The organism is Bradyrhizobium sp. PMVTL-01 (assembly GCF_051861855.1).
Lineage (GTDB): Bacteria > Pseudomonadota > Alphaproteobacteria > Rhizobiales > Xanthobacteraceae > Bradyrhizobium.
Genome location: NZ_CP193982.1, coordinates 1,971,989 through 2,202,674 on the forward strand (window position 1 = coordinate 1,971,989; position 230,686 = coordinate 2,202,674).

Annotated in this window: 151 protein-coding genes and 50 pseudogenes (1 of these 201 only partly in view); 113 read left to right on the forward strand and 88 right to left on the reverse strand. The window is 59.0% G+C overall.

The window, feature by feature from the left end:
• A protein-coding gene (locus ACRQ5Q_RS09040) for a hypothetical protein (protein WP_439397228.1) crosses the window boundary here: on the forward strand, positions 1-219 show its end. 825 nt of this gene lie to the left of the window's left edge; only the last 219 of its 1,044 coding nucleotides appear in the window; its start codon lies beyond the left edge, outside the window; its stop codon occupies positions 217-219.
• 496 nt (positions 220-715) lie between these two features.
• Positions 716-907: pseudogene (locus ACRQ5Q_RS09045) on the forward strand (NYN domain-containing protein); the annotation flags it as partial.
• Here the strand turns inward: ACRQ5Q_RS09045 and ACRQ5Q_RS09050 are convergent.
• Positions 868-1,509, reverse strand: a pseudogene (locus tag ACRQ5Q_RS09050) (IS110 family transposase); the annotation flags it as partial. The pseudogenes ACRQ5Q_RS09045 and ACRQ5Q_RS09050 sit on opposite strands and share 40 nt — an antisense overlap.
• 550 nt (positions 1,510-2,059) lie before the next feature.
• On the opposite strand from ACRQ5Q_RS09050, the gene ACRQ5Q_RS09055 reads away from it, so the two are divergent.
• The 5 genes and pseudogenes from ACRQ5Q_RS09055 (at position 2,060) to ACRQ5Q_RS09075 (ending at position 9,298) form a co-directional block, all read left to right on the forward strand.
• Positions 2,060-4,504, forward strand: a complete 2,445-nt coding sequence (locus ACRQ5Q_RS09055; RefSeq protein WP_439397230.1) for a hypothetical protein — start codon at positions 2,060-2,062, stop codon at positions 4,502-4,504.
• 282 nt (positions 4,505-4,786) lie between these two features.
• Positions 4,787-5,722: a hypothetical protein gene (locus tag ACRQ5Q_RS09060; RefSeq protein ID WP_439397231.1), complete on the forward strand. Its 936-nt coding sequence runs from the start codon at positions 4,787-4,789 to the stop codon at positions 5,720-5,722.
• A 335-nt stretch (positions 5,723-6,057) separates the two neighbouring features.
• A complete protein-coding gene (locus ACRQ5Q_RS09065; protein WP_439397233.1) occupies positions 6,058-6,771 on the forward strand; it encodes an IS110 family transposase in 714 nt (237 codons plus the stop codon).
• A gap of 201 nt (positions 6,772-6,972) precedes the next feature.
• Positions 6,973-8,166 (forward strand): annotated as a pseudogene (locus tag ACRQ5Q_RS09070) (IS3 family transposase).
• 89 nt (positions 8,167-8,255) lie between these two features.
• Positions 8,256-9,298: pseudogene (locus tag ACRQ5Q_RS09075) on the forward strand (IS110 family transposase).
• Positions 9,299-10,793: 1,495 nt separating this feature from the next.
• Here the strand turns inward: ACRQ5Q_RS09075 and ACRQ5Q_RS09080 are convergent.
• The 5 genes from ACRQ5Q_RS09080 to ACRQ5Q_RS09100 form a co-directional block, all read right to left on the reverse strand.
• Positions 10,794-11,030 (reverse strand): hypothetical protein, encoded by a 237-nt coding sequence (locus ACRQ5Q_RS09080; protein ID WP_439397235.1) that lies wholly within the window; start codon positions 11,028-11,030, stop codon positions 10,794-10,796.
• 79 nt (positions 11,031-11,109) lie between these two features.
• Positions 11,110-11,694 (reverse strand): hypothetical protein, encoded by a 585-nt coding sequence (locus tag ACRQ5Q_RS09085; protein WP_439397236.1) that lies wholly within the window; start codon positions 11,692-11,694, stop codon positions 11,110-11,112.
• 135 nt (positions 11,695-11,829) lie between these two features.
• Positions 11,830-12,590 (reverse strand): IS5 family transposase gene (locus tag ACRQ5Q_RS09090; protein WP_439375420.1). Its coding sequence is split into 2 segments (ribosomal slippage): positions 11,830-12,231 and positions 12,234-12,590, totalling 759 coding nucleotides; the frame shifts between segments, so codons are not numbered across the junction.
• Between the two features lie 48 nt (positions 12,591-12,638).
• On the reverse strand, positions 12,639-12,935 hold the full coding sequence (locus ACRQ5Q_RS09095) for a hypothetical protein (RefSeq protein WP_439397237.1): 297 nt from the start codon (positions 12,933-12,935) through the stop codon (positions 12,639-12,641).
• A gap of 18 nt (positions 12,936-12,953) precedes the next feature.
• Entirely contained in the window at positions 12,954-14,882 is a 1,929-nt protein-coding gene (locus tag ACRQ5Q_RS09100; RefSeq protein ID WP_439397239.1) for a hypothetical protein, read from the reverse strand.
• Between the two features lie 1,019 nt (positions 14,883-15,901).
• On the opposite strand from ACRQ5Q_RS09100, the gene ACRQ5Q_RS09105 reads away from it, so the two are divergent.
• The 7 genes and pseudogenes from ACRQ5Q_RS09105 (at position 15,902) to ACRQ5Q_RS09135 (ending at position 23,327) form a co-directional block, all read left to right on the forward strand.
• Positions 15,902-16,774 (forward strand): hypothetical protein, encoded by an 873-nt coding sequence (locus ACRQ5Q_RS09105; RefSeq protein WP_439397241.1) that lies wholly within the window; start codon positions 15,902-15,904, stop codon positions 16,772-16,774.
• Between the two features lie 225 nt (positions 16,775-16,999).
• A complete protein-coding gene (locus ACRQ5Q_RS09110) occupies positions 17,000-17,359 on the forward strand; it encodes an integrase core domain-containing protein (RefSeq protein WP_439397242.1) in 360 nt (119 codons plus the stop codon).
• Between the two features lie 349 nt (positions 17,360-17,708).
• Positions 17,709-18,452, forward strand: a complete 744-nt coding sequence (locus tag ACRQ5Q_RS09115; protein WP_439397244.1) for a hypothetical protein — start codon at positions 17,709-17,711, stop codon at positions 18,450-18,452.
• Positions 18,453-18,564: 112 nt separating this feature from the next.
• Positions 18,565-19,659, forward strand: coding sequence for a nucleotide-binding domain-containing protein (locus ACRQ5Q_RS09120; RefSeq protein WP_439397246.1), 1,095 nt, complete (start codon positions 18,565-18,567; stop codon positions 19,657-19,659).
• 372 nt (positions 19,660-20,031) lie between these two features.
• Positions 20,032-20,276: pseudogene (locus ACRQ5Q_RS09125) on the forward strand (hypothetical protein); the annotation flags it as partial.
• Positions 20,277-20,547: 271 nt separating this feature from the next.
• Positions 20,548-21,315, forward strand: coding sequence for a trypsin-like serine protease (locus ACRQ5Q_RS09130; RefSeq protein WP_439397248.1), 768 nt, complete (start codon positions 20,548-20,550; stop codon positions 21,313-21,315).
• Positions 21,312-23,327 (forward strand): S8 family serine peptidase, encoded by a 2,016-nt coding sequence (locus tag ACRQ5Q_RS09135; RefSeq protein ID WP_439397250.1) that lies wholly within the window; start codon positions 21,312-21,314, stop codon positions 23,325-23,327. Before ACRQ5Q_RS09130 ends, ACRQ5Q_RS09135 begins: the two co-directional genes overlap by 4 nt.
• A 10-nt stretch (positions 23,328-23,337) precedes the next feature.
• On the opposite strand, the gene ACRQ5Q_RS09140 is transcribed toward ACRQ5Q_RS09135, so the two are convergent.
• Positions 23,338-24,867 (reverse strand): M6 family metalloprotease domain-containing protein, encoded by a 1,530-nt coding sequence (locus ACRQ5Q_RS09140; protein WP_439397251.1) that lies wholly within the window; start codon positions 24,865-24,867, stop codon positions 23,338-23,340.
• A gap of 237 nt (positions 24,868-25,104) precedes the next feature.
• Between ACRQ5Q_RS09140 and ACRQ5Q_RS09145 the strand changes: the two genes are divergently transcribed.
• Positions 25,105-25,395: a hypothetical protein gene (locus ACRQ5Q_RS09145; RefSeq protein WP_439397252.1), complete on the forward strand. Its 291-nt coding sequence runs from the start codon at positions 25,105-25,107 to the stop codon at positions 25,393-25,395.
• A 4-nt stretch (positions 25,396-25,399) separates the two neighbouring features.
• On the opposite strand, the gene ACRQ5Q_RS09150 is transcribed toward ACRQ5Q_RS09145, so the two are convergent.
• From ACRQ5Q_RS09150 to ACRQ5Q_RS09165, 4 genes are all read right to left on the reverse strand, one after another.
• Entirely contained in the window at positions 25,400-26,278 is an 879-nt protein-coding gene (locus ACRQ5Q_RS09150) for a hypothetical protein (protein ID WP_439397254.1), read from the reverse strand.
• Between the two features lie 489 nt (positions 26,279-26,767).
• Positions 26,768-27,385 (reverse strand): hypothetical protein, encoded by a 618-nt coding sequence (locus ACRQ5Q_RS09155; RefSeq protein WP_439397255.1) that lies wholly within the window; start codon positions 27,383-27,385, stop codon positions 26,768-26,770.
• 7 nt (positions 27,386-27,392) lie between these two features.
• Positions 27,393-27,743: a hypothetical protein gene (locus ACRQ5Q_RS09160; protein WP_439397257.1), complete on the reverse strand. Its 351-nt coding sequence runs from the start codon at positions 27,741-27,743 to the stop codon at positions 27,393-27,395.
• A gap of 1,487 nt (positions 27,744-29,230) precedes the next feature.
• Positions 29,231-29,452 carry a hypothetical protein gene (locus ACRQ5Q_RS09165; RefSeq protein ID WP_439397259.1) on the reverse strand — a complete coding sequence of 74 codons (222 nt, stop codon included), beginning with the start codon at positions 29,450-29,452 and terminating at the stop codon, positions 29,231-29,233.
• Positions 29,453-30,897: 1,445 nt separating this feature from the next.
• Here ACRQ5Q_RS09165 and ACRQ5Q_RS09170 point away from each other — a divergent pair.
• Complete coding sequence (locus tag ACRQ5Q_RS09170) at positions 30,898-31,074, forward strand: hypothetical protein (protein WP_439397261.1); 177 nt, start codon at positions 30,898-30,900, stop codon at positions 31,072-31,074.
• A gap of 160 nt (positions 31,075-31,234) precedes the next feature.
• Here the strand turns inward: ACRQ5Q_RS09170 and ACRQ5Q_RS09175 are convergent, their stop codons facing one another.
• The 3 genes from ACRQ5Q_RS09175 to ACRQ5Q_RS09185 all read right to left on the reverse strand — a co-directional run bounded on the left by ACRQ5Q_RS09175 (position 31,235) and on the right by ACRQ5Q_RS09185 (position 32,862).
• A complete protein-coding gene (locus ACRQ5Q_RS09175) occupies positions 31,235-31,993 on the reverse strand; it encodes a DUF2971 domain-containing protein (protein ID WP_439397263.1) in 759 nt (252 codons plus the stop codon).
• Entirely contained in the window at positions 31,972-32,250 is a 279-nt protein-coding gene (locus tag ACRQ5Q_RS09180) for a hypothetical protein (RefSeq protein WP_439397264.1), read from the reverse strand. The genes ACRQ5Q_RS09175 and ACRQ5Q_RS09180 overlap by 22 nt, the downstream gene beginning before the upstream one ends.
• Before the next feature lie 93 nt (positions 32,251-32,343).
• Positions 32,344-32,862 carry an MBOAT family O-acyltransferase gene (locus tag ACRQ5Q_RS09185; RefSeq protein WP_439397266.1) on the reverse strand — a complete coding sequence of 173 codons (519 nt, stop codon included), beginning with the start codon at positions 32,860-32,862 and terminating at the stop codon, positions 32,344-32,346.
• Between the two features lie 224 nt (positions 32,863-33,086).
• Here ACRQ5Q_RS09185 and ACRQ5Q_RS09190 point away from each other — a divergent pair, with 224 nt between their 5' ends.
• The 14 genes and pseudogenes from ACRQ5Q_RS09190 (at position 33,087) to ACRQ5Q_RS09255 (ending at position 62,439) form a co-directional block, all read left to right on the forward strand.
• Entirely contained in the window at positions 33,087-33,626 is a 540-nt protein-coding gene (locus ACRQ5Q_RS09190) for a hypothetical protein (protein ID WP_439397268.1), read from the forward strand.
• Between the two features lie 1,074 nt (positions 33,627-34,700).
• Positions 34,701-34,850, forward strand: a pseudogene (locus tag ACRQ5Q_RS09195) (helix-turn-helix domain-containing protein); the annotation flags it as partial.
• 152 nt (positions 34,851-35,002) lie between these two features.
• A pseudogene (locus ACRQ5Q_RS09200) lies at positions 35,003-35,539 on the forward strand (IS630 family transposase); the annotation flags it as partial.
• A gap of 132 nt (positions 35,540-35,671) precedes the next feature.
• On the forward strand, positions 35,672-35,872 hold the full coding sequence (locus tag ACRQ5Q_RS09205; protein WP_439397270.1) for a hypothetical protein: 201 nt from the start codon (positions 35,672-35,674) through the stop codon (positions 35,870-35,872).
• A 932-nt stretch (positions 35,873-36,804) separates the two neighbouring features.
• Positions 36,805-37,704, forward strand: coding sequence for a trypsin-like serine peptidase (locus ACRQ5Q_RS09210; protein WP_439397272.1), 900 nt, complete (start codon positions 36,805-36,807; stop codon positions 37,702-37,704).
• Positions 37,701-37,976, forward strand: a complete 276-nt coding sequence (locus tag ACRQ5Q_RS09215) for a carboxypeptidase-like regulatory domain-containing protein (RefSeq protein WP_439397274.1) — start codon at positions 37,701-37,703, stop codon at positions 37,974-37,976. Before ACRQ5Q_RS09210 ends, ACRQ5Q_RS09215 begins: the two co-directional genes overlap by 4 nt.
• Positions 37,977-38,001: 25 nt before the next feature.
• The gene (locus tag ACRQ5Q_RS09220; protein ID WP_439397276.1) at positions 38,002-39,162 is read left to right on the forward strand and encodes a trypsin-like serine peptidase; all 1,161 of its coding nucleotides are present in this window, start codon (positions 38,002-38,004) and stop codon (positions 39,160-39,162) included.
• A 1-nt stretch (position 39,163) separates the two neighbouring features.
• Positions 39,164-41,263 (forward strand): trypsin-like serine peptidase, encoded by a 2,100-nt coding sequence (locus ACRQ5Q_RS09225; protein WP_439397278.1) that lies wholly within the window; start codon positions 39,164-39,166, stop codon positions 41,261-41,263.
• Positions 41,264-41,301: 38 nt separating this feature from the next.
• Positions 41,302-44,691 carry a hypothetical protein gene (locus tag ACRQ5Q_RS09230; RefSeq protein ID WP_439397280.1) on the forward strand — a complete coding sequence of 1,130 codons (3,390 nt, stop codon included), beginning with the start codon at positions 41,302-41,304 and terminating at the stop codon, positions 44,689-44,691.
• A 196-nt stretch (positions 44,692-44,887) separates the two neighbouring features.
• Positions 44,888-46,996: a hypothetical protein gene (locus ACRQ5Q_RS09235; protein WP_439397282.1), complete on the forward strand. Its 2,109-nt coding sequence runs from the start codon at positions 44,888-44,890 to the stop codon at positions 46,994-46,996.
• Entirely contained in the window at positions 46,990-56,910 is a 9,921-nt protein-coding gene (locus ACRQ5Q_RS09240; RefSeq protein WP_439397284.1) for a hypothetical protein, read from the forward strand. Before ACRQ5Q_RS09235 ends, ACRQ5Q_RS09240 begins: the two co-directional genes overlap by 7 nt.
• Before the next feature lie 18 nt (positions 56,911-56,928).
• A complete protein-coding gene (locus ACRQ5Q_RS09245) occupies positions 56,929-58,236 on the forward strand; it encodes a DUF6973 domain-containing protein (protein ID WP_439397286.1) in 1,308 nt (435 codons plus the stop codon).
• Positions 58,237-58,890: 654 nt separating this feature from the next.
• The gene (locus ACRQ5Q_RS09250; protein WP_439397288.1) at positions 58,891-59,580 is read left to right on the forward strand and encodes a hypothetical protein; all 690 of its coding nucleotides are present in this window, start codon (positions 58,891-58,893) and stop codon (positions 59,578-59,580) included.
• A 60-nt stretch (positions 59,581-59,640) separates the two neighbouring features.
• Entirely contained in the window at positions 59,641-62,439 is a 2,799-nt protein-coding gene (locus tag ACRQ5Q_RS09255; protein ID WP_439397290.1) for a trypsin-like peptidase domain-containing protein, read from the forward strand.
• 387 nt (positions 62,440-62,826) lie between these two features.
• Here the strand turns inward: ACRQ5Q_RS09255 and ACRQ5Q_RS09260 are convergent, their stop codons facing one another.
• From ACRQ5Q_RS09260 to ACRQ5Q_RS09285, 6 genes are all read right to left on the reverse strand, one after another.
• Entirely contained in the window at positions 62,827-63,120 is a 294-nt protein-coding gene (locus ACRQ5Q_RS09260) for a hypothetical protein (protein ID WP_439397291.1), read from the reverse strand.
• Between the two features lie 33 nt (positions 63,121-63,153).
• The gene (locus tag ACRQ5Q_RS09265) at positions 63,154-64,446 is read right to left on the reverse strand and encodes a type II toxin-antitoxin system HipA family toxin (protein WP_439397293.1); all 1,293 of its coding nucleotides are present in this window, start codon (positions 64,444-64,446) and stop codon (positions 63,154-63,156) included.
• Positions 64,443-64,736: a helix-turn-helix domain-containing protein gene (locus tag ACRQ5Q_RS09270; protein WP_439397295.1), complete on the reverse strand. Its 294-nt coding sequence runs from the start codon at positions 64,734-64,736 to the stop codon at positions 64,443-64,445. The genes ACRQ5Q_RS09265 and ACRQ5Q_RS09270 overlap by 4 nt, the downstream gene beginning before the upstream one ends.
• Positions 64,737-65,859: 1,123 nt before the next feature.
• Positions 65,860-67,275, reverse strand: coding sequence for a hypothetical protein (locus ACRQ5Q_RS09275; RefSeq protein ID WP_439397297.1), 1,416 nt, complete (start codon positions 67,273-67,275; stop codon positions 65,860-65,862).
• A gap of 25 nt (positions 67,276-67,300) precedes the next feature.
• Positions 67,301-67,699 carry a hypothetical protein gene (locus tag ACRQ5Q_RS09280; protein WP_439397299.1) on the reverse strand — a complete coding sequence of 133 codons (399 nt, stop codon included), beginning with the start codon at positions 67,697-67,699 and terminating at the stop codon, positions 67,301-67,303.
• Positions 67,700-68,450: 751 nt separating this feature from the next.
• Complete coding sequence (locus ACRQ5Q_RS09285; RefSeq protein WP_439399737.1) at positions 68,451-68,699, reverse strand: hypothetical protein; 249 nt, start codon at positions 68,697-68,699, stop codon at positions 68,451-68,453.
• A gap of 252 nt (positions 68,700-68,951) precedes the next feature.
• Between ACRQ5Q_RS09285 and ACRQ5Q_RS09290 the strand changes: the two genes are divergently transcribed.
• A complete protein-coding gene (locus ACRQ5Q_RS09290) occupies positions 68,952-69,263 on the forward strand; it encodes a hypothetical protein (RefSeq protein WP_439397300.1) in 312 nt (103 codons plus the stop codon).
• Positions 69,264-69,388: 125 nt separating this feature from the next.
• Here ACRQ5Q_RS09290 and ACRQ5Q_RS09295 read toward each other — a convergent pair whose 3' ends face one another.
• Positions 69,389-69,592 (reverse strand): hypothetical protein, encoded by a 204-nt coding sequence (locus tag ACRQ5Q_RS09295; RefSeq protein WP_439397302.1) that lies wholly within the window; start codon positions 69,590-69,592, stop codon positions 69,389-69,391.
• A 778-nt stretch (positions 69,593-70,370) separates the two neighbouring features.
• On the opposite strand from ACRQ5Q_RS09295, the gene ACRQ5Q_RS09300 reads away from it, so the two are divergent.
• The gene (locus ACRQ5Q_RS09300) at positions 70,371-70,559 is read left to right on the forward strand and encodes a hypothetical protein (RefSeq protein WP_439397304.1); all 189 of its coding nucleotides are present in this window, start codon (positions 70,371-70,373) and stop codon (positions 70,557-70,559) included.
• Between the two features lie 78 nt (positions 70,560-70,637).
• Here the strand turns inward: ACRQ5Q_RS09300 and ACRQ5Q_RS09305 are convergent, their stop codons facing one another.
• Entirely contained in the window at positions 70,638-70,862 is a 225-nt protein-coding gene (locus tag ACRQ5Q_RS09305; RefSeq protein WP_439397306.1) for a hypothetical protein, read from the reverse strand.
• Positions 70,863-71,496: 634 nt separating this feature from the next.
• On the opposite strand from ACRQ5Q_RS09305, the gene ACRQ5Q_RS09310 reads away from it, so the two are divergent.
• The gene (locus ACRQ5Q_RS09310; RefSeq protein WP_439397307.1) at positions 71,497-71,682 is read left to right on the forward strand and encodes a hypothetical protein; all 186 of its coding nucleotides are present in this window, start codon (positions 71,497-71,499) and stop codon (positions 71,680-71,682) included.
• A gap of 77 nt (positions 71,683-71,759) precedes the next feature.
• On the opposite strand, the gene ACRQ5Q_RS09315 is transcribed toward ACRQ5Q_RS09310, so the two are convergent.
• Complete coding sequence (locus ACRQ5Q_RS09315; RefSeq protein WP_439397306.1) at positions 71,760-71,984, reverse strand: hypothetical protein; 225 nt, start codon at positions 71,982-71,984, stop codon at positions 71,760-71,762.
• 331 nt (positions 71,985-72,315) lie between these two features.
• Here ACRQ5Q_RS09315 and ACRQ5Q_RS09320 point away from each other — a divergent pair, with 331 nt between their 5' ends.
• Positions 72,316-72,537, forward strand: a complete 222-nt coding sequence (locus ACRQ5Q_RS09320; RefSeq protein WP_439397309.1) for a hypothetical protein — start codon at positions 72,316-72,318, stop codon at positions 72,535-72,537.
• A 491-nt stretch (positions 72,538-73,028) separates the two neighbouring features.
• Here ACRQ5Q_RS09320 and ACRQ5Q_RS09325 read toward each other — a convergent pair whose 3' ends face one another.
• Positions 73,029-73,187, reverse strand: a complete 159-nt coding sequence (locus ACRQ5Q_RS09325) for a hypothetical protein (RefSeq protein ID WP_439397311.1) — start codon at positions 73,185-73,187, stop codon at positions 73,029-73,031.
• Between the two features lie 7 nt (positions 73,188-73,194).
• Positions 73,195-73,797, reverse strand: coding sequence for an ATP-dependent DNA ligase (locus ACRQ5Q_RS09330; RefSeq protein ID WP_439397312.1), 603 nt, complete (start codon positions 73,795-73,797; stop codon positions 73,195-73,197).
• A gap of 116 nt (positions 73,798-73,913) precedes the next feature.
• On the opposite strand from ACRQ5Q_RS09330, the gene ACRQ5Q_RS09335 reads away from it, so the two are divergent.
• Positions 73,914-74,384, forward strand: coding sequence for a hypothetical protein (locus ACRQ5Q_RS09335; protein WP_439397314.1), 471 nt, complete (start codon positions 73,914-73,916; stop codon positions 74,382-74,384).
• A 165-nt stretch (positions 74,385-74,549) separates the two neighbouring features.
• Here ACRQ5Q_RS09335 and ACRQ5Q_RS09340 read toward each other — a convergent pair whose 3' ends face one another.
• Positions 74,550-74,807: a hypothetical protein gene (locus ACRQ5Q_RS09340; RefSeq protein ID WP_439397316.1), complete on the reverse strand. Its 258-nt coding sequence runs from the start codon at positions 74,805-74,807 to the stop codon at positions 74,550-74,552.
• A gap of 378 nt (positions 74,808-75,185) precedes the next feature.
• Here ACRQ5Q_RS09340 and ACRQ5Q_RS09345 point away from each other — a divergent pair, with 378 nt between their 5' ends.
• On the forward strand, positions 75,186-75,530 hold the full coding sequence (locus ACRQ5Q_RS09345) for a hypothetical protein (protein WP_439397318.1): 345 nt from the start codon (positions 75,186-75,188) through the stop codon (positions 75,528-75,530).
• A 100-nt stretch (positions 75,531-75,630) separates the two neighbouring features.
• Here the strand turns inward: ACRQ5Q_RS09345 and ACRQ5Q_RS09350 are convergent, their stop codons facing one another.
• A complete protein-coding gene (locus ACRQ5Q_RS09350) occupies positions 75,631-75,891 on the reverse strand; it encodes a hypothetical protein (protein WP_439397320.1) in 261 nt (86 codons plus the stop codon).
• A 15-nt stretch (positions 75,892-75,906) separates the two neighbouring features.
• The gene (locus tag ACRQ5Q_RS09355) at positions 75,907-76,176 is read right to left on the reverse strand and encodes a helix-turn-helix domain-containing protein (protein ID WP_439397322.1); all 270 of its coding nucleotides are present in this window, start codon (positions 76,174-76,176) and stop codon (positions 75,907-75,909) included.
• A 1,339-nt stretch (positions 76,177-77,515) separates the two neighbouring features.
• On the opposite strand from ACRQ5Q_RS09355, the gene ACRQ5Q_RS09360 reads away from it, so the two are divergent.
• The 4 genes from ACRQ5Q_RS09360 (at position 77,516) to ACRQ5Q_RS09375 (ending at position 87,489) form a co-directional block, all read left to right on the forward strand.
• Complete coding sequence (locus tag ACRQ5Q_RS09360) at positions 77,516-78,538, forward strand: AMP-binding protein (RefSeq protein ID WP_439397323.1); 1,023 nt, start codon at positions 77,516-77,518, stop codon at positions 78,536-78,538.
• The gene (locus ACRQ5Q_RS09365) at positions 78,519-83,978 is read left to right on the forward strand and encodes an amino acid adenylation domain-containing protein (RefSeq protein ID WP_439397325.1); all 5,460 of its coding nucleotides are present in this window, start codon (positions 78,519-78,521) and stop codon (positions 83,976-83,978) included. Before ACRQ5Q_RS09360 ends, ACRQ5Q_RS09365 begins: the two co-directional genes overlap by 20 nt.
• 3 nt (positions 83,979-83,981) lie before the next feature.
• Positions 83,982-85,406, forward strand: coding sequence for an MATE family efflux transporter (locus tag ACRQ5Q_RS09370; RefSeq protein ID WP_439397327.1), 1,425 nt, complete (start codon positions 83,982-83,984; stop codon positions 85,404-85,406).
• 1,195 nt (positions 85,407-86,601) lie between these two features.
• Complete coding sequence (locus ACRQ5Q_RS09375; RefSeq protein WP_439397329.1) at positions 86,602-87,489, forward strand: TauD/TfdA dioxygenase family protein; 888 nt, start codon at positions 86,602-86,604, stop codon at positions 87,487-87,489.
• Positions 87,490-88,386: 897 nt separating this feature from the next.
• Here ACRQ5Q_RS09375 and ACRQ5Q_RS09380 read toward each other — a convergent pair.
• Positions 88,387-88,668 carry a helix-turn-helix domain-containing protein gene (locus ACRQ5Q_RS09380; RefSeq protein ID WP_439397331.1) on the reverse strand — a complete coding sequence of 94 codons (282 nt, stop codon included), beginning with the start codon at positions 88,666-88,668 and terminating at the stop codon, positions 88,387-88,389.
• A 675-nt stretch (positions 88,669-89,343) separates the two neighbouring features.
• On the opposite strand from ACRQ5Q_RS09380, the gene ACRQ5Q_RS09385 reads away from it, so the two are divergent.
• The 3 genes from ACRQ5Q_RS09385 to ACRQ5Q_RS09395 all read left to right on the forward strand — a co-directional run bounded on the left by ACRQ5Q_RS09385 (position 89,344) and on the right by ACRQ5Q_RS09395 (position 90,473).
• Positions 89,344-89,532, forward strand: coding sequence for a DNA -binding domain-containing protein (locus tag ACRQ5Q_RS09385; RefSeq protein WP_439399739.1), 189 nt, complete (start codon positions 89,344-89,346; stop codon positions 89,530-89,532).
• Positions 89,533-89,695: 163 nt separating this feature from the next.
• Complete coding sequence (locus tag ACRQ5Q_RS09390; RefSeq protein ID WP_439397333.1) at positions 89,696-89,890, forward strand: transcriptional regulator domain-containing protein; 195 nt, start codon at positions 89,696-89,698, stop codon at positions 89,888-89,890.
• 46 nt (positions 89,891-89,936) lie between these two features.
• Entirely contained in the window at positions 89,937-90,473 is a 537-nt protein-coding gene (locus tag ACRQ5Q_RS09395) for a DUF2285 domain-containing protein (protein WP_439397335.1), read from the forward strand.
• Between the two features lie 240 nt (positions 90,474-90,713).
• Here ACRQ5Q_RS09395 and ACRQ5Q_RS09400 read toward each other — a convergent pair whose 3' ends face one another.
• From ACRQ5Q_RS09400 to ACRQ5Q_RS09420, 5 genes and pseudogenes are all read right to left on the reverse strand, one after another.
• Positions 90,714-91,622, reverse strand: coding sequence for a LysR family transcriptional regulator (locus tag ACRQ5Q_RS09400; RefSeq protein WP_439397337.1), 909 nt, complete (start codon positions 91,620-91,622; stop codon positions 90,714-90,716).
• 134 nt (positions 91,623-91,756) lie between these two features.
• On the reverse strand, positions 91,757-92,059 hold the full coding sequence (locus ACRQ5Q_RS09405; RefSeq protein WP_439397338.1) for a helix-turn-helix domain-containing protein: 303 nt from the start codon (positions 92,057-92,059) through the stop codon (positions 91,757-91,759).
• Positions 92,060-92,239: 180 nt separating this feature from the next.
• Positions 92,240-92,430 (reverse strand): annotated as a pseudogene (locus ACRQ5Q_RS09410) (transposase); the annotation flags it as partial.
• Between the two features lie 416 nt (positions 92,431-92,846).
• Positions 92,847-94,247 (reverse strand): FAD-binding oxidoreductase, encoded by a 1,401-nt coding sequence (locus ACRQ5Q_RS09415; protein WP_439397340.1) that lies wholly within the window; start codon positions 94,245-94,247, stop codon positions 92,847-92,849.
• Between the two features lie 919 nt (positions 94,248-95,166).
• On the reverse strand, positions 95,167-96,387 hold the full coding sequence (locus ACRQ5Q_RS09420) for an alpha-hydroxy acid oxidase (RefSeq protein ID WP_439397342.1): 1,221 nt from the start codon (positions 96,385-96,387) through the stop codon (positions 95,167-95,169).
• 1,430 nt (positions 96,388-97,817) lie between these two features.
• On the opposite strand from ACRQ5Q_RS09420, the gene ACRQ5Q_RS09425 reads away from it, so the two are divergent.
• Positions 97,818-99,254 (forward strand): MATE family efflux transporter, encoded by a 1,437-nt coding sequence (locus ACRQ5Q_RS09425; protein WP_439397344.1) that lies wholly within the window; start codon positions 97,818-97,820, stop codon positions 99,252-99,254.
• A gap of 971 nt (positions 99,255-100,225) precedes the next feature.
• Here the strand turns inward: ACRQ5Q_RS09425 and ACRQ5Q_RS09430 are convergent.
• Positions 100,226-100,909 (reverse strand): AroM family protein, encoded by a 684-nt coding sequence (locus ACRQ5Q_RS09430; RefSeq protein ID WP_439397346.1) that lies wholly within the window; start codon positions 100,907-100,909, stop codon positions 100,226-100,228.
• Positions 100,910-101,577: 668 nt separating this feature from the next.
• On the opposite strand from ACRQ5Q_RS09430, the pseudogene ACRQ5Q_RS09435 reads away from it, so the two are divergent.
• Positions 101,578-102,108, forward strand: a pseudogene (locus ACRQ5Q_RS09435) (hypothetical protein).
• A gap of 468 nt (positions 102,109-102,576) precedes the next feature.
• Here the strand turns inward: ACRQ5Q_RS09435 and ACRQ5Q_RS09440 are convergent.
• Together ACRQ5Q_RS09440 and ACRQ5Q_RS09445 are read right to left on the reverse strand one after the other, a co-directional pair.
• Complete coding sequence (locus ACRQ5Q_RS09440; RefSeq protein ID WP_439397348.1) at positions 102,577-104,262, reverse strand: MFS transporter; 1,686 nt, start codon at positions 104,260-104,262, stop codon at positions 102,577-102,579.
• A 605-nt stretch (positions 104,263-104,867) separates the two neighbouring features.
• Positions 104,868-105,344 (reverse strand): Lrp/AsnC family transcriptional regulator, encoded by a 477-nt coding sequence (locus tag ACRQ5Q_RS09445; protein WP_439399741.1) that lies wholly within the window; start codon positions 105,342-105,344, stop codon positions 104,868-104,870.
• A 186-nt stretch (positions 105,345-105,530) separates the two neighbouring features.
• Between ACRQ5Q_RS09445 and ACRQ5Q_RS09450 the strand changes: the two genes are divergently transcribed.
• Entirely contained in the window at positions 105,531-107,009 is a 1,479-nt protein-coding gene (locus ACRQ5Q_RS09450; protein ID WP_439399743.1) for an NAD-dependent succinate-semialdehyde dehydrogenase, read from the forward strand.
• A gap of 10 nt (positions 107,010-107,019) precedes the next feature.
• Positions 107,020-108,408: an aminotransferase gene (locus tag ACRQ5Q_RS09455; protein ID WP_439397350.1), complete on the forward strand. Its 1,389-nt coding sequence runs from the start codon at positions 107,020-107,022 to the stop codon at positions 108,406-108,408.
• A 544-nt stretch (positions 108,409-108,952) separates the two neighbouring features.
• On the opposite strand, the pseudogene ACRQ5Q_RS09460 reads toward ACRQ5Q_RS09455, so the two are convergent.
• The 3 genes and pseudogenes from ACRQ5Q_RS09460 to ACRQ5Q_RS09470 all read right to left on the reverse strand — a co-directional run.
• Positions 108,953-109,441, reverse strand: a pseudogene (locus tag ACRQ5Q_RS09460) (IS5/IS1182 family transposase); the annotation flags it as partial.
• 286 nt (positions 109,442-109,727) lie between these two features.
• Complete coding sequence (locus ACRQ5Q_RS09465) at positions 109,728-110,771, reverse strand: IS110 family transposase (RefSeq protein WP_128944741.1); 1,044 nt, start codon at positions 110,769-110,771, stop codon at positions 109,728-109,730.
• Positions 110,772-110,794: 23 nt separating this feature from the next.
• Positions 110,795-111,700, reverse strand: a pseudogene (locus ACRQ5Q_RS09470) (IS5 family transposase); the annotation flags it as partial.
• 508 nt (positions 111,701-112,208) lie between these two features.
• Here ACRQ5Q_RS09470 and ACRQ5Q_RS09475 point away from each other — a divergent pair.
• The gene (locus ACRQ5Q_RS09475) at positions 112,209-113,066 is read left to right on the forward strand and encodes a transporter substrate-binding domain-containing protein (protein ID WP_439397351.1); all 858 of its coding nucleotides are present in this window, start codon (positions 112,209-112,211) and stop codon (positions 113,064-113,066) included.
• A 369-nt stretch (positions 113,067-113,435) separates the two neighbouring features.
• On the opposite strand, the gene ACRQ5Q_RS09480 is transcribed toward ACRQ5Q_RS09475, so the two are convergent.
• From ACRQ5Q_RS09480 to ACRQ5Q_RS09490, 3 genes are all read right to left on the reverse strand, one after another.
• Positions 113,436-114,443 (reverse strand): D-2-hydroxyacid dehydrogenase, encoded by a 1,008-nt coding sequence (locus ACRQ5Q_RS09480; RefSeq protein ID WP_439397353.1) that lies wholly within the window; start codon positions 114,441-114,443, stop codon positions 113,436-113,438.
• A 259-nt stretch (positions 114,444-114,702) separates the two neighbouring features.
• The gene (gene folD / locus ACRQ5Q_RS09485; protein WP_439397355.1) at positions 114,703-115,668 is read right to left on the reverse strand and encodes a bifunctional methylenetetrahydrofolate dehydrogenase/methenyltetrahydrofolate cyclohydrolase FolD; all 966 of its coding nucleotides are present in this window, start codon (positions 115,666-115,668) and stop codon (positions 114,703-114,705) included.
• 743 nt (positions 115,669-116,411) lie between these two features.
• On the reverse strand, positions 116,412-117,569 hold the full coding sequence (locus tag ACRQ5Q_RS09490) for a M24 family metallopeptidase (RefSeq protein ID WP_439397357.1): 1,158 nt from the start codon (positions 117,567-117,569) through the stop codon (positions 116,412-116,414).
• An 857-nt stretch (positions 117,570-118,426) separates the two neighbouring features.
• Here ACRQ5Q_RS09490 and ACRQ5Q_RS09495 point away from each other — a divergent pair.
• The 13 genes and pseudogenes from ACRQ5Q_RS09495 (at position 118,427) to ACRQ5Q_RS09555 (ending at position 133,426) form a co-directional block, all read left to right on the forward strand.
• Positions 118,427-119,677 (forward strand): sarcosine oxidase subunit beta family protein, encoded by a 1,251-nt coding sequence (locus ACRQ5Q_RS09495; RefSeq protein ID WP_439399745.1) that lies wholly within the window; start codon positions 118,427-118,429, stop codon positions 119,675-119,677.
• 15 nt (positions 119,678-119,692) lie between these two features.
• The gene (locus ACRQ5Q_RS09500) at positions 119,693-119,968 is read left to right on the forward strand and encodes a sarcosine oxidase subunit delta (protein ID WP_439397358.1); all 276 of its coding nucleotides are present in this window, start codon (positions 119,693-119,695) and stop codon (positions 119,966-119,968) included.
• Complete coding sequence (locus ACRQ5Q_RS09505; protein WP_439397360.1) at positions 119,965-122,949, forward strand: sarcosine oxidase subunit alpha family protein; 2,985 nt, start codon at positions 119,965-119,967, stop codon at positions 122,947-122,949. The genes ACRQ5Q_RS09500 and ACRQ5Q_RS09505 overlap by 4 nt, the downstream gene beginning before the upstream one ends.
• The gene (locus ACRQ5Q_RS09510) at positions 122,942-123,559 is read left to right on the forward strand and encodes a sarcosine oxidase subunit gamma (protein ID WP_439397362.1); all 618 of its coding nucleotides are present in this window, start codon (positions 122,942-122,944) and stop codon (positions 123,557-123,559) included. Before ACRQ5Q_RS09505 ends, ACRQ5Q_RS09510 begins: the two co-directional genes overlap by 8 nt.
• Before the next feature lie 78 nt (positions 123,560-123,637).
• Positions 123,638-124,501 (forward strand): formyltetrahydrofolate deformylase, encoded by an 864-nt coding sequence (gene purU, locus ACRQ5Q_RS09515; protein ID WP_439397364.1) that lies wholly within the window; start codon positions 123,638-123,640, stop codon positions 124,499-124,501.
• 1,123 nt (positions 124,502-125,624) lie between these two features.
• Complete coding sequence (locus ACRQ5Q_RS09520) at positions 125,625-126,509, forward strand: amino acid ABC transporter permease (RefSeq protein ID WP_439399746.1); 885 nt, start codon at positions 125,625-125,627, stop codon at positions 126,507-126,509.
• 13 nt (positions 126,510-126,522) lie between these two features.
• Positions 126,523-127,287: an amino acid ABC transporter ATP-binding protein gene (locus ACRQ5Q_RS09525; protein ID WP_439397366.1), complete on the forward strand. Its 765-nt coding sequence runs from the start codon at positions 126,523-126,525 to the stop codon at positions 127,285-127,287.
• Between the two features lie 44 nt (positions 127,288-127,331).
• Positions 127,332-128,198, forward strand: a complete 867-nt coding sequence (locus ACRQ5Q_RS09530; protein ID WP_439397368.1) for a transporter substrate-binding domain-containing protein — start codon at positions 127,332-127,334, stop codon at positions 128,196-128,198.
• Between the two features lie 266 nt (positions 128,199-128,464).
• Positions 128,465-128,791 (forward strand): MmgE/PrpD family protein, encoded by a 327-nt coding sequence (locus ACRQ5Q_RS09535; protein WP_439397370.1) that lies wholly within the window; start codon positions 128,465-128,467, stop codon positions 128,789-128,791.
• The gene (locus ACRQ5Q_RS09540; protein WP_439397371.1) at positions 128,703-129,350 is read left to right on the forward strand and encodes an MmgE/PrpD family protein; all 648 of its coding nucleotides are present in this window, start codon (positions 128,703-128,705) and stop codon (positions 129,348-129,350) included. Before ACRQ5Q_RS09535 ends, ACRQ5Q_RS09540 begins: the two co-directional genes overlap by 89 nt.
• A gap of 481 nt (positions 129,351-129,831) precedes the next feature.
• Positions 129,832-131,603 (forward strand): annotated as a pseudogene (gene istA, locus ACRQ5Q_RS09545) (IS21 family transposase).
• Positions 131,581-132,348: an IS21-like element IS1631 family helper ATPase IstB gene (gene istB / locus ACRQ5Q_RS09550; RefSeq protein WP_271608671.1), complete on the forward strand. Its 768-nt coding sequence runs from the start codon at positions 131,581-131,583 to the stop codon at positions 132,346-132,348. The pseudogene istA (ACRQ5Q_RS09545) and the gene istB (ACRQ5Q_RS09550) overlap by 23 nt, the downstream one beginning before the upstream one ends.
• A 129-nt stretch (positions 132,349-132,477) precedes the next feature.
• A protein-coding gene (locus ACRQ5Q_RS09555) for an IS630 family transposase (RefSeq protein WP_439368321.1) occupies positions 132,478-133,426 on the forward strand; the annotation gives its coding sequence in 2 pieces (ribosomal slippage) (positions 132,478-132,813 and positions 132,815-133,426; 948 coding nt in all).
• A 274-nt stretch (positions 133,427-133,700) separates the two neighbouring features.
• On the opposite strand, the gene ACRQ5Q_RS09560 is transcribed toward ACRQ5Q_RS09555, so the two are convergent.
• Positions 133,701-134,492 (reverse strand): AroM family protein, encoded by a 792-nt coding sequence (locus tag ACRQ5Q_RS09560; protein WP_439397373.1) that lies wholly within the window; start codon positions 134,490-134,492, stop codon positions 133,701-133,703.
• Between the two features lie 541 nt (positions 134,493-135,033).
• Between ACRQ5Q_RS09560 and ACRQ5Q_RS09565 the strand changes: the two genes are divergently transcribed.
• On the forward strand, positions 135,034-136,491 hold the full coding sequence (locus tag ACRQ5Q_RS09565; RefSeq protein ID WP_439397375.1) for an IS4 family transposase: 1,458 nt from the start codon (positions 135,034-135,036) through the stop codon (positions 136,489-136,491).
• A gap of 30 nt (positions 136,492-136,521) precedes the next feature.
• On the opposite strand, the gene ACRQ5Q_RS09570 is transcribed toward ACRQ5Q_RS09565, so the two are convergent.
• The gene (locus ACRQ5Q_RS09570; protein ID WP_439397377.1) at positions 136,522-136,716 is read right to left on the reverse strand and encodes a hypothetical protein; all 195 of its coding nucleotides are present in this window, start codon (positions 136,714-136,716) and stop codon (positions 136,522-136,524) included.
• A gap of 11 nt (positions 136,717-136,727) precedes the next feature.
• Between ACRQ5Q_RS09570 and ACRQ5Q_RS09575 the strand changes: the two genes are divergently transcribed.
• Positions 136,728-137,441, forward strand: a complete 714-nt coding sequence (locus ACRQ5Q_RS09575) for an amino acid ABC transporter ATP-binding protein (protein ID WP_439397379.1) — start codon at positions 136,728-136,730, stop codon at positions 137,439-137,441.
• A 266-nt stretch (positions 137,442-137,707) separates the two neighbouring features.
• On the opposite strand, the gene ACRQ5Q_RS09580 is transcribed toward ACRQ5Q_RS09575, so the two are convergent.
• On the reverse strand, positions 137,708-139,135 hold the full coding sequence (locus tag ACRQ5Q_RS09580) for an FAD-binding oxidoreductase (RefSeq protein WP_439397381.1): 1,428 nt from the start codon (positions 139,133-139,135) through the stop codon (positions 137,708-137,710).
• Positions 139,136-139,408: 273 nt separating this feature from the next.
• Positions 139,409-140,277: pseudogene (locus ACRQ5Q_RS09585) on the reverse strand (LysR substrate-binding domain-containing protein); the annotation flags it as partial.
• A gap of 138 nt (positions 140,278-140,415) precedes the next feature.
• Here ACRQ5Q_RS09585 and ACRQ5Q_RS09590 point away from each other — a divergent pair.
• From ACRQ5Q_RS09590 to ACRQ5Q_RS09610, 5 genes and pseudogenes are all read left to right on the forward strand, one after another.
• A pseudogene (locus tag ACRQ5Q_RS09590) lies at positions 140,416-141,717 on the forward strand (VOC family protein).
• Between the two features lie 646 nt (positions 141,718-142,363).
• Positions 142,364-142,783, forward strand: coding sequence for an ABC transporter permease (locus tag ACRQ5Q_RS09595; RefSeq protein ID WP_439397383.1), 420 nt, complete (start codon positions 142,364-142,366; stop codon positions 142,781-142,783).
• A gap of 17 nt (positions 142,784-142,800) precedes the next feature.
• Positions 142,801-144,048 carry an ABC transporter ATP-binding protein gene (locus tag ACRQ5Q_RS09600; RefSeq protein ID WP_439397384.1) on the forward strand — a complete coding sequence of 416 codons (1,248 nt, stop codon included), beginning with the start codon at positions 142,801-142,803 and terminating at the stop codon, positions 144,046-144,048.
• Positions 144,024-144,293: a hypothetical protein gene (locus ACRQ5Q_RS09605; protein WP_439397386.1), complete on the forward strand. Its 270-nt coding sequence runs from the start codon at positions 144,024-144,026 to the stop codon at positions 144,291-144,293. The genes ACRQ5Q_RS09600 and ACRQ5Q_RS09605 overlap by 25 nt, the downstream gene beginning before the upstream one ends.
• A 360-nt stretch (positions 144,294-144,653) precedes the next feature.
• Positions 144,654-145,790 carry a M24 family metallopeptidase gene (locus ACRQ5Q_RS09610; RefSeq protein ID WP_439397388.1) on the forward strand — a complete coding sequence of 379 codons (1,137 nt, stop codon included), beginning with the start codon at positions 144,654-144,656 and terminating at the stop codon, positions 145,788-145,790.
• A gap of 753 nt (positions 145,791-146,543) precedes the next feature.
• Here the strand turns inward: ACRQ5Q_RS09610 and ACRQ5Q_RS09615 are convergent.
• Positions 146,544-146,759 (reverse strand): annotated as a pseudogene (locus ACRQ5Q_RS09615) (transposase); the annotation flags it as partial.
• Positions 146,760-147,022: 263 nt separating this feature from the next.
• Here ACRQ5Q_RS09615 and ACRQ5Q_RS09620 point away from each other — a divergent pair.
• Positions 147,023-148,213, forward strand: a pseudogene (locus tag ACRQ5Q_RS09620) (IS110 family transposase); the annotation flags it as partial.
• A 334-nt stretch (positions 148,214-148,547) separates the two neighbouring features.
• Here the strand turns inward: ACRQ5Q_RS09620 and ACRQ5Q_RS09625 are convergent.
• The 3 genes and pseudogenes from ACRQ5Q_RS09625 to ACRQ5Q_RS09635 form a co-directional block, all read right to left on the reverse strand.
• Positions 148,548-148,811: pseudogene (locus tag ACRQ5Q_RS09625) on the reverse strand (transposase); the annotation flags it as partial.
• Between the two features lie 64 nt (positions 148,812-148,875).
• Positions 148,876-150,246, reverse strand: a complete 1,371-nt coding sequence (locus tag ACRQ5Q_RS09630; protein WP_439397390.1) for a transposase — start codon at positions 150,244-150,246, stop codon at positions 148,876-148,878.
• Positions 150,247-150,317: 71 nt separating this feature from the next.
• A pseudogene (locus ACRQ5Q_RS09635) lies at positions 150,318-151,064 on the reverse strand (IS256 family transposase); the annotation flags it as partial.
• Positions 151,065-151,329: 265 nt separating this feature from the next.
• Between ACRQ5Q_RS09635 and ACRQ5Q_RS09640 the strand changes: the two are divergent.
• The 13 genes and pseudogenes from ACRQ5Q_RS09640 to ACRQ5Q_RS09700 form a co-directional block, all read left to right on the forward strand.
• A pseudogene (locus tag ACRQ5Q_RS09640) lies at positions 151,330-151,704 on the forward strand (alpha-ketoacid dehydrogenase subunit beta); the annotation flags it as partial.
• Positions 151,705-151,827: 123 nt separating this feature from the next.
• The gene (locus ACRQ5Q_RS09645) at positions 151,828-152,211 is read left to right on the forward strand and encodes a transketolase C-terminal domain-containing protein (RefSeq protein WP_439399748.1); all 384 of its coding nucleotides are present in this window, start codon (positions 151,828-151,830) and stop codon (positions 152,209-152,211) included.
• A gap of 143 nt (positions 152,212-152,354) precedes the next feature.
• Positions 152,355-152,483, forward strand: a complete 129-nt coding sequence (locus tag ACRQ5Q_RS09650) for a biotin/lipoyl-containing protein (RefSeq protein WP_439397391.1) — start codon at positions 152,355-152,357, stop codon at positions 152,481-152,483.
• Positions 152,483-152,704, forward strand: a complete 222-nt coding sequence (locus ACRQ5Q_RS09655) for a 2-oxo acid dehydrogenase subunit E2 (protein WP_439397393.1) — start codon at positions 152,483-152,485, stop codon at positions 152,702-152,704. The genes ACRQ5Q_RS09650 and ACRQ5Q_RS09655 overlap by 1 nt, the downstream gene beginning before the upstream one ends.
• Before the next feature lie 74 nt (positions 152,705-152,778).
• Positions 152,779-153,474 (forward strand): SDR family oxidoreductase, encoded by a 696-nt coding sequence (locus ACRQ5Q_RS09660; protein WP_439397395.1) that lies wholly within the window; start codon positions 152,779-152,781, stop codon positions 153,472-153,474.
• Positions 153,475-154,909: 1,435 nt separating this feature from the next.
• On the forward strand, positions 154,910-156,094 hold the full coding sequence (locus ACRQ5Q_RS09665) for a M20 metallopeptidase family protein (RefSeq protein WP_439397396.1): 1,185 nt from the start codon (positions 154,910-154,912) through the stop codon (positions 156,092-156,094).
• A gap of 44 nt (positions 156,095-156,138) precedes the next feature.
• On the forward strand, positions 156,139-156,534 hold the full coding sequence (locus ACRQ5Q_RS09670) for a transposase (RefSeq protein ID WP_439397398.1): 396 nt from the start codon (positions 156,139-156,141) through the stop codon (positions 156,532-156,534).
• A 513-nt stretch (positions 156,535-157,047) separates the two neighbouring features.
• A pseudogene (locus ACRQ5Q_RS09675) lies at positions 157,048-157,466 on the forward strand (thiamine pyrophosphate-binding protein); the annotation flags it as partial.
• Between the two features lie 116 nt (positions 157,467-157,582).
• A pseudogene (locus ACRQ5Q_RS09680) lies at positions 157,583-159,084 on the forward strand (ISNCY family transposase).
• Between the two features lie 957 nt (positions 159,085-160,041).
• Positions 160,042-161,562 (forward strand): porin, encoded by a 1,521-nt coding sequence (locus ACRQ5Q_RS09685; RefSeq protein WP_439397400.1) that lies wholly within the window; start codon positions 160,042-160,044, stop codon positions 161,560-161,562.
• Between the two features lie 552 nt (positions 161,563-162,114).
• Positions 162,115-163,149 (forward strand): IS110 family transposase, encoded by a 1,035-nt coding sequence (locus ACRQ5Q_RS09690; protein WP_271610751.1) that lies wholly within the window; start codon positions 162,115-162,117, stop codon positions 163,147-163,149.
• Between the two features lie 324 nt (positions 163,150-163,473).
• A pseudogene (locus tag ACRQ5Q_RS09695) lies at positions 163,474-164,297 on the forward strand (IS5 family transposase).
• Positions 164,266-165,214, forward strand: a protein-coding gene (locus ACRQ5Q_RS09700) for an IS630 family transposase (protein ID WP_439368321.1) whose coding sequence is annotated in 2 segments (ribosomal slippage) — positions 164,266-164,601 and positions 164,603-165,214 — 948 coding nt in all. Because the reading frame shifts where the segments join, the coding sequence is not laid out codon by codon here. Before ACRQ5Q_RS09695 ends, ACRQ5Q_RS09700 begins: the two are co-directional and overlap by 32 nt.
• 204 nt (positions 165,215-165,418) lie before the next feature.
• Here the strand turns inward: ACRQ5Q_RS09700 and istB (ACRQ5Q_RS09705) are convergent.
• The 4 genes and pseudogenes from istB (ACRQ5Q_RS09705) to ACRQ5Q_RS09720 form a co-directional block, all read right to left on the reverse strand.
• The gene (gene istB, locus ACRQ5Q_RS09705) at positions 165,419-166,186 is read right to left on the reverse strand and encodes an IS21-like element IS1631 family helper ATPase IstB (protein WP_271608671.1); all 768 of its coding nucleotides are present in this window, start codon (positions 166,184-166,186) and stop codon (positions 165,419-165,421) included.
• The gene (gene istA, locus ACRQ5Q_RS09710; protein WP_439375470.1) at positions 166,164-167,945 is read right to left on the reverse strand and encodes an IS21 family transposase; all 1,782 of its coding nucleotides are present in this window, start codon (positions 167,943-167,945) and stop codon (positions 166,164-166,166) included. Before istA (ACRQ5Q_RS09710) ends, istB (ACRQ5Q_RS09705) begins: the two co-directional genes overlap by 23 nt.
• A gap of 245 nt (positions 167,946-168,190) precedes the next feature.
• Positions 168,191-168,484: pseudogene (locus tag ACRQ5Q_RS09715) on the reverse strand (IS5/IS1182 family transposase); the annotation flags it as partial.
• Positions 168,485-169,240: 756 nt separating this feature from the next.
• A complete protein-coding gene (locus ACRQ5Q_RS09720; RefSeq protein WP_439397402.1) occupies positions 169,241-170,068 on the reverse strand; it encodes a Crp/Fnr family transcriptional regulator in 828 nt (275 codons plus the stop codon).
• Positions 170,069-170,521: 453 nt separating this feature from the next.
• Here ACRQ5Q_RS09720 and ACRQ5Q_RS09725 point away from each other — a divergent pair.
• Positions 170,522-170,990, forward strand: a pseudogene (locus ACRQ5Q_RS09725) (transposase); the annotation flags it as partial.
• Positions 170,991-171,084: 94 nt separating this feature from the next.
• Here the strand turns inward: ACRQ5Q_RS09725 and ACRQ5Q_RS09730 are convergent.
• Together ACRQ5Q_RS09730 and ACRQ5Q_RS09735 are read right to left on the reverse strand one after the other, a co-directional pair.
• A complete protein-coding gene (locus ACRQ5Q_RS09730; protein ID WP_439397404.1) occupies positions 171,085-171,855 on the reverse strand; it encodes an AroM family protein in 771 nt (256 codons plus the stop codon).
• A gap of 280 nt (positions 171,856-172,135) precedes the next feature.
• Positions 172,136-172,768, reverse strand: a pseudogene (locus tag ACRQ5Q_RS09735) (pyridoxal-phosphate dependent enzyme); the annotation flags it as partial.
• Positions 172,769-173,050: 282 nt separating this feature from the next.
• Here ACRQ5Q_RS09735 and ACRQ5Q_RS09740 point away from each other — a divergent pair.
• A complete protein-coding gene (locus tag ACRQ5Q_RS09740; protein ID WP_439397406.1) occupies positions 173,051-173,569 on the forward strand; it encodes a hypothetical protein in 519 nt (172 codons plus the stop codon).
• Between the two features lie 141 nt (positions 173,570-173,710).
• Here the strand turns inward: ACRQ5Q_RS09740 and ACRQ5Q_RS09745 are convergent, their stop codons facing one another.
• The gene (locus ACRQ5Q_RS09745; protein ID WP_439397408.1) at positions 173,711-174,187 is read right to left on the reverse strand and encodes an Lrp/AsnC family transcriptional regulator; all 477 of its coding nucleotides are present in this window, start codon (positions 174,185-174,187) and stop codon (positions 173,711-173,713) included.
• A 583-nt stretch (positions 174,188-174,770) separates the two neighbouring features.
• On the opposite strand from ACRQ5Q_RS09745, the gene istA (ACRQ5Q_RS09750) reads away from it, so the two are divergent.
• From istA (ACRQ5Q_RS09750) to istB (ACRQ5Q_RS09760), 3 genes and pseudogenes are all read left to right on the forward strand, one after another.
• Positions 174,771-175,583 carry an IS21 family transposase gene (gene istA / locus ACRQ5Q_RS09750; protein ID WP_439397409.1) on the forward strand — a complete coding sequence of 271 codons (813 nt, stop codon included), beginning with the start codon at positions 174,771-174,773 and terminating at the stop codon, positions 175,581-175,583.
• A 162-nt stretch (positions 175,584-175,745) separates the two neighbouring features.
• The gene (locus ACRQ5Q_RS09755; RefSeq protein WP_439397411.1) at positions 175,746-175,988 is read left to right on the forward strand and encodes a hypothetical protein; all 243 of its coding nucleotides are present in this window, start codon (positions 175,746-175,748) and stop codon (positions 175,986-175,988) included.
• Positions 175,985-176,874, forward strand: a pseudogene (istB, locus tag ACRQ5Q_RS09760) (IS21-like element helper ATPase IstB). The gene ACRQ5Q_RS09755 and the pseudogene istB (ACRQ5Q_RS09760) overlap by 4 nt, the downstream one beginning before the upstream one ends.
• A gap of 611 nt (positions 176,875-177,485) precedes the next feature.
• On the opposite strand, the gene ACRQ5Q_RS09765 reads toward istB (ACRQ5Q_RS09760), so the two are convergent.
• Both ACRQ5Q_RS09765 and ACRQ5Q_RS09770 read right to left on the reverse strand, forming a co-directional pair.
• Complete coding sequence (locus ACRQ5Q_RS09765; RefSeq protein ID WP_439397412.1) at positions 177,486-177,788, reverse strand: hypothetical protein; 303 nt, start codon at positions 177,786-177,788, stop codon at positions 177,486-177,488.
• Between the two features lie 9 nt (positions 177,789-177,797).
• Complete coding sequence (locus tag ACRQ5Q_RS09770; protein WP_439397413.1) at positions 177,798-178,259, reverse strand: integrase catalytic domain-containing protein; 462 nt, start codon at positions 178,257-178,259, stop codon at positions 177,798-177,800.
• Between the two features lie 675 nt (positions 178,260-178,934).
• Here ACRQ5Q_RS09770 and istA (ACRQ5Q_RS09775) point away from each other — a divergent pair.
• A pseudogene (istA, locus tag ACRQ5Q_RS09775) lies at positions 178,935-180,241 on the forward strand (IS21 family transposase).
• A 123-nt stretch (positions 180,242-180,364) separates the two neighbouring features.
• Here the strand turns inward: istA (ACRQ5Q_RS09775) and istB (ACRQ5Q_RS09780) are convergent.
• From istB (ACRQ5Q_RS09780) to ACRQ5Q_RS09790, 3 pseudogenes are all read right to left on the reverse strand, one after another.
• Positions 180,365-181,170 (reverse strand): annotated as a pseudogene (gene istB / locus ACRQ5Q_RS09780) (IS21-like element helper ATPase IstB).
• A pseudogene (gene istA / locus ACRQ5Q_RS09785) lies at positions 181,167-182,626 on the reverse strand (IS21 family transposase). Before istA (ACRQ5Q_RS09785) ends, istB (ACRQ5Q_RS09780) begins: the two co-directional pseudogenes overlap by 4 nt.
• Before the next feature lie 280 nt (positions 182,627-182,906).
• Positions 182,907-183,932, reverse strand: a pseudogene (locus tag ACRQ5Q_RS09790) (IS110 family transposase).
• A 545-nt stretch (positions 183,933-184,477) separates the two neighbouring features.
• Between ACRQ5Q_RS09790 and ACRQ5Q_RS09795 the strand changes: the two are divergent.
• A pseudogene (locus ACRQ5Q_RS09795) lies at positions 184,478-184,670 on the forward strand (ATP-binding protein); the annotation flags it as partial.
• Between the two features lie 718 nt (positions 184,671-185,388).
• Here ACRQ5Q_RS09795 and ACRQ5Q_RS09800 read toward each other — a convergent pair.
• Positions 185,389-185,601: a hypothetical protein gene (locus tag ACRQ5Q_RS09800; protein WP_439397415.1), complete on the reverse strand. Its 213-nt coding sequence runs from the start codon at positions 185,599-185,601 to the stop codon at positions 185,389-185,391.
• A 680-nt stretch (positions 185,602-186,281) separates the two neighbouring features.
• Here ACRQ5Q_RS09800 and ACRQ5Q_RS09805 point away from each other — a divergent pair.
• On the forward strand, positions 186,282-186,563 hold the full coding sequence (locus tag ACRQ5Q_RS09805) for a hypothetical protein (protein WP_439397417.1): 282 nt from the start codon (positions 186,282-186,284) through the stop codon (positions 186,561-186,563).
• Positions 186,564-187,093: 530 nt separating this feature from the next.
• On the opposite strand, the pseudogene ACRQ5Q_RS09810 reads toward ACRQ5Q_RS09805, so the two are convergent.
• The 3 pseudogenes from ACRQ5Q_RS09810 to ACRQ5Q_RS09820 form a co-directional block, all read right to left on the reverse strand.
• Positions 187,094-187,342: pseudogene (locus tag ACRQ5Q_RS09810) on the reverse strand (transposase domain-containing protein); the annotation flags it as partial.
• 21 nt (positions 187,343-187,363) lie between these two features.
• Positions 187,364-188,548 (reverse strand): annotated as a pseudogene (locus tag ACRQ5Q_RS09815) (IS110 family transposase).
• Between the two features lie 250 nt (positions 188,549-188,798).
• Positions 188,799-189,287 (reverse strand): annotated as a pseudogene (locus ACRQ5Q_RS09820) (IS66 family transposase); the annotation flags it as partial.
• A gap of 8 nt (positions 189,288-189,295) precedes the next feature.
• Here ACRQ5Q_RS09820 and ACRQ5Q_RS09825 point away from each other — a divergent pair.
• Positions 189,296-190,244 (forward strand): IS630 family transposase gene (locus ACRQ5Q_RS09825; RefSeq protein ID WP_439368321.1). Its coding sequence is split into 2 segments (ribosomal slippage): positions 189,296-189,631 and positions 189,633-190,244, totalling 948 coding nucleotides; the frame shifts between segments, so codons are not numbered across the junction.
• Here the strand turns inward: ACRQ5Q_RS09825 and ACRQ5Q_RS09830 are convergent.
• The 3 genes and pseudogenes from ACRQ5Q_RS09830 to tnpA all read right to left on the reverse strand — a co-directional run.
• Positions 190,235-191,177, reverse strand: a pseudogene (locus tag ACRQ5Q_RS09830) (IS66 family transposase); the annotation flags it as partial. The gene ACRQ5Q_RS09825 and the pseudogene ACRQ5Q_RS09830 overlap by 10 nt on opposite strands.
• Before the next feature lie 45 nt (positions 191,178-191,222).
• Positions 191,223-191,543 carry an IS66 family insertion sequence element accessory protein TnpB gene (tnpB, locus tag ACRQ5Q_RS09835; protein ID WP_439397418.1) on the reverse strand — a complete coding sequence of 107 codons (321 nt, stop codon included), beginning with the start codon at positions 191,541-191,543 and terminating at the stop codon, positions 191,223-191,225.
• A gap of 23 nt (positions 191,544-191,566) precedes the next feature.
• Positions 191,567-191,968: an IS66-like element accessory protein TnpA gene (gene tnpA, locus ACRQ5Q_RS09840; protein ID WP_074448291.1), complete on the reverse strand. Its 402-nt coding sequence runs from the start codon at positions 191,966-191,968 to the stop codon at positions 191,567-191,569.
• A 906-nt stretch (positions 191,969-192,874) separates the two neighbouring features.
• On the opposite strand from tnpA, the pseudogene ACRQ5Q_RS09845 reads away from it, so the two are divergent.
• The 3 genes and pseudogenes from ACRQ5Q_RS09845 (at position 192,875) to ACRQ5Q_RS09855 (ending at position 195,621) form a co-directional block, all read left to right on the forward strand.
• A pseudogene (locus ACRQ5Q_RS09845) lies at positions 192,875-194,055 on the forward strand (IS3 family transposase).
• Between the two features lie 376 nt (positions 194,056-194,431).
• A complete protein-coding gene (locus ACRQ5Q_RS09850) occupies positions 194,432-195,178 on the forward strand; it encodes a pyridoxal phosphate-dependent aminotransferase (RefSeq protein WP_439397420.1) in 747 nt (248 codons plus the stop codon).
• The gene (locus ACRQ5Q_RS09855) at positions 195,160-195,621 is read left to right on the forward strand and encodes an aminotransferase class I/II-fold pyridoxal phosphate-dependent enzyme (RefSeq protein ID WP_439397422.1); all 462 of its coding nucleotides are present in this window, start codon (positions 195,160-195,162) and stop codon (positions 195,619-195,621) included. Before ACRQ5Q_RS09850 ends, ACRQ5Q_RS09855 begins: the two co-directional genes overlap by 19 nt.
• 707 nt (positions 195,622-196,328) lie before the next feature.
• On the opposite strand, the gene ACRQ5Q_RS09860 is transcribed toward ACRQ5Q_RS09855, so the two are convergent.
• The 4 genes and pseudogenes from ACRQ5Q_RS09860 to tnpB (ACRQ5Q_RS09875) all read right to left on the reverse strand — a co-directional run bounded on the left by ACRQ5Q_RS09860 (position 196,329) and on the right by tnpB (ACRQ5Q_RS09875) (position 200,377).
• Positions 196,329-197,045, reverse strand: a complete 717-nt coding sequence (locus ACRQ5Q_RS09860) for a hypothetical protein (protein ID WP_439397424.1) — start codon at positions 197,043-197,045, stop codon at positions 196,329-196,331.
• A 1,048-nt stretch (positions 197,046-198,093) separates the two neighbouring features.
• The gene (locus ACRQ5Q_RS09865; RefSeq protein WP_439397425.1) at positions 198,094-198,783 is read right to left on the reverse strand and encodes a class I SAM-dependent methyltransferase; all 690 of its coding nucleotides are present in this window, start codon (positions 198,781-198,783) and stop codon (positions 198,094-198,096) included.
• Between the two features lie 337 nt (positions 198,784-199,120).
• Positions 199,121-199,996: pseudogene (gene tnpC, locus ACRQ5Q_RS09870) on the reverse strand (IS66 family transposase); the annotation flags it as partial.
• A gap of 51 nt (positions 199,997-200,047) precedes the next feature.
• Entirely contained in the window at positions 200,048-200,377 is a 330-nt protein-coding gene (gene tnpB / locus ACRQ5Q_RS09875; RefSeq protein WP_439397427.1) for an IS66 family insertion sequence element accessory protein TnpB, read from the reverse strand.
• Positions 200,378-200,490: 113 nt separating this feature from the next.
• Between tnpB (ACRQ5Q_RS09875) and ACRQ5Q_RS09880 the strand changes: the two genes are divergently transcribed.
• Positions 200,491-200,841, forward strand: coding sequence for a hypothetical protein (locus tag ACRQ5Q_RS09880; protein WP_439397429.1), 351 nt, complete (start codon positions 200,491-200,493; stop codon positions 200,839-200,841).
• Between the two features lie 885 nt (positions 200,842-201,726).
• Positions 201,727-202,474 (forward strand): annotated as a pseudogene (locus ACRQ5Q_RS09885) (IS5 family transposase).
• Positions 202,475-202,942: 468 nt separating this feature from the next.
• Here the strand turns inward: ACRQ5Q_RS09885 and ACRQ5Q_RS09890 are convergent.
• The 3 genes and pseudogenes from ACRQ5Q_RS09890 to ACRQ5Q_RS09900 form a co-directional block, all read right to left on the reverse strand.
• Positions 202,943-204,062, reverse strand: a pseudogene (locus ACRQ5Q_RS09890) (IS3 family transposase); the annotation flags it as partial.
• Between the two features lie 381 nt (positions 204,063-204,443).
• Positions 204,444-205,541 carry an Ldh family oxidoreductase gene (locus tag ACRQ5Q_RS09895; RefSeq protein ID WP_439397431.1) on the reverse strand — a complete coding sequence of 366 codons (1,098 nt, stop codon included), beginning with the start codon at positions 205,539-205,541 and terminating at the stop codon, positions 204,444-204,446.
• Positions 205,542-206,483: 942 nt separating this feature from the next.
• Positions 206,484-206,822: pseudogene (locus ACRQ5Q_RS09900) on the reverse strand (aldehyde dehydrogenase family protein); the annotation flags it as partial.
• 1,002 nt (positions 206,823-207,824) lie between these two features.
• On the opposite strand from ACRQ5Q_RS09900, the pseudogene ACRQ5Q_RS09905 reads away from it, so the two are divergent.
• The 6 genes and pseudogenes from ACRQ5Q_RS09905 to ACRQ5Q_RS09930 form a co-directional block, all read left to right on the forward strand.
• A pseudogene (locus ACRQ5Q_RS09905) lies at positions 207,825-208,773 on the forward strand (CoA transferase).
• A gap of 287 nt (positions 208,774-209,060) precedes the next feature.
• Entirely contained in the window at positions 209,061-209,165 is a 105-nt protein-coding gene (locus ACRQ5Q_RS09910) for a CoA transferase (RefSeq protein ID WP_439397433.1), read from the forward strand.
• An 8-nt stretch (positions 209,166-209,173) separates the two neighbouring features.
• Positions 209,174-210,261 (forward strand): annotated as a pseudogene (locus ACRQ5Q_RS09915) (CaiB/BaiF CoA transferase family protein).
• Between the two features lie 231 nt (positions 210,262-210,492).
• Positions 210,493-211,253: pseudogene (locus ACRQ5Q_RS09920) on the forward strand (IS5 family transposase).
• Between the two features lie 476 nt (positions 211,254-211,729).
• Positions 211,730-211,978: pseudogene (locus tag ACRQ5Q_RS09925) on the forward strand (transposase); the annotation flags it as partial.
• Positions 211,979-212,190: 212 nt separating this feature from the next.
• A pseudogene (locus tag ACRQ5Q_RS09930) lies at positions 212,191-212,367 on the forward strand (IS256 family transposase); the annotation flags it as partial.
• Positions 212,368-212,544: 177 nt separating this feature from the next.
• On the opposite strand, the gene ACRQ5Q_RS09935 reads toward ACRQ5Q_RS09930, so the two are convergent.
• Positions 212,545-212,817, reverse strand: coding sequence for a LexA family protein (locus ACRQ5Q_RS09935; protein WP_439397434.1), 273 nt, complete (start codon positions 212,815-212,817; stop codon positions 212,545-212,547).
• A 43-nt stretch (positions 212,818-212,860) separates the two neighbouring features.
• On the opposite strand from ACRQ5Q_RS09935, the gene ACRQ5Q_RS09940 reads away from it, so the two are divergent.
• Together ACRQ5Q_RS09940 and ectB are read left to right on the forward strand one after the other, a co-directional pair.
• Positions 212,861-213,979 (forward strand): IS630 family transposase, encoded by a 1,119-nt coding sequence (locus ACRQ5Q_RS09940; protein ID WP_439399750.1) that lies wholly within the window; start codon positions 212,861-212,863, stop codon positions 213,977-213,979.
• Between the two features lie 213 nt (positions 213,980-214,192).
• Positions 214,193-215,455, forward strand: coding sequence for a diaminobutyrate--2-oxoglutarate transaminase (ectB, locus tag ACRQ5Q_RS09945; RefSeq protein WP_439399752.1), 1,263 nt, complete (start codon positions 214,193-214,195; stop codon positions 215,453-215,455).
• 567 nt (positions 215,456-216,022) lie between these two features.
• Here ectB and ACRQ5Q_RS09950 read toward each other — a convergent pair.
• Positions 216,023-216,250 carry a hypothetical protein gene (locus tag ACRQ5Q_RS09950; protein WP_439397436.1) on the reverse strand — a complete coding sequence of 76 codons (228 nt, stop codon included), beginning with the start codon at positions 216,248-216,250 and terminating at the stop codon, positions 216,023-216,025.
• A gap of 406 nt (positions 216,251-216,656) precedes the next feature.
• Positions 216,657-217,597 (reverse strand): annotated as a pseudogene (locus tag ACRQ5Q_RS09955) (saccharopine dehydrogenase family protein).
• A gap of 264 nt (positions 217,598-217,861) precedes the next feature.
• On the opposite strand from ACRQ5Q_RS09955, the gene ACRQ5Q_RS09960 reads away from it, so the two are divergent.
• From ACRQ5Q_RS09960 to ACRQ5Q_RS09970, 3 genes and pseudogenes are all read left to right on the forward strand, one after another.
• Entirely contained in the window at positions 217,862-219,022 is a 1,161-nt protein-coding gene (locus ACRQ5Q_RS09960; protein WP_439397437.1) for a M24 family metallopeptidase, read from the forward strand.
• Positions 219,023-219,251: 229 nt separating this feature from the next.
• Positions 219,252-220,600: pseudogene (locus tag ACRQ5Q_RS09965) on the forward strand (IS701 family transposase).
• 101 nt (positions 220,601-220,701) lie between these two features.
• Positions 220,702-222,051 carry an IS701 family transposase gene (locus ACRQ5Q_RS09970; RefSeq protein WP_439397439.1) on the forward strand — a complete coding sequence of 450 codons (1,350 nt, stop codon included), beginning with the start codon at positions 220,702-220,704 and terminating at the stop codon, positions 222,049-222,051.
• Positions 222,052-222,100: 49 nt separating this feature from the next.
• Here ACRQ5Q_RS09970 and ACRQ5Q_RS09975 read toward each other — a convergent pair whose 3' ends face one another.
• The 4 genes and pseudogenes from ACRQ5Q_RS09975 to ACRQ5Q_RS09990 form a co-directional block, all read right to left on the reverse strand.
• Complete coding sequence (locus ACRQ5Q_RS09975) at positions 222,101-222,280, reverse strand: transposase (protein WP_439399754.1); 180 nt, start codon at positions 222,278-222,280, stop codon at positions 222,101-222,103.
• A gap of 35 nt (positions 222,281-222,315) precedes the next feature.
• A pseudogene (locus ACRQ5Q_RS09980) lies at positions 222,316-222,612 on the reverse strand (transposase); the annotation flags it as partial.
• Entirely contained in the window at positions 222,521-222,847 is a 327-nt protein-coding gene (locus ACRQ5Q_RS09985) for a transposase (RefSeq protein WP_439397441.1), read from the reverse strand. The pseudogene ACRQ5Q_RS09980 and the gene ACRQ5Q_RS09985, both read right to left, overlap by 92 nt.
• 324 nt (positions 222,848-223,171) lie before the next feature.
• Positions 223,172-224,206 (reverse strand): IS110 family transposase, encoded by a 1,035-nt coding sequence (locus ACRQ5Q_RS09990; RefSeq protein WP_439397442.1) that lies wholly within the window; start codon positions 224,204-224,206, stop codon positions 223,172-223,174.
• Positions 224,207-225,103: 897 nt separating this feature from the next.
• On the opposite strand from ACRQ5Q_RS09990, the gene ACRQ5Q_RS09995 reads away from it, so the two are divergent.
• From ACRQ5Q_RS09995 to ACRQ5Q_RS10020, 6 genes and pseudogenes are all read left to right on the forward strand, one after another.
• On the forward strand, positions 225,104-225,949 hold the full coding sequence (locus tag ACRQ5Q_RS09995) for a tyrosine-type recombinase/integrase (protein WP_439397444.1): 846 nt from the start codon (positions 225,104-225,106) through the stop codon (positions 225,947-225,949).
• A 9-nt stretch (positions 225,950-225,958) separates the two neighbouring features.
• Positions 225,959-226,174: pseudogene (locus ACRQ5Q_RS10000) on the forward strand (transposase zinc-binding domain-containing protein); the annotation flags it as partial.
• Entirely contained in the window at positions 226,111-227,103 is a 993-nt protein-coding gene (locus tag ACRQ5Q_RS10005; protein ID WP_439397446.1) for an IS91 family transposase, read from the forward strand. The pseudogene ACRQ5Q_RS10000 and the gene ACRQ5Q_RS10005, both read left to right, overlap by 64 nt.
• Before the next feature lie 406 nt (positions 227,104-227,509).
• On the forward strand, positions 227,510-227,785 hold the full coding sequence (locus ACRQ5Q_RS10010) for an IS630 transposase-related protein (protein ID WP_439397448.1): 276 nt from the start codon (positions 227,510-227,512) through the stop codon (positions 227,783-227,785).
• A 703-nt stretch (positions 227,786-228,488) separates the two neighbouring features.
• Positions 228,489-228,731 (forward strand): annotated as a pseudogene (locus tag ACRQ5Q_RS10015) (group II intron reverse transcriptase/maturase); the annotation flags it as partial.
• A gap of 89 nt (positions 228,732-228,820) precedes the next feature.
• Positions 228,821-229,123 (forward strand): hypothetical protein, encoded by a 303-nt coding sequence (locus ACRQ5Q_RS10020; RefSeq protein ID WP_439397450.1) that lies wholly within the window; start codon positions 228,821-228,823, stop codon positions 229,121-229,123.
• A 76-nt stretch (positions 229,124-229,199) separates the two neighbouring features.
• Here the strand turns inward: ACRQ5Q_RS10020 and ACRQ5Q_RS10025 are convergent, their stop codons facing one another.
• The 4 genes from ACRQ5Q_RS10025 to ACRQ5Q_RS10040 form a co-directional block, all read right to left on the reverse strand.
• Positions 229,200-229,430 carry a recombinase zinc beta ribbon domain-containing protein gene (locus tag ACRQ5Q_RS10025; RefSeq protein WP_439397452.1) on the reverse strand — a complete coding sequence of 77 codons (231 nt, stop codon included), beginning with the start codon at positions 229,428-229,430 and terminating at the stop codon, positions 229,200-229,202.
• A gap of 12 nt (positions 229,431-229,442) precedes the next feature.
• Complete coding sequence (locus ACRQ5Q_RS10030; RefSeq protein WP_439397453.1) at positions 229,443-229,688, reverse strand: recombinase family protein; 246 nt, start codon at positions 229,686-229,688, stop codon at positions 229,443-229,445.
• 93 nt (positions 229,689-229,781) lie between these two features.
• Entirely contained in the window at positions 229,782-230,258 is a 477-nt protein-coding gene (locus ACRQ5Q_RS10035; protein WP_439397455.1) for a recombinase family protein, read from the reverse strand.
• A gap of 32 nt (positions 230,259-230,290) precedes the next feature.
• Complete coding sequence (locus tag ACRQ5Q_RS10040; protein ID WP_439397457.1) at positions 230,291-230,512, reverse strand: hypothetical protein; 222 nt, start codon at positions 230,510-230,512, stop codon at positions 230,291-230,293.
• Positions 230,513-230,686 lie beyond the last annotated feature (174 nt).

Here is a 230,686-nt window from a genome sequence, read left to right on the forward strand (position 1 = left end):
CTACTTGCGATCACGGCATTTAATCCCAACCCCACTGTTGACCAGCTTCGTTTTTGGATTCCGATATTGGCGATCGCCACAGGCGCTGTGGCAACTGTAATAAGCGGCTTGGTTAATGTTCGTCTCTCGTTTGGAAAGCAATTCGCCGTCGGGGCAACGGGTGCGCTAGCCGTCTTTATCATCGTCTATTTCAAGAACCCTGCTATCTTTGGAATGTAAGAGTTCATTTCGCGGACAGTTTGGCGTTATCCCACAACGGGTAAGGCGTGTTCAACGAACTGCGCAAAGGGCGTTTTCAGTAAAGAGTGCGAGACGAACCTGCCCGCTGATTTGGGGTATGGGCAGCTGTCAGGCGCGCAATTGCAGATGAATAAAGAAATGAGCTGCGCGAATGCGGCTGTATGTTCGCATCTGCGAAGCCTCATCCCCCGCTACAAGTCAGCGAAGGTCTAGTCGGGCCAGACATCTCGGGCAGTGGTGCCCTGAGCTTGTGCGCGCCCTCCAAGGCGACGCAGGAGTGAGTGTCCTCACTGTTGCACTGCGAAGAACTGCCGACGGAGAACAGTCGATAGCGCTGGCACAATCTCCTGCGCTGCTTGCGCCCGGATAAACTGTTTGAAGGTTAAAGGACTACGGTATAGCTTCGATGAAAGCCTCGCGGGATCACATGCACTGGGCCCGCAGCATGGCACGTCTCGCCCAGAGATCGCCCATCATGTCATCTTCCAGCAAGATTACGCTTTGCATCGATGGAGCCATTCTTTATGCCACGGCGAAGACGCTCAACTTCGATATCGACTACAGGCGCCTACTCAGTGAATTTCGAAGTCGCGGGACCCTGCTGCGGGCGTTCTACTACACTGCCATTATCGTGTTCTGCGGCAGCGGTGTTCCCTCCACCATGCGCAGGCCTTCGAGCTTCTCGTCAGCCTTGCGGAGGGTGGGCTTGAAGGTGCGGATGCCGAAACGGACCAGGGTGGCCTTCCTCTGGTTTACGAGCCGCGTTCGCTCAGTGACCAGGTTCTCTCGCTCGCGGTTCGGTCGGCGTGCGTCCTCCTCATCGAGCGTCGGGATCGCCGCTATGCTGCAATGGCGCTTCTCGCCCCGCAGCCAGCCGAGAAAGGCGCGCTTCAACAGTTCCGTGTCGAGGCGATCCGTCTTCGCGCGCCGATGTTCGCGCGACACCGTGACGCTTGTTGGATGGATCACGTAGGTCTCGATGCCGCGGGCTCGCAGCCAGCGAGCCAGCCAGAAGCGTCGCGGCCAGCTTCATAGGCGACGACGATGCGCTTAATCTCGCGCCCGGCGCGAGCAGCTTTGCTCTGCCGCCGATGCAACAGCTTCAGTAGCATTTACTCGTCGGGATCGATCTTCTTGAGGGGCTGGCGTCCATCCCGGAATAACGGCTGCAACGAGCCATTTCGATTGGCTCATCTCAATCACGGCGATGACCGTGCTATCGTGTTCGAGGGCGGTAAGGGACCTGCTTGGGTTGAAAGCTTCCAATATGGGGCGCTCCGTCGCTCATTTGTTGAAGAGCATCGAAGGTCCCATACCCTCGCCGCCCACCCCATAGCATCTTCACAAAATCGGTCCTGCCATCGCTCGAATTGGACGCAAGTACGTCTCCAATCGTTTAGCAGCGGACGCCGGATTGGAAGGGCTTCCGGCTGAAAATGACCAGCCTAACTAGCTGAGGAGGTCAACATGACCGTTACCCCAAGTACCATCCCCGCCGTCTCGAAGCACGTTCCTTGGAACAAGGGGAAGCCCCGCTTATTCTGACGCTCTATTGGCCCGATAGGCAAGGGGTGTGTTCCCGCTCGAACACAACAATCCGTATTCTTACGGTGTCGCCCAAAGAGCGGATGTCACGGATGCCGAGTGAGCGGCAGCAAAGCCATTTTAGAACGAGCTTCTGAGCTCATCCTGCAGATAGAAATGGTCAGCACGGCTTTCCAAATCGCGAGCGTTCACGAGCGATTTGCGAAATGCAGTTCCTGGTTGCATCTCTCTAGCAGCGTACTAGCATTGCCGCTTTCAATACGAAGGTTTTGACATGAGTAAGGTTGCTGCCTTTTCTGCGGCTGTCTTCTGTACAATGTTCAGCGCCCAGTCTTTTGCTGCCTGCAACATGGGAGAGGACGCGAAGAATATAACGCAACTGAATTTTGGGAAGCTGAAGCTCGCCGGGATAAGTCCGGGAGATCTGCGCGTAACCGGACAACATGCGCTTCCTGACAAGGACAGCTGGCCGTTTGTTCTGCGCGTGAAGAACAATCAAATCGACCTCTCAGTCTCAGGTGTGAACACGTCGTCAAGCGCCCCGCTGAAGTTCGAGGCCACGATGCAAATGACGAGGCCGATAACTGGCTTTATCTTGGAACGTATGACCCCGAGTGGATGCAATAGAGAGATACGCATCCAGGATGGAGATCTGAACGGCAACACCATTCGGTTTAAGAATGGCACCGTTAATAACAGTTTCGGCGGAACGATACCTCTTGCCGGACTCGAGTGGAAGGTCCAAAGACAAGAGGACGTCAGCGACTTGCGAGGCAGGGCTAGCGGAAAGATCCGATTAGCAGGCCCGAAGATCAAGATTGTTGGGGCTCAGGTTCGACTTCCGGGTCAGGGCAAATTGCCTGTCACTACCAACCTGACCAGTGCCCAAAACGGCAATATCTCGCTTGATCTCGCTCTAGGAACCTTAGGTGCGACCATTCGGTCCGCCACACTGTTGACGGACTCTCTTTCTTTCGCGGCGAGCAGCTTCCCTGACAATTGGAATAACGTTTTTTTGGCAGGCGAAGGTGGTGCTGCGGTTCAAGTTGAAGACTTGAAGCTTGTTACCGCGTCCGGAGATACAACCCAAATCAGTTTTCGGATTGCGGGGCTTCGTCCTGTGGAATTGAAAGACCAGAGCAAAGATCCAACGGCACAGAAGATCATAGGCTGCTACGTCAATGAAACCACGCCCACAAAAATCCCCACGATCCAGCAGATTTACGATTGTTCTGGAGTGTGGGTGACCCCACGTGTACTGTTGTCATGTGCACTTGAAGCGCATTGCTCGTGGCTGCCAGACACTCGTGAGGGCAGAAACACCTTAGATGCAATGCTGCAAACGGAATCTTTAACGAGAGAATCCCCCCTTAGTCTACCAACAGACCCGCTGCACCTGCCACCTCTCCCGAGCAAGGACAAAATAGACCAGTGCCGAGCTCAGGCTGGGTCGAAGGAAGCATTTGAGAGCTGTGTAAACACATCAGTTGGGCAGCGCTTTGAGAAAGTTCGGGCTTGCTTCACGCGCGCAACAGAAGGCGAGCGACTGGCCTGTTTCGCTGAGTTCAGCCAGGATAATTCTTTCAAAGTCATGGTCGGTTGCATGGCCGGTGGAAAGCCAACGCCAGAAAAGCTTGCCACTTGCATCACACCTAAGCAGGAAATGTCAAAGATAGACGGGCTTCGCCAATGCATACTCTCGGCCGGTACCGAAGACATAGCGCGGTCATGTCTGACAAAAGATCTTGGTAACGTCGATCGCGAGGTGGCCGAATGCGTTTCTTCGCATAAGGGCTTAGAAGTCGCGACTTGTTTTGAAAAGCTTGCCCCCGGCATATCCAAAGCAAGCGACGTCGTGCAGTGTGTAACTAAAGGAAGCTCTCCAGCGCCATTGACGCAATGCGTTGCGCCCATTGTTGGAGGGGACGCTGGCAAGATAGCTACATGTGTCGCAAACGCGGATAAGAAGGCTGCGATTATCTGCTTGTTGGGCGACAAACCGGAGGTTCGTCAAGCGTTGCAGGTCTATAATTGCGCCTCGGGCGGCCGCGATGCCAAATCAATTATATCAAACTGTAGCGACGGGCTCATTAAGGATCAAAAGACGAGGGAGACACTGGCTTGTGTGTCGCAGTCGTCAGGCGACAGAGCGCAACTGGTTAGTTGCGCCGCCGGTGCGGCGCTGCCACCAGATGCTGCTCACCTAGTTGGTTGCGCAACCTCTAGCCAAGGGCCGACGTCGTTTGCGCTTTGCGCTGCAGGCCCTGCAATGAACGAGGAGTGGCGAATTGCTGCTGAATGCGCAGTGCAATCTGGAGGCAACCCGGTTGGATTCGCGGGATGCACCGCGGGACGCCTTACCGCTCGCGAATTAACGAAGTGCTTCACTGGTGAGTTTGGCAAAGACTGCTTTGGACCGGAAAACACCCTGGTAAAGGGCGTCACCAATGCGTTTAACGATCTGACACGCGGCCCGGGCGAAAACAACGAAATCGTCAAGGGCATCAAAGCAATTGGAGAGGTGACAGGCGGCCCAAACTCGGTCGTAAGAAACCCGAAGCAGTTGTTGGGTGGTCCGAACTCGGTTTTCAATAATCCAAGCCAAATCTGGGGTGGACCGAATTCCGTGTTCAACAATCCCGGACAAATTTGGGGAGGACCAGGCTCTGTGTTCAATGATCCAGGGCAGGTTCTAGATCCGTCCCGGTGGCGATTTTAGGGTTCGTACGAGTTCCTAGCTCCGAGCGACAACCAGAGTGATCTGCCTGGTTGATCCCGAAGGAGCCATGCCGCACTTCCGAACCCCAATCCACTTCGACCCGGTCTCGGTCCTGAACCGCGACTGCGAAACTTACAGCGCCAGTGCCGTGCGGTATCGGCGCGCCATGATCGTGTTATCAAGCTACGCTGGGTCGCGAACACAGCGATGGCGGCGAGTAGCTTCTGACTCGATTTACAGCTGGTGCCAACTGAACAGATCAAAGGACAATGGAGGAGTAGCATGGCCGACGAAACCGCGCTCTATCGCATGTTCAGCCAACTTTCTGAACTTGAGAAGCAGGAACTCATGCGTGCCGCAGGTGTATCCGACACGCGGCCATTGATCCTTAAGGATGGGTATGGAAGCGTACCGGAAGGGCAAGAATGGGTGAAAAACAATCGTAGCAATCTCGCTCCCTTGATCCTCAGGTGGATGGACCCGTCCGATGATGACGTCGCTGCTCTGGTGAATCAAGGAGACTTGAAATCCGGCCATACCATATCCGAAGGAGTTGCAACAACGTTGAACGTACGGTTTTCTTCGCCGTTGCCCAATAATGAAAATGGGATACCTCTTGGCGAACTTGCTGCCGATGCAGTTGCTTTGAGCCAATTGATGATTGTGCTCATGGCTGCTAATCGGCCGTTTGGGGTGTCAACAGCCATGCCTCACGTCCGGGTCAGTGCTGGATCCGTTTCGTTTGCACTTGCTGGACCGGGTCTGCTGGGTTTTGGGTTGATGGTTTTGGCCACCTGCGGTGCAGGCATCATTTCCGCACCGCTTCTTCTTCCCCTCTATGCAGGTGGCGGCATACTTGCGGCAGCGGGGGCGATCGAGACCGCTCTGAACTGGCGTCGCACGGTGGCCGAGACCAAGAAAGTTGGCCGGGAAACCGAAAAGATAGAAAAGGAGCGCAGTCTTCTCGACCTAGAAAGCTTAAAGAGGGAGCTTGAGATTCAAAAGCTAAGACTGGAAGTCAGGGCAGCGGAACCACCGGCGTCTTCCCTTGTGCCCCTAGATCAGGTGAACCGCGCCGCGCAGGAGACAAATGTTCCGTTGGGCTATGCGCTTCATATACTGAACCGAACCCTGCCCACGTTTTGCGTCTTGCAGGGCAGGATGCCTGGGCGAACAATGACCATTGAAGGACATCTCGGAGCGCCACCACGTGCCTAATGGCCAGATGCTGCAGCGTCGCTGGGGACTTACCCAGCAGGAGCTCGCATTCCTCATCGGCGTGAAGAGCAGGACCGCGGTCGGGCTGGTCAAGTTGAACGGGTGGGCCTTGAGGCAGGACCGACGTCAGAATGGCTGACCGCAAATCTAATCGAACTGGGGCTGCCGGCCGTACGTTTCTCCTTCGGATAGAGTTGGTCCATGATCGTCAGTCAAAACGTGCCGCGCAGGATGGATTTGACCTTGCCCCCTGGACTTAAACGCAGCTGTGCCGAGTCGGCACTTTTTCGTGTCTCGAACGAGACCGCTTTCAACGGGCCCGTGGGATCGCGCAGGTGGTGAGAACGGGATGGTTCAAGCCTGTTCACGTCAAGAGCATCGGCAGCCAAAGGGCGCGGACGCTGGCCGCGGCTCGCAAGCATATCGTCCGCTCCATCGCTGCCACAGAGCAAGTCATCCGCGGACTTCTGCGTCCGCTCGGTCTCAAAGTCGGAATCGTCTCGCGGACTCTGTTCGCGACGCGAGTTCGTGAGTTGGTCGGCGATGACGCCTTGCTGGAGGCGATCATGAATCCACTGCTTGCCGGACGCGAAGCGCTGATGCGGGAGTACGCCCGACTGCATCGTCTGGTTCTGAAGGCCGTGCGCAGTGACCCGGCTTGTCGGCTCTTGATGACGATGCCAGGGATCGGCCCGGTCTCTGCGTTGACCTTCCGCTCCACTGTGGCCGATCCCAGGCGATTCCTGCATTCCCAATCTGTCGGCGCCTATCTCGGGTTGACGCCCCGGCGATACCAATCTGGCGAGGTTGATCGGGTGGGACGGATCACAAAAGTCGGAGATGGAGAGACGCGCACAGCCCTGTTCGAAGCTGCCAACGTCGTTCTCAGGCCATCAACCCGATGGTCTCCGATGAAGGCCTGGGCGGTGCGTGTTGCCCACCGGCAAGGAAGCAAGCGTGCGAAGGTGGCGCTGGCCAGAAAGATGGCTGTCGTCCTTCACCGAATGTGGGTTGATGGAACCGAATTCCGATGGACGGCGGTGGCGTAAGGACGCCATCGTCATCCCAAGAGACGCCCGTCGCGGGGCGTGGGGGTGGTCGAGTTCGTATGATCTGTCGTGGCGTCCGCCCTCCAGGTCGGGTGACTACGCCGAAGAGCTTGAACCGACCATTCAACCGAATCCCATCGTGTGGCGGCTTTGCCGACTACGAACAGAAGCAAGGTACCCGCGGCACGCGCTCTTAAGGGATTGACAGAAGCAGGCCGAATACAGAAGCAGATCATCGCGATTTTGAAGGAGCACGAAGCTGGCGTGTCGGTTGCCGATCTGTGCCGGAAGCACGGCGTCAGCGATGCCAGCATCTACAAATGGAAAGCCAAGTTTGGCGGGATGGAGGTCTCGGAGGCCAAGCGGCTGAGGACGCTGGAGGATGAGAACACGCGGCTGAAGCGGCTTTTGGCCGACGCCATGCTGGACAATGCTGCGTTAAAGGACCTCCTGGGAAAGAAGTGGTGACGCCCGCGGGGAAGCGGAAAGCTGTCGCCCATCTCATGGAGGCCCACGAGATGAGCGAACGGCGGGCGTGTAAAGCCATCGGCTGTTGCCGCATGACCATCAGATATCGGACGACCCGGGCGGATGACGCGGCCCTACGCCAACGCATGAGAGCGATTGCCGAGGTGCGCCGTCGCTTCGGCTATCGGCGCCTGCATGTTCTGCTCAGGCGGGAGGGCTATCTGGTCAACCACAAGAAACTGTTCCGGCTCTACCGGGAACAGAGGCTCGCGGTCCGTCGCCGTGGTGGCCGCAAGCGGGCGCTCGGGACCAGGGCGCCGATGGTGGTGCCGATAGCGCCGAATGACCGAATGACCGCTGGTCGCTCGACTTCGTCTCGGACCACCGATGGCCGCCGCTTCCGCATCCTGACCGTGGTCGACGAGTGCACGCGCGAATGCCTGGCGTTGGTGGCCGACACCTCGCTGTCGGGCTCCCGGGTGGCGCGGGAGCTGGACCGGCTGATCATCGAGCGCGGCAAGCCCAAAATGGTGGTCAGCGACAACGGCACCGAATTGACCAGCAACGCCATCCTGACATGGGCCGATCAGAGCCGCGTCGCCTGACATTACATCGCGCCCCGGCAAGCCGACGCAGAATGCCTTCATCGAAAGCTTCAATGGCCGTCTCCGAGACGAATTGTTGAACGAGACGCTGTTCACGTCGCTGGCCCAGGACCGCGTCGAACTCGGACATTGGCGGGCCGACTACAACGATACGCGACCTCACTCGCAACTCGGATGGAAAACTCCATCGGAGTTTGCCTTCACCTGCAACCCGCGACGGGATCTGGCGCTGCGCTATGCCGATGGCTCCGCACCAGCTCCCGTCGCTACCACCGCCCATTCGGGTAAATCCAACAGCCGGGGCGAACTCAGGACTGGATAAAACTTGATGTGGTGGAACGGCCCGCTCCAACAGCATCAAAGTGCTAGAACGTGGTCGTTGTTCGAACGCCACAAAGGAGGGACCGTTCCGTGAAACAGGTTAGCACCATCGGGTTAGATTTGGCCAAGCACGTTTTCCAGGTTCACGGCGCGGATGCGGAGGGCTCGCCCGTGTTCAACAGGAAATTGCGGCGCAGCGAGGTTCTGCGCTTCTTCGAGAAACTGCCACCATGCCTGGTGGGGATGGAAGCCTGCGGTAGCGCCCACTATTGGGCGCGCGAGATCGCAGCTCTCGGTCATGAGGTGCGGCTTATTCCGCCGGCTTATGTCAAACCCTTCGTAAAGCGAGGCAAAACGGATGCGGCGGACGCAGAGGCCATTAGCGAAGCGGTGACCCGCAAGACCATGCGCTTCGTCCCGATCAAGACGGCCGAGCAACAGGCTGCCGCGATGGTGCTGAAGACCCGCGCCCTTCTAGTGCGGCAGCGAACGCAGGCGGTCAACGCGTTGCGCGCGCATCTGGCTGAATTGGGCATCATCGCCACCGCTGGCCTTGCAAAGGTTGAGGCGCTGATCGCAATCGTACGGGATGAGACAGATGCTCGCCTGCCCGCAGCAGCGCGCTTCGCGCTGAGGGCTATTGTCGACGAGATTGAAGGTTCAGCCGACCAAATCGAGAGGCTCGAGCGCGCGATTGTTGTGGAGACCAAGCACGACGAGGACATGCGTCGGTTGACCACGATACCTGGCGTCGGCGCCATCACGGCGGCGACGATCAAGGCGCTCGTGCCGGATCCCGGCGGGTTCAAGTCGGCTCGCCACTTTGCCGCCTGGCTCGGATTGACGCCGCGGCCTCATTCAAGCGGAGGCAAAGAGCGACTGGGAGGAATATCGAAGATGGGAAATCCGGAACTCCGCTCTCTGCTCGTTGTCGGGGCGACGGCCGTCTTGCGGGTTGTCCGAAACGACGCTCGGGCGCGGCCTCGTGGCTGAAGGCGCTTCTCGCCAGACGGCCCTTCAAGGTTGCCGCGGTCGCGCAGGCCAACAAGACGGCGCGGATCATCTGGGCGCTTCTGAACAAGGGCGGGACGTACCGACGTCCCGACCCGCTGACTGCCGCGGCCGCCGTCTGATGGACGCAGTGACCGCCAAAGCGATCTGACCGGCGCAGGCCGGCAGAGGGCAAGGTGCAACAACAGCCGATGAACCCATGGGACGACATCCCGAAACGAGTGAAGCTACTGCCCCCAATGCGCTCAAACGCGTAAACTTGATTTAGCCCCTCGTTCCGCGGATCTCATCGAGGCCAGCGGCCATGTGCCGCGCGCAAAGGCCGGACATATGACCGCACCGTTCCAATGTGTGAAATCGACTGAAAAAGCTCTTGCCACGCGGGCCGTTCCACATATGGGGGCAAGGTCAGATTGGGTCAAAACATGCTGCTCGACCTGAAGAAGTCGATCGATGACGGGAACGCTAAAGCCCCACACGAGCCCTCTTCTGGAGATAGGGATTCCGTGCAAGCCCCGCTGAAGCAACAAACTCTATGCTAGGCGATCAACGGACGAGACACACGTGAACAGACTGCAGCTAAGAGATCATAAACGAGAATCGGACCTTGTCTGCGCTATTTCCAGCTGCTTCCTTGGAAGCGTCGTCAGGGCAAAGGGTTCAGTCGGTGTCCAGGACCCTATAGAGTTCCTCCTGGATTTTCGTTCTCTGGTCGATCCAAAGAACCCTTTTAAACTCTAAATCGATCTCAAGTTCGATATTCCGTTTTGGTCTGCTGTTGTCCGCCAGAAAGATTCGGTTTCCTAGGATTCTGCTGAGCTTGAACTGGTAAACGGTTCGTGCCGCCCCCTGAAAAGAGACTTCGTCCCAATTGTCTTTATCCACCTTTATGAAGCGGCCAGCGATAGCATCCTTGTGGGCATATGTAATGACTGAAGGCTCTCCGCTTTCGCCAAACAGTCGCTTGAACAGCCTCGAGGTGATGTAATCGATTTGACCGCGGCGCTCGGCGAGCTCCTTGCGCGCGGCTCCAATTTTTGGTTCACGAACACGTTAGCTGTCGTCGCGAGAACGGCGAACGCATTACTAACTAAACTCATGATCAATGATGGATCAGGCCATGCGCCCGGCTGCAATCTCATGGCAGCTATCAATGCGGTTACACAACCAGCTAACAACAAGCCGACGCTTAGACCGACGAACACTAGCGAAAACCAGGACCACCTTCTTACCTCAGCGAGAGGGTCGTCGAGCGACTTAAGTAGAGCGTTCTTGAAGTCGTTGAAAATCTGACGGTGCCAATCGCTTGGGGTCCCACCAGGGCCTCCGCTGATGGCGGCCGTGTGATTGATATCGCTTGACGGCGATGCATCTGTCATGATCAACCTCCCGTCTTTCCGTGTCTAGGACCAGGGAGAAACAGTACAGTTTGACGGCAGAACTGGCGCCACTCCCATTAAGCATTTGATCCCGTTTTCCGCCCGGCCCTCCCGATGAAAGTGAGGCGGGGAGGGACTAATCCTGCTCTCCTCCTTACAGCTTGTAGTTCAGCCCTCGTTCCCGACTGTTGAGATACTGCCGCGAGAACCGGAGCGGCTTCCCACCCCAAAAATTTCGTTAGCGGGCGACCACAATGGCGATCTGCTGCCCCTCCAGCGTACCTTGCCATGGATCCCCCCTTATCACCTCGATGCGGGCCTGCCCGGGGTAAACCGCACGAAACAATATGTTGGTCGGCGGTCCGACCGGGCTCAGTACGCGGCCATCATCCGAGAGTACGCCGATTGAGAAGACCCCCAGCAGCTCGACGGAAGTATCTCCCTCCAGAAGGTGACCGCCGCTTGCTCCAAACATCAATATGTCTCCCTCCCGCACGTGCAGCACGGGCGGGAGGTCCTGACATGCCTGGATCTCGACGAGTTGGGCCAAAGCGTTACGGTACCAATTCCTCGTCCACCTCCACATCTTCCGATGGTGACCACTCGTCGGCGAGGCCCATTTGAGCTTGGATCGACGGTGCGCCCTCAGACGAAACCTTCGGATAGATCTGTCCCGCGAAGGCATAGTCGGTGGCGTTGATGTCCGAGCCTCCCCTGATTGGCTGACCGTCTTTAGTAATTGATCCCGGAAGTTGATAGCACATGATCGAATCTTGATCCGGTGGGGTAGCCATGATCGAGTCCTGGCTGAGCGGTGTCAGCACCTGTTGGTCCACCATCTCACGAGACCACCCCTGTGTGCGCAGGAAGAAATCATAGGCCTTTTGTGGGTCGATGAGGTCAACCAGCTCCTCACGCATGTGTTCATGCGGGAAACCGAGCGTGTGCCCAGCTTCATGACGTACGACCCGATGGAATTCGCCATCCGCCGTGTTCATCGTGAAACCCTGGAGGTTCAGCGTCGGCCGATTACTGGGAATGTGCAGGATGTCGGTCCCGAGATAGGACCAGTATCCTGCTTGATTCCGTGAGATGCGCACCACGAATGAGATCCCCGCGCTTCGGTTCCAGGCATTCATGTGCTGAATGATCCGGCGGCGAAGATCACTTGGTCCGCCATCCAGGAAGCTGACGGTGAGCCGGCGCTGTTGCGGGCCCCAATACTTCCCAACAAGAACTGCAATCGCGGCCGGCGAGAGTACTAGGGCTCGGACTCAATTGATCCAATAGGCAACGATGGCGGCGAGATGGACGGCAGCCAAGAAGTTCCTGGCTAGTTTGTCGTAGCGAGTTGCGACACGCCTGAAATCCTTGAGGCGGCAGAAACAGCGCTCGATAACGTTGCGCCCCTTGTAGGCGCGTTTGCTGAAGCTGTGGAGAGTGACCCTGTTGGATTTGTTTGGAATGACGGGCTTGGCACCACGATCGACGATTTCGGCTCGAAAGCCGTCGCCGTCGTACCCTTTGTCGCCAATGAGGGCAGACATGGGTGGCGCGAGTTCCAAAAGGGCTGGCGCTGCGGCAATATCAGCGTCCTGGCCTGGAGTGAGATGAAATGCGCAAGGTCGGCAGTCAGGGTCGCTCAGCGCGTGGATTTTCGTGGTCCGCCCGCCGCGCGAGCGGCCGATCGCTTGTTCATGCTCCCCCCTTTTCCGCCGCTCGCCGAGCGATGCGCTTTGATCGTGGTGGAGTCGATGGACAAAGTCACGCCGTCTTTGCCGCAGCGGGCGAGCGCTTCAAAGATCGCCCGCCAATGTCCGCGCTTGGCCCAGCGATTGAAACGATTGTAGATCGTCGTGTACGGACCATAGTCCGGCGGGCAATCGCGCCAGCGTGCGCCGCACTGAAGCATGTGAATGATACCGCTGATGACGCGTCGATCGTCATCGCGCACCGGTCCGGTCTGGTTCGTTGGCAGATGCGGCTCTATCAGAGCCCATTGCTTGTCGTTGAGCCAGAACAGTCCTTTGCGCATCGAAGTCCCCCGCGTGGAATCAACCCGCTGCGAGGGAATCACAGTTCGCTAATTAGGTACAGACCCTAGACCGCGTGCCACAGAGCCGATGGCACCGAAGTTAACTCGGTTCATGGGATTGATGGATGTTGCAGTCTTCGCCGCCTTTTCTGCTAGACGGCCGGGCAGCTGCTTAATTGAACAATGCGCGTTTTTTCCACCCGCGTGGTTATGAGGGCGCCGCGCCGCTTCGCCGCCATTCGGCTTGTCGTCCTCCTCCACATACCGTCCGGTATCCGCAGCTGCCTGAGCCACCTCTGCGATTCTCATTAATGCTTGGCGGAGTTTCTGTTCGCTATCGCTCATGTCATTCTCCTCCTGTTGCTAGTTGCCGGGCACCGACTGTCCACCAAAGAGATGGCATATACTGGATCGCGACAGTTGGTGGCGGCTGCCGCGCTTCGTCCATCTCTTCGAACCGCATTTACCGTCAAGCTGGTCTGCTTGCGGTCGTATTCGGCGTTGATCCGTCACGGACTTGCGGATTGCGTAGCGAACTCGGCCGTCCGGGCCGAGGATGACGGTTGAGCCGCCGAACAATTCGCTGAACGTTCCGGATATCTGCTTGCACCAGCGCCGTTGGGTGATCTCGGCGACCGTATCGAAGGTGACCTGCCGGTCCGGGCCGATGCGGCGAAGGGAGCGAATAGAACCAACCACTGCAGGATCGACGTGATCGCCGTTCAGTTGCGCGTCGCCCGGTAAAGCGCAGCCAAACGCGCGTGCGTACCCTGGCCGCATTACGTAACATCCGAGTGCTTCGGCCTGCCGGCGCAGTTCGGTCTCGTCCGCTGCTCGTCCCGGGTCGCCCGAGAAACGTAACCTCTTGAAGTGCAGGTCTTGGATCGGCTCCATTTCCTTGTCGGGTGGTTGCCATAGCAGAGTATCCTCCGCGAGATCCGGCACGTCATCGGGGTAGATGCGACGACGGGCGAAGCAATCGATGATGGCCTCGCGATAGCCGAACGGGTCGTCCTGAATGAGATCGAAGTCCGCCGTTATAACTGCTCGCAAATACTCGCCAAAACACAGGTCGAACGGCGGGCAGTAGTCGATCGCACGTATGCAAATCGAAAGAAACTGAGATGCCAACGTGCTTGCCTGGTCGGCGAGGATCTCGCAAAGCTCCGAGCCTGGAGCCTCACCAGGAGCCAGACGTGCGAGGCGAATGACTCTCTTTGTCTTCCGCCGGAGTATCGTTGCGAATGCTTCGAAGATCGCCGTTACTAAAAGAGAACCGCGCTCGTGGGGCTCGTCGCCGATTTGGTCGTATCGTCCGACGCTGCGCTCTTTGTCTTGTCCAAGCCCCGCAGGATCGATGGCTGATCGCAATGGTCGGCATGAACCGGTGGTATGTCCAAATTGGGTAGCGAGTGACAGAAGCACCTCATCTGGCGCGACCCCTGACCGCTCAATCGCGGCACGAACAACATCCGAATACGAGAAATGCATGAGTATTGCCACGAGGTCGGCAAAACCCTCGTGAAAGGCCGAGACATCCGGGTGGGTCGGCAGTCGAAAGCGGGGCCGAAGACCGTCCAGCAACGCATGGGTCATCTCGTGCACAATGATGTCGTGTGAGAGACTCGTGAAAACCCGACCGCCGGGACGATTTCGTCCCTGGACACTACCATCGGCAGTGTAGTAGCCGAACTTGAGTTCTCCCGCTGATGAATCGTAATAGGCATTGCGGCCGCAGAAGGCCTGTGGCCGAATTCTGAGCTTTGCATAAGCTTGACCTGGCTTAGAGTGAAAGCCCCAGCACGGATCGCGTCCGAGCGCGCGCCTGAAGGCATCGTACGTGGCCGCGCAGACCGCGTAGACCATCTGCTGCCGGAACATAGGGTCGGACGGCGAGGGGGGCCGCCCGTTTTCTATCAGAATGCGAGAATCATCCAGCTCAACCGCCTTGTAGAGCTGCCCCGTCGTCTCATCCCAATCGACCACCTCTAGGATGCTGCCGACCGGTCCCGGACGCAATCGCTCGAATGGGACATTCAGCACCGCCACAGCGCCATCCTGCCGACTCGCCGCTGGATCGAGCGTGTAGATTCTGAGCGGCCGATAGATCGGGTCCTGATGCGTTCGCTGATACGGTTGCAGAGAGGCCGTAGCTAGAAAGACCGGATCCACCACAAAATAGCTTGCCGATGCAGTCAGCTCGCGCTGTATCTTGCCGCGCTTCGGGCGAGATACACTCGATGCCCTTTCAGGCTCCACGTAAGAAAGGGGCGGGTGCGCCTGAATATCCATAAAACGACTCCCCAGCACAATTGAGCCAGCAGAGCGCGAACGTTTTGGCGTAGATTCACCCGGGTCACTGAAACAGGTTCTGTAGAATAGCGACCCCAGCTTATCGACATCGCACGTCAAAAGGGGCACGCAGATATTGCAACGTGATCGGCCGCGGGCGTGTGAACTAGTTCACTCTACAAGCTTGAATAAGCACCCGACGATTTAGTAGCCTCACCTAGTTCAACTCTTGCAAACAAAGCGGTCCGCCAATGTATCCGCGAAGAATATTGCTAAAGTCAAAGTAGCTTGCACAGCAAAGGCTCGGCGCGGACAACGGCTGTCGCGTTGCCTGCTGGGGGTGAAGGTCACTGATGCTGCCCTACGACAGATTTCGTAGTTTAGTCCAGTTCTCAACCGCCGGGTAGTTTTTGTCTCTGGGACAACTTGTCGCGCAACGGTTGTCGCAACTTATGAAACCCTCGCAACTTCGAGCCCAGAAAGTTCGATGCTGGTGGCATGCCTAGGCGCGAGCATCGGAAATGGATTGGTGAGTTGCGCGGAGCCCAAGAAGACCTCTACCGGACCATTGACGCGGGTAAGTTAGATGTCGATGCACTCCCGGTTAAGTACATGAAGTTCTTGGAAAGCGAGCAATAACCGGATTCAAGTTGATCGGCTTGCAGCTCAATATAGCTGTCAGGCCCTCGCCGCCATCAATGCGCTGTCGCTTTCGCTAACAATCGAAGCCGACGATGAGCAGTTTCAGTTTAAGAATACAACTCCGTCGCACGAGTTAGGAGCATCGGCAGTCATGAAATTGGGGTAAGTGACAGCGGGAAGTTCGTCGCATCGGAGAAAGAAATTGACAAGATAGTCGCAAAGATGAGCGTCGCTGGGGTAGGGATGGATGCAAAACTATACGGCGCGTGCTCATAAATCCGCGATGTCCACTTATTCCCCAAAGCAAACATTGCCGAGCCACAAGAAGGGCCAGCAGTGATCCTAGGTCCGAGGCGCGCTACTATGGTATTGCCTAGATGGCGGAGCGCCGGGCGATGGAAAAGCTATTAGAGACGCTGTTCGAGCATATTGGCTACGCCGCGCCATTCATGTACGCGGCGGCGGCATTTTATTTCTTCCGCTGGTTAGACGAAAACGCATCAGATGAGGCTAAGACCGCGCTCGCGCGAACCATGAGGTTTAAGGACTACAAGAACGAGCAGATCGCGTCAGTGTTGGTCGAAGTATTTGATCGGATATACTCGTATCCGCTGTGGCGCTGGGGGGCATTGAGTCGGTCGTTGCTATTTACGACAGCGGTGTCGACGATTTACGTGTTCGAGTCAGATCGCAACGAATGGGAACAAATCTCATTGCCATGGGCGGTCATAGGTTTCTTTTTCAATGCGCTTACAGATTACCTGTCTCTTTTTGTGATCAGGCCAATGCTAATTCGAAGCGGCGCTAAACCCGTAATTGGACTTATGCTCGGTGCTCTGAGCGGAGGCGCAATCGTCGTTGTAGCCAATCTATTGCGCGCAGAGGCGATCCTGATCGTATATTTCGCGATTTTCAGCTCGTCGCTATACTCTTTCCTTCAGGCCATCTGGATGGACCTTTGGGCTAGTTCAAGCATCTCTCTCTCTCGCTTCGGAATAACTTGGTATTTCGTATGGCCTGCGGTTGCAGTTTTCGTCTGGTTGCCGCTGTTCGCACTCGGCATCGTGACAGCCCGCTTAATGACGCCCTTGTCTTGGGTTGTTGGACAAACGCAGTGGTTCCTGAAAGAGGGAAACGAGCATCCGTTAAAAGCAATTGCCTATGTGGCTGCCGTTATTGTCTTCCTTGGCACAGTTGCTGCGCGAGCGGTCTTCAGCGCGCAGCAGGTTGCGCCCGGCAATCCTCTATGAGCGGAGAGCTTCTGCAAGATCCCCCAGAGCCGACATCTGCGCCTTTATGATGGGGGTGGACGCCCCGCCGACGGCATCGATGTGCCAAAGTGGAGGTGTTGAGCACCACTTAAGGGAGGCGTCCGTGGCAGAGGTTATACACCTCATGCTGATCATTTTCGCTGAGCCTTGAAGTGGCCCCCGGGATTTGGGACCAGAAGCCTAGTTGGAATGTAGCCGTTCCGTTTGGTAAACGGAGCGGACGTTGACGAAGAAGACGAGACGGAAGATCGACGCGGCGCTGAAGGGCAAAGAGCTGCACGCGGGCCTCGCCGCTGGATCGCCTTTTATAACGAGGAGCGCCCGCACCAGGCACACGGCTATCGCACCCCGATGGCGGTCTGGCGCGCCGGCGTTACAGCAAAGGCTGTGGACATGGTGGACAACGCCGAAGAGGCGTTGCCCACATGCCCACAACCTCAACAACAGACCAGACAGAGGGCCTCGCGGCCTGATGTCAGAAAATCGGAGCGGCGAGACTTCCAACTAAGAAGGCGGCGTCAGTGGTCCTGCTCCCGGGAACTTCAAGATGCCAAGCGCATTTGAGCCCGATCTATTCATGCCAGAACCATGCAAAAAGTTGAAATTCTTTTGTAAAATCAATAGAACGTGCATCCTTCCCAAGCTGCATACGAGGGTTCGATTCCCTTCCCGCTCCAATACTTGGCAGGTTTTCCCCAGGAAGTATTCTCCTTTTATTCTTGGGAACGTCCCGAGAGCCCACGCCCTCGCCGGAGTCTTCTGACTGCGGGATCCCGGGCTATTTCAACTCACTGTACAGTCGCACGCTGAGATCAAGGCGGGTCGGGCCAGGCTTTCTTAAGGCTGTCATCGCGTCAACCGTCGCTGATGGACTTAGTCCAGCAGGCCGACCTCGGGGAAGTGAGGAAAGCGAATGTCAGTTTTGAAACCATTCAAGAGAACTGCACGTCCAGAGATCGATGGAAAATATTCAGGCTATGGCCATTACGTTAAACATCCACACTACGCTGCAGAGCCCGTGCATTATGTTAGAGCGTTTGAAGTGTTGCAAAAAGATCTACTTGAGCTGTTTGACTACGTGGAGCCGGCAGACAAGAACAGCGAATGCTATTCGTATCGCATTCACGAGCTACACACACGAGCCTGTATAGAAGTTGAGGCAAATTGCACAGCGATCTTAGAGGAGAATAATTACCCAGGTAACAGCAACTGGAGCATGACAGACTACCGCAAACTCAATCAAACTCACCACTTGTCCTCGTTTCAGGTGAGACTCCCAATTTGGAAAGGCTCCAATAATCCTCGCACGCCTTTTGCTGCATGGAAGACAGGCGGCGCACTGCCTTGGTATCAAGCGTACAATAGCGCAAAACATTCTCGCCACCAAAACTTCGAACTAAGTAACTTCAGCAACATGCTTGATGCCATGTGCGGGCTTGTGGTGGTCCTTGCGTCTCAATTTGTCACTATCGACTTTGGCCCAGAAGGATACGTGGCTGAAAGTAGTCCTGTTGCGGGATATGAGATGGCTATCGGCGGATACTTCGAAATCAAATTGCCGGACGACTGGGCGCCGCAGGACCGGTACTCGTTCGATTGGCGGACAATCAGCGCCGACGGGGCGAATCCGTTTCAGACATTGAAGTCTGTTCCGTGAGCGATGGCCGGTCAAGGATGGCCGTAACTCGACCGTCCATTGACCGGCCAAATTGCGGACCAAGCATCAGGGCTTCGGAGGGTTTGTTAGAAGATTTTTGCGGCAGAGCATTATGGCCGAGATCGACGTTGCTCCCTGCCTCACCAATCGCACGATCCTAAATCAGCTCGAGGTTTGCAATAGAACCAAGGATGAATTCGAGCGGACCGAGCCGAAGCAATATACAGATTGGCTCGTTGAGAAGAACGGTTACTCTGGAACTAACAGCTTCCGCAAGGTCACCCGTCTCGTCAAGTATCTGCGGGACATCAAGGAGAGCTTCACGTGCTCCTCCGTGTTACTCACGACGATACTGGGCTATCATATCGCATCGACCGATAAAGACAGTGGTGGTTTTGCCGATACGCCGACGGCGCTGCGAACAATGTTCGGTCGCCTGGACGATTGGCTTCAGTCAAATAAGGCGAAGCCGGCCGTAAAGAATCCGTTCCTCTCTAGCGAGAACTTTGCGGTCGCCTGGACCGACGAAGAGTACAGTAACTTTCGCGACAAGATCCACACCTATCGCGAATGGGTTGATGATGCTTACGAAGAGGAGGATCGAAACGAGAGCATCTCAAAGTGGCGCCGCGTCTTCGGCAGCGACTTCGCTAAGGGCGAGGTGCTGGCGGAGGCCCGCAGCATCACGAAGTCCGCCGTTGCCTTGTTGAAGAGCAGCACAGCGCTGGGTTACGCGTTCACCGGTGACCTCGTCGAAGCTGTGCAGCGCGGCGGCTTCCAAATCCTTCCGCAGCGCTTCTATCGGCTGCCCTATACGGATAAGCCGAGGTGGAAAGAAGCCGATCAGTTGATTTCAGTGCGCGTCAAGGCTGACCTACATGAATCGGAGGAAGGAGCTTTCGTCGCGCCGGTCTCGGGAACGAACCCGCTATCCGCGGGCCAGTGGCTTCACTTCCGCGCTTTTTCAAGCGGTAGTCTGCCGTTTAGCGCCAATGACTATAAAGTCTATTGGCGGGTAACAAACACGGATGAAGCGGCATACCGCGCGAACGCGCTACGTGGAGAGTTTTACGAACCCGAAAGGGAGAACGGTCGTTGGGAAGCGCTATCGTGTCGCGGCGTGCACATGGTCGAGGCCTTCGTTGTTCGGAAGCGCGACAGCCGTCTTGTTGGGAAGAGCGACCCATTCCATGTCGTGATCGGATGAGCGGAATCATTGCCTCTCACGCTTGAAGACGACTTTGACAAGTTCCTGCCGACGCTGACGACCTCTCGGCAGGAGACTCAAAGTGCAGCCTCGCATCGGGAGGCAGTCGAAGGGCGTCTGAAGACTCGGTCTTAGTACGATGTTCCGAACGGGATCATTCGTCTCTGTTCGACCTGAACCGGGCGCCGGATCGCAATCCACATCTGGAGACGGCGATCATGAAGGCGGAACTCACGACCGGTCGATCACGCTTGCCCTAGAAACCTGCGAGTGTTTCGAAATCACTCATGCCGACGCGCGCAAGATAATCCGAACCACGGCTCAACGCGTCGAAAGAAAGACCGGAAAGAAGAAGACGAAGCAGATCAGAAGCTTTTCGTCATGACCGGTGCGGTACCGAACACCGAATGGCTTTCCGGGTACTTCGATCTCGATCCCAACGGCTTCGTGGTGACGGGCCGAACTTCCGAGGGCAGTGCTGTCTCCAGCCCCTATGCACCACGAAGGCTGGAGTCTTCGCGGTCGGCGACGTCAGGGCCGGATCGGTCAAACGAGTCGCCTCACGAGTCGGTGAAGGATCGGTCGTCCCCATCCATCAGCATCTCCAATCGACGTGATCGTCGGCGCTCAGGAGGGCTGGCGGCTTTAACCTCAACCGATGCAAGCGCATCGGTATCGTCAGGCGAGCTGCATCCTTCGCCAAAACGCAACTAGATATTGCATCGGAGTGTGCTAAAATCCGTCGCTCAATTTTCATTTTCGACGTTATTGCACATGAATCTTCCCGTCGCATGTCTCATGCTTCGAGCGGCCCGGTGCGTTCTTGCGGTCTCACTGGCAATTGCAACTCCTTTTATCCAAGCCCGCCCCGCCGATAGACCTACGACGATGACGCCTCCCAATACGGGCGGCATCTCGTTTCAGTCGATCGGCGAATTGGCACAGGATTCCGCTGGCCCGCGGCTTGGAAACGCGGAAGTCGCGGAGCCGACGGAATGGCGCGGGTCATTTTATTCGAAAACGGCGGGACATGGCTGCACGAGCACCCTGATCGGCCCCCAGACCCTGCTGACCGCTGCCCACTGTGTCGGGGCGGGTCAGGAGGCCTCCATCAAGATCAACGACGTATCCTACTCTGGAACCTGTATCCACCACCCCGACTATCCGGCAGATCCGAGCGCCGACTATGCGTTATGCAAGATGACACAGCCGGTGCCGGGTGTTCCGTACGAGAGGATTAACACCGATCCCAAGGCGCTCAAGGTCGGCATGTATCTTCGCCTGACCGGTTTTGGGTGTGTCAGCATAAGCGGCAACGGCCCTATCGACGACGTATACCGGGTCGGCAACTCCCCGATCACGGCACTGCCGGGTGAATTGCCCCACGAGCCGAACAGCATCATCACGACCGCTACAGTCGTCGAAGATGCCATCCTATGCCGGGGTGACAGTGGAGGTCCCGCATTCATCGAAAGCGACATGTCCTCCGCCAGGGTGGTGGCTTCCGTCAACTCTCGGGTATCGCCAGTACAGCGCCGCTCGTACATGTCCAGCCTAACGTCGGAAAAGGCGATGGCGTGGATCAAACAATGGTCGGATACCGCGGTCGACCAGCGCATTTGTGGTCTGCCAAACGCGCCGGATGGATGCAGATGAGGAAGCTTCTCGCGTCCGCAACCTTGATATACGTGTTCTTCTCGGCGACCTCGGCCGGCCGTGCCCAAACGGTCACCGTACGTGCGACCTCAGCGTTGTCCGATCAGGCGGTCCAATACTTGGCGGGCGTTTCGAAACCGAAGGAGTTGACGATACCTGCCGGCGTCAAACCGGAAACGTTCATGAGGGCGTTTTGCGGCGGGGGTCTGTCCAACACCTACCAGGAAGAGTTCTACAAGCTCAACGGCGAGAGTTTCGAGAGAGCGCCGGTGAACAGGCCACGAAATGTACTTGTGCCTGGATGCGTGCAATGGGCTCGCGATGCCAAAGTCCCATTGAGGCCGAACGACACGATCGACACCGTCATCCAGCGAGAAATAGGCACCGACTCCGAGGCCGTTCTGAAGCCCTGCGGGACCAACGATAAAGACCTCCGGTGCAACAAGACCATTCGACAACTCGTCCGCATTCTCAATCCGGACCTCAACCTGGATGATCCGAAGGACGCGAAGCAGGTCGTGCTGCCCGTCGTGAGCAAGTTCACGACGATCCAGTTGAACGATGCCGCTCCTCCGCCCCAGACCGTCGTCAATGAGCTCGAAAGACTTACTGCCACGACCGCTGCCGCCCCGCCGAACGTGCAAGCGCAGGCCGCAGCTCCCGGGGTTGAGGACATTGAGCTCATCAAACCGCTCAACTTCGAGACAGGATTCGTCGACAAATCCGATTGCAGCACGGCCGACCCCAATGCCGCATGGCCGATCAACGAGGCGGCGGTTTCGGCTGCCTTGGCGAGGAATAGACTGGCGCTAGAGGCGGCCGGCGCGACGGTCAAGCCGGCGCGCATAGCGGTTCTCGACACGGGCGTCGAATTGCCTTCAGCAGAAATTCCCGTTCAGTTGCTTGAACGTAACTTGCTCGAAGTTCCGAACAACAACGTCGATGACGACCGAAACGGCTTCATCGACGATGTGTACGGAATAGATGCGCGCGGCTTGGGGAAGATCGCGCCCGCCGCCAGCTACGAGGCCGCCGAGCACGGGTGGTACGTTGCCGATCTCGCCACGGGCGGAGCGAAGACCCGGCAGCTCGCCGGTCTCGCGCAGCATCTTCGGCTGAAGGTCGTCAACCTGGTCCTCGCTGATCAGAACAAATTTGAAATTCGCGAGGGCGCGATTCTTCGTGGCCTTCAGTATGCTTCGAGTTATGCGGACATCGTCAATCTTAGCGTCGGTTCGCCTAATAGCATGGACAACGTCGTCACTGCCGCGAGAGGTTACCCGAAGCTCCTTCTCGTCATAGCCGCGGGAAATAGAGGGAAAGATCTGAACATCAAGCCGCTGTATCCCGCTTTCTTCGGCGGGCAGCTTGGCCGCCTACAGGACCAGGCCATTACGGTCGCCGCGCACGGACCGGATGGGCGTCGGGCAAATTTCTCGAATTTCTCTGCGGAGTACGTTGATATTGCCGCGCCAGGCTGTGCCATCGTTCAGACCTCCCGACAAGGCGCGAGCGTCAGGAACTTCGGCACCTCGGTGGCGGCCCCTTTCGTGTCGTTCACAGCGGCTCTGATAAGGTCGCTCGGGATCGAAAACCCGAACGCGATCAAGAATCGGCTCATCGCATCGTCAAGGTATGTTCCGAAACTAGACGGGCTCGTCGTCGCAGCCGGCATTCTGGACCCTGTGAAGGCAGTCAGCGTCTACGAGGACGTTGTCGAAAAGTCCGACAAGGGCTCGGCGTGGCTGACTGGAAGGTGGAAGAGACCGAATTTCGTCAACCTCTGCTCCGACAGAGACGAGCTAGAGGCAAATCGAATTCGCAAGATCACGGTCCTGCCGCAGGACCCGTCGCGTCTTCGGGTGCTCTACGAGAACGACGATCACCGAGTGAGACCGTTCTTCTGCTCGCCCGCGGGAACTGGGATTGTCATCGACCAAACCACCGGCGGCACAGTGACCGTTCCGTGGAGCGAATTGTTCGATTTCGTTCCGGGCATGCGATTGACGTAGGCCCCGGTCTCTACTTCTGGCAGGAGCCCGACCCGACGTGGACGTCGAATGATGCGGCCGCCGCCGTCAGGCCGATGTTGCAAATCGCGATCTTGCCGCTGCTCGCGGGCTTGCTGCCATTGTCGAAGGCGGTGTTGTTCGAAGTACCCGGATACGGATCGCCGGCATCACCTCGGTTGAACTGTTTTATGTCTTCGAGCTGGAGCAATCCATCAGCCTGGATGACCGCGACGCCTTCGTTGCTGGGATCATTGTTGACGGTGTTGTTGAGCAAGCCGACTTGGGTCACCGCGTTGTTGATCCGCCATACGACGACGCCGGGGCCGGTCAAGGAATCGTCGAAGCCCTTCTTCGTCCGGTATTCGAGGAGATAGTAGACGTCGTTGGAAACGTTGATCCTCAACGCGTCCGGGAAGTCCTCGATCGGCCGAAGCGTCGCATGCGTCATATCCTCAGTCACAACGAGCGGCGATACCCAACCAAGAAACGCTTTCGACCACACCGACATATGGGACGGCCGCTCCGGAGTCTTGTTGTCGCCACCCCAGGATCCCGCTCCCATGAGGTCCCAGGTGCCCACGCCTTGCGATTTGGGCGTCCTGCCCGTGTTGTAGAGATCGGGAAGACCGAACGCATGGCCGAACTCGTGAGCGAACACCCCGATCTCGATCATACGTTTTCCGTCGCAATCCAGAGCAGGCATGATGACGTAATCGTCTATCCGGATACGGCGACCATCCTTCGCCTTGGCTTTCGTCTCGTAATCTTTGCCGTTCAGATCCGTGAGCCTGAAACGGTGCGACCAGATGTTGTTGTTGACCTGGCCATCAGGGGCACCGCACTCACCTCCGCGCCCCGGATGGACGAACGCGACGAAGTCGACGTAACCGTCGTCATCGTCGGAGTTAGGCACGCCATCGGGACCATCGTTGTCGTACTTCGAGAAATCGAGAGTCTTTTCGGCTGCCGCAAGCCCTGCGACGAGCAGTTCGCCGAGTCTTGCCGTCGGGCACATGCCATTGCAGGGGGTCTTTTTGGTTGTGCCACCCTGCTGCTGTTCCTGCACGACGCCTTCGTAGTAGGAGCCCGGCTTGCTTGCTTTCCACCAGGGAAGCACCTGTCCTTCCACGGAAAATTGGCCGTAGGAGATCTGCTTGTAGAAATCCGACATCGTGCCGCTCGGCCAAGGGCCTTTGAAAAGTTGCCGCTCAAGATCGGAGACCAAATAGGGGTCTTGTGCCGTATCTTTGTATTTGATCGCGATCACGGGAATCGACCTGCGGCCCTTGATCAGGGTTCCTCCGCGTTCGTCCGCCGCGTCGACGGTCAATATGCCTGTCTCAACGGCAACACGATTGGCCACGATCGACTTTGTAAGGTTCAGGAAGCCGCGTTTGGTGGTAAACCGACGGAAGCGATCAGCGAATTCCGTGTTGGGATACTCGCCTCCACCGGCCGGCGCCTCGGTAGCCCATGCGGTCGGCGCCGAAACGGCCATCACGGAAAGCGTAAAGTAGCTGACGAGGAGAAATTTGCGCATGACAAGCCCATCGCGCCCGATGAAAAAATGTTGTAGTATAGATCTGATGCAACCTTAAAACGATGGCTCTGTCAATCGTTATCGAGGAGATTTGGCTTGCCCAATCGCATACCAAGGTTCGCACCCATCGTCTTGCTACTCGCAGCCTCGGTTCCGGCGCACGGTCAGACATCAGGTCCGACCGGCTCGTCCCAGGTGCTCACCCCATCGCAAGTAATCGAGAACAAAGACAAACTCTTGAACAACAATCTCGTGGTCGAGGGCGTGCTCGAGAACGAGGGCACAAACTACTTCACCAATTCGCGGCTGGTCATCAGGCAACCCGGCTCGGATAAATCGGTCGTCGTGCGTTTGAGGACACCGCTCGAAATACAACGGCTACCGAGCGAGCAACAGAGCATCCCGCCTACCCAAGCCGACTATCTGGGGAAGAAGGTGAAAATTCAGGGCGTCTTAAAGGAACAGTTCGTTAAAGGGCTGGGCCGAGCGGTCGTGCTGGAGAGCGCCCAGCCCCCCTCGATCGAATAGACCTTCATCGTAAGAAGGTCCCCGGGGCAAGCCTGACCGGAGCCTGCTGCTGAAGCATCCTGTTCAAGTTTGGATCTTCGAGAGCTGGATTGCGATAGGGCAGTTGCGGCGCGCGTCGCGCTCTTGGTTTGCTCGCTACCGGGGGCGGCTCCGGCGTGACCTCCTCGCCTTGCTGACTTGGTGATGCGTCGGGCTGCAGCTGGGGCTGTCTAGCCGGCCTGCTGTCGACGACGCGTACCGGTCCAACGACCCGCACGGCCAGCGGGCCGGACGGCGGTGTCGGCTCCGACATCGCTACGACGAGATGATGCACGCCTTCGCGCTGATAACCGGCACCGGAATCCACCGTATTGACGATGCTGAAGACGAATCCAAAACGGGACCCGAGGCTGGCGATTACATCAACGTCGACGGTGTAGGTCAGCCCGCCGTGATTCTCGGGCCGGATTTGGTCAAGCGTGGCGGCTATCCAGGCTGCAAGACCGAGATGGGTCTGGGAAGGATCTGGCCCTTGGCATTTGTTGCCATAGATGGCGATGGCTTCCGGAATCGAGACGGCAAAATCGACGTGGCCGGTGTGCGTGAACTTTCCGCTGAGCGACCCGCTCGGAAAGATGTTGGGAAGCGCAGGATTCGGAATGGGAACGGTAGCCTTCGCATCTCCAGACAATGTGTCTATCAACGTCATATCCAGCGACGTCTTCACCAGCCATTTCGACAGTTGAAAGCGCGCAAATCGCGGGTCGGTAGCGACGGCCGCGACCTCGCACTGGATGCTCTGCTTGAATGTCTCGATCGTTGCGGCGCCGTGCCGCTCTTCCAATGGCAACAACGCACAACCGCACAAGCCCAGTGCGGTGCACAACGCCAGAACACTTTTCATCTTGCCCCCTTGCCCACAGCAAGGATGTCGTAACAACTTCTAAATGTAAAGACCCCGAGAAGTGCGCTGCGTTGGAAGGAGCCCTTTTGTTGAGGACTTGAAAGACATCCGGAATCGACGCAGGCGACAACGATCGCTCCCGATGCGCTCTGCCCCATCGGCGCTTATACCCAGGAGAAAGGCAGCGGTCACGTTCCTCGTCGTGAACGAGACTACCGTTAGTTGCACGCTCACTTCGTATCGTTTAGCGTATTCGCATTGTTCGCCGCCACGCTCCGGCGAGGCTTGCAGTGGTTTTTTGGAGTGCATTTGACACGCCCACCGCTCGCGTCTCCAAACCGACCACGGTCGTTTCTTGAGCGGATATCGCGCTTCGATGTGGAAGCCGTTTCATCCGGCGAGAGGTCGAAAAGGCGAGCGGGGCTATAGCGATCGTCGTGAGTCGCCGCAGCGGAGCCGTTGGACACGAGATTGTCTTACGCTGCTCCGCTAGGGCTTCTTCTGCTGCGTGGCCTGGGCGATGCTGCCGTCCTTCTTCGAGACGCGGACGGTGAAGCCGTTGCCGGTGGTCGGCACGGAGAACGTCACGACGTACGAGTCGCTGTCGGTTTCCATCCTGTCGAAATGGATCATGTCAGTAGTGAGCTTCGTTTCCTTGGCGACGAAACCGACGGCGGTCGTGACCGCGCCTTCGGGCGTGCTCGGCGGCGCGAACAGCCGGTTGATCGCGAACGTGACCGTACCGGCCAGCGCCACGGAAAGCGCGATGATTACGACGCGCGCGTGGTCGCGTACGCCCTTCGAATAGTTTTCGACGTCCTTCGTGTTCCGAGGGACCTTCGCGCTGACGGTCAGCAGATTGGCGTAGGCCGAGAGTCCCATGACGGCGAAGGCCACGACGAAGACCAGCCCAGCGCCGGCCAGCACCAGCACCCACTTCGAGAACGTGTCGCTCGGAACGCGCGACGGATCGGTGAAGAGCGCCGCCACGCCACCGATGCCGGCGAGCCCGAGCGTGAGCGTCTGCTTGAGGAACTCGAACCGGCCGGAGTTCGCGTCGATCGTGTCCTTGATCGGCGGGGAAGGCGGAGGCGCTGCATCGTTCATGGCCGGCTCAGACCGGCCAGCAGGTGCAGCCCGAGAGGCTTTCCCACAGCCTCATGTTCTGGAGGACGAACACGCCGCCGATCGTCCGCTTGGACGTCTCGACCTTGTCGCGCTTGTCGGCCTTCCTCGCGAGATCGAACAGAAACTCGGGCAGGGCGTCGATGACCCGATGAACGATGGGAGCCCGGTCAACGGCCACGGCGAAATCCCCGAGGCCGAGCGTATCCACATGGACCGCCTCGAGACCCTCCTTGAGGATGTTCTTCGCTTGCTGGCTTAGCGTCCAGCCCGACTTTTTCTCGAAATCCAGGAAGATGCTGTCGAGCGGATGGGGGGCGGCGGACTCGATCATGACCATGGATCACCTCAAGGGTCGCGCATGCGCGGGAATGCAAGCGAAAGGTTACCATATGCCGGCTAGGTGACAACCGTTCGGGTCGGGAACGGCCATCGGCCATCATGGTTCGATGAACGCCCGCTGCGCCCGGATCACGCCCGGCCCGCCTTGACCAGATCAAACCACCGCTTCAGGTGCTGATGCGCGCCACTAGCTAGAGTTCCTGACCCTATCCCCGACGAACTGAAACAGGACGTCATGTCGACGTTGGTCGAAGCGTTGGCCAACTACAAGGGTGAGAAGGCTTGCTATGGGACTGTTTGTGCAATCCGCAAGACGGGTTTCCGAGAGCGTCAAAGCGCAGGCAACGGAGCAAACAACAAAAGAAGGGTGATAGTCGGAATTGCTCGCTTGGCATCAGCCATTTCTCCGGCGGCAAGTGGCAACCAAATCTGACGGTCTGACGGTTTATACGAAAATGCTAAGCGACTCCTCCGAGATCAAAATGCACGTGCGCACAGCCATCGGGCGGCCGCACCTAGGCGGTCATCGCCGCGCTTCTGCAGACAGGTGAAGATGATGTTGTCATCCGCATGCCCGGCTCACACAAACTCTCGAACCGATCGCGCAGGCGGACAACGTCTAAATCGCTGCTCTCATGCTGTAGGAACCCGCAAAAACAAATGGGCCTATAACCATGTTCCAATTGAAATTAAGGGGACAGAGCGGCCGAGCTCTCGCTCGGCCTTGACGGACCGTAGGGTTACGCTCACCGAGCAGCTCTTTGGCTTTCGCAAGCTGGGTACGCGGATCACTAGCCGGCTTTGGGGGATGAAGCTGCGTTTGTCGCTTATTGCCGCCGACAGTGACAGACCTCTCGGTCCCAGCTCGGTTTTTCGATCCGGAAAACCTCCAGGCTGGGGCCGATATGGTCCACTCTGGAAGCACAGTAGACTTTGGCATCGAAGTTCCTCGCGCCGAGTGCGTCCAGCGGATTGGGTCTTCGGGCGTGTTCCCTCCGCGCGCAGGTTGTTGCCCAAGGCCTGCGAGCTTGTCTACAATCTCACCGTGTGCCGTTCGCACATGACATTTGAGAGTTTCGGCATCCGCGATTCACATATGTAGTCGCGGGTCGCTGCAGTTCAGTCATTTTTGAGAACTCGTTTTTGTAACGCATTGGAACACCATGTCGTGTAAAGCAATAGTCTCAGCTTACGTACGCTTAAGAAACCAGCAGGCGCTTGAAGATATGAGAGACCTTCGGCGCGAATTGCTCGAGTCCGCGTCCGGCTCCGCAAGCAAGCACGTTCAAGCTGATCTCCGATTGATCGAGGATGGGTTGGAACAGCTCCGCCGTCGCAAACTTTGAGGCCGCATTCGCTGCCGAGGCCCTGCCGCTCCGGCATTGAGCGCCGTGATCGCCTGCTCCAGCGGGCGCTTAGCGCCGACGTACAGATCCGACAGCTCGCTGGGGCGGTGCGTTTGATGTTGAGCCGGGACACCTGAAATTAGCGCTCCTTTTGCGCGTGCTCGGCCTCGACGGCGCGCAGCAGGGCTGCGAGGCTGGAATATTCCACCCCATTGCGAGCGTAGCGGTTGACGCGCTCGACATAGCGCGCCGATCCGTCGGGCTTGCCGCGCCAGCTGAACAGCAGCACGGCGCTGTTGTGCTGGCGCAGAACGTGGCCGGCGCCACTACCGAAATTCTTGCTCATGGCGTGGCGCTTCATGGCCGGCCTCCAGTTCCCCAGCTCCGACTCGTCCATTCCCGGATGAGCGTGCCGGACCGGGACGTTCCTATTGTAGGCGAGGAGGGATTCGGCGGGGGTGAACAGCTTCACACTTCTTGGTTTTCAGGCGGGTTGGAATAGGCTGACAGCTGCACAGCTCGGGAGCCTTGGGACCAGAGTTCACTGTCCAGCATGCCAGGCGGCCCCGGCGTCGGGGGGGCGGCAATATTCGATCGCGGCTGACGCCACCAGATCCTCGCCAGCCTTCTTTAACCGCGCATAGGTCGTTCCGCTCTCGTGCATCTCCAGCCAGTGGTGCTCGACGGCATACTTGATTCCGGCGCCAAACTCTGGGCCGGTTGCCTTGCAGCCGATCTTGGAAAGGAAGGGGGCGTAGGTGATTCAGAAGTTCGCGCGTCCGGTCGTATCGGCGAGAACATCGAGCCGCTTGCCGTCCTTCATGAATTGAAGGCTTTGACGAACTGGCGTTGATCGTGGAGTGCCATGGTTATTTGTTCCGTTTGCATGCTGACTTGATAGGTTTAGCGCCGGGGTTATCCCGATCTTCCTTGGCAATGGGGCTGTAACAGTGCTCGCCGTGAACCGGGTATTCAACATCGCCGTTTGGGTAGAAATGGCAGAGAGTGCCGCCAACGCACATGTTCGGATCGAAAGTGTGCCGCTTTGCGGCGTTCGCCGACGACCGGCAGCAACAGCAGAATGAGAACGAGTACTTCATGGCTTCCTCCTGAATGGAACGACGCCACCCGGTTCATCGAGGGGGTGGCGGCCTTCGAGCGGCACCATTTGGTATCCGTCGCCGATGGCGTGATATCGCGGCAAGCTCCAACGGCTTGCGCGCCGCGGCTTCGGGGTTTGAGTACGGCCGCTCGTTAGTCAGGTTCATCGATATTCCATAGCCAATGGCGGCTTGCCGCTCTCAAAATCGTGGCGCCGCGTCTGCCGCAGGCCCGGCAGATGAACCGCGACTCGATATCCGATAGGCGTACATCATCAGCCCATTGATCGGCGCTCAAGGCAACGCTGCGGCAATCGGCGCAAAATACGATGATGCCGCGAACACGCATCTCGCGCATCTCTGCAAACGTGATCTTGCGCGGTCGTCATCGGGGTGCGATGGCGTGTGGCGTTGGGCTGACATGGACATGCCGCCAATGATCGCTCCGATCGCATGCTCGGGGAAGCCGCTAGGGGTTGGCCTGAAGGCCGGTCAAACCCGTCACGCATTGGTCAACCCTGACAAAGGGGGCCGTTGCTTGCGTTTAGGTGAAACTTGCTCCTGACGGGAGCAAGGTCCGCGACCCGGACCTTGGGTGGGCGCCCCGCTTATGGACGTGTGACGCACGTCACAGCGACCGCCGCTTGGAATTCGTATCCATCCCTGCACCGGGGCAATAGAGCCGTCGGCAACGGAGGGAAAGCAGATGAAGATGACCATTCGTGATCTGTCAGCCGACGAGCTGGAAGCAGTTTCGGGCGGCAAGCCGAGCAGCCCGGTCAGTGTTCCCGCTAATGCGTTCGACAAGCTGCTGGCGTCGATCGACAAGAATCTTGAAGCGGTGAAGCAGTTGAAGCCCGGCGGTTACCTTCCGCCCGGTTAAGGCGTAACATGTGGCCATGGGGGGTCTTTAGACCCCCCTAATGCGCGTAACCACCCGTTGCACCACGATGGTGCCCACGCCGAGCGTCTTGCCGATCTTCAGGATACCCATTCCCTCGGCCTTCAGAGCCGGTATGCCGGAGGGCTTGGCAAAGCTCCGATTAGGAAGTTGCCCTGTGTGCTATGATAGTTTTTTCTTTCGGCACGATGTTGAATGAACCGGAAGCGATGCGTGCCTTGATCGTGTTCGCACTCGGATGATGGATCCTTACTAATCTTCTTACTTCCTCGAAGGTGGTATTGCATTCAGCTCCAAGAACGACCTCGGTCAGTTTTAGCCGGCTATCGAAGGGATAGAAATGCAGGCCGCCTTCTTGGGAGGTCAGGTGCACCAAATCGAGAAGCACGCGCCACTCTTGCTCGTATCTCCAGCTTTCGTATTTCGTGTAAAGCAAGGCGTCTAAGATCTCGCCGTCGTCTTTGGTGCGGGCTTCTACGTCGCCAAGACGTGCCTTGCGATAACTGACCTTTCTCGCGAGGCCGTCTTCGACATCAAAACCTAGGCAAATACCGCGGTGCCTATCGCCGTAGTGCGCCCACAGCACCGGATCCGTCCAGTCTTCGCTAAAACAGAGCAATCCGCGCTCATCGTTCAGCTTGTTTTTATTCTCTTCAAGGCCAAGCCGAATTTCAGCCCGCAAAGTTGTGCGAGCCAGCAGTTCGAAGGGATCGTTCAGAGACTTGAACCTAGCAACCTTCAGCCGACTGAACACGATGTTGCTGATCGCGTATTCTGCGGAAGTCAGATGGTACAGACGCCGAAATCCATCGGGTGGGGGAGGAACCACCGCAGCGCTTCCCATATCTCGTGAGTAGCCTTTGGCGACCCAAAGCGGTCTCAAGTGTTCATTGTATGCCATTTCTCGTAGCCCGCCGCCGTTTGTAACGTGCTGATACTGTTCCGCAACCGCTTGGCGAGTGCAAGCACTGGTGTGGCAACAAAGCTTTGGATGAGGCCGGCAATGCCATTGACCCGCCGCGACTCAAGAGCGCCCTTCCGCAGCGCAATTCTGCGCTTTGCGGAGGCGAGCATGTCCTGTGTCCTCGCCGCTCCGCTGACGAACATCGCACTCAGCATTGCCAGCGCGCCGCCGATCGTCGTGGCGCGAAAGAACACCCAACCGATAATATGGCGACGAGGTGAGAGCCCATGTGGCGGCGCGCGAGGGCAGAGCATCAGAGCTGAAGCGTTCGCGGAAGGCGTGGTTGATCAGCAGCAACGTGCCGCGCGTCGGTTGCCGCCGAGCGGAATGTAGAGGTAGTCCCTCAGAAATTGCGACAGCGTCACGTGCCATCGCCGCCAGAATTCGACGATCGACAGCGACTTGTAGGGAGAGTCGAAGTTCCAAGGAAAGCGGATGCTGAACATGCGGGCGAGGCCAACAGCCATGTCGCTGTAACCGGAAAAGTCGAAATAGAGCTGGAACGTGTAAGCCAGGGCGCCGGCCCAAGCTGCCGTTGTGGTGATGAGCTCTCCGCGATCAGCTGATGCGAAGACGGCATCAGCCATGGGGGCGAGGTGGTCCGAGAAGATCGTCTTCTTTGCGAGACCGGTCACGAAGATCAGACAGCCAAACGCGAAGTCATTCAGGCGTCCCGATGCGCGAAGGGGCGACAGGAATTGCGGGATGATCGGCGAGTGGTGCACAATGGGGCCGGCAAGCAGGTGCGGGAAGAACGCGACAAAGAGAGCGTACTCGATGAAGCCGTGACCTCGCTTGCCCTTCAATGTATCGACCAGATAGGCGATCCGGACGAAGGTGAAAAAGGAAATGCCGACTGTGGAGTAACCGGCTCAAGCTGTGGCGGCAGCACGAATTGAAGGTTCCTCATTCAGGAAGGGCGAGGCTTTGTCACATAGGAATTTGACCGGTTTGATTGATATTTTCTCGACATAGCACTATTGCGCGGTACGATGCTGGCTTTCGGTTCTCATTTTCAGTGCGAGGAGCCATGAAAGTTATCCGAGACCCGCTCTTTATTGGGCATGATGGCGGCGGCACTACCTACACGGAAGCGGAGCTTTACTTCTATCTCGTCTTTAACAAGATCCCTGATGATCCTGCTACTCAGGAAGGCTACAACGAGTTTTACAAAAAAGGCTCAGCGACTTCAGAGCGATTCATTTTCGTTGTCATCGATCTTTCAGCGGACAAACGACTCCAGACGAACTTGGACAAGACACCAGAAGGTGCCAAATTTTACCGCAAGATAGTTGATCAAGCGCCTCTTCTGGCAATCGGCACGCGTCCGCTAGCTGATGCGGAGAATATCGGTAACGTCGTCCTTCTTCCGATCACTGACTACAAGAAGAGCGCCGCCGAAATTGAAAGCCGGATTGCTGAACTTGCGCACCCGGTCAAACGCAAGACGCTCGACTTCCTAAAGCGCACGAACGACTATCTTCAGCTGAAGCCCTCGTTTATGGGGATCGGCGTCAACCTAAATCAAATCATCACCGATCTCATCAAGCGGATCGAAGCGTCCGCTTGAGTTCGGGTGCTACCGAGCTTCTGTCGGCACTATCGGTGTAAGTGCCTGGAATTCGTGGGCTTGGGAGGCCACGGCGGAGCGCCTCAGAACGCCCGGGCTGGAGTTCATTTACAAAGCGTGCCATCAATTGAGCAATAAGCAGTCCTCGCCCATGGGGTGATCCGCCCCACCTTTGCATGCGCTGGCATCGGAAAACGACCTGTTGCCCACGATTAAGCGCGGCAGTTCTGGACTCTTCCTGCGTGTTAGGCTTGTTTGGCTTCGTATTCCTTGTAATGCGGCAACCTCCGCTTGGCACTTTGAAATCATTGCGGTCATGCGGTGCTGTTGACGCGCAGGGCGCCGTTTGCCTGCTTCTGTAAAAATTACTTTCTTGGCTCGCCTTTGCGTTTGAGCACCATTCAGCGGCGCCTGTAGTTAGCGCGCTTCTTTTTGTCGGTAATCGGCATTGTTGGTCGCGTTGTCAACTGATCGGCGCAAAGCTCGTTTTGCCAAGGCGCGAGATGTGGTATGTATCGTCCAAATTAGGCACGATTCGGTGCGACGATGGTCCGAAATCCTCCGCAGTCTCCTCCCGCATCGCATGCCAAATGCGTTTTTGGCGTATGCAGTCAGGCCCTTTTAGGGTTGTTCGCGGGATTAGCAGTTACAGACGTTATGGTTGCGCACTACCCCGGAATGCCCCAGGGATTCCCCTCGTTGGTGGGTTTGATCGCAGGAATAATGGGAGCGATTGCGGTTGGTTGCTGCTAGAACATGTCTACCCCGGGAACAACGCCTGAGCCATCACAGAATTTGTCGTACGTGGCGTGGTTAGCGGTAGCTGGCACCGGCCTCGTCGCCTTGGCCGCGCTCTTAGCAAAGTTCATTGATCGGCCTGCAGAAATCCTCATCGTCGTTTTATGGGCCATTGGGATTATCGCCCAGATCATGGCTGGCGGAATAGCAATTTATCACTACTTCTTCTCCCCACCACAGTCGCACTAGAGCATGATGTTTTTGACTGGAATCGGGGTTCCCAGAGCGGGCGATTTCTGATTCAAGCCCCATGCTGGAGTGCGGAGGCCAGCATGGATGACGCGCCCCTATTCGGAAGACATCCGTGAACGCGCCTTGGCTCGCGCTGACGCGGGCGAGACGGTTCGTTCGATCGCAGAGGCGCTACAGATCAGCCCCTCGTGCGTGACGAAGTGGAAGAACCTAAGGCGTGATACCGGGGGCCTGGCGCCCGGCCAGATCGGCGGCCACAAGAAGCGGGTTCTGTCGGATGCCAACGCCGACTGGCTGCGCAAACGCATTCGCTCGGGGCCATTCACCTTGCGCAAGCTGACGCAGGAGCTGGCTGCACGGGGGATCAAGACAGATGTGCGGGCGGTGTGGACTTTTGTTCACGCGAGGGGCTCAGCTTCAAAAAAACGCTTCTACCAGCCGAGCAGGATCGCCCAGACGTCGTCCGTAAGCGGACCCGATGGAAAGCGCATCAAGGCAGGATTGACGTCACGCGGCTGGTTTTCATCGACGAGACGTGGATCAAGACCAATATGGCGCCGCTACGCGGCTGGGGGCCTTGTGGGCAGCGCCTCCAAGCATCTGCACCTTTCGGCCATTGGAAGACGATGACCTTCATCGCGGCCCTGCGTCATGATCGGATCAGTGCGCCTTGGGTGATTGATGGTCCCATCAATGGTGAACTCTTCACGCTGTACGTCGAGAAGGTGTTGGCACCCACCCTCGCACCGGGCGAGATCGTCGTTCTCGACAATCTTGGCAGCCACAAGGGCAAAGCGGCTCGCCAAGCTATCCGCGCCAGAGGAGCCCACCTTATCTTCTTGCCGCCCTACAGCCCTGACCTCAACCCGATCGAGCAGGTCTTCGCCAAACTCAAACACCTCATGCGTAGTAGATGGCGCCGATACAGTCGTCTTCAAGGAAGGTAGCGCGGCCGTTCATTTGGGCGACACCTTTGGTATAGGCACCCGCACGATCACTGCTAGCGCCCTTGATGAGGCCGGCAATCTCACAACCGAGACCTCCAAGATCAATGGGTGTTGTTCACGCCAACCAACCACGATCCAGTCGCAATTTCCGACAGCAATGGCGTAGCAAAAGGCAGGGTTGTTACAGCGTCGGCGGCCATTGGCGTACTCTCAAACGACAGCGACCTCGATCACGATCAACTGTCAGTCGGCTCGGTTACGGAGATGATTTTGGCGCAGGAGCAAGCCGCAAACTGGGCAGAGAAGTAAACTCCTTCCGCTGTCCCAACGTAGACACGAATCTAGCTGGAGAGATCAGCCTCGTCAGATCCGCCGAAATGGCGTTCACGAGCGAAGGGCTTAACCTCAATACCAAACTCTCGGGCTCGAGCGGGGCGTTCGGCGGCAACTTTGTCATCACCAAGAATCTGAATGCCGTCGGCCCCACTTGAACTTTGACGCATAAGGCCGGACAGCCTTCTTGGATTGTCGGAAGTGAATACGTACAAGCTGACGTTCGGCTTTGCCGAGCGATCGGCGATGGGAACCATTGCCGCGCGGCGCAAACTTCGCGAGCGCTCTCTGTACTGAACAACATTCTTACCAATCAAATTTCCACGCAGCTCGGAACGCTGAGGGGATTTACCTTCCTAATCGGATCCGTTCGGTTGTATGTGTCCGAGCGAACCTGCACCAGTGGTTCGTCATTACAGTGTGTTGCGAGAAAGTCGGAGGGGGAACGCTATCAGGAATCTCGAGGTGAAGTTTCTGCCTATGCCCGCCGACGAGCCACATGTTGCGGACCAAGATCGAAACGGCTGCGCTTGCCAGGGTGAGACCATTCAAGAAAATCACTCGAAAGACTGATGGGACAATCTGGTCTGCGCTCGCAGCATGAAACGGCTACTTCTGGAGCGAACCATGCACAGGTGTTGCTGGCGAGGATGCTCTCGGCAGAGTAATGCAGCTGAACTGAATGTCGTCACTTCAGCCGCATCCGTGCTCAACGGACTTTGCCGCAGTTTTTCAACAGAAGACAGACCACAAGCTCATCGTTGAATATGGAATAGCTCCTGACCTTAAAAAATCCCGTCGTCGATGCCGAGACGGGAACTAAGATCCGATTTTGGTTGCAGAAAATTCTGACGCAACTAGGATGTAGGCCGTGAATCTCTTTGATTTATTTTTGCGGAGGATTTGTCATGAAGGCGTTGCCCTGGTCGTCGTCAGCGGCCTTGCCGCCGACCGAAAATCAACCCATTGCGCCCGTCATCGAAACTGCCGGCAGTGATGGCAGCGCCGAGTCCAGGGGCGAATCGCAGCAGGATCTGCTTGTCTTCGGAAAATCGGATATCAAGATTAAACCGAAGGGCGTGCGGGTCGGCAACGAAACAGTGCTGGGCACCGACGACCGCGTCAGAATTACCAATACAAAGGCCCCGCCGTGGCGCAAGATTGCCGGCCTCAAATTGAAGCCTCGGCCGCCACAGACATCTTCGTACATCGGGACGGGGTGGTTTATCGGCCCTAAGACCCTGCTGACCGCAGGACACTGCGTTTACAGCCCGTCGGATTTCAACGGCTGGATCGGTTCGATCGAGGTCTCGCCTGCGCAGGACGCAGGCGTATCTCCCTTCAGGACCGTGACCGCCACGAAGTTCTTTGCGCTTCAGCAATGGATCAACTCGGCCGATCCCGATCATGACATCGGTTGCATTCAGCTGGCGGAGCCGCTGGGCGAGGAGGTCGGCTATTTCAAGATCGCGTCGCAGACGGATGCCGAGCTCGAAAACGCTCTCGTCAACATTTCGGGCTATCCGGGTGATCTCGACAACGGGCGAAACCAGTACTTCCACCAGAACAGGGTGCTTCGGACGTCCGCACACCGCATCTATTACGACGTCGATACGTACGGAGGCCAGAGTGGCTCGCCTGTCTGGGTCCAGGCGTCGGCGACCAGCGAAGCTGTTGCCGTTGCGGTGCACGCTTATGGAATAGGTGGCACGGCGCCCAGTCTCGGCGTGACGGCGAATTCCGGACCGCGACTTTCGCCGGAGATCGTGTTGACGGTGAAGGAGTGGTTGCAGGCCGCCTCGGCTTGACAGCTTCCGTGCCGCGCAGCCGGTGCTTCATTCATGTGACCCTCCGCGATGGGCAGCCGCTTGCCGGTGCCCGGATCGCCGTCGAGCAGGCAAGCGGTCCAGTGCCGGAACTGATGTATCAAACGGATGCGGACGGGCATGCCCAGATCGGGCTTCCAACCGGAAAGGTTCGGCTGCGCATCTTCACCGCCTCTGGCGAGAGCCGCTCCGTAGACATCAATGTCGGAGCGGAGCCGGACAAGACCTATTACGTAACAATCGATCTGCCCTGATGACGGTCCCCTGCGGAGAGACGCCATGATAAGTCGAGCCCGCTTCCCGGAGTCCGCTGAGGAACGCGCCGAACGAGTCATCAAAGACATCAAGAAGCTGGGGCTCGGACCAGCGGCGGCGCCGCGAGAAGTCGGCGAATTGGAGTCGGTAGCGCCGAAGTCACCGTCGTTGCAGGAGGTTGAGCGGCGGATCGAATGGAATCTCAAAGCGGCGTCTCCCGGCGCGACGGAGCTCGCTCGGGCGGTTGCCAACAAGACCGCACGGGAAGGACTCGACCTTGCCGCCTCGCTCGCCGGCGGTTACGTCAGCCATCACGATCTCAACACAGGGCAATTGGCGAATCTGGAGGCCGTGATCCAAGTCATTGGGCGGCCAGCCTGGTTCGTCGAGGGCGATGCGCCCGACACCAGGGCGGCGACTGCGAAGGACGACTTCTGGGTTGCGTATATCAATACGGCACAGAACGCGATCCTGGACATCTGCGCGCGGGTTGGCTGCATCATGGTCGGCAGCGCGGAGCCGTTCGTTCCTGTTGCGACCGGCTGGTTGATTGGCAGGAACACGCTGGTGACCAATGCGCATGTCGCCGGTGCGGTGGCCCGACAGAACGCTGCGCTGGCGGCCACCGACGCGCGCCAGGGATGGCGGTTGCGGACCGATCGGCCAGGCGTCGTAGATTTCCGCTTCGAGAAGGGAGGCTCGAAGCATTCGCGGTTCGCCATCGACGAGGTGCTTTATGTCGAGGGCGCTGACAAACCGGATCTCGCGATTTTCCGGCTGAAGCCGCCGACGGCGGACGCGGCAGGCGGCATGCCGTCACCGATCGTGATGGATCTGAAGGCGCAGTCCAACGGATGGGCGAAACGGAACGTTTTCGTCGCAGGGCACCCGATCAAGGACCTCACGGACGATCAGAACGTATTCAAGGTTTTCGGTGAGCTCGACGGCACCAAGCGCTTTTCTCCGGGTTGCGTGCTGGAGCTTCTCGGCACGGATGTACTGGCCCACGACTGTTCGACGACCAATGGGTCCTCCGGCAGTCCGCTGGTGGATTTCGCGTCGTCGAAGGTTGTGGGACTGCATTATTTTGGCCGCCCCGGAGCGCGCAACGAAGCCGTGCTCCTGTCGGCAATAGCCGATCACCCTGCGATCGTCCGAAGCCAGACGGGGGAGTGGGGTATCTAAAATGCCGACGCAGGCGATTTTACCGAAAGTCTTGAATCTTTATGCCTCGTGGGCGGTGATAACGGCGGCGGTCGACGCGATCCTGCCGCCCGACACACAGCCGAGCGATCGCAAGAACTATATCGAGCGTCTTGCGCCACAGGATCCGGGCAACAAGGTCGTCTTGACGGAGGCGCTGGTACCGCACTTGGCCAGCCAGGGGTGGCTCGAACGATTTTGTGTCGAGCTCATCAGTCGCAGTCAGACCAATGCCGTGCTTCGCGGAATCCTCTCGGACCAGATTGCCGTGAATGCGGACGGAGTGGCCGACCAGGCTAACCTCCAGAGCCTGAACAACAAGGTTCAGCCCTTCCTGGTTTCGAAGACGTTCTTTGAAGGAATGGAGGCCGCCCGCTACCGTGTGTGTGCGATCTGGATCGACGATCCGTTCGAGCCGGGTTTCAAGGGGACCGGTTTCCTCGTCGGGGCAGATCTCGTTCTGACGGCGCGTCACGTCGTCGAGCGCTTCCTGGTCCCCGGCCCGGCCGGGGATGTTGTGCTGGCGGGAGCGGAGCAGAGCCTAGCTTTCGTGTTCGACTACTGGGCGCCCGTCGGCCCCTTCGCCGTCGCAGCACCGCCAAGTGGTCTGCGCGTGGTCAGGCTCGTGGCTCCGCGGGAAAATCCGCCAGCCAGCCGTTGGCTCGAATGGTCGAGCATGAAGCATCCGGATGACGGACGGACGCACCTCTTCGGCCCGCCGCCGATTGACCAGCGCCTCGACTGCGCAATCATTCGTCTGGCCGAGCGGATCGGTGCCGAATCCATTGGCGGAGGCGGAGGCAAGCTTCGCGGATGGCAGCGTTTGAGCGCCCCGGTGCGCCCGCCGCGTCCTGGCAGTGCAATCGCGCTTCTGCAGCATCCCTCCGCCGGTCCCCAGATGTTCGATAAGGGGGACTTTGTCGACAGCGATCCCGACCCCTCGACCCGATTGTTTTATTCGACCAACACGAACGGAGGCTCCTCCGGATCACCCTGCTTCGACGCAACGCCGGATATCGTCGGGTTTCACAATGCAGGACACCCGTCAGCCTATCCGAACAGGCCCACCAGTCTCTGCAATCAGGGTGTGTTGATAAATCAGGTGATCGCCCGGCTTTCGGTGGAGAAACCAGGCCTTCTGCTGGAATCATCCGCCGTTTTCGGGACCAACGACGGGCTGTGGTCGTTGTCCGATGATCGTCAGAAGCCCGAGCCTGTGCTGGGAAGGGTGGATTTCAAGGAAGCCGCTTTCGCGATGTTCGATTCGCATGCGGTGCAGCGGGTTCTGGTCGTCAGCGAGCAAAACTCATCTGGTGTGCCTGGAAAGTCCGGCAAGAGCTTTTCCACGCGCATCCTGCGCGCCATTGCACGACGTCGGCCCGCGATCGTGGTCGAATTCTCCGCCGAGGAAATGAAGGAATTCAAATCCGACAGGCCGGAGGATTTTCTCCTGGAACTCGGCCGCCGCATCGATCTCGGCGAAATGAAGGGTATGCCGGAAAAACCTACGGACGAGCGGCAACGTACCCGCTGGTGGGCAAACGATCTGCCGGCCTGGTTCGGTCGGCTGTTGGAGGATCGCGCCAAAAACGCTGGACTTACCGTGACCGAAGCCGTGATCGACAGAACGGCGGGGCCGGCGGCAGGTCAGGAACTGGTATTGCGCGAACTCGTTTGGATCGTCATCGATGACATCCACAAGTCGCCGCCTGACGGAGGACTGAAGGAACTCATCGCGGGGATGATCGGTGTCACGGACACGCAGCAGGTGTTGGGACCGGGCTTGAAATCGATGCGTTGGCTGCTGATCGGTCATATTCCCGATTTTGTGCGCGAGTATACAAGTCAGTACAAACACGATGTCGTCGCTTACGACACGATTGGCATCGAAGCCTGGAAGAGCTGCATTCGGGCAGCAGTTTCTGCCGCTGGCGCGGACGGCCGCTACAACGATGATACGGTTGCAGCGCTCTACGAATATTCGACGGCCACGTTGCCGGATTTGGCCGATCCTGGGCTCCGGCTGAAGACGTTGGCTGGCAGTGTGGTCCCAGCGCTAAAGGCAATCAAGGTCATGCAATAGAGGTGAATGGCATGGCGGCTCCGGATAGCACGTCTTCAATGGATGACATCGTCGCGCGGTTGCGAGCAGCCGGTATCGATACGGCAAAGCTCGACAGCGATTTGAGCGTGGTGCGGGACGCCGCGAATTCCGTGTCGGGCAAGACCGAGATGGCTTACCCTGGTGACCTCGCGTCACAGCAGCTGCTGGCCGCCGCCACCCGCGGCTACTTCCTTCCCAACAGTATCGGCTTCTCGCCCGACAAGGACGAAAGTCCGGATCTTCGTGCGTTGCTCGCGCAATCCGAACTGGTGCCGCGGAGCGGGACGCACATGTGGCAACTCAAGCCTAGCGTCCGTCGGCAGGTGCTGCTGGATGCCAACGCGTCTAACACGCTGAAGTCCGCGATCGACATACCTGCGGACAGCGACGATCTAGAGGGCGCCATGCTCCGCCGGGTCATAAAGGGTGATTTGCCCGAGCTAGACGCCGCCACGGCCTCGGAGCTCGATCAGTTGATGGTGGTGTCCGGCTGGCTCGCCGGGACCGACTTCGCGGCGGTGCCGCCAACGGCGGAAGTCCGCAGGCAAATCGCCAAACGCGAATTGTTGGAGCCCATGAGGGTCCTGGTTGGGCGGTCGGAGCAGGATGGCGCGGACGGCAGCAGAGACCGTATCGTGGGCCGTGAAAAACAGATCGAGACACTGCGCGCATATGTTGGAATCGTGCCGCCCGAAGAGCTCAGGCAATATGCAAGTCGAGCCATTCGGAGCTTGTGGCAGAGAATAACCTTCAGCGACGCAACCAACGAGCCGCTGATCATCAGCGGCATCGGCGGCATGGGCAAGTCGAGCCTGATCGGAAAATTCATTCTCGACCACGCCTTGTTTCCGGGCATCGATCTGCCCTTCGCCTATCTCGATTTCGATCGCGCCGCGCTGGCACCGCGCCAGCCGCTGCAGATCCTCATCGACATTGCCCTCCAATTCTCCACGTGGTTTGCCGGGCTGGAAGCGCCGCTGGCCAAATTCCGAGCCGATTTGCGCGGTGCAATCGATCTGCTTGCCAACAATCCGTCGCAGCGGCTGCTCGAAGACACGACGCGATCGCAGCTCAATGCATATTGCTTCGAGCTGAGGTCGATCATCGAATCGATCAACCAGGGTCGGGCGCCGGTACTGCTCGTCTTCGACACATTCGAAGTGGTTCAGTACGACCAGCAGGCGGTGAAAGGTATCTCAGATCTGATCGCAACGCTGCGCGCACCGACGCCGCCGACGGGTGCGAGATCCGGGGGGAGCTGGGAGAATTTGCGGGTGGTCGTTGCAGGCCGCGCCGGCGCGCCGGAGATCACCACCAGTCACACGCCCATCAAGCTGGGGCCGCTTCCCCTCGCGGCCACCGTCGAACTCATCCGCCGGCGCAACCAAAGCGATGCCATCGGAATCGCGAGTTCGCAGATCACGGCTCTGGCGAAGCTGCTGCGGGGCAGCCCTCTCGATGTCTCGATCGTCATGAACTGGATCAAGAGCAGGGACGAAGCGGAGCGTGCGTCTCTCCTGGAAGAGATCATTTGGGAAGTAGAGGCATCCGACCGCGAGTCAGGGGACGCGGGGGAATCGACCGGAGACGAGGATCGTGATGCCCCCGCGGACCTGGTGACGAGCAGGCGCATTACGGGCATCCTGATCAACCGGATGGTCAATCACATCAACGACCCTCAGGTACGGCAGCTCGCGGTGCCCGGGCTGGTCGTGCGCGCCGTCACCGCCGATGTCATCCGCGAGGTGATGGCTCCGGCCAGCGGTCTCGTCGGAAGCGCCGATGCGCTGTCTACGGACGAAGCGATGGAGCTGTTGCGGAGGCTCGAAGCCGAGCGCTGGCTTGTGACCCGCAGCGGCGAGTGCCTGCGGCACCGAAGCGATGTAAGACTTGCCATGCTCGACCTGATGCGCCGGCAGGATCGGCAAGATGGGCGGGATCGACCAGAACGCCTACGCTTCGACGACGCCAATCTGCTGGCCATCAATTTCTTCCGCGCCCGGGCTAACAGCAGCACTGACATGCGCGCGGAGGCGATCTACCATCTGCTGTTGAGCGGCGATGAGAGAATCGAAGAGGCTGATTCCTATTGGAGGCCGGAGGTGGGTGCGCTCCTGGCCAATGCCGTCGACGACTTGACGCGGGCAGCGCAAGTCTACCTAAAGGTCAGGCTCGGACGGGCGGTCTCTGCGCAGGCGCTCAGAACGTTGCCGCCCAAGGTGGCGTCCTCGTTGCTGGTGGCTTTCGGCAGGCGTCTTCTGCAACGGGGAGGGGTCGCCGGGCTTTCGTCCCTGCTGGACGATCTGCAGAGGGGCGCGCACAATCCTGCGCTCGTCGGGATGGTCTGCGAAACCCGGTATCGTTCGGGGAACTGGGAAGAGTTGCGGGAGTGGCTCAATCGAGGCAGGACCTCCGGACCGCTGGCACCTGCGTTCGCTGCGCTTGGCGATGGCGACTTCGATGCCGCGCGCATGGCCGATGAAGCCGCCGGCGGGCCGTTGCGCTTCTGCTTGCGTCTTGGGTCACGCGACCCGCAGGCCATTCCCGTCCTCCTGCAGTCCGGCATGGCCGACTGGAAGCTCGAACCGTTCCTGAACGGATTGGGCGATACAGCCTGGGACTATGCAGTGTGCATCGTGCATGCGGATGACTTCGTTGCCGGCTCGGTCGTTCTGGAGCGAAAAGCTCGCATCCTCGATGCAGTCGGAGCGATGTGCAGGAGTGGACAAAAGGTGCCGGCTGCCGCGGCCACGAGCGGCGCATTGCGCGTGCTCGCTTTCCACGAAACGGATACGGCGCGGCCGATTTTGCGAAAGCTCGATTTCAACGCCCTTTTCTCCACGATCGGGGCGCGGATGTTGCAGGAGTTCGGAAAGTCATTTGAAGCCATCGCTTCCCAATTGCAGCCCAATTTTCCGGAGCTTGTCTCCAGCATGAGAACCTTGCTGGAAGGCTCGTCCGCGATTCCGGGCAACGCGGTGATCGCCGACCCAAAGTTCACGCGCGAATTCGCGGCGTTGATCGCGCAGATGGCCGCATCAGGCTCGGAGGCCGCAGCTCGATGTGTCCTAAACACGCTCGCCGGAACACATCCCGATTGGATAGAGCCGGCTGGACACGCCCTGACCAGGGCGTTTCCAGGAGAGATTCCGAGCAAGCTTGGATGGTGGTCTTCGGTCGACAAATACCTCGCGAACGGCGGCCGCCAGGCCCGCAGTCGGCGGCCACTCGATGGCTATGCCATTCTTTCGCTAGCCAACGAGGCCGGCAGTTTCGTCGAAGCCTTATCTGCATATGCGGAGATCGTCGACCACCACAGCGATGGGGCGCAGGATTTCATTGCGATAGCTGCCGCATTTCAGGGATGGAGACGTTGGCTGACGTCTACGCTGTCACCGACTGCTTGAGAATTTATATTCATTGAAAATCATTTGCTGACGGGCAATCTTTCTAAGGGGGTGGGGGATGAGGTACAACCGAACGAGTCGGCGGGCGTCATACCTGCCATGCGCCGCTCTGTTGACGCTCCTTTGTCTTACGACCGCCACTCCTGCAACGTCCGCCGCAGTCCGTGAAGACAACTGCGGTGCACAAGGTACCTGCGTGAATGCGCTGTATCAGAAATTGGCGCTCATCAATGGCGGTCCTGTCGAAACCGGCGGCTCTATCGTCATTCGCGAGCCTCTGATCTGCTTTCCCCGCGGTGCGAGCAGATTGAGCGGCCATGCCTGGTCGTCCGACAAGAAGCGGCCGGCTGCCATCAGCCGCGAGATCAAGGAGCTGGGGGCCCTGCTCCTCGCGGCGTATCGTGACAGTGGCAGGCCGTCCAAGTCGCGCCTGCTCGTCCGCGTTTCGGGTTTCGCCGACAGCGAGGGCGGGGACGATTCCAACCTGAAGCTTTCGTTCCAGCGTGCGCAGACCGTCGCCGCGCTGTTGCGAGAAAGCGCGCCGGGCGTGCCGCTCGCGCTCGAGATCGAAGGACGCGGGCAGGCCAAGGCGAATTCAGGAGCAGGCGGCGCTTGTGCGGATCCTGCCAGGCCGGCCACCGAGGCTGCAGGCGAGCCGGCGCCGCAACCGTCGCATCGTCGCGTCGAGATCGAGATTCTTTCCGCGGCGCTGACGCACGCGTCGGCTCCGTCGGCCGAGGCCGACGATATGGCGCTTCGACTGTTTCCGGAAGGAAGCATGCCGTATGCTCCGTTTCGCGTCACGCTCGCTGAGGGCGACCTGAAGATTGACGCGATCAGCAAGGCGTGCCGGACACCGATCGCGGCGCCTGCGCCGTCGGCTCCCGCAAACCGCCCGCCGGACGAATTCGAGTATCCATCGACACCTTGGGTCGAGCTCGCTCGACCTGGCGGCAGCGTCGATTCGGCGAAATACCCGCTTCACCAGTTCGAGCCGAACTTGTCCGGCTCGGTCGAGGTCGTCCCGGTTCGCCGCCTCAACGGATCGCGCACGACCGACGGGGTGCGCATCGTCCTTCGGCTCGCCAAGGCCAAGAGCACGCCATACCTGATCCCCGGATACTGGGCCGTCGCCCTGCATCTGGCGACGCTACCTCAAAAACTTACGTCTACGGTCGGAAATCCCGCCGTGGAGAATCCGGCCAGGAAGCCCTGGGAACGGATCGTCGATTGCTACGCAACCATCGCTGCAGGACGAACGGCTTCGAAACTCGTTGACGAGACTCAAAAGCTCCTGAACGGGGAGATCGTATCTGAAGTGGTTTCGCGCCTGCCGAAGACGATCGACGGGATGATGCTGCACACGCATCGGGCGGATCGAAATTTCCATTTCTTCGATCTGCACCCGGGGATGTTGCTTCGTTTCAAGTCGACCAGCGTGGATCCGGTGTCGCGCACGATGCAGCCCGGCGGCCCACTGGATCTTGCTACCCAGGCCGATCCGATTAATCCCTACGCATTGGTTCCTGGGCCGCGAAAGGTCGCCGCGCCGCGCGGGCGCGCCGCCTCTGACCTGTTTTTGGCGTACATGTTGTCGGGCAGGCTTAACCGGCCGAGCAGCCTCGGGGCGGAAAGCGCCGAGGCCGAGAGCGCCAAGGCGGAGAACGCCAATGCCGAGAATGCCAAGGCCGAGAGCGCCGCCGGGGCTGCAGTGGAGGCCGGTACCACCCTTAAACTCGGGGCCCTCGCGTCCCATGTCGTCTTTGAGGATTTGCTCCAGCAAGGGGTTGTGCGGGTTTTTCTCCCGAGAAACTTGCGGCAGTTCCAGACCATTGCGACTATTCCGAACCCGGCCATTTATTTCAGCAAGGCGCCTGACTCGCTCGCTCAAAATCCGGCCACGTTGATCGTGGCGGCGCCGGATCTGGCCGCGTTGGACAAGTTCACGGCCGACGCTTATACGACCGCATTCGATCGAACGGTCCTTTGCAAGCCGGAATATCAGGTTGCATGTGCGGTCGCCCTCGGTGGCCTGACCTATTCGCCGAACGTCAAGATCGAGATTGGCGGGCAGGATCGTCAGGTGCCGCTGGGAGCACGCCTTGCACATGTCCTCCCGGCGGATATTCAAAGAGGTTGCTTCGAACCGATCAAAGACGCCACCGATCAATGGCCGCCCGGTGCACGGCTCGGCAAGGCGGTGACGATTGAACTCGGTGGCCTTCCACCCCCCCTGATTATTGACCGTAAGGATTGTCGTTTACTCGGATTGCCGTTGACCGAAGGGAGTCGCATTTCATGGTGACATTTTCCCGTTGTGGAACTTCGTCCATTTTTGCCAACGATGCTGTAAACCCCAGAATCCTGTTTCGCCCTATCAACGATGTCGCGTCGGCGCCGTCGTTGACCTTGGACGACAGCGTCGTTCGCAACGGCATCTTTTGGGTGCTACCGTCACCGCAACCCTTTGCCGGACTTTCGGAGATCGTTGCATGGCTCGATCATCGGGCGGCCGAGCAGGCAACAATCGGGCTCGCCCAGACAGCGGAGCGAATTGCTTTCGGTCGCGCCGGCGGCGGTGTGCCGCTGTTCGTATTAAAAGGCGGCCGCAGCGGGTCCTTTCCGCTCGGCGCTAACCAGGTCCAGCTCGAGGATACGGCAACAGGATTGCTGGAATACGTCCTTGACCTCGACCGATCGATGCTTTCGGCCGGCCCGACCGGTCTGGTATTCACGCCCCAGGGATCCGGACATGTTTTCGGTCGACGGCGCGCACTGGACACAAGCCGCTCGCCCTTCGCCATCATGCAATTGGAGCTTGATCTCACGGACGCTTCAGCGATCGGATGTTTCCGTGGCGAGGGTCACCTCAGCTCAAGTAGCGATGTCCAGACGCCGACGTCGATCGACGAGATCGTCGGCGCGGGGCTCGTCAACCGCTTTACTTACCTCAAGGGGAGCGATGGATCGCCCGCGACCTTTACGGAAGAGGCTGCCGTGCTGCACGGCGGCGAGGCCGGCACGAGAAGCGGTCGATGCGTGCTTTCGCTTGATCCGTTTGCACCGCTGGACCAGCTCCGGTCGTTTCTCCAACCATTGCCTCGCTCCGACACCGAAGCGCTCGTCCTGGCGATCCCGACAGCGCCCGGGCACGACGTTGAAGTCGTGCCGCATCCGACCCCGGCGCTGCAGCGGGGACCGGTTTTTGTATTCACGCGCCACCCGCTGAAACTTGAAGGAGGTGCCGGTGACTACGACGACACGATGTCGCTGCGCGGGACCTTCAAGGCCAATGTGAAGGCACCTGCGGGAGGCACCGAAGCCGGTGCGGCGCTCGACCTTGCGCTGCTCGGGCTGCTGCCTGGTTTTGCGCCCAGCGAGACTTTGGGGCCTTCAGCTTCCGGAACTGAAGCGGCCGGAGATATATTCGTCACGTTCGACCTCGGTCCCGCGATTGACAAGCGCCCGCCGGAGAGGTTTGCCGAAGCCGTCGAGAGCACTGCAGCTGCGAACACGCCCGCGCTCTCGGCGCAAGGTGACAGCCTCGGCGTTACGTCGTGGATGAGCGTGCACCGCGGCGATCCCGGCACCATGCGAATGATCGCCGAGCCACCCAGTGGCCGCAACCTGAAGATGGATGGCGGTGTGCTCGAGCATGCGCCGCTCGAGCTGACGGTCGGGAGGCAGGACGCCGCGAATATTCCGGCGGGTTTTGTGCCTGTCCTGCCGCCCCGCGGCGTTCAGCAGGACAAGCGCAAGTCCGCTCAGGCGTTCGACATAGAAAGGCTGGCGCATGAGCGCCGCAAGCTGGCGACCCCAAAGGGATATACTGTCACCGAGAGTTCGCCCGCGACCGAAACCGATCCGGTCATCAGCAGATCGACGACGCCGCTCGGCTTCGAGGTCGAGCGCCTGCCGGACGGGCGCATCGCCGCGATCGTCTTTGCCGTTTCGGTTGGCACCGTCAAAGGGCAGCCGGCGCAGTTTCAATTTGCCGTCCGCGGCCGGACGCCGGGCGGAGGGAAGGGGCCGGTGCTGCCGGCCGTTGCCGACGCATTGATCCGCAATCGCTTGTTTCTGGTCGCGAACAAGATGCCCGACGTGACGGCGCAAGGCGGCACCTCCCTTGAGAGCCGGGTGGCAATCGGGGGCTGGCCTTTCGATGTCGGCATTCCGGGCGCAGAAGGGCGCGCGGACCGTCAAAAACTACGCCCCGAGACGCTTTTCATCATCAAGGGATATGAAAGCAGAAGTATCATCGAACTCGCCGATGACCCGGCATCCTGGTCGGGCAGGGATCAGTTTCTGCGCCTGGGACCCGAGGGGAAAGAGGATCCGACCGCGAATGCGCGTGATATCCTTAAGGCCTTCATCAACCGTGCGAACACCGAAGCCGCTGCCACCGACTCCGCTGCGGCCAAGCAATACCAGCTACTGCTGAGCATTCTCAACGACGGCAACTGGGCCGGCGTTCTCATCATCAATTGCGATCTGGGGCTCGGCGATCTGCCCGCGCAGGTCCAGGGTCTGCTCGGCGGCATGGATCTCGACCGGCTGCGCGGCGAGTATGTTGCAATCGAACTCAAGGGTATCGGCAGTTCGGGCGGGTCCACAAAATCGCGTCTTTCCGGTCTGGTCGACTATCGGGACGACGGCTCGGCGATCGAACCTGCCCAAGCAAATGAGGAAGAGCCCGAACACGATGGTTCTTACGGTTTCAAGATCCGGCGCTTGCTCGTCAGCTTTGCGAACGGCGAAATTTCGGCGTTTCAAGCCAAGATCGACTTCTACCTGGGACGCCTGTTCCATGGGTTCGGCGACATATGGGAGAAGAGAGGGAGCACGGGCTGGCAGTTAAAGAGCGACTCCATCCTGTCCTTGGTCGGACGCTACGAGCGGATACGCGAAGGCGGAGCCACGCGTGAAATATACACTTATGAGACCGACCCCGAGCAAAGCTTCAGATACGCCGCCAAAAAGAAGGGGCAGGTTGCGCCTGAAGAGGGCGATGAAGATGCAATCATCCGTATAGTCGACGTCAATCGCATTGCTTATGTGACCGACGCTTCGATTCCCGACGGGGCGGATGCAAGATCGGTCGTCTCCCGCTTCCTTCTCGACGGCAGGGTCAAATTTGGCTCGCTGGGCAAACTTGATGTCATCGATATCGAGGCGCTCGACTTCAGCGACATGGGCATTGCGACGGGGTTCAGGATTCCGAACCTGCCCGGCCACGAGATTGAGCGAGCCCTGCGAATGTTTTTCAATCCGGGGCGGCTGCGCTTTCAGTTCGGCTCCGCCACCAAGCGGCCCGGTCGCGGATTCTGGTCCTCTTTTCCACTGAAATTCAAAGCTCTGAACCTGTTCGGGAAGGGATTGAGACTTCCTGACCTCGGCTATTTTGGGCTCGGAAGTTCTGCGGCGGCCGACGGCTTTCGCTTTGGTCTCGAGTTCGATCTTGATCTCGGATTCCTCGGCTCGCTGGCGCCGAAGAAGGGATTCAAGCTGTCGGTGCTGTTCGGCTTTAGTGACGGTGTGAGGACGGGTGGCGGATGGGCTCCGTGCTGGGCGCTGGGCATCAAATTCCCGGAAAGCGACGGCAAGCTCGACATCGGCATCGAAGGCGTGATCAAGCTGCGCGCCGAACGGTTCAAGATTCTCAACAAGCAGTTCCGGCCGCCGGGGGGCGGCGCTTCATCGCAGATCAAGCTGCTCTATGCGATCGGCGCCCAGCTCGAAATTCTCGGATACAAGTTTCCGAAGGATGAGGCAGGCATCTCCCTGTTCCTGTTCGTGGACCCCAAGACGCTGGGAAGCGGACAGGCGTCGAGTGGCATCGGCTGGTTCGCCGCCCGCAAGCCGATCGACGGCAAGATTGGCGTGTTCGATCTGAAGGCGATTGCGCTCGGGCAGCGTGTCGATCCGCTTCCGGCGGCCCTGCCTCCTCCCAGGACCACCAAGGATGTCGTCGATCGCTTTACGGCCCTGACATCGAAAGCGCCGTATGATCACGATACCGGAAACGACGAGACGGCCGCGCTGGACAAGATATCCACCGCGATCGAGAGGGACTACATCCGCTTCGACCCGTCGCGAGGCTGGTCCGTCGGCTTCTCCGCAGTATTTGCCGATCGCGTTGAGCTCGGCCTTGCGATGCGCGACGACGACATCTATGGCATTCGCTTCGGTGTCACGCTTTCGCCCGGCTCCAGCGACTATCTCTTCTCGTTGGATGTGCTGTATCGGAAGCTCAGTGAAAAGCTCGGCGTCTATTCGATCGAGATCGTCGCGCCGCCGGCCTGGCGTCAGCTGGAATTCGGCGTCGTCAGTGTCACGCTTCCGGCGATCGCATTCGAGATCTATACCGACGGCGGTTTCACCGTCGATCTCGGCTATCCCTTCAACAAGGATTATGGACGCGCCTTCGGCGTACAGGTATTCCCGTTCATCGGATCTGGTGGGCTCTATTTCCGCCGCGTATCGGGTCCTGCGGCATGGTTGATCCCGCAGCCCAGATTTCACGATGGCGGCGGATCGGGCGCATTGATCGTCGATGCGAGCGTTCTGACCTACAAGCCCGTCACCGAGGTCGGCATGGCGTTTCGTGTCGGCCTCGGCAAGGAGATCAACAAGGGTATCTTCCGCGCCGGACTGTCGGTCACGGTGTTCGCGGAGATCGAGGGAGGCTATGGCGTGCTCTGGCACGATCCGGCTCGCCCGCAGGTGCGCCAATGGACGCAGGCGGCATCCACCTTCGTCGCGATCCGCGGACAGGTCGGCATACTCGGCGAAATATACGGCTATGTCGACTTCGGCATCGTGAAGGCCGGAGTCTCCATTCGCGTATGGGTTGCCTACGGCTTTGATATGAAGACGGACCACCGCATTCGCCTCTATATCGAGGCGGGTGTCAGCGTGCGGATTTCGGTCGTGATCGCCCGCCTCAGGGTGTTCGGCAAGACCATCGAGATCAGTCTGCATTTTAGCTTCTCGACGACCGTGGACTATTCCGTCTACGTCGGGTCGGACCGCAACACGCAGTACTACCTGTTTCAGCCGCGTGCCGGCACCGAGTCGATTGTCGTGACCGAAGCCGGCAGGCCGCTTCTGGCGTTCAAAGAGGCGCCGGTCTGGACCGAAAACATCAATCCGGCAGACTGGCGGCGCGCACCGGATCTTGGGCCATGGCGGATGCCCGTGTATCTGATGCCGGACATGACGCTCGCGGCGGCAGCCGACGCGTCCGTTCGCGCCAACGCCGTTTTTCTCGGCGTCATTCCCGATAGTACGGCCGATGGGCATCCCGTCGGCGGATCGAGCCTGGCTGTCTTGATGGCGGCCTGGACGATCGCAAACACCACGAACCGGAGCCCCGGTGTCGCCTTGCGCGATCACGAGATCACGTTCGACACGCTCGACAGAATTTCGCTTTGGGTTGCTGCGGGCGACACGATCTTCGACGGAACCGCCCACGCATCCGAGCGCCGGAAGCGCCAACCGTCTTTCCTGTTTGTCGATGCGCTGTTTCGGACCAATGTGGATGCGACGATCTCGCGTGCGCCGGACGCGGTCGATGGTGCCGCGCAGATCGGCGGCGTGTTCTTCCCGCTTCCGCCCACCGCGACGATCACACGGAGCGGATTCGCCGAGTCGGAATGGCCGGTGACGACGCGCCTTGCCGACAAGCAGGTCGTCAACGATGCCTACCGCGAAAAGATCGACGCCGAACTCCAGCGTCAGATGGCCGCTCTTGCGCCTTCCCGAGTTGCCGAGTCGCTCGGCGCCGAGGCGGAGCCGCAGCGGCTCCCGATCGCGCAGGTCCTGTTCGAGGACTATGTCGGGTTGATCATCCGCGGCTCGATCTCGCGCCTTTGTGCCATCGCCGCGGAGAAGATCAGGACCGCGGCGCCGCGTGCGGATGGATCGCCTCATGCCTTCAGGCTGGGCGATCTGCTCGACGAACTGGAACGGGACGAGGTTCGCTCCGGCGTTCTCGCAATGGCGACGCGCCTGTTCTTGCATGGACCGCGGCTCCCTGACCCGGATTCGCCGCCCGCCGGCGTCATGCCTCCGAACCTTGCGCCCGGAATGCATCATGGTCTCTACCAGCTCGCCTGGCTGCAACATCCGCTCGGGCGCCCCGCCGTCCCGGCTGAGCGGCCGGCCTTCGTCGTTGAGACGGGAGATTCGTTCCTGCGTGGCGGGGCGCTCACCTTCGCTATCGACGGCGTCGAGAGCGATGCCTTGGTCGAGTTCGCGGCCAGTGCGCACCTATTTACCGACCTCGGCGGGCGCATCAGCGCCGCCGACAGGTTTCGAACGGTGCCGCGCGACTTCGCCGTGGGGCGCCCCCGCGTTCTCGGTGGCAACCGTGCCCATCTGGTCCCGTTCCCGGCCGAGGTCATTCGTCACCAGGCGAGGACGCGTAGCGAGGGCCTTGTCAGTCGTCCAGGCCTCCGTGCTTTCAGAATCGGCGAGCGGACGCGTCCGGAAGCCGCGGCAAAAATCGGCTCGCACGCCGTCATCTCGGTGACGCTGCGACTCCAACTGGTGAAGCCCGCCCCGGGTGCTGCCGTGCTCGATCGCTTCGAGATCGCCGGTATGCCCGAAGGCGATCGCGTTTGGCTGGATGCCCTCAACCTGGAGGCCGGCGGCGAGCAACGGATCGCACGCGCCGAGTTCTACAACGTCAAGCCGGATGGGCTTGAGCCGCTGGTTGGTGCCGCCAGTTCAGCCGTGGTCGTGCAGAGTGACCTGTCGGCCGAAGCAAGGCCTTTCGGAGCGACAGAGCTGGCTGCGGAAACGGCTATCTCGGAGACCTATGTGGCTTCGATCGACGAGCTTCAGGCTTTTGTCGAAATCGTGCGGCGCGCGGGTGTCACCAACCGCGCCGGCACGAGTATCGGCTGGCCGACGGCTGGCAGTTCGATCCAGCAGCTCCTGCCTCGCCCGGAGGGAGATGGAAGCACGCCGCCGATCGAGCTGATGATGATCCTGTACCTGACCGAGGAGAGCGCGGGATACGCGAACGCAGTCGTATTCGATGTTCCTGCCGACCAGGCCGATCCTGCGGCTTATCTGGATGGTCACTCGTTCACGTTCCAGATCGACGGCGAAAACCCATTGGCGCGGGCGGAGCTCAGCGAACCAATCGCTCCGGCCGGCGTCTTGCCCATCATCGTGACGCGGCCGGAGCGGCCCGCCGTTCCGACCGGTCTCAACGAGGAGCTTTGGGACCAGTTCGCCGCGCGCTTCTCCATGTTCGCCTATTCGGTCAGGGACGACAATGCCGAGCTGGTCTCGATATCCGAGAGCCTCGCTGTGGGGCACACCGACGACGAGGGCGTGACGGAGAAGCTCACCTACCGGCTGGCCCTGCCATTCGCCAAGCTGATGAATGCGAGGTCGCCCTATGCTGCCGTAGGCAAGACGCTGCAGCTCGCCGGTCAATGGCGCGACGTCTACGGCAACGATTGGTCGGGGCCGCCGCTCGCCAGCGTCCCGATCAAAATCCGATACTCCGATCGCCTGATTCCGCTGAACGATTTGCCCGGGCTGCTGCTTGCGTGGTGGCCTGGCAGCACTGCCGGCCGGCTCAACGTAGCCATGGTGCTTGATCCCCGCTCTGTGTCGTCAATCGTGCCGGAAGGTGAAGGCCCCCTGACCGACGACCAGTACCGGGCGCTGATTGAAATGTCAGATCGCGCCAGGGTCATCTACGCCCAGGCGGCATTGCAGCTTCGTGACGAACACATCGGCGTGTCGTTGACGGATGGCGGGAGCGAGCAGACTCGTGCCCTGAAGCGGTCGGTCGCGTTTGCGAGGGCCGACGTCGAGAAGCTCTGGAAGTTCATGGAGGCTGCTGGCGCAGCGTTCGGTGCGATGACGAGCGTGAGAGACTTGCGGACAATTCCGGCGACGACGGTCAGGACGGAAGCCGAACGGCTGTTGTCTCGCGATCCTGTCGTGTTCGGATTTGATGTCGAAGTTTCGGATGGAGAGTTCGCTGAGCTTGCATTGGCGCTTCTGGTCGAGCGCACCAGCCCGGATGGGCTGGATGGTACTGAGCCTTCCGATGTGAAAAGCGTGGTTGTGCCGTTGCCGCTGCCGCTGCGCCATGACGGCTCTGCCAAGCCTGCAAACACAGTGGCGTTCCCCGCCGGTTTTGGGCGCACCCTGGAAGAACTGGAGGCTTCCATGGCACACTTTGCGCCGCAGTTCCTGCTCGCAACGGGCTATGGCAGCGTCCCGGGGCTGGTCGAGCGGGCCATCTGGCTGGTGCGGCAAGACGTGCTTCCGCCGGCCAATCATTTCACCACCGCCGTGCGCCACGACCTCGCACTGCCACCCATCTCAACCAGCCTGCACAGCTTCGTTGCCGACGTGCCGACGTTCGGGGACGAAAAGCCCGTGCGGTCGGTTGGCTTCGACCGGATCGATGCGGATGCAACCGCTGCCCGTGCGCTCACGCTGTACGACGAAGTGCTCGATGTTCCGGCCGTGCAAAGACTGTCCGACACGCAAGGAGGTCGCGACGCCATGCAGCAGATCCTGATCGCCAAGGCCTCGATTGCCGCGTCACTTGTCGCAAATCTTCGCCCCGTTCTCGATGGCCAGCCGGCAATCGGAAACGTTCCAAACGCGATTCTGAAGGACAGGGTTCTGGCACGGCTCTCCGCTGCGGATGCAATCGACACGATCTCGTATTACGAGGATCAGGCTGCCGTCCCGCATGACGAGGAGAAGCGACCGCAGGCATACGGAAGCATCGTGCCGCGTGATACCGGCGTCGTGCCGTACACCATGCGGCCGTCCGCGATACAGATCGGAGCTCCGGCGAGCGGGAGACGGCACTTGTTTGTCACAACCGACGTGACGCCGAACTACGACAAGAACACCGTTCCTTCGCCATCCGGGTATCGGCTGACGCACGTGCAGCGATTGCCGCGACCCGCACTCGAGGCCGTGGTGCCGGGAGATCCGGGGCGTTATCGGCCGACCGCATGGCTCAAGCTCGCGACACCGCGGGTTTACGAGCTGCCCGATGCGGACATTCCGATCGTGCGAAAGCGGTATCCCCGGACGCCCGCGATCGAGGTTGAATCAATTAGAGACACGGTGGCGAATACGATCGGCGATGCGCGGCTTTGGAAGCATTCGCGAACCTGGAGCTACGAGGGCAGCGGAAATGATCGGCTCAGGTTGACCCTCCGCTACAATCCGGGAACAGGCCCCGTGCCCACGGAGGCGTTACCCGGCCTTTCCCGGGACGCGCTGCGAGCAAGGGCGTTTGCGATCTTTGCCGAGGCGGTCGAGCCCGTTCTGCGACAGCTCGGCAGGGAGGCGACCGGCGAGGCTGCTGCGAAATTCCTCGCGGCACGCGCGCAGGACCTCGCAAGCGCATTGTCGCAACAGATTATCGCATCCGAGGCCGCGCTGGTCGAGCGTCTCGATGTTTACGATGTTGCAGAGGAGGTCATGGCTGACGGCCGGCGCCGTCTTGTCATCAAGCGTGATAAGAGCCGCGCGGGTCTGCCCGGGCCCGGGGGCTTTGAGCTTTATTGTCCGGCCGACGCCGCCCATCCGAAGACCGACGATGTCGGTCCGCTGATCTTCGATGAGGCGGATCTGGCGAAGCGACTGAGACGGCTCGATGGGGTGGGTCTCGACATTGTTGCCTATCGCTCCGTGCAGACGGAGCTGGATCTGACACGTAATGCCGAAATCCGGGGGAAACCTGTCGCCAAGGAATTCGTCTATCGCGTTCCGACCGTTGCGTCGGGTGCTCCGCTGGTGCCCATACTCACCGTGGCCGAGGTGGAGATGGCGTCGCAAGCTCGCTCGTTCGGCGAACACTTCGCCGCAATGCTGACGGATCTGCTTGGGCCGCGCGGTGGCAGCGCTTCCGACCACGATGCGATTCTGGAAGAACTTTCACTGGATGTGCTCCTCACCTTCGAGCCGCTTCTCGCTGAAGAGGTCGATATCAAGGGAGACGGCCTGCACGTGTCGGGCCTTGCGCGCTCCGGACTTCGGACCGGGGACTGGGCGGGCTGGGTCGGCCCGTTTGTCGAATCGGTAGCGGCGTGGCGCCGGTCTTATCGGCCCGCAGCCGGCGGCAATTATGTCTTTGATCTTCGTGTATTCGAGACTGCGTCGAACCGGCCGATCATCCGGATCCGGCGCTGCGTCCTTCCCGCAAAGTTGATTTCTGGTTGACGATAAGGATTTGACGAAATGAATTCGCAAACGAAGTGGTGGCGTATTTCCGCGGCAATGTTGGCATTCATCGTGGCTTCCACGGTTTCGCTCGGATATGCGGAGGCGGCGACGCCAAGCTACCTGCGACTGGTTGTCGGGGGTGTCTGCCTGCTCGGCGTATTTATGTTTGCAAGCGGCATCACCGGCGTGAAGACGGCGCTGGTTGACGAGTTTAATTGCTACTCCCTGCAGCGCGTCATTACGTTCGGATGGTTTGTCGTCCTCTCTTCGGCCTTCCTCGCAATTTCGTTCTGGAACGTTGCCTTGTGGAAGGCGGGCGGAAGCGGCGTGGTGCAGTCCTTCGTTGAGATCGATGCAAGCATCTGGGCGCTCGCTGGAGTCGTGCTCGGGGGCCTCGTCGGAAACGGCGTGGTTAATTCGATCCATGCCGCGACCCCGCCAAAGGATGCAGGTGCCCACGAGAGCGCTCTCTCCCCGGACCCCCGGCGCCAGGGGTCGATGTACCGCAATATCGAGATCGAGGACGCGATGCCTGCCGACATTACCACCAACAGCCAGTTTGGCGTTCAGAACACCGTCGATATGACGGCCGTGCAGCAACTGCTGCTTCAAGCCGCGGTGCTCGTTGCCTATGTGGTCGCGGTAGGTCGGCTTGTCGTGGCAACCGCCAGCAACGAGCCTATCGGGCATCTTCCGGGTCTTCCCGCCGAACTGTTGGCTTTGCTCGGCGTGAGCGCGGTGGCTCAGGTCGGAAATGCAGCGATCCCGAAGGCCAAGATCAATGGTGAGGCCGCGGCCTCGAAGTCGACGGAAAGATTTTGGACCGAGGGCAGCGAGCGGGCCGCCGAGAGGCTCGCACATGAAAAGTCTGGTCAGGAATCCGGCGGGCTGCCGATCACCTCAGGTGTTCTCAGCGCCCCGGAATGGGATTTGTTCAGGCAAAATCCCGTCGTCGGCGCTCTGGTTCTGTTACACGCGAAAACTGCCGTGAACGAGGCTCTCTCCCGCTACAAGTCGACGGCGCTCGAAGACGACAATGGCGATGCCTTTCGTCATACGTTGTGGAACGCCCGTATGGCGGCCGACAGCGGCGTGGGCGTTGTCTGGGCCGAGAAATGGGCGACTACGCATGAGGACGGAAATCCCGGCAAGCCGCTCGCGACGCAAATGGACTTGTTCAACAACGGGGTCGGCCGCAAGGCGGGCGACCGCATGAAGGTCGATGAGGTCCTGAAAAAGGTGCAGGACTGCGTCGATACCGGCAAGTGCATGGTCTTGCGCGCCGGAGTCCTGGTAAACTCGGACGGCAAATACAAGCTGTAGTTCGATCGCCGCGTCGACCCGAATTTCGAATTTCAAGCTGCCATGTGAGCCAAGGCGTACGCTTGTCTGGATTGAGTCAAGTGCCGCATTGACGAGCGGTCATCCTTCATGCATCTTGAAGTAGTATGTTGTTTTTGTCTGCCTGGGCCCGCGCGAATGGCGGGACCCTGCGGGCGGAATGTGTATTTGCAATCACGATAGCGTGCTGTGCGTATGGCAAAGCAGAAGCGGACCAGGAAGGTCACCGTCAAGCCGCGGCCCGGCAAGGGTAAGGACGGCTCGCAATCTGGCGCAAGGGAGGCAGCGGTCGCGGCCGGGCCCGTGACCCTGGACGAAGCGCGCGTGCTTGCCGGCGTATCGGCGCCGGCGCGGCCACGCGCGGCTGGCCTCGAGACCGCACGGGCTGCGGCAGCGCAGTCGCCCTCGCTGAGGACAATTGGTCAGGAGCGCGAAAAGCTGCGACGCGAACAGCGCAGCGAGCGCATTCGCCGGACCCGCGAATACCAGGCGGTCATGAAAATCATGAAGGCCCGCGGCGCGTTGCCGCCGCGAGCGGGACGCGGGGAAGGCGGCGCCAAGGCGGCAGGCGAGCGCGGCGAGGCGTTCGCGCCTCTGCAGATCCTCGCCGAAGGCGATTCGTGGTTCGAATATCCCGTGCCGCTGTTCGGCGGCGGCATCGTTCCGCGACTGGAGCGACGGCTGGGCGTGCCCATCCTCAACCTGGCGAAGGCGGGCGATGAGGTTCGTTTCATGCTGGGTGTCGAGGAGCGCACGACCCTGACCGAACGATTGACGAACGGCAGTCCCGCGGGCGGCGATTGGGACCTGCTGCTGTTTTCCGGAGGCGGAAACGACATCGTCGACAATCCGATGGCGCTCTGGGTCAAGGACTGGAATCCGACTCAGCCACCAGCGGCGCACGTCAATCAGCCGCGCTTTGCTGCGGCCTTGGCGCTGGTGCGCGCCGGATATGAGGATCTGATTGCAATCCGCGACAAATGCAGCCCTGACACACATCTCATCTTTCATGGCTATGATTTCGCCATACCCGACGGCCGCGGCATCTGCAAATTCGGACCGTGGCTCAAGCCGACCTTCGGTCTGCGCAACTTTCCGACGATTGCGTCGGGCCAAGCCGTCGTCAGCGAGATGCTCGGGCAGTTTGAGGCGATGCTGAAGTCGCTGAGCGGTCCTCGCGTGACGGTCGTCAGGACGCAAGGTGTGCTGGCGCCGCAAGTTTCCTCCTGGCACAACGAACTCCATCCTGCGAAGGCGGGGTTTGAGCAATTCGCCGCCTTGTTTCATCAGAAGATCAAACAACTTTTTCCGGCGCGCGTCGCTTGACCGGCGACAGGTGCGCCGGCGACGCCGTAATCATTTTCCAGCAACCGCGGAGTGCGAACGATGGCCGGCAAATCCCAACGAAGCGATCTGATCGAGTTCGTCAAACGGTTGCTCGCGCGCAATCCTGACGCGGCGCAGAGCATCGCCAAACGGATAAGGGACAAGGCCGGTCTCGAGACGGCAAACCTCGAAGCGCCGCCAAGCCCGCGTGATGTGATTGACCTTTTGATACGCAGTCCGATCGCCGATCTGGAGACGATCGTGTCTGAGGAGAGACCTGTTTTCTTCGTCGAGCGAAATGGAGAAGCCGGTCTCAATTTTGAGGATGTGTCGCTTATCGGTGTCGAGGCACAGACGCTGTTCGAATTGTCGAAGCAAAGTCGCGCGGTTCCCGAAGGCTTGGTCGACCGGGTCGGCCGCATCGACCTCGTGGACTTTCCGGGCGGTGCGCCATTCGCGGGGACAGGCTGGTTGATCGATGCCAGAATTATCGTGACCAACCGCCACGTGGCGAACGTCTTCGCGCGGCGACAAGGGCAGGGCTTTGTGTTCCGTCAAGGCGCCGGCGGCGGGACGATGAGCACGGTTTGGGATACCGGTCATTTTCGCGTTGCGGCATCTGGTGGGCTGCGCCGCCAGATTGCCGAAGTGCTCTACATCGAGCCGGATGATGGGCCGAACGACATCGCCTTCATGAGGCTTGCGTCGCTGGCCGCCGGGGATGAACTGCCGCCGTTCAAGATCGCAGGATCCGACGCTCTGGAAAACGCCGCCGTTTTCACGCTCGGCTACCCCGCCAAGGCACTACCATCGCGCATCTCCGATCAGGCCCTGATGGAGCGGCTTTATCGTGGCACGTACGACGTGAAACGGTTTGCGCCCGGCTACATCACGGCGCCGCGTGCCGGTGCCATGACGCATGATTGCACGACGCTGGGAGGCAACTCCGGATCGGTGGTGGTCGATTTCAAGACCGGCGAAGTCGTCGGCCTGCACTTCGCCGGCATCTACAAGGAGACGAACCTGGCGGTCCCGGCCAGCCAGCTCAACTCTTACGTAGCGAAAAAGCGCTGGACCCTGCCTCTGGTGATCGAGTCCCGGCCGGCGATCGCACAGGCGCCGCAGCCCGCCCCCGTCGGGCGGGGCACGGTGAGCGTCACCGTGCCGGTCACCATCACGGTCGACCTCGGCACGATATCGACTGTGGCCGGCGCGGCCCGAGTCGGGATGTCGGTCGAGCATGCCGCCGAGGCGTTCTGGCAGCAGAAGCCGGAAGGCGTGCTCGCAGCGCGCGTCGGCTATCTTGAGGATGACGGCCGCATCGGCGATACGCCCTGCATCGCCGTGTCGGCGCAACCAGGCGCGCTGGAGGGGCTGCGCGCGGACGGACCGCATTCGTTCCAGGGCTATCAGGTCCAATACGCCCCGGCCACGGTCGAAGAGCAGCTCGAGGGCCTGATGTCTGTCGAGGCCGCCGCGGCTCCGAACGCTTACGACGACGATGCCCGCGGCGATCCAAAATACCAGTTAAGTCCGGTCGAAGAACTGATGACGGTGCGCGCGCACGTCAGCCCGGAATACGGCTTCGATGAGCTGAAGGCCTTTATGAGCGAGGATGCCGGCTCATGGGTTTCGGCAATATACGAATTTCGTGCATCAGCCATTAGCGAGCTGATGGCAAAACGTCTCGCTGCCGGAACGAAGATCATGCTGGCAGCCGACTTCAAGACGTTCGCTGACGTTGACGACGAGACGACCGAATTCGATGCAGAGGTGATCTTTCAGAAGTGGGCCGATCGGTTCGGCGATGGCAAGTTCAAGCGCATCGCCGTTCCGCTCGGAACAACCGGCCTGGTTCAGCAGTCCTATCACATCAAGGTCACCGTCCGGAACGATGACAAGTTCTGGCTGTCCTCCGGCAACTGGAAGAGTTCGTCGAGCCAGCCGATCATCGATCAATCCCAGCGCGACAGGGCTACGGAGGAGGACCTGCCCGGCAATCGCGAGTGGCACGTGATTGTTCAAAGCCCGACTCTGGCCGAGCGATTTCGCGAGCACATCCTTCAGGATGTGCGGCGGTCGCATGACCTTGGTGGCAAGGAAGTGCCGGTGAAAGCGGATGATCGCGAGCCGCTGGTCGATGTGCCGGAGTCCGTCTTCGAAGCCATCGAGCGGCCGCGCGAACGCCGGCCGCCAGCGCGGCTGAAGAAGCCCCTGGAGATCACCGAAAGCATTGTCGCGGCCCCTCTGCTCACGCCCGACCGCGAAGGCGAAGTGTACAGCGAGGCCGTTTTGAAGCTGATCCGCTCCGCAAGGCGCAGCCTCGTGTTCCAGATCCCTTATATCGGAATGCCGAGCAGCCCGCGGCAGCATCGCGGCTACATCGACGATCTGATCGGCGAACTGACCGACAAGCTGGTTTCGCTGGACGATGCCCGCGTGATCCTGCGCGCGGACAGCAGCAAGAAGTTCTCGGATCCCACCCACTCTGCCTGGTATTTTAAGTCGAAGGGGGTCGACATCGACTCGCGTCTCAAGCAAATCCCCAACCATCATACCAAGGGTATGGTCGTCGACGGCAAGCGCGTCCTGATCGGGAGTCACAATTGGAGTGGCATGGGGGTATCGACAAACCGCGATGCTTCACTGATCTTCGATCACGCCGGAATTGCAAAATACTTTGCGGACGCGTTTGAGATCGACTGGGATCGCGCCGACCCGGTCCCGCCCAAAAAGTTCGTCCCACGGCCGCGAGGCGAGGAGAGCGTCCTGATGGTTCCACCGGGAGACGAGGCGCCGGCGCGGCCCGGCTATCGTCGGATGCGACTGTCGGATTATCTCGCAATGGTGGATGAATGAGAGCGACTCAAGCCGCCATCTCCAACTGCCCGTTGCTGCCTACATCGGAGCAGATCGAAATTGCCGTGCTCCTTCAGGCAATAACACGGTCGACCGTCATCCATCTAGGTTGTCCATTATCCGAGCCCTCCGGATGGGTGCAAATCGAACTCCTCCTCGATCTTGGACGACGTCTTTGAAAAACCTGGAAAACGGGCGCAGGTCTATACGTTTTCGGGAACCACAACATGTACCGGGACGGCGCGGAGATTGCAGTTGCAAATAGCTGCCGGCGCCGAATCTGGTGATCCACTTACAGGGGTTTCCGCACGTTAACTCGGGCTGGTCGCTCGCGAATCCCTCCGCAAAGTAGCACCCTGCGACCACATGGTGCGCGGAATATCAAGCTTAAGCCGGCCAACCCTCAGCTTCTTCGGTATCCACATCGAAGAACTTGAGCGGTCGGGATGGCAAGTGGCGCTGGCTGTCGTATCTCGGCGTGCGCGAGAGCCAATCGTACACCTTCGATATTATGTCTTTTGATAATTGTTTTCTTAGATGATTGTCTGCCTCGCGGTCGAACGATTTTATTAGCTCGTCCTTTTTCGGCGATGTCTTCGATGCCTTCCAAATCTTCACACAAACTTTGGTCATCGGATTTGAGCGTCCGGAACGGGCGCCGCCGGCGTCCGTCGGCGTCACGCCTACCTCATCGACGATCCCGAGCGCGCGCGTTCACGCCGAGTATTGTTCCACGATCGCTTTGCCGCGCGCCGAGATTCCGTCCAGCATCGTGTCAAGCACCGGTTCTTTCAGGCCCTCAACCCTCGCCTCCTGCACGACGTCGCTGAGCGCGTCGGGAATCTTCTCGCCGAGCGCCACCAATCGCGCGATCATCTCGTCGGGATCCATTTTCATCAGTTCCGCCTGGCGTCTCCAATGCCGCGGCAGGACTTCTGAGAACTTGTAATAGCCGCCGATCTTCATTGCCATGCGCAGCCGTCGCCGCTCATGTTCGTCGTTGTCGTAAGGCACGAAGCTCAGGACGTCGTAGAGTGGCGCAAGAAACATCCGCCGGCCCGGGAGGTGGATGACTGAGAAGTTCTTCGCGTGCGCGTCGGTACCGAGCACCAGGAAGCTGAAGGCGATCATGTCAGCGAACGCCGCCTTGTCCGCCTCCGGATCGGTAGCGTAGCGCAGCACGTCGTTGGTGATCTGCTCGATCGAGGGGCCGCCCTCGCTCTGGTACTTGACGGCGGGATGCACGCCGAGCGCCTGGCACATGTCTTCCTGGTGGAATCGTCTGACGACGCCGTCCTTGTCGATCTCGCGGTCGTACCGGGTAACGACGATCGCGACCTCTTGGCCAAACTTCCCGACCTTAGCTTCGGCCGCCGTGATCCCGAGCTGGTTCGCGAGACGCAGGCACGCGTACTCGTTCTCGGTCGTGCCTCGCAGGTGAGGCACCGGCGGCTTGAGGATGTGCGTGGTCGCCCGGCGGCCGCTCGGTACGCCCCACCGCTTTCCGTCGAACAGTAAGGCCATCTTCGGCTGCGCGCCGGCGAGACTGAAATGCCCCCGGTCGCAGTCGCGACGTCCCGTCCAGGTCCTCTCCTCGCGCAGGCGCTTGAGGCGGTTTGCGACCTCCGCCTCGTCGATCCACTGAACCTCCCCGGGCGAATCCGCATTGGCGGCTATCCACTCGTCGGTGACAATCTGGATCGCGCCGGCGCAATCCTCTCCGACCTTCGACAGCAGAGCGAACGCGCTGTTCGGCGACACGCCGTAGATCTGTCCCCATTTCTGCAGGGTCTGGCCGCTGTCCGGAAGCAGATTCCAAAGATAGTTGGCCACCTTCGCGCCGGAGTGCTTCTTGGCGGCGAGAGGCAGGGACATCGAAAGCGGAATTTGAACCCTGTCGGCCGCGAGCCAACCATCGGCGTACTCGATGGCCAGGACGCCGGTATCCATCTGCTCGAGACGGCCGATCGGGACGCCGCCCATCAGGATGTTCATGAATTTGCTCATCGCCGCCGTCCCTTGAGGAAGCTCGGCTCGTCGAGCGCCAGATCACCGGTATCTAAGTCGTTGTTTCGTAGAGATCCCGGCGCACTGTCGATGTTCAGGTCGATCCCCAGCGCGGCGAAGGCCTTTAGCACCGTTCCGAGGCTCGGATTCTCCAGGCGGCCGGTCTCGAACTGCGAGATCCACTCTTGGGTGGTCCCCAGCGTCTGGGCGAGTTGCTTCTGGGTCAGCTTCCGCCGACGGCGGGCTTCCCGGACGGCCAGTCCTAAGTCGCTGATTGTCTTCAAAATCATGCCGTCATCTCGTATGAGATTTAAGACATATAGGCCGAATATGATTTTTACGCAATATCCAGGAGATATTAGTTTTACCTAATAGCTTGGGAATATCGCCTAAAACTCATATGGCGCCATCGGCGCTCGCCCCCCGCGCGGCGATCAATCTGACGTCGTGATCTGAACGACTTCGTCGCATTGGTTGCGGGTCTCGCCGCATGACCATGCCGCTGCCTCGGTGAGTACCCGGCGGCACGTTTCTATGCCCACGGTGAAAAACGGATAAATGCGATCAACGTCTGCAGGCGAGGGCGAATCTCGCGCAGGTAGATCTCCGCCTTGAGGAAAGCGATGTCGTCGCTGACAGCCGTCTCGCCGACGTCGATGTCCCAGGATCTGGGCTGCCGTCGCCCATCTGTAGCCGCAACGTTTCAGGACATCCTTCAAATCGAATGGCGACTGCTCGGCCCTCGTCCTTACCGTTCTCTTTCGGGCTTGCTCTAGCAGCACCGCAAGCGCCGGCCCGCCTGCGGATGGTAGTCAGGATCTCGATGAGGGCGTGACAGTCGTCGACGGCCCTGTGCGCATGCTGAAAGAAGCCGGCACCGTTCAACAGCGGATCCGAGTGGGCTCCCGCGAATCCATGAGGGCGCCGTTCCACCTCGGTCGCCGAGCAACCCCATGCCTTGTGCTCGAACACGGCCCAGAAGCGAAGGCTTCGGATCCTAGGACAATCAGCAACAACGCAACAGCGACCCCGCCGTACGATCATCCTCACCCTCCCTCTATACTCTGTTTGGCTTGGAGAGAGCAGGCCTGAACGTGCAGGCGAGGCAAATTAGCAATCGTGCGCTTGAGCAAAGTGCTCTGAGACTGTTGCTCGAATGCTTTGGTGCTGCACCACAAGAGCGTGAGTTCTTTAAGACGTGGGGTCGTTCGCGGCTGTTACGCAGGCCGCACCGACCGCGTTGCTTTTGACGTCCTCGACCTCGACCGCGATTTCGAAGTCAGGAGGCGGTCTCATCCAAACAGCACTGCCACCGCGACGTGAAGGCTGGAAGTAGAGCGCCAGCCGCGCGTTGAACGCAGGCGTCCTCCGGTATTAGGTATCGACATCCCGACGAGCGCCGAAAAGCGACGGTCAACTATCGGTCGCCGCTCGCGCTCTCGCATAAAAGGCCTGAAGTTTTCTGGACAAGAAGTTGCTCGGCGCGGCCAGAGCCGCATCGAACACCCAGTTTATTAGCCTCAACTGCTCTTTTGCGCGGCCGTCCTGCTGATCGCTCTCAATCCTTCGCTCCATGCAGACGCGCAGGCGAGCCAACTCCCGGCAGAGGCGCGAAGGCGCGCCAAATAGTAGCCATCTCGGCAGCTGGTCGTAGAACATCTCATGCCGGCCGGTCTCTGCGCACATGCTTAGAAACCGCGACAGCGGAGACTCCATGGTGAGGACGCCAGCCGACTTCGTTTCCTCAAAAAGCCGTTTCTGCATACTCGTCATGGCGTCGAAAACTTCCAGGGCGCGCGTCATCGACGGCTGTTCCTGCTCTCGAGACCGCAAGTAGGCGCGGAGACGTTCGAGCCGTTCCCTTGCCGGTGGATGTGACCGAGGCGCGGTCTCTTGGGACAGATCCTCAATCCATGCGGCCAATGTCAGGATCAGCCACGCCCCCAGAGTGCCCGATATAGCCACATCATCTCCATCGGCAGAGCCGATCAGTTCCCGAAACGCGAAATTATCAGCAGCGAATTCCATCTCGAAGTGACTTGCATCTGTTGTGGACAGGTCTCCAGCCGCCACATGCCCGCACTCATGCAGGAGAAGGAACTGGATCGCGAAGAATCTAAGGTTGCTCCCAGCCTCAAGTGGGTGCCCCCAACGCCGGACGTCGGTGACAAGTGGAATTGCTCCAAGTTCCCTGATCACGTCCGGCGTGTCAGCTGTTCCGAGGTGAACGTACCGGTGGATCATCATTCCGAACTGCCAGCCGATCTGTTTAGAGAACCGCTTAGCGAGGTAGGGCCGGCTGGAGAAGCGGAGCAGCCGACGCCTTAGCCGCAGCAGCCAGGGCTCTGAATCCTTTCCAAGCCCCTTTTTGGTCAATGCGTTTCCAAGCGTCTCGCATAGACTTGTGTCCGCGAGCAGCATGAGCATTTCGGCACCACTCGAGATTAACGGCATCGCACCCATCGGCAGCGCGATCACGTAGCCGAGTCCTTGTGATGATCTGGAGGAGTAAACGTGTCCGTTGAATTCTGCGTCATTGACGGTTCCGGACGCGATCCCCGTGTCCGCTCGGCAGGTTTGGCGGAGAGCCGGAGAGTTCGAAATCAAGTCCTCGAAGGCGTTGTGCACCCAGTCTGTCCGCTTCAGAAACGAGGAGTAGCGATCGATAAACGTCCCACCCGCAATGCCTAGGGCCTTGAATTGTACTTCCAGATCCGGCGGCGCCCACAATAGATTCGACCCACCGCCGCACGGCGGCACGAGCTTGAGTATCCAGTCCAGCAACTCGGTCGTTTTCTGCAGCTCGGCTAGGAGTTGTTGTGGCGTCATCGCTTTCTTTCCGGTCCCGAGCAGATCAGTCGCTTTTGTCCTTGGCTGGAATGCACCCTTTGCAGAGCGTCGCCACGCCTACCCGGAAGAAGAGTACCGCGACGCCCGCAAAGACTAGCGGACTCATGGGTACGGTTCCCGCAATCGCCATCGGAAGGAGAACCGGCGTAATCCATTTGGCGAGAGCTTGCGCGTCGCCTGCGACGGACTGAAGGCCGGGGCAAATCCTCTCCAGGACATCTCGTCTCTTTACGAGAGACACAGCCTCGTTCAACGCAGATTGCTGCTCGGCTCTCTTCGGGTTCGTGTCGTCTGGCTGTTCAGGTAGGGCGTTCATGCCGCCCCGGAGAGCCAGCTCGAGCTCCATGGACTGAAGCGAGTTAAGTACCTCTTGCTCAAATTGTGCCGCCTTAGCATTTTGCATTTGTCTGTACTCCGTATTCAGGTTGGAGCAGGGGCGCGCCGGGTTAGGCAGTAGCCGGTATCAACGATCGTCTAGCCACTCTCGTAGGTTAGTCCTACTCGGTCCGCACGAACAGTCGAAAGAAATAACGCGCAGGCTGAATCGGTTGACGAAAAAGGGCTATGCCAACCGGGTAGCTCCAGAGCGCGGCTCTGAACGCTGCCCCCAAGGGCCCAGCCCGCTCCCCGGCCAGTCGCTTCGGAGAGATCTGGCGGCACAACTACCGCAGCCGCTGCAAACAGGCGTGGCAGGACGGAAGAATCAGTGGAATCATTGGGACTACGGTGTTACGATCTGTCCTGCCCTTGTCACCCAGCTGTTCTGGCTCGCAACCGTGTACGGATCGTGGGGAATCATTTCGTGAATAGATCCGGTAGGGCCCAGCCGCTCGGTAGGGGCGTCTTGTGGATCACGATCCTGAGCTACGGCTTAGCTACCGGATTGGGAAACGCGAACAAATCTGTCGAGCCTTCGACGAACATGTTTGCTCCGACCGGCGTAAGAGACGGCAGATGATCTTCAAGATAATCCACATGAGCTCGATTTGGAAGCAAGCCCGTCCGACGGATAGAACGTGTAGCGCCCGCTGAAATCGGCCGCGATAATCTCAATCGCTACAAAGTACGTCTCGACCCCGTGAACATCCTGGGTAGTACCCGCCGCGACTGCAGCATCTTTAAGATGCTTCCATTTTCTACGACCAGGTATCAGTTCAGTCTCTCAGGTAATTGAGCATACTATTGCAGGCGTCCTCGGCCTCAGTGAAGCTCTGCAGCGGCGAGCCGAGCACCTTGATCGCGCCACGGCTCTGGTCAAGCGGACGCCACGAAGCGACGTAGCCGAACCTTCCGCGAAAGCCAGGACCGGCCGGGCTCTGCAAGCTTATAACAAACGAGTAGCCGCCGCTGCGTGCACTCCAAATTTCCATGTTTTCGACAGCGCGGTGGAACTGCAGGCACATCACGCACCGTTCGCCTGGGCAACCCAACAATGAAAGTTTTCCTGCGGACCCACTGGTACAAAATCCGAAACTCTAAGCGCTGCCGGAAGAAAGCGCAGTAACAGGTGAGCTGGTCTGACAGGCGAAGCTGTCGTCCACCCCGGCCGCGTATAACTGATCGGCGTGCCGACTACCTGGGCGAACTGTGTCGCCGTCTCTCTCGCTCAGACTTTCTGCGCAGCGCCAGGCCCGAAGACCGGAGTAAGCATTGCAATGCACTGGCGCAAAAGTGCCGAGCAGAACGAGCGGGAAAAGAAATCTTTTCACTATCTCGTGGTCCTGGTGTTTACCGCCTTAATCGCCAGCTTTGACTGTCTTGCTGGTTCTGCATTTTCCCGCGTGACCACATTTGCCTCCAGCCGCCAGACTCGGCCCTGGACTCGACCAGCCTTTAGGAATATCCAGCTGCGCTTCATTTGTGCGCGTTGCCGCAAGTGTGGCGCGGAGGTTCGCCCAGACTTCAACTGGAATCGACCGACCGGCGCGGCGATGATGGGCTACAGGAACACGGTCGCGAGCGCCTAGCCAGTCCAAGCATACAAAAGGCCGCCAACGCTCCGGCGTCGACAGGCTCCTGTGAGTTCGTCCAAAAGGGAGTCGCGTTCAACCACGCGACCCCGTCAGGATGGCTGGTAATGGTTAGGCGATCATTACAGAGCCCGCGACGTCTGAACGTCAAATGAGACCTTCGGCGGGAGCGGCTGGGGGTTCAATGCAATGCGGTCAAGCACTGACGACGCGTGGAAGTGCTCAAAGCGATGCTGAAATCCGCCCACGACGATAATGCCGCCCGCAACATTATCCAGCTGATGCAAGGCTAGTTCGTTACCCTTGAGGCAAAATGTATCGGTCATGTTACACTCCTGTTTTGCGCAAAATGACGGCGCGGAGTTGTTGGATAAACTTTTTGTATTAGACCTGTATGTGAGACGCATCACTTTCGTTCCTGGGCGGACGCCGCTGACGCTGGCGAAACTCGATCTCGGCAGCGACAGGAGGCGGGATGCCGCCTCCGAAAGCATTGGAGCCGCGCCACAGATTTCGAGAGCTCAGGGAAAGCAAGATTTGAGCGGACGGACGTGGTGCCCGACGCGTCAGCGCCCGCTTCCGGTATTCCTTTCGGTCATCTGTTCGCTTCGCGTTTTCGGGCTGCCCGCGGCTTAACGTAGCGAGCCTCGAGGGCATTGAGTTTCAGTTGCTCCGGTAACCGCACGCGGTCAGATGCCGGCGGTAGCTTGCTGGAGGCGTTCGCTCCTTGCGAGATAGCCTTGCGAAAGACCGGCAGGGTCATAGACCTTGCCTACGCTGACTTTAGACCCGAGCGCAGCAGAGCTGTTCAATCTCGCTGCGATGTCGCGATTGCCGACGAGCACGATATGTGAGTGCAGCCCTCCGCGTGTTTCGAAGGGTTCATCGCTCGGTACGGCGGCAAGCCTGCAGCCCGCTGCAAGTTGTAATTCGCTTCCAGACCTGATCCGATTCCACCACTGCGGCTCCTGCCGGCCTGCGCGCTAGGTGACCTCTCTCACAGATAAAAATCCGTCCTCATGGTTATTACACGGGCAGTGAGGCACTGGTTCGCTTCGAGCCAGATGTTGTTCACACATTCAACTCTTTGAAGGGAGTTCATCAATGGACAAGGCTTGCGAACTTAACGATATGGAACTCGATGCGGTTTCTGGCGGGCATGGTCATGGTCATGGTCATCGCCCCGAAACGAAGTACGTGTTCAAGGACGATACGTTCAACATCACCAATAACGGTACCGTTAATGGCGTGAACGGTATCGCTCTCGGTGGGCAAACGTTCAATTTCTCCTAAGTCGGGAATGCTCCTAGGGGTGTGCAGGCTTTCGCCGGCACACCCCATCTCGCTGGTTCGCTTCGAGCCAGATGTTGTTCACACATTCAACTCTTTGAAAGGGAATTCATCATGGTTCGTGAAATTGACGATATGGATCTCGATGCGGTGTCTGGCGGGCACTGCCACGGCGGCGGGCATGGTCATGGTCATGGTCATGGCCCCGAAATCGTATACGTGTTCAAGGACGATACGTTCAACATCACCAATAACGGTACCGTTAATGGTGTGAACGGTATCGCTCTCGGTGGGCAAACGTTCCATTTCTCCTAAGTCGGGAATGCTCCTGAGGGGTGTGATGGCTTTTCGCCCGGCACACCCCCATCTCGACCAACGCCCCTCACCATCGGGAATGCCCCCGCACGGGCTGCTCCCGAGGTGGGCGAGGGTCTTTTGCACGCACTTCTGCCCGCACACCCCCCACTGCAATCGGCTAACCACCAGAGCTGTCCTTTGCGGCAGTGTTTCTGCATGAATGCACGGCGCTGTCGGACCGCTCGATCTCCGTGCCAGGTCACCCCGTGGGGAGTTCTTGGTAGATCTCCCGTGACAGCCATGCTGCCGGCGTGTGTTGCTACAAGCGCGTGCCGCATCGCGCGCACGTTCGGCGCCGTGCGTATCGGACGCCAGGGCCCGATTTGGATGACACGAGATCGCTGTTCTCCCCTGTGAAAGCTCGCGCCACTATTCGCGATTGATCCGGGTCTCTGCATGAATTGAACGTGCTTCGTTCCTCCGGAGAGGATTCCACCACTGCGGCTCCTGCCGGCCTGCGCGCTAGGTGACCTCTCTCACAGATAAAAATTCGTCCTCATGGTTATTACACGGGCAGTGAGGCACTGGTTCGCTTCGAGCCAGATGTTGTTCACACATTCGACTCTTTGAAGGGAGTTCATCAATGGACAAGGCTTGCGAACTTAACGACATGGAACTCGATGCGGTTTCTGGCGGGCATCATGGTCATGAACATCGCCCCGAAACGAAGTACGTGTTCAAGGACGATACGTTCAACATCACCAATAACGGTACCGTTAATGGCGTGAACGGTATCGCTCTCGGTGGGCAAACGTTCAATTTCTCCTAAGTCGGGAATGCTCCTAGGGTGTGCAGGCTTTCGCCGGCACACCCCATCTCGCTGGTTCGCTTCGAGCCAGATGTTGTTCACACATTCAACTCTTTGAAAGGGAATTCATCATGGTTCGTGAAATTGACGATATGGATCTCGATGCGGTGTCTGGCGGGCACTGCCACGGCGGCGGGCATGGTCATGGTCATGGTCATGGCCCCGAAATCGTATACGTGTTCAAGGACGATACGTTCAACATCACCAATAACGGTACCGTTAATGGTGTGAACGGTATCGCTCTCGGTGGGCAAACGTTCCATTTCTCCTAAGTCGGGAATGCTCCTGAGGGGTGTGATGGCTTTTCGCCCGGCACACCCCCATCTCGACCAACGCCCCCTCACCATCGGGAATGCCCGCACGGGCTGCTCCCGAGGTGGGCGAGGGTCTTTTGCACGCACTTCTGCCCGCACACCCCCACTGCCGGCGGCGCGACAGGGGATCAATCCCCGTTAGCGCATCGAGAGCACGCAAAGACCAACGTGATCTCTCTCACAGATAAAAAATCCGTCCTGATGCATCACACGAGCAGGCAGAACATTGCTTTGTAGGTTTGGTGTGCACCACCGCACGCTGCGTGAGAGAAGAGGAGTCGTGATTCAGCTTGATCTTGAGGAGATTGATTTGTCTGCAACACCTTGCACTAATGCTCGCATGATCCGCGCTGGCAAGAAGAACGTTACGAAGATACTTGCACGCGCACAAAGTATTCCGAGCTGGAAGCGGTCACTGCAGCAATTACGTGGCAAAAGATGGCCTGCCAAACGCATCGCGCTGCCTGAAGGTGCTCCTGCGCCGGCAGCACCTGCGCTCTAGCGCGGCGGCGCGGCGACCGGCGTCAATAAGGGAGCCACAATCTGAGGGCCAGCGCGCGGGTCCAACATCGGTAGATGCGCTCCGGGGCTCCCCTGCTGCCTCCTCGCGGCAGATATGTCCGGTCAAGCTCATCAGCGCGCGCATCAATTCGTATGCGGTGACGGCGGTGTCGGCTAGGGACGTGGCGGTGACAGTCATTTGATACTCCATGAAGGTGGGCGGCTATCAGAGCATCACGTTCAACTTCTAAGTCGGGAATGCCCGCACTCTCCACGGGTTGCTCCTGAGGGGTGTGCGGGCTGCCCAGTGCCCGGCGGCGACGCCGTGTCGGGTTGATCTCCGGCGGCCTCTTTCATTTTAGCCGACGCTCGGATCTCCCTCACCTAACGAGCGGCGGGCCGTGACTAAAGTCACATACAGGGTTGGCGCGTCGGTTCAATATCCACCGCCAGCTAATCGGCTACTCCAGGGAGAAAGACATGCCCGAATCCTCACTGCGCGAAGAACCGACCTTGACAACCGACGACGCCAAGATCGAGTTGAGGGAGCAGGAGTTGAGCCGGATCACACTGCCGATCGAGGACGATACTTATGATGGCGTCTTTCATCGTCCCCGCCGAATCGTCGACCCACGGATAGGTCGCGATCATGGGGCGCCTACGCTAGTGCGTCCATCACTCGGTACATCGCCGGATGAGTCCGATTCTTGACCTTGATCCAGTATTTGGATCGGCCGGCCTGATAGGGGCGATCACGGTGTTTCGACACGATTCCTTCCAGGCCCATTTTACAGGCCGCCCGAAAGAGGTCCGGCCCGATCTCGCCTTGCTCAAACGGGCTGACGAAGATGCCTTCTGGGCGCCGCTCTAGCAGGCGCCGGAGAGCATTCTTCCGCAGGTGCAGGGGTAGCTTGCGGAGATCGTCACCGCTCTCGACGAGGAGGTCGAATGCGCAGAGCTGAACTTCCTCATCATGCTGCCGGCTATGCAGGGCGTTGAAATCCGGCACGCCATCCACGCCAAGCACAACGGCTTCACCGTCCAGGACGAAGCGCTTCTGGTGGATCTTGCGGGCGGCTTCAATGATCCATGGAAAGCGGGGGGTCCAGTCGTAGCCATTGCACGAGAACAGCCGGACGCGATCGCCGTCACGATCAATCCTGACGCGGTATCCGTCCATCTTGACTTCGTGGAGCCATTCGGGGCCGTCTGGCACGGCTTTAGCTGCCGTGGGCAGGCAAAATTCGAAGGAGCTGCGCATAATCGGCAATCTATGCGCGGAGAGCCGAAATGCGAGTCGGAATCTTACCCCCCTATTAGGAGCGGTCTCTCGTTAGGGAACAAGCGCCACTGTGGCCAGTTGAATGCCAGTCTTGCGTGGATGATCCTTTCGCGAGACTGTCGCCCGAAACTAAGCTCCAGCTCGCTCCTCCGTGGGCTGGAGCATTCCTTTATGCGTTGATCTTCGGCTATCAAACGCCTCCAGTAGGGGACCCGCACTGCAGCTGCTCGCCTTTCTCGGCCACGACCTCAGATCCGAAGTGGAAGCGCAAGCTGCGCGCCAATCGAGCGGCCAAGTTGGCTCTCGATGAAATCCTTCAAGGCATCCGAGATCTCATGACCTGCGGCAGCAATCCTGCGCTCGAGCTCGCGCGCGATGTCCTCGCACGCGTCGCGCGACCAGCCCTCGACCGGGTTGAAGGCTACCACGCGAAGCACCCGGTCATATTGCCCGGCGAGCAGGTCGTTAATGACCGCCGAATGGTCGATGCCTTCGTCGGTCTCGCAGAAGGCTGCACCGTCGCGGAAGTCTTCGAGTATTTGATGGCGCCCGTCAGCTCCCTTTGAGCATGCTCAGCCTCGACGGCGCGCAGCAGTGCGGCGCCCGCTGGAAGGGCCCCGACTCGCAGGGGCTAGGGGGTATAGGCCGGGGCCGCTCCGCCGGCTCGGGCGGCGAGCCAGCTAAATGAAACGACGGCCGACATCCTGTGCTGATCGATCTCAATGCACCTCTCACACATGGCTACGTTCGCGGCATCGGCTGCGGCGACGGTGTCGCAGCGGGCTGCTGAGCCGATGGAGCAGAAGATTGCTGCTGCGGTGCCGTGACCGCTGGTGATCGCCGCCACCATGCGGGACACAGGTCCCGACGTTGCTCAGCAGCCGTTTGGCTTGATCCTCGCGAGCCTTCTTGTAGTCCCTGCGCCGGTCGATCCGTGCCGCTGCCATCCGGTCCCACGCATCGAACGCATCGGAGTAATGCTGCCGCATCTGCTCCTCAGCGGGAACATTCCGCAAACGAGAAGATGGGTCCGCAGCGTGAGCCGCGGCGCGGGGGCCTCGGTAGATGCTGGTTGACGGATCAGCGCGCGGCGACGCGCTCGGCGTCACGGTCCTGGATCAACGCCCCAGTTCGGCGGCGTACTCCTCAATGATCCGCCGCGCCTCCTCCAGCCGGGACAGCTTGGGCTCTTTCACCTCGCTCTATTTCGCAGTATCGACCATGGCTGAGGGTCTCGCCAGACGACTGGCGCGAATTTGAGCCAAGTCAACGGTCCTGCAAACTCACACGGGAGGCGCCCGGCGCCTCAGCAATCTTTCGAGCCCTGAAAAGCTCCATCGCCCCCAGCACCCACAAACCTGATAGGAATGTTCCGGCAACTGGCGGGAATGCCCAGCCGCGCCCTGACCTGCACCTGTGTGACGTTCGTCACGGCGCGCATGAATCATGGTGGTCTAAAACTGCGACATCAGATTGAACGGGGAGCAATCCCAGATGAATCAGGGAGCATGAAGATGACGCAAATTGTGAGAATGGAAACACTCGAACTCTCGACCGAGGACCTCCACCACGTCAGCGGTGGTATGGCCGTCCCCACAAATGAGGCGCAGATCATTGCGGGTATCAAGGCTAAGAACTTCGCCTCTGGCAGCATCTTTACTGGAAACAGTTCCTTTGGGGACACAATAGACAACAACCCCAACCTCCCGTGAGAAGCAGGCAGAAAACCTGCGCCAAAGAGGCCGCCAATTGAGGCGGCCTTACTCGCCTCTGAGCTTCCTTTCGATGTAGTCGTTTACGGCCTGGGCAAACTCATGCTGAGCCCCCGTCTTCCCCTGTATCATTCCGAACGATCGGCTCGACAAGGAATTTTACCTCGTCCTTGACGAGTTCCGCGACGGCGCTGCTTTTCGCAAAACCGATGAAGGTGTTGATCGCGACAGCCTGATCCGCGACCTGCTGGCCGGCCAGTACGACCGGGTGCTGCGCGGGCCAACAACCCGTCTGATGCGGGTTTTTCTTCCAGCAGTTGGGGGTACTGTCCGTATTTGGCCTCTTGGCATCGCCAAGCAACGGTTGGAACTTTGCTCATGTCACGCCGTTCCAGTGGGCAGCCGCGAGCGCGAGCTTTTGAACAAAACCACCCCGAGGTAGTTTAACCCGCATCACCGGCCGAGGCTCTGTCAGCGTCTCGGCAAGGCGATCGGGAAGATCGATTGTCGGGTTCGCTTGTTGCCGCTCAAGTCCGCTCATGTAGGAGCGATCAATTCCTGCATCGTAAGCCAATTGCTCTTGCGGAATACCGCGCTGGACGCGGATCCGGCGCAAATTGTAAGCCACAAGCGCACGAGCTCTCATGCGCGAAAGCAGCCATTTCGATGGTCATTAAACCACTGGCTATAACCTACCTAAAAGCATCACCGCATTGGAAGGTTTTAGATCGAATTATCCGGTGCGTGCCACCGCATCGCCTTTCCTGGGCGCTACTGGGGCGGCCCGCACAAGCGCCGGTATGTCGACGTCTTTCATTCGCGGCGGCGCAGGCTTTCCGGGCGCTGGCCGAAGCTCGCCCGAACTGCTGCCTCGGCGCCGGTCCGATTTCGCTGCCCAACTCCCACGAACGACCTCGAGGCAAACAAAGATGCTGATTGAGTGAGGGGATGCTCCTCCATTCATCGAAATGGAGTTGTAGCTCCGATGAAAATCCAGCATGGTTGGATTGATGGGCCCGAATAACTGAGCGGAGAGCGCCAAAATCGGACCGCTTGATTTGTAAAGTCCGATCGGGAGCAAGGACGCGACGCTCGCATTTCACCAGATGATCTTAAGGGGAAAGGAATATGCCGCGTCCGAGACCACCAAAGGCCGTAGAAAGTTGTCGAGTAGCTCATCAAGCAAGTATGGCGAGCGCATTGCGATGGATTAATACTCACGCAAAAGGCCCCCGGTGGGGCAGGCTGCGTCTCTGTCGATCGAACTCTCCGTGAGCCATACGTCCCTGCGGACGGCCAACCGTTCAACCGTGCGCCAGGGAAAAATGCCCTCGGCGCCTATCCACAGCGGTTTGTGCTCGCCCCCGGGGCGCCACGCGATGATACCACCCCTCAGTTTCCAGCTCGGGTTATCCATAGTCATAGATCTCCCGGAGCTATTCGGATTTAGGTGACGAGGTAATCGGGCGCTTTGCCGGTGCCGTCACTTGGATGACCTCAAGGCCGTGCTTGGGACTGCTGCTGCGAGGTTCGATAACACGTTGTATTGTTGAGGCGCCGCCGGGCCCTTGTTGCGGCGATCACCGGCTTGCGCACCATCGGTTTGGGGTGGTTACGGTAAGAAGCCTTTGTCAGTACAAGCTGTATCGCCGGGGTGGCCAACACGCTCTCGATGGGTTGGTGGCGCCGGCTCGAGTGCCGGGAAATCGGACAATTACGCTAATCACAACCCGTAACGAGCCTGGGGTGCGTTGATTGCGGATGCCATGCAGCCGATGGCAGGTTCACTACTAGAGGAGGTAGGTGCCAAAGTGGACGCGGGGTCCTAGCGTCCTCCTGTTCCTCTGCCGATCATCGGGCCAGAAGCGAACATCGAGAAGGTCGTACGAACAAAACCTTACGACGTGCGGAATCAGGGTGGCTGCGCATGCACACCTCGATGACGAATTCCGGCGTTCCGATTTGGGCGCCGAAGAAGGCGACGAATGGCGGGGCACGTGCCTACGGAAAATCAATCGGGCAAGAAGCAGTCTATGGAACGTCAACCGGTTGACGCGGTCACGGCGATCAATCGGCTTGCAGGTTCGGATCCGCAGAGAGTTGCGCTGAGGCACGGCTCAGACGAACTCACATATGAGGCGCTACGATCAAAATCGGATGCCCTTGCAAGGATCTTACGAGAGCAGGGCGCTCGCGGCGCGGTTGTCGGCTATTGGGGAGGGCGGGACCTCGACTGGGCGACGGCGGTCATCGCAATTTTGAAAGCTGGATCAACGTACCTACCGCTCGATCCATCGCTGCCGGCTTCCCGTACATCATTCATGATCGAGCAGAGCCGCTGCGCTTTGTTGATGGGCCGAGACCGTCCGGATTCACTCAGCCTATTCCAGAAGAGCAGCAAAGCAGCTCCTCAATTCGTAGCTATAGAGGCGGCACTGCGCTCGGTGCAGACCTCGTCTATTGTGCCATCCCCGAAAGTGGATGGATTTGCCTATATTCTGTTTACGTCTGGTTCGACGGGCGAGCCTAAGGGCGCAATGATTGAGCGCAGCGCCCTAAACAATCATTTGGCGGCAAAGATCGATGCTCTAAGTCTCACTCGGACGGATTGCGTCGCGCAAACGGCGTCGCATTGCTTTGATATCTCGCTGTGGCAGCTTCTGGCGGGGCTTTGCGTCGGGGCCTCTAGCGCCATCATTGATGATGCAACATTGAGATCGCCATCGTCCCTCCTCCAAGCAATTCAAGGAAGCGGCGCTACGGTTATCCAATTCGTTCCGTCGATGCTGGCAGTGCTTGTTGAGTATCTGCAGTCGCTTGCTCCGGCGGAGCGAGCTCTGGATGGTTTGCGGATTATTTCTACGGTCGGAGAACCGCTAACACCCGGATTGGCACGTGCGTGGCTTGGCTTATATCCCCGCGTCCCCATTCTCAATCACTACGGGCCGACCGAGTGCGCGGACGGCGTTACGCATCATCTGGGTTTCCGTGCCGCCTGCGCTGGCTGAGGTTTATGTACCGATCGGCAGACCCATTCATAACGTTAAGGTTTACGTCGCCGACGGACTGCGGCTGTGCAACGTGGGGGAGGTCGGCGAAATCTGTGTGAGTGGGGTTGGTGTCGCTGCCGGTTACGCCAATGACGATGTCCGCACCAAGGATGCCTTTGGGCTGAACCCGTTCTCAAACGACCCGTCGTTCCGGCGCCTATACCGGACGGGTGATCTTGGGCGCGTTCGTTCCGATGGGCTTCTGGAATGTCTCGGTCGACGGGATCGTCAGGTCAAAACTCGCGGGCACAGAATCGAGCTGGGAGAAATCGAAGCTCGTTTGTCCGCTCATCCCTTGGTTCATGGCGCCGCCGCAGTCGCCTCTGTCTGTGCAGGTGTAAAGCTTACGGCGCGAGATATAGCTGGGTCGGAGGCGCAAGCCGAATCGCGGCGGCTGGTAGCGTATGTGTCGACTCCAGCTGAACTGGCGGAAAGCGACCTTCAGAATTTTCTAGCTGAGGCACTCCCCAGCTACATGCTCCCGGAAAGAATCATCCGCATCAGCGGTATTCCACTGACCAGGAACGGAAAGGTCGACTTTGCAGCATTGCCTGACCCGGGCACTGTTCGGCCGCTATTGTCAACGCCCTTCGAGGAGCCGCAATCAGACCTCGAAGTCCGGCTACGTCAAATCTGGTCCGCAATTTTGCGTATAGAGAACATAGGTGTGAATGACCAATTCATAAGCCTCGGCGGCGACTCGCTCCGCGCAATGCTTATATTGGGACAGTTGCAGACCTTGCTCGGAGTGAGAGCGGATTTCAGACTAGTCCTGAATGGCACAATTCGGTCTCTTGCCGCTTCGATCGAGGCTCGCACTGAGATCAATCCATGCACGGCTTTGACATGCCAAGAGCGAACCCGATCACCTCTGACGCATCTCCAGGAGCATCTGTGGTTTTTGGCGCAGCTCGATCCATCTGCCAGGAACTACATCATTCAAGGCGGGCTGCGGATTAAGGGAACCATCAATTTTGCTCGGTTCAATCGCGCCTGGAGCGAGGTCATTCATTCCCACCAGGCACTTTCGGCGCGCTTTATCGACGAAAACGGTCCGGCTCAATGCTTTGATGCTCCGCCATGCACCAGTCTTGAATTGATCGATGTATCTCATCTCACCTCCTCCGAGGCTGAGGAGCTTATCGCAGAGTTTCGGCGAACGGAGCTGAAAGACAATTTCGATCTCGGACAGGGCCACTTGTTTCGCGCGCGCATGGTCCGGCTTGGTCCTGACAATCATCTCATATTGATCACCGCTCACGAAATCATCCTGGATGCCTGGTCGATTTCTGTTCTGCTCAGAGATCTTCAGCAGAGATATTTAGATGCCGCGGCGCCTTGGCGAGAGAACCGTGCGTCTCTTTCGGGCTACGCGGCGTGGGAAAAACAACACGTTTCTCCAGAGGCGCTGGAGAACCAACGTCACTATTGGCATCGTCAGATTGGTGATGATCCGCCGGTGCTTTCGCTTGGAAAAACGCGCCCGCAAACAAATTCATACCGCGGCGGCTCGCATCCAGTGCTGCTTGGCAGCGATCTATCCAGTCGGGTAAGAGAATTCGCGCGCCGAAATGGCTGCACCACGTCGACAACACTGCTGGCGTGCTTCCAGCTGCTGTTACGAATGTATAGCGGTCAGGACGATATTGTCGTCGGCATGCCACACGCCGTACGCGATCAACCTGGCAGCGCCGACATCATTGGCTTTTTCCTGAATATGCTGCCGATCCGTGCCGCGATCGATGCCGGTCAGTCCTTTGCTACGCATGCCACGCGCATCCAGGGCCTAGTTAGCGATGCCATCGCAAATTCGGCCTATCCATTCGGATGGATGGTCAGGGATACAAGGTTATGTCGCGAACCGGGTCGATCACCGATCTTCCAGGTGATGTTCAACATGTACTCCGAGGCCGCGGAACCCGTTGGTCGGGACGAGTTGGCTCTGACATTCCGCGAGTACGACACAGGCTATGTCAAATTCGACCTAACATTGTACGCGCAAGATCACGGCGATGAAATTGCGCTCCAGCTGGCGTATGCGGAAGACATATTTCCGAGTGATCTAGTTGTTCGAATGGCCAACAATCTGCGCTGTCTGATTGAGGCCTGCGTTGACAAACCGCTTGCGCCCATTGAGGAGCTCAGCTGCCTCAGCGCGTCAGACGTCACTCTACTGAACTCGCTGGACGGGTCCAGGCAGCCATATGAGTCTGAATGTCTGCTTGTTGAAGCCTTCGAGCAGATCAGTGTTTCCAATCACAGCAAGGTAGCATATTTTGGCGAGTTCGGGGAGGTCACATTCGGCCAGCTGCGTGAGCGCGTAGCAGCTATCAGGTCCTTCCTGCGGGATTTGGACGTGGGCGCTGGCGATATGGTCGCCATGCTAGCCGACCGGTCGCCTGACGTTGCCGCTGTCATGCTGGCGGCGCGAGCTTTGCATTCTATCGTCGTGCCTATACCGCCGGATTATCCGCCTGATCGTATCCACCATATCCTGCGAGATAGTCAGGCAAAGGTGTTGGTTCACGCAAATACCACGGAGCCTGGCTTTGACATACCTTCGATTTGTCTATTGACGTTAGACAGGTGCAGGGCGCTGACGGATAATTTCGAATCCAGCGACTCACCCTCAGATCACCAAATTGCGACCCTTATATACACGTCGTCCTCAACAGGGCGGGCGAAGGGGGTTCTTATTCCGGAATCGGCCATTCTCAATCGGCTGAACTGGATGTGGCGACGCTTTCCCTTTGATAGTACCGACGTGATGGTTGTCCAGAAGTCCGCTTCCCTTGTTGCGTCCGCTTGGGAGTATTTTGGTGGGCTTCTGAGAGGTGTGCCCACGCTGATCCTGACCCAAGGGCAGGTGCTAGATCCGGATCTCTTGTTGTGCAGTTTGGCAAAACATCGTGTAACACGCTTTTTTGCCTCTCCGCCACTCCTGTCCGGTATCATCGGGTCCCAGGAACGGCAACCGCAAAGGACCGCCTTGAGATTGGTCACAAGCAGCGCCGAACCGCTGCCTTCCTCGCTGCCCGCTCGCTGGCGCGGGTCTTTTCCGGGCGTGTCCTTGTGGAACTTCTATGGTGCGACGGAATGTGCGTCCAATGCAGCCGTGCACGAAACGTCGCATGCCGATGACAACTCGGCTCTTGTGCCGGTGGGGCGGCCGATCGACAACGTCAAACTCTACGTGCTCGATGCACGATTGAAGAGAGTGCCTGTTGGAGCCCCCGGCGAACTGTGCATCGCGGGCCGCTGTCTCAGCGCTGGGTACTGGCGGGATCAAGATCGGACTGACCGCTGTTTCGTGCCGAATCCGTATGATGGCGGACAATACGACGTGCTTTATCGAAGTGGGGACATCGCACGCATCTCAACCAGCGGCCTTCTCGAGATTTGCGGCCGATCGGACAACCAGATCAAGGTGAGGGGCTTTCGCATCGAGCCGGAGGAGGTCGAAGTTGCCCTTGAGTCTCATCCGGCAATCGCAAAGGCCGCGGTCTTCGCAGAAGGCATCGATGAGCATCGCCGCTTGACGGCGAGCGTGGTGCCCGCTCGGGAGAATCTAAGCACTGGAGAGATTCTCGCCCACCTGCGCAACAGATTGCCATCTCCCATGATTCCCGCAGCCTTCAGGTTGGTTGACAGTGTTCCCCTGACAACAAGCGGAAAGATAGACCGTGCTCGCCTTTCCTCCGTTCCTTACCGCGAGATAGAAACTAGTCCATCCGCTGAGCCCCGCACCAGGAACGAGCGAGTTCTTGCTCGGATCTGGGAGGATCTATTAGGCGCCAAGGGGGTAGGAATCGACAGCAGTTTCTTTGATATCGGCGGCGATTCTCTTCTAAGCGTACGTTGCGTCACGCTGGCGCGCAAAGCCGGGCTGAATCTCACCGTCAACCAGCTTTATCAAACACCGACCATCAGGGAGTTGGCGGCGGGGGAAGCGGAGGCGGCATCTCACAACGTGGCTTGCGCGGACGGCTTACTGCCTGTGCCCCCCGTAATATCGTTCTGGAATTCTCTTGTCGGCTTTGACGAGCATTTTAACATCGGCGATCTGTTCTTCTTGCGCGGCGGCATCCTGAACATCAAGGTCCTGGACCGCGCTCTGGCCCATGTCATCGAGAGGCACGAAGGCCTCAGGCTCCGCGTTGCCCGAACCCAAGATGGGCTCCGGCTGAGGATCGGGCCTTGTCCGGCCGAGCGTATCGTGGAGGAGATCGATCTCGTCCGGATGACCGGCCCAGACCAGCGCAGGACAATCGAGAGCGTCTCGGCAAGACGCCAACACATGTTTCGGTTTGACGGCCACACGCCTCTTGTTCACATCACGGCCTTCCGTACTTCGGAAACCGGCGATTACTATCTGCTCGTGCTGATGCATCATTTCGTAGCGGATGGGATGGGCTATCGGCTATTTCTGGAAGCATTGGAGGGCGCATACCACGCTCTTGTTGCAGGCCAGGATGTGAATGGTCCCGAGACCGTACAAAGGCTCTCTCCCTGGTTGAAGCGCCTCGAGCACTACGCGAACAGGGAAGCACCAGACGAACTCGAGCAGTGGGAGGATATCGACTACGATCAATTCAACTTGCGTGTCAGCGACGGGTCATCGCGCGGCACGAGTGTTGCCGAAGGAAGCGCGAGAGAGCTTCACGATGCAAGTGTCGGCGGTCTTCGGGAGGAGGCGAACGGCCGTTCGCTTTGGGTAGATCCGGCCAAGTACCATCTTGAGATCGACGGGGAAGCGACAGCGGGTCTCCTCAGTATTGGAGCCAGATCAGCGCGTTGTCAGGACTTTGATGTGTTTCTTGCTGCCCTGTCCGGTGCGTTTGGCGCCTTGTTAGGTAACTATTCGCTCTGGATTGATAGCCTGACCTCGACACGAGGTCGGCTGTTTGACGATTTCGATTCATCTCAGATCATTGGCCTTATCAGCGAGCTCGTTCCGCTTCCATTGAATGTCACAGGAAGGGAGTCGCGTTGCGACCGTGCTCGTTTGATATACCGGCAGCGCAATGCGCTGCCGCGAGGAGGAATAGGCTTTCGGGCGTTGAAATTCCTAAACCGAGATCCAGCCGTGCGGTGTCGGCTCAATCGCCTGCCCCTGCCCAGAATTGGGGTGAATTATCGCGCCCGTTTGCAGCGCCATTTCCCACGCCGTTTTCTAGACACAGACCCTTATCCACTTTGGATCGGCGAACACATGCATCAAGCGGCGGCGATCCACGTCTTCTGGTTCGATGTCGGATATCAATCGGGCAATCTACAGATTGACGCCACGTATGATCCGAGCTTGGTCGATTATGAGGTGACACGCCATCTTTGCGCGGTCTTGCAACAGGAGCTGTTGCAGACGATCAATGAATTTGTAGCGCTGAGGACGTTGTGAATCATGGATGACCGGAATGCGAAGCTCGTCGTCAAAAGCGATCACGATGCGATGCCGAAGCAAAGCCGGCACGTGGATCTATCGGACCAAAAGCTGCCGAGCCTTCTCCTTCGGCTTGCCATTCCATCTGTTGTCGGCTTGTCGATCAACGCGTTGCAGCAGCTCCTCAACGCTATCTTTGTCGGCTCACTTGGTGCGCAGGCGATTGCAGCCGTCAGCATGACTATGCCGGTCATTATCCTGCTCGCGGCGGCGGGAGAGGGGATCGGTGTGGGTACTGCATCCTTCATATCTCGTAATCTTGGTGCTGGTAATAAGTTGGAGGCTAGTCGAGGTGCGAGTACGGCACTCGCGCTCGCCGCTCCGATCGGAGTGATCATGACCGTCGGACTGCTTCTGAGCCTACGAGGCATCTTCGTCGTACTCGGGGCAACTCCAACCATCCTTCCCATCGCGCTCGACTACGCCACGATCCTTTTGCCGGCGTCCACTTTGATGCTCCTAAATATTGTCAGCGGCTTCATCGCGAGAGCTGAAGGCAACACACGGTTCAGTATGTGGACGATGCTGAGCGCTTTCATATTGAACGCCTTGCTTGATCCCATTTTTATATTCCTACTAGACTTGGGTGTGCGAGGCGCGGCCCTAGCAACGCTCCTATCTCAGATCGCTGCGATAAGCCTCTACATCGGATATTTTACCAAGGGGTGGGGCACTGTCTTCGTCAGAATCTCGCAGGTCTCGTTGCGGTTAGATCGCATCAGAGAGCTCGCGTTCATTGGGGCGCCGGCGACCGCGACGAGTATCTTATCTGCTCTTGCCGGTATGTTCTTGTACGGAGCCGCTGCCCGGTTCGGTGACGAGTGCGTCGCAGCGGTGGGAATAGCTGTAAGAATCCTGACAATCGGGGCGCTGCCTATCACGGGTTTTTGTATCGGCTCTCAAGCTGTCCTGGGGTTCGGTTGGGGCGCTCGCGACCTTGCCCGTGTCCTGAGGGTCGCGAAGTTCATGCTAACTATCACGGTTGCGCTTTCCTTTGCGTATTCCGCAGCCGTTATGCTTTTTGTCCGGCCGTTGGTCAGGTTGTTCAGCGATAGCGATAAGGTCATCGAAATTGCCGTCTCGACCTGCATCATCTTTCATCTCTTTTTTGGGCTGTTCGGTATTCAGAGTTTCGTGACGACAATGCTTCAGTCGCTCGGCAGAGCACGCCTCAGCGCGGTCGTGTCTTTCGCGAGGCAGGGATATCTCTTCATACCGGCCGTACTGTTATTCCCTATCATATCGGGCTTTAGCGGATTGTTGGCCAGTCAAGCCATCGCTGAGCTGGGCGCCGGAATGATCGCGCTGTTTGTCATGTTCCGCCAGTTCGCTGAGCTCAGACAAGGGGACCGGCACATTCAGCCCGGAGTCGAAAGTGCTGTTTGATCCGATAAGGAGATCATCGGAGCTGGCATTTAACCTGCATGGCCGGCGAGGGGATGGCCCCAAGATTAGTATGATGTCCAAGAGCGATTCGCTATGTATCGGTCTTTATTGCTGCGATCGCGATGAAGGCAAAGCCGATTGCACGCGCGAACGTCGTGCGCGGGTGGCGCAGCGCGGCGAGGTCGACGTCGCGGTCTTGGCGAGCACTCGATCTCAGGCCAAGGATAAGAGCGAGCGATCATGAAGAAGCTACATCCGTGGCTTATGATCTGAAATCCGGCCGCCCTTCAGTGTCGTGTCACTCATAGTGAGGCAAGATAGCCAGCCGGAATTTGCGGCTTACAGTCTGAGAACGCAAAGACGCCTTTCGGGGCGATATTCCTGGCCGTGGGCGCTCTGTTTCGATTGTGTGTGCTCAACTACCGCGAAGCCAAGCGGCATGCACGCCGTAAGGAAAACGAAAGACACGGCATCACAGGGACGACCTGCATTCGTGCCGAGTGCAAATTTTAAAAATCGAGGGATTAAGTCCGTTGTTTAAGTTGCATCGGAAGTTGCAGCCTTCTTATTTTACGCTTCTCCCGCTAGTCCAAGGCATGACAGTAAGTGATCAGCTGATGAAACGTCGCGCATTGAACAACTCCAAGTCGCAAAAATATGATTAGGAGCCCGTTGAAGTAGTTTGTAGTAAGTTATACATCTTTAGATGGGTTTCGATGCGATGGGTCCTATCCGCTTCGCGGAGTGCATGCCGCGAACCAGTTCTAATCTTCATCGTGCGCATGAGGCCTTGCGGGATGAGTGAGGTACGACACAGTCGTTGTTCGAGGATTTTCCAAGCATCAGTTCTGAGACGAGGCGAACGTTGCGCGAGCTCAAAAAGAAAGCTGGTTTCGTTTCATGGACCGGACATGGATTGCGTCTATGATCTGCACTGTTGATCAGACTGTAAATCGATCTGCTGGTCTCACATGCGAGTGTCCTTCGATGAGAACGGCACTAGCCGTGTCGACACGCAGAGGGAGGCCGATTCTAAGGTGCTGGTGGTGTGTATCAGAATTCAGCCGCCTAATTGACCGGTGGTGACCCACCCTCAGACAATTCGGGTGTGTAGCATCAAGCTTGTTGTGCTGGGTTTGCCGCCAGACGGACCACCACTGAGCTTGTTTAAACATCTACAGAAAGAGGCGCCGTCATGAATGGAACAATGGCTGTTGAAAATGTCATTCCGCGAGCAGATATCGTCAAGCACGCGGACCGGCTTGGTGCCGAAATCAAGAACATTGCGCTGTCGGATGATTTGCCTGACGATGTCATCGTAGCGTTCAACCGGCTTCTGCTAGAGCATAAGGTCATCTTCTTCCGGGACCAGGGACATCTGGACGATGCACAGCAGCAGCGTTTTGTGCTCCGGCTCGGCTCGCTGATACCGAATCCCACAATGGCGGACACAATGGGCGGTTTAACGGTCAGGCAGGAGCTGTCTGATCGCGCCTGCAGTCATCTCAACCAGATGAACGATGAGCGGGTCCCCGCAGCCATTTCGCTGCTACGGCTTGCAGCTGTCCCGCCTTTCGGCGGCGACATTGCTTGGTCGAGCCGGGCGGCCGCTTATCTTGATCTTCCCGATCCCCTGCGGATGCTCGCAGATAACCTCTGGGCTGTGAGCTTCGTCGCATCTGATCTCACTGCGACAGAGAGGGCCACCGAAGCCAACAAGCGGCCTTGGTGCGGCGTATCCACTGGAACGATCTACGAAACGACACATCCGATTGTTCGTGTTCATCCCGAGACCGGCGAACGCATGCTATCGCTCGGTCGTTCCGTGAACAACTTCGTCGGCCTGCAGCGCTATCCCAGCCAAAGACTGTTTGAACGGCTGCAATCCTATCTCATTGCGCCCCGGAACACCCTGTGCTGGAGCTGGAAATTAGGCGACGTCGTAATCTGGGACAATCGCGCGACTGAACCGTACCCTGTCAAGAAAATCGGCAGTCCTCACTGGGCCATGGACCAGCTTGCGATTGACGCCGGCGTACGGCACGTGAAGAGGCCAAAATCAAGGGCCGCAAAGGCTGCCTGACATTGTCCGCATCTCCCCGGATTTCGTGAGAAGCCCGCAGCCCTAACGCTAAGTTGCGGCCCTGCAATGTCGAGCGGAGCCGGCCTTCTTATGCGCCAGACCGGCTAACGGGCGCAGCGCCACGTGTCAGGCTTCTTCCAGGCCCAACAGCATTAATCAGGCATCGTCTCTGCTCGCCGGTACAAACCGATGACGCTGCATTTTTGATGATCTGATGCAACCGTTGGCACTCGCTCGGCGAGCAGCATCCCCTTCATCGTATCGGGATAGTCAGGCCCGGCGTAGCTCACACCCAATTCAGAGCATATTCGCCACCATCTCGCGACGCGTCGGATGGCACCTTTCATGGCGCCCGGCGCCGGCTGAAACTATCCCGCTCGCGATCGTGCCGGCGTCTCGCGTGTCCCATAAACAAACCGCCAGTCGAACCTTTCCAGAAACGTTTAAATTGCGCCCCTGCATGGGCACCACACCTTCCCGATCTTCGGCCAGCGGAAAGGTCCCATCCTCAAGCCGCACACCAGCTTGATCCTCCGACCGACAGCTCTGGAGAAGGGATCTGCTCTCGTGCTCTTGGGCGCCAGGATAGCAAGTCCCTCCATGCCCTTGCGGAAGTCTCTTGGTTGGGGCGTTGCGATCACCCGAACCCCACCCCACAACCGACCACAACTCCAAAAAGCAACTTCGAAAACCTTTGTTTCAGGCGACCGTCGCGAGATTTAAGGCGAGCGGCGCAAATCCTCGTTTTGAAGATGCTCGGCCCGGGGACCGCTAAGCCTGCTGCGATATCGGCTGGAGCAGGAGTTCCGGACGCGCCGGCTGTAGATTGATGCAGCATGTGGGGCCGCTTCGGCTCGCTCCTTCCGGTCGTTAGCTGAAATATCGCTCCCACAATAATCACGTCCTGTTCCGACGGGGGCGCGCCGGTTTGCGTCCTCTAGGCATCGGCTTGGGGGGCATCGCACCCTTGGCCGGCTCAGCGAACAATTCGGACAAGTGAATACCCAAGGTCATGGCGATACGGTCAAGGAGATCAATGGTCGGGTTCTCTTTCTTCTGCTCGATGCGCCCCATGTATGAGCGGTCGATTCCGGCATCATAGGCCAGTTGCTCTTGCGGAATGCCGCGCTCTACGCGGATCCGGCGCACATTCCAGGCCACAAGCGCACGAGCGTTCATGCGCAGAGGCAGCCATTCCGATGATTATGAAACCACTGGTTATAGCCATACTATTACGATAAGCTCGCACTAGCAGTGGGTGTCCTCTCCAATTGATTGGAGGAATCAGGCAACGGTGAGATGCAGACGCAGCTAGGGCGTGCCGTGTTCTCCTTGACCATCACACGCGTTCTCGCGGGGCAGTAGCCCTTGCCATCAGCGGCAGAAAAGAAATAGCGCTCAGAGATACCTGCGGCGTTTTCCGGGGACCGCGATTAGATAGGACGAAGTTCAACAATGGCTCGAAAGGAAGCGAATATTCTCCGAGTTGGCCGGTTCTGGTTATTGCCTTTGACGAGTGCGGCCGGGCCAACCACGGACCACCACGCCTTCCGCTAGGAACAGAACAGCTCGCTTTCGGTATGGATTACGATGAAAGCGTGAAAGCGCAGGATGGAGCCACCAGGTCAGTGTGAGCCGATATACGATTGCCGTCTCAGCGCGAAAAGGAGGTCGGAGTGCGACCATTGGACGGGTACCAAAACGACCTCCAATTAGTTATCGTTGCTCTGAATTTCGGTAGACTTTTCAGCTGGGTAGGAGTTTCAGGCAGTGCCAGCCGGGCCGAAGATCGCAGAATTGGCGCCTAGCGTCGACGAGCTCACGTCATATGACAAGGAGCACGCGGTTGCCTACATGCGACTTCTTGATGCGGAAGCGGACAAGGCAGATTGGCGCGAAATCGCGCGAATTGTGCTTGGGCTTGACCCCACCGTTGAACCGGATCGCGCGCGACGCACATTCGAAAGTCATCTGACGCGGGCCAAGTGGCTAGCGGGCCACGGCTATCGCGATCTGCTACGTAACGGTTGGCCAAAACAATGATCAGCGCGGATGTCAGGGTTGCCGGAATGTGTCGCGATCGCAAAAGTTGATGATTCCATCGACTAAGTGCGTGCAAGGCGCGTACACGATAAGCAAGCACCGGAAAGAGCCACAATCATCGGATGCATTTCGCTGCGTCTGAAGATTGTGCGGGAAAGGTGCGATGCCGGATACTGACTGGAGAAATGAGAAAGCGTACAGCGGTCTGAAGAGGGCGGATGCTGCCGACCTGGCCTGGGAGTGGCTGCGCCGGGATCGCGACTACCAAGAGGATTATCAGCGGCTATCTCGCCGCGAACGTTCAAACGCAGCGGCGGGCCAGTTCCGACGCAAGTGGGGGCTCTCGTTTTCCCGCTGATCCGCAAAGGACTTTCGACGAGCATTCAGTCTTTTGGGCACCCGAGGTGCTGCCGACCGTACTGGCTGTGCGGGCGGCCAACTGCATTGCGCCCAAAAGTTATCAGCTCGATTTCGACAATCTGCCGGGCGGCGAGCTTCGCCGTGCGCCGGATGGATGGCATGCGATCGTGCCGCTCGGGGGCACGAAGCATCGCCTTTGGCTAAGAGAGCTTCCGGCGAGCGGATATGCTGTCGTCGTTGATCTGCCGCTCGATGCCGATTTCGAGCTTCGGTTGGGGGCCGCGCGTCGATTTTGGCTCGCCCTTGAGGGTCGGGCGCTCGGAATGCCTCCTCTTGCTTTGCCTGCTTTGAAGCAGCGTCGGCTGATCCTTGCGCTGCGCGCAGTGGATGGATGGCAGAAAGGAAATAGCTACCGCCAAATCGCGCAAGGCCTGTTTGGAAGCCATCGTATTGCCGAGGGCGCCTGGAAAACAGACGATTTGCGCAGCCGAACCATTCGACTTGTTAAGCTGGGACGGCGCCTCATGCGCCTTCGCTGGCGAGCATTGCTCGACAAACGCAGGGGCAGGGATGACAAGTAAAGGGTTGCGGCGCGATAAACGGCATACCTTCCGTTCTGCCTGCCAATTCTTCTGCTGACATGGCACGATGGCGGCTAGGATAGAATCTTTGCGCTCCGATCTCTCATTATTGGCGTCTTGATTGCTGCAAAGATGGGCGCTATCTCCATAGGCCTTGACACCGTGCTCAAATAGTTTTCTTAGGTTGAGTGCTCTCGGCTTGAGCGTTAATCTCCCGCTGTACCGGATTGCAGCGAGAGGTCAGGCAGACTGCGCAAGTGCTGCCTTTTTGCAAAGACGAGCCAGCCATCGGCAAAAAGAACGTGCGATCTCGGGGTGCGCGCTGCGATCTACGGAATAGGCGCGATATTGCATACCACTTGGAGTGCGGGAGCCAGGGATGATTTGCAAAGCGCCTCCTCGCACGAGGTCACTGACGATGATTTCCGGCGCGACAAGAAGGCATTTTCCTGTCATGACGGCCGGCAGAGCAAGATAGTTGTGATCATACCGCGCGCCCGCTCGTATGTCGCTTGAAGACAGGTTCATGGCCCTCAGCCATGTGGGCAGGATGTCGGGGCGGGAGGTGATGTTCAGTATAGGGGTTGAGCGAACAATCGAGAGCTCTTTGCCGCCGACGAGATTTGGCGGGCCGACGCACACTAGCTCCTCTTTGTAGATCTCCCAACTGTCGGCGGGCTCGATGACGGAAAGATCCCGTGTAATCAAAATATCGAAATCATCCGAAGATGTCGGCGGCGCCAGGGAGCTGATGATGTCCACGATAACGCCACCCGCTTCGGAAGAGAAAGCCTGCAGATTTGGAATAAGAAGAGAGAAAGCAAAGGTCGATAGTGACGTGCGGACCACAATCCGATTCGTTCCTGCGCCCGCACGGCGTCGCATTCTCTTCGCGGTGAAGCTCACGGTTTCGAGCGGCTCAGACACTGCGTTTGCGAATAGCCTCCCGAACTCGGTCAAATCGCTGCCCCGTCCACGCCGCCCGATGAGATCAGCACCCAGGTAATCCCGCAGTACAGCCAAATACCGGCTGACCGAACTTTGCGTTGTTCCCAAAGTGGTGGCCGCGCGCGTGACGCTGCCTTCGCGGGCCACGGTCACAAATGCGCGGATGGCATTTAAAGGAACTTCATCGTCTTGAGTTGCCATTGTCCGCTCCGATAATGAACATCCATCACATTATTCGATGCCCATAGACGGATCGCCGCGTATCATGGGGCGGCCACGCACGAAATCCTCGTAGGAACGCGATACCTGCGCCAGTACCGCACAAGATCTGCGTCTCAGCTGGCTTTTGTCAGGGGCGAAGTCCTCTTCCCGCGTGCCGGCTTCGGCTTGCGACCTTTAGGTAAGGTTGCAGGTGGCGGCGCGCCCTTGGATGGCCGAACAAACAGCTCGGAGACAGCTACGCCGAGCGTCTCAGCAAGCCGATCGAGAAGATCGATTGTGGGGTTCGCTTTTTGGCGCTCAAGTCCGCTCATGTAGGAGCGATCAACTCCTGCATCGTAAGCCAATTGCTCTTGCGGAATACCGCGCTGGACGCGGATCCGGCGCACATTGTAAGCCACAAGCGCACGAGCTCTCATGCGCGAAAGCAGCCATTTCGATGGTCATCAAACCACTGGTTATAACCTACATAAAAACATCACCAAATTGGAGGTTTCGATCGAATTATTCAATGCGTGTCACCGAATCGTCATCCCTCGACGCTACTGGGGGCGGCCGCACAAACACTGGTATGTCGATCGTCTATTAATTTGCGGCGGCGCAGTTTTGAGCATGGCGTCAGCTAACAGCCGCTTCAGCCGCGTGTTCTCGTCCTCGAGCGTCTTCAGTCGCTTGGCCTCCGAGACCTCCACCCCCGCCGAATTCGGCCTTCCCTTTGAAAAGCCTAGCGTCGCTGACGCCAAGCCTGCGGCACAAATTGGAGACCGAAACGCCGGGCCTCATGTTCCTTTTCGCGCCGCGGGTACCCCGGATCTGGCCCTCAGCTCCATCGGTGCGACAGATCGAGGAATCCGCCTCGGTTCCTCCTGATGATCGGCAGCAACGCCGTCGTGCGACAGGTCAATAGACGCGCGTGCCAAAGAGATCTTGGCCTGAACAGATGCTGCTCGCAAGCCGCGCATGCTGGGTAACCGTAGCGCCCGCAAACAACATGACGCGGACCGCGTCCGTCTATGATTTAATTCCAGTCTGCGAACCCCCAAGAAACTGGCTGCTCCCGTTCTATATTAGACTTGGACAGATGGCAGGATACTCTATTGCGTCTCACCGGCCATCCGCAGATGAGTACAAACGTAACTCGGAATCAGGGCTCGCTCGCTGCCGGGCCTAGAAAATATCTTCCCGTGCTTGGAGCAGACCATCCATTCACATCGTGAAGATGCGTCCCGGGTTTAGAATATGCTTCGGATCGAGCGCACGCTTGAGCATACGCATCGTTTCGATTTCTTCTTGTGTCCGGCTGATCTTCAAATAAGGCCGCTTCAGGATACCGATGCCGTGTTCGGCCGAGATCGACCCGTCGAAATCGCCGGTGATTTGATAAACGAGTCTCTCAAGGTCCTCACCTTTTGTGGGAGTGTTCTCGTGATGCACGTCGAGATGCAGGTTGCCATCACCCACATGACCGAAGACGATCAGGAACGCGCTGGTGTCGATCGTCTTGATGCTTGCGCCGATCGCCCTCGTATATTCATCCATCCTGTCGATCGCGAGACTGACGTCAAAACTGATCCGTGCAGCGTAAGGAAAAGTGCGGGCAAGTTCTCCGCTGGAATCGCGGATGCGCCACATCGCTTCTGCGGACGCGTTCGTGTTCGAGAGCGTTCCGTCGACGATCAGGTTCTCCACAATCGCGGCCTCGAGCAGCTTCTCCTGATCGGCATGGATACGGTCGGCGTGATCACCGGACGCTTCCACCAGCACATAAAACGGGTAATGCGTGGGTAGCGGCCCGATCACTCCTTTCACGCGCTCGACTGTTAGGCGGTAGTACTCGTTCCACATCAACTCGAACGCTGTTAGTTCGCCGCCAAGATGCTTTCGCGCCATTCTCAGGAATGAGGTGACTTGAGGAAACGAGGGCAAGGCGCAAAGCGCCACTTGCCGCTCTGCAGGTGCGGGAAAGATGCGCAATGCGGCTCGCGTTACGACGCCGAGGATTCCCTCGCTGCCGATGAAAAGCTGCTTCAGGTCAATTCCAGTATTGTTCTTGATGTGTTTGCACAAACCCTGCAGCACTATGCCGTCAGCGGTAACGACTTCAAGGCCAAGAATCAGGTCCCGCGTCATGCCATAGCGGATAACTCGATTGCCGCCAGCATTAGTGGAAATGTTTCCGCCAATTGTGCAGCTACCGCGCGCCCCAAGATCGATTGGGAACATGTAGCCCTCCTGCTGAACCCTCTCGTGGATCTTTTGCAGTGGTGCGCCGGCCTGTGCAACGGCAGTGCCTGCCAAGGTGTCTACTTCCTCGACTGCATTCATGCGCTCCATCGATAGCACGATCTCACTCGAGTTCGGCAGCGCGCCGCGTACCAACCCTGTCATGCCGCCTTGCGTCGCTACGGGCACTCTTTCGCGGTGGCAGAGCCGCAGGAAAGCCGAGACCTGTTCCGTGGTTCTAGGACGGACGACTGCTCGTGGCTTGTCGACCGGTTGCCCCGCCAGATCGTGATAGTAGCGCGGCTCGATGTCGGTGTCGGTCAGCACTGAGCTCTTGTCGAATACTTTGCGTAGTTCGCCAATAAACCAGTCAGGCATGTTCATTTTACCCCGGGTTGATCGACCTTCATGCTTTAATATTTGTGCCTAAACGCCCCATTTGAACTAGTTGCCCATGGCGCCGATGCGGCAAGTAGCCTTCCCTGATCACGCGCGGAGGTCCCGTGATGCATGTTCATCCAGGCGCTGTCCTCATGGAAGTTCTGTCAATCTTCCGCACTGCTCGGTTGGTTGGCCAAGAACCATTATCGACGTCGCTTGACAGCTACCAAACTGGATAGGCGAGAGCGCGCGAGAGTAGAGTAAGATGCGTTCATGCTAACGGCGTCCTCGCAGTGGCGGCATGTAAGAATGAAATGGCTGCTCGATTGGCCGTCAGATCAGCTCGCTTTCTAGCTGACAGATGGTAAGCAGACGCCGCTAATCTCAGCAGATCAGATCAGGGTGCGCCTGCGACGCGGCCCGTATCGGATAGGGTCGAATAGCTCAGCGAGTTGGCTTTGGCACTCATAGATCCAGGCTTGCCGTTTTCCCGCGCTCTCCTCGTCCCGAGAGTAGCGCACATTCCAACGAGACCGACTTTGGATTCCAGCGGATCCGCCACCTTTAGCGCTTGAATGCGCCGAGGATTCCAATCATTTCGGGCGCCTGCCTGCTGAGACGGTCTCGCAGGGACGATCAGGGCTCATCTGAAGCAGTCTGACGCTTAGCGCGCCCCGGGGCTGGTCGTGCGGTTGCCGCCAATGCGCCATCTTGACACCCCGCGCGGCAGCTGCGAGATCCTTGGCCGGGATGGAAGAATGGCACCGGACGTAGCAGATTCCGCAATCCTCGTCCCGATCAAACAGAAATCGCTTTTCCATCCGATGCATCGTGCACCCAATGTTGGCACGCAAGTCGTAGAGGGCAGAAATGCGTCGCGATCCTTAACCAGACTTTCCGTCGCCCGGCGCAGATTGCGGGGTCAGAAGCGATCGGAGGATACCTCGAGTGCGGTACGTTCACCGCCGGCTGCATCCTTGCGAATCGGCCTCTCAGATTGACTGGGTCTCTCGAGGAGGCTTCTGGTCAATTTGCGGAGATCGTTGCAACCGCTCATGGCCATAGCAGTGTCGAGTTCGCGCCGCAAAATCCAAATCATTCGGCTCGCGCCGGACATTCCGCCGACGGCGGTGCCGTATAGAAGAATCCGACCAACCATGACAGCTTTAGCCCCCATAGCAAGGAGTTTGAGGATATCGCTGCCTCTCCGGACGCCGCTGTCGGCAATCACTGTCATTTGCTCACCGACTGCGTCAACTATTTCCGCCAGTACTTCGATCGGTGCCACGGCGCTGTCTAGGCTGCGTCCGCCGTGATTTGAAACGATTATGCCGTCCGCGTTGAGTTCCGCTGCGAGAATCGCATCTTCCACGCGAAGGATGCCCTTTAAGACAAGATTGCCTTTCCAGAAATCGCGGAGCCTACGCATGTGTCCCCAGCCAAGATTGGGCTCGTAGGGCAGGGGCTTACCCTTGCCCAATATGCTACTGCGATAGGCGTGTGGATAGTTTGCGCGCGCCGGCACGTGGCCTGTCGCCAGGTAGCGCGCAAAGACGCTGAGCGCCCAGCGCGGATGGAGAGCAACATCGCAGACATTCCTGGCGGAATATCTGAAGGGTACGCCGAAGCCATTGCGGGTGTTGTATTCCCGGTTGGCAGTGACAGGGTTGTCGCATGTCACTACCAATGTCCGCACGCCGCTGTTCCATGCCCTCTGGAGTAGGTCTAGCGAGAGCTCTTCGTTTTCCCATAGATAGAGCTGAAACCAAATCGGACCTGTGCTTGCTGCCGCGATCTCCTCCACAGAGGTGATCGCTTCTGTTGCGGCGCAGAACGGTATGTCATTTGCCGCGGCGGCTTTGGCCAGTTCTATCTCTCCGCGATGCCACACGAGCCCGGCAAAGGCGGTCGGAGCGACAATGATCGGCGCGTCATGAATTTGACCGAAGAGCGAGACGACTTGGCTGCGAGTTGCGCCGCCGGTCAGCATGTGAGGCTTAATCCGCACTCCATCCAGGGCACGCCGGTTCTGTAGGAGCGCGTTCTCGTCCTCGGTGCCCCTATCGATGTATTCGAAGATGCCGCGCGGCAGGCGCCGCTTCGCGAGCCGCCGAAGGTCCGCATGGTTGAGGAACTTGTTCATTTGGTTCCGCTCTTCAGCCCAGACGATGCTTGATCAAGGGGGTGCGGAAACAGCTCAACATTTGTTCGATGTCCGAGAGTTCGCCCGAGGCTCGCTGCTCCGCCGAGACGTGCGCCAGCGGACTGGCAACGCTGCCGTCCGAGAAAGCGAAACCCAGCGGCATGCAGGCAAGACTGGTACCACCTAAAATGATCTCGCCGGACGCTGGCGAACTCACATTGGCACCACACTCGATTTTCCTCAGGCGCCCGGAGATCGGGCGCTTCAGTGATCCGACTAAGAGGCTTCATCATACGGGTTTCCGGGACATCGGCTTGCTGCTCGGAGATCGCTGCCATTCCCGTTGACCTCTTTTCACGCTTCGACACAAGACCACTTCTTCAACATGCGCGTCGTTGCTTCATTTCCTGAGTGGCATGTGACCGCCCGAAGCATCCTTGGGTCTTCTGTACTTGCACATAACCACCTCCGGCATTTCGGTTAGGCCAGTGAGCGACTTGCGCCGCGCGCTCGGCCAGAGGGAACAATCCAAGAGGAGACAGCCCAGAAGTTCCCACCACTGTTTGCATCTTTCGTGCCAGCTCCTTGAGATTTCCGAAGACATATTTCAGTGTTTCAGGGCCTAAGCTGCGATGAATCAGTTGGGCCTGAGTCTCCTCCCAGCAGAGCGCCAGATAGCTCTCGGGACTGTGCCAAGAAGCGAGTGAGGACCGAGATCTAAGCCGAATGAAAGGACACATGCTCTGGTGGCGAGATATAGATGCCAACCATGTCCCGCATCTTGGCCATCTTGAAACCCTAGCGTTAAGGGTCCCGGTCGTGAAGCCTTTCTGACGCCGGCTGCGAGATGGCGACAGTCCGTCGGACTCACGACGTCGGTTCGCTCAAACAGGTTCAATTTCAAGGTCTCGCACTTGGCACAAGCCTTGAATAGAAAATACCATTCAGTATCGCCTCCCAAATAGTCGCAGTGATGGCTCACAAGATTATCGCCTCTCAGCACATCGTGTGCGTCGCGTGCGAATTTCGGGTTGCCCAATATCACTGTCCGGCTCTGCGCCCTCTTCCTCTTCCACACTGGTTTGGGATCATTGTCGACCACACCGCGATCGCGGTTCGCGCGGGCGCCCACCTGCGCGATGCCGGCGGATCAAGCGGTTCAGCTGTCTCGCCAAAACGCGGCAAAAGCTCGATGCAGTGGCGGACGCGCCGGTGAAATGCGCAAAGAGCCATCTTCATCGGCCGGCAAGCCTGCGAGATAAACTTGCGAGCAGGTCAAAGCTGATGGCGCGCCTCCTGTGAGGCGTAACTGCACAACTCAGCGCGTGAGTCCATCTTGGGCGCCGCGATCGCGAACTGAGTAAGGGAAGAAGAGACTTGGAGACCTAGCGGTCATCTGTCCGCTGAAGGCAAACCGGGCAACATGATTCTTGGACAAGATCACGGAAACAAGATCGAAATCGGCTTCGCTGCGCTGGCTGACGGGAGGGGCGGCTCGCCATCAAATGGCTGCTGAGCTCAGCGAAACCGCGAGACTAGCGTTGCCGATGGTGCTGGCGCAGCTTGGACAGATCGCGATGATGACGACCGATCTTGCCTTTATTGGGCGCATCAGCGCTGAGGCGATAGCCGCGGCAGCGCTGGCCGGCCGGGTTTATTTGACCGGCATCACCTTTGGCGTCGGCCTGCTCGCAGCGGTGACCTCGCTTGCGGCAGAGGCGTTTGGGGCGCACAATCTAGCCGCCGTTCGGCGCTCGGTGGGCATGGGACTGTGGGCGGCGCTGTTGCTGTCCCTCCCGATCACGGCGCTTTCGCTGGAGGGCGAGCAAATACTGCTCGCCGTTGGCCAAGCGCCTGACGCTGCGCGCCTCGCTCAGCAATATCTGCTCGGACTCGCTTGGGGCGTGGCGCCGGCGCTGTGGTTTGGAGTAATCCGTAGCTTCATGGGCGCAGTCCACCGGCCCGAGCCGATTTTTTGGATTACCATCGGGGCCATCCCCTTCAATGCCTTGCTGGTGTATCTGCTGATATATGGCAAGCTCGGCCTCCCACGGCTGGAGTTGTTCGGAGCAGGTCTTGCGACCACGCTAGTAAACTTTGCAACGCTTTTTGCCGGTTTGTGGTTCGCCACCGTCCCCCGCCCTTTTCGTTATTATCATGTGCTTGCGGGTCTCTGGTGCTTTGATTGCCGCTTGATGCAACAGCTGATCGTCATCGGGACTCAAATCTCCATCACATTTTTGATGGACGGAGCGATTTGGTCCGCTGCGGCGTTCCTGATGGGTATTATCAGCACCAGTGCGCTTGCCGCCCACCAGATCGCGTACCAGTTCGCTTCGATCCTGTACACGATCTTTTTCGGCATTGGCGTGGCGGCGAACGTGCGCGTTGGCCATGCGGTGGGTCGCAATGATGGTCCCGGCATCAAACGGGCAGGTATGGCCGCGTTCGTGCTCGGCATCGTAATCGCCGCAACAGTTTCGCTTGTGGTGATAGTGGCGCGTTTTGAGATCGCCGAGTTCTTTCTGGCCGACGCAGCCGATGCGACAATCAGGCTCGCTACAAACCTCCTTTTGGTTGGCGCAAGCTGTTTCATCACCACTGCCATGTACAGCATTGCTTTGGGCAGCCTGCGTGGTCTGAAGGACACGAGGGTGCCGCTTCTGTTCGCTGCAGTTGGTCAATGGCTGATTGGTCTTTCTCTCAGCTACGCGCTTGGTTTGAAGATCGGGCTTGGCCCGATTGGAATCTGGATCGGCCTATCAATCGGAACGACAGTCTACGCGGCGCTCTTAGTGGTTCGTTTCCGGCTGCTGGCGAGCAGGCTTGCTATTCAGAACCGATGCCCGGCGACCCAAATGCGCTAATTTGCGCAGAATTCCTTTTTCGAGGTTTTAAAGTGTTTGGTGTCGCCGATAGTCTCTCAGTTCCTGGATATATGCTCATGTCGTCGCCCACTGCACGTCGGCGTGCTCGGGTGCATCGAACGCAAAGCCATAACGATTAGGCAGCTTGTTAAATCGCAGTGTCGTCTTCACCGAGACTCTCACAACTTGATTGACAGTCGCGGCGTGATGGAGCTGTTAACGTGCGTGGTCATACCGCTCGAGCGGAGAGCTTTCATAGCGGAGTCCAGTTCCTGCCCAGAAGCTCGTCCAGCCGATGAGCTGGATGCTTAGCGATGACGGCAAGGAGATCCGACAGCTGGGCTAGCGGGTCGACGCCGCTCTGGGGGGCCGACTGTCGGACTAGGCCGAATGTTTTGAGGAAGAGCCCGTGGTTTCCGCGGCTTGCCGCCGGCCGATCGATCGACCTGATTCCATTCGGCAGCCTGGGATCTTACAGGGCCACTAGAGTAGGCGATAGCTTCGCCGCAGGGTTGATTCCCACGCCGTGTGGTTACTTGAGCTGAGCGAGGGCTCGTTTCTCGCGAGATGGGCATGCAGATAGTCCTGTGTCGTTTCAACCGACTTGACCGAGCCACAGTTAAGTTCCGGTCATCGACAGAGCCAGATGGCTGCATCGCCTCCTCGCGGCGCATCTCGCCCCCATACTGGGCGCGCTCGGCGGCTATCGAGGCACCGGATCGCCTCTCCTTCCGGATAGGCGAGAGCTACCAATAGGTGTGGCGCACGCACGTGTCTATGGTAAGCGGAATCGCGGGTAGTTGCGGCTCGACATTTCTGTCATGATACCAGCCGAGAAGTTTGCGGATAGCGAACCGATGCCCGAAATCGTGGACAATCCACTGTGTGACGGCTCGCGCTCTGGCTGAGCATCGAGCGAACGTATTGGGCCGCCGAGGCGTCCGGCCTCGGCCGCTTTTCTGAGCCGGCTCCTATATCAGTCCCGTAAACGGCTTACGTACCAACCCCCCAATGAAGAACTCGACCATCGATGTATAGTCGAAAACTGGAAGGCCGGTCGCCCTCTGGACTGAGGCGGCGTATGGGGGCAAGTCGCCGCACTCCAGTAGCAGCATCCCGATATCGGGCCGATCGTTTACGAGAGCCACGGCGGTATCCACCACATCCTTCTCGACGGCTTTAACATCCAGCCGACCTACGCTCCTAATCCAGCTCTCGGCAAAAGCGGGAGTATCCTCCAGTCCGACGATAGCCACCCTGCGCCCCAGGCTGGCGGGCAGACCTGCAGCTTCCAACATGTCCGGTGTCAGGACAGACTTGCTTGCGACCATGATGCCGAGTGCCTTGCCGCGGGGGAGCATCCTTTCGAGAAAAGGCGCGAGGAGAAGGCTCGACAAAAACACGGGTACATCCACCGCGTCGCGGACTGCCGCTTGATACTGGATCGAGTACCCGCACTGGCAGGTGATTAGTTGCGCGCCTTCGCGCGCAAGCTCTTTTGCGGCCTCAACGACGGTCGAGAGCATTTCGCCGGCGTCTGGCGCAAAAATCCGCGAGACACTCAACCCAGGCACCACCTTGTAGCGCGAGGGGACAGTCCATGTGCTGGCGTTGCCGGTGTCGCCAGGTATGAATGGGCGATTTTCGCTTCCCATGCGCTCCATCATTAGAATACCTAAAGGAGCACCGTTGAACGGCAATCGAGGCCAACGGTTGCCTCGAGGGATAGGAAGATCAATCATGCCTGACCTCATCGAACTAGCGAGTGCGCGCTCTCAAGTTGGGCTAAGAGTAAGTGTATGACGGTCTAAGCAAGATTAGGACCACTTTTCAATACAGTGGATGAAGTTCGGCGGCGCGCCGGCCTGCGATGAAGGCCAGACTTGACTTGACGCGGGTCGCGGGCTCGCCACAGTTTCGGCCGCCGCTTGCTGAGGAGGTCGAAATTTCTGCTGCATCCGGAGATCAATTTTGTACGCCTGACGCTTCGTGTCTCGATTTCTACATAAATATGTGGGTTCGCGGGCTGCCGCGGAATGCTTGAAAGATGTTGCTTAGCGGCTTCTGTTGCTCCTGAAACATCTTCACACGACACATCGCGCCGCGGCCATCCGGAGCAGGCTAAGGGCCTCCTAAAGTTGGGTGCACGGCCCTCGCTTACGAAAACGCGACTGACGCACATGGAGCCCTTCCGCGCCTTGCTGCAATGAGCGAGGTGGCGGGTAGGCTTGCGATCGCGCAGCCGGTGCGGCTCTAACGAGATACCCGGGTGGACGAGGCCTATTAGCCAGTGGTTCCAGGAGTTCAGGCTGCGCGCATCGTCGTGATCGGAGGCGGCGGCGTCGGGACGCATGCGGCGCGAATGGCGGCCCGGTCTGAGTGCCTAAGTGACAATCCTCGACCGTTCGATCCCACAGCTTCGCGAATTGGATAAACTGTTCGAGGGCCGTGTTCGTACCAGGTTCTCCACAATAGACATCTTTGAGGAGGGGGTATTTGCGGCGGACGTTGTCGCGGTGCAGTGCTCATTCCCGGCGCTAGTGCGCCGAAACAGGTCAGCCGCGATATGTTAAGTTCAATGCGCAAAGGCTCCGTGTTCGTGGACCTGGCGATCGATCCGAGTGGATGCTTCGGAGCATCGCGTGCAACGACACATGCAGATCCAACTTACGAGGTAAACGGCGTCATCCAGTACTGCGTCGCCAATGTGCCGGGAGCTGTTCCGCTCACCTTGAGCCAGGCTCTGAACGAAGGCGACGTTGCCTTCCGGTTTGGCTCGCCAACAAGGGCTTTGCAGCCGTGGTCGAAAATCCGCGTCTTCGCGCGGGCCTCAATGTGTCTCGAGGCCACCTAACTTACAGGGCCGTGGCCGAGAATCCCGGCCTCCTGTTCTCGGTGATCGATCAGGCCGCGCCGTGATCCACGAAGCCCTCCAGGGCCGTTTCCTCGCTGACTTGATAGTCCACTCTTGCGACGTGGCCTAGAGGACTGTTCAACTTTGCTCGAGCAATCTGAATTGCCAAAAGGCCGAGTTAATCGGCAGGATTGCGCGGAGCCACCGACGTCCGATCTGACAAATTGGTTTGGCTATGCTTGTGAGCGCGTCCAGTCCGTGTTTGCTTCACGCCGATGAAGGCCTGGGGCGCCATGCCAGACAGTCTAAGCGCCGCTGATGACAGGCGGTGTCGGTCTGGCCGATATATGCGACGTACGGCTCTCCGTGAATGCCATGAGTTCACGGCGTGTCACACGATTGCCGGTCGCCGGCGAAGTCATACTGGCGAGCCTTACCTGAATTGGCCGGTTAAGAATTGTTTTGTTGCTAGTGCATGCCGCCAGGTTTGCAATCACTGGGCCGAACTTCGCTTGGACCGCGATCCAGTACCTCTTCTTTCCAACGCACAGATCCGAAGGGGCGTTCCAGCATGCGACGCACGCGTATGGGCTCAGGGCCGATGTGGAACGCCATCGCCTGACGATCCAGCTCGCGCTCCGACAAGGTGGACCGGTTGCGCTGGCGCAAATAATCCAGCCATGTCGGGCAATGAAAGCGCTCGGTCCACAGTTCAGGATTGGCGATGTCCCGCGCGATTGACCAGCCGTAGGCGCCGTTCCGCTGCCGAAAGAGTTGCACCTCCTGCATCACGGTATGAAATGGGCGTGCTTTGTCTTGTGAGACTCTATATTCAATCTCAACAACAAGCGGCCCGCTGCGCCCGGTGAGCGGAAGCCGCACCTCTGGATCGGCCAGCATTTCGGCGTCGTCCTCTCGCGCTATGATCCGCGGCATCTCCAGCCAGAGACCCAGGATCGGGGAGGCGAACATCAGGGCGGCCGAGACTAGGAGCGCCGTTTCGACGCCCACAGAATCAGTCAGGTGACCCCACGCCCAACTCCCTACGGCAATCCCGCCTGAGCACGCCGTCTGATAAGCCGCGAGGGCGCGCCCGGCGACCCAGCGCGGCGCAGCAAGCTGCACGCCAATGCTGAAAAGCACCCAAGCCATCATCCACACGGCGCCCGCCAAGACAAGGGCGACTGCCGTCAATACCGGCTCGCGGCTCAGCGCCACCGCTGCAACCGCTCCGCTCATCGAGAGCGCGCAGGCGCGGATCGCGGCTTCGCCGCTCATCCGTTTGCGCAGCTCGGCGATGAAGAGCGCACCGATCACCGCGCCCAAACCAAAGGCACTGAGCATGATGCCATAGGTCGGCGCGCCGCCATGCAGAAGATCCCGCACTACCAGCGGCATCAGCGCTGTAATCGCGGCGCCGATCACCCCCGTCACCATAGAACGGGTCAGCACGATCCTGATCGATGGTGAATTGGCAATGTAACGCACTCCGGAAACAATGGCGCGACTAAGCCGTTCAGGTGGCAGCCGGGAGGGTTCGGAGATGCGTTTCCACAGGAACAGCGCGAGCATCAGCGGCAAATAGAGTAGGGCGTTGAGCGCGAACGCGGCCACCGCACCCGAGGCCGCCACAACAATTCCGCCGATTGCCGGACCCATGCTGCGCGCGATGTTGTAGCTGATGCCGTTCAATGCCACGGCGGCCGTCAGGATTCCCATTGGCACCAACTCGCGCACCGAAGATTGCCAGGAAGGTCCCATTAACGCCATACCAGTGCCGACGGCAAAGCAGAGTGCTAGTAAAATGTTTGGCGTGACCAGGCCGAGCCAGGCGAGCGCCGTCAGGGTGGATGCGCCAGCGAGTGCAATGCCTAGCGAGACCAGGGTGATAATCCGGCGATCGTACATGTCGGCAATGGCGCCGGCGGGCATCGCGATCAACATCACAGGCAGCATCAAAGCGGTTTGCACCAACGCGACCTCGTCGGCCGATGATGTCATCTCAGTCATTGCCCAGGCCGCTCCGACGCCTTGGATCAGGATGCCCAAATTGGAAAACAGGCTCGCTAACCAGATGTTTCGGAAGTTGGCATAACGAAGCGGAGCGGTGATGGCGTCGATGCCCGACGTCTGGAATTTAGACGGATCAGCCATTTCGGAGTTTTGCCTCTCCTGCCATCGCTTCATTCCGAGCCTGACCAGTGACAGCCCAAAAAGTTTGCCGCCGGAAATTCGTGCGCGCACTTTTCACCGAGGATGCGTTGCACAAGCTTGGTAAGAAGATCTCGTGAGCGAATGCCAGATCAGGTAACTCGCTAAGCTCACGTTGCGGGCGAGAAGTCTTTTTTCGTCCCATGACGGAGAGTCCCAAACGTCCAACGCGATCGCTGGACGGACGGATCGACCTACCGAGATTGTCTGAATGGTGTCCGCTCATGTCGTGCCTATACGAAGACTCCGCCACCGGCACGATTGCTATTTCCTTTTGGCCAGAGTCTCGGCTCGCTTAGAGGGAGCTGAAGTGTCGACCGTACCTCAAATCAATCCCTTGAATCGCTTGGTTCCTCAGCATTCCAAAATGCCGGAACCAGATCTGACAGTCGTTAGATCTTAGTCCATCTAAACGTTCGCCAATTCTAAAAGCATCGCTCAACTCAAGTATTCCCAATGCGCAAAATAGACGAAACATGGCGCTGATTTCCTTGCATTCTATGCGGGCGTACGACGAAAAAGCGCACAGCCAGGTAGAGACATGGCGATCAACTCTCAGCCGGAGTCTCAATCGGAATAGCAAAGCCTGCCTTGACGCGGTCCATTACCACCATCGTCTTGAACCCCTTGATGTCCGGGTTCTCATAGAAGAACCGTCTCGTGAATTGCTCGTAGTCCTCCATGGCGCGAGCGGTGATGTAAAGAACAAAGTCAGCGTCGCCGGTGACGTAGAATCCATTGACGACTTCAGCCGACGCCTTGATGGCCTTCTTGAACCTGTCGATAATGTCTGCACGCTCACGTTCGAGGCTCACGAGCACAAGCATTTGGATAGGTCTTCCCACCGCTTTCGCCGAAACAATCGAGACGTCGGCTTCGATAATCCCTTCGGAGCGGAGCCTCTTCAGCCGCCGTTGACATGCGGTAGCAGAAAGTCCTGCCAGTTCGCCGATCACCTCGGAAGTCAAACGATTGTTCTTTTGTACGATCTCGAGGATGCGGGCGTCTGTTCGGTCGTATTGCATCATGGGCTCCAGGTGAATTTCATCGTAAAACTTCTCCGCGACGCTGAAAACCGCCCTGTCGACGGTTAAATGCGACGCAAATCCCTTTGCAACATTAGTATCCTGAATGACGAGAAATTCAACAAAAGGCCGTCGGGACTTTTTGAAATGGTCTTACAAGCTGTTCGGCAACACAGCAGTCCCCATTTGGTTGGACTTGCCGCAAGCCGTCTTCAGGCTATGACTCGTCGTGATTTCGTGGCGGGTGCGGCGCTGATCGACGGCCGGTGGACCGCGGGCGCGCAAAGAGACGCGGTGGTCGACCCGGCTACCGGGGAAGAGATCGCAAACTTTGCCAGTTGTGCTGCCTCTGACATGGACGCCGCGATCGAGGCGGCCGAGAAATCCTTTCTCGCCTGGCGCCAGTTATTGCCGGCGAGCCGGGGGGGTATCCTTAGGTCTTGGGCTTCTCTGATGCGCGACCATTTGGAAGAGCTCGCCATCCTAGTTACGAGCGAGCAAGGCAAGCCGCTTGCAGAGGCCCGGTACGAGATCGCCTACGGTGCTGGGTTCCTTGAGTGGTTTGCTGCTGAGGGAGAGCGCGCCTATGGCGAGACCATCCCAAGCCACAAGCCTGGAAGTCTCCTTCAGGTTCGAATGCAACCGATCGGCGTCGCCGCGGCAATTACTCCGTGGAATTTTCCTATCGCCATGATCACGCGAAAAGCGGGGGCGGCTCTCGCTGCCGGCTGCCCCGTCATCGTGAAGCCTGCGCCCGAGACCCCGCTCTCCGCCCTCGCCCTGGCCAGGTTGGCTGAAGAGGCTGGCGTCCCTCGCGGTGTACTTCAGGTGGTTACCGGCAATCCAATCGAACTTTCGGCGCCTCTCTTGCGGGATCCGAGAATCAGAGCCCTTTCGTTCACGGGATCTACCCAGGTTGGTCGGCTGCTGCTGGAAGGGGCTGCGGCAACGGTAAAGAAAGTATCGCTCGAGCTGGGAGGGCATGCGCCCTTTCTCGTCTTTGACGATGTCTGCGTCGAGAAGGCCGTCAAGGGAGCAATGGCGGCGAAATTTGCCACCTCGGGGCAGGATTGCTTAGCGGCTAACCGGATCTACGTTCAAAGGAGTATCTATCGCAGGTTCGTCGAGGCCTTTGCCGCCGCGATGGTTCAGCTGACAACCGGTCACGGATTAGACCCTGCAACGGATATTGGACCAATGACGAAACTTTCGGTGGCCAACAAGTGCCGGGCCCAAATTGACGATGCGATCGCAAAGGGCGCGCGAAGGTCTTCGGTGAGGCAAGATGAACGTCTTGGCGCGAACTTCGTTGTTCCAACGCTGCTAAGTGATGTCAGCGACAATATGCTGATTGCCAGCGAAGAGACGTTTGGCCCGGTGGCTGCGGTGCTTCCATTCGACTCTGAAGAAGAGGTCGTCGCCCGCGCAAACGCCAGCGAAATGGGTTTAGCCGCCTACGTCTACACCGACAGCCTGCGGCGGGCGCTCCGACTTTCTGAGAGCATCGAGTACGGCATGGTGGGGATCAATACACCTTCGTTCACGGGACCACCTATTCCGTTCGGAGGCTGGAAGCAATCCGGTCTTGGCCGGGAAGGTTCGCGTCACGGCATCGAGGAATACATGGAACTGAAGTACGTGTGCTTCGGCGATTTGGCGGGTTAGGAGAACGGGAATGATCGATATAAAAACCATAGCTGAACAAGATCGCTCAACTGTTCTGCATCCCTTTACTCAGCTCAAGGACTTTGCCACGGGTAAGCTAGGTGATCCTACGATTGTTACTGGTGGCAAGGGTATTCGAATCGAAGATGCGCAAGGACACAGCTTTATCGATGGCTTCGCTGGCCTGTACTGTGTAAATGTTGGGTACGGTAGAACCGAGGTGGCCGAGGCCATCGCGCGTCAGGCGTACAACTTAGCCTACTATCACACCTATGCGGCCCACACGACCGAAGAGCTTGCGACATTATCGCACCGTCTAGTGCAGATGGCTCCAGGTAAGGCAAGCAAAGTGTTCTATGGGTTGTCCGGATCAGATGCCAACGAAACTCAGGCTAAGTTGGTTTGGTACTACAACAATCTACGTGGCCAGCCCAAAAAGAAGAAGATCATCTCGCGCGAGCGCGGATATCATGGCTGCTCTGTCATTTCCGGTTCGATGACCGGTATGTCGTTCTACCATGATCACATGGATCTTCCGTTTTCGGGCATCCTACATACGGGTACACCGCATCACTATTGGGGTGCCGAACCGGGAGAAACGGAAGGGTCATTTTCTCGCCGGCGAGCCGCTGAGCTTGAAGAGCTGATCACAAGGGAGGGACCCGAAACGATCGGCGCCTTCATTGCTGAGCCTGTCTTGGGAACGGGGGGGATCACGCCACCCCCTGCCGGTTATTGGCGTGAAATTCAGGCTGTGCTCCGACGCTATGACGTGCTTCTAATCGCCGACGAGGTGATTTGTGGGTTCGGTCGAACCGGCGCTGATTTCGGCAGCACGCTGTACGGGATGGAGCCAGATCTGGTGACTGTGGCCAAAGGCCTGACGTCCGGTTATGTGCCTCTCTCGGCGGCCATTGTCGGAGAGAAGGTCTACGTGGTTATGGAGGAGGCCGCCGATCGGGTCGGACCGTTCTCGCACGGATATACCTACTCCGGTCATCCGATTGCAGCCGCCGCTGCCAATGCGGTCTTGGACATCGTTGAGAAGGAGCGACTAAGTGACCGCGCCCGGATTGTCGGCGCTCACTTTCAGAAACGTCTCAAGGAGCGATTTTCGCAGCTAGAAATCGTTGGAGAAGTGCGAGGCGTGGGCTTGCTCGGCGCGATCGAGTTCGTTGCCGATCGCCAGACGAAACGCCGATTTGATCCGCAACTCAAAGTAGGAGCTCGTATCTCAAAGGCTGCTCGTGATCGGGGGCTTATCGCACGCGCAATGCCGCACGGAGACATTCTTGGCTTTGCTCCACCCCTCGTTGTGTCCGAATCGGAAATAGACGAGATTGTTGATTTGGCGTATCGCGCGACGAAGCAAGTAATGGACGAACTCGCAAAAGATTAGCAGTCGAAAGCGCAATCGCGGACTTTGCTCGATGGTGGCTCACCACCGTTCTGGATCAATATCCCGACGTGCCCTCGACCTAACCGAAAGCGCAAAGGCGATCGCAGAGCCGCCGAGCAGATGTGGCAGTGCCCGGCGTCTGTTTCGCGCGAGCGATAAACGATCCGCTCGCATTCCGAAATCCACATCGTTGCGCTCGAAAACGCCTCGAGCTTGCACGTCGTTTCGCTGACCCCGCGTCACGATCGGCTGGACGTCAAACTGACGTGTAACGAAAGAGCCCCTGACCGGCCGATATAATTCCAATGACCTGGCGGGCCGTCTAGGCGATGCCAGAGCCGACGGTGCGGGATTGCAGTAGTACTGTACGGCTAAGCAGGTGCTCAGCAGTAAGATTGTCGCACAGAATCGCGCGACAATGCCTCCTGGCAGAATGCTTGACATCGCAAGCTGCTGCTGAACTCCGACGCTCTTATGGCTGAGTGGCGCTCATCAGACGTAGCCGATCATCTATGTCGATTGTCCGAAGCTAACTGGTCGTCCGTTAAGAAGGCGAATTGAGCGGGGCGGGACGGCCGAACGTGCGCCATAGCTGGAGCAGGATGAGGCACAAGAGTTCTCTGAGCCAGGCGAGGATGCGGCGGAAGTTGTGGCCCACGGCTGAGAGGATGACGTTAGCCGCATCGCCGGCGCGGCCTTTGAGGTAGCAGCGGCCGAGGTGACCATCGGCCTTCAGGTGTCCGATGATGGGTTCGATGGCGGAGCGGCGGCGCAGCTCGCGCTTGATGACACCGAAGACGCCGCGCTTCTGGCCGGAGATAAAGATCCGTCGGGGATTTTGTGCGTCGTGGCCGCGGTATCCCTTGTCGACATAGGCCCGCTCGATCGCGCAGCCGGTGAGTGTCTCGGTGCGGTCGATGACGTCCCGCAAGGTGTGACCGTCGTACGGGTTATCGGGTAGCGCCCTGGCGTGCAGCACGAACAGGCCCCCGGGAGAACGGCGGTTGTTGGTGACGATGGAGGCTTTGACGCCGATCTATGGACCACGCCCGCGTTGCAAGAGGAATCGACAAAGGGATGAAGCGGTTTGCGCCAATCTATCCGGCTTCAATTTGGGGCTGTTGCCCCGAGCCATCATGGATATCCGCTCACTTCTGTCCTCAATAACTCGCCGGCCTCAAGAAGGGCCATGGAGTCGAACCAGGCTTCAGAAGTGTCGGTGGAACCGTTTCTCCATTCGTCCTTTCCGTCTCGCAAACCTCGGCGAGTTATTGTGCCTTCTGATCCCGACCTTGGATTTTCCTTTCCGGCCCTGTTTCTTATGCGGTGCGGCCCAGGAGGTTGGCGTCGTAGTCACGGCCCTTTGCGAGCATGCTCCAGGCCATGCGCGCAAGTTTTGCGGCCAGGGCAACAACCAAGACATTGGAGTGGAGCCGCTTCGACGCTGCCTCTAACCAGGCTGCGAAGCCATGCCGAGGCCAACTCTGACGCTGCAGAAGTACGGCTCTGGCACCTTGAATAAACAGCGTTCGCAGGTACCGATTACCGCGCCTCGATATGCGCCCGAGAATGGTTCGATCGCCGGTCGAGATTTGCTTTGGTACCAGACCAAGCCATGCTGCAAAGTCTCGGCCTTTATGGAAGGCATCACCGGTTCCGATGGCGGCGACCATCGCGCTTGAGATGATAGGCCCGACGCCGGGCGCACTCATTAGGCGGCGACAGTGTGGATCTTGATCAGCGAGTTCGTCGATTTCTTTCGTCATTGACGCGACCCGTCGGTCGAGATAGCGCCAGTCCTCGGCCAAGTCCTGAATGAGCTGGATCACGCGAGGCGATAAGTTGTCGTTTGGCGCTGAGAGAATCTGAGGAAGTGCCAGTCGGAGTGCTGCCGCTCCCTGCCGCACTGGTAGCCCTCGCTCAAGCAAAAAGCCCCGGATTTGATTGATGACCGCCGTTCTCTGCGTCACCAATCGACTGCGAACTCTGTGTAGTGCCTGTAAATCAAGTTGTTCGGCTGACTTCACTGGAACGAACCGCATTGTCGGCCGCTGAGCGGCCTCGGCGATCGCTTCAGCATCCCGAAAGTCATTCTTGTGACCCTTGAGGTATGGTTTGACGTACTGCGCCGGCAAGAGCCGTACTTGATGGCCTAATTTCTCGAGCCTGCGCCCCAGATGATGTGCGCCTGCACACGCCTCCATTCCGATCAGACAACGCGGAATATTGCCCAGCGATTGGTCAAGCTGATTTCTCGACCGCTTCTTGCGTAGCGTAATTGCGCCTGTGGCATCGAGACCGACGACGTGGAATGTGTTCTTCCCGAGATCGATGCCGATTGTGACAAGGTTCGTATTCGACATGGCTTGCGCTCCTGCTGCTGCCCCCCGCCGGGCTGCACGTTGCCGCTGAGAGCGGGCGTGGTCCATGCCATTAACTCGTAAGGCGCGGCTGCTTTGCCCTTGCCGATGCACTCCACCTCCGGGGCGTGGAAGGAATAAAGCTTGAAGCCGCGCTGGCGCTGCTGCTGCGAGCGGATCTGCGAGGCCCGGCTGAGCGGGAGGGCGAACGTGTTCTCAAGCACAGCCTGACCTTCGATCTTGCGGCGGATATCGCGGATGATCCGGCCCAGTCGGCTGCGCAGGATGCGCAACTGCCGCTGATGCCGCTTGAATTGCTTGGCATGGCCGTAGCGTCCCGCCATCATTGTCGCGGTTTTGGCAATGCGCAGATAGGACTGCCGCAGCTTGACCCCGTGCTTCCTCGCCAGACGGTTGAGCCCCTTGATCGCCGCGTGCAAGAGCTTGGCATCGGTCGGGAAGGTGATCGCCTTCGGCTGCACGGTGGTATCGACTGTGACCCGCTTGATGTCCTGGCTGCGTAACGCGCCGGCCTCGTGTGCCACCCGCAAGCTCTCGGCCAGCAACAGCTCCAGCTTGTCGCCGAGCCGCTTGCGCCAGTGGCTCAGGTCCGAGCGCTCGTGCGGGAATGCGTGCTGGAAGAACTCTTCGCCGGTGAAGTACTGGAAATATGGGTCGTGGACCCAGCGCTCGCACACCCCCTCATCGGACAGCCCGTAAATGTGCTTGAGCAGCAACAGCCCGATCATGAAGCGGCTCGCGATCCCGGGCCGACCATTCTCGCTATAGAGCGGCGCGATCTCGCCGTCGATCCAGTCCCAATCGACCTTGCCGGCGAGCTGAACCAGCTCGTGCTTCATATTGATGATTTGGTCCAGCCTGGCCCGGAACAGATCGCCCGATCCCGTCGTCCTGTGCTTCTTCGGTCGCATCGCCACCTCCGATGCGATGACGGAATCATGGTTGGCGATTCGACGGAATCCTGAAAATGAAATTGCAAGGTTCCGACGCCCGAAGCATCAAACCCCTGCAAACGCAAAACAGTCCACAACGACAAATGCGATTCTAGCTCAATCGCTTAGCCACTCTTCACGGACGACTAACTGTGATCGGTGCGTAGCGCGTGGGTCCCGACAGCAAGAAGCCATGACTGGTATTGCGCTAGTCTCACCGAACTGAACGGACAAAGGCCGATCAAAGGACCTGCAGGGACCAACCCAACACGGAGGGGCCCGATCAACCGTCATCGACGCAGGATTTATATCATAGATCAGCTAAAATGGAAGGAGTTCGACAACGCGGTGAGATAAGATGACGGGTCTTTTTGTGGGCGACGGGATCGGGGAGTGAGCTGGCAGGCGCACTTCCCGAGATTCACAACTCTCGTGTAGTATCCATCAGAGGTGCAAGATCTCTTTAGATGACAAAAGGGGAGCTTATATGCCGCTGAAATTCAACTTTCGTCGTTTGATGTGCGGACTAGGTGCCATTGCCAGCGTCGCCGCCGCCCCTGCGTACGCGCAGGACTTAAAAAAGGTCATTAACGCCGGCGATATTACGTATTATGCGCCCTATACTTTCAAGGATCCCAAAACCGGCGAGTTAATGGGATTCGATCGCGACATATTGGAAGCCATGGCGAAAAAAATGAGCGCGACCGTGAAATGGAGCGAGTATAGCTTCGCCGACCTGCTTAGCTTTGCTCCACTTAAGACCGGACGCGTGGACGTCTACGCCGGTGCAGCCATGACTGACACACCGGAAAGGCGGGCCAATGGGGTGAGCTTCATTGACTTTGTGTACGAACCCTTTGTGCTGTTCACACTTCGCGCGAAAGCAGACCAGTTCAAGGAGGTTGACGCATTGTGCGGAAAACCCGTAGTCGTTAACCGCAGCGGTACGGCGACGGCTTTGGTCAAGCGTTGGAGCGACGAGAATTGCGCCAAAGGAGGTAAGCCCGACGTTCAAATTCTAGGCAGCGACAGCTCCGCGACCAGTCTGTTGATGTTGAAGCAGGGGCGTGCGGAAGCCTCCCTCAACGGCGCTGGTTCACTTTCCTACTTAAACAGCGTCGAGGGTAATATCTACGTTCCTATTGGAAAACCCCTCAACAAGAACATGTATGGAATGGCTGTATTGAATGAGAGAAAAGAATTCACAGAGATGCTTAAGAAGGCGCTCGATGAATTGATCGCCGATGGCACCTATTCCAAGCTGCTTCAAAAGTGGGGGCTTCCCGATGAAAGCTCGATCGGAGAGACGTCGCTAATCAACGCGGGCTGGAGCACCTCAAAATAAACAACCGTTCGAGCCGCTGCATTGCTGCCTTGCAGCATCTGTTTGGGAAGTGCACTCGCGCTAGCCATGGGCCCGCTGCAGCTCAGCAGCGAACCATGTTCATCGAACACAAGGATCAATCCATTCGAGAGTCAGCGCCCGTTGCTGGGTACCGGACGACTCACGAAACAAGGCCCGTTTCATCGATGTGATCGGCACGATGCCTGATCTAACCGCGGGGCGCCGCAGACTGCTTTTCGCAAAGACATCCTTGAACGCTACCCGCTAACACGACAGCAGCTTCGTCAAAGCCCCAGTTATTGGGTTAGGCAGCCCAAAGACTTCATCGTAGCGTCCTAGCCACCAGGCTCAATTGAAGTATCGAATCGATCAGTACCCGAGGCCGATATCACACAGACCACGCATTTGGCGTTGATCGGGATAGACCTTCAGGTTGTTAGCTAACAAAGTTGCGCTCGCCTCATATGTATCTATTCGATTTCCACCGATATGCGGTGTAATGAGCGTGTTTGGTGCGCTCCAAAACGGGCTATTTGGCGGAAGGGGTTCTACGGAAAAAACGTCGAGGGCGGCACCAGCGATCGTGCCCTCCCGTAGAGCTGAGAGAAGTGCCGTCTCGTCGACGACCTCTCCTCGGGCCACATTGATGAGTACCGCGGTTCGCTTCATTGCATTGAATTCGGCCGCACCAAACAGCAGCCGCGTAGTTGCGACCAGTGGAACCGCCAGAGCCACGAAATCCGATTCGCTGAGCAGCCGGTTCAGTTCTTCAGGCGGATAAACGACGTCGACGTTTGCGATCTGCGTTGCCTGTCGCTTTGTGCCGACAACACGCATGCCGAGCTGCTTCGCATGGCCTGCGATCGTCATCCCGATCTGACCCAGGCCAACAACTCCCATCGTGCGAGTCGAAATCAACGGTTCCAAAGTGTAGTTTGTGTGTGGCTCCCAATGGTGCTTTTGTTGATCTCGCAATCTTCCCAGAAGATTCCAATGGAAAGCGAGTGTCGCCATCAGTACGATGCTGGCAGCTGTTTCGGCGGCAAAACCTTTCGCAGCAGTAACCATGATTCGAGGATTCTTGCGGCAATGCCCGAGAAACGCGTCTATCCCTGTCCCGGTACTCTGAATCCATTTGAGAGAGGTCAAGCGTGCAAGGACCTCGACGGGGCATTGGAAGGCGAACAGAACGTCTACATCGGACAAAGTCTCATCGTCCAATTCGTCGCCGGTCACATCTTCCACTCGCAGATGTCTGCTGATCACTTCAACATGCTCGCGGCATTTGGGATGGTGTATCAGCAGTCGAAGCCGCGAATCGTCGGCGCGATAAACGTCGATGAGACGGTAGCGATTTCCTTCACCTCGTTCAGCCAAATGATGTCTCCCACTATCTCGCTACTCATAGGACGAAACGCCCCGTCCATTTTGATTATAAAGACTATCAATGCTGAATCTCGGCACAATGTACCGATCGTTTGCTGAAAACATGCGAGATGAGCGACGCTCTTCCAAATACCCCGACCGGGTCTCTCAAAACGAGCGAGGGCGCCGCAAGATGACCGAGCGATAATGGATTGGGAATGCGCGCAGCGCGGGTAGCAGAGGTACTCGTGTGATCAGCTCTCGCAAGCGACTAACTTGCCTGATCCAGCGCGAACTGCACGGTCACGTTATCAGTAGATGCCCCAGACAGCGACTCAATGTGGCGAACATCATGACGCGTCACTGAAGACAGTCCTCGGCGCGATACTGCTGCTTTGAAAGTATTCGCGAGCAAGTAGGCGACAGTCATGGGGCCAACGCCGCCCGGGACTGGCGTTATATAGCTCGCGCGCTGACTTGCTTCATCAAAAGCAACATCTCCGACGAGCTTTTCAGTGCCGGTTAAATCAAACACGCGATTGATGCCGACATCGATAACTATTGCGCCAAGCTTGATCCAATCGCCCCGGACGAGGCCTGCGCAGCCGGCGGCCGCGACGATGATGTCTGCTTTTCGGCAGATGTCCGGAAGGTGTCGCGTTTGAAGCTGGGCAGCTGTCACGGTACATCCGGCATCACCAAGTAAAACCGCCAAAGGCTTTCCAACGATGTTCGAACGACCAATTATGACAACGTCGAGGCCGTTCAGATCGCGCGCGACGCTCTTGATCAAATGGATGACTCCCAGCGGAGTGCATGGCGCGAGACATGATTGACCTGCCGCCAATCGTCCGATGTTATAGGGATGAAAGCCGTCCACATCCTTGGTCGGATCGATAGCCTCCAGCACGCGCCAGCGATCGATGTGCCCTGGCAATGGAAGTTGAACAAGGATACCGTCAACGGAATTGTCAGCATTAAGTGTGTTGATTAGCTTCAGCAGTTCGGCTTGATCGACATTGCTCGGTAGGAGGAATTGTTGAGACTTGAATCCTGCGGCCTGCGCCTGCCTGGTTTTGGTCCTGACATAAACTGAACTGGCAGGATCGTTGCCCACGAGAACCACAGCCAGGCCTGGGGTAAAATTATGTTCGACTTGGAGGTGCGCCACATCGCGCATAATGCGACCTCTAAGCATCTCGGCGATCGTCTTTCCATCAACAGTAATTGCAGTCATGAGTCGTTTCCTGGAGACGTGTGCGCTCGGGCGATCAATGCAAAATAGGCGCCGCTGCATGTATTTGCGCTTGGCCTAGGCGAAGTACTTCGCGCACTTCGATTAGACGCAGAGCAGTGTCCTTCCAATTTGCCGCGCACAACTGTTTCTTCGGTGCAAGTCAATCTTTGAAGGATGCTTTCTAATCGGCGGAGCGGAATAATTGCCGATGCAAAATCTCAAAGTGCGCAGTAATTCAACAATTTTTCGCCCAGAACGCAGGCACCGGCATGGTGGAGACCCGAAGCATCGACGATCACTTCTCTTTGGATCCCCGAGCCGCAAATCTCTTACACGCGAGCGGTCTAGGGCTCCGTTCGTCGGCTGAGAGACGAGCGCAGCACAAAGACGATACCATCGTCGTGTTCCCAAATGTTGGGACGGCCAGTATTCACGGCCGTGGAGATCGCTACTGAGCCCGTTTTTGGACCACGCCAGGGGCCCTTGTCACCAAGGATGGGCGGCGCCGACGCCCCTAAATGACAAAATGATCGAGAAAACATGCGACCAATAGGCTCTCGGACCGCTTCATCAACGTTCGCCTGTCACGCGCAGGAGGCTGTATGGTCCGCGCTTGAGGCGAGAAGGTTCGGGCCCTGACCGCCGCTTGTTGTAGAGCCGACCAGCTGATCGCTGCGCGTCGCAAGAGGGCTGCACGCCAGCGGAGCAGGTGGGAACTCCGCCGGCGTCCGATTTTCGAAACTTCAGGAATTGACGAGTAAGTCGCGCGACATGCTGCTCAGCGACTTCGCGCCCTTTTCGGTCACGCGGACAGTTTCGCTAAAGATGTAACCGTCATCTTTTTCCCAAATGCCGATAAGGAGGTGGAAAGTCATGTTAGGCTGAACGATGGTTTCGTCTCCCTCCTGAAAGCTTGGTCCGCCGTCGGTCCAGTCGATGCCGATAGAGTAGCCAATTCTGGATTCTTTACGCACGCCACGCGGATTAAAGACAGCTCGGAAGGCTCGCTCGACGTCGCCGCATTTCGCTCCGGGCCGGATCGCATCGAACGCAGCGAGGAAGCCATCGAGGCAAGCCTGGTGCACATGCCGCGACCGAGCAGATGGTTCACCCAAAAAGACCGTTCGTGATAACCCGCAGCAATAACGGTGACGGAAGGCACCAAGCTCGAAATTGGTCTGACAATCTAGCTTATAGTTTCCATCGGACCATTTGATATGCGGCGCATTGGCGGGAGAGCCAACCGGCATCGTAAGAGGAAATCGGTTGGCTCCGCCCGGAAATTCGGGGGTGCCCGCGGACAACGCATGGTTGACGGCGGCAGCGACGTCGCATTCGCGGGCACCAACAGCGATTGCGAGTCGGCCGGCCTGCATGGCTTTGTCCGCGATCTTTCCGGCCTGTTCCATATAGGCAAGCTCGGCCGGCGACTTCACTGCCTTAAGCGCGGCAATCATTCCATCGGCATCCATAGACTTAGATAAATCCAAGTTGTTGCTCAAGGCGGCATGAGACTTCACCCCGAACAACCTGGCGGTCAGTTCGACGCCGATGCGGTTCGACTTGGTGCGCTGGCGGATCATGTCGCCAATCGGCTGCCATGCCGTTCGTTCGCTCGAACCGATGTATTTCTCCGGGTAACTGAGAATGCGTGATTGCGGCAGGTATGAGCTGGCCGCTGCGCATAAGATGTCCATTTCGCGCAAGAGCAGCCACGGATCTTCCTCCTCCTGACACACGAGAGCGAGCTGCGGAACATAATCCGAAAAGCCCTCGTAGCCAGTGAGATAATTCATATTCGATTCGTTCAGGACTAAGAGTGCATCCACCCCTGCTTTGGCCATTCGCTCACGCAGTCGCGCCGTGCGTTCGCGATACTCTTGTTGACCAAATGCGGGCATAGGTATTTCTCCTGTGTAGGGCGTGATCCGATGGCACCAACATAAGCCCGTTTTTGAGCCGACTTTGCGTAAATCGACAGGTAAGGAGCCAAAATCCTGCGATCGGCTCGGAGAATGCGAGGCTTTCCGTACTCTATATGCGCCCTCATAGTGTTAGTTGCGGAAATGAACGTTCTTGGGAGGCCGGCATCTGCCCTTGGCCTCACACGTCGAATTTACAGCGCCGACTGTCATATGAAATCAGCCTCCGTGGGTCTTCCTCACCAACGACGAGGCCTTTCCATAAACGCATGTCTTTCTCTCTGGGAAGAGCAAGCGTGAATGGGAGAACGCGGGCGTAGAATCGAATTCCAGCTAAGATTCGGGAGAAGGTGCAGGATTTCTGCGCCATTTGCCGCTACATCGAGGAAAATGGGCTCTTTGGCCGGTTATTCTTGGTGCCAAGTCGCGCGGTTGCTTGTATGTACGCGAGATTGGGTCAGCGAGCGGCGCTCTATGAGATTGTGGGGGCAGCCATCGCCGGTGAACGAGCGTCAGTCTAGAGCGGTTGCGCGTCAGTAAAAAGTCCTGCGCGGGAAATCGTATCTGTTTTAGAGGTGGCGGAGCTTTGTTTGCTTAGCGGCTGTCTTGCTGGCGCGATGTCCAAAGTGTTTGGGAGGCGAGCGCATGGTTGAGGTCGTTGTGAAGATCGAGTGGCGGTCAAAACGAGATCGCCGCAAATCTGCGGACCGGCGGCCGAAGTGTTCCTTCCACGCCCGCGGCGTGGGACGCGTCGTGCGCGGCTTCGAGAGGCCTGCGTACTTTCTCGTATGCCAGTTGGGCTGATGCGAATTAAGACGACGGTGTGGTTCGATAAAATGCGCTATTCCGGTTTCACTCTGCTAGCTCAAGCCTTGAAGGGCCATACTGGCTGGCGGCCGGCTTGGCGAGACGTTTCACCCAAGTCCGCGTACGATGTCCTGATCATCGGCGGTGGGGGGCATGGTCTTGCAACTGCCCATTATCTTGCTAGTCGCTATGGCATCAACAATGTAGCCGTGATCGAGAAGGGGTACATCGGCTCCGGCAATGTGGGCCGCAACACGACGATCATTCGGTCTAACTATCTGCTACCTGGAAACACCCCTTTCTACGAATTGTCGATGAAGCTCTGGGAAGGGCTAGAGCAAGAGCTGAACTACAATGCGATGGTCAGCCAGCGTGGGGTGCTAAACCTCTTCCATTCCGATTCTCAGGGTGATGCCTTTGCGCGGCGTGCGAATGCGATGCGTCTTGCTGGTGTCGATGCCGACCTTATGAATCTCGAGCAGGTGCGCGCAATCCTGCCCTTTCTCGACTACAAGAGCGGGCGCTTTCCCATTCGAGGTGGTCTGCTTCAGAGGCGTGGCGGCACCGCTCGCCATGATGCGGTTGCATGGGGCTACGCGCGGGCTGCCGACAGCCGCGGGGTCGACATCGTGCAGAATTGCGAGGTGACCGGTATTGTTGTGGTGGATGGCCGCGTCACTGGGGTCGAGACTACGCGTGGGCAGATCAAGGCAAAAAAAATCGCGCTCGCTGTTGCAGGCAACTCTTCGCGAGTTGCCGCTATGGCGGGGATGCGTCTACCGATTGAAAGTCATGTCCTTCAGGCATTTGTCTCTGAGGGACTCAAGCCTCTCATTGATTGCGTGGTTACCTTTGGTGCCGGGCACTTCTATGTCAGCCAGTCGGACAAGGGTGGGCTCGTCTTTGGCGGCAATATCGACGGCTATAACTCTTACGCCCAGCGCGGAAATCTCCCGGTTATTGAAGATGTAATGGAAGCAGCAATGGCTTTATGGCCTGCCTTGGGCCGAGTGAGGCTGCTGCGTCACTGGGGCGGCATCATGGATATGTCGATGGACGGCTCGCCGATCATTGATCATGCGCCGGTTCAAGGGCTCTACCTTAACGCGGGCTGGTGCTATGGCGGCTTCAAAGCGACACCGGCCTCCGGCTTGTGCTTTGCTCACTTGATCGCCAGCGACGTTTCGCACCCCGTGGCAGCAGGATACCGGCTCGACCGCTTTGCCACCGGCCGTCTGCTCGACGAGAGAGGCGTGGGTGCTCATCCGAGCCTGCAATGATAGGTCCTCAGTAAAATGCGCATTGCTTGTCCCCATTGCGGGCTACGCGACGTTCAGGAATTTGTTTATCTAGGCGACGCGACCCCGCAGCGCCCCGATGGGCTCGCTGCAACGGAAGCTGCGATGTTCGAGTACGTTTATCTGCGCGACAATCCGCGGGGACCTCTTGATGAACTATGGTATCATGGCGTCGGCTGCCGTGCTTGGCTTGTCGTGCGCCGTGATACGTTGACCCACGCGATCGACTATGTAGAGGCCGCTAAGAGTCGAAAACCGAGAGCTGCGGCATGAGCAAGCAGCTGTACCGTGTCTCCAGCGGCGGTCTGATCGACCGTGCCCGGGCTCTCAGTTTCCGCTTCGATGGCAAGAGCTATGATGGGTTCGCCGGGGACACCCTGGCTTCCGCGCTACTCGCCAACGGCGTGCGCCTTTTCGGCCGATCTTTCAAGTATCATCGGCCCCGCGGTCTTTTGTCGGCCGGCCCTGAGGAACCGAACGCCTTGGTCGAGCTGCGCACCGGCGCACGCCGTGAGCCCAACTCGCGAGCGACCGTGGTCGAACTATTCCAGGACCTTGAGGCGACTAGCCAGAACCGCTGGCCATCGCTCGGGTTTGATGTCCTATCGTTAAATGGCCTCGCTGCGCCCGCATTGGTTGCCGGCTTCTACTACAAAACGTTCATGTGGCCGGCGACTTTTTGGGAGAAGCTCTATGAGCCGCTGATCCGCCGCGCCGCTGGATTAGGGCGGGCCGCCGAGCTTGAGGACCCCGACCACTACGACAAGGCATTTGCATTCTGCGACGTTCTGGTGATTGGTGCCGGCCCGGCCGGCCTGTCCGCAGCCCTGGCGGCGGGCCGCAGTGGCGCCCGTGTTATAATCTGCGATGAGGATTTTCGGCTCGGTGGGCGTCTGCTCGCCGAAAGACGCGAGATTGATGGAGGCGGGGCTGGCGATTGGCTCGCCGCAATATTGGCCGAACTCGCGAGTCTTTCCGAAGTCCGCATCATGCCGCGCACCGGCGTGTTCGGGCTCTATGACCATGGTATCTATGGCGCCGTCGAACGCGTTAATGACCACGTCGCCGTGCCGCCAGCGCATCAACCGCGGCAGCGTGGCTGGCGAATTTATGCGAAGCGGGCAATCCTCGCCGCCGGCGCGCTCGAACGCCCGATCGTCTTTCCGGGCAATGACCGGCCGGGCGTTATGCTGAGCGGCGCCGTACGCGCATACGTCAATCGTTTCGGAGTTTTGCCTGGCCGCGAAGCCGTTGTTTTTACTGCGGGTGACGGGGGCTGGGCAACTGTGCGCGATCTCACGGAGGCCGGCGCCCATGTTGCCGCGATCGTCGATGCGCGCAGCGAGATCAATCCTGAGTTCAAGACGATGGCCCTACGTGTCGGTGCACGCGTGTTCGCAGGCAGTGTCGTGGAAGCGACTCATGGCGGCCACGCCTTACACAGCGTCACCGTCCGTGACGCTTCCGGCAAACGCGCGAGACTGGCCTGCGATTTACTTGCGGTTTCAAACGGCTGGAACCCGACGCTTCACCTCACGTCGCACCAGAACGGCAAGCCAGTTTGGGAGGAGACGATCCAAGCCTTCGTGCCGGGCCGGCTGCCGCCAGGTCTCGCGGTCGCCGGCAGCGCCGCTGGCCGCTTCACGCTCGCCGAAGCACTACAAGACGGCGCACGGCTCGGCCGCGAGGCGGCAGTCGAGGTCGGTTTCGCTGCGGCCGCAGCCGATCCCGTCCCCGCTACCGATGCGGAGACGGACGGCTTGGCCCCTGTCTGGCGCGTGCGAGGTAACAGAGGTAAAGCCTTCGTCGATTTGCAGAACGACGTGACCGATAAGGACGTTGAGCTCGCGGCGCGGGAAGGCTTCCGCTCGGTCGAACACCTCAAGCGCTACACAACACTCGGCATGGCGACCGACCAAGGGAAGACATCGAATCTCGCCGGTCTCGCTATAATGGCCGAGCAAGTGGGCAAAGCGATCCGCGAGACCGGTACGACCACCTTCCGACCGCCTTACACGCCGGTAGCTATTGGTGCGCTCGCGGGGCATCATCGAGGTAAGGAGTTCCGGCCGGTGCGCCTGGCGCCGACCCATGATTGGTCGCGCAAGCAGGGGGCCGTTTTTGTCGAGACCGGCCAATGGCTGCGTGCGCAATACTATCCCAAACCCGGCGAGCAGGATTGGCTGGCTACGATCAACCGCGAGGTGCTTACCACCCGCAGCGGTGTCGGCCTTTGCGATGTCTCGACCCTTGGCAAGATCGACATTCAGGGCAACGACGCAGCCGAATTCTTGGAGCGCGTGTACATTAATGGCTGGAAGACACTCCCGATCGGCAAGGCTCGGTACGGAGTGATGCTGCGCGAGGACGGCTTCGTTATGGATGACGGTACCACCTCGCGCCTCGGTGAAAATCACTTTCTGATGACCACCACGACAATCAATGCAGCCAAGGTGATGCAGCATCTCGAGTTCTGCCATCAGGTGCTTTGGCCGGGGCTTGACTTGCGGATGGTCTCTGTCTCGGAACAATGGGCGCAGGCAGCGGTGGCAGGTCCAAGATCGCGCGAAGTCCTACGCCGTGTGGTTGATGCTAAGCACGACATTTCCAACGAGGCGTTCCCATATCTCGCCGCAGGCGAAATCACCGTGGGTGGGGGAATCCCCGCACGGCTGTTCCGGATTTCCTTTTCGGGCGAGTTGGCCTATGAGCTCGCGGTCCCGGCCGACTATGGCGATGCGATGATGCACGCCTTAATGGCGGCGGGAGAGCCGTATGGCATCACACCGTATGGTTTGGATGGGCTTAACGTGATGCGCATCGAGAAAGGTCATGCCATCGGCACCGAACTGAATGGTCAAACCACAGCCCGTGACCTTGGACTCGGCAAGATGATGTCGTCTAAGAAAGACTTCATCGGCCGCCTCATGGCAAAGCGGGAAGCACTCGTACAAGCTGATCGGCCGAGTCTTGTGGGTTTCCGGCCAGTCGATACGAACAATCGTCTGTGGGCGGGCGCGCATTTCATCGGCATCGGGCGTGCGGCTAAGACAGAAAATGACGAGGGCTACATGACCTCCGTGGCTTATTCGCCCAATCTGAAGCACTGGATCGGTCTTGGTTTCTTGAAGAATGGGCCAACTCGCATTGGCGAGCGCATCCAGGCAGTTGACCCAGTCCGCAATGGCGAGGTTGAGGTCGAGGTTTGCTCACCCATCTTTTTCGATCCTGAAGGTACCCGTCTCCATGGCTGAGCAAGCTACGTCCATTTGGCGCCCGCGCAGTGCGTGGGCAGGTATCGTCGATGCGGGCCAGATTGGTGCTGTCGCCAAGGCAGAGGTCACCGTATTGACCTTGGAGGATATGGGGTTCGCAACCTTGATCGTACCACCCGGCTCGACCGACCTGGCGAGTGCCACCAAACGGATGATCGGTCTCGATCTACCTAAGAAAACTTTCGTTTCGCTCTCGAGCACGCACGGTGTTGCCTGGGCAGGGGCGGATCAGTGGCTCCTCTTTGCACGCGGACAAGCCGGCTTCGCTGACCTCCTCAAGTTATTTTCGGATCATGCTGCTGTCAGCGACCAGAGCCACGCTCGCGCAGCACTAAGATTATCTGGTCCCCGAGTGCGGGAGGTTCTAGCGAAGGGTTCGATGGTCGATCTACATCCATCCGCTTTTCCCGTAGGCGCAACCGCACTGACGAGCTTTGCGCACGTCGATGTGCAGTTGTGGCGGACGGACGACGGACCGGAGGGGCCAATATTTGAGATCTTGGTCCCGCGCAGCATGGCCGCCAGCTTTTGCGCGTGGTTTACCGCTTCGGCAGCGGAGTTTGGTTGCCGGATTCATCGTCGCGATTGACCCTCATGTGTCGCGATCCCTCTTACTCCATCTTCCTTCAACCTCATTTACGAGAGGCCGCCATTGGCGGCGAGTGGCATGTCTGATCGTTCTATGATTCTCTCTTTGTCGTGCCCCGATCGCCCTGGCATCGTCTCGGCGGTATCAAGTCTTTTGTTCGAAGCTGGTTGCAATATTCTGGACGCTCAGCAGTTCGACGATACCGAAACGGACCGGTTCTTCATGCGCGTGGTATTCTGCCGCCTCGATCAATCGAAATCAGAGGCCGAAGTTGTCGCTCTAATAGAGGATCTTGCTAAGCGCCTCGGTATGACGTTCACTCTGCGGCAGAGTTCCGCAAAAAAGCGCGTAATGCTGCTGGTTTCCAAGTTCGACCATTGCCTAGCAGATTTGCTCTACCGATGGCGAATTGGCGAGTTGCCGATGGAGGTGACCGCGATCGTTTGTAATCACGGCCGCGAGCATTTGGCCTTTTCCGATCTGGGTGATCTGCCATTCTATCATTTGCCAATCACTAAGCAGACGAAGATGGAGCAGGAAGCTCGAATTTGGGAGCTCGTTCAGCAGACCAATACTGACCTTGTTGTACTCGCGCGTTACATGCAGATACTTTCGGACGGTTTCTCGGCTAAGCTGTCGGGGCGCTGCATTAATATACATCACTCGTTTCTGCCAGGTTTTAAGGGCGCCAAGCCCTATCATCAGGCCCATGAGCGGGGCGTTAAGTTGATCGGTGCGACAGCGCATTATGTGACCTCCGATCTCGACGAAGGGCCTATTATTGAGCAAGATGTCGAACGAATTACGCATCGCGACACGCCTGACGATCTAGTCCGCAAGGGCCGCGACATCGAACGCCGTGTGTTGGCTAGTGCAGTGCGCCATCACCTTGAGGATCGCGTGATACTGAATGGCAGGAAAGCTGTCGTGTTTACGGGCTGAGGGGAGCTGGCTGCGGAGGACCCATACCTGTTAGTCTGGCTCGAACACTTCGTCGCAACTGAAAGCCTGCAAGCTGCAGCCCTACATCTCGCGGTGAGGCAGCGAGATCCAGTTCCAGCAATCGGTGCGTTTCGTTCCTAAGTTGGGATGCGGAGCCTTGGCTCGCGCAGGAGGTGTTGCCGCAACAAGCGAGGACCGTTCAAAGCACGAGACCGAGTTCGAGCCGGTGAAGGTTGATTGAGGCTGTTGCGCCAAACTGCTCTATTCAGCCCAACATCGTCTTCCATCTTCTTATGGGCATTAGCGAGACCGTCTGCGTGGCCGAGAGCGACGCAAACTCTCTGGGCAGCATGCCGCGCGACCTACTGGTCAACGACCGATGTCCAGTCACGCGCGTAGAAGGCGCGCAAGCCGACATCGATCTCGCGTCGGAGGAAGATGGAGGTCAGCCGCAGCCAATGGAGAGCGCTCATCGAATGACTCTCTGTGCATTCTGGTATCCTGCGGGTAGACCTTGCGGAGTTCTATCTGAGCACCGTTGCCGTAGTGAGAGGCTACTTAACTGGAGAGTTGCGCAGGAAGGGTTGAGCGGGCATGCTCGATGAGACGAGGTTTCTGAACAAAGCCCAGTGCCCATGCTCCGCGTTCTGGCGCGAGTATGGCCCGGGGAACCGGCGTTTGGGCGCATCGCGGTGGCAAGCGAATAGACGAGCTTGTCAAGGCGTTCTTCACGTCAGGTCGCGGTGAGCCTGACACGGCCGCCGATCGGGTCACCTGCGAAGCGGGATCCGCGTATCAAGTCTAAAGGCCTGAGCGGCCTCATAAAGGTGTTCGTCGCACAGTCGGGGAGCAAGGCCATGATGCTGCACTGTCGAGCGCGGAATTCGGTTTTGAGAAGCGCTCACGATCTCACACAAAGAAAAATTCCACAAATGGGCATAACATGCAGTATTTCAGCTGTTTAGGGCCAAAACCCGAGGAAACTCGGCGCGTCGGTGCCTGTAAGATCACTGTCCTGTGATCCTGTTGTTAGCACGTCGCGCGAGTGCGCCACCAGCGAGGTTGAAGCGTTTTTCGTTGAGCGATCGGTAGGTGAGGCGGCGAAGTTGGGGACATGCAGAATATGTTGCTTGAAGTAGGTGAGCGGTTTGGCAAGGCCGATCAGCGCGGTCACGCAGAAGACTTGTCCCAATTCGAGCACGTGCGTCGCAAGCATATCGGCCGCTATTTCGGCGCTGCCGTGGTTCTCGCGATAGTATTTTGGATCGTTCGGGCATTCGCCCATGGGCAGATCGAATGGTCTGTTAGCTGGCAATACCTCACGGCGCGGACCGTCCTGCTCGGGCTCGGCAATACCGTCCTGCTGGCAGTTCTGGCAATGCTGCTCGGGATTGTGCTGGGCGTAATCGTCGCGATCATGCGGTTTTCGGCCAATCCGATCATCAATTGGGCGGCGCTCGCTTACGTCTGGCTCTTTCGCGGCGTTCCTTCATTGCTGCAGCTGCTCTTGTGGTTCAACCTCGCGCTGGTGTTTCCAACTATTGGAATTCCAGGGTTGTTCGAGTGGCGCACGGTCGATGTGATGACGCCATTTTTTGCGGCATTGCTCGGGCTGGGGATCAATCAGGGGGCATATACATCGGAGGTGGTGCGTGCCGGTCTGCTGTCGGTCGATGATGGGCAATATGAAGCAGCCAGCGCAATTGGCATGCATCGTCTTCAGGCGTTGCGCCGAATAATCCTGCCTCAAGCCATGCGGGTCATTCTGCCGCCGATCGGCAACGAATTTATCGGCATGGTGAAGTGGACGTCGCTGGCGAGCGTCATCCAGTTTTCCGAGGTGATGTATGCGTCGGAGAGCATCTACTACGTGAATAACAGGGTCATTGAGCTGCTTTTTGTCGCGGCATTTTGGTACCTGGTCATTGTCACGGTGCTGTCTTTCCTGCAGGGGCGGGTGGAGCGGTATTTCGCCCGTGGGGCAGGACGTGCTTCTCAGTCGCGCTAACCGGGGGAAAGAGATGAATCCCATCCTTAAGGCCATTGACGTGCGCAAGTCATATGGCTCGTTCGAGGCGCTTAGGGGCATCGACCTGGAGATTAACCGCGGCGAGGTTCTGTGTCTGATCGGCCCATCGGGATCGGGGAAGAGCACGTTCCTGCGCTGCCTCAATCAGCTGGAGATCATCAATGGCGGAGCCTTGTGGATCAATGGGGAGTTGGTCGGTTATCGTCGTGTAGGCCAAAAGCTATACGAACTCTCGGAACGCGAGATCGCAAGGCAGCGACTTGCGACGGGCATGGTCTTTCAACGGTTCAACCTGTTTCCGCACAAGACGGCCCTGCAGAACGTTGTCGAAGGGCCAACTCAAGTGCTCAAGGTAGAACCCAGGCAAGCCGAAGCGGCGGGTCGTGAATTGCTCGATCGTGTCGGCCTCGCGGACAAACATGACGCATACCCGATCGAGCTCTCTGGCGGGCAACAGCAGCGTGTGGCAATCGCCCGCGCGCTCGCGATGAAGCCGGCGCTCATGCTGTTTGATGAACCCACTTCTGCACTGGATCCCGAACTGGTCGGCGAGGTGCTCGCCGTGATGCGCGATCTCGCCCGCTCGGGCATGACCATGGTCGTCGTTACGCACGAACTCGGCTTCGCGCGCGAAGTCGCAAACCGCGTCCTGTTCATGGATCATGGGCTGGTGGTCGAAAGTGGACCTCCCGAGCAGATCCTGGGAAGCCCGACGCACGCCCGCACTCAAGAGTTCATCTCAGCAGTGTTAAGTTGATCGAGCGCACAGTGAAGTCGTTCGAATGACGTAAAGGAGTCCACATGTCGAGTAAAATCAACCTTCGTCGCGTGTTGAGCGGACTCCCGCTGGCAGCAGGCTTCGTCATCGGCACAGTACACGCGGAGGACGTGAACAAGGTCATTAATGCGGCGCACATTAGTACTTACTACCCGCCGTTGGAATTTAAGGATCCAAAATCGGGCGAGCTGGTGGGATTCGCTATCGACCTCTTCGAAGCTATGGCCAAAAGAGTAGGCGCGAAAGTCAATTGGAGTGGCTCCAGCTTCGCCGAGCTAACTAGCTTTGCTCCCCTAAAAACCGGACGCGTAGATATCTACGCGTCGGGAGCGATGACGGACACGCCCGAGAGGCGCGAGAACGGTGTGAGTTTCCTTGACTTCGTTTACGAACCTTACTTCTTTTTTACGCTCAAGGCGAACGCGGAACAATTTAAGAGCCTAGATGCCTTGTGCGGAAAACGCGTAGCCACGACGCGCAGTAGCACAATGACGACCGGCCTTGTCAATAAATGGAGCGAGGAGACTTGTGCGAAGGCTGGTAAACCTGCTGTGGTTCAGGTTGGTGCCACGGGCTCAGCAGAAGAAGAATTGATGTTGAAGCAGGGACGTGTCGACGCCGCTGTTGCCGGCGTAGGTCCAATAGCACATGCAAATCAGCTCGAGGGCAACACATACATTACGCTTGGAAAGCCCTTGAACAAGAACATGTATGGTATGGCGTTCCCGAATGAGAAAAAGGAGCTTGGAGAAGCGCTTAAGAAGGCGCTGGACGAGCTGATAGCCGATGGCACTTATGTCAAGCTGCTACAAAAATGGGGGCTGCCTGTAGATGACAGCTCGATCGGACCAACATCGTCTATCAATGCGGGTCCAATCCTTCCGAAATAAGCGACCGGTCGCTGGTGGTGAGCGCGCACCTATCACGCGCATCTAGATCAAGCGAACGCTTGCTCAAAAAGGAGGAATTATGCAGGCTAGGACGTCAGGTCTCACCACCGCTTTTGCTGAGGTGTTACAGAATGTCGCGACAACAGCATTGCCGCCCGATGGTGTGCAAGCGGCCAAGCAGCGCATCCTTGATGCGCTGAGTGTGACCTTTGATGGATTGGACGAGCGGGCATCGTAGGTCGCTTTTCGCTCAGTAAGTCCATCGGATGGTTCGTGCACCAATCGGGCGCAGTGCAACTGTTACCGCGGCAGATGCACCGTTTGTGAACGCTGTTGCGAGTCACGTCACCGGTCAGGCGGATTGTGGTGGCGGAGGTCATCCGGGAACTTTCGTGGTTCCTGTATCGCTCGCGGTCGGCGAGCAGCGTCGGCGTTCCGGTAGAGAGGTATCGGCCGCGATTGCTGTTGGCTACGAAGCAACGCAGCGAATGCAGGTCGCCGTAGGTGCGGCGACGCCTTCGAACGGCTTTCGGGCAGTCCCGACGATTGGGTTTCGGGGCCGTTGCGTCCGCGTCAGTTTTGTCTGGTTTTGATATTGGAAGATTTGCGACAGCTCTCAACTTCGCTGCGGACATGGCTGGCGGGTGTTACCAGTGCTTTCGTGACGGCACTATGGAGGGCCACTTTCACTCAGGCCATGCAGCTCGCGCGGGGATCATCGCCGCTGCTCTTGCTGGAGCTGGTGGTGAGGCGTCGCCAGGCGCGCTCGATGGCCCGGATGGGTTCTTCAGTACCTTCGCGCGCGGCCAATACGATGCCCGCCCTTTGACAGAAAAAACGACAGAGCTCGCAATCCTTCGCGCGCGCTCCAAGCCGTTCTCCGCTTGTGCGGTCAATCAAGACACGATGCTTGTGATCCGCTCGCTACAGCCCGCCGGCTTTGCGCCATCTGACATTGAACGCGTCAAGCTGACCCGACCTGCAAGAGGATGGAATGGCTTGGACACGCCTGGAGTCATGGCTGACCCTCCTTGTCAAAATATTCTCCAGGCCATGAGTCGGCGAAGTTCGCTTCCAGTGCTGCACCTCTCGGCAAACCCGTCACGGAGCTGCGGTACTTTCGAGAGTCACATTCGGGAACCCGGATGTTGAGGAAGTCGCACGCAAGACGACGGTGCTCGGCGATCCGACAGATGCTGACGCAATTACGGTTGAAGCGTATCCGCGACTTCGCGGCGCCACTCGAAGCGTGTGCGATGTAGTGGGCAGCCTGGAGTCTGCGCCTGATATTGGCAAGCTTATGCAGCTTCTCCGAGCATAGCGCTATCGATGGGGCCGAGCGCAAGAAGACATTTCGAAGACGATGACGGAGAAACTTCTCGCAAAGCTTCCGGAAAAGACGAGGTCTCGGTCGGGGATCTTGTTACAGCGAAGATCGATGTCACTCGATGACGATCTATTCTCAGCCAGTCTGGTTTCCTAGAGCGGTTCACGGATTTATTGAATCGGAAGGGATTCCGGGTCTGCCCCGTGGGTCGGTCAAAATCCCCCGGGTATGGTCACTTGAAACTCCCCCACCTGATGTTCACCGTCAGCGCCGCTGAACAGCGGTAGCCGGTCAGGCAGGACGTTTATTTTCGGTCCCTTTAGCCAGCAAGGGGCCGGGGAGTTGAACGTCTTGAAGCCACACCTGCAAAGCACGGTATTTACGCTACTCGATCGCAACGCCAGCCAGCGCGAGATCCACAGGCTGACGGGGATCGATCGCAAGACGATCCGGCGTTACCGGGCGCTGCGGGCCGGTGCGGAGGCAAATTCGCGACTACCGGCCCGGTGAGCGTGGACGGCCAAATTCCTCCACCCCGACCACCGGCTTCTGGGGCATCAGGAGCGACGGTCACCAGCAGCCTGGCCCGTTCGGCTTGCGAACCGCATCGGACGTGGATCGAAGAACAGGTCCGCCTGAAGCGGAATGCGCAGGCGATTTACCAGGACCTTGTCGATCATTTTGGCTTTCCGTCCAGCTACCAGAGCGTCAAGCGGTTTGTGCGCACGTTGCGACACAGCGATCCCGAGCAGTTTGATCGACTTGAGTTCCTGCCCGGCGAGGAGGCCCAGGTCGACTATGGCGAGGGCGCTCTGACGATTGATCCCAGGAGCGGCCGGTACCGCCGTCCCCGCCTGTTCGTGATGACGCTGCGCTACTCGCGGCGCAGCTTCCGGCGGGTGGTCTGGAAGTCCAGCCAACACGTCTGGGCGCAGCTCCACGAAGAGGCGTTCCGGTATTTTGGCGGGGTCCCCAGCTATGTCGTGCTCGACAATCTGAAGGAAGGCGTCCTCAAGCCGGATTTGTACGAGCCCGAGCTCAACCCGATTTACAGCGCGATGCTGGCTCATTACGCCGTGGTCGCCGATCCCGCGCGTGTGGCCGATCCCAATCGGAAAGGATGCGTCGAGAGTGCGATTCAACATACCCAGGGCACCGCGCTGGCCGGACGGCGCTTCGAGACACTGGAAGCCCAGAACGAGTTCTTGAGGCACTGGGAGGAGAATTGGGCCTCCAAGCGCATCCACGGCAGCACGCGTCGTCAGGTCGAGGCGATGTTCCAGGAGGAGAAGCCACACCTGCGGCCGTTGCCAGTGGCTGCCTTCCGCATCTTCACCGAGGTCGTTCGGACCGTCTGCGACGATACCACCGTGCGTGTTGATAGCAGCTATTACGCCGCGCGGCCTGCGCCCATCGGCAGTCAGGTCGTGGTGCGGATCTACGCCTCCACGATCGAGATCCGTGATCGCCACACCCATGCGCTGCTGCGTGTTCATCCCCGGATGACGCACTCCGGTTCTGTCGTCCTGCCGACCAGCGAACGGCCGTTCAATCCGTCGCGGCAAACCGCCGTGCTGCTGGCGAGCGCCGAGCGCATCGGGCCGCAGACCAGGGCGCTGTGCCAGCAAGTGTTCGACACCGAGGGGCGCCCCGGACAGCGCGCGATGTGGGGCATTGTCGGGCTGGGCCGGAAGTATCCGGCACGGCTGGTCGAGCAAGCCTGCGCGCACGCCGTCGAGAACCGCATCTACCGCTACAAGCACGTGCGTGCGACCGTCGAGCGGTTGTTCGAACAGGCGATCGCGCAGGTTGGAGCGACGCCACAGCCGGCATCGTCGCTCACCCAGGATCATCCGCTGATCCGCGCTCCAGCCGAATACGGCGATCTCTTCAGCCGTGCCGTGCGGCACGATGCCGGCGACAATGGCCGGCAGGCCGAGGCTCACGGCGACCGCACCCCTGCAACCCGCGCTCGTGGCGCCTGCGCAACCCCGGCCAGCTCCGGCGCCACGAGCGCTCCCGCGGCTTCTCACCTCACACTGGAGACCAAACCACATGATGACCATGCCGGAAATTGAGCGTTGCCTGCGACAGCTGCGCCTGTCGGGCGTTCGCGACACGCTGCAGACGCGCGTGCTGCAGGCGCAGGGCGCCAACCAGCCATTCCTCGAGACCTTCTCCCTGATCCTGCAGGACGAACTGGACCGTCGTCAGTCCCGCCTTATCGAGCGACGATACCAGCAATCCGGGCTCGACGAAAAACTGACGCTCGCCGAGTTCGACTGGACCTTCAATCCCAGATTGCCGCGCCAGACTTGCTTCCAGCTCCACACCCTGGCGTTCATTGCCGCCGGCGAAAACGCGCTGCTTGTCGGCAAACCTGGCACCGGGAAGTCCTACATCGCCAAGGCGATTGCCTATCAGGCGATCCTGCAAAGCCACAAGGTCCAGTATCTTGAGACCGACGACTTCTTCCACCGCTACGCCATGAACTCCCCGGCACAACGCGAGGTCCGGCTGCGAACCATCATCGACTGCGATCTCCTCGTGCTGGACGATCTGTTCCTCGCACGCGCCATCCCTGACGACGCCGGCGCATTGCTGCAGACCCTGATCCATCAGCGCTACAAACTGCGCCGCAGCGTCATCGTTACCTCCAATCGCGTCGTGCAGGACTGGGGGACATACCTGGGGGACAACACCATGAGCACGACGATCCTCGATCGCCTGATGCATCATTGCCATCTGCTTGAGTTCGACGGACGCAGCTATCGGCTCAAAGAGGCCGCTGAAACTCTTGCCCGGGAAACAAAGGCAAACTAACAATCACCATGTCCTGCCTCGCGGGTGGAGGAATTTGACTGACCATACCCGGAGGAATTTGAAGTGACCCGCGGGGGGTCTGGGACGAATATGATTCAAGATGCTGGCTGGGCTGGAGGCCAGCATCCGATGGTCCGACCAATTTCCAACGATTTGCGTAAGCGTGCGGTATCCGCTGTTGCCAAAGGTGAGAGCTGCCGATCTGTGGCGGAACGGTTTGGCGTTGCTGTCTCGTCAGTTGTGAAGTGGTCACAGCGTTATCGAACGACCGGCTCGGTAGCGCCTGGCAAGATGGGTGGTCACCGCAAGCCTGTGCTTGATCCGCACCGCGCCTTCATCGTCGAGCGGATCACTCAGACGCCGCACCTGACGCTGCATGGTCTGAAGGCGGAACTGGCAGCCCGTGGGGTCAAGGTCTCACACAATGCGGTCTGGCTGTTCCTGCGCCGGGAAGGGCTGCGGTTCAAAAAAAACACTGTTCGCCCTCGAACAGGCTCGCGCCGACGTCTCTCGTAGGCGCTTGCGTTGGCGAGCCTGGCAGGCCGGGCTCGATCCGGGCCGGCTCGTCTTCATCGATGAGACCTGGATCAAGACCAACATGGCCCCTTTGCGAGGCTGGGGACCCAAAGGGGCGCGCCTGCGCGGCTTCGCTCCGCACGGTCACTGGCGTACCCTCACATTCCTCGGCGCGCTCCGCCATGACCAACTCACGGCACCCTGCGTCTTCGATGGCCCGATCAACGGTGAATGCTTCCGTGGTTACGTAAAGCACATTCTCCTGCCAACCCTGCGTGAAGGCGACATCGTCATTCTCGACAATCTCGGAAGCCATAAGTCGAAAGCCGTCAGGCAAATGATCAAGGCTGCTGGCGCCAGACTCTGGTACCTGCCGCCATACTCGCCCGACCTCAACCCAATCGAACAGGCCTTCTCCAAGATCAAACACTGGATGCGGCAAGCTCAGAAGCGCTCAATCGAGGAGACTTGGCGCCATATCGGTCACCTCGTCCAAGACATCCAGCCTCGCGAATGCGCCAACTACTTCGCCAGCGCCGGTTATGCTTCAATCAAAATGTGAAACGCTCTAGGAACCAAACGTCCGCCGCCAGGCGGAAAGTTATCGTCCATTTCATCGACAAATAGGGATGGCAAGCGGCGGACGTGCAAAGCTGGCAGCTTGAAAGCTCTGAAGTCTTTTGATGCCAGGCTCGTTTTCGTAGTTAGCTACCGCTCGCCGGACTCCATTCTGGTCGCTGAGGCGGCCCTCCGCTCGCGACTTTAATCGCGGCCCACGCGGCAGACGCCGAGCTCATACGTTGTTGCGGATACTGCGGCTTGCGACCTGGTGCCTTTTAGATGAGTCCCGTGAACGGTTTGCGTATCAACCCGCGGACGAAGAACTCGATCAGCGAGGTATAGTCAAAGACCGGAATGCCGGTCGCCTGCTGGACTGCCCAGGCGTAGGGTGGCAAATCACCGCACTCGAGCAGCAACATCCCGAGGTCCGGGCGGTCATTGACCAGAGCTAGGGCGGTATCAACTACGTCCTTTTGGACCGCCTCGACGTCGAGATCGCCCCTGCCCTCATTCCACGTGGGGCCAAACACCGGAGTGTCCTCCAGTCCGGCGACGACCACTCTGCGCCCGAGGGTGTCCCGCAATCCGGCCGATTCCAAGATGTAAGGTTGCGTGAGTGCAGTCTTGCTTGCTGCAATAATGCCAAGCGCTTTGTCACGCGGAAGCATTCTTTCGAGGAATGGAGCGAGAAGCAGGCTCGATAGAAATACAGGTACGTCTACCGCCTCGCGGACCGCTTGCTGATATCGGATCGAATACCCGCAGCCGCAGGTGATCAGTTGTGCACCCTCGCGTACAAGCTCGGTCGCGGCCTGAACCACAGCCGATGTCAGTGCCTCGCCTTCCGGCCCAAAAATCCGGCTGACATTCATATTAGGAACTGTCTTGTAGCGTACGGGAACACTCCAAGTGGTGAAATTACCGGTGTCCCCAGGTATGTAGGGTCGGATACCAGATCCGGGCATGCGATCAAGCATCAAAATACCGACGGGCGCGCCGTGGGACGCCAGTCGCTGCTTCACCCAGGCTGGCCACGACTTACCTTGGCTTAGACGAGGATCGATCATGTGTATACCTTGCAGTAGTCTATCATCTAATGGGCGATAGTCATCTTATCCCGCTATCTGGGGCGATTTCCTCGAAGTCGAACGTAATGCGGCCGAAATTCTGCGCTTAATTGGGAGGATGCAACGCGGCTCGCGACTAACTCGCAAGGTCGGCGCCCCATGACAACTTTCGCGAATGATTGCCCATCGAACCAGCGATCTGAGCTTGGTCGGTTGCGGCATACAGCACGCGGTCGAGACGGTACGCCTTTTCGCACCGACAAGCGATCGGGCGTCATAGGGCTCTGTCGTTTGCCGGATCGAGCGGGTTGAGACCGAGAGCACTCGAACTTGAAGAAGTCCAGGCTCGGAGTACTATGTGCTCACTATCCTGTGATCCCGTTGATCAGGGTGTCTGGCTAGTACGCGTAAGGGGAAGGTGAAGCTTTCAATTACCCATAACTTTGACCACTCGGCCTGATTTGCTGATCGGCGAAATCTTGAGTCGAAAGAATCACTTGTGATTCCTTGCTGAGCACCTGATTCGCGAGGGGGGTGCTCTATGGGGCTGACATTAAGGGATCGATCGGCAAGAGGCCGGTTGCGATCCTTGGAGGGTGAATGTTGGATTGATCGAGAGACTAGTGGATGCGAGTTTAGGGACGCGCGGCTGGGCGACAGATTCCGCAAGCTGCTCACGCAGATTGGAAGCGCCATGGGACAAAGCATTCCGCTCGTCTGCCAGGATTGGGCGAATACCAAGGCAGCCTACCGCTTCTTCTCTAATGACCGGGTCAGCGAAGCGGACATTCTGGCCGGCCATTTCCAATCGACAAGTGATCGCGCCGCAGCCACAAAAGGTCTCGTTCTTGTGCTGCATGACACAACCGAATTTAGCTATCGGCGCGAAAATTCCGAAGCAATCGGCATCACCAAGAGCATAAACAGTGGATGGGATAAGGCGGGGCGCCTCAGATCTCACACGGTTTGCGGCATCCTCATGCATTCGAGCCTCGCAGTTACAATCGAGGGTGTGCCGCTGGGGTTGGCGGCCGTTAAGTTCTGGACCCGGAAGAAATTCAAGGGGACGGCAGCGCTTAAAAGGAAGATCAATCCGACCCGGGTTCCCATCGAGAAAAAGGAAAGCGTCCGGTGGTTGGAAAATCTCAAGCAGTCTACGCAACTCTTGGATCATCCGGGACGATGCATCCATATTGGTGATCGCGAGAGTGACATCTACGAGCTCTTCTGCGCAGCGCAGGAGATCGGAACCCATTTCCTGATCAGGACCTGCGTCGACCGCTTGGCTGGAGACGGGGATCACACGATCGCTGACGAAATGGACGAGGTCGCCGTCAAAGGGCTCCATCGCATCGAAGTCAGAGACAGCAACGGCGATCCCGACCAGGCCATTCTTGAGATCAGGTATCGCAAGATTCGCGTCCTGCCGCCGATTGGAAAGCAGAAGCGCTATCCCGCTCTGACCCTGACGGTGATCCATGCCGAAGAGCGCGGAACGCCGAAAAACAGGAAGAAGATCGATTGGAAGCTGATCACCGACCTGCCTGTTGGTTCCCGCACCGACGCCATTGAGAAGCTGGAATGGTATGGTTTGAGATGGAAGATCGAGGTGTTCCACAAGATCCTCAAATCGGGCTGCAAAGCTGAGGAGTCGAAGCTCAGGACCGCCCAGCGTCTGACCAATCTGATCTCGCTCTTTTGCATCCTGAGTTGGCGGGTCTTCTGGATGACGATGCTCAACCGTTCCGCCCCAGACGCGCCGCCAACCCTCGCGTTGACTGCGACTGAAATCGGCGTGCTCGATCGCCTCGTCAACGATAAACCAAAAGCAAGACGCAAAACGCTCTCGCACTATCTGATCAAGATTGCCCGACTCGGCGGTTACCTCGCCCGTGCCAGCGATCCGCCGCCCGGCAATACGGTCATGTGGCGCGGGCTGTCACGCCTCACTGACATCGCACTGGGCGCCATGGTCGGAGGAGAATTTGTGGGTAATTGAAAGAAGGTGAAGTCGCTTACCATTCTTGTGCTAATGGCAATCGACCTCGAACCAGAGAACAGCACGTTGCTCGAAGTAGGTGAGCGGTTGGGCAAGGCCGATCAGCGCGGTCACGCAGAAGATTTGTCCCAATTCGAGCATGTACGTCGCAAGCATATTGGCCGCTATTTCAGCGCTGCCGTGGTTCTCGCGATAGTATTCTGGATCGTCCGGGCATTCGCTCATGGGCAGATCGAATGGTCTGTCAGCTGGCAATGCCTCACGGCGCGGACGGCGAGGTTCTGTGTCTGATCGGCCCATCGGGATCGGGGAAGAGCACGTTCCTGCGCTGCCTCAATCAGCTGGAGATCATCAATGGCGGAGCCTTGTGGATCAATGGGGAGTTGGTCGGTTATCGTCGTGTAGGCCAAAAGCTATACGAACTCTCGGAACGCGAGATCGCAAGGCAGCGACTTGCGACGGGCATGGTCTTTCAACGGTTCAACCTGTTTCCGCACAAGACGGCCCTGCAGAACGTTGTCGAAGGGCCAACTCAAGTGCTCAAGGTAGAACCCAGGCAAGCCGAAGCGGCGGGTCGTGAATTGCTCGATCGTGTCGGCCTCGCGGACAAACATGACGCATACCCGATCGAGCTCTCTAGCGGGCAACAGGAGCGTGTGGCAATCGCCCGCGCGCTCGCGATGAAGCCGGCGCTCATGCTGTTTGATGAACCCACTTCTGCACTGGATCCCGAACTGGTCGGCGAGGTGCTCGCCGTGATGCGCGATCTCGCCCGCTCGGGCATGACCATGGTCGTCGTTACGCACGAACTCGGCTTCGCGCGCGAAGTCGCAAACCGCGTCCTGTTCATGGATCATGGGCTGGTGGTCGAAAGTGGACCTCCCGAGCAGATCCTGGGAAGCCCGACGCACGCCCGCACTCAAGAGTTCATCTCAGCAATGGTGAAATGACAGCGTCTCGGAAAAACCCCGAATGCATGCTGTTCAAACCTCAAGTTCGCCTGAGCGCTCTCGCGCTGATTGCGAGGCGTCACCACAGGTTCAGAATGCACGCGGCATCCAGGCAGAGGTCCTCAGAGCGGTCAAGCTTGACGAAAGCGAATCCTGCAGGACCTTCGAAATGAGCTTTGCGTCTGCGCGGACGAGCAGGGTACTCTCGCCATTGTCAAAAGCCTGACGCCGCAGTATTCGATCGCAACATGGCGCCTATGCTCATTTCAGAGCACTTTACCTGGATTCATGATGGCGTGAGGGTCGAGCATGGTCTTGATCGAGCGCATCAGCTCGATCGCGACCTTGTCCTTGACGTCAGGCAATTCGTCTCGCTTGAGCACGCCGATGCCGTGCTCGGCCGAGATCGAGCCGCCCATTCGCCGCACGATCGCGTACACGGCGGCGTTGACCTCATGCCAGCGGGCGAGGAAATCAGCGGTGTTGGCGCCGATCGGCTGACTGACATTGTAGTGGATGTTGCCATCGCCGAGATGGCCGAACGGCACAGGGCGCGATCCCGGGATTAGCTTCACCACAGCCGCGTCGGCTTCCGCAATGAAGGCGGGCACGGCGGCGACCGGAACTGAGATGTCGTGCTTGATCGAGCCGCCTTCCGGCTTCTGCGCCGCCGACATCTCGTCCCGCAGTTTCCAGAAACCCGCGCGCTGGGTGAGGTTCGCCGCGATCACGGCGTCGTCGACGATCTCGTCCTCCAGCGCACGCGTCAGGATCGCCTCCAGCGTTGCCCGTCCGTCGTCGCGCGACGAGGACAATTCCATCAGCACGTACCAGGGATGCCTTTCGTGAAGCGGATCGCGCACGTCGATGCCGTGACGGACTGAGAAATCGACCGCCATCTCCGCAAGGAGCTCGAAACTCGTCAGCGCGTTCGATGCCGCTCGCTGCGCGATCGTCAGCAGCTTCAGCGCTTGCGCGGGAGACTTCAGCCCGACGAACGCCGTCTCGACTGCGTGCGGCTTCGGAAACAATTTGAGCGTCGCCGCGGTGATGATCCCGAGCGTACCTTCGGAGCCGATGAAGAGGTTGCGCAAATCGTAGCCGGTGTTGTCCTTCTTCAGCTTCGACAGCACGTTGAGCACGCGGCCGTCGGCCAGCACGACCTCGAGGCCCAGCGCCATCTCGCGCGCCACACCATAGGCGAGCGCCGCTGTGCCGCCGGCATTGGTCGAAAGATTGCCGCCGATAGTGCAGCTCCCTTCCGCGCCTAGCGAGAGCGGAAACAGCCTGTCGACCTCGGCGGCCTTCTGCTGCGCGATCTGCAGCACCACGCCGGCCTCGCAGGTGATGGTATTCGAGGCGGTGTCGACCTCCCGGATCCTATCCATGCGCTTGAGCGACACCACGACCTCGCCATTGCGTGGGGTCTGGCCGCCGACGAGGCCGGTATTGCCGCCCTGAGGCACCAGCGCGATGTTGTGCGCGGTGGCGAGCTTGCAGATCGCCGACACCTCCGCCGTCGAGCCCGGGCGCAGCACCAAAGGCGAGTGGCCGTGGAAGAGGTTGCGCTCCTCGGTGACGTAAGGCTCGATATCGGCTGTATCAGTTACCGCGTACTTCTCGTCGACGATCCTCTTGAACTTTGCGATCAACTCGGGCGAGAGTGGAAGTAAGGACGGTTGGGCGATATTCACCGTTATTCTTTTAGCTCCCTAGCAGCGCGCTGTCGGTCGTCGTGGATGATGCCTCACTAGCACGCTGACGGCGATGATTTCCGGCAAACTCCTTGCGCTTCCCGCCGCGAAAAGTCTCAATTACGGCCCGACTGACTCGATATCAATGCTGCACCGGGTAAACTACTGCCAGCAGGTGCGGCTGGCGATTGGCGCGGCAGACGACAACTGCGACGTGGTTCCCCATCCCGTTGGATACCCTTTTCTTCCCGTTGCTCCTAGAATATGTCGGCGATCTGCGAGGGTTTCGGCGATCAACCAATCGCGGAATACGATGAGAGGAGGGTAGGTCGATCGCTCGGGCGGCCATACCAAATAATATCGTTCGGCGCTTTCCAGCGGCAAATCGAGGGCACGAACGAGTTTGCCGCTCGTTAACTCGTCCTGGATCAGAAAGGTAGGCAGCAGCGCCACGCCGACACCCACCATCGCAGCCTCGGCGACCGTCGCAAATTGATCGAAATACATCGTCTGTCCAGAGGAAAACCACTGGTGCCATGCGTTGGGCCGCGTTGAGATGCTGAGCAGAGGTGCCATCTTGAGATCACCCGGCGCGCGAAAACCGTACTGGTTTTTCAGCTCGGGACTGCAGGCGGGTACAACCTCCTCGGATCGCAACAAAACCATCTCAACCCCTACCCAGTTGCTCGGTCCGAAATGAATAGCCGCGTCCAGCCCTTCGGTCCCGAAATCGACAGCCGTAAAGCGCGTTGCAAGATTGATCGTGACGCCCAGATTTTGTGCCAAAAACTTGGGAAGTCGTGGTGCTAGCCAGCGCGTGCCGAACGTCGGCAATATCGCGAGGTTGAGCGTGCCTCCCTTTGGATTGGCGCGAAGATTGAAGAGGCGGTGCTGATCTTGCGCAGTGCCTCGCGAATCTCTCGGGCATAGGATTCGCCGGCAATAGTGAGTCGGAGCGACTGACGTTCGCGCAGAAATAGCTCGACCTCCAGCTCCTCTTCAAGGAGCTTGATTTGCCGGCTGACTGCGCTCTGGGTGAGGCTGAGCTCCCCCGCTGCCACGGTGACGCTGCCCGTTCTCGCGGTAGCCTCAAACGCAGCCAACAGCGCGGTCGACGGCAAGAATCGACGAGACGTCTGCATATTCCAAGCCCGAATGATCTATTGAGAAAAAATCGTTTGATCGCATAGAGACCACTAGAATAACTCCAATGCAATATAACATATCGGTATGGTCCTGTGAGCTTCGCCTGGACGCAGCAGTCAGCAAGGAGCTATCTGATGGCCGGGCGCCACGCAAATCCCGACGACATTCGTGACCTGTTCTCGCAGGCGATGTATGTATCGCACGGAGGTTCCGCAATACGGGACACTTCTGAGGCTTGTCGCCGAAGTCAACACCGAAGAGCTTCGGCGCGATCCTCAGTTGCGTGCAAGACTTGAGCAGAGCGGTGAACTCGAGAGATTGGGTGTCGAACGACATGGCGCCATTCGACTCGGCACGGCGCAGGAGCTATTCGACATTCGTCGCCTCTTCGCAGTCATGGGCATGCGTCCTGTCGGCTACTATGACCTTTCAATGGCCGGAGTTCCGGTTCATTCAACTGCCTTTCGGCCGATCGCTGAGGAAGCTTTGCGTCGCAATCCTTTCCGCGTCTTCACGTCCCTGCTTCGGCTTGAATTGATCGAAGATCCCGCAGTGCGCGCCGAGGCCGCAAGTATCCTGCGCGCTCGGCAGATCTTTTACGCCGCGAGTTCTCGAGCTCGTTGGTGTATTCGAAACCGAAGGTGCGCTGACGCATTCCGAGGCAGACGTATTCGTGCGCGAGGCCCTGGAAACGTTCCGCTGCACAGTGAGGCTACCGTTGGTCTGAGGACGCAAGTTGCATCGCGCCCATCGCTTGGCATTTTGCCAAAGTCTGTCATAGAGGGCCGCCGCGTCGAAATTGTCCAATCCTCCTGAGGCAGACCAGCAGCTTCAAGGCACTGGAAGAGCCGATCGTCTTCAGGCGTTGCGCGGGTGAGATTACGGCAGGTACGCACACCGCGCGCTTCGGCGAAATCGAGCAGCGCGGCGTCGCGCTGACGGCAAAGGGGCGCAGCCTCTACGATGAGCTACTTGCCTCCGTTCGTCGAGACGTTCAAGTCGGCGCGGCCGGATCGAATGCCTCAAGTTATCAAACCGAGCTTTCGGAACGCTTTAGCTCATTTCCCGACGATCGGGCACAACTGCGGTCGCGAGGACTCGCGTTCTTCCGTTACTCTGCAACTACGGCCGGCCTGGCGTCAGGCCGCCACGAAGCGTTGCCCTCAACCATGGACGAGCTGATCGCGAGGGGCTTTCTGCAATTTGAACCGATCGTGTACGAGGATTTCCTTCCCGTAAGTGCAGCCGGTATCTTCCAGTCAAATCTCGGCACCGAGGAGCAAAAGAACTACGCGGCCCAATCAAACCGCGCTCAGCTCGAGTCAGCTCTTGGTGTCGCGGTCCGCGATGAATTGGAGCTCTATGCGCAAGCGGAGAGAACTTCGTTAGATAGAGCTCTGAAGGAGCTTGAGTCTGCCAAAATCGCGTTTGCTTGAACACAGATTGCGGTGCCGCGCTTCGGTGCCGTGAATGTGTCAACGCACTAACAAGTGCGATTACAGGCTCACAAATCGATCTTTCATTGTAGCGCTGTGAGCGCAACCCCTGCAGCACGGTAGCGAGGCGGTTGTCGCGCTTCTGTCCGAACTCGGAGGCAGTCAGGTTCTCACCCCGCTCGTCTGACTGCCAGGCGAGTTTGTTCAGGAAGCTGTTCGTGAGCTCGGGTGCGGCCGGTGAGCTTGGACCGCGGTCCCTTTAGGTGGGGTTCCAATCCCTAAAGATCAGACGATGTATGGTGGCTTGCTCGACTCAGGCGACCAAGCTGAAATAAAAGCTGCGCGTTGTGGTGGTTATGCGCCGAATTTCTGCTTCACAACGGCCCACATTAATCAGATTCAGACCACGGGCGTAGTACTATTTCTCAGGACTAAAATGCGTCGCCAGCTTGGGGAGAAGGTCAGATTGACTTCCAAGGTGTTCATCACCTGTGCAGTCGTAGGGAGGGCGGCGTCAAATAGATGGGCGTAACGGGCCAGCCGTCCGCCGCAATGTGCAAGCGCGCTCGCGAGCCTGTTTACCGAGACACGGTCGCCCCTCGAACTGAGTCGGGCAAACCCGCTCCAAGCATCTCGAGGGACGACCGTGTACTACTATGCAGGAATTGACCTGTCTTTGGAATGCTCGAGCGTAACGATGGAGTGCTGTGGTACGGTCCTGCGACCTTGTTCCTTTTTTGGTGCTGTTCGTTCCACTCGCATTTGTCGTGGTGACGACCTTCTGGACATTGGCGAGCCCGCCGCTTTCGGCGAGAGCGCGTTGTTCCTCAAGACTTTCTGGAACAACTGCCAACTTGCCTTTCTGATGTCGTTCGACGAAGTTGTGATTGCGTTGTTCATCACCGGCCCAGAAACTACGACGCTGCCGGTCAAGATGTACAGCAGCGTGCAGTGGGAAATCTCGCCGGTCATTGCCGCGGTCTCGGCGCTGCTGACGATGTTGTCGATCGTATTTTGCGGAGTTTCGATTTTTCTCCTGCCGGGGGCGGCGGAGCCCTCGCGTTGATTGATGCAGGAGGACGTGTGTCGTACGTTACCCTGAACAAGGGTTCGGACCAACTGTTAGCTCTCGAATCCAAAAAAGCGCCTGGGGCGAACGCAGGGCCCGCGACGAAGATGAAAAGCAGCATGATTGTGCTCGAACAGGGCGGGAAGCGATATGGAAACGTGGAGGCGCTGCACCCGATCGATTTGGCCGTGCGCGAAGGAGAATTTGTCAGCCTGCTCGGGCCGAGCGGGGCTGGAAAGACCACTGTTCTCAACGTCATTGCGGGCGCCATACCGCCATCAGAGGGACGCATCGTATCGGACGGCAGGGACGTTTCAGCCGTGCCGCCCCGCGAATGGGGTCTAGGCATGGTCTTCCAAATCCTGCCGCACCTAAGCGTCTTCGGCAACGTTGCGTTTCCTTTGCAGGTTCGCGGTGTTGCCAAGGACGAGATCGCGAGTCGCGTGACCCGCGCGCTGCAAGGTGTGGGACTCGTCGGTTACAAGCGGCGAAAGCCACGTGAGCTGTCGGGCGGCCAGCAGCAGCGCGTTAGCATCGCAGGCTGCATCGTCTATTCGCCCTCCGTGATCCTGATGGATGAACCGCTGGGAGCGCTGGACAAGAAGTTGGGAGAACAGCTGCAGGCGGAAATCGAACGCCTGCACGGGGACCTCGGGACGACGATCGTCTATGTGACGCACCACCAAGAAGAAGCCCTGGATCTGTCGCACCGTGTGTGCCTGATGAAAGGCGGCCAGATCATGCAAGTCGGTACACCGAACGAGCTTTACTTCGAACCAGCGAACGAATTCGTCGCGGACTTCCTGGGCGAGTCCAATCATCTGGAGGGAACGGTCACGGCAGCCAACGCCGTGACCACACGGGGCGGAGTGATCCTAGGTGTGTTCAGCACCGAAGGTTGTTCAATCGGCTCCGTCGTCAAGGTGCTGATCCAGCCGGAGAAGATCAGCATTATCGACGCTGGCGTGCCTTCCATCGTACCCCGCGCCAAAATGTTACTTCGGGAACGATCGCGCAGACATCATTCGCGGGCGGCACGATGCGCGTCGACGTCCTCTGCGAAAAGGGGACGCGCTTTCGGCTTAAGACGGTTTCGTCCAGGACCGATTGCCTACTCGTCGGGCACCGGTCGTGGTGAGCTGGGTTACGAGCGATACAATGGTGCTCAAGAATTAGCGGCGCTTGAGGGCGCACTGAGGATCCAAGTCCCTGAGGGAATTACGCGAGCGACATTTGTATGGCGCGTGACAAAAAACGATTAGGCGTCGCACGCCAAAACATGTTGGTGCCGCCAAGTGCGGACACGCATCCCTTCGTGCGTGAGCACGAAGAGCAGGTGAACACGCTCGTGTTCGACGAGGTGCGGCGATTGGGCGGCTCCATGGCTCGGCATCTGGAGGCTGAAGGCGGAGAAACTTCCAAAGTACAAGGCGCCAGTCGCGCTCTAAATCATGCGAGCATCAAAAGCGTGCTGGCAGCGGGCATACTGAACCCTGCAAGATGCTGATCCTGTGAGCCTCGCCTTTCGACACCAACACCTTTCAAACCGCTCGAAAATGGATCAGGATCTGATCGTGCCCAAACTCGCTCTCACCGCCGCATTCGAAATCAATGCTGCCCAGGCAGACCCGCTCTCGAGGACACGTGAAGCGCCACGACGCAGTTTTCTATTATGGTTTTCGAGTCCCCGGTCGTCTGGCAAGCGCACCATCCCCGGCCGTCGTGTCCAGCGACTCCGAAAATGAGGCAGCGGCGATCGGCATCGATATACAAACTTCCGGGGCTTTGCATCGGTGCGCAATGCATTCCTCTGGAGTAGGTAACTACCAGACAGTCACAAATTGCCAGATCTACGAGGAGCAAGACAATGGTATTCCCTCCCGACGAATATCGCAGACGGTTGGTCAACACCCAGCGAGAGATGGAGAAGGCGGATATTCCTGTCCTTCTTCTGCATCAGCCCGAAAGCATCATCTACCTGACGGGGTTCAACATCGGGACGGGCTTTTACGCCTACCACGCGCTGGTTGTGCCGCAAAAGGGAGCCCCGGTTCTGGTGGTTCGTGATGTCGAAGTTCCGGCGATTAAGGGTGACTCAATCATCGAAGAGCGGGTCGTCTATGAAGATAAGTCCAACGCGCTCGAAGTAGCGGCACCTGCGGTGGGGAAAGCGCTCGACCAGCTGGGCCTGGCAGGGGGCAAGGTGGGCGTCGATGAGAACTCGTGGTTCTTAACGCTGGAGCGATATCGCTATCTTCGGGCCGAGCTGCCTCACGCGACCTTCACCGCGGAACCAAATATCGTGGATCAGTTGCGCCTCATCAAGTCAACGCTGGAAGTGGAATGCATTCGCGAGGCGGCTGCGATCGTCGAAGCGGGCGTGCGCAAAGCCATTGAACAAGTTGCTGAGGGACGGACAGAGCGTGAGCTTGCCGCGGTCCTGTTCCACGAAATCGTGAGGATGGGAGGCGACCTGCCTCTTTCCGCGGTGATCCTTTCAGGCGAACGCGGAAACGAGGTCCACGGCAATCTTACTGACCGCAAGCTCGTGAAAGGCGACCACATCTATTTCGAGCCAAGTGCGATTCGAAATCAATACACCGCCCGTTTTATGCGGACCGCTATTGTCGGGTCCCCAAATGCAGACCAGATGAGGACTGCTGAAACGCTCATCGGGATCCAGGACGATGGAATCGCCAAGATGAAACCGGGGACGATCGCGGCGGAGGTCGATGCCGCATTCCGCAAGCCCGCCCTCCAATCGGGCTTGAGGAAGAGCTACACGAACAAAAGCGGCTACTCCCTTGGTCTGATCGTGCGTCCGAACATCACCGAGCAGGGAAGGGATTTCCTGCCGGACGCCAACTGGACTCTGGAGCCGGGGATGGTCTTCCACATGCTCATGATGGCGAATGGCATCGGCTTGAGCGAGACGGTGCTCGTCACGGACAAAGGACCTGAGCGACTTACCAAGATGGAACGCAAGCTGTTCTGGAACGAATAGATCTCGTCCATCACATCTCGCGATTCCGTTTCGTTCTATTCTTTGGTGAAATCTGGCGCCACTGCGAGGGGTGGCGCGCCGATCCGGCGTCTGAATCTTAATGAGAGAGCATTTTTGCCCGCTCGCGAGGTTGTCGCGGCTAGGGCGGAAGCAGCCGCCCACGCCAACCGCTCTCGCGATGGCGAGGCCGCCAAATTGATCGGCGCATTCGCGAAAATCGCCCGATCGATCCGAAATGTGCGTCCCAATTCACTTTGAACGGTGCGGGCGCCTGCGCCACACTATCCAATTAAAAGCTACTCTCATCATCTCGTGCAGCCACCCTTGCCTTGCGTCGGCGCTCAAGCCATTGAGCTTCGTGTGTTTCCCGGGCGCTTCGAGCTTTCTGGTACTCCTCCCACGTTATCCCGCGGCGACATCGACAAGTGATGCGCGACCCCAGAGCATTCTCATCAATCTGTTCGATTTTGGTGGGGCGATAACGAACAAGGAACAAGGCGCTTCGAGAAAACTCAACCGGAAGATTGGCTCCCACCGAGAAACACCTGTTGCTGTCGTGCGTTCGTATTCCGGCACAGCGATTTTTGCCCCGGTCTCTGAACAATGGATGCTCCCCAGTAGGTACAGTCACCCCACATCAGGGTCGATTCGCCGGATGCAGTCCTTGAGATCAGGGCTTATCGGCGATCGTGCCCCGTGGCGTGGTGTAACTGACAGCAGGCCACCGCCAATTTTCCGGCGGGTCGGAAGGCATCAGCCTGCCACGGCGGGCAAGCCGACGATGGGATCATCGCTCAAGGGAGCGATGGTTTCCAGCGTCATGTAGCGGGCGCGCTGGACGGCCCATTCGTCGTTCTGTTCGAGCAGGATCGCACCGACGAGGCGGACAATGGCGTTCTCGTTTGGGAAGATGCCGACCACCTCGGTCCGCCGCTTGATCTCACCGTTGAGGCGCTCGATCGGATTGGTAACCGGTATGAGATGTCTCGGTGTCAACGTTCCCGCTGCGGTGTTCTAGATCGTGGCGTATGGTGCGACCATCGGGACAGAGGCACCGGGAGCACGAAGTGCGGGCAGGCCGATGTTATTCGATGAGCCGAGAGCTCGAGTTAGTAGCTGGCCGCCTCTGCGACTCGCCCGGTTGCGCTGGGAGCGCGAATCCGTAGTTGTCGTGTCGCCGGCAGCTCCCGTCATATGTGTGGCAGGAGGTGCGAATGCGACGGGTGATTGGCATCGACGTCCACCGAACTTTCGGCGAGGTGGTGTTTTGGGAGGACGGCAGGCTCCGACATGCGGGCCGCATCGATATGACGCGGACTGCGCTGGAGGGATTTGGCAAGACCCTGCTGGCCAGTGATGAGGTGGTGGTCGAAGCGACTGCCAACAGCATGGCGGTGTCGCGGGTTCTGGCGCCGTTCGTGGCACGGGTGATTATCGCCAATCCGCTGCAGGTGAAGGCGATCGCCCAGGCTCACGTTAAGACCGACAAGATCGATGCCGGCACGATCGCCAGTCTGCAGGCGGCCGGGTACCTGCCGCAGATCTGGACGCCTGACGCGGAGACCGAACGCAAGCGTCGGCTGGTGGCGCGGCGCTACCAGATCGTGCGGCATCGCACGCGGCTCAAGAACGAGGTGCATTCGATCCTGCACGCGCACCTAATCCCGAAGTGCCCGCATGCCGATCTTTTCAACGCCCGCGGCCGGGCGTGGTTGGCCGGCCAACAGCTGCCGGACGATGAGCGCGCGGCCATCGATCGGCACGTCCGTGAGCTTGACCGGCTGGCGGAAGACCTGGCTCTGCTCGACCGCTCGATCGCGCAGGTCGCAATCGATGATCCCGCGGCCAACAGATTGATGACCATCACCGGCGTGAACCTGGCGGTTGCCGCCGGCATCGTGGCGGCGATCGGCGACATCAGCCGGTTCAACAGCCCGCAAAAGCTGGTGAGCTATTTCGGGCTCAACCCGCGGGTGCGGCAGTCGGGACTGGGAGCCGCCCATCACGGTCGCATCAGCAAGATCGGCCGCAGTCACGCGCGCGCCATGCTGGTCGAGGCGGCCTGGGCCGCGGCCAAGGCGCCCGGTCCACTGCATGCTTTTTTTGTGCGGATCCGCGCCCGGCGTGGCCATCAAGTCGCCGCGGTGGCCGTGGCTCGCAAGCTCACGGTGCTCTGCTGGCATTTGCTGACGAAGGGCGAGGATTACCTGTGGGCGCGCCCGGCGCTGGTCGCCAACAAGACCCGCGCGATGCAACTTCAAGCTGGACATCCGCAACAGAAGGGCAGCCGGCGCGGACCAGCCCATGCCTACAACATCAAGGCGCTGCGCGACCGTGAGATGTTGATTGCCGCCCAGGCGGAGCGAAGCTACGAACGATTGGTGTCGCAATGGAAACCGCGGCGGCCAAAACCGGCGCGCGGGCGCCTCAGTTCGGCAGGACAAAATAGGCAGTCCGGTAACGCTTGCAGCCGCCGCGTCACGCTTCGCCACGAGGTCGCCCGCGCCCGACAACCATAACCGCCGGTGACGGCAAGTGCCAGCCAGGAATGCTGTCCCGTTCCACGCCAGCATGCCGCCGTGCTCGGGCCGGTCAAGGCCAAGCCATGCGGTGGCCGCAAATGCGCCAGCCTTGACCGACCCTGCGCGCGGCGGCTGCGAGATCGGTGGCCGGGACGGAAGAATGGCCCGCGGCGGCCAAACGAAAGAATGGACGCGATGCCCGCAATCGTCATCGGGGCGCGGTCATAAAAAATCGCTTGTCCATCTCATCCGTCGAATGCAGTTTGGCACGGTGCGGAGCCGGGAAGCTCATATAGGCCAGCACGTCGGGCTCGGCGTCATCCATGAAGGCGGCGAGCTTTGGCAGTTTGGGACGGAGCTGATCTGCGACCTTGCGCCATTGCGTCCTGGCCGCTTCGGCATCGTCCTGGGCGAAGGCGGTGGCGATGAATGCGGAGACGACGCGCCGGCCGCTCTTGCCAGCATGTGCCAGGACGTTGCGCATGAAGTGGACGCGGGGGTCGTTGAACAAGTGGTTCACCGAATCCGCTCGATGCAGCGACCGGCCCATTCATGCCTTCACATCAACCCGGCACTCCGCGCGATGCCGACGGCGACGCGTCGAGGGAGGCGATCAAGCACAAAAGAAGCGCAACAAGAGCGGCTGCCAGCCGCTTGAGGTTGATGGCGGCGGCCGTCAGATAGGCCTGGATCTTCATGTTCGGTAGACCACGCCGTATGGCGCGCGCCAGCCCATGCCAGGTCTTGGCTTCGCCATGGAAGCCCTCTGAACGCCAGCGATGGCGTTGATAGAGCCGTCGATCCTGCCAGCTCCATCGTTCGCGACGGCGCCGGGCGCGGAGCAGTGCCGGATAATCGTTCCCTACAACAACTGCCTTATTAACTCGCCCCTTCGATAGGCAATCACCCTTGAGCGGACACCGGGCACAATCCTTTGCCTTCGAGCAAAAGAAACGGCCGTGCTTGATGGGTCGCGCGGGCCGCAAGACACGTCCTCGCGGGCACTTCAGGATGTCGTGCTTGGCGTCGTACCGGAAGCGCCTGAGCGGTACGCGACTCTTGATCGGTTCAGCTTTAGCTGGGATCAGGGCATCGATGCCGCGCCGTTCGAGAGCACCGTATACTTTAGCGTAGGCATAGCCGGCATCGGCGGTGACCGTTTTGATGTCAATGCCTGTAATCGCTTCAACCTCGTCGACTTGCGGCTCGATCATCTCGCCTTCGTTCGTTTGTCCAGTTGGGACCGCGACGTCCAAAATGACTCCGACCTTGTCATCGACGGCCGTGTGCTGCTTGTAAGAGGGCTCCAGCCGCCGGTTGCGGGCATTCGTGGCCATCGTCGCATCGGGGTCGGTCGTGCAGACCTTCTTGTACTTGCCACTCTGTCGGCCCGTTTTCTCAGCCTCGCTTTCATCCTCGTTTTGATTTTCGCTCAGGACATCCACCACATGCTGCTCGGTGAGGCTGTCCCAACTCACATTGGCGCGGATCAGCGACGCATCGATGTGGACCACCTCCGCAGTGGCGATCTTGGCCTTCAGGCAGGCCTCGACCGTGCGCTTGAAGATCCTACGGAACCGCGCTTCGCCCCAGCGCTGGCGAATGCGCGTCAGGCTTGAATGGTGCGGTAGTTGCTCATGCAGGCCATAACCGACAAACCAGCGGATCGCGATGTTGACCTGAGCTTCACGCATCAGCTTGCGATCGTGCACGATGCCGCTGAGCAGACCGGCGAGCATCAGCCGTACCGCCGCTTCGGGATCGATGCCGGGCCGGCCGTCATTCGCGCAGTAACAGTCGGTGACCTCTTCCCTTAGCCAAGACAGGTCGAGCACACGATCGACCCGCGCCAGCACGTGCTCGTCTGGGACGAGTTGTTTGAGCGAGCCGGTGATGAAGAGCTCAAGCTGATCCCGCTCCTTGCGCCCCAGCATCTCGTTTGCTCCGCCGATCGCGAATCGCCGACAAGAATGGAATCAGTCAATTCGGACTTTTTCAACGATCCCACGCGGCAGCGCTGCCAAGCGGTATTGAGCACCTTACTGACGGCGGCCTTGATGCCCTCATGCGCATCGGAGATCACGAGCTTGACGCCGCGCAGCCCGCGGCGGGCGAGCTTGCGCAAGAACGCGGTCCAGAACGTCTCGGCCTCGGAGGGGCCGATATCCATGCCCAGGATCTCGCGCCGGCCATCGCTGTTGACACCCACTGCGACGATCACCGCGACCGAGACGATGCGCCCCTGCTGGCGCACCTTCACGTAGGTGGCGTCGATCCACAGATACAGCCAGTCGCCCTCGATCGGGCGGGCGAGGAAGGCCTTCACTTTGTCGTCGATCTCACCGCACAGCCGGCTCACCTGGCTCTTGGAGATCCCGCTCATGCCCATCGCCTGCACGAGGTCGTCGACCGAGCGGGTCGAGACGCCCTGCACATAAGCTTCCTGGATCACGGCGGTCAGCGCCTTCTCGGCCATCCGGCGCGGCTCCAGGAAACCCGGGAAGTAGCTTCCCTTGCGCAGCTTGGGAATGCGCAGCTCGACGGCCCCGGCGCGCGTCTCCCAGCTCCGATCGCGGTAGCCGTTGCGCTGGGCCAGGCGCTCGGCGTTCTTCTCGCCGTAGGCCGCGCCGGTCAGCCCGGCGACCTCCAACTCCATCAGCCGCTGGGCGGCAAAGCCAATCATCTCGCGCAGCAGGTCGGCGTCGGGGGCCTTCTCCACAAGCGCGCGAAGGTTCATCATCTCGTCGGTCATCGGTGGTTCCTCGAATCAGGTTGGTGTCAGCAACCCGACCCTACCGGCGAATTGCCGGTGACCACCGCAAAGCCGTCCACCCGCTACGGCGCTATTTGAGGGCGCGCGGGCGGACGGCTTTGCTCTACCGAGCTACACCATCACTGGCGACACGACCTTATCGGCGACTTGGACCCTGTGGCGTCTATGAAGACACAGACTGCGTCCCCTTTCCCGATAAGATTGCCATGCCACCGAAATGACTCGTGACGAGCGCGTCATACTGATGGGGCAGGACGTCGCGGTTTACGGCGCAAGTAAAATCGCTGCGCAATTCGGCCGAAGCCGGGTCTGGAACGTGCCCATTTCAGAAGGCAGCTTTACCGGAATGGGAATCGGGGCTGCGATCAACGGATTGCGACCGTCGTAGACCTGACAATCTCCAGTTTCATTTATCTGGCTTCGGATCAGATTATTAACCAAGCTTCGAAGTTGCGATATATGACAGGAGGCCAGGGTCCACATCTCGATCGTATTTCGTTGCCAGATGTACCCGCGGGCGAGTATGGCGGCGCAGCATGCCGACCGACCGTGTCCCTTTTTCATGAATGTGCCGGGTCTCAAGATCGTATGCCCGACCAGCCCAGCCGATATCAAAGGCCTCATTAAATCTGCCATTCGCGATGACGATCCTGTACTCATATTCGAAGACACTCGGTTGTGGCGCGTCAAGGGCGATGTTCCAACAAGTCCGGATCATTTGGTCCCGATCGGCAGAGCGGACGTGAAGCGCGAGGGGCAAGACGTAACCCTGATCGCTATCGCCAGCGCCATTCGGCCGACGATGGAGGCTGTCGACTCGCTCGCGGAGGAAGGCATTTCCGTCGAAGTGATCGACCCGCGTACGTTGAAGCCGCTCGACCATGAGGCTTTTCAAACATCGGTCGCCAAGACCGGAAGACTTGTGATCGTCGACAATGCTCATGGCGTCTGCAGCGTTGGGAGTGAAATCGCGGCGGTGTTCGCAGAAGAGGCCTTCGATTTGTTGCGGCGATCGATCGTGCGCCTGAGTGCTCCCAATATTCACGTCCCATTCAGTCCAGCTCTCGAAAAAGATTTCTACCCGACGAAGGAGCGTATCATCGACGCCGTTCGGCGGCTGCTCTGACATCCTCAAAGACACAGATATAGAGTGGAAGCAAATGCGCATCGACATCGTCCTATCCTCAAGTGGCGCGGGTATTGAGGAAGGTACAATAGTCCGTTGGTTGAAAAATATTCGACGAACAGGTCAGCGAAGACGAAGTAATCATGGAAGTTGAAACGGTCAAGGCAACCGTGGAAATCGAAGCGCCATCGGATGGTGTGCTGGCGACAATCGCCGCTCCGGAGGGTGCGACCGTCAAGGTCAACGCGGTCATCGGAACGATTGAAGGCTGATGGTGCGCGCGTTCACCGAGATCCCGCTTACGCCGTTGCGGGAAGTCATTGCTGCCCGGATGACGCAGGCAAAGCAGACGATTCCGCACTTCCGCCTCGTCGCGAACCTGGAAATTGACGCTCTTTTGCGTTGGCGGGCAGCGATCAACGAAGGGAATCCGACGGGACACCGCGATCCACCGATTGAATCCGTATCCGCTGGCGTATTCAGAAGACAATAGCTGAATAGATTTCAACGGTAGCCGATGGGCCGTTTCGAAGGCAGGACCGTATTCATCACGGGCGCCGCGCGGGCATGGGCGCGGCCCACGTCCGCGGCTTCGCCGCCGAAGGGGCCAAGGTCGTCATCGCGGACCTGCTCGAGGCCGAGGGCGAGACGCTGGCGCGCGGGATCGGGAGTCAGGCCCTGTTCCAGCCCCTGGATGTCACCCGGGAGGAGCAGTGGGGCGAGGCGGCGGCGGCGGCCGACGCGGTGTTCGGGTCGATCTCGGTGCTCGTCAACAACGCTGGCGTACTGCGCAGGGGGCCGATCGACGAGATCAAGCCGGCCGACTGGCGACTGGTCCTGGAGGTCAACCTTACCGGCGTATTTTTAGGCATACAGGCGGTCGCGCCGTCCATGCGTCGCGCGGGCGGAGGCGCCATCGTCAACGTCTCGTCGGCAAGTGGCCTGTTCGCCACGTCCGCCGTGTCGGCCTATACGGCCAGCAAGTGGGCCGTGCGCGCCTTGACCAAGAGTGCCGCCCTGAAGCTCGGCCGGCACAAGATCCGGGTGAACTCGGTCCACCCCGGCTACGTCGACACGCCGATGTTGCCCGCCGGCGCGGAGGCGAACTCGCAGAACTTAGCCCTGCCCGGCGTCGTTGACCCGGACGTGATCACCAGCATGGTGCTGTTCGTTGCCTCCGATGAGGCCAGCTTCTCTACCGGCTCGGAGTTCGTCGCCGACGGAGGGATGAGCCTTGCGGGCGGCAAGGCCATGAAGGCATAGCCTTTACGTCCCCTTTACGAACCCGTAGACGCTTGCGTAGCCAGGAAGGCAATAGCCTTGCGCGGCCGGAGCGCCCCACGAGCGACGTAAAGCGACGCGCGGGAGGGGCCTTGTATGAGGGGTATTTGTCAAAAGGCTTGTACTTCCTAGGGCTCACTCTTTCTTGCGCAGCCGAGCGTCGGCGCTTTGCGCCTTTGCGCCGACGTCTTGCCGAACCATTCAGACCGGAAGCGTGGACGGGTCAAGGCCGACAGCCGCGAGCGGGCGCGCGTAAGCGCGAGCCTTGGCGCGGAGAACTTCCGGTCTGTCGAGACGCACAAAATCCGAGCGACCGCAGAGAGCCGTCCTCGTGAGAATACGCAATCTGCTGCTCGAGCCAGTTTCAACAAGGGCATGTTGACCGGTGATCACTGGGCGCAGCTCAACACCGTCCCGCCGCTGATCGGGCGCCGCCAAGATGATTGCCAAGGACCGCAAACAGAATTGGAGGGGCACCGTAAATTTAGGCAGGAAGCAGCGTTGGAATTGTAGCAGCTCATTTCAGTGAGCTTGAACGTGCCACAGGAGAGCAAATTGATCGATCCGCCACATTGTCGTTGCCGATGAAAAACTAAACGATCTGGATCGTCGCAATCCCGAGTATCGAATAGTGATCTTCAAAAAATGTCATATCCCTAGAATGGCAAAAATCATCCGTATGACTTGATCGATGATTTGGGCGGAAGCAAGTGGATCGAATGCTGATTCTTATTCTTCGCTGCAGCCGGAGCGCCTTCCTGGGACTGACCGCCGTCAACTTGCGCTGCTCTGAGGGAGCCGCGTCTTACACCTTCATATGAAAGCTAGCGCCGCAGTTTGGTTGTCGTGCCTTTTGAATAAGGCGTCATGCTTTGGCTTGATTTGAGTGGGCTCAGCTCGAGACAGCACCAAGCTCTCGTGTGCCGAAACTACTATGAAAGCGAACGGCATGCTGGTGGTCAGCGGCGGGCCCGTGGCACCTCGACTCCGATCAGGAGAGAAACCCAGGAGTACCCGCTCTTGCCCGCAGGGACTCGCCGTTGGATGCAGCCAAAACGCCGCCATTTGCGCGTCCGTGAAGGCGCGGCGAACTGTCGTCCCGACGTGGACATAACTGCACTAGTCTCCTCCTAGTAAAACCGCTGCGAGTATGGTGCAACTCGCCTTTATAATCAATAAGATCAAACAACCGAAAGGCGCTCTCGATCAGAGCCGATGGTAGGGAGCACATTGAGAAAGTCGCTACGGGACGAGTTGGGCTGTCAGTTTCTACGAAGAAGTCCGGCGCCAACTTAGTAGAACAAGCTGATTCTATGCGCGCAGGAGCTAGAACTCGGGTAATTCTCTCGTCTATGGCGAGATAGTTTCTAGTCGCATGGCGTTCGCTTAAACGGCGCCGATCGGGACTCATATCGAAATGACCACACGCACCAATAGTTTTCTGCCGAATGCCGAGCGCGAGGCGGTGATGGAGCTGCGCCATGCCATGCATCGCGAGCCAGAGCTCTCGAATGCGGAATGGAAGACCCAGGAGCGAATCCGCGAGATTTTGCAGCGCTTTGGCATCGATGGCGCCCAGGTATTCCACAACACCGGCCTGTATGTTGATATCGAAGGCGCTGCCTCTGGCCCAAAGCGATTGATCGCGGTTCGGGGCGACATCGATGCGCTGCCAATCCGGGAGATGCGCGACGATCTGCCATATCGCTCGCAGGTCGACGGTGTGATGCATGCGTGCGGCCACGACATGCACGGCTCGATTGCGCTTGGGACTGCGCTTGCCTTCAATCGGATTCGGGAAAACTTTGCAGGCAAGGTGCGCGTGTTCTTCCAGCCGGCGGAGGAGGCTGAGCCGCTCGGTGGGCGTACGGTAGCACAAGAGAAGCTGTTGGATGGCTTCGATCGGGCGGTTGGTTTTCACGTCGCTCCGGATCTTCCGGCCGGTACATTCGGCGCGCGCGAAGGCGCGGTGACCAAGTCCGCTGATTCTTTTAAACTCACGATTACGGGCAAGATGGCGCATGGCGCGGCGCCGTTTAAGGGCGTCGACGCGATCGCTATCGCAGCTACCTTCGTCAACGAGGTGCAGAAGGTGGTTTCGCGCGAAATGCCAGGCGACGACGGTGCAGTCATCACCGTTGGTGTTATCCGTGGGGGCGAGGCGGCAAACATAATCTGCCCGTCGGTCGTCATGGAGGGCACGATCAGGACCCGCAGCCCAGTGCGTCGGGCGTTGCTCACCGAGCGCGTGCGCGAAATTGCGGAAGCTGCTGCCTCAATGCACCGCGGTCAAGCCGGATTGATCATCCGCACCGGTGAGCCGCCGGTGGTCAACGATCCCGAAATGGTAAACCGTTTCCGTCAACTCGTGCACGATGCCGCCGGGCACCAAGCGTTCAGCGACGAGAAGCAGCGCGGAGACGGCAGCGACGACTTCGGATTCTACTCGGCATGTGTGCCATCCATCTATTTTTGGTTCGGCAGCCGAGCTCCTGGCAATGACTCGCACCTGCATACGCCGACCTTCGGCGTGTCCGATGACCTTCTCATCCCGACCACGGAGCTTGCGGTTAGGTACATCCTCGATCTCTTGAGATCATGAGAGCAGTCGGGCCGTAATCGTGGCCAGCTGCCGTCAAACAGCTTTTGGCGTCGGACAAGGAGTTCCTCAAGCCGCGGATCCTGGCCGCCGTGCAGGAGACGCTGGAAGCCGAGACGGCGGAGACGCTCGGCGCGGAGAAGGCGGACCGAAGCTCGGCTCGGCTATCGGTCCGGCTACTACACACGCTCGCTGATCACCCGGTGGGCAAGATCGAGTTGAAGGTGCCGCAGGACCGGCAGGGACGGTTCTCGACCGAGCTGTTCGAGCGCTATCAGTGCTCGGAGAATGCGTTGGTGGCCGCGCTGGCCGAGATGTATGTGCAGGGCGTGTCGACGCGGAAGGTGAAGCAGACGCCAGGCAGCCTGACGATGCTCAGGCCCACCAAGGGGATGGGCCACCCCTCTCCACCGCCGTCGCTCGCCCGCTGCGCTTCTGGGTGAGGCGAGCGACGGCGGCTCCGAGGGGATGGCTCACCGGACCCCATGATCAATTTGCTGAACTTGACAGAACCCCAGCCCTCCATCCCGTTGGGATGCAACCTACCGTTCCGAGGTCGTTCCGGGGGCCGCCGCGTCTTTTCCCCGAGGGACTCCTGCGACCCCTCCAAAAAAAATAGCCGAATATATGGGCGCCAAGGCATAAGCCGGTCGGCTTTGTTCTTCATGTGGGGTGCTTTTTGCCAATGGATGGGCTCCGGTCAAACGGGCGGATGAAGGACTTCAATGAACACGCGCTCGAACGGAATTTGATCTCGTGCCGAACGCGATATCGTGCTCGTGTGTTGCACCGCTTGGGAAACCCGCCCATGCCGGACTTGATCACATCGTCGCCGCGACCGTCCCCTGTGGATCGCGCCGACGCCGGGCTCGTAACTCCGGTCGGGCTACGCCCTCCCTGCGTCACGAGCCCGGCGAAGCTCTCTCATCCTGATTGACGCTCCACTGTCACCCTGATTGCCGCGCGGCACAGGCGGCCAAATTGTAATCGATCAGCCTATCATACAAGGCGTCGAGCGGGTGACTTGTGTTCCGGGCGAGAGCTATCTCGCGGCTCTCGACGCGCTTCAGGATTCTAACATCGACGTGATGACCTGCTTGAGGGCGGTGCAGCGATGATGATGGAAGCTTACGGCAAGCTCACGGGCCGACCCGGGATCTGCTTTGTCACTCGAGCCCCAAGCGCGCACTATGCCGGCATAGCGTGCACATCGTCCTGCAAGGCTGCACGCCCATGATCCTGTGCATCCATCAGGTCAGCGTTCCAGGAGCTCAACAAGCTGTATTTGGGATAGTGGCAAAATGGGTAGTTGATATTGATCGCCCGATCGCATTCCCGAGCCGGTGGCCGCGCTTTCCGCGTGGCTATGCAAGGCTATGGCGCGACAATCAGGATGAGAGCGCGCATTGCGTCAGCTTAGAAGCTCCCGAATGATAAGGCTGTTGCCTCATGTAAGCTGCTCCCCAACCAGACGGGCGGGCGGACGCGACGATGAGGCGGCTGAGCATGGCGGCTAGGAAGGAACTGATGGCAGCTGAGGGCGAACGCTATCGATCGGGCGATCGCGGGAGAAGGCGCGGATATTGGATGAGTTCGTCAATATCACTGGATATCATCGCAAGCATGCGATGCAGCGGCTGTGGGGTCACCATGGGTCGCGGACAGGTCGTCGGGCGCGACGCCGGATTTACGGTGAAGCCGAACGCAATGCGCTCGCACTCCTCTGGGAAGCGTCGGACCGGGTTTGCGGCAAGCGGCTGAAAGCCTTGATGCCAGTGCTGATGGAGGCGATGAAGCGGCACAGCCATCTCGACCTCGCTCCCGAGATCCGCGGCAAACTGCTTTCGATGAGCGCCGCGACGATCGAACGGGCGTTGGGGCGGATTCGGGAAGGGCTCGGTCGCCAGCGCCGGCGACCGGCCGCGCACGCCCTCCGACGTAGTATTCCGATACGGACGTCAGCAGATTGGAATGATCCGGCACCGGGATTCGTCGAGGCAGACCTTGTCGCCCACAGCGGTCCAAGCGCGCGGCAGTTTCGTACAGACCGTGGCCCTCACGGACGTCGCGACGGGCTGGACAGAATCCGCGCCGCTGATCATGCGCGAGCAGACGCTGCTGAGCACCGTGCTGACGGAATTGCGTAAGCAATTGCCCTTCGCGCTTCTTGGCTTGGACACGGACAATGACACTGTTTTCATGAACGAGACGCTGAAGACGTACTGCGACACAGCCAATATCGTTTTCACCGGTGCCGGCCGTACCGCAAAAACGATCAGGCGTTCGTCGAACAAAAGAATGGCGCCGTTGTGCGCAGGATGGTCGGCTACCGGCGGTTCGAGGGTTTGGAGGCGGCGACGCTGCTGGCGCAGCTCTACCGCTCGGCGTGCCTGTTCGTGAACTTCTTCCAACCGTCGTTCAAGCTGATCGCCAAGCAGCGCGACGGCGCCCGGGTGCACAAGACCTACAGCGCGCCTGCCACGCCGCATCAACGGCTAGCCGCCGACTCGCGCACGTCCGATGAAGTTCGCGCCCGTTTACAAGAGACTTTCGCCGGCCTCGACCCCGTCGCCTTGTTGCGCGATATCCGAGTGACGCAGGAGCGGTTGGCGGCGCTTACTGACGCCGAGCCTGCCGCGAACGCCCGATCGCGCAGCCGATTGATCTTTTCCTGGCGAGCTTGAGAACCGCTTGGAAGGAGGGTGCCCGGCCGACAGATCGGCCGATCGCCAAAGCAAAAAGAGGCCATCGCCGTCCCGACCCGCTCATTCGAGTGACGCCGGATTTGCGCAAATGGTTTGAAGCCGAGCCGTGGCGGACCGGTCGAACTCCTGGCGCGATTGCAGACAGAATACCCTGGAATCTATCCCCAAAAACTTCTGCGCACGCTACAGCGTCGCCTAAAGACCTGGCGCAGCGAACAGGCCAACGCCATGCTGTTTGGTCCCTCCCAAGTGCCGCCGCTCGTCCTTGACGTCGTAGCGCCTCAGTAACGGTGGGCAAAAGCCGGGCGCTGCGAGCCGCGACCATTATCGCATCCGGTGCGGGCCGAGTGCCTGATCCGTCCTCGGCGTCAAGGCCAAGCCCGCTACGCGGGTCGCTCCGCGAGCCTTGACCCCTGCGCGCGGATCATGCGGACGACCATGAGCTTTGCTGGCAGGCCGGCCCTTGAGGCCGGCCCCGGTCAGCAAAGCTCATGGCGAACCGCTACCAATGAGGTTACGCCAGCACATCTTAGGCCCACTTCGGCAATCATTGAAACGCCTGGCCGCCTCCGCTTCACGCCGGGAGCCATGAATGAGGCAGCGGGCGAGCCTGAGGGAGCACTTTTACGTGCGGCAATACGCGCCCTCATCCTGACTGTCGCGCCATAACGCCCGAGCGGTCGAGATTAAGCGTTCCAGTGCTTAGCCGATGATCCTGGGCAGGGCTGCGTTTACCAACCGACACTTTAGCTGTCCCAGCCCGCGCCATCCAGTATGCGGAAGCTGAAATCTATCGAGGTGCGGAGCAGGTGTCCGCGGCTCCCAGAAGTCGGTTGCTCAGACCTTTTCACTACCAGCATGCACCATCGTGAAGAGCTTCACTCGTTTTCAATTTTCGATGCGCATACGCTGCTCAGAAAGGTGGACTAGGTCGCTCAGTGTAAAGATGCGGTTGCGAATCGTACGAAACGTACAGATCTGACGTCTAAAAAACACGATCGTAGACGGGCTATCTTGGTTTGTCCGTTACGTACAGAGTTTCTGCTCCAATAGGCAGCGCAATCTGTCAACGTAAGTGCGCGAGGGGCGGAATGATCCGCACCGCGACGTTCACTGGTTCAAGCTGCCGGTTGACGTTCGACGATGGCCCTGCAGGTCGAGAATGATTGGGGGCGGGGGCGAAGGTGGTCGGCTCTCCAATGGTTGAGCAGGCACCTTACAGGCCAGACAATTTGGAGGACTTTTATGAAGATGGTGAAGAGCCTTTTGCTCGGTTCGGCGGCGGGATTGATTGCTGCCGGCGGAGCGCAGGCGGCCGATCTGCCTGTTAAGGCCAAAGCGATCGAATACGTGAAGATCTGCTCACTGTATGGAGCCGGATTCTACTATATCCCAGGCACGGACACATGCATCAAGCTGGGCGGTTATCTGCGTGCCGATGCTCTGTTGGCCACTAGCTCTGACTTTAACGCTGCCACCGGTGGCGTGGCTGGTGCCCGGAACCGGCTAAGCAATTACTACACGACCCGCGCCCGCCAAGATTTGCAAATCGATACGCGCACCGCAACCGAATACGGCGTGGTCCGGACGTTCGCGGAGCTCACGTTCACTTGGACCAGCGGCACCTACAGCGGCGCTGGGACGACCGCGGCAAATGGCTCGACGGCCTACACGTCGTCGGTCGGTTCTGCGGTCGCTGGTGGAGCGCTTGGTGTCTACTACGCCTTTATCCAGTTCGCCGGGTTCACTTTTGGTAAGGCGGAGTCGCAGTTCAGAACCCCTTGGGCAGAATATCCGGCAAACAATTTTGAATTGCCGGGAAGTGCCGGATGGGATCCTGTGAATCAGGTCACCTATACCGCTGATTTTGGTCAGGGCATCACGGCTTCATTCTCTGCCCAAGATCAGGTCGCAAACTACACGACCAACCTCTGGAACGTGAGTAGCGCGACCGCGGCGGGAATTGGGACCGGTTCTTATGGTGCCAACGATATCGGCGGTTCGCGAGCGCCAGACCTCGTGGCGAGGTTCCGTGTTGACCAAGCTTGGGGACTCTTCCAGGCGTCGTTCGCCGCGCACGACAATCATGCGGCCTACTATGGCGCTTCCGAAGTCACAGGCCATCCGGGGGACAAGTGGGGCTGGGCTGGACAGGTGGCCTTGTCGATCAAAAACATCCCGACGGGCGCGGGTGACACGATCAATTTGACCGGCGTATATACGAACGGCGCGAGCGCGTACAACTTCCATGACTATCTGCCCTCAACCTACGCGATGTACGGTGGTACCGGTCTAGCTGGTGCATATCAAAGTCTCGGGTTTGGTGGTGTGTCGGACTCTGTGTTCGTCACCGGCGCTGGACAGGAGCTGACCACGACCTATGGCTTCAACGGTGGCTATACCCACAATTGGGATCCATACTGGAACACGTCGATCTTCGGCGCATGGGCTGCTGTCCGGTACAACAACACGGCCAAGGGCTACATCTGCGGCACGGTCGTCGCAACTGTCGCTCTCTCGAGCGGTCTTGCCGGCTGCAATCCCGACTTCAACTACGCGGTTGTCGGCACGAAGACGTCCTGGACTCCGGTCAGAAACCTGACCTTCACGGGCGAGCTCGCGTATATGATGCTCGATCAAAAATATGCAAGCGGAAGCAATGTGACTCTCCCGCTGCAATCGGGGATCGCAAAGCCGGCTGCTGCCTATGAGCTGAAGGACCAGAACAGTCTCGTGCTGCTGCTCCGCGCTCAGCGCAACTTTTAGACTCTACTAAGCTAGCGGAAGGAGAAGACTCGACTTCATAGATCTAAATTCGACCTCCAAGGAAGGCCTCCGGCATGCCCGCCGGAGGTCTTCTGACGTCAGCCAGCGCGAACTTGGCAGGCAGGCCAGTTGGTACCGAACCGGCAGGCGACGTTGTCAATGGGTCTAAAACTGAGGTGCCGCCGTCAACCTAAGCTAGTCCCAGTGGCAAGAAGGGGAAAGAGCGAGTCTAGTCCGATACCGAGTGGGTATATCGTCTGGAGAAATTCCGCACGCAACGCCGGGCGTCCTTCATCTGATCGCTTCACACGTCAGGTGCGGCGAAACCAACAGCGCAGCCAAGTTTGCCTGCTGGAATTGTGCTCACCACCCCCGAGAAACGTATATGATGGAGCCTTGACGCCGATTGGCGATATGGCGCGGGAGCGTACTAGATGCGGTAATGGGCCCGGCTCCGGAGCAAGGGGTCATGATAGTGGCTGTCCCCCGATAGATGATGAAACGGGGTCACGACTTGAGTCGGCCCCAAGCATCTGGAGACGGAGGACAGCCGTGGAGAATTATGCCGGAATCGACGTGTCATTGGAACTGTCGAGCGTGTGTGTTGTGGACGCCCAGGGTAAGATCCTGAAGGAAGCGAAGGTTGCAAGCGAACCCGACGCCTTAGTCGACTTTTTTGAGACGCTCGGCTTTGCAGTGAAGCGGATCGGGCTGGAGGCTGGGCCGCTGTCGCAATGGCTGCATGCAGGCCTGAAAGGTGCAGGATTTGAAACAGTTCTGCTGGAAACGCGGCACGTGAAGGCCGCATTATCTGCAATGACGGTCAAGACGGATCGCAAGGATGCCCGCGGGATCGCCCAGTTGATCCGGATGGGATGGTTTCGGCAGGTACACGCAAAGTCGGTTGATGCGCAAGAGATCCGGGCACTCCTGATCGCACGCAAACAGCTTCTCGGGCGGCTGATCGATGTAGAATTAAGTATCCGAGGGATTTTGCGCGGCTTCGGTCTGAAGGTTGGCCCGGTGACGCGAAGGAATTTTGAAGCGCGGATTCGAGAGTTGGTTGCAGGCCAGGCGACATTGGAGCGCATTGCTGGTGCGATGCTTTCGGCACGATCGGCCCTGAAGGCAGAATACGGAAGACTACACAAGGCTGTGCTGGCAATTGTGCGTGATGATGCAGTCTGCCGCCGGCTTATGACAGTACCAGGCGTTGGCCCCCTGGTGGCCATCACCTACAAATCGGCGCTTGATGATCCTCATCGCATTGTAAAGTCAAAGGCAGCAGGCGCGCTGTTCGGGCTCACGCCAAAGAAATATCAATCGGGAGAAAAGGACGTCACGGGCGGAATCACGCTGGCCGGCGATGAGACGGTGCGGACGGCCTTGTATGAAGCCGCCAACGTTCTGTTATCGCGCATCACGCGGTTCTCAAAACTCAAACGCTGGGGGATGGACGTCGCCAAGCGGAGGGGCTCGAAGCGCGCAAAGGTCGCCTTGGCACGCAAGCTCGCAGTGATCCTGCATCGGATCTGGGTCGATGGCACGACTTACCGATGGGCCGAAGCGGGCTCAATCGCAGCATAGAAGACGTGGAGGAGATCGAGAACGCAACCGGGATGAACTGAAGCCCGGTGCCCGAAGTCCCGTCGCCGGGACGGTGGATGCGGTGAAGCCGTTACACGCCCAGTGGCCGTCGTCCGACGAACCACGCGTATCTAGATAGGCTCACCGCTCCCTCTGACAGCATGATGTGGCGGCCAGGCGTCGACCACGAACAGAAGCATGAGCTCGGCGGCGTGGCGTTCACTCGGGAGGCTTGACATCATCGGGCCCATTACAGAAGGGTCTGTACCTAATTAGCGAACTGTGATTCCCTCGCAGCGGGTTGATTCCACGCGGGGGACTTCGATGCGCAAAGGACTGTTCTGGCTCAACGACAAGCAATGGGCTCTGATAGAGCCGCATCTGCCAACGAACCAGACCGGACCGGTGCGCGATGACGATCGACGCGTCATCAGCGGTATCATTCACATGCTTCAGTGCGGCGCACGCTGGCGCGATTGCCCGCCCGACTATGGTCCGTACACGACGATCTACAATCGTTTCAATCGCTGGGCCAAGCGCGGACATTGGCGGGCGATCTTTGAAGCGCTCGCCCGCTGCGGCAAAGACGGCGTGACTTTGTCCATCGACTCCACCACGATCAAAGCGCATCGCTCGGCGAGCGGCGGAAAAGGGGGGAGCATGAACAAGCGATCGGCCGATCGCGCGGCGGGCGGACCACGAAAATCCACGCGCTGAGCGACCCTGACTGCCGACCTTGCGCATTTCATCTCACTCCAGGCCAGGACGCTGATATTGCCGCAGCGCCAGCCCTTTTGGAACTCGCGCCACCCATGTCTGCCCTCATTGGCGACAAAGGGTACGACGGCGACGGCTTTCGAGCCGAAATCGTCGATCGTGGTGCCAAGCCCGTCATTCCAAACAAATCCAACAGGGTCACTCTCCACAGCTTCAGCAAACGCGCCTACAAGGGGCGCAACGTTATCGAGCGCTGTTTCTGCCGCCTCAAGGATTTCAGGCGTGTCGCAACTCGCTACGACAAACTAGAGCGGTTCACGGATTTATTGAATCGGAAGGGATTCCGGGTCTGGGACGAATATGATTCAAGATGCTGGCTGGGCTGGAGGCCAGCATCCGATGGTCCGACCAATTTCCAACGATTTGCGTAAGCGTGCGGTATCCGCTGTTGCCAAAGGTGAGAGCTGCCGATCTGTGGCGGAACGGTTTGGCGTTGCTGTCTCGTCAGTTGTGAAGTGGTCACAGCGTTATCGAACGACCGGCTCGGTAGCGCCTGGCAAGATGGGTGGTCACCGCAAGCCTGTGCTTGATCCGCACCGCGCCTTCATCGTCGAGCGGATCACTCAGACGCCGCACCTGACGCTGCATGGTCTGAAGGCGGAACTGGCAGCCCGTGGGGTCAAGGTCTCACACAATGCGGTCTGGCTGTTCCTGCGCCGGGAAGGGCTGCGGTTCAAAAAAAACACTGTTCGCCCTCGAACAGGCTCGCGCCGACGTCTCTCGTAGGCGCTTGCGTTGGCGAGCCTGGCAGGCCGGGCTCGATCCGGGCCGGCTCGTCTTCATCGATGAGACCTGGATCAAGACCAACATGGCCCCTTTGCGAGGCTGGGGACCCAAAGGGGCGCGCCTGCGCGGCTTCGCTCCGCACGGTCACTGGCGTACCCTCACATTCCTCGGCGCGCTCCGCCATGACCAACTCACGGCACCCTGCGTCTTCGATGGCCCGATCAACGGTGAATGCTTCCGTGGTTACGTAAAGCACATTCTCCTGCCAACCCTGCGTGAAGGCGACATCGTCATTCTCGACAATCTCGGAAGCCATAAGTCGAAAGCCGTCAGGCAAATGATCAAGGCTGCTGGCGCCAGACTCTGGTACCTGCCGCCATACTCGCCCGACCTCAACCCAATCGAACAGGCCTTCTCCAAGATCAAACACTGGATGCGGCAAGCTCAGAAGCGCTCAATCGAGGAGACTTGGCGCCATATCGGTCACCTCGTCCAAGACATCCAGCCTCGCGAATGCGCCAACTACTTCGCCAGCGCCGGTTATGCTTCAATCAAAATGTGAAACGCTCTAGCCAGGAACTTCTTGGCTGCCGTCCATCTCGCCGCCATCGTTGCCTATTGGATCAATTGAGTCCGAGCCCTAAGTCCGGCCGCATTGGGATCGAATTGCCAGCCAAAATAAGCTTGAGTCCCCGCGGGTCACTTCAAATTCCTCCGGGTATGGTCAGTCAAATTCCTCCACCCGCGAGGCAGGACATGGTGATTGTTAGTTTGCCTTTGTTTCCCGGGCAAGAGTTTCAGCGGCCTCTTTGAGCCGATAGCTGCGTCCGTCGAACTCAAGCAGATGGCAATGATGCATCAGGCGATCGAGGATCGTCGTGCTCATGGTGTTGTCCCCCAGGTATGTCCCCCAGTCCTGCACGACGCGATTGGAGGTAACGATGACGCTGCGGCGCAGTTTGTAGCGCTGATGGATCAGGGTCTGCAGCAATGCGCCGGCGTCGTCAGGGATGGCGCGTGCGAGGAACAGATCGTCCAGCACGAGGAGATCGCAGTCGATGATGGTTCGCAGCCGGACCTCGCGTTGTGCCGGGGAGTTCATGGCGTAGCGGTGGAAGAAGTCGTCGGTCTCAAGATACTGGACCTTGTGGCTTTGCAGGATCGCCTGATAGGCAATCGCCTTGGCGATGTAGGACTTCCCGGTGCCAGGTTTGCCGACAAGCAGCGCGTTTTCGCCGGCGGCAATGAACGCCAGGGTGTGGAGCTGGAAGCAAGTCTGGCGCGGCAATCTGGGATTGAAGGTCCAGTCGAACTCGGCGAGCGTCAGTTTTTCGTCGAGCCCGGATTGCTGGTATCGTCGCTCGATAAGGCGGGACTGACGACGGTCCAGTTCGTCCTGCAGGATCAGGGAGAAGGTCTCGAGGAATGGCTGGTTGGCGCCCTGCGCCTGCAGCACGCGCGTCTGCAGCGTGTCGCGAACGCCCGACAGGCGCAGCTGTCGCAGGCAACGCTCAATTTCCGGCATGGTCATCATGTGGTTTGGTCTCCAGTGTGAGGTGAGAAGCCGCGGGAGCGCTCGTGGCGCCGGAGCTGGCCGGGGTTGCGCAGGCGCCACGAGCGCGGGTTGCAGGGGTGCGGTCGCCGTGAGCCTCGGCCTGCCGGCCATTGTCGCCGGCATCGTGCCGCACGGCACGGCTGAAGAGATCGCCGTATTCGGCTGGAGCGCGGATCAGCGGATGATCCTGGGTGAGCGACGATGCCGGCTGTGGCGTCGCTCCAACCTGCGCGATCGCCTGTTCGAACAACCGCTCGACGGTCGCACGCACGTGCTTGTAGCGGTAGATGCGGTTCTCGACGGCGTGCGCGCAGGCTTGCTCGACCAGCCGTGCCGGATACTTCCGGCCCAGCCCGACAATGCCCCACATCGCGCGCTGTCCGGGGCGCCCCTCGGTGTCGAACACTTGCTGGCACAGCGCCCTGGTCTGCGGCCCGATGCGCTCGGCGCTCGCCAGCAGCACGGCGGTTTGCCGCGACGGATTGAACGGCCGTTCGCTGGTCGGCAGGACGACAGAACCGGAGTGCGTCATCCGGGGATGAACACGCAGCAGCGCATGGGTGTGGCGATCACGGATCTCGATCGTGGAGGCGTAGATCCGCACCACGACCTGACTGCCGATGGGCGCAGGCCGCGCGGCGTAATAGCTGCTATCAACACGCACGGTGGTATCGTCGCAGACGGTCCGAACGACCTCGGTGAAGATGCGGAAGGCAGCCACTGGCAACGGCCGCAGGTGTGGCTTCTCCTCCTGGAACATCGCCTCGACCTGACGACGCGTGCTGCCGTGGATGCGCTTGGAGGCCCAATTCTCCTCCCAGTGCCTCAAGAACTCGTTCTGGGCTTCCAGTGTCTCGAAGCGCCGTCCGGCCAGCGCGGTGCCCTGGGTATGTTGAATCGCACTCTCGACGCATCCTTTCCGATTGGGATCGGCCACACGCGCGGGATCGGCGACCACGGCGTAATGAGCCAGCATCGCGCTGTAAATCGGGTTGAGCTCGGGCTCGTACAAATCCGGCTTGAGGACGCCTTCCTTCAGATTGTCGAGCACGACATAGCTGGGGACCCCGCCAAAATACCGGAACGCCTCTTCGTGGAGCTGCGCCCAGACGTGTTGGCTGGACTTCCAGACCACCCGCCGGAAGCTGCGCCGCGAGTAGCGCAGCGTCATCACGAACAGGCGGGGACGGCGGTACCGGCCGCTCCTGGGATCAATCGTCAGAGCGCCCTCGCCATAGTCGACCTGGGCCTCCTCGCCGGGCAGGAACTCAAGTCGATCAAACTGCTCGGGATCGCTGTGTCGCAACGTGCGCACAAACCGCTTGACGCTCTGGTAGCTGGATGGAAAGCCAAAATGATCGACAAGGTCCTGGTAAATCGCCTGCGCATTCCGCTTCAGGCGGACCTGTTCTTCGATCCACGTCCGATGCGGTTCGCAAGCCGAACGGGCCAGGCTGCTGGTGACCGTCGCTCCTGATGCCCCAGAAGCCGGTGGTCGGGGTGGAGGAATTTGGCCGTCCACGCTCACCGGGCCGGTGGTCGCTTCCCCGGGGGAATTTGCCTCCGCACCGGCCCGCAGCGCCCGGTAACGCCGGATCGTCTTGCGATCGATCCCCGTCAGCCTGTGGATCTCGCGCTGGCTGGCGTTGCGATCGAGTAGCGTAAATACCGTGCTTTGCAGGTGTGGCTTCAAGACGTTCAACTCCCCGGCCCCTTGCTGGCTAAAGGGACCGAAAATAAACGTCCTGCCTGACCGGCTACCGCTGTTCAGCGGCGCCGACGGTGAACATCAGGTGGGGGAGTTTCAAGTGACCATACCAGGGGGATTTTGACCGACCCACGGGGCTTGAGTGAAGGCTCATGCCGCTCTCGCCAACAGCTTGGGATTGTCGAAGTCCGTCGATCCGATGGCCTGATTTTTAAGATGAAAACAGTAAGTCGTCGTCCGTTAAGACGATTTAAGCGGTCGCTGGCGGCAGCGATGAGGGTGGTCAGGGTCAGGCACCAAAGAGCCCTCAGCCAGGCGAGGATGCGGCGGAAGTTGTGCCCAACGGCGGAGAGGATGACGTTAGCCGCATCGCCGGCGCAGCCTTTGAGGTAGCAGCGGCCGAGGTGACACCGGCCTTCCAGCATCCGATGACGAGTTCGATGGCGGCGCCGCGGCGCAGCTCGCACCGAAGACGCCGCGCTTCTGGCCAGAGATGAAGATTCGGCGAGGATTTGTGCGTCGTGGCGGCGGTATCCCTTGTCGACATAGGCGCGCTCGATCGCGCAGTTCGGTGTGGTCGATGACGTCCTCGTGCGCCACCCGCAAGCTCTCGGCCAGCAACAGCTCCAGCTTGTCGCCGAGCCGCTTGCGCTAGTGGCTCAGGTCTGAGCGCTCGTTGCCCGGCCGACCGTTATCGCTGTAGAGCGGCGCGTCTCGCCGTCGATCCAGTCCCAATCGACCTTTGCCGGCGAGCTGAACCAACTCGTGCTTCATCTTGATGATCTCTTCCAGCCTGGCCCGGAACAGATCACCCGAACCCCGTCGCTTTGGGCTTCTTCGGTCGCATCGTCACCTCCGATGCGATGACGGAATCATGACTGGCGATTCGATGGAATCTGAAAACGAAATGCAGGGTTCTGATGCGCCAAGCATCAAAACCCTGCAATCGCAAAGCAGTCGACAACGACAGCGATTCCAGCTCAATCGCTTAGCCGCTCTTCACGGACAACTAAGTCAGAAGCTGAGTTCTATTGTCTGTAGCAGGCCGTCGGATATGCCGGCATGCAGCACCATCCGCAGTGTCAGTCGTGTGGCCGCCGCAGCAGCACTATGTTAGAGCTGGCCCGAAGCGATTTGCTCAACTGGCGCAATCACACCTGCACACAACAAGCGGTAGGCGAGGCTCGAGTGCCAATGCCAAGAAACTAGTCACCGGGCCTTAGCCACCACGTCCTCCATCGCCTGCCGGTGCACTTGGTGACACCTCCACGTCACCATCTCCTTCCAGTGGGCCTCTCGCGGAGAAGTACCTCTCGAACGCTCAGTCAGTCGACGCGTGAAACCGCATACTCGGTTGCAGCATAGGCGCCGGAAATGAGTTTGTAGCAACTGCAAGCCTTATGTTCCAGGCAGCGGCGCTCTCCAATGAATAGCACGCCGCGCGTTTTACGAATTAAATGCTGTTCCTCAAAGTGGTTTAGCGTCTCAGTTACTCCAGGGCGTCGCAGCCCTAAGACGGAAGAGAGATACTCATGGGTAACTGGAAGCACATGAGCATCCACAGCATCGCTCGCCAAACAGAGCCAAGACGCGAGCCGCTTTTCACGATCGTGCCGAACGCCGCACAGCCCTGTCTGAGCGCAATGCAGGCTCAGTGCTTGAACGTACCTAAGTACGTGTTCTCGGATTTCAGGACGCTTGTTCATCAAGCGATGCAAGTCCTCGACGCGGATTCTGTGCGCGCTTCCCGGAAACAGCACAACCGCTTGATAGCTCGAAACGTGCCCGCCCAATAACACGGAAGCTCCCACCGCCCCCCGACGACCAATTGTAGCGGTCTCAAAGATGCATCCCGCCGCAACAATCCTCAACGAGACGAGACCCGATTCGACGAAATACACGTGATCAAGTTGCCGTTTCGGCTCATGTAGAACCGTACGCTCTCTCAGTACGATCGGCTCCAAAAACTCCCCTATTGCCGCGAGGTCTTGCAACGAAAGCGCCGCCAGGATTGCGTTCTTGACAAAGAACCGCGTATTCGCGCGCACGGCACTCAACCGATGGTTCGCAGCCAGCGCGCCGCCAGCCGGCACGAAAGCCGAGTCTGCGGAGCTGTCAAACATGCCGAGGACGCCGGATACGTCAGTGGTCATATTGCGGCCATCTCCTGATGGTAACCTCCGCCTTCACAAACTATTAAACTCGAATCATAACAACACGTCAGTCCTGATTCGTGCGAAAGTCGATCCATCGACGCCCAAATCCCGCGCTATGACGACCCCTTTCGGCGGTTTTCGGCAGCCGCAAACTGCGAATACCTTCCCCCTTACAATGTATCCGATGGCTCGCAAGCTGGCTGTGAGCTTTTAATGGCTCAAGCCAAAATCCTGTATCCGCTTGCTTGTGAGTACGGCTCGGCCCAGTGGCCGCACCCGCAGCGTCCCCAATGGTCCACGAAGTCGCGCCGAAAGGCTGGTGGCAGCTCGCTTGAGCCGATAGCCTTGACCATGGCATCGGTTGGCGCGCCGAGGAGAGTGCTACTTGCCGAAACGCAGCGGGAACTCAGCCCATTCGCCCGCGCCAAGGCAAAGCCTGGCCACGACGGGATTCACCGCGGCGCTCCCCCCGAGCTGTGCCGCAGGTACCGCGTCGGTGACGCGAGAATCTACCAATGGAAGGCCAAGTTCGGCGGGATGGAGCTATCGGAGGCCAAGCGGCTGAAGAGGCTGGAGGACGAGAACACACCACTAAAGCGGCTGTTGGCCGACTCCGTCTGGACTCAGTGCTGAAGAACCTATGGGAAAGAAGTGGTGAGGTGGGCGGAAAAGCGGAAGCCATCGCACTTGCGAGATTGGGAGAGGTCACCGATGATGGTGCCGATGACTCCGAACGATCGCTGGTCGGTCGATTTCGTCTGGACCAGCTCACAAACGGGCGTCGCTCCCGTCCTACCCCTGTCGACGACTGCCCCGCGAGTGCCTAGCGTTGGTGGCCGATACTTCGCTTTCGGGCAGCTGCGTGGCGCGGGAGCTGGACTGGCTGATGTTTGAGTGTGGCAAGACTGCGTTTGTCTTGCGTGTCACCGGATCCGCGGAAGAAGAACCGGAGCGCGTTACCCGCGTCGGGCCAGCGGCCGAGGCCTTCAGCCTCGGCAGCTTTCCGGGCCGGCCTATATCAGTCCTGTAAACGGCTTACGTACCAGCGCGCCGACGAAGAACTCGACCATCGACGTATAGTCGAAAACTGGAAGGCCAGTGGCCCTTTGGACTGAGGCGGCGTAAGGGGGCAAGTCGCCGCACTCCAGCAGCAGCATTCCAATATCCGGCCGATCGTTTACGAGAGCTACGGCGGTATCCACCACATCCTTCTCGACGGCTTTAACATCCAGCCTGCCTACGCTCCTAATCCAGCTCTCGGCAAACGCTGGAGTGTCCTCCAGTCCGACGATAGCCACCCTGCGCCCCAGGCTGGCGGGCAGACCTGCAGCTTCCAACATGTCCGGCGTCAGGACAGACTTGCTTGCGACCATGATGCCGAGTGCCTTGCCCCGGGGAAGCATCCTTTCGAGGAAAGGCGCGAGCAGAAGGCTCGACAGAAACACGGGTACATCCACCGCGTCGCGGACTACCGCTTGATACTGGATCGAGTACCCGCATTGACAAGTGATTAGTTGCGCGCCTTCGCGCACAAGCTCTTTTGCCGCTTCAACCACGGCCGAGAGCATTTCGTCGGCATCCGGCGCAAAAATCCGCGAGACGCTCAAACCAGGCACCACCTTGTACCGCGAGGGGACACTCCACGTGCTGGCATTACCGGTGTCGCCGGGTATGAACGGGCGATTTTCGCTTCCCATGCGCTCCATCATCAGAACACCTAAAGGAGCCCCGTTGAACGGTAGTCGAGGCCAATGGTTGCCTCGGGGGATAGGAATATCAATCATGCTTGACCTCATCGAACTAGCGAGTGCCCGCTTTCAACTTGGGCGAAGAGTAAGTGTATGGCGCTCTCCAAGCAGGATTTAGGCGACTTTTCAAGCAAGAGGATGAAGTTCGGCCAGTACGGCCGCTTCAACAGTTTCTTGCTCTTGCCTCGCCGTAGTCGAAGACCGTATGCCGCTGGCCGGCTGCGGACAACAGAGGCAGGTCACCGTACCTTAGAAGTAAAATCCCGACATTGGATCGGTTTTCAAAAGAGGCGCTGCGTGTCAATTACATCCTTTTCGCGGTATATCCCTGCATCACCAGCCCGGGAATGCGCTCGTAGCCGGGCCAGGACGTATCAGACACCGTGATCCAGTCGTTTTCCGTCGCAACGCGCGATGCTTCGGTAACCGACTCGTCGTAGTTGCCATTGACCCGGATCATCCGCGCACCAAAGCGGGCGATCGCGTTGATGCACTCGTCGCTGACGCCTGAATGAACAAAGATGGCGCACTTTGCGCCAACGAGCTGAGCGCCTTGCGCCACTGATCTACCGTGATTGCCGTCCGTGGCGCACGATACGGTCATTTGTTGAGCTATGGCTTTCACTTCAGGCGATTGCAGCTCTGACACATCAACGTTGCGGCCCAAGCGTTGCGTTGCTTCCTCCAGCACCAGCCGGATCACGGCATAAGAGCCGCCCAAAGCCTTGAAACTGCCAAGACCTAGCCGATGACTCTCATCCTTGAGGTAGATCGAGCCCGCGCCGATCTCACGAGCAAGGCCTGGCAAGGACACTAGCGGCGTTTCCTTGTGGCCTTCGCGATGTCTGAGAAAGCGCTCGACTTCGCGAGCGGTATCCACACTCAGTGTGTCCGCATCACCGACTTCCAGAATAGCGCGGTGATCGGGATGCGTGTTGAGAATCAACATCTTGGTCTCTCTCCCGCGAGTAAATGGATCAGTATCAAACCGTGTCCTCGAGTATAGACGTCACATTGCGGGCGCGCGGGGCTCTCTAGCCTGGCTGCAAAGCTCCTGAAGGACTAACCGGCCACCGCTGCACCTGGCCGCGCTATGCACTGGAGTGAATCTGATCGCCAAAACTTGCGTAAAACCACGCTGTCGGCGCCCTCACCTCATCGGGGCTCTTGACCCTCGCCGGTTATCAGGTCAACGAGAAAAGCTAATGCGAATGGGCAAGACTGGCCGATAATGGATGTGATTGATCAAACGAATGGCTCGGAGCTGCCGCCCGTCTTGCACAAACCTGCGAGACGTTTTCGTTGGATTCTCGTGCTCGCGGTCGTCTCGATCACTCTGTGCGCCTTACCAGCCTATTTTTGGACTAACATCGAAGCCGTTTTGGCGACGCAGCCAACGCGTGAACCTGCTCCCGTGCCGCTGTTAGCACCTGAAGACAGGGAAGCTCTCTCGGAGATTCGATCTGGGCAACGACAGGCAATTGATGAAATTGCAGAGCTCAATCGCAACATCGGCACGCAGCAAGCCGATCTGAAACGGATGGCGGATCAGATCGAGGCACTAACCACGAAGATTGTGGCTTTGCAGAACCTGCCGCTCGCTGCGTCTGTGCCCCCGGCTGCCCCTCCGCCTGCACCCCGTCCCATTTTGAGGCCGGCAAAGAGAACGATGCAGCCCTCCAAACCGGAAGGGCCAGTCTCGGTCAGGGGCGCGCCACTGACCCCGGAGACAGACTCGGACCAGCGTTAAGGTAAGCCAGCAGCTTTTTCGCTCGTTGCGCTTCGTCCATGGGAGACCCGACCAGCCCGGATCATGGTCTTGCGCGTCGTTCGCGATTGCGAACAGAGGTAGAAAGGCATTGATACACGGCTATGCGAGCCGGAGCCTCGATCAATCCTCTTGGGGGACTTCGATTGGAATGGCAAAGCCCGCTTTAATGCGATCCAATACGACCATCGTCTTGAAGCCCTTTATGTCAGGGTTCACGTAGAAAAACTTCCGGGTGAAGTCCTCATAATCCTCCATGGTGCGGGCAGTAACGTACAGGACAAAGTCCGCATCGCCTGTGACGTAGAAGCCGTTGACGACTTCACATGACGACTTAACCGCCTTCTTGAATTTGTCGATGATATCTGCACGCTCCCGCTCCAGACTCACAAGCACCAGCATTTGAATAGGTCTGCCAACCGCCTTCGGCGAGACGATCGAGATATCGGCCTCGATAATACCTTCAGAACGGAGCCTCTTCAGTCGGCGCTGACATGCGGTGGCAGAAAGCCCAGCCACTTCGCCGACTTCCTCCGAAGTCACACGGTTGTTTTTTTGGACGATCTCGAGGATGCGGGCATCTATCCGATCGTAATGCATAAACCGCCCCCAACCTTGAGGTGAATTTCACCGCGAAATGGGTTCACGGCGCAGGAAATCCTCGCAAGGGTAACCTAGGTTAGGCGCTATTTTCAACTAGATGACCTGAGGTCCATTCGCGCGGGTTTTCTAATTAACCGTTCAATCAGGGGGGCGCAGGGTTGTGCAGCGCGAGGAGGGCGCGCGAGGTTCGGCCAGGATGGGCACGACCGTGGTGCGAAGGTAATTGCTTCCTCATTCGGTGACCTCTGCGAGATCGCCGGCCACTATTCGCTCGAGCCGCCCGCCGAGGCGGAGTGATCGCCCATTCCCGCAGGCATCTATATGCTTGGTGTATCCTCGTTCGCTGCCGGTCACGCACCCGTGGTGCCCCGGGTTGCGGAGAGTTGAAGGTAGCCGGAGCGCCGCACGTCGTTGTCGTGTGTGTGAGTGCCGGACGTAAGCTCCCCAAAAGTGCCGTTTGAAAATTCCCCTGCCCGGCCTTCCAGGGCATGCCCTGGAAGGCCGGGCAGCGAACCGACTCACCGATGCTTCTCCCGCTGGCGGGAGGGAGGGCGCGGTGATCAAACTCGGGGAACTTGTCATGATCCTGGAATTGTATCGGCAGGGCGTCTCGGTGTCGGCCGTCGCCCGCCAACTTGGAAACGACCGCAAGACGGTGCGCACGCACATCGCCAAGGGCCTGACGGCGCCGGCTTACACGCCGAGGCCACCGCGCGTGCGTCGGATTGAGCCGTTCGTATCGTATTTGCATGAACGGCTCGCCGCATTCCCAGCCCTGACGGGCCGCCGCCTATGGCGAGAACTCAAGGAGTGCGGATATCAGGGTGGATACACGGCGATGACCGATCTGCTGCGTGAACTTCGACCGCCGCGGACCGGTTTTGAGGTTCGCTTTGAGACGCCGCCCGGCGAGCAGGCGCAGGTCGACTTTGCGCAGTTCGTGGTCGAATTTGCCGACGAGCCCGGGTTCAAGCGCATCGTCTGGCTGTTCTCGATGGTGCTCGGCCACTCCCGACTGATCTGGGCGCGCTTTGTCCTACACCAGGATTTGCTGCGCTGCCACATCGCCGCGCTGCAGGCGATAGGCGGAGTGCCGCGCAAGACCCTGTACGACCGGATGAAGACCGCCGTCCTAGGCGAGGATCTGGACGGACTCGTGATTTACAATCGCGCTCTCCTCGATCTCGCCCGCCATTACGGCTTCCAGCCACGCGCCTGCCGGCCCTATCGGGCGAAGACGAAAGGCAAGGTTGCCGTTTCGCTATATCCGCAAGGACTTCTTCCTCGCCGACTCCTTCCGCAACCTCGAAGATCTGAACGGTCAGCTGCGGCATTGGCTCGACACTGTTGCCAATCCGCGTGTGCATGCGACGACCCGGCGCGTCGTCAATGAAGCCTTCGCCGAGGAAAGGGACGCCCTCAAGCCATTGCCGCTTGCACCCTATCACGCGGTCCTCCGGATCGAACGCCGCGTTTCGCACGAAGGCATGGTCTGCGTGGGCGGCAATCTGTACAGCGTGCCGGACACACGCGGCGACGCGTTCTGGATATCCAGGTGCTCGCCGATGCGATCCGCATCTTCGAAGACGGCACACTCGTCGCCAGCCATGCACCGCTCGAAGGGCGCGGCGAAAAACGGCTTGATCCTACCCATCGGAAAATGCTTGCCCTAGCGCGACGACGACCGGGCGAAGCCAGTCCGCCCCCGATCACGCGGGCCGGCGATCGCATCGTCCACCGCTCTCTCGACTTCTATGAAGCCGTGGGGCGACGCCTTGCCCAGGGAGGTTCGATATGAGCGCGCCCGTCGCAGCCCTCAAACCGACTGGCGCCACGCCGGCCGTCATCGATCGGGTCAAACGCAATCTTGTCGGACTGAAGATGCCGCGCGCGCTCGAAATCCTCGACGTCACACTGCGCGGAATCGAACGCGGCGAGACAACTGCCGTCGAAACGCTCGACATCCTGCTCGCCGAGGAGCTCACTCTGCGCGAGAACCGCCGCATCAGGATCGCGTTACAAATGGCGCGCCTCTCGGCAATCAAGACGCTGGCTAGCTTCGACTTCTCGTTCCAACCTTCGCTCGACAAGAACCGCATCACGGCGCTCGCCGAATTGCAGTTCATCGATCGCGCGGAGGCTGCGCATCTGATTGGACCGCCGGGCACGGGCAAGACGCATCTGAGCCTGGCGCTCGGGGTCGAGGCAGTGAAAGCCGGCCGCAGCGTCTACTTCGGATCGCTTGCCGATATCGTCGCCGCGCTCGCCAGGGCCGAGCGCGAAGGGGCGTTGCGCCAGAAGATCAGATACTTCTGTCGCTTCTCTCTGCTGATCGTCGACGAGATCGGCTACCTGCCGGTGATCCCTGGCGGCGGCAACCTGTTCTTCCAGCTCGTCAACGCCCGCTACGAGAAGGGCGCGATGATCCTCACATCCAACCGCGGTTTTGCGGAATGGGGCGAAATCTTCGCCGATTCCGTCGTCGCCGCCGCGCTTCTGGATCGCCTTCTACACCACGCCGTCGTCTTCCAGATCGAAGGTTCAAGCTATCGGCTGCGCAAACATGCCGACCTTGTGCCCGAACTCCGGACAAAGCCAACATCCAACCAGCGCCCATACCCCCGACCCTGCGTCGGAGGGGACGGCCGCCGAAAAACGGAGATGTCGATCCCGCACACGGCTGATCCCAAGACCCCGCCAGACTGGGGAATTTTACTTCGGCGCTTCTGGGGAAATTTAGATCGGCATTTACATCGTGTGTGACGGTGTGCGGGCCGCCTCAGGGCCACGATGAGATGTTTCACAGCGGGATTACCGCAGTATTCCGGTTTAGCAGGGGTACCTCAACGGCCTTTTTGCGATGGTGCGAGCGCAAGTGCCGTCATCGCCTGCGCGACCACGGGCGGTTTGTGTCGCGCGCCATGGAAAACTGCCCCCTCATATTGCCTCAGATGACAATGTTACCGAAGCGCCCCCAGCTGTCGCGCGAATTGGACCCCGCGGGTCCGAGCAAGCCGCTCGCGAAGCGCGCCCTCCAGAGCGCCGTAGCGAGCGAGCGGCTTGCGGTGATTCGGCGAAGCAACACGTGGGATTTAGACAGCGAGGGAAGCTCGGAACGGTAGTATGGTTTCGGTGCTGCTGATGAGCTGTCGAGCGACCTTTGATCGCCAATTCTTCACCAACCGCTGCACCGTACGCCGCTGATGGTCACTGAACTGACCCGGCGCATGCGCTGCCAGCCGGGAGAGGAGATCGACGGCGGACAAGTGCGGAGCCGCGGCGAGCCATTCCTCGATCATGTGAATGTATGGGTCGAGCATCGATGGCCGACGTGCGGTTTGCGCCGCACATAGCGGCGCCGATGAATGCCGCGCTGCTCACCCTGCTTCCAACCGTCGCCGAGCTCTCGGGCAAAGGCGGTCAAGTCGCTTTGCACCGGCGCGACGGTCATGGCTGGCTTTCCGGCCCGCTGATCAACACGCTTGCCCAGCTCATTTTGAGCGTCCCTCATCTGTGCCAGCAATGCCACCGGATCAAGCGTGCGGTAAATCTCACGCAGCCGACGTTTGAATGCCTCGTTGAGATGCGGGTGGACCAATGCTCTTTCCTACGGTGTAGCGGGAGGAAGATAACGCTTGATCACCTTGGCGCCTTCGCGCTCCTTCAGCTTAAACGAGGGCTGGAAGAAATTGATGTGCAGCCGTGCCGCGGCAAGCAGGCGAGCTAATGAGCGAGCGGCATCAATGCCTTCAAAGCGCCCGTAGCCCACCAGACGTCGAACGATAGCTCCGTTCTTCTGTTCAACGAACGCTTGATCATTCTTGTAGGCCCTGGAACGAGTGACTTCGACATCGTGAGAACGGCACCACGAGACGACCGTGTCGTTCATGAAGGCGCTGTCGTTGTCAAAATCGAGCCCGCAAACGGGCCAGGGAAATAGGTTCTGGGCGCGCTCGAGGGCCTCGACCACAAGCGCTGCTTCACGCACGACGAGCGGAAAGCATTCGGTCCACCCCGTTGCGACATCCACCATTGTTAGCGTCTGAATGAAGGCCCCGGATACGGACATGCCGCCGTGCGCAACCAGATCCGCTTCGCAGTACCCCGGCGGAGGTGATCCCCGGTCATTGAATGTACGCACCGGGACTTGCCGCCGTACGGCACTGGAAAAGCCCGCCCGCCGTCGGCGTCCTCCGGCTGCTGCGATCCTTAGGTCGCTCAGCAGGCAATCGATCCGCCGCGCTCACCTCAAAACCTTAGACCGCTCATCAGCAGAAAGCTTCAATCTGCCGTGCCGTTCAAGAGCCGGAAGCAAGAACGGGATCATCGCGACGAGCCGCTTACTGCAGAGCCGGTCAGACGAGTCCCATAGCACAATCAGTGCCATACGAATGGAAGCTCCGTAAGTCCGGGCCCGCCGCCGCGGCACGGCCGACCCCGATGCCCCGTCCGCTGACGGCGCTCGGATCGCGTGCTTGCGCTGCCATCCCGCAACGGCGCACAGCTCGTCTAGGATCCGTCCCTTCTCGAGCCGCCCGCTTGCCCGATAACGCTCGGCCAGCGCTGATGTGATCTCGCGCTTTGCGCGCATGCTGATCTTCCCTGCCATAGCCGCCACCGAACTGATTCGGCAGCTCCGCCCCAGACACGACAGGGAAGTTGTCCGGTAACATTTTAGCGAGGCAATGCGCCCCTCTGCGTCACGAGGAATTGCCCCCTCCTTGGATAGCCGAGGAGAGAGGGAATGAACGGGGAACGAACCACGGAAGGTTCGTCGTGGATTGATCCACGGGGGCAGGTGATGAAGACGCCGGATGACGTGGCGGAGATGTTGCGCCTGAGGGCGTGCGGGTGGGGTCTGAAGCGGATTGCGCGGCAGCTGGGGTGCAGCCATCACACGGTGAAGGACTACGTGGCGGCGGGCGGGGTGAAGCCGTTCAAGTCGCCTGAGGGCCCGAAGCGGCTCGATGGCCTCGAGGGTTGGCTGCGCGAGAGGTCATTCGGCATCGCGGCAATGCGGATGTGGTGCGCCAGGACCTGTTGGCCGAGCAAGGCGTGGCAGTCAGCCGGCGAACGTTGCAACGCGCCGTGCAGCCCTGTCGCCACGCACTGAAGGCGGAGCCGTTGGCGACGACGCGGTTCGAGACGCCCCCGGGCCGACAGCTGCAGATCGACTTCGGGGAGCGTCTGGTCGAGATCGGCGGGGTGAAGATCAAAGCATTCGTGTTCGTGGCGACGCTTGGGCATTCGCGGCGGCTGCATGTCCGTGCGTTCCGGGCCGAGAAGCAAGAGCACTGGTTCGCCGGGCTCGAGAGCGCATTTAAGACCTTCGGCGGCGTGCCGGAGGAAGTGCTGATGGACAATCCACGCGCGCTCGTGGTGCGCCACGACGCGGTGAGCCGGTCGGTTCAGTTTAAAGACAAGCTCATCGCGTTCGCGAAGCATTGGGGCTTCCGTCCTCGCGCCTGCGCACCGTATCGGGCGCGCACGAAGGGCAAGACGGAGAATGGCGTCGGCTACGTGAAGAAGAACGCGATCGCGGGGCATTCCTTCGCGAGCTCGGACGCATTCGAGGCGCATCTCGCCGAGTGGGAGCGTGAGGTGGCGAACGTGCGTATCCACGGCACGACCGGCGAGGCGCCGATCGCTCGCTTTGCGCGTGACGAGGCACACCGGTTGAAGCCGCTCGGCGGGCAGCCGTCGTTCGGATCGTTGCGCGAACTGGCCCGTGTCGTCGGCAACGATTGCGCCGTCGAGATCGACACGAACAGCTACTCGGTGCCGTGGCGGCTGATCGGCGAGCGCGTGGCGGTGACGGTTGCGGCTGGCGAGGTGCGCATCCGCCATAGCATGCGCGAGGTTGCGGTCCACAAGCAATCGGAGGGTCGCCGGCTGCGGATCGTCGATTCCGCCCACCTCGACGGGGTTGCCGGCCGCGATGGCGCGGTCTGCCGACCGGCAAACGAACCGACAGTGCCGGGGTCGTCTCCACTGCCCTCGTTGTTGCGTCCTCTTGCCGAATACGAAGCAGCGATCGGAGGGAGCTTATAGCGCGACAATCTGGGTGGGAAGCGCACGACAATCAGGATGGCGAGTCGGTGTCGCGGCGAGGTGATGATTGCCGCGTTGATTGTCGCGCGCAAGAGTTTTTTGAACTCCGATTGTCGCGGAGCGTCAATCAGAGACGGTTTTGGGTGTCGCATGTGACGGCGGGCGTCCAGGTCCGCGTTTTCGTTCGAGCGCGGTCCGCCTGCGATAGCTTTCGACGTTCATCTCGACGATGGTAGCGTGCGCCGATCGATGGCGGCGAGGGTCATAGCGGGGTCCGGGAAGACCCTGTTCCATTCGCCGAATGGCTGATTGGCTGTGATCAGCATTGAGCGTCGCTCGTAGCGTGCGCTGATGAGTTCGAACAGCACGCTGGTCTCGGCCTGGTCCTTGGTGACGTAGGCCAGGTCATCGAGGATCAGGAGATCGAAGCGATCAAGGCGGTTGATGGCGGCCTCGAGGTTGAGCTCGCGCCGCGCCACCTGGAGCTTTTGCACGAGATCGGTGGTTCTGGTGAAGAGAACGCGCCATCCGTTCTCGATCAGAGCGAGGCCGAGAGCACTTGCGAGATGGCTCTTTCCGCCACCGGGCGGGCCAAACAGCAGCAAATTGGCGCCCTTGCCCAGCCAGCCGTCGCCGGCGGCGAGCGCGGTGACCTGCGCCTTGGAGACCATCGGCACGGCCTCGAAGTCGAAGTTGTCGAAAGTCTTTCCGGCTGGCAGCCGTGCATCAACGAGGTGGCGCTCGATGCGACGGCGGCCGCGTTCAGCGATCTCGTGCTCGGCAATGGTGGCGAGGAAGCGGGCCGCCGGCCAGCCTTCCTTGTCGGACTGCTCAGCAAATTGCGGCCACAGCACCTTGATGGCGGGCAGCCGCAGCTCGTTGAGCAACAGATTGAGGCGCGCGGTGTCGACGGTGTTGGCCGTGTTCATGCGGCACCTCCGATCTCGGCGGTGCCGATAAGGCACTCATAGGCGGCCAGTGGCGCGAGATGCACCACGACCTGCGGCACACGGGCAGGATCGGGCGCGAAGTGCGTGCGCAGCTGTCCGAGATCGGGCAATTGGCCGGCGTCCAGGTCAGCGGCGAGCTGACCGGCGAGTTCGGCCTCGCAGCCGCGCTCGTGCGCCAGCGCAAGCAGATCGACCATGAGCCGGCAGGCTTTCTTGTCCGGCAGCCGTTCGCGCAAACGATCGAAGGTCTTCCGATAGGCATCGCGCGGGAACAGCCGATCACGGTAGACGAGATTGAGCAGCGCCATCGGCTTGCGCCGCAAGGAATGGATCACGTGCCGATAATCGACGACCTGGTCGTGCTTGCCGTTGGGATGCGGCCGCCCACGCTGCAGGGTGACGAGATGGGTGCCGCCGACGAACACGTCGAGACGATCATCGTAAAGGCGCACCCGCAGCTGGTGGCCGATCAGGCGTGACGGCACGGTGTAGAACACTAGCCGCCGCTTGACGTCACGCGGACAATCACCTCCTCGTAGTCCGAGGTGCGGCGATCTGGCAATGCCTGCAGGGTAGCGCGCTCGTTGTCGATGCGCTTGGCGTTGCGGGCATTGCGGCGGCTGACGATCTCGTCGATGAAGCCGCGGTAGGCGGCGAGATCATCGAAGTCGGCAGTGCCGCGCAACAGCAGCGCATCGGCGATCGTCCGCTTGAGATGGCCATGCGAGCTCTCGATCGCCCCATTCTCATGGGCGATGCCGCGATTGTTGCGGGAAGGCCGCATGCCGTAATGGGCGCAGAGGTCCTCGTACCGCCGGGTCAGATCGTCCTGAGCATTCCGGTCCAGATTGCAGAAGGCGGCCGACAGACTGTCGGTCCGATGCTCCCGCGGCGCGCCGCCGAGCGACCACAGAGCATTCTGCAGCCCTTCGGCCAAGGCGACGAAGCTCTCGCCACCGAGCACGACATGGGCGTGCTCAAAGCCGGAATAGGCCAGCCGGAAGTGATAGAGGCGATGATCGAGCGGCACGCCCGCAATGGTGACCCCGAGCTCGCCCATGTCGGTGAAGTCGGACAGGCCGACCTGACCCACTTCGTGGGTCTGACGGAAGATGACTTCCTGCTCCTCGCCCTGGATTGCCCGCCAGGCGCGGATCCGGCGCTCCAGCGTGCGGCGGATTCCAGCCCCGAGCTCAGGGTGGCGGCGCAACATCTCCTCGAAGATCGCGACAGCCCGCACGCCGGGGGCCGCCTTCAACATCGGTACGACCTCGGTCTCAAAAACACCGGCCAACGGGTCCGGTCGGCGCCGGCCGCGGGCTCCCTTCTTCTGCGATGGGAGCCTTCGATCCTTCTCGAAGCGATACGCGGTCGAGGTACTGAACGACGCCTTGGCGGCGGCCACTGGCGGGGTATCGGTCTGACGGTACTTCATGTAGAGCCTTCTGTGGTTGCCGCCTGTAATGCAAGAAGTTTCTGTCCCTTTGGTGTGTGATCGAGTGCGGTCTTCTGTCAGGCCTTTCATTGCGGCGCTTGCAGAAGCCGCTGGCCGGTATGGTGATCCGCGGGTCAGGTCCAATTCTCATCTCCGAGCACAATGGCTCTTTGGCTCTAGCTGGTTTTCCTGATCCAGATCTGTTCGATCATTACGCCCATTCGGGTCGTCGACTTCTCACACCCCCTCACCAACCCAGGCTATTCAGTGCTGCATGAAATCATGCCGTCACGACCTGCGTCGGATGTCGATAGTCCTCCTTCCGGATGAGCATGGCCCAAATCGCCCGAGCCATCTTGTTCGCCAGGGCGATCGCCACCAGCATGCGTGGCTTCCTGACGAGAATCTGCGCAAGCCATGAGCCTTTGGGGATCGACTTGCGCCCCAGCCAGTTCAATCGCGACATAGCTCCAACGATGAGTAATTAGCGAATGTCCGCTTGTCCCTCTCTCGAAACGCGCCCAAGCCTTTCCTTTCCTCCGGAGGAATGTTGCCGCGGGACTAAGCCGAGCCAAGCTGCGAAGTCTCGACCACATTTGAAAGTTGTCATATCGGGCGCGAAAGCCTCGATCGCCAGCGCGGTCAGCGGACCGACCCCTGGCATTGTTTGCAGCCGGCGCGCCGCTCCCGTCCGCGCCGCCAACTTCTTGAGTTGCTCTGTCTTGGCATTAATCCGCTCCGTCTTCTGGGTAATTTGATCAATGAGACTCCAGCATTCCTCCCGAACTAGTTCCGGCAGATCGACGTTCGGCTCCTTGAGGATTGCGGCAATGCGTTTAAGTTGTTCGATGCCTTGTGGGACGGTATGACCAAATTCGTAAACAGCAGCACGTAATGCGTTGACTAAATCAGTACGCTGACGAACAAGCCGCTGCCGAGTCCGAAATAACATTGCTCTGGCCTGCTGCTCTTCCGATTTCGGCTCGACGAAGCGCATCTCTGGGCGCTGTGCAGCGATCACTATTGCTTCGGCATCAGCCGCGTCGTTTTTTTGGCGCTTCACGAAAGGCTTCACGTATTGCGGCGCGATCAGTCTAACTTCATGGCCGAGCTTAACCATCTCTCGTGCCCAATAGTGAGCGCTGCCGCAAGCTTCCATCACCACCATTGCCATTGGGTGCTCCGCCATGAACTTCCTGAACTGTGGCCGAGACAGCTTCTTTCGAAACTTGAGATGCCCAGTTGTTGATGCGCCGTGGAGCTGGAAGACATTCTTCGCCAGATCTACCCCAATCACCGTATCCATCAATTTGCCGTCCTCTTCGCTGTGATCAAACAACACGTTTTTGGCACATATCGATGCCATCGAGGGAGGGCGGCAACCATCCCATCTCATCTGGTGATCGGTAATGTGTCGGCCTGGCAAGCGAGTGATTCCTCTTGGCGGAAGAACCACTTGCACAACCAGCCGGCCGCGATCACCAGTCGGCGCGGTCCCCTGTGGATCGCGCCGACGCCGGGCTCGTAACTCCGGTCGGGCTACGCCCTCCCTGCGTCACGAGCCCGGCGAAGCTCTCTCATCCTGATTGACGCTCCACTGTCACCCTGATTGCCGCGCGGCAGGAGCTTCTGATGGCGCGCACAAAGAAGGCTACCGAAGCACCAATCGATCGGCTCGAGGCCATGCTGGCGCGATTGCAACTCTCCGGCATCCGCGACCAGCTCGACAACCTGCTTGACGAGGCGGCGCGCGCGAACCTGTCGGCGCGTGAGACGCTGATCCTGCTGTGCGAGCGCGAGATCGCGCGTAAGGATCATCGCCGCATCGAGATGGGGCTGAAACTCGCACACGATCCGGTCGTCGCCACTGCCATCCTCGACAGGCTCTTGCACCACAGCCTCGTGCTGACCATCCGCGGCGACAGCTACCGGCTCCGCGCCAAGCGAAAGAGCGGCCTCATCAAGCCGCCCGCTGCTGACGGCCCTCGGCTCCGCCTCCCTCCGTCCCGTCAGCGGCAGAGCCAACCTTCCACCGACATCATGAACCCGATGTGGGGGCAGTTCTTCATGACGCAAAGGGGGCAGTTCCGGATGGCGTTTGACACGTTTGACGAAGTCAGGCAGTGATCCCGGCTGCCGATCACCCTGAACAGAGCCAGATAGCGCTCTTGAAGCCGGGCAAATCGATGCGGCGATCGGTCATAGCCAGGTACGCGATCCATCCTATCGCGATAATTCTATCCGGCTTTGACAACCTTCGAGAAAAAGAGCGCTCGGGACGTTCTTAGGGTTGATCGCTTGGCTTAGACTTCTCCAGCCGGGCGATCGGACCGCCGGCGAGAAGCGGCGCCATCAGCTGACCGGTACGCTGCCGTCAGCTCCGCTAGAACTCCTAGACCAATCGAAACGCCTTCCAGTTTGCGCAATAGGCATACGGTTCCTGACATTGGCCTAGATTCGTTCGGTTTGGCGAGTCCGAGTCTCGCCAAGCACATCAACTACGCCGGCATTTTGTGTTCGAGCCTTCTACTGAGGGGACCAGCCCCAGCACCTCAACATCAATGGCCTCCAGCCTCGTGGGGTTTTGGCTGGTGTTCGGGTCGCGTGGGACTCCAAATATGCTTCCCTGCAGCACCTCCCTTAGGCGCGCTATTCGAGCGATCCGGAAGACAGGGCCTGCGTGTGTCATGAGCGTAGGTTCCCCAACATCGAAAGCGAAAGTCCGACGATGAAGACGACGAGCGTGGCAAAGCAGAAGTTTGTCAGCGGGCTCGGCTGCCCATTGTCCGCATAACAAGACGAATCATCTCGCGATGGGCGCGGTACACAAAGACGCGCTTGGCGCAGCTTCCGGCGATAAATGTGGTGAGCGCGAGCCCCGACACGAAACAGGTGCTCATAAAGCCGTACAAAATGCCGCCGGTGACCGCAGCGAAAGTGAGCAATGCAGCCAGGATGTGAAATCTCGTGATCATACAGACCTCTTGACCAGGCCCTTAGCATTCAAGGCAGGGCGATCGGCAGCGTTGATGGCCGTTGATCCGCCGTCTTTCCGCTCACGGCCCCCGGCCCAGGCCGCGTCCTGGCGTAGCTCTGAGGATGCGGAATGAAGCGCTCGGGCATTCTGAGGAGGTCAGAATTGTGTTGCCCCTGTTGTGCCCTAGCTTTTTTGGGGCACAGCGCCGTGAGGAAGGGGAGCCGCTAAACTTCTGAAATTCAAGAGCAAATGCACAAGGGATCGAACCTTGGACCTCTCCCGTGTGAACCACAATCCGCAGACCCGAGCGAACCAAATCCGGCACTAAAAAGCTCGTTTTCGCCACCCATTGAGCCTCACGGAGCGACCGAAGGGCCGCTCGACGGGGTAGCGTTGGCGAAGACTGAAGATGCGGAAGATATTGCTGCTCTGGACCTTGTGCTTGGGGAACTGGAGAGGTCGCGGGGGTTGCCGGTTGGCCGAATCGAGATTTGTCCGCATGCGGAATCTGCAGTGGGCATGTACAGGCTGTTCCGGTGGCCCAACCGCGGGCGGAGACGGGGCTCGCTCTCTGGGTTTGGACGACCCAACCGAAGAAGGGATTTACTTCGGAGCTTATTCCGCGCTGCAGGCTCGCGCCGCGGGATTATGCAAGTTGAAGGCTCTATGACGGGACGATTGGATGACCTCGAGCTGGTGCGACGAATTGGCGAAAGATCGAAGCGCATGGGCGCGACGTTTGCGTCGGTGGTGCATCCTAGCCATATTCCCGTTATCAATGAGATCTACTCGCCCTCGCAAGATGAAATAGATGAAGCGTGCGGCATCCTTTCTGTCATGGCGGAGGCCACTTCCCGTGGCGAAGCCGCGGTTCGGCACAAGTCAATGTTGTTGGACTATGCTCAAGCTGCCGGAATTGAAGTTGGTACTGTTCCCAAACTCGAGCTGCCGCCACTTTGAGGAGACCTGGTGATGGCGACAGAGTTAAAGTGCCAACGACGATTGCGGTGCCGGGAGGATCGTCGTTTAAGGTGATAGGATAGCTAAGCTGCTTTATCCCAGCGGCTCAAGCTTGGAGCGGCCGACTTCCGTGCCCAATAGGCGAGCTGCGCCACAAAGAAACGTCAATTCTTATTTCACCATAGGGACTAAAAGGCCTGGCGCACGTGCCGTCGGGTGATGGCAATTCATCATTGGCCCCTTGCAGATCAAATAGCCGTTTGTCTGATTGAGCTGAGCTGAACTGATGAGCGTGCGCCGGTGCCGGACCGACGGAAGGCGCAAAACTGATCTGAGCCACAGCAGATCAGGGATACGTGCTTCGAGCACGCCAGGTTGAATTGGCCTATTCCTACATTGTACGCGCCGGCGGCATGTGACCGCCGCAGCACGCGGCTGGACACATCTAAGCACCGTACGCATACGACGAGGACCGCCTGATTGACGCATGCGCGCGGGTACAGTTAGTTCTATGATCGGCGGGGTGAAGGTCAGGCGGCTTGCTGATCGGTGGGATTGGCTTGGCGCAGGAGCTTCCATTCCCAGGGCAGCAGTTCGTGCAGCCGCGACGTAGGAAGATCGGCGATCCGGGCGAGGACGTCGGCGAGCCAGGCCTTGGGATCGACGTCGTTGAGGCGACAGGTCGTGATCATCGTCAGCATGATGGCGGCCCGATCGGCACCGCGCTGGCTGCCAGCGAAGGTCCAGTTGCGCCGCCCCAAGGCGATGCCTCTCAACGCGGTGTTGAGAAGTCCTTACCTTCAGTTCGTGGCAACTTTTTTTGGTTTTTCCTTCCAGGCAGCCACCATGCGTTCGTAGGCCTGCTCGACGCGTGCGACGTAACCAGCTTCCCGTTCGCGGATTTACTTGATCCAATAGTCCCGGCCCGGGCCAGCCTTGCCGTAGGCACGGGGAGCCCCAGCCTTCAGAGCCACCTTCCGGAGTTTCATCGCTGTGAACGCTGGCCGCGCGTAAGCGTAGTCCTTCCCGGTCGTCAGGACGTGCCAGATCATGACTGCGAGCTTGCGCGCCGTCGCGACGGCTGCGACCCCGGCCCCGTGCTTTTTCTGCGTTCGGTTGAAGAATGCTCGCAACGGACCCGGCGCCGTCTTGGCTGACCACGCCGCCTCAACCAGCATCTTGCGGGCGTCACGGTTGCCCTGCTTCGAGATCCGGCCATGCCGTGCCGGGTGCTCGCCTGACTGCCGAACCCGCGGTGTCAACCCGAAATAGCTGCTGAGCTTATCCGGCGACGGGAAGCGTGCGATGTCGCCGATGGAGGCCAGTACACTCGATGCGACAACCGAACTCACGCCGGGGATCGTCATCAGCTTGAGAGCCCGTGGATCGTCCAGAGCCTGCTGGGCCACGACCTTGTCGATTTCCGCGAGTTGCTTCGTCACGCGTTCGAGTTCCACGATCAGACGCCGGAGCATTGCACGCTCCTCCGATGGAAGAGGCAGACTGTTCAGCCAATGCCGTCCGCGCTTGCCGAAGAGATAGCCTTTGTAGGGCGGGATGAGGTTAGCATGCAGGATGGCCTTCATGCGTCCTTTAATGCGGATGATCTGCGCCAAGACGCCAGCGCGCTCGGCCATCTGGCGCCGGCTGTAGGTGTCCTCGTCAGCAACCCAGACCTCCGGCAAGAAGCCGGCAGCATGCAACTTTGCCAGGGTCCCAGCATCGACCTTGTCCGTTTTGACTCGCGCATAGGCAATCGCCCGAACGAGCCTCGGATTGGCGACCGCGACGCGCTTAACGTGCGGGCGCAGAATACGTTCGACCGCCGCGCTGTTGCCCGTCACCTCGATGACCACCTCATCTTCGAGGCTGAGTGTCTTGGCAAAGGCGACAAGCCGATCGTGGACGAGATCTACGCGGAGCTGTCGGATTATTGTTCCGTCCTCCAGGATCGCCACCTGGGCGAACGATCGGTGGATGTCCATGCCGACGATTTGCATGCTTGGTTCTCCTTTGTCTCAGGAGCCAGTGGCTTGCACGACATCTACGGATCCGCGCTCGCAGCGCAGCCGGGCAAGTCGTAGGGGGCGGCCAAGTAACAAAGCGAGCTCACAGCTCATGGTCATGGCGGCCTGCCACCGTTTCGTGCTCCAGCGCCCCTATCCCGGCTTCGACAGACTAATCCGGACGACCAGTCCTCTCCACCGGGTTTGAGCGCTGAAAACATCATGCCCTGGTCAAGCAGACCCTGCCGTCGTCGAGGAAGCGGGCGAAGTCGTCCCAGCGCCTGAGCATGTAGTTCATGGGCTTCAGGACCTCGGAGGAGCTCGACAGGGTCTCCCGCTCGCGGAGCAGCCAGTCGTGCATGTCGTCGAGAAGCGGCTTGCTCTGTTCCTGGCGCACGGCGCGCCGGCCGTCGGCACTGCGGCCGTTGATGGCGCGCTCGATCTCGAACAGGGCGTCAAGACGCCTGACCGCTTCCAGCGCGATCGGGGAGACCGGTTTGCCTTTCTGTCCGTCCCGGGCGGCTTTCTCGATGTCAGCCAGTTCGAAGAAGCCCCGCCGCGCATGGGCCAGGCAAAATGCCGGCGTGATCGGCATCGCTTTCCTTTTTGGGTCGAACAACGGCTCGAAGCCGCTAGAGCGGTTCACGGATTTATTGAATCGGAGGGGATTCCGGGTCTGGGACGAATATGATTCAAGATGCTGGCTGGGCTGGAGGCCAGCATCCGATGGTCCGACCAATTTCCAACGATTTGCGTAAGCGTGCGGTATCCGCTGTTGCCAAAGGTGAGAGCTGCCGATCTGTGGCGGAACGGTTTGGCGTTGCTGTCTCGTCAGTTGTGAAGTGGTCACAGCGTTATCGAACGACCGGCTCGGTAGCGCCTGGCAAGATGGGTGGTCACCGCAAGCCTGTGCTTGATCCGCACCGCGCCTTCATCGTCGAGCGGATCACTCAGACGCCGCACCTGACGCTGCATGGTCTGAAGGCGGAACTGGCAGCCCGTGGGGTCAAGGTCTCACACAATGCGGTCTGGCTGTTCCTGCGCCGGGAAGGGCTGCGGTTCAAAAAAAACACTGTTCGCCCTCGAACAGGCTCGCGCCGACGTCTCTCGTAGGCGCTTGCGTTGGCGAGCCTGGCAGGCCGGGCTCGATCCGGGCCGGCTCGTCTTCATCGATGAGACCTGGATCAAGACCAACATGGCCCCTTTGCGAGGCTGGGGACCCAAAGGGGCGCGCCTGCGCGGCTTCGCTCCGCACGGTCACTGGCGTACCCTCACATTCCTCGGCGCGCTCCGCCATGATCAACTCACGGCACCCTGCGTCTTCGATGGCCCGATCAACGGTGAATGCTTCCGTGGTTACGTAAAGCACATTCTCCTGCCAACCCTGCGTGAAGGCGACATCGTCATTCTCGACAATCTCGGAAGCCATAAGTCGAAAGCCGTCAGGCAAATGATCAAGGCTGCTGGCGCCAGACTCTGGTACCTGCCGCCATACTCGCCCGACCTCAACCCAATCGAACAGGCCTTCTCCAAGATCAAACACTGGATGCGGCAAGCTCAGAAGCGCTCAATCGAGGAGACTTGGCGCCATATCGGTCACCTCGTCCAAGACATCCAGCCTCGCGAATGCGCCAACTACTTCGCCAGCGCCGGTTATGCTTCAATCAAAATGTGAAACGCCCTATAGCAATCCGCCTGCAGGATACCGCCGAAGACGGCCAGATGCTTCTGGGGATGTTCGCCCCTTCGGTCGCCCGAGGCGTAATAGACCGCCGCCGGCGGCGCAGGTCCGGCGAAGGGCCGATCATCCCGCACATACGTCCAGATCCGGCCGGTCGTGCACTTGCCCTTCGCCAGGGAACAGCGGCGTGACGGCGAAGGTCCCGTGACCGACCTGGTCGGCCAGCGTCGATAACGGCAGATCGATCATCTCGGCCTTAAAGCGCACGCTCTGGCGGTTGAGCGGGATATGCATGCCGAACTTGTCGAACAGAATCGTCGCCAGCAATTGTGGGCCGATGAAGCCGCGCGGCGTCGCATGGAACGGTGCCGGCGGCTGGCTGATCTTCTCGCAATCGCGGCAGGTGAACTTCTCGCGTACCGTCTCGATGACCTTAAAGCGACGCGGAATCTCCTCCAGCGTCTTGGTCACATCCTCGCCGACCTTCGCCAACCGCGATCCACCGCAGCAGGCGCAGGTCGTTGGAGCCTCGATGACGACGCGCTCACGTTCGATGTCGTCCGGCCACGGCTTGCGCACCGGCCGCTTGCGCGTGAAGGCGCTCACGCTCTGGGTTTTTGCCGCGGCAGCCTGCGCAGCCAGCTCATTCTCGGTCGCCGTGGTGGCGAGTTCTTCGAGCTCCAATTCCAACTGCTCAAGTAGCCGCGCCGTGCGCTCGGAGCGCTGCCCGTGCAGTTCGCGTTTGAGCTTCTCGATCCGTAGCTCAAGATGAGCGATCAGCACTTCGCTGTCCGACAGCTCCGCCCGCGCGTTGGCGGCATCCGCGACCGCCACATCGCGTTCAGCCTGCAACGCCTCGCGCTCGGCCAGCAGCGCAAGGTAGGCGCTCGCGAGATCCGACGGAAGATCGCTCGGCTTCGATGTCATGAAGCCATTGAATCAGATCGAGCATCAGATTCAAACCCAAAACGATTATCCGACCCGCGTCGGACGCTGGGTTTCTTGCGGATTGCGCCAATCGATCCCGGACAGCAGGTAGCTCAACTGCGCCAGCGAGATCGTTACCGCTTCACCGGCAACCGATGGCCAGATAAACTTTCCTCTCTCGAGTTTTTTTGTGAACAAGCAGGCTCCCTGACCATCGTGCCAGATCACCTTCACAAGATCGCTGCGGCGACCGCGGAAGACAAACAAATGACCGCTGAGCGGTTCTTTGTGCAGCACCTCCTGCACTTGGAGGGCCAGCGGTGGAAAGCCTCTGCGCATATCCGTGTAGCCTGTAGCCAGCCACACTCGCACATTCCCTGGTACAGAAATCATCGGCGTCCAAGCACATCGAGGACCCGCGCCAACGCCTCCGGATCGACGTGCGCATCCACCCGGATGCACCGTCGGTTGCCGAGATCGATCTCTATCAATCCAGTACGCGCGGCTGCCGCCGAGCGAACTCGGCCATCAACCGTAGGCAAAAGCTTCGGAGTTTCTTCAGCCGAGGCCGCTACGGCGGCGATCTGCACCGGCGTAAAAGATGGTGCAACTTGTTCCGATGTCCGTGCTTGTCGACGCCAGGTAAACACCAGGCTGGCCGCTACTCCGTTGCGCCGCGCAACCTCAGTTACCTTCGCGCCCGGTGCCAGCGTCTCCTCGACAATCCGTGCCTTGTCGTCCTGCGACCAACGCCGCCGCCGCTCGAGCCCGCCCAAAACTTCGACCCGCATCGCCTGATGACCTTAAAGCTAGACCTAAGGTCACACGCTTCGCGAATTACCACCCGTCACGCAAGACGGTCCTCGTCGGAGCGGTACTAAGCACCCGACCACGTTCTGCGCTCTTCAAAAGATTGTTCTTCGTCCACTCATGTCTCACGACGAGGTGACAGACCGAAGCGATCCCGACGTCATTGCGGCAGTCCAGCCAATGCCTTCGCCCTTGCCCGCTCTTCATCCCTCAAGATCACAGGTGCTATCTGCCGCGCAAATCCCAAGTGATCCAGACTTGCGGGCTGGCCGATCGTTTGAAAGGCAACCTGGGCGTCGCGCGTCATGCCCGACAGGCTCGCACGGCCGAACAGTGCTGGCTGAACAGCAGACGCGTGCATTACGGTGATCTCAAGCGATCGCGATCAGGAGCAGAGCGAGCGACTCGGTCGGATCACTGCCAATAGGCCGCAGTGTACTCAGGAGCTGTGCTGAGGCATTACTTGACGATCGCCGCTGGCTTTAGCCCGCTCGACCGGATCACCATGTCCTCGATCTTGAGGAAACGATTTTTCCGATACGCGTAGTCCGACGGCATAGGCCGCCGTCAACTCGGTGCGGCTCTTCAGGATGGTGATTGCCTCCGGCTAGCTCACCCCTCGTTGGCACTCAGCAACCACGGCAGGCCGCCTAGTTCCGCGCATAGCCGATACGCACCGTATTGCGCTATGGCCTAAGGTCATGCCGAAGAACCGCAAAATACAGACGATCTGGTTGAGGTAGACCATGCGATTTCATTCGCAACGAGATAAACCTGCACCGTGCCTGGCGCCGATCCGTTCCAGCGTGGTGCAGACCATTCATTAATACCTGCCACTTCCTATTTCCCCAGATGGACTCAGAGTCCGGCCTGAAGAAGACGGACAGATGAAGCGAGCAAGGTTCACGGAAGAGCAGATTATCGCGGTGCTGAAAAAGCATGAGGCTGGGCAAAGACGGCTGAGCTGGGTCAAAAGCATGGAATCCGCGAAGCGACGATCTACAATTGGAAGGCCAAATTCGGCGGCATGGACGTTTCCGAAGCGAAGCGGCTGAGGGCCTTGGAAGAGGAGAACGCGAAGCTGAAGAAGCTTCTGGCCGAGCAGATGCTCGATGCGGCCGCCCTTCGCGAGCTCCTTTCAAAAAAATGGTAGGGCCCGCCGCCAAGCGCGCTGCGATCGCGCATCTGCAGGCCGTCATGAGCCTGTCGGAACGGCGGGCCTGCTCGATTGTCGGCGCGGACCGAAAGATGATCCGCTACGGCTCCAGTCGCCCTCCAGACGCAGTTCTGCGTGGCCGATTGCGCGATCTCGCCAACGAGCGGCGGCGTTTCGGCTATCGCCGGTTGTTCGTCTTGCTGCGGCGGGAGGGCGAGCCATCGGGGATCAACCGGATCTACCGGCTTTCCCGCGAGGAAGGGCTCACCGTCCGCAAACGGCGGGCTCGCCGCAAGGCCGTGGGGACCCGTGCCCCGATCCTGGTCGAGGCGAGGCCGAACGCGCGCTGGTCGCTGGACTTCGTCCTCGACCAGTTCGCCAATGGCCGACGCTTCCGCATCCTCAACATCGTCGACGACGTCACCAAGGAATACCTGGGCGCCATTCCGGAGACGTCGATCTCGGGGCGGCGCGTGGCGCGCGAACTGACGGCAATCGTCCAGCGACGCGGCAAGCCAGGTCGTGTCCGACCATGGCACCGAATTCACCTGCAACGCCATGCTCGCTTGGTGCAAGGACGCAGCCATCGATTGGCACTTCATTGCGCCGGGAAAGCCGATGCAGAACGGCTTCGTCGAGAGTTTCAATGGCCGGATGCGCGATGAGCTACTCAACGAGACCCTGTTCTTCGATCTCGATGACGCCCGCGCCAAGATCGCCAACTGGGTCGCCGACTACAATCTCCAGCGTCCCCAATCTTCGCTGAAATACCTGACCCCCGCGGCCTACGCCGCCCACCTCACCGCAACGGACGATCGGCTGCGCAACCCCGACCAGCTCCGCCGATCGTCCGTTGCTCCATCCGCGCCACTTGGCGTACAAAACCCCGAGCCTCTAACTGCCGCTGGATGAAAATGCAGTGGCAGGTCAAGCGCTCTCTCGTTTGGCGCCTTCGGCATCGGCATGCGCACCGCGACCGAATACCGGCGCATCCCGCAGTGTCTTTGATGCGACCTTCGACCGCAGTGAGGATTTCTTATAAGTGCGAAGTCGCGGTTATTGATCGGTCTATAGCGGGCCGGGCGGGTGGGCCATGATCTCACCAAAGCACAGGATTTGCTTCCCCGCACACAGCGATTGCATTCCGAGCGCGCCTCCGCATGTTGCCAGCCTCATGGAATCCTGTTCCAACCGAGCAGCTCAACGATTGAGATCGCCCAAATCGCTATCTCCAACTGCGACCTGACAGGCCGCTCCTTTTGCAAACGTCCATGCGAGGAATGCTATCATGCGTTACGCATCCAGAATCCACCAAATGGTCGGTAACACGTCGAAGGCATGGGACATACATTTCATGGCCGCAGAGAAGCGTATCCGCGGCGAACGGATTATCTTACTGACGGTCGGCAACACCGATTTCCCCAGTCCCAAAGTGGCTATCGACGCTGTGCATGGCAGTCTGGCAGTCGGACGAACCCATTATAGCCCCAGTGCAGGGAGCACTCCGATCCGCGAGGCAATTTCGCGGCTTCATGCCCGTAAGACTGGCCAGGCGATCGACGCCGGCCAGGTCATTGTCACGATCGGCGCGCAGAACGCGCTCCTCACTGCCGCCCTCTGTATTGTGGAGCCGGGCGACCAAGTGTTGGTTCCCGACCCTATGTATCCAACGTATCCCGGCACAACTGCCGCTGCCGGCGGCGAGATCGTCAGCATCCGCTCGCCGGCGAAAAACGGCTTCCATCCGCTCATCGACGAGATAGAAGCCCCTATCGGTCCGCGAACTTGCGCCATCTTTCTGGCAATGCCCAATAATCCAACCGGAGCAGTTTATACGAGAGAAGAACTGTCGACCATAGCGACGCTGTGCCAAACGCACGATCTCTCGTTGCTTTCGGACGAAGTTTATGACGAGCTCGTTTATGAGGGGAGGCACGTTTCGCCTTCGGTGCTTTCGGGCATGGCGGAGCGCACTATTTGCATCGGCAGCCTATCCAAAATCCATACGATGCCCGGATGGCGTATCGGCTGGTGATCGGCCCGCAGCAATTGGCGGATCATGCCAGTCACATAGCCATCTGTTCCACGTACGGCACTCCTACGTTTCTGCAGGACGCGGCGGTGATAACGCTTGAGCAGCTTCCGCGCGGCGTCCCCGAGCTGAAAGCCGCCTATCGCCGACGGCGCGACCGGCATTGTGACTGGATTGACACGGTTTCGGTCCTGACTTGTCACCGGCCGGAAGGTGGCATGTTCGTGATGTTGGATGCTCGCGCCACCGGTCTTTCGGCCTACGAGTTCGCCAAGGACCTCCTTCTCGAAGAGGGCGTCGCGATCCTGCCCGCAGACGCTTTTGGTGACAGCGCAATCGGCTATTTGCGCATCAGCCTCGGCGCCCCTGATGCGGTGATCGACGAAGCTGCCCTTCGACTCTCCCGTTACGCGGAGCGAGCTGCCCGGCATCGGGCCGTCTCCTGAAGGCGTTCCTGCTGGTCGATCTTCGGCTTTCACCAAAATAGGATTATCTCGTCAACTGGCACAGTCACTGTCTAAGTTTTTATTCTCGGATCGGTCTTGGAATGAATAGCAAGGATGATGACCTTCCATCCGGTCATCGCGGGTCGCGAAGCCGCAGCGCTCAAACCTGCGTTCTGTCGCCTGGGTGCTTCGATCTACTAGGTGGCAAAGCGCAAGTCTATGTTTTAGATTTCGACGTGACCGGTTCGCGTCACGTTCGCGGATAAGACGCGTCTGCGCTCCTGGCTGAGCCAGGCTCGAACCGCGGGTGGATGCGGGCGCACATCGCTGGCGGTGCGCTCCCCGGTTGCGTGGAGATCACGCACATTCAGTTTCCAATGGCTGCTCCGGCTAGACGATTGCATTGGCATAGTGCTTTTCGAGATTATGAGCTCAAGGGCCCAACCACACGTGAAGCGTCCATTTCGTAAGTTACAAGCGACAGATAGCAGCGGCCGGAGATCGGATCCATATCGCTGCATGTACTCGTCGTTTGTGGATCTAGGACGGACGCGGCTACGGCGCTCCGAGTCCGATGGATTAAAGTATGCGCCAGACCTGCGGGAGTCTTGGGAGCAGCGAGCCGAGAAGAGACAACCATCCTGAGATGCCGGACAGCGGCTCCGAATACCGCTTTCGCAGAAAACTTTGAGTACCGCGACGAACAATCATGTGGACGAAAATGATGTGGCTAAAGATAAGTCGGTTCGACTGCAGCGATCAAACCAGCTCCTCAACTCCTCGCCAGTTTCCCAAGAGAGCCAATTGTCCTCCACAATGTCATCTTCCACCAGCCGTAATATCGCCCCGCCTGGCTCATGATGCAGCATGTCATCGACGTTCTTATCCAGCGTCCAGCGCTCTACAATCGCACATAAAAAGTCAGGAGCCCACATGGCAAAAGACACGGCGTGGGTTAGTCCTGTTAGGATCTTGCGAACGCCCTGTCCTCTAAAGTCTCTGCGCACCCAAAGATCGCCGTGGTACGCCACTTTTCCGGTCATCTTCTTCGCGCTAGGCGCTGTGCAAATACAACGGTCCTCTGGGTGTGCATGTATGGCAGGGTTGGCATAGAACGCCTTCAGGGATTGAAGATGTTCTGCAAAGTTGGTCTGCGAAAGGTCATACAGTCGAGCTGCTTCTAACCCAGCAACGTTGTTATTTTTGTCTAAGCCTATGATCCAATATCCCTCGCCTTCCTTAATTGGCGAACGATCCGGCCGAAAGTTCGGAAATGTCGGCCCCTTCGTTGGAGTTGCCCTTGCAATCGAGACATACTCGTGAAAATCGAATCCTATGAGCAGCTTGATGCCATTCTTTTCGGCGGCATCGTCACGTACTTGGAGAGATCGAGCGACGTGGAACGCATTACCCGCGACTAGCATTGCTGCACCCTATCGTATTTTGAAGAGTTCCGCCATAACCTGGCGGGGAGTTGCTGACTAAAGCTACATCTTCAACAATGGCTCCAGACACTACCTACTTTAGTAAGTAATGGTGCATTTTACATGCAATGGCGTGTATGAGCATTTGACAGGCAACCGAACTCTGCTGGGCGCGAGCGGGGTCTATTGGGCCAGCCCTCGCGTTTACTCTGTGCCGTGGCGACTGAACGGCGAGATGGTGCGAGCGACGATGGCCGAAGGGATGCTGCGCATCCACCAGGGGATCCATACTGTGGCCATCTATCCGATCTACGCCGGTCAACGCGCCCTCGTCGCCGATCCCAAGCATTTGCGGGTCTAGCGCGGAGCCGCGAGCAGCTGGATGACTGAAGATGCTCCGCCAAGAGCTGAGCCTACGCGAGACCTGGTGCTGCGGTGTGAATGCGAAATCGCGATAAGAATAGTGGTGAGATGACGCTCAAGCTAAGTTCGCGGCCTGTCGGCCGCGGACCTCTCAGCCCAGCCGTCGCGAGATTCCAGATACGCGAGCTTGCCAGCATACGCTTGATTGCCAACGGCAATAACGTGCTGCTGCTTCGCCGGTGTTGGCATGACGAAGCTGGCGGTTGCGCTTGAGCGAACCGACCTGCGCTAGCCTTGTGTAGTTCAGCGGCCACAGTCATTTGCGCAGAAAACACAACGGGGCTAGCCCCGATGACCGCCTGACTTTGCCAAGCTGAAGCATCATCGACGAGCTCTGATATCTTGGCTTTGAGCCTAATGCCGCGCATCAGTTCTTCCACCTTGCTAGCTGCCGAGACGTGATCCAGCCCAATCGCCGCGTCGGACTCGACTTCCTGGCGACCCCACGATCTCGGCGACGGTTATCAGGAAGACATTGATAGACTTTGTCGTCGGCTCGTATCTCGCGATAGTTGAATTTGGTCGTGATGCCGATCCCGTTCATGATCCTAGGAAAGGTTGAACGGGACCATAAGTTACTTCCCTGCTTCCACGCGGCGCTCACAGATCTATCCTAAACGCCAGCTTACCCGCGCTGAGCATGCCATGCCCTAGAGCGAAATCGTAGGGCGGCCGGCTGCCATTTTCGGAACGTTTCCGCGATCATTTGTAGTATGGAATTCCACACCTCGGAGGAGACTTGACTCGGGATATCATGTCTCCCACGCCAATAGTTGAGGTACCGCTCCTCGCTCATTGATACCGCTTCGGTCGTCGCAAGAGAAATGCAGTTCCCGAGACCGGGATATTGATTGAGGAGCGCCTCGTAAGTTCCCATCTGACCGATGAGTGGAGTGAGCGCCCGTCGTAAAGCCGGTGCCATGTCGCGTATCCGATTTTCGATTTCGAGTTGAAACGGATCAGTCTCAAGATCTGCAAAGACGGTTGCAATTGTGAAGAACCCGCGAGGCCGTAAGATTCGCATGGTTTCACGAAGCGCTTCACTCGAATTCGTCAAGTGGAACGACATGCTGTAACAAACCCAGTCTAGCGAAGCCTCGGCCAGGCCGGTGCATTCTCCAGGCGCATTAACCCAAGATACCGCTGGATACGTTGGACCGAGCCTCTGCCCCACCGCAACCATCTGACTATCAGGTTCGACCGCATAGCCGGAAAGTCCCATTTCAGCCAAGGCATAGGTGATTAGGCCTGTACCCGCGCCGATGTCCCCGAAGATTGGGCTTTTCGTTACATGCTTTACCTGATCAAAAAGCATCTGAAGGACTCCTCGTGAATAGGGTGGGAACTCTGGATAAAACTCTGCTAGATCGGAAAAGCTTCCAAAAGACCGCTTCTTAGTAACTTGCATCTTCTCCTCCACGAGTTGATGAGTCTTTGGATGCAGCGCGCCGCGCCGACTCGTGATGCGAATTGCCGCTCCTCGCAAACAGCATCAAAACTCGTGCCAATTTGGCTGACCCAAGCTGAAGAAAAGAGCGCACGATTGCTTTCGGTTGTGTATTTGCAATGCTCGAGTGAGCCACTGGCGACACAAGCTTGTGTCGCGGCTCCGACAAACCCGAGAAGAGTGTCAGCAGTCGGCTAGTAGCATCCAGCCGCAAGCCATGGACGGCGCCGCGGCCCGGTGCATAGGCATAGACCACGCAAGGCGGATCAGGCCCGGCCCAGGGCCTGTCATCGCGCGACAGCGCCCAGAAGTAGCCGGTTTTGGTCCTGCCGCGCCCCGGATCCAGCACCGGCGCCGGGGTCTCATCGACACAGAGCTTCGAGGAGGCGAGCAGAAGCTCGCGCAGGCGATGCCACAAGGGCTTCAATTCCTGGGCGGCATAGCCGACCCAGAAGGCGAGCGTGGAACGGTCGAGCGCTATTCCATGGGTCGCCAGCATCTGCGCCTGGCGGTAAAGCGGCAAATGCCAATCATACTTCGCGTCGATCACATGCGCGGCCAGCCGCTCGGTCGGCAATCCTCCCCTGATCAGTCGCTCGGGCGCGGCGTGCTGGAGGACGACGCCGTGACAGGCGCGGCAGGCCAGCTTGGGCCGGCGGGTGACGATGACGCGATACTGCGCCGGTACGACGTCCAGCCTCTGGCTCTCATCGTGACCGATCTCAAAAAGGACGCCTCCGCAGCACGGGCAGCTGGTTCCAGCGGGCATCAGGGTTTCGATGATTCGCGGCAAATGCTCCGGCAGCTGACCACGGTTGGCCCTGCGCGCGGCCGTCCTCTTCTCGCAGGTTCTGGGATTGGCGCGATCCTCGGCTGCTTCGAGGGCCGCGACGGCCTGATCGATGTCCTCCAGAACAAGCTGTAGCTGATCAGCGCCCAGCTTTTCCGAGGACCGACCGAACTGCGCATCTTTCGCAAACTTGAGCAACCGCTCGAGCCTGGCGCAGCGATCCAGCAGAGCCGCGGCAAAGACACGCAACTCGGCTGGATCGCTTGGCAGCTCATCGGGCAAATCACTCATTGACCCGAACTTGCCATGCTTCGCGCCTCGATGCAGCGATGATTTGTATTTTTACGCAAGCGCCTTCGGCTGCGGGATTCGAGGCGCGTGCATGCGCGTCCAATCCATGCCGGCCAGAAGTGCTGACAACTGGGCCGCATTCATCCGCATCACGCCGGCCACGATGGGAGGCCATTTGAAGCTACTGCCATCAAGCCGCTTCCAGTACATCACAAGGTCGCTGCCGTCCCAGACGACAATCTTCACCCGATCGGCGCGCTTCGCAGGGAACACCACCGCCACGCCCTTCATCGGGTCATGGCCCAGCGTCTCCCTCGCCAGCAGCGCCAAGCCCTCCGCACCCTTCCTGAAGTCGACAGGTTGCGTCGCCACATAGATCATAAGGCTCGCGGGCACGAACGTGTCCGTCGCAGTGCCAGGAACACATCGCTCAACACAGCAGCCCAGGCGCCCCGCGCAACTCCACGCGCGCGCCCTGGAACTCAACCGTCACAATGGCTGCCTCCGGCGAGCCGGAGGGCTCTGCGGCCGCCGGCAACGCTGATTCCGACACCACCGACACGAACGACAGCGTGTCCGCCGACGCCGGCAATACCAACTGGCCCAAACGCGCCCGCCGCCGCCAGTCATGCACCTGCTGCGGCCGGCAGCCATGGGCGACGGGCGACGTCTGTTACAACCGCGCCCGGCTCGAGGCTTTCCGCGGCGATCTGCGACTTCACATCATCCGGCCAGCGCTTGCGACCGGCGCCAGCATACACTTCGATATGCGTGACAACGGTCGTCTTATGTCGTCCGAATGGTCGTCCATTGTGAGCACCCTTGCTGAAGATAACTCTTCATAGCGGCGCTCCCGAGACTCCGCACAAACAATCCGATGGGTCTCTACGCTACGCTTACTCTCGAGTGCAAGCGACCTGACGCTGCGTCCGGCCCTGGCTTTCTCGCTGGGCTCCTCTCAGGCCGATCCGTCGGCGGAAGACGAGCAAAACGGTCACGGATCCCATAACGATGGCGCGCGTTTCTCGTCAAACAAGCCGGATCATACTTGAAGGCGGGTGGCATGCCGATTGCTTAAAACGAAAGATGACGCCCGAGCTAACGCCTCTCGAATTGTTCCAAGCTTGTGGTTAGCAGCATCAATGTGGCCAATGCCTATGTTGCGTTGAACTCTCAGAACTTTGCATGATCGCAAAAGGAGGCCGGAAGTCGAGTGACACAAATTACGATGCTGCTGACTGGCCTTTCTTTCGATAAAATTTAGCTAACGGACATTCCCATTGAAGGACAGGGAAGGACTACGAAATGAAGCTCGCCGAGCCTCTCCGCGGAGCCTCGCACCATGGACCGTCTTGGTCGGCAGGGATTGCCGTGGCAACTGGGTTGCCCGCGAAAGAAACGGCCTTTTTGGCGGTCTGTTCGTGAACCGAGCCCAAGCGCTTAAATTCGCACTATGGACGAATGGCCGCCATCCAGAAAACGTTGTCGAGGTGTCGCGCGACATAGAACTCGAGCTTTCCCTGACTCGGCCGCTCGGCTAAAATGATCCGTTATCACACAAATGATCAGGTACGGTACTGCGCGCGGCCCGGCGGAAGCAAACCATCTCTTGCGGCCAGTTCCGGCATCCAGCTTTCATCAGCGCTCCGGGGGCACCTATACTAGGGTCTGTACCTAATTAGCGAACTCTGATTCCCTCGCAGCGGGTTGATTCCACGCGGGGGACTTCGATGCGCAAAGGACTGTTCTGGCTCAACGACAAGCAATGGGCTCTGATAGAGCCGCATCTGCCAACGAACCAGACCGGACCGGTGCGCGATGACGATCGACGCGTCATCAGCGGTATCATTCACATGCTTCAGTGCGGCGCACGCTGGCGCGATTGCCCGCCCGACTATGGTCCGTACACGACGATCTACAATCGTTTCAATCGCTGGGCCAAGCGCGGACATTGGCGGGCGATCTTTGAAGCGCTCGCCCGCTGCGGCAAAGATCCATCGACTCCACCACGATCAAAGCGCATCGCTCGGCGAGCGGCGGAAAAGGGGGGAGCATGAACAAGCGATCGGCCGATCGCGCGGCGGGCGGACCACGAAAATCCACGCGCTGAGCGACCCTGACTGCAGACCTTGCGCATTTCATCTCACTCCAGGCCAGGACGCTGATATTGCCGCAGCGCCAGCCCTTTTGGAACTCGCGCCACCCATGTCTGCCCTCATTGGCGACAAAGGGTACGACGGCGACGGCTTTCGAGCCGAAATCGTCGATCGTGGTGCCAAGCCCGTCATTCCAAACAAATCCAACAGGGTCACTCTCCACAGCTTCAGCAAACGCGCCTACAAGGGGCGCAACGTTATCGAGCGCTGTTTCTGCCGCCTCAAGGATTTCAGGCGTGTCGCAACTCGCTACGACAAACTAGCCAGGAACTTCTTGGCTGCCGTCCATCTCGCCGCCATCGTTGCCTATTGGATCAATTGAGTCCGAGCCCTAACGCCCTTGCTTGATATAAACGCTGGCACTTCGTTTCGGCATTCGGATCTTGTTGCACCGGCATCGCGAGTTCGTGACTTCTCGGTGGAAGCGGCATCGCGGAAATGACGAACAGTAGGCACTAGCTGGAGCCCGCCCATTGCGAACACGGCTAGGTCGTCCCATTCACGACATCATGGTCGTAGATGGCGGGCGGACGGAGTATCTCGCGTTCGGCTGAGAACGCCTGATGTTCATCGAACAACCTGGCCATGACCGAGTTTCCCCCCCTGCTCTGGTAAGATCAACGTCCGCGGGATGTACAATCTACCCGGCAGATCGCGGTCGGAAAGCCGTGAGGTAATTCGTCGACGGATCGTCGGATCGAGCGTCCTTGTTCGTTAATTGACCTGCCACTGAATTCATCCGACAGCGGTTAGAGTTTATGGGCTTTGTACGCGAATTGGCGCGGGTTGGAGCAACGGACGATCGGCGGAGCTGGTCGGGGTTGCGCAGCCGATCGTCCGTTGCGGTGAGGTGGGCGGCGTAGGCCGCGGGGGTCAGGTATTTCAGCGACGATTGGGGACGCTGGAGATTGTAGTCGGCGACCCAGTTGGCGATCTTGGCGCGGGCGTCATCCAGATAGAAGAACAGGGTCTCGTTGAGCAGTTCATCACGCATCCGGCCGCTGAAACTCTCGATGAACCCATTCTGCATCGGCTTTCCCAGCGCAATGAAGTGCCAGTCGACGAGCGCGTCCTTGCTCCGGGCCGGCATGGCGTTGCAGGTGAACTCGGTGCCACGATCGGACACGGTCATTCCTGGCTTGCTACTCGTTCGACGATCGCCGTCAGTTCGCGGGCGACGCGTCGTCCTGAGATCGACGTATCCGGAATGACCCCAAGACATTCCTTGATCACGTCGTCGACGATGTTCAGAATGAGGAAGCACCGGCCCTTGGCGAACTGGTCGTGGACGAAGTCCAGCGGGGCTGAGCCTCCACTAGGATCGGGGTCTCGCGTCGCCACGGCCTTGCGGCGGGTTCGTCGCTTGCGGACGGCGAGCCCTTCCTCGCGATAAAGCCAGTAGATGCGGTAGAGGCCCGATGGTCCTGCCTCCCGTCGCAGCAAGACGAACAGCCGGCGCTAGCCGAAAGCCGACGCTCGTTTGGCGAGATCGCGCAATCGGCCACGCAGAACTGCGTCCGGCGGGCGGCTGGAGCCGTAGCGGATCATCTTCCGATCCGCCCCCACAATCGAGCAGGCCCGCCGTTCCGACAGGCTCATGACGGCCTGCAGATGCGCGATCGCAGCGCGCTTGGCGGCGGGCCCTACCATTTTTTTGAAAGGAGCTCGCGAAGGGCGGCCGCATCGAGCATCTGCTCGGCCAGAAGCTTCTTCAGCTTCGCGTTCTCCTCTTCCAAGGCCCTCAGCCGCTTCGCTTCGGAAACGTCCATGCCGCCGAATTTGGCCTTCCAATTGTAGATCGTCGCCTCGGAAACACCGTGCTTGCGAGCCAGGTCGGCTGTCTTCGCCCCAGCCTCATGCTCCTTCAATACCGCGATAATCTGCTCTTCCGTGAACCTTGCTCGCTTCATCTGTCCGTCCTTCTTCGGGCCGGACTCTAACTCCTTCTGGAGGAAATACGCAGTGGCAGGTCACGCTCCGTTAGCCGTTCCGATCCCGGGATGTGGTAGCCATACAAGGAGGAGATATTCTGGTAGTCGACTGCCTTCGGTCACAACGATGATCAATCGTCTTTGTGGAGCGCGTGTCGTGTTTGACTGGTAGGCGGAGTTTTCGCCCTAGGGATGGGCATCGCCGGCTCGACGTAAGAAAGCCTCAGGGCACTTGAGCTTAGAGGATACGGTCGATCTCCTGATCGTGATCGCCACGTAGTGCGCGGATGCCGCCATGAGCTCGGCGTGAAGTTCTTCGTCGACAGAAACCCGACGATTGCCATTTCCAGTTTATGCTGTTCATGCAAGATCAAATTCACCGATAAGCCCATAATCTCGCGAAAGTGTGCGCAGTCTGTCCCAAGTTGCATCCTCGATCGCGATGCCATTTGCTGTGCGCTCCTGTTCGCGCAAATATCCGATCTCGCCGGGGTAGAACACGCCGGATGAGCCCTCCGATGGCGGTGTCGCTTTCAGGTAATAAGCGAAATCGGCGACCTCCTTCTTGAACTCATCAAGTCGGCGGAATGCGGCTACATTGAAGGCTGCCATGAAGCAGCTGTTGTTGTACCGGCCACTCGGCTCGACGTTGAGCCCAGGGCTAGTTAGCAGACTGCATAGTATTTCCACGATCGCGGCGAGGCCGCTGCCTTTGTAACCCTCGGTACCGCCGAGCGGCAGTAGCGTGCCGCCTTTGCGGTATTCGCGCGGATCCGTGGTCGACCTTCCCTCACCATCGACAATCCAGCCCTTGGGGATCTGCTCGCCGCGCGCAACCGCCAGGTCGATCCTCCCGACGGCGACCGCCGAGGTCGCCATGTCGAGCAAAAACGGGGCCTTGAGATCGGAAGGCACCGCGATCGCGATCGGGTTGGTGCCAAGCCGCGCCTCGCGTCCGCCGAAGGGCGCGACATATTTGAATGAGCGGCCGCAGCCGGCCGCCGCGAGCCCGATCATGCCCGCGGTTGCGGCCATCAAGGGGTACGCGGCGAGCCGTCCGACATGGCTTTGCCGGAACACCGTGCAGGCAGCGACATTGGCGATCTTTGCCTTTTCGATCGTCTGCGCCATCGCCCTGGCGTTTACATGGAAGCCAAAGCCCCAATGCCCGTCGATGACCGCCGTGGTCGGCGATTCCTGTACGATGGTCCACTCCGCTCCCGGCACGATGTTCCCTGCTTTGATCCACTCAATGTAGGTTGGAATGAGGACAACACCATGGGAATCATGGCCTGCCAAGTTGGCATTGACGCAGCCGGTTGCGACCGCTCGCGCTTCCTCGTCCGAGGCGCCGACGGCTCGCAGAAGCCCCACACAGATGCGGGTGAGTCGATCGGCCTTCACGGTGACAAAGCGGCTCTCCGGCGGGCGAAGCGTTGAGTTCCCAACTGCACTCATAAGACCTCCTCAGTCTTGATCATCTCCGGAACACATAGATCGTACGCTACACCATGCAAATTGTTTGCCGCCCGCATACCCTCACGCGGTGAGCTGGATGCGGGCCATGCCGATTCTCCAAGAGCAGTGTCCTGGACGTAAGATGCATCGCACAGCGCAACAGGTAAGTATCAAACGGGCCTGTGTCAGTGAGTGAATGTCGATCGCCTAGCGAGTTGCGAGGCTTTACTTGTATATCGGCGGCCGATCTGACATCACGAATTTCTTCGGTAGTTATTCCTTATCGTCGCGCTGCGGTGCTCGCCGTACTGAGGTGCGCCGCATACACCTTCGGGAAATGGCTGGCCCGTTTCCGTCGAGTTTACCACTTTCCCGTCTTCAAACAGACAAAGGTGACTTCGAGATATGATGACGGTTCAGTTTCGTGCTGAGACTTGAGCATCCTCTTGAGGATCATCAGCGCTCGGGTGGCGTCGCGCCGGATGCGCTCGACACCGAGTATTCGTGAATCGCGAGCCATGCTCCCCGATCCGATGGTGCTGGCCCGGCTCCAGATGCGTGTACAAACGAGCTAAGAGAGAACCTCTAACTCAAGCCGGCCACTGAATCGTTCGCGGAGGCAGGTGTAAGCAGTAGTCCGTCAAAAAGTGCCCTATTAGTTGAGCGGCATTCGACCTTGCGCGCGTCAGGACGGCCGAAGGACAACTCGATCGAACTCTGCTCTCTACCCGATCGGGATCAATCCCGCCTGCTTGTAAGTTTCAATTTTATTGGCCGTCCGCCCTGGGCGCTTTCAGCACACGAACATCGGGTCCATACATTGGTCAACTTTCCAACGGTTATATAGCAGTATCATCGTCTGGCGTCCTCGGAGAAGGGCAGCATCGACGGGGATGGTCAAGCGGACATTGCGTTTATGGGGTCTTCGTCGCCGACCCTAAATCAAACCACATCGAACTCGACGTACGGCGCGGGTGGTAACATCCGGCCATAATTGACGGTGTTATTTGCGCGACGCATATAGGCCTTCCTCGCGTCGGAGCCCGACTCCCGACCGCCGGTCTCTGTATCGCCGAATGTGTCGCCGATCTCCGCATCGAGGGGAGATATTGACATTAGCAACGCCCCAGTCGCATCCACGCGCAAATGGGTACGTTTCGGGCGCAGGTGAAGACGGAGGACGCAAAGCCCTCTGGCACTATGTGGTGTAATTGCAGCACACGATCGATGCTGCTGTAGTGCCTCAACGTGGAGGATGGGCGCGAAGGCCTCCTCCTCGACTTCGACTGATTTGCGCTAGCATTTCGACCCGGTCACGACGTCTATAGCACGCATCACCGGCCTGCTCCATCTGCACGCGTACGACGCATTCTGGCGGGAGGCATTGATCGTGACTATTCACGGAAAGACATCCCGATAAATTGAGGAAGTACGGAACGTGGTGAGAACGCGCTCGATTCTTGCCTGGAGCGCAACGAACGCTCGGCATGACCAGTCCATGGCGATCACACCCGATCGCACTCTTTACTTGAATTCGAGCGGGTCCACTGAGCAGCACTGTTACTGCCAAGGGGTGATCCGAAACTATCTGTTATGGTAGCTGCCCACAGCGAGGCAGTTAGTGTTTTATGGCTTCAAACAGGGGAGACGACCGATGCGACTGTAGCTGCACAAAGGCATCCGTTTCGTACGGAGTGTCTCCCGACACCGACATGCAGCGGTAGCTCCTGGTGCGCCGTCAAGCTCAGAGCCACACTTTCTATATGGTGCCCGAAAGATTGGCTGACGCGGCTGAGCTTCCCGTGTTTGGCTATCGACCGGCAACAAGGTTTGGGCGCTTTCGCTCGGTGTCGCACTGATCAGAGAGGTGCGTTGAACGTATTCTTGATCTCGCCGTATTCGACTTCGTTCGTACTGCAACTCGCGGGGCGCAAAGCTAATCTCGCTCAGGACCGCGCTCGATTGAGGGCGTCGCCGTATCCCCGCTCGTCAAGTCTGATGCATATTTCTTGTACGCGCAGCGTAGCCGATCGGTATCGTCGGCCGCATGCGCCAGAGGACTTAACTTTATACACGAGAATCGGCCCCGAATCGCTCTGGGCTGCGTGAGCGAACAGGAAAAGAGCGGCAGTCGGATAGCCAATGAAAAGTACTCATCGATGCTCCATGTTCGGATCGTCGCCAAAACGTAATGAAGGTAGTCAGTGCTAGTTGCGTGGCGACGAAATTGCATCGGGGAGTGAACAGCTTCGAAGCATCTACGGAGAAAAAATGGAGAGATCAATGGGAGTGTTATCTCACCTGCGGGTTGTCGAAATAGGTAGCTCGGCCGGAATCAGCTATTGCACGCGGCTCTTCGCGGATTTCGGGGCCGATGTTCAGAAAGTCGAACCCCAGCCGGCGATCCACTTCGCCACAGCGCTCCATTTACGCCGAGTGGCCAGAGCGCCTGGTTCGCATTTCTAAATTTTAACAAGTCGAGCATCATCATCGATGCCAAGGAGCTAGATGCAACTATCCGGCTCAGGAAGCTGATCGAGAATTGCGATATTCTATTCGATGGCCGGTATGTTGATCCTGCTGACTGCCCGTCGATAGATGTAGCTGAGATTCGCAAGCAGCGGCCCGACTTGATCTATGTCGAATGAGCTGGTTCGGCAAGGCCGGCGACTATGCGGGAGTCGTCGCCACCGATTCGACCATTCGCGCGCTCGGCGGGCTGATCAAGCTTGTTGGACCGGTCGAGGGGCCGCCATTGCACGCACCTGATTTCCAGATGGGCATTATAGCCGGTCTTTGGGGCTTCATCGCCGCTACGTGTTCGGAACTCACCCGAATAAGGAGTGGGGGAGGGCGGTCGTGGTCTCTCAGTATTTTCGAATCGAGCCTCGCTTTAACCGAGTATCTCAGGGGTGAGGCGTTTACGCGCGGCGACGTTATGCACCGGATGGGCATTAACCGCTTCTGGCCCAGTTTTCCGACCGGCATTTACGAAACTAAAAAAGGTTACCTGGGCGTTACGTTGCACACGCCAGCTCAGTGGCGATCATTCTGTGATATGCTCCGTCTGGTCGAGTTGCCTGATGATCCGTCGCTCTTGCTCGGCGAAGATCGTCTGCATCACATGGACAAAATCGACGCACATTTTTGTGCCGAGGTTGAAGACGCAGACAGCGCAGGATTGGTTTGCGGAGGGACTAAAACGGAAAATCCCAATCGTTCCGGTGCCTGAAATACCCGATTTTCTCCAAGACGCGGAGAAGAGGGCGCGCGGCGCGATCGTACCCGTCGTGTTTGCTGGAGAAAATGGCCTGACGGTTGGCTGGGCGCAGCGACTAACTTTGACGCCGCCGCGTCAGGGCGGAAAGGTTCCGTCTCCCGGCGAGCAGCAGCCCTTTACGAATGTGCAAAGGCACCTGCCCAAGACCGCGTCGACATCGCCTGGCCCCATGGATCCCGATAGCCTGCCCTTGAATGGCATTCGCGTGATCGACTTTTCGATGGGGGTGGGCGGGCCCATTGTGTACGCGCACGCTCGCTGATCTAGGCGCTGACGTCATCAAGATCGAGGCCATTCAATATCCGGATTGGTTTCGGGCGTTGATCGACGACCTGCTTACGTGAACGGCCAAATGTACGAAAAGACGCAGCGCTTCTGCATATTGAACCGTAACAAGCGCGGTATTGACGTGAAGCGGCCGCAAGGCGCCGCTCTTGCCAAACGGCTTGTCGCGGGAGCCGATGTCGTCGTCGACAATTATTCAGTTGATGTCTTGACGAGGCTCGGGCTTGGCTATGATGTACTCAAACGGCTCAACCGGCGGCTCGTCATGATGTCGATGTCAGCCTTCGGGATGAATAGCGTGCATCGCGATTGCCGAGCCTACGGTCCGACTCTCGAGCAGGGGTCTGGCTTGCCGGCCGTGATCGGAAGCTCGGACGGCCACCCGTGATGAGCCACACCGCCTTTGGAGATCCCGTCGGCGGCTTGAACGGTTGCGCCGCAGTTCTAGTGGCCTTGCTTCATGCCCGCAACACGGGGGAGGGACAGTTCATTGATCTCGCACAGATCGAATGCATGATGCCGTTCGCAGCCCCATGGGTCACCGTCCAGTCCACCGGGGGGACGGCGATAAGATACGGCAATCGACATCCTCAGTTCGTGCCTCACGGCTGCTTCCGATGTAGGGGTGAGGACAGCTGGATCATGATAACGGTGACCGATACGGACATGTGGGATAGGCTTGCGCTGCTTATTGGACGCCCTGATCGGGCAGAGGACGCGTCGCTGAAATTTGTGGAAGCTCGCTGGGCTATTGAGAAGGTTCTCGAGAGAGAGATCGCGGCTTGAACTCTCTCTCGCGATGCGGATGAGGCCATGTCCGATTTGCAGGCCGTAAAGGTTGCAGCGGGCGTGGCCCGCCTGCCGATTGACTTGCTCAATGATCCGCACCTCAAGTCACGTGCGTTTCTGCAGAGATCTGAACGCGCTTTCATAGGTGCGCATCCGCAGCCTTCGATGCCAATTCGCGAGGGTTTGAGACCCTATGCGATCCGCACAGCTGCCCCGACGCTAGGACAGCATAACAGAGAGATCTTATCGGAGCTGCTCGGCCTCTCCGATCCCGAGATCATAGAATTGGTAAATGCAGGCATTATCGGTGAAAAGATGATCTCGGAAAAGGAGCTCGCACGTGTGAGCAAGCCGTCCTCGGACTGACGCCATTGCCTACGATCCATTGAGGCGCATCCGGTTTAGCAGATCGGCCGCTCCCGGCGAGAGATCAAAGAGGATTGCAAACAGGCCGTCGAGCGCTCGTCCTCTCCAAATCTTAGCTGACAATCTCGCAGCGAGGTCATTTGTCTAGCCGCACGCGGAGCGCTAGGGTCTGTACCTAATTAGCGAACTGTGATTCCCTCGCAGCGGGTTGATTCCACGCGGGGGACTTCGATGCGCAAAGGACTGTTCTGGCTCAACGACAAGCAATGGGCTCTGATAGAGCCGCATCTGCCAACGAACCAGACCGGACCGGTGCGCGATGACGATCGACGCGTCATCAGCGGTATCATTCACATGCTTCAGTGCGGCGCACGCTGGCGCGATTGCCCGCCCGACTATGGTCCGTACACGACGATCTACAATCGTTTCAATCGCTGGGCCAAGCGCGGACATTGGCGGGCGATCTTTGAAGCGCTCGCCCGCTGCGGCAAAGACGGCGTGACTTTGTCCATCGACTCCACCACGATCAAAGCGCATCGCTCGGCGAGCGGCGGAAAAGGGGGGAGCATGAACAAGCGATCGGCCGATCGCGCGGCGGGCGGACCACGAAAATCCACGCGCTGAGCGACCCTGACTGCCGACCTTGCGCATTTCATCTCACTCCAGGCCAGGACGCTGATATTGCCGCAGCGCCAGCCCTTTTGGAACTCGCGCCACCCATGTCTGCCCTCATTGGCGACAAAGGGTACGACGGCGACGGTTTTCGAGCCGAAATCGTCGATCGTGGTGCCAAGCCCGTCATTCCAAACAAATCCAACAGGGTCACTCTCCACAGCTTCAGCAAACGCGCCTACAAGGGGCGCAACGTTATCGAGCGCTGTTTCTGCCGCCTCAAGGATTTCAGGCGTGTCGCAACTCGCTACGACAAACTAGCCAGGAACTTCTTGGCTGCCGTCCATCTCGCCGCCATCGTTGCCTATTGGATCAATTGAGTCCGAGCCCTAATTCTGTGAAACGCTCTGCGGTGCTGCCGCCGAGCGGTCTCTCACCGGAGATTCGGATTTATCAGGCCTGGACGAGCCTGTAGATAATTGCGCAACTGAACCACGTAATTGGGAGCGAGTTCGAATCCGCCCTGAGGACTTGACTGGGCTCCGATGGAGCTATGCGTAAAATTGGGTGATGACGCCTGACATAGGCGGCGTATCGAGGCGGGTGTCGAAGCCTGCCGGAACATCTCACGCAGAGCGATACGCCATGAACGAGACCTGCAACACACCAGCGTCCACTCGTCGTAGTCTTCCATGCGGGCCTGCAGGAAGATGCCATCAGCTCACTCGTACACGTATCGGCGCGCCGACAGATCGCGCCTCTGCCAGCGCTCGTACTCGCTTTGCCACTCGGCCGTCAGTCGGGATGCCACCGCGCGCGACAGGCTTTCGCCGGAAGGGCAAGGAGGAACTTGATCGGCGTTCACGTCGGCATGCGGGAAGCCGCGCAGAGCTGGCGCGAGCTGCTGATCGGCGTCAAGCAGCGCGGATTGCAGATCGCCCCGGGAATTGCCGTGGGCGATGGCGCGCTTGGCTTCTGGAAGCCGCTCGACGCGGTCTTTCCCGGCACGTGGCACCAGTGGTGCTGGGTGCACAAGACCGTCATTATTCCCGACAAGTTCCCGTTCTCGGTGCGGGCCGCCATGAACAAGGATCTGCTCGAGGTCCAGACACATGACGGAGTTCGCGGGCGACACGACAACTACCGAGTTGCGCTCTCGGCGCACTCGGCCGAGTCGCAGAGGGGCCAGCTACTAACTCGAGCTCTCGACTCACCGTGTGCATCGGTCTGCCCGCGCTTCGTGCTCCCAGTGCTTTTGCCCATACGCCACGATGTAGAACACCGCAGCGGAACGTTGGACGTCATACGGTTTACCATCGGATCGAGAGCGGGTTCGCGACCGTGCAGCCCAGGGCGGTGCGCACCAAGGGCTCGTCCTCGCCGACCACCACCATGCCGATGGTGTTCAAGCTGGTGATCGCCGCATCAAAGAGCTGGCGGCGGCTCAAAGGCACAAATCAGTTTAAGGTCATCGCAGGTTTCAGAGTCAAGGACATCGAGGTCATCACGCGCCGGCAAACCACAGCGCCTGATTACCTCATCCGTATAGCGCGCTCCGTTCCCGCCAGCTCAGAACTGCTCGTTCAAGCCGGCTCCTTCAGGTCTCGAAAGAGAACGCCTAAATCGAGGCATGCGTAAACGCAATCGACTAGTGGCTCTGCACAGTGATTATCACAGGTTGGGTCTTAAGATTAGCTCCGGCAGGAGTTTCGGATCAACGAGGACCTCGATGCTGCGTGGCGTCCTTGGCTGCCGTTTGATGAGGCCGGCGCGTTCGAGCGTCAGCACCATCTGGTGAACCGAAGGCGGGCTGACGCGGAAATATTCCTGCATGTCGGTTTCGGCCGGGGGTCGACGGTGCAGCCGCGTGTAGAGGTGGATAAAAGCCAGATACTGCCCCTGCTTGGGCGTGAAGGTTTTTGCCGAAGGACTCACGCCGGCCATCCGATTCAGTTGTTGGTGCGTGCCTCGAACACGGAGGCACGCCATGAATGTACGCTATCGGGTCGACCTCAGCCAAATCGAGCGCACCGAACTCAAGGCGCTGCTTAGCGGCGGCAAGCATGCGTCCCGCAAGCTCAAGCGCGCACAAATTTTGCTGGCCGCTGACGCCGGGGCTGGTGACGAGGAGATCGCAAGGAGCGTCGGTGTGAGCGGCTCGACCGTATATCGGACCAAGCGGCGTTTCGTGGAAGGCAATCTGGAGCGGGCGCTGAGCGAGGAACCGCGGCCCGGGGCGGAACGCAAACTCACGAGCAAGGAAGAAGCTTTGCTGGTGGCGACGGCCTGCGCCAGTCCACCGAAGGGCCGCGCCCGCTGGACGCTCGAGCTGCTGGCAGGTGCGATGGTCAAGCTCACCGAACACAAGAGCCTGTCGCACGAAACCGTTCGGCGGCGCCTGGCCGAAAATGGCCTCAAGCCTTGGCGCAGGGACATGTGGTGCATTCCGCAGGTCGATGGCGAGTACGTCGCCCGCATGGAGGACGTGCTCGACCTCTATGCCGAGGCGCCCGATCCCAGGCGGCCGGTGGTGTGCTTCGACGAAAGCCCGGTGCAGCTCATTGGCGAGGCGCGTCAACCCATCCCGGCTGAGCCCGGCCGGCTCGAACGTTACGATTACGAGTATCGTCGCAATGGCACGGTCAATCTCTTCATTCTCCTCGATGTGCATTGCCCCTGGCGCAAGGTCAAAGTCACCGAACGGCGAGCGGCGGAAGACTACGCCCGATGCATGCGCGAGCTCGTCGACATCCATTATCCCGATGCCGAGATCATCCGGGTCGTCCAGGACAATTTGTCGACCCACTCCGCCGGTGCCCTGTATCAGGCGTTCCCGCCCGCCGAGGCCAGGCGGATCTTGCGGCGGCTCGAGTTCCACTACACTCCCAAGCACGCAAGCTGGCTCAACATGGTCGAGATCGAGATCGGCGTCCTGCGCGGGCAGTGCCTGGATCGCAGAATCGATGATCCCAAGCGACTGCGCCTCTGGGAGCGCAAGCGAAATGCCGCCCGCTCACGCATCAGATGCATGTTCACAACCGACAAGGCACGCGCCAAAATGGGCCGCGCCTATCCGGCCACTCCCAAAGAGCCAAAATCACTGTGAAGAGCTACTAGGCTACCAGACCTAGTAAGTGTCTGACCGTCGATCTTTCAGTTAAGTGATTGCCGCAGTTCTCGAACTTACATGTCGCTTCAAGGACACGCCGCAGCGCATCGCAACGAACGTCATTGATGCCTATGAGAAGCGCGCTCGCTTGACGAACGACTTACTTGCGAAGGATACAACATGAGTGAAGTGATCGGCGAGTCCACTGGTATGCAAGCTTTGGAGACTCTAGAATCGAGCGTTCGCCTATACTCACGTTTGTTTCCGACCGTTTTTAGCCGAGCGCGTGGCTCCATTCTGCTAACGCAGAATGGTCGAAAGGTAATTGACTTCCTTTCTGGTGCTGGAGCGCTTAACTACGGCCACAACAATCACCAGCTCAAAGCGGCTATTGCCGAGTATCTAGCATCGGATGCTGTGGTCCACGGCCTCGACATGGCGACTCCTGCAAAGCTCGAATTCCTGGAGACTTTCAGCTCTGTTATACTACACGAACGGGGGCTGAAATACCGGTTCCAATTCGTGGGGCCAACGGGTGCTAATGCCGTCGAAGCAGCATTAAAACTCGCACGCAAGGTTACAGGGCGTCAAAATATCATTTCATTCACACGTGGATATCATGGCCTGAGCCTAGGAGCGATTGCTGCGACCGGTAATCGCTTTCATCGCACGGCGAGCGGGGTTTCTTTGTCTGGCGTAACCTTTATGCCGTATGATGGTTATTTTGGGCCGTCTATTGATACGGCGGACTACATGCGAAAGGTATTGCTGGATCAGAGCAGCGGTACCGATGCTCCGGCTGCCATTCTCGTCGAAACTGTGCAAGGAGAAGGGGGCGTAAACGTTGCTTGCAGAGAATGGTTGCAATCAATTCAGTCTATAGCAAAGGAGGCTGGTGCTCTTTTCATAGTCGACGACGTCCAGATGGGTTGTGGCCGAACGGGTGAATTCTTTAGCTTTGAGTTCGCGGGGCTGTCGCCAGATATCGTCGTGCTGTCGAAATCGCTAAGTGGTTACGGTCTGCCACTATCAATGTTGTTGATCAAAGAGGCAGCCGACGCGTGGCGGCCCGGAGAGCATACTAGTACCTTTCGGGGAAATAACCTTGCGCTTGTATCTGCAACTGCAGCTATAAATATCTATTGGCGCTGTCGGACGTTCTCCCAGGATGTTCATCGCATGGGAAACTTCCTGCGACACCGACTTGAGGCCATTTCATTCAACCTGGGGAATCGTTTCGATGTTCGAGGGCGGGGCATGGTATGGGGCTTTGATTGCCAAACGGCTGAAATTGCGGAGACTACGGCACGCAAGGCGTTTGACAAGGGATTGATTGTTGAACGATGCGGCCCTGCCGACCAAGTGTTGAAATTGTTGCCCGCGCTAACGATCGATTCTGAGACACTAAGTCAGGGACTTGAGATATTCGAGGACGCCCTGGCGGAAACGTTGAATCAAGTTCCGGCAGCGTGACCTTACTTCCAATTTATCTGAACAGTATGAGACGGAAATGCCCAACGACTACAGACTTTAGCGATTCCGGCGGGATGAAAAATAATTGGCAAGTCAGCAGGAAGGGCTCAGGGCGCTTCAGCGGGTCCACAGAGGATGTGGCGAATTGCTGTACGCATGCGATGGCGCCGAAGACATCCGTTTCGGTCCATCCAATCAGCGTGAGGTCGTCACTCTGCTGGTGAACAAAAGAACGCGAGAGATCAGCTTGCAGCCGATGATCGCAAACCATACCATCATCTTGGCGCGGGTACTTCGGCTTCCGTCAGACCCCGCGCGTTCCAATGAACTTCGCAACTTGAATCCGCCGGAGACTGCGTTTGTATCTCTGGCGGCAATGGCGGAACGGGCATAACCGATTCCCGGAGCTTCGCCGCCTCGGCATCGTGAAGTGCGCCGCATCGGTCGCCGCGGCTTCACTCCTGCGCATGTCCGGACACCCGGCGACTCAACACGCCCTACAAACCATCTGTTCAACTCTCTTGCAATCTCAAACGCTGCTCCGTCCCAAAAATCGACACCGCTCAATCACTTTGGAGGTTCTGCACAGGCGGTGGCTCCGGGTCCATCAGCGATGCTCATCTGAAGTTTCCCACATTCCTTAGCAAAGATCAAAAAGCTTGCGCGGTGACGGGTCAATGCCTCTGCGCCGGTCTCGGTAACACACAATGTTTGGCTGATGACGTAGCCGAAATCCTCCTCGATCCAGTTGCCCAGCATCAGATGGAACGTCATGTTCGGCTTCAACTCTGTCATGCCCCCCTCCGTAAGGAGGGTATCCCATTGGTATCCACTGGAGTGAGCCTACCGCGAGCACAGCGGGATTCTTTTTTGAAGCCATGTTTTTCAATCGTTCGATAGAACGCGCGCGCAACGTCGCTACAGGTGTACCGGGCCGGACGGCGTTCAGGGCAGCCTCCAGACCGACTACATACACCGGGAATCGTCAACAACTACTCCGGTAAATCCCGAAGGAAAGGCGGGACTATCGACGGGATCGAGGAGCTGACCGGGGCTTTAGATCCGTGTTTTCCCTGCAGGAATGTTCCTTTCGCGGTCGAGGGCAGATGGTGTGCATCGAGGTGCTCGCGCCCGTTGTGCTGCAAACCACACCTTTTCTGGACACTTGTCGGCCTAATGAAGTTGAGGGCACGTGAATGCCTCATCCGGCTTGCCTCACCGATACCGCGCCGGGATTGTAGATCTGACCGAACCCATTGCTGAGGAAGTCCGACAGTGTGATCTCTTCCTGTCGGACAAGAACCCTTTGCCGACAATCTGTTCTGGGCCAGAAGGTTCGAAGACGGTAGAAATGCTCGCGGCGGTCGTGGTCTGAAGCGCACTCAGTCTTCGCCCCGCAATAACTCCAGCGTAGATCTTGTTTGCGTAAGTACCGGTGCATAGAACGCCTATCCCGCCAGCCGCAGACCGTAACGAAGATGACGACTACATCCTGCATGGTAGCGGGTATTGGTTCTCAAACAGATCCTTCAGGACGTCGCGGCGGTTCTTCAGATTTAAGTCGTTCAGCAGCGCTTCAATGATCACCTGATGGCCAGGATAACGGATGGCGCGATAGTTCATCGTGCGCACCTTGCCTTCCAGCATCCTTGCCAAAGTCCCAAGGCCGCCGGATGTATTAACCGCTTCATAGCTTCACGCCGTCGAACGAAAGTTCCTCAAGCTCCTCCATGGCTGGCACGTTCATCAGTCTGCCTTCCACGAGGCTTCGCACGGTTGGATGCATTCATTGATCGGACCATCGGTTGCTCAAGGTGAGCAAGAGCCTGGACTTTCTTTGTGGTGGTGACATCCTCAGCCAAATAGGAGACAGTGCGCATCTGCCTTGAGAGCAGCCTCCTCGAGGTATGCGGTCAAATCGAAGGGAAAGGCCGAAAGCACAGCGAATTTACGGTTGATCGTGGCCAGCAGACTTGCCTGGTCCGTGATGTCTAGCATCACACTAGAAAATGTCGAATGGCTCTCGGCGAGCTGCTCGCCACTGGGGTCGACGACCGTCACTTTGTAATCGCCGATGTCGGCTAGCATCGTTGCAATCGCGCCAACGATCTTGTCTGCACTGACGAGTGTAATCTCTTTCATGTTCCGATACTTATTGCTCCTTGCATCGTGATGAGTTTCGTCATCGATTTGACGATTGATAACAACATCAGGCGCAATTAGGCCTACCTGCTCTGGCAGATTGACGAGGATGTAGAGATTCCGGAATAGTGCTCATGTCCGTAACGGACAAAAAGGAAAACGATTGGCGCGCCCAACCGTGAAAATCCCGTGTGCCGGTGTTGACACTCGTAGGACACGAACGCACGGACGAGCCGACGTTGCCGACACCAATGGAGGTGATGCATGAGCACGAAAATCTCGGCGATTCCTTTAACTGGTGTTCCATTTCCGAAGTCGGAGTACGAATGCCGGCAGCAGAGGGTGCTTGCGGCGATGGTGCGTGCTGAGCTTGGTGCACTGTTGGTCACAGCGCACGGTCATCTCCGATACCTCACCGGATACGATGGGCGTGGCGGATACTTCGCGCCCTTCCCATTCATCCTTCTACCGGGGCGGGCGGCAACATACGTTGTCCGAGAGTATGAGGTACAAGCGGTTAGAGCGAGCAGTTGTATTGACGAGATCATTCCTTATACGCAGGAGCGCGACTTTGCCATGGTGTGCGCCGAAGTTCTTCGGCGATACAAACTGCAGTGGCCAAGGATCGGCCTCGAGCTTGGCTGCTGGAACCTAGCGCCGGCCGATGTGAGTGCGCTTCAGGCGCAACTTCCCGAGTTGCAGGTCGTCGATGCAACTCGTCTGGTCGCCTCAGTCGCAGCCGTGAAAAGCGAACTGGAGCTTGAGGCCATGCGCGGCGCGATAGCCATGACCGACCTGGCCGTGCGCACGTTTCAGAGCTCATTGCGCAGCGGCGCGACCGAATTGGAGGTGGCCGCGAATATCGAGGCGAAGATCAAGAGTGCAGGCGGCGAACTTCGGCCAAACTACACTTTGGTATTCGGCGAGCGGACAAGGATGCCGCATGGCGCCCCCGCGCATCACCCAATCAAAGACAATGAGCCCGCTATGATCGAAATCGGCGGCTCGAAACACGGGTACACCGCAGGGCTAGTCCGGGGTGCGGTCCTCGGTCGGCATCCTGCGGCCGAATCTCTGCACGCTCTGGCCTTGGAGGCTCTCGAAGCCGCAATTGTCGCGATCAAACCGGGTGTGGCCGCGGATGCAGTGGACGCCGCCGCACGCAAGGTGATCCAGCGATCTAGGCGTCCACGCGTATTTCGCCATCGGACCGGATATCAAACCGGCATTCATTGGTTGGAACGAGGTAACTTGAGCTTGGAGCCGGGTGCGGAGGACATACTTGAGACCGGCATGACCTTGCATCTGCCGATCATTCTGTTCAGCGAAAGCGGCTACTTGTTTGGGTGCAGCCAACACGTCGTGGTGACGAAGGGCGGTGCGGAAATACTCGGCCGTACACCACACACGCTTTACCGCGCATGATTCTCGGTTTGGAAGTATGAACAAGCACAGTGTTCAAGGTTTGCAGTATCTGCAGAGTCACGCATCCGCATGGCGTCGCTATTTCAACCGTAGTCGCGCGACTCAATAACATCGAAACGGGAATAGTCGAGACGGGCATTTACATTCTCATCGGTCTAAAGAGACTAGCACTACTTTGGCAGAATGTTGGTTTTGCAGTGTTTTATAGGATTCCCGAATCAATTTTTCAATGATTCATGGGTGGTCGGCTCTTGGAGGGCTGACCATGCCGGGATGGAAGGACGAACTTGAGCGCTGGCTGATACCGTTCTTGGACCGGCTGGGTCATAAGACCCGGCAGCGGATGTGCCCTCTCTATGTGGCTGGATTGATCGGCCCTGGCGATCGCAAGAGCGTTCAGCCGATGGCCGAACGCCTTGCCACGAGCAACTACGACCAGTTGCACCATTTCATTGCGGACGGTGTCTGGGACGCGACGCCGCTGGAAACAGAGTTGCTCAACCAGGCGGACCGACTTGTCGGCGGCAGGGATGCGGTGCTGGTTATTGATGACACCTCGCTGCCGAAGAAGGGCGATCGCTCAGTCGGTGTTGCGGCTCAATACGCGTCGGCTCTCGGTAAACTGCAAATTGCCAAACGCTGGTGTCTTTAACGCTTGCGCGCGGGGAAGTGCCAGTGATGGTCGCGTTACGTCTCTTTCTGCCTGACAGCTGGACAAGCGACATGCCTCGTTTGAAGCGCGCTCGCGTGCCAGTCGAACACCGAACGCCACGGTCCAAGCCGGAGATCGCTTTGGCCGAGATTGACCGCGCGATGGCAGCCAACGTGCGCTTTGGATGTGTGCTGGCGGATGCAGGATACGGCCTCAGCGCACCGTTTCGACAAGGGCTAACAGAGCGCGGGCTGGCCTGGGCTGTCGGTATCGCTCGGCACCAGAAAGTGTATCCGGTTGATGTGAAGCTCATTTGGCCGATCACCAAAGTCCGTGGCAAACCACGAAAGCACCACGTGCCCGATACCTTATCGATTGCGGCGGAACAAATGCTGGCCGGCGCCAGATGGAAAACGGTGACTTGGCGTAGCGGGACGAAAGGTCGGCTCAAAGCCCGATTTGCTGCTCTCCGTGTCCGCACCGCAGACGGCCCTGCGCAGCGGATATGGGATAAAGGTCAGCAGCATCTCCCAGGCGACGAAGCCTGGCTCATTGGCGAGCAACGTGCCTCCGGGGAGAAGAAATACTATCTCGCCAATCTTCCGGCGGCGACGGATCTGCGCACGCTGGCCGCTACCATCAAGGCACGGTGGATTTGTGAGCAGGCGCATCAACAGTTGAAGGAGGAGCTTGGACTTGATCACTTCGAAGGGCGATCATGGCAAGGTCTTCATCGCCACGCCCTTATGACAATGATTGCCTACGCCTTCCTGCAACATCGTCGCCTCGCATACGCGGGGCGGAAAAAAAAGAATCAACGGGCCTCCGCCTCAACCAACCATGCCCGCCGTACGTCACGCCATCGTCGATCTCATCCTTCGGCCGCCGCCTCAACAGTGCCCATATTGCCGAAAGCAAATCCTTGAAAAACACTGGCGTAAACACATTCTGCCAAAGTAGTGCTAGCACTACTTTGGCAGATTGTTGGATTTGGGCTCTTTATTAGGATTCCCGAATCGATTTTTCAATGATTCATGGGTGGTCGGCTCTTGGAGGGCTGACCATGGCGGAATGGGAAGACGAACTCGAACGCTGGCTGAAGCCGTTCCTGGACCGGTTGGGTCATAAGACCCGGCAGCGGATGTGTCCCCTGTACGTTGCGGGATTGATCGGCCCGGGCGATCGCAAGAGCGTTCAGCCGATGGCAGAACGCCTTGCAACCGGCAACTACGATCAGCTGCACCATTTCATCGCCGACGGTGTCTGGGACGCATCACCGCTGGAATCTGAGCTGCTCAACCAGGCGGATCGGCTTGTCGGCGGCAAGGATGCGGTATTAGTCATTGATGACACCGCAATGCCGAAAAAGGGCGAACGCTCGGTTGGTGTCGCGGCTCAATATGCGTCCTCTCTTGGCAAAACGGCAAATTGCCAAACGCTGGTGTCGCTGACCCTTGCGCGCGGCGAAGTGCCCGTGATGGTCGCATTGCGTCTCTTTCTGCCCGAGAGTTGGACAGGCAATGTGTCTCGTTTGATGCGTGCTCGGGTGCCGATCGAACACCGAACGGCAAGATCCAAGCCAGAAATCGCTTTGGCTGAGGTTGATCGAGCGATGGCAGCCAACGTGCGCTTTGGATGTGTGCTGGCGGATGCAGGATACGGGCTCAGCGCACCATTTCGACAAGGGCTAACAGAACGCGGATTGGCCTGGGCCGTCGGCATCCCTCGGCACTTCAAGGTGTATCCGGTTGATGTGAAGCTCATTTGGCCGATTACCAAAGTCCGCGGGAAACCACGAAAGCACCACGTGCCGGATATCTTATCGATTGCGGCAGAACACATGCTGGCGAGCGCCAAATGGAAAACCGTGAGTTGGCGCAGCGGGACGAAAGGTCGGCTGAAAGCCCGATTTGCTGCTCTCCGTGTCCGCACCGCCGACGGCCCTCCGCAGCGAATCTGGGATAAGGGTCAGCAGCATCTCCCGGGCGACGAAGCTTGGCTCATTGGCGAGCAGCGTGCCTCAGGGGAGAAGAAATACTATCTCGCCAACCTCCCTGCGGCGACGGATCTGCGCACACTGGCCGCCACCATCAAGGCACGATGGATTTGTGAGCAGGCGCATCAGCAGTTGAAGGAGGAGCTTGGGCTTGATCAATTCGAAGGGCGATCATGGCAGGGTCTTCATCGCCACGCCCTGATGACAATGATTGCCTACGCCTTCTTGCAGCACCGTCGCCTCGCACATGCGGGACGGAAAAAAAAGAATCAATGGGCCTCCGCCTCAACCAACCATGCCCGCCGTACGCCACGCCATCGTCGATCTCATTCTCCGGCCGCCATCGCAGCGATGCCCGCACTGCAGAAGACGAATCCGTGAAAAACCACAGCACAAACCAAATCTGCCAAAGTAGTGCTAGGGCTCAGACTCAATTGATCCAATAGGCAACGATGGCGGCGAGATGGACGGCAGCCAAGAAGTTCCTGGCTAGTTTGTCGTAGCGAGTTGCGACACGCCTGAAATCCTTGAGGCGGCAGAAACAGCGCTCGATAACGTTGCGCCCTTGTAGGCGCGTTTGCTGAAGCTGTGGAGAGTGACCCTGTTGGATTTGTTTGGAATGACGGGCTTGGCACCACGATCGACGATTTCGGCTCGAAAGCCGTCGCCGTCGTACCCTTTGTCGCCAATGAGGGCAGACATGGGTGGCGCGAGTTCCAAAAGGGCTGGCGCTGCGGCAATATCAGCGTCCTGGCCTGGAGTGAGATGAAATGCGCAAGGTCTGCAGTCAGGGTCGCTCAGCGCGTGGATTTTCGTGGTCCGCCCGCCGCGCGAGCGGCCGATCGCTTGTTCATGCTCCCCCCTTTTCCGCCGCTCGCCGAGCGATGCGCTTTGATCGTGGTGGAGTCGATGGATCTTTGCCGCAGCGGGCGAGCGCTTCAAAGATCGCCCGCCAATGTCCGCGCTTGGCCCAGCGATTGAAACGATTGTAGATCGTCGTGTACGGACCATAGTCGGGCGGGCAATCGCGCCAGCGTGCGCCGCACTGAAGCATGTGAATGATACCGCTGATGACGCGTCGATCGTCATCGCGCACCGGTCCGGTCTGGTTCGTTGGCAGATGCGGCTCTATCAGAGCCCATTGCTTGTCGTTGAGCCAGAACAGTCCTTTGCGCATCGAAGTCCCCCGCGTGGAATCAACCCGCTGCGAGGGAATCAGAGTTCGCTAATTAGGTACAGACCCTTCTGTAATGGGCCCGATGATGTCAAGCCTCCCGAGTGAACGCCACGCCGCCGAGCTCATGCTTCTGTTCGTGGTCGACGCCTGGCCGCCACATCATACTGTCAGAGGGAGCGGTGAGCCTATCTAGATACGCGTGGTTCGTCGGACGACGGCCACTGGGCGTGTAACGGCTTCACCGCATCCACCGTCCCGGCGACGGGACTTCGGGCACCGGGCTTCAGTTCATCCCGGTTGCGTTCTCGATCTCCTCCACGTCTTCTATGCTGCGATTGAGCCCGCTTCGGCCCATCGGTAAGTCGTGCCATCGACCCAGATCCGATGCAGGATCACTGCGAGCTTGCGTGCCAAGGCGACCTTTGCGCGCTTCGAGCCTCTCCGCTTGGCGACGTCCATCCCCCAGCGTTTGAGTTTTGAGAACCGCGTGATGCGCGATAACAGAACGTTGGCGGCTTCATACAAGGCCGTCCGCACCGTCTCATCGCCGGCCAGCGTGATTCCGCCCGTGACGTCCTTTTCTCCCGATTGATATTTCTTTGGCGTGAGCCCGAACAGCGCGCCTGCTGCCTTTGACTTTACAATGCGATGAGGATCATCAATCGCCGATTTGTAGGTGATGGCCACCAGGGGGCCAACGCCTGGTACTGTCATAAGCCGGCGGCAGACTGCATCATCACGCACAATTGCCAGCACAGCCTTGTGTAGTCTTCCGTATTCTGCCTTCAGGGCCGATCGTGCCGAAAGCATCGCACCAGCAATGCGCTCCAATGTCGCCTGGCCTGCAACCAACTCTCGAATCCGCGCTTCAAAATTCCTTCGCGTCACCGGGCCAACCTTCAGACCGAAGCCGCGCAAAATCCCTCGGATACTTAATTCTACATCGATCAGCCGCCCGAGAAGCTGTTTGCGTGCGATCAGGAGTGCCCGGATCTCTTGCGCATCAACCGACTTTGCGTGTACCTGCCGAAACCATCCCATCCGGATCAACTGGGCGATCCCGCGGGCATCCTTGCGATCCGTCTTGACCGTCATTGCAGATAATGCGGCCTTCACGTGCCGCGTTTCCAGCAGAACTGTTTCAAATCCTGCACCTTTCAGGCCTGCATGCAGCCATTGCGACAGCGGCCCAACCTCCAGCCCGATCCGCTTCACTGCAAAGCCGAGCGTCTCAAAAAAGTCAACTAAGGCGTCGGGTTCGCTTGCGACCTTCGCTTCCTTCAGGATCTTACCCTGGGCGTCCACAACACACACGCTCGACAGTTCCAATGACACGTCGATTCCGGCATAATTCTCCACGGCTGTCCTCCGTCTCCAGATGCTTGGGGCCGACTCAAGTCGTGACCCCGTTTCATCATCTATCGGGGGACAGCCACCATCATGACCCCTTGCTCCGGAGCCGGGCCCATTACCGCATCTAGTGATTAGCGGTAGGTTGAGGGAAACCCCTCGCACGGGCGCAAAACGGTGTTCGTGAAGCGTGACTTTGAACGGGCGGCCACAAGGGGCCGTGTCGACCGTCTCGCTCACGCGTTCGGACCTTTCGAAAGAGAAGCGTTGGATTCCAACGCTGGGGCATTTCCGATGAGACGGCGTCGAACAAAGCATGCTCTCAGAGCAAGCTTATCTCACTCCTGGCAGGCGATACGCGCTTCTGTTGAGTTGCCAAAAGAAGCCTGGGCGTGGTGTTAGGGACTAGGGATTAGTTGTAGTTGTACGGTCCGGCGTGCCGCGCAAGCAGATTTCGACGATCCGGTAGATGTAGTCTTGCATCAATGTATCCCGCCTCTGCGTGGAGCGCAATGCTTCGGGCCATCATTGGATATCAACGCGCATGCGATCTGATTAGCGGATAGGTCTCGGTCGGGCCCTTTGGGTCATCAGTGTTCGCATGCGCCCGCAAGACCGGTTTTCCATCGTCGTCTCATCCCCTCGCGGACCTCGGCGGGTAAGGATGTCGTTACGTCATCGATAGCTCTTCTTCACGCGGCAATGATTCCGGGCGCAAAAGTCTCCAGTCATCTAAATCGTGAAGATCGCGTTTGGCGCGTTAAAGCGGGATGGGGTTAGGTTGAATCGATTTGGGATTGAACGAAGCCGCTGGCGCGGCATTTGAGGAGGGGTGGTAACGGCCACCTCCTGTCTGAGAGGATCGAGAGTTTTCAGAGCCCAACCCTTCAGACAGGAGGTTTTCCGATGGCCCAGTTTAGCCCTCTCCGCCGACGCATGATCGAGGACATGACGGTCCGCAATCTGTCGCCGGCGACGCAGCGATCATATCTCAACGCGGTATCGAAGTTCAGCCGATATTTTGGCCGATCGCCCGATCATCTGGGCTTAGAGGATGTCCAGCTGGTGGCGACGGGGATATCATGGCCGACACTCAACCAGATCGTCTATGCCTTGCGCTTTTTCGATGGCGTGACGCTCGGCCACAGCGCGATCCCCGAACGCATTGCCTATGCGCGGGAGCCACGCAAGCTGCCGGTCGTGCTGAGTGCCGACGAGGTGGTGAGTTTTCTAGAGGCGATCCCGAGCCTTAAGAGCCGCATAGCGTTGACGACAGTCTATGCCACTGGATTACGCGTCTCGGAGGTGGTTTTCCTCAGGGTCCCGCATATCGACAGCCAGCGGATGGTAATCCGGGTCGAACAAGGCAAAGGCGGCAGGGACCGTTACGTCATGCTCTCGCCGCAGATTCTGAAGATTCTAAGGACCTATTGGCGGTTAACCCGACCGACGCGCTCGCTATTTCCCGGCCGCGACAGTGAGCGGCCGCTTGATGCGACTGTGCTGCACGCGGCGTGCCGCTCGGCCCACATCGCAGCCGGTCTGAACAAGCGCGTGACGGTGCACACATTACGGCACAGTTTTGCGACCCATCTTCTGAAGAACGGCGCCGACATTCGTGTCATCCAGGTGCTGCTCGGCCATGCCAGCCTGCAGAGCACGGCCCGCTACGCCCAGGTTGCCACCAAAACAATCAGCCAGACCCCGAGTCCGCTTGACCGGCTGCGATTGGAGACCGTTCCGCCCGGCTGATCCGGCATCATGGATCCGGCTTTGGAAGTGGCGGACATATTCCGCCGCCACGGCGAAGCTTTTCGGCAGGCGCATGCCGGTCACCTCGGCCGTGTCGAGCGACGTGTGATGGGCGCCATCACGGCGTGTCGGACGGCCGTGCTCGGTGGCCACGTCGAGCAATGCGACGACTGCGGTGCGAGGCGCATCCCCTACAACTCCTGTCGCAATCGGCACTGGCCAAAGTGCCAGGGGCGGCACGCGCGCAGTGGCTTGCCGAGCGGCAAGCCGAACTGCTTCCCGTGCCGTATTTCCACGTGGTCTTCACCTTGCCGGCGCCGGCGGGGAGATTGCGTTCCCGAACAAGCGGTAGTCTATGCCATCCTGTTCCGCTGCGCGGCGGAGAGCTCACCACCATCGCGGCCGACCCCAAGCATCTCGGTGCCCAGCTCGGCGTGACCGCCGTCCTCCATACCTGGGGCCAGACCCTGCAACACCATCCGCCTTCGCTCGACGGCACACGATGGGTCGCTTGCCGGCCGGGCTTCTTCCTGCCGGTGCGCGTCCTCTCTCGGCTGTTCCGCCGCCTGTTTCTGCAAGACCTGCAAGCTGCCTTCGCGGCTGGTCAGTTAGGCTTTTTTGGTAATCTCACCCATCTCGCCGATCCCGCCGCGTTCACCCAGCGGCTCGATCAGCTCCGACGGACCGACTGGGTCGTCTACGCCAAGCCACCGTTCGGCGGCCCCGAGCAGGTGCTGGCCTATCTCGGGCGCTATACCCATCGCGTCGCCATCGCCAACAGCCGGCTGGTCTCGCTCTCCGACGGCAAGGTCCGCTTCGCCTGGAAGGACTATCGCCAGCACAGCAAGACCAAGCTGATGACGCTCGATGCCGACGAGTTCATCCTCCGTTTCCTGCTGCATGCCCTGCCGGACGGCTTCCATCGCATCCGCCACTATGGCTTCCTCGCCAATGGCGGACGCAACGACCGACTGGCACTTTGCCGTCAGCTCCTCGCTGTCCGCCAACCTCCGCCAGATCGAGAAGCCAGCACCGATCCCTTCGCCAAATGTGAGATTCCCGCCTGCCCACATTGCAGCGGCATCATGCGGCGCATCGACGTCGTCCCGCGAGCCTGCGCGCGCGACCAGCCGTTCCGTTGTGACACGTCATGACCAGCGCATGCACCATCCACCCCTTTCCATGATCACCTTCTCCGTGGCAACCTCCGATCTCGCCGTGGCCGCGCTCGCCACCAAACATCCCGCCAATCGTTCGGCCGCGCATCCCAGCACAACAAATCGTTCGCGGCTTCGCGCTCTCGGCCCGAGCAATCGCGCAGCTCACGTCCAATCAATATCTCGCCGATGCGCGGCGACCACAGGCGCGCCTTCTCCGCAGCTACTCTGGCTGCACTATCGCCATAGCGCCCCACAACTCCGCGGCTTCGTTCAATCCGGCTTCTGTGAGGTCGCGACAGAGCCCCTGGCTGCCTTTCCTCCGCGACCTCACAGAACCCTCCAGATTCCCAAATCAGTGTCTTTCTGATTCAGCATGCTGGCTGGATAGAGGCCAGCATGGATGGGCAAGCCTTATTCGCTGGATTTTCGTAAGCGCGTCGTGGCTGCGATGGAGGGCGGGATGTCCCGCAATAAGGCGGCCAAGCAGTTTGGAGTGGCGATCAGCACGGCCATCGGCTGGATGCCGCGGGTCGAGAAGACCGGCAGCGTTGAGCCTGGATGGGCCGTCACAAGCCGAAGGCTTCGGGAGACCACGCCGTCTGGCTGTCGCAACGGATCAAGGACGGCGATTTCACCATACGCGGACTTCTTGCCGAGCTTGCCGGACGCAGCCTGAAGTCGACTACCACTCGGTGTGGGACTTCGTACATGCCGAGAGGCTCAGCTTCAAAAAAAGCGTGGGGGCTGGCGAACGCGATCGTCCCGAGGTGGCGCGGCGGCGAGCCCAGTGGGCAAAATATCAAGCTCGCGCCGAAGCTGAACGATTGGTCTTCATCGACGAGAGTGTGCTGCAGACAGCGGAAGGAGTTCAACATGAACTAAGACCGATGGTGAAGCTGCGGGAAAGATGAGGGCGGGCCCCCGTAGCTTTCAGGGATGGGGCTCAAACCAATCCGAACGGCTGCGGTAAAGAGCTGGGGTGGTGAGCGTCGGACTTGGAAGTCGGAATATACCGAGCAGGTGAGTGACCGAAAGACGAACGAAATTGAACCCTCCGAAGACGCGTCGTTTATGAATCTAAGTGTCATCAAAACCAGGACTGTCTCGTCATCCTGCGACGAGTCCGCCGGATGCCTGGCGACTGGGCGGGCGGCGACCGGCGTAGAGGGGGCGTGAATCGGACACAGGCTTTCGCGCGGAACTGCAAGAACCAGGCTCTTGATGCCAAGGGAGAAGCGCAAGCGGTGGCAACCGCGAGGCGAGAGTACCGATGCAAGAGAGTGGGGCGGACCGATCCGTAGGAGCGTCGAGGGCCTGTAATGGGGTCGGAGCAAAGGGATTGGGTCAGGTAGTCGTACTCGGGGCCAACTGGAAACAGGATGACTTCGAATAGTGCGATAAACAAACCGTTCTCGATTGAGAAACGGATGTACGAAGCGTACAAGACGGTCAAATCCAATCGCGGAGCGGCTGGAGTGGACGGACAGGCCTTCGAGATTTTCGAGAAAGACCTTGCAGGGAATCTCTACAAGATCCGGAATCGGATGTCGTCAGGGACGTACTTTCCACCTCCGGTGCTCGCCGTCTCCATTCCAAAGAAGACGGGCGGCGGAAGGACTTTAGAGCGAGTTGGGGGTCGAATTGAATCGTAGGGATTCCCAAGGGGAGCGAACCGTGATTCATCCTTGAGGCCGGGAGGAGGCCGGCAGGGATGGCGCATGGAGAGGCTCTTCGCATTCGGGTGATCAAGGCCGTCGTTGAGGATGGCCTTTCGCGGAACGAGCCGCCCCGGATATTCCGGGTCGGGATCGCGAGCGCGATCCGCTGGGTGAAGGCGTTCGAGGAAACGCAGCGCACGGCGGCTCTGCCGACGGGTGGAGACCGGCGCTCTGTGCTGAAGCCGGATCGGGACTGGCTCCTGGAACTGCTCGAGAAGCCGCTCCATTGGATCGTTCCAGCGCTTCTCGAGGATACTAGCAACCCCAACCGATTGCTTGGGTCTGCTTCTTCATAGCGTCGTTCTGCCAAGTCACAATCATAACCGGTCTATCCTTGGTTGCCATTGCGCAGCAATTGACCTATCGCGCTCCTCAAAGCTTGTTCAACGCCAGTTTAACCGTCAGTGGCGTGACGGCGGTCAACAGGCGCTCTGCAATAGCGTGATCAAGCGTTTTTGATGGCAGAGACATGCAGTCCTGCGGCGCCAGTGCCTCCCGACTCCTCCAATTGCATTCATAGATCGGGTAAAGACCGCCCTTGCCGGCGTAGCGCACATTTAGCCGCCGTCCGCACGCGCACAAAGCAATAAAACCTTGCAGCAAACAAAGTCCCTCTCAAGCGGGGCCTGGGATAACTTCGCTATTGGTCCTGTTCGCTGCCAAGTGTTCGCGGTTCGTAAGGAATCGATCGCAGGAAATATAACTAGCATGGTGATCGGGAATCACAACACGCCACTCATCTTGTGGCATGCGGCGCAACTGAGTTTGGATCTCCCCGGTAGGACCAACCTGCTTACAAGATTGATATCGGCCAAACACGTAAGTGCCGGCGTAAGAAGGATTGGAAAGAACACCGAGCACGCGTGAATGCGTAAGTCGTCCCCAGATCAGCTTGCCGTCCAGACGCCGCCATAGGCTCGCCGTGGAAAGACAACAACGCCGAGTTCATTGAAACTACGCCGTAGGCGCTGCTCTCTTGTTCAAATAGTTCGAAGACTGTTCGAACCGCGCCTTGCACTTCCTGATCGGGGTCGAGGGTGATCCTATCGCCATCGAATACCAAACCGCCCGAAGAGGGAAGTGCAATTCACCTTTCTGCGCCTTGGTGAGTTTGCCTCCGTGGAGGCGCGCGCGAGCGTGTGCAGCTCTGCCTGAGCAAACGTACCCGTCATGCCAAAGCATAAGGCTGGCGTTGAAGTCAGCCGGATTGTAGCAGCCATCGCCGTCGAACACCAATGTGCGTGTCACCGCGCACAGCTCCAGCAAGCGATGCCAATCCTTGTTCGAGCGGGCCAGGCGCGAGGCTTCCAGATAGAAGATCGGGCCAACTTGGCCCATTGCCACATCGCTGACCAGCGTCTTGAAGTCGTCCCGATTGGTCTCCTGCTCGCCCGAGTGACCGAGATCCCGGCCGAGGATCCGGATCTGCACCGAAGTCCACCCGAGCGACCTCGCTTGGTCCGTTAGGTTGTACTGGCGCTCTGCAGTGGACTTGCCCCATCGTCGACTGACGGATGTAGGTGCAGGCCTGCTGCGGCGAATGATGATCGGCATTCCTGGGATTGATCATGATCGGGTCCTTCCACATCGGGCGGCGAAGCGCCTGCAGCGAGATAGGAGTCGATCATGTTGGCGATGATGGCGCCCGCCTCGGCAAAGTCGAGGGCTGCGGCCGCCGGATCCATCTAATCGCCGCCAACCTCTTCATGCACTATGCATTTGATCTCTGGATGGCGCGGACACATCCCGACCTTCCATGGTGTCGGTATGCCGACGATGGAGTGCACTGCCGAACCGAGCAAGATCGTGCCCCGTGGCGTGGTGTAACTGACAGCAGGCCACCGCCAATTTTCCGGCGG

What these genes read in the sequence shown, in the direction of transcription:
- ACRQ5Q_RS09055 (WP_439397230.1), top strand. Translation starts at nt 2,060, where the DNA reads ATGAGTAAGGTTGCTGCCTTTTCTGCGGCTGTCTTCTGTACAATGTTC.
- ACRQ5Q_RS09060 (WP_439397231.1), top strand. Translation starts at nt 4,787, where the DNA reads ATGGCCGACGAAACCGCGCTCTATCGCATGTTCAGCCAACTTTCTGAA.
- ACRQ5Q_RS09080 (WP_439397235.1), bottom strand. Translation starts at nt 11,030, where the DNA reads ATGTTTGGAGCAAGCGGCGGTCACCTTCTGGAGGGAGATACTTCCGTC.
- ACRQ5Q_RS09085 (WP_439397236.1), bottom strand. Translation starts at nt 11,694, where the DNA reads ATGAATGCCTGGAACCGAAGCGCGGGGATCTCATTCGTGGTGCGCATC.
- ACRQ5Q_RS09095 (WP_439397237.1), bottom strand. Translation starts at nt 12,935, where the DNA reads ATGAGCGATAGCGAACAGAAACTCCGCCAAGCATTAATGAGAATCGCA.
- ACRQ5Q_RS09100 (WP_439397239.1), bottom strand. Translation starts at nt 14,882, where the DNA reads ATGGATATTCAGGCGCACCCGCCCCTTTCTTACGTGGAGCCTGAAAGG.
- ACRQ5Q_RS09105 (WP_439397241.1), top strand. Translation starts at nt 15,902, where the DNA reads ATGGCGGAGCGCCGGGCGATGGAAAAGCTATTAGAGACGCTGTTCGAG.
- ACRQ5Q_RS09115 (WP_439397244.1), top strand. Translation starts at nt 17,709, where the DNA reads ATGTCAGTTTTGAAACCATTCAAGAGAACTGCACGTCCAGAGATCGAT.
- ACRQ5Q_RS09120 (WP_439397246.1), top strand. Translation starts at nt 18,565, where the DNA reads ATGGCCGAGATCGACGTTGCTCCCTGCCTCACCAATCGCACGATCCTA.
- ACRQ5Q_RS09130 (WP_439397248.1), top strand. Translation starts at nt 20,548, where the DNA reads ATGACGCCTCCCAATACGGGCGGCATCTCGTTTCAGTCGATCGGCGAA.
- ACRQ5Q_RS09135 (WP_439397250.1), top strand. Translation starts at nt 21,312, where the DNA reads ATGAGGAAGCTTCTCGCGTCCGCAACCTTGATATACGTGTTCTTCTCG.
- ACRQ5Q_RS09140 (WP_439397251.1), bottom strand. Translation starts at nt 24,867, where the DNA reads ATGCGCAAATTTCTCCTCGTCAGCTACTTTACGCTTTCCGTGATGGCC.
- ACRQ5Q_RS09150 (WP_439397254.1), bottom strand. Translation starts at nt 26,278, where the DNA reads ATGAAAAGTGTTCTGGCGTTGTGCACCGCACTGGGCTTGTGCGGTTGT.
- ACRQ5Q_RS09155 (WP_439397255.1), bottom strand. Translation starts at nt 27,385, where the DNA reads ATGAACGATGCAGCGCCTCCGCCTTCCCCGCCGATCAAGGACACGATC.
- ACRQ5Q_RS09160 (WP_439397257.1), bottom strand. Translation starts at nt 27,743, where the DNA reads ATGGTCATGATCGAGTCCGCCGCCCCCCATCCGCTCGACAGCATCTTC.
- ACRQ5Q_RS09165 (WP_439397259.1), bottom strand. Translation starts at nt 29,452, where the DNA reads ATGAAGCGCCACGCCATGAGCAAGAATTTCGGTAGTGGCGCCGGCCAC.
- ACRQ5Q_RS09170 (WP_439397261.1), top strand. Translation starts at nt 30,898, where the DNA reads ATGAAGATGACCATTCGTGATCTGTCAGCCGACGAGCTGGAAGCAGTT.
- ACRQ5Q_RS09175 (WP_439397263.1), bottom strand. Translation starts at nt 31,993, where the DNA reads ATGGCATACAATGAACACTTGAGACCGCTTTGGGTCGCCAAAGGCTAC.
- ACRQ5Q_RS09190 (WP_439397268.1), top strand. Translation starts at nt 33,087, where the DNA reads ATGAAAGTTATCCGAGACCCGCTCTTTATTGGGCATGATGGCGGCGGC.
- ACRQ5Q_RS09210 (WP_439397272.1), top strand. Translation starts at nt 36,805, where the DNA reads ATGAAGGCGTTGCCCTGGTCGTCGTCAGCGGCCTTGCCGCCGACCGAA.
- ACRQ5Q_RS09220 (WP_439397276.1), top strand. Translation starts at nt 38,002, where the DNA reads ATGATAAGTCGAGCCCGCTTCCCGGAGTCCGCTGAGGAACGCGCCGAA.
- ACRQ5Q_RS09225 (WP_439397278.1), top strand. Translation starts at nt 39,164, where the DNA reads ATGCCGACGCAGGCGATTTTACCGAAAGTCTTGAATCTTTATGCCTCG.
- ACRQ5Q_RS09230 (WP_439397280.1), top strand. Translation starts at nt 41,302, where the DNA reads ATGGATGACATCGTCGCGCGGTTGCGAGCAGCCGGTATCGATACGGCA.
- ACRQ5Q_RS09240 (WP_439397284.1), top strand. Translation starts at nt 46,990, where the DNA reads ATGGTGACATTTTCCCGTTGTGGAACTTCGTCCATTTTTGCCAACGAT.
- ACRQ5Q_RS09245 (WP_439397286.1), top strand. Translation starts at nt 56,929, where the DNA reads ATGAATTCGCAAACGAAGTGGTGGCGTATTTCCGCGGCAATGTTGGCA.
- ACRQ5Q_RS09255 (WP_439397290.1), top strand. Translation starts at nt 59,641, where the DNA reads ATGGCCGGCAAATCCCAACGAAGCGATCTGATCGAGTTCGTCAAACGG.
- ACRQ5Q_RS09265 (WP_439397293.1), bottom strand. Translation starts at nt 64,446, where the DNA reads ATGAGCAAATTCATGAACATCCTGATGGGCGGCGTCCCGATCGGCCGT.
- ACRQ5Q_RS09270 (WP_439397295.1), bottom strand. Translation starts at nt 64,736, where the DNA reads ATGATTTTGAAGACAATCAGCGACTTAGGACTGGCCGTCCGGGAAGCC.
- ACRQ5Q_RS09275 (WP_439397297.1), bottom strand. Translation starts at nt 67,275, where the DNA reads ATGACGCCACAACAACTCCTAGCCGAGCTGCAGAAAACGACCGAGTTG.
- ACRQ5Q_RS09280 (WP_439397299.1), bottom strand. Translation starts at nt 67,699, where the DNA reads ATGCAAAATGCTAAGGCGGCACAATTTGAGCAAGAGGTACTTAACTCG.
- ACRQ5Q_RS09285 (WP_439399737.1), bottom strand. Translation starts at nt 68,699, where the DNA reads ATGTGCCTGCAGTTCCACCGCGCTGTCGAAAACATGGAAATTTGGAGT.
- ACRQ5Q_RS09290 (WP_439397300.1), top strand. Translation starts at nt 68,952, where the DNA reads ATGCACTGGCGCAAAAGTGCCGAGCAGAACGAGCGGGAAAAGAAATCT.
- ACRQ5Q_RS09295 (WP_439397302.1), bottom strand. Translation starts at nt 69,592, where the DNA reads ATGACCGATACATTTTGCCTCAAGGGTAACGAACTAGCCTTGCATCAG.
- ACRQ5Q_RS09300 (WP_439397304.1), top strand. Translation starts at nt 70,371, where the DNA reads ATGGACAAGGCTTGCGAACTTAACGATATGGAACTCGATGCGGTTTCT.
- ACRQ5Q_RS09305 (WP_439397306.1), bottom strand. Translation starts at nt 70,862, where the DNA reads ATGGAACGTTTGCCCACCGAGAGCGATACCGTTCACACCATTAACGGT.
- ACRQ5Q_RS09310 (WP_439397307.1), top strand. Translation starts at nt 71,497, where the DNA reads ATGGACAAGGCTTGCGAACTTAACGACATGGAACTCGATGCGGTTTCT.
- ACRQ5Q_RS09315 (WP_439397306.1), bottom strand. Translation starts at nt 71,984, where the DNA reads ATGGAACGTTTGCCCACCGAGAGCGATACCGTTCACACCATTAACGGT.
- ACRQ5Q_RS09325 (WP_439397311.1), bottom strand. Translation starts at nt 73,187, where the DNA reads ATGATCGCGACCTATCCGTGGGTCGACGATTCGGCGGGGACGATGAAA.
- ACRQ5Q_RS09330 (WP_439397312.1), bottom strand. Translation starts at nt 73,797, where the DNA reads ATGCGCAGCTCCTTCGAATTTTGCCTGCCCACGGCAGCTAAAGCCGTG.
- ACRQ5Q_RS09340 (WP_439397316.1), bottom strand. Translation starts at nt 74,807, where the DNA reads ATGCGGCAGCATTACTCCGATGCGTTCGATGCGTGGGACCGGATGGCA.
- ACRQ5Q_RS09345 (WP_439397318.1), top strand. Translation starts at nt 75,186, where the DNA reads ATGTTCCGGCAACTGGCGGGAATGCCCAGCCGCGCCCTGACCTGCACC.
- ACRQ5Q_RS09355 (WP_439397322.1), bottom strand. Translation starts at nt 76,176, where the DNA reads ATGAGAGCTCGTGCGCTTGTGGCTTACAATTTGCGCCGGATCCGCGTC.
- ACRQ5Q_RS09360 (WP_439397323.1), top strand. Translation starts at nt 77,516, where the DNA reads ATGGCGGGGCACGTGCCTACGGAAAATCAATCGGGCAAGAAGCAGTCT.
- ACRQ5Q_RS09370 (WP_439397327.1), top strand. Translation starts at nt 83,982, where the DNA reads ATGGATGACCGGAATGCGAAGCTCGTCGTCAAAAGCGATCACGATGCG.
- ACRQ5Q_RS09375 (WP_439397329.1), top strand. Translation starts at nt 86,602, where the DNA reads ATGAATGGAACAATGGCTGTTGAAAATGTCATTCCGCGAGCAGATATC.
- ACRQ5Q_RS09380 (WP_439397331.1), bottom strand. Translation starts at nt 88,668, where the DNA reads ATGAACGCTCGTGCGCTTGTGGCCTGGAATGTGCGCCGGATCCGCGTA.
- ACRQ5Q_RS09385 (WP_439399739.1), top strand. Translation starts at nt 89,344, where the DNA reads ATGCGACTTCTTGATGCGGAAGCGGACAAGGCAGATTGGCGCGAAATC.
- ACRQ5Q_RS09390 (WP_439397333.1), top strand. Translation starts at nt 89,696, where the DNA reads ATGCCGGATACTGACTGGAGAAATGAGAAAGCGTACAGCGGTCTGAAG.
- ACRQ5Q_RS09400 (WP_439397337.1), bottom strand. Translation starts at nt 91,622, where the DNA reads ATGGCAACTCAAGACGATGAAGTTCCTTTAAATGCCATCCGCGCATTT.
- ACRQ5Q_RS09405 (WP_439397338.1), bottom strand. Translation starts at nt 92,059, where the DNA reads ATGAGAGCTCGTGCGCTTGTGGCTTACAATGTGCGCCGGATCCGCGTC.
- ACRQ5Q_RS09415 (WP_439397340.1), bottom strand. Translation starts at nt 94,247, where the DNA reads ATGAACATGCCTGACTGGTTTATTGGCGAACTACGCAAAGTATTCGAC.
- ACRQ5Q_RS09420 (WP_439397342.1), bottom strand. Translation starts at nt 96,387, where the DNA reads ATGAACAAGTTCCTCAACCATGCGGACCTTCGGCGGCTCGCGAAGCGG.
- ACRQ5Q_RS09430 (WP_439397346.1), bottom strand. Translation starts at nt 100,909, where the DNA reads ATGGGAAGCGAAAATCGCCCATTCATACCTGGCGACACCGGCAACGCC.
- ACRQ5Q_RS09440 (WP_439397348.1), bottom strand. Translation starts at nt 104,262, where the DNA reads ATGGCTGATCCGTCTAAATTCCAGACGTCGGGCATCGACGCCATCACC.
- ACRQ5Q_RS09445 (WP_439399741.1), bottom strand. Translation starts at nt 105,344, where the DNA reads ATGCAATACGACCGAACAGACGCCCGCATCCTCGAGATCGTACAAAAG.
- ACRQ5Q_RS09455 (WP_439397350.1), top strand. Translation starts at nt 107,020, where the DNA reads ATGATCGATATAAAAACCATAGCTGAACAAGATCGCTCAACTGTTCTG.
- ACRQ5Q_RS09465 (WP_128944741.1), bottom strand. Translation starts at nt 110,771, where the DNA reads ATGTCGAATACGAACCTTGTCACAATCGGCATCGATCTCGGGAAGAAC.
- ACRQ5Q_RS09475 (WP_439397351.1), top strand. Translation starts at nt 112,209, where the DNA reads ATGCCGCTGAAATTCAACTTTCGTCGTTTGATGTGCGGACTAGGTGCC.
- folD (WP_439397355.1), bottom strand. Translation starts at nt 115,668, where the DNA reads ATGACTGCAATTACTGTTGATGGAAAGACGATCGCCGAGATGCTTAGA.
- ACRQ5Q_RS09490 (WP_439397357.1), bottom strand. Translation starts at nt 117,569, where the DNA reads ATGCCCGCATTTGGTCAACAAGAGTATCGCGAACGCACGGCGCGACTG.
- ACRQ5Q_RS09495 (WP_439399745.1), top strand. Translation starts at nt 118,427, where the DNA reads ATGCGCTATTCCGGTTTCACTCTGCTAGCTCAAGCCTTGAAGGGCCAT.
- ACRQ5Q_RS09500 (WP_439397358.1), top strand. Translation starts at nt 119,693, where the DNA reads ATGCGCATTGCTTGTCCCCATTGCGGGCTACGCGACGTTCAGGAATTT.
- ACRQ5Q_RS09505 (WP_439397360.1), top strand. Translation starts at nt 119,965, where the DNA reads ATGAGCAAGCAGCTGTACCGTGTCTCCAGCGGCGGTCTGATCGACCGT.
- ACRQ5Q_RS09510 (WP_439397362.1), top strand. Translation starts at nt 122,942, where the DNA reads ATGGCTGAGCAAGCTACGTCCATTTGGCGCCCGCGCAGTGCGTGGGCA.
- purU (WP_439397364.1), top strand. Translation starts at nt 123,638, where the DNA reads ATGTCTGATCGTTCTATGATTCTCTCTTTGTCGTGCCCCGATCGCCCT.
- ACRQ5Q_RS09520 (WP_439399746.1), top strand. Translation starts at nt 125,625, where the DNA reads ATGTTGCTTGAAGTAGGTGAGCGGTTTGGCAAGGCCGATCAGCGCGGT.
- ACRQ5Q_RS09525 (WP_439397366.1), top strand. Translation starts at nt 126,523, where the DNA reads ATGAATCCCATCCTTAAGGCCATTGACGTGCGCAAGTCATATGGCTCG.
- ACRQ5Q_RS09530 (WP_439397368.1), top strand. Translation starts at nt 127,332, where the DNA reads ATGTCGAGTAAAATCAACCTTCGTCGCGTGTTGAGCGGACTCCCGCTG.
- ACRQ5Q_RS09535 (WP_439397370.1), top strand. Translation starts at nt 128,465, where the DNA reads ATGGTTCGTGCACCAATCGGGCGCAGTGCAACTGTTACCGCGGCAGAT.
- istB (WP_271608671.1), top strand. Translation starts at nt 131,581, where the DNA reads ATGATGACCATGCCGGAAATTGAGCGTTGCCTGCGACAGCTGCGCCTG.
- ACRQ5Q_RS09560 (WP_439397373.1), bottom strand. Translation starts at nt 134,492, where the DNA reads ATGATCGATCCTCGTCTAAGCCAAGGTAAGTCGTGGCCAGCCTGGGTG.
- ACRQ5Q_RS09565 (WP_439397375.1), top strand. Translation starts at nt 135,034, where the DNA reads ATGGGGCTGACATTAAGGGATCGATCGGCAAGAGGCCGGTTGCGATCC.
- ACRQ5Q_RS09570 (WP_439397377.1), bottom strand. Translation starts at nt 136,716, where the DNA reads ATGAGCGAATGCCCGGACGATCCAGAATACTATCGCGAGAACCACGGC.
- ACRQ5Q_RS09575 (WP_439397379.1), top strand. Translation starts at nt 136,728, where the DNA reads ATGGTCTGTCAGCTGGCAATGCCTCACGGCGCGGACGGCGAGGTTCTG.
- ACRQ5Q_RS09605 (WP_439397386.1), top strand. Translation starts at nt 144,024, where the DNA reads ATGGCGCGTGACAAAAAACGATTAGGCGTCGCACGCCAAAACATGTTG.
- ACRQ5Q_RS09610 (WP_439397388.1), top strand. Translation starts at nt 144,654, where the DNA reads ATGGTATTCCCTCCCGACGAATATCGCAGACGGTTGGTCAACACCCAG.
- ACRQ5Q_RS09630 (WP_439397390.1), bottom strand. Translation starts at nt 150,246, where the DNA reads ATGCTGGGGCGCAAGGAGCGGGATCAGCTTGAGCTCTTCATCACCGGC.
- ACRQ5Q_RS09650 (WP_439397391.1), top strand. Translation starts at nt 152,355, where the DNA reads ATGGAAGTTGAAACGGTCAAGGCAACCGTGGAAATCGAAGCGCCATCG.
- ACRQ5Q_RS09655 (WP_439397393.1), top strand. Translation starts at nt 152,483, where the DNA reads ATGGTGCGCGCGTTCACCGAGATCCCGCTTACGCCGTTGCGGGAAGTC.
- ACRQ5Q_RS09660 (WP_439397395.1), top strand. Translation starts at nt 152,779, where the DNA reads ATGGGCGCGGCCCACGTCCGCGGCTTCGCCGCCGAAGGGGCCAAGGTC.
- ACRQ5Q_RS09665 (WP_439397396.1), top strand. Translation starts at nt 154,910, where the DNA reads ATGACCACACGCACCAATAGTTTTCTGCCGAATGCCGAGCGCGAGGCG.
- ACRQ5Q_RS09685 (WP_439397400.1), top strand. Translation starts at nt 160,042, where the DNA reads ATGAAGATGGTGAAGAGCCTTTTGCTCGGTTCGGCGGCGGGATTGATT.
- istB (WP_271608671.1), bottom strand. Translation starts at nt 166,186, where the DNA reads ATGATGACCATGCCGGAAATTGAGCGTTGCCTGCGACAGCTGCGCCTG.
- ACRQ5Q_RS09720 (WP_439397402.1), bottom strand. Translation starts at nt 170,068, where the DNA reads ATGACCACTGACGTATCCGGCGTCCTCGGCATGTTTGACAGCTCCGCA.
- ACRQ5Q_RS09730 (WP_439397404.1), bottom strand. Translation starts at nt 171,855, where the DNA reads ATGATTGATATTCCTATCCCCCGAGGCAACCATTGGCCTCGACTACCG.
- ACRQ5Q_RS09740 (WP_439397406.1), top strand. Translation starts at nt 173,051, where the DNA reads ATGGATGTGATTGATCAAACGAATGGCTCGGAGCTGCCGCCCGTCTTG.
- ACRQ5Q_RS09745 (WP_439397408.1), bottom strand. Translation starts at nt 174,187, where the DNA reads ATGCATTACGATCGGATAGATGCCCGCATCCTCGAGATCGTCCAAAAA.
- istA (WP_439397409.1), top strand. Translation starts at nt 174,771, where the DNA reads ATGATCCTGGAATTGTATCGGCAGGGCGTCTCGGTGTCGGCCGTCGCC.
- ACRQ5Q_RS09770 (WP_439397413.1), bottom strand. Translation starts at nt 178,259, where the DNA reads ATGTCCGTATCCGGGGCCTTCATTCAGACGCTAACAATGGTGGATGTC.
- ACRQ5Q_RS09800 (WP_439397415.1), bottom strand. Translation starts at nt 185,601, where the DNA reads ATGATCACGAGATTTCACATCCTGGCTGCATTGCTCACTTTCGCTGCG.
- tnpA (WP_074448291.1), bottom strand. Translation starts at nt 191,968, where the DNA reads ATGCGGGTCGAAGTTTTGGGCGGGCTCGAGCGGCGGCGGCGTTGGTCG.
- ACRQ5Q_RS09850 (WP_439397420.1), top strand. Translation starts at nt 194,432, where the DNA reads ATGCGTTACGCATCCAGAATCCACCAAATGGTCGGTAACACGTCGAAG.
- ACRQ5Q_RS09855 (WP_439397422.1), top strand. Translation starts at nt 195,160, where the DNA reads ATGGCGTATCGGCTGGTGATCGGCCCGCAGCAATTGGCGGATCATGCC.
- ACRQ5Q_RS09860 (WP_439397424.1), bottom strand. Translation starts at nt 197,045, where the DNA reads ATGCTAGTCGCGGGTAATGCGTTCCACGTCGCTCGATCTCTCCAAGTA.
- ACRQ5Q_RS09865 (WP_439397425.1), bottom strand. Translation starts at nt 198,783, where the DNA reads ATGCTTTTTGATCAGGTAAAGCATGTAACGAAAAGCCCAATCTTCGGG.
- tnpB (WP_439397427.1), bottom strand. Translation starts at nt 200,377, where the DNA reads ATGATCTATGTGGCGACGCAACCTGTCGACTTCAGGAAGGGTGCGGAG.
- ACRQ5Q_RS09880 (WP_439397429.1), top strand. Translation starts at nt 200,491, where the DNA reads ATGGCTGCCTCCGGCGAGCCGGAGGGCTCTGCGGCCGCCGGCAACGCT.
- ACRQ5Q_RS09895 (WP_439397431.1), bottom strand. Translation starts at nt 205,541, where the DNA reads ATGAGTGCAGTTGGGAACTCAACGCTTCGCCCGCCGGAGAGCCGCTTT.
- ACRQ5Q_RS09935 (WP_439397434.1), bottom strand. Translation starts at nt 212,817, where the DNA reads ATGGCCGGCGTGAGTCCTTCGGCAAAAACCTTCACGCCCAAGCAGGGG.
- ACRQ5Q_RS09940 (WP_439399750.1), top strand. Translation starts at nt 212,861, where the DNA reads ATGAATGTACGCTATCGGGTCGACCTCAGCCAAATCGAGCGCACCGAA.
- ectB (WP_439399752.1), top strand. Translation starts at nt 214,193, where the DNA reads ATGCAAGCTTTGGAGACTCTAGAATCGAGCGTTCGCCTATACTCACGT.
- ACRQ5Q_RS09950 (WP_439397436.1), bottom strand. Translation starts at nt 216,250, where the DNA reads ATGACAGAGTTGAAGCCGAACATGACGTTCCATCTGATGCTGGGCAAC.
- ACRQ5Q_RS09960 (WP_439397437.1), top strand. Translation starts at nt 217,862, where the DNA reads ATGAGCACGAAAATCTCGGCGATTCCTTTAACTGGTGTTCCATTTCCG.
- ACRQ5Q_RS09970 (WP_439397439.1), top strand. Translation starts at nt 220,702, where the DNA reads ATGATTCATGGGTGGTCGGCTCTTGGAGGGCTGACCATGGCGGAATGG.
- ACRQ5Q_RS09985 (WP_439397441.1), bottom strand. Translation starts at nt 222,847, where the DNA reads ATGCGCAAAGGACTGTTCTGGCTCAACGACAAGCAATGGGCTCTGATA.
- ACRQ5Q_RS09995 (WP_439397444.1), top strand. Translation starts at nt 225,104, where the DNA reads ATGGCCCAGTTTAGCCCTCTCCGCCGACGCATGATCGAGGACATGACG.
- ACRQ5Q_RS10005 (WP_439397446.1), top strand. Translation starts at nt 226,111, where the DNA reads ATGCGACGACTGCGGTGCGAGGCGCATCCCCTACAACTCCTGTCGCAA.
- ACRQ5Q_RS10010 (WP_439397448.1), top strand. Translation starts at nt 227,510, where the DNA reads ATGGGCAAGCCTTATTCGCTGGATTTTCGTAAGCGCGTCGTGGCTGCG.
- ACRQ5Q_RS10020 (WP_439397450.1), top strand. Translation starts at nt 228,821, where the DNA reads ATGGCGCATGGAGAGGCTCTTCGCATTCGGGTGATCAAGGCCGTCGTT.
- ACRQ5Q_RS10040 (WP_439397457.1), bottom strand. Translation starts at nt 230,512, where the DNA reads ATGGATCCGGCGGCCGCAGCCCTCGACTTTGCCGAGGCGGGCGCCATC.